The organism is Ancylobacter pratisalsi (assembly GCF_010669125.1).
Taxonomy (GTDB): Bacteria; Pseudomonadota; Alphaproteobacteria; order Rhizobiales; family Xanthobacteraceae; genus Ancylobacter; species Ancylobacter pratisalsi.
Window position 1 is genome coordinate 3557648 of sequence record NZ_CP048630.1, and the last position, 228305, is coordinate 3785952.

The 228305-nt window shown below is 65.5% G+C and carries 202 protein-coding genes, 1 tRNA gene, 6 pseudogenes and 1 riboswitch (2 of these 210 running past the window's edge); of the genes and pseudogenes, 96 read left to right on the forward strand and 113 right to left on the reverse strand.

Annotation, left to right across the window (positions count from 1 at the left end; genetic code table 11):
- The 6 genes in view from G3A50_RS16715 to G3A50_RS16740 are tightly spaced (at most 59 nt apart) and all read right to left on the reverse strand, a layout consistent with a single transcriptional unit that may run on beyond the window.
- Nucleotides 1-740: the 5' portion of a CE1 family esterase gene (locus tag G3A50_RS16715; RefSeq protein WP_163076312.1), read on the reverse strand. Its footprint begins 229 nt before the window's first position; the window shows 740 of its 969 coding nt (coding positions 1-740); its start codon is at nt 738-740; the stop codon falls past the left edge of the window.
- Nucleotides 740-2242 carry a hypothetical protein gene (locus G3A50_RS16720; RefSeq protein ID WP_163076313.1) on the reverse strand — a complete coding sequence of 501 codons (1503 nt, stop codon included), beginning with the start codon at nt 2240-2242 and terminating at the stop codon, nt 740-742. The genes G3A50_RS16715 and G3A50_RS16720 overlap by 1 nt, the downstream gene beginning before the upstream one ends.
- The gene (locus tag G3A50_RS16725) at nt 2242-3018 is read right to left on the reverse strand and encodes an SDR family oxidoreductase (protein ID WP_163076314.1); all 777 of its coding nucleotides are present in this window, start codon (nt 3016-3018) and stop codon (nt 2242-2244) included. Before G3A50_RS16725 ends, G3A50_RS16720 begins: the two co-directional genes overlap by 1 nt.
- Before the next feature lie 19 nt (nt 3019-3037).
- Nucleotides 3038-3805 (reverse strand): SDR family NAD(P)-dependent oxidoreductase, encoded by a 768-nt coding sequence (locus G3A50_RS16730; RefSeq protein WP_163076315.1) that lies wholly within the window; start codon nt 3803-3805, stop codon nt 3038-3040.
- A 1-nt stretch (nt 3806) separates the two neighbouring features.
- On the reverse strand, nt 3807-4766 hold the full coding sequence (locus tag G3A50_RS16735) for an alpha/beta fold hydrolase (protein WP_163076316.1): 960 nt from the start codon (nt 4764-4766) through the stop codon (nt 3807-3809).
- Nucleotides 4767-4825: 59 nt separating this feature from the next.
- A complete protein-coding gene (locus G3A50_RS16740) occupies nt 4826-6403 on the reverse strand; it encodes an alkaline phosphatase family protein (protein ID WP_163076317.1) in 1578 nt (525 codons plus the stop codon).
- 275 nt (nt 6404-6678) lie between these two features.
- Here G3A50_RS16740 and G3A50_RS16745 point away from each other — a divergent pair, with 275 nt between their 5' ends.
- Nucleotides 6679-7152 carry a hypothetical protein gene (locus tag G3A50_RS16745; RefSeq protein WP_163076318.1) on the forward strand — a complete coding sequence of 158 codons (474 nt, stop codon included), beginning with the start codon at nt 6679-6681 and terminating at the stop codon, nt 7150-7152.
- 67 nt (nt 7153-7219) lie between these two features.
- Here G3A50_RS16745 and G3A50_RS16750 read toward each other — a convergent pair whose 3' ends face one another.
- Both G3A50_RS16750 and G3A50_RS16755 read right to left on the reverse strand, forming a co-directional pair.
- Nucleotides 7220-7945 (reverse strand): sulfotransferase, encoded by a 726-nt coding sequence (locus G3A50_RS16750; RefSeq protein WP_163076319.1) that lies wholly within the window; start codon nt 7943-7945, stop codon nt 7220-7222.
- Nucleotides 7946-8050: 105 nt separating this feature from the next.
- Complete coding sequence (locus tag G3A50_RS16755; protein ID WP_163076320.1) at nt 8051-11515, reverse strand: HlyD family efflux transporter periplasmic adaptor subunit; 3465 nt, start codon at nt 11513-11515, stop codon at nt 8051-8053.
- 753 nt (nt 11516-12268) lie between these two features.
- Here G3A50_RS16755 and G3A50_RS16760 point away from each other — a divergent pair.
- The 5 genes from G3A50_RS16760 (at nt 12269) to G3A50_RS16780 (ending at nt 28286) form a co-directional block, all read left to right on the forward strand.
- Nucleotides 12269-13420 carry a tetratricopeptide repeat protein gene (locus tag G3A50_RS16760; RefSeq protein ID WP_246251803.1) on the forward strand — a complete coding sequence of 384 codons (1152 nt, stop codon included), beginning with the start codon at nt 12269-12271 and terminating at the stop codon, nt 13418-13420.
- Nucleotides 13421-13439: 19 nt separating this feature from the next.
- Nucleotides 13440-14273, forward strand: coding sequence for a sulfatase-like hydrolase/transferase (locus tag G3A50_RS16765; RefSeq protein ID WP_163076322.1), 834 nt, complete (start codon nt 13440-13442; stop codon nt 14271-14273).
- A gap of 84 nt (nt 14274-14357) precedes the next feature.
- Complete coding sequence (locus G3A50_RS16770; protein WP_163076323.1) at nt 14358-15035, forward strand: hypothetical protein; 678 nt, start codon at nt 14358-14360, stop codon at nt 15033-15035.
- A 121-nt stretch (nt 15036-15156) separates the two neighbouring features.
- Entirely contained in the window at nt 15157-23469 is an 8313-nt protein-coding gene (locus tag G3A50_RS16775) for a type I polyketide synthase (RefSeq protein ID WP_163076324.1), read from the forward strand.
- Between the two features lie 32 nt (nt 23470-23501).
- Nucleotides 23502-28286, forward strand: a complete 4785-nt coding sequence (locus G3A50_RS16780) for a type I polyketide synthase (RefSeq protein ID WP_163076325.1) — start codon at nt 23502-23504, stop codon at nt 28284-28286.
- Here the strand turns inward: G3A50_RS16780 and G3A50_RS16785 are convergent, their stop codons facing one another.
- The 6 genes from G3A50_RS16785 to G3A50_RS16810 all read right to left on the reverse strand — a co-directional run bounded on the left by G3A50_RS16785 (nt 28287) and on the right by G3A50_RS16810 (nt 34627).
- Nucleotides 28287-29657 carry a hypothetical protein gene (locus G3A50_RS16785; protein ID WP_163076326.1) on the reverse strand — a complete coding sequence of 457 codons (1371 nt, stop codon included), beginning with the start codon at nt 29655-29657 and terminating at the stop codon, nt 28287-28289.
- On the reverse strand, nt 29657-30559 hold the full coding sequence (locus G3A50_RS16790; protein WP_163076327.1) for a sulfotransferase family protein: 903 nt from the start codon (nt 30557-30559) through the stop codon (nt 29657-29659). Before G3A50_RS16790 ends, G3A50_RS16785 begins: the two co-directional genes overlap by 1 nt.
- Nucleotides 30560-30682: 123 nt before the next feature.
- Complete coding sequence (locus tag G3A50_RS16795) at nt 30683-32074, reverse strand: hypothetical protein (protein WP_163076328.1); 1392 nt, start codon at nt 32072-32074, stop codon at nt 30683-30685.
- Nucleotides 32074-33018, reverse strand: a complete 945-nt coding sequence (locus G3A50_RS16800; RefSeq protein ID WP_163076329.1) for a sulfotransferase family protein — start codon at nt 33016-33018, stop codon at nt 32074-32076. The genes G3A50_RS16795 and G3A50_RS16800 overlap by 1 nt, the downstream gene beginning before the upstream one ends.
- Before the next feature lie 57 nt (nt 33019-33075).
- Nucleotides 33076-33978 (reverse strand): sulfotransferase family protein, encoded by a 903-nt coding sequence (locus G3A50_RS16805; protein WP_163076330.1) that lies wholly within the window; start codon nt 33976-33978, stop codon nt 33076-33078.
- Between the two features lie 112 nt (nt 33979-34090).
- The gene (locus G3A50_RS16810; protein ID WP_163076331.1) at nt 34091-34627 is read right to left on the reverse strand and encodes a hypothetical protein; all 537 of its coding nucleotides are present in this window, start codon (nt 34625-34627) and stop codon (nt 34091-34093) included.
- On the opposite strand from G3A50_RS16810, the gene G3A50_RS16815 reads away from it, so the two are divergent.
- The 16 genes from G3A50_RS16815 (at nt 34619) to G3A50_RS16890 (ending at nt 51069) form a co-directional block, all read left to right on the forward strand.
- Nucleotides 34619-35536: a CE1 family esterase gene (locus G3A50_RS16815; RefSeq protein ID WP_163076332.1), complete on the forward strand. Its 918-nt coding sequence runs from the start codon at nt 34619-34621 to the stop codon at nt 35534-35536. The two genes, G3A50_RS16810 and G3A50_RS16815, sit on opposite strands and share 9 nt — an antisense overlap.
- 123 nt (nt 35537-35659) lie before the next feature.
- A complete protein-coding gene (gene cysQ / locus G3A50_RS16820; protein WP_163076333.1) occupies nt 35660-36505 on the forward strand; it encodes a 3'(2'),5'-bisphosphate nucleotidase CysQ in 846 nt (281 codons plus the stop codon).
- 56 nt (nt 36506-36561) lie between these two features.
- Nucleotides 36562-37455 carry a sulfate adenylyltransferase subunit CysD gene (gene cysD, locus G3A50_RS16825; protein ID WP_163077762.1) on the forward strand — a complete coding sequence of 298 codons (894 nt, stop codon included), beginning with the start codon at nt 36562-36564 and terminating at the stop codon, nt 37453-37455.
- Nucleotides 37455-39350: a sulfate adenylyltransferase subunit CysN gene (cysN, locus tag G3A50_RS16830; RefSeq protein WP_163076334.1), complete on the forward strand. Its 1896-nt coding sequence runs from the start codon at nt 37455-37457 to the stop codon at nt 39348-39350. The genes cysD and cysN overlap by 1 nt, the downstream gene beginning before the upstream one ends.
- Nucleotides 39351-39470: 120 nt before the next feature.
- Nucleotides 39471-40145, forward strand: a complete 675-nt coding sequence (locus G3A50_RS16835) for a flavin reductase family protein (RefSeq protein WP_163076335.1) — start codon at nt 39471-39473, stop codon at nt 40143-40145.
- Between the two features lie 106 nt (nt 40146-40251).
- Nucleotides 40252-40563 (forward strand): hypothetical protein, encoded by a 312-nt coding sequence (locus tag G3A50_RS16840; RefSeq protein WP_210255156.1) that lies wholly within the window; start codon nt 40252-40254, stop codon nt 40561-40563.
- An 81-nt stretch (nt 40564-40644) separates the two neighbouring features.
- Nucleotides 40645-41805 carry a transporter substrate-binding domain-containing protein gene (locus G3A50_RS16845; protein WP_425483478.1) on the forward strand — a complete coding sequence of 387 codons (1161 nt, stop codon included), beginning with the start codon at nt 40645-40647 and terminating at the stop codon, nt 41803-41805.
- 27 nt (nt 41806-41832) lie between these two features.
- Complete coding sequence (locus tag G3A50_RS16850; protein ID WP_163076337.1) at nt 41833-42441, forward strand: ANTAR domain-containing response regulator; 609 nt, start codon at nt 41833-41835, stop codon at nt 42439-42441.
- A 270-nt stretch (nt 42442-42711) separates the two neighbouring features.
- Nucleotides 42712-43542 (forward strand): nitrilase family protein, encoded by an 831-nt coding sequence (locus tag G3A50_RS16855; protein WP_246252497.1) that lies wholly within the window; start codon nt 42712-42714, stop codon nt 43540-43542.
- Between the two features lie 68 nt (nt 43543-43610).
- Nucleotides 43611-44765, forward strand: a complete 1155-nt coding sequence (locus G3A50_RS16860) for a substrate-binding protein (protein ID WP_163076339.1) — start codon at nt 43611-43613, stop codon at nt 44763-44765.
- A gap of 139 nt (nt 44766-44904) precedes the next feature.
- Nucleotides 44905-45741 carry a branched-chain amino acid ABC transporter permease gene (locus G3A50_RS16865; protein ID WP_163076340.1) on the forward strand — a complete coding sequence of 279 codons (837 nt, stop codon included), beginning with the start codon at nt 44905-44907 and terminating at the stop codon, nt 45739-45741.
- On the forward strand, nt 45734-47548 hold the full coding sequence (locus G3A50_RS16870) for a branched-chain amino acid ABC transporter ATP-binding protein/permease (RefSeq protein ID WP_163076341.1): 1815 nt from the start codon (nt 45734-45736) through the stop codon (nt 47546-47548). Before G3A50_RS16865 ends, G3A50_RS16870 begins: the two co-directional genes overlap by 8 nt.
- A complete protein-coding gene (locus G3A50_RS16875) occupies nt 47545-48255 on the forward strand; it encodes an ABC transporter ATP-binding protein (RefSeq protein WP_425483414.1) in 711 nt (236 codons plus the stop codon). Before G3A50_RS16870 ends, G3A50_RS16875 begins: the two co-directional genes overlap by 4 nt.
- A gap of 22 nt (nt 48256-48277) precedes the next feature.
- The gene (locus tag G3A50_RS16880) at nt 48278-49006 is read left to right on the forward strand and encodes a DUF1028 domain-containing protein (protein ID WP_210255157.1); all 729 of its coding nucleotides are present in this window, start codon (nt 48278-48280) and stop codon (nt 49004-49006) included.
- A 184-nt stretch (nt 49007-49190) separates the two neighbouring features.
- Nucleotides 49191-50168 carry a YeiH family protein gene (locus G3A50_RS16885; protein ID WP_484477008.1) on the forward strand — a complete coding sequence of 326 codons (978 nt, stop codon included), beginning with the start codon at nt 49191-49193 and terminating at the stop codon, nt 50166-50168.
- A 19-nt stretch (nt 50169-50187) separates the two neighbouring features.
- Complete coding sequence (locus G3A50_RS16890; protein ID WP_163076343.1) at nt 50188-51069, forward strand: LysR family transcriptional regulator; 882 nt, start codon at nt 50188-50190, stop codon at nt 51067-51069.
- Here the strand turns inward: G3A50_RS16890 and G3A50_RS16895 are convergent.
- Genes G3A50_RS16895 through G3A50_RS16910 form a run of 4 tightly spaced genes read right to left on the reverse strand, consistent with a single transcriptional unit; the run spans nt 51060 to nt 54430 of the window.
- Nucleotides 51060-51752, reverse strand: a complete 693-nt coding sequence (locus tag G3A50_RS16895) for an ABC transporter ATP-binding protein (RefSeq protein ID WP_163076344.1) — start codon at nt 51750-51752, stop codon at nt 51060-51062. The two genes, G3A50_RS16890 and G3A50_RS16895, sit on opposite strands and share 10 nt — an antisense overlap.
- Entirely contained in the window at nt 51749-52909 is a 1161-nt protein-coding gene (locus G3A50_RS16900) for an ABC transporter permease (protein ID WP_163076345.1), read from the reverse strand. Before G3A50_RS16900 ends, G3A50_RS16895 begins: the two co-directional genes overlap by 4 nt.
- A complete protein-coding gene (locus tag G3A50_RS16905) occupies nt 52906-54108 on the reverse strand; it encodes an efflux RND transporter periplasmic adaptor subunit (RefSeq protein WP_163076346.1) in 1203 nt (400 codons plus the stop codon). Before G3A50_RS16905 ends, G3A50_RS16900 begins: the two co-directional genes overlap by 4 nt.
- Nucleotides 54109-54139: 31 nt before the next feature.
- Nucleotides 54140-54430, reverse strand: a complete 291-nt coding sequence (locus tag G3A50_RS16910; RefSeq protein WP_163076347.1) for a cysteine rich repeat-containing protein — start codon at nt 54428-54430, stop codon at nt 54140-54142.
- 271 nt (nt 54431-54701) lie between these two features.
- On the opposite strand from G3A50_RS16910, the gene G3A50_RS16915 reads away from it, so the two are divergent.
- The 3 genes from G3A50_RS16915 (at nt 54702) to G3A50_RS16925 (ending at nt 57404) form a co-directional block, all read left to right on the forward strand.
- Nucleotides 54702-55418 carry a response regulator gene (locus tag G3A50_RS16915; protein ID WP_163076348.1) on the forward strand — a complete coding sequence of 239 codons (717 nt, stop codon included), beginning with the start codon at nt 54702-54704 and terminating at the stop codon, nt 55416-55418.
- Between the two features lie 7 nt (nt 55419-55425).
- Nucleotides 55426-56742, forward strand: a complete 1317-nt coding sequence (locus tag G3A50_RS16920) for an ATP-binding protein (protein WP_163076349.1) — start codon at nt 55426-55428, stop codon at nt 56740-56742.
- An 83-nt stretch (nt 56743-56825) separates the two neighbouring features.
- A complete protein-coding gene (locus tag G3A50_RS16925; protein WP_163076350.1) occupies nt 56826-57404 on the forward strand; it encodes a Spy/CpxP family protein refolding chaperone in 579 nt (192 codons plus the stop codon).
- Nucleotides 57405-57488: 84 nt separating this feature from the next.
- Here the strand turns inward: G3A50_RS16925 and G3A50_RS16930 are convergent, their stop codons facing one another.
- Both G3A50_RS16930 and G3A50_RS16935 read right to left on the reverse strand, forming a co-directional pair.
- On the reverse strand, nt 57489-58196 hold the full coding sequence (locus G3A50_RS16930; RefSeq protein WP_163076351.1) for an SH3 domain-containing protein: 708 nt from the start codon (nt 58194-58196) through the stop codon (nt 57489-57491).
- 131 nt (nt 58197-58327) lie between these two features.
- The gene (locus G3A50_RS16935) at nt 58328-60154 is read right to left on the reverse strand and encodes a chloride channel protein (RefSeq protein WP_210255158.1); all 1827 of its coding nucleotides are present in this window, start codon (nt 60152-60154) and stop codon (nt 58328-58330) included.
- 137 nt (nt 60155-60291) lie between these two features.
- Here G3A50_RS16935 and G3A50_RS16940 point away from each other — a divergent pair, with 137 nt between their 5' ends.
- From G3A50_RS16940 to G3A50_RS16995, 12 genes and pseudogenes are all read left to right on the forward strand, one after another.
- Nucleotides 60292-60495: a YgaP family membrane protein gene (locus tag G3A50_RS16940; protein WP_163076352.1), complete on the forward strand. Its 204-nt coding sequence runs from the start codon at nt 60292-60294 to the stop codon at nt 60493-60495.
- 48 nt (nt 60496-60543) lie between these two features.
- Nucleotides 60544-61404: pseudogene (locus G3A50_RS16945) on the forward strand (MBL fold metallo-hydrolase); the annotation flags it as partial.
- 4 nt (nt 61405-61408) lie between these two features.
- Complete coding sequence (locus G3A50_RS16950) at nt 61409-61756, forward strand: ArsR/SmtB family transcription factor (protein ID WP_163076354.1); 348 nt, start codon at nt 61409-61411, stop codon at nt 61754-61756.
- 27 nt (nt 61757-61783) lie between these two features.
- Nucleotides 61784-62212 carry a YeeE/YedE family protein gene (locus tag G3A50_RS16955; protein WP_163076355.1) on the forward strand — a complete coding sequence of 143 codons (429 nt, stop codon included), beginning with the start codon at nt 61784-61786 and terminating at the stop codon, nt 62210-62212.
- A gap of 4 nt (nt 62213-62216) precedes the next feature.
- Entirely contained in the window at nt 62217-62648 is a 432-nt protein-coding gene (locus G3A50_RS16960) for a DUF6691 family protein (protein ID WP_163076356.1), read from the forward strand.
- A gap of 162 nt (nt 62649-62810) precedes the next feature.
- Nucleotides 62811-63398 carry a GbsR/MarR family transcriptional regulator gene (locus G3A50_RS16965; protein ID WP_163076357.1) on the forward strand — a complete coding sequence of 196 codons (588 nt, stop codon included), beginning with the start codon at nt 62811-62813 and terminating at the stop codon, nt 63396-63398.
- Nucleotide 63399: 1 nt separating this feature from the next.
- Nucleotides 63400-65148: a thiol reductant ABC exporter subunit CydD gene (cydD, locus tag G3A50_RS16970; protein ID WP_163076358.1), complete on the forward strand. Its 1749-nt coding sequence runs from the start codon at nt 63400-63402 to the stop codon at nt 65146-65148.
- Entirely contained in the window at nt 65145-66857 is a 1713-nt protein-coding gene (gene cydC / locus G3A50_RS16975; RefSeq protein WP_246251805.1) for a thiol reductant ABC exporter subunit CydC, read from the forward strand. The genes cydD and cydC overlap by 4 nt, the downstream gene beginning before the upstream one ends.
- Nucleotides 66858-66929: 72 nt before the next feature.
- Nucleotides 66930-68507 (forward strand): cytochrome ubiquinol oxidase subunit I, encoded by a 1578-nt coding sequence (locus G3A50_RS16980; protein WP_163076359.1) that lies wholly within the window; start codon nt 66930-66932, stop codon nt 68505-68507.
- Between the two features lie 5 nt (nt 68508-68512).
- Nucleotides 68513-69670 carry a cytochrome d ubiquinol oxidase subunit II gene (gene cydB / locus G3A50_RS16985; RefSeq protein WP_163076360.1) on the forward strand — a complete coding sequence of 386 codons (1158 nt, stop codon included), beginning with the start codon at nt 68513-68515 and terminating at the stop codon, nt 69668-69670.
- Between the two features lie 15 nt (nt 69671-69685).
- Nucleotides 69686-69826, forward strand: coding sequence for a cytochrome bd-I oxidase subunit CydX (gene cydX, locus G3A50_RS16990; protein WP_163076361.1), 141 nt, complete (start codon nt 69686-69688; stop codon nt 69824-69826).
- Between the two features lie 115 nt (nt 69827-69941).
- A riboswitch (cobalamin riboswitch) is annotated at nt 69942-70181 on the forward strand.
- 36 nt (nt 70182-70217) lie between these two features.
- Nucleotides 70218-70895 (forward strand): energy-coupling factor ABC transporter permease, encoded by a 678-nt coding sequence (locus tag G3A50_RS16995; protein ID WP_163077772.1) that lies wholly within the window; start codon nt 70218-70220, stop codon nt 70893-70895.
- 99 nt (nt 70896-70994) lie between these two features.
- On the opposite strand, the gene G3A50_RS17000 is transcribed toward G3A50_RS16995, so the two are convergent.
- From G3A50_RS17000 to G3A50_RS17055, 12 genes are all read right to left on the reverse strand, one after another.
- Nucleotides 70995-71717, reverse strand: coding sequence for a TetR family transcriptional regulator (locus tag G3A50_RS17000; RefSeq protein WP_163076362.1), 723 nt, complete (start codon nt 71715-71717; stop codon nt 70995-70997).
- Nucleotides 71714-72943, reverse strand: coding sequence for an amidase (locus G3A50_RS17005; protein ID WP_163076363.1), 1230 nt, complete (start codon nt 72941-72943; stop codon nt 71714-71716). Before G3A50_RS17005 ends, G3A50_RS17000 begins: the two co-directional genes overlap by 4 nt.
- A gap of 12 nt (nt 72944-72955) precedes the next feature.
- On the reverse strand, nt 72956-74182 hold the full coding sequence (locus G3A50_RS17010; RefSeq protein WP_163076364.1) for an amidohydrolase family protein: 1227 nt from the start codon (nt 74180-74182) through the stop codon (nt 72956-72958).
- Nucleotides 74183-74206: 24 nt separating this feature from the next.
- Nucleotides 74207-75577 (reverse strand): amidohydrolase family protein, encoded by a 1371-nt coding sequence (locus G3A50_RS17015; RefSeq protein WP_163076365.1) that lies wholly within the window; start codon nt 75575-75577, stop codon nt 74207-74209.
- Nucleotides 75578-76051 (reverse strand): GAF domain-containing protein, encoded by a 474-nt coding sequence (locus tag G3A50_RS17020; RefSeq protein ID WP_163076366.1) that lies wholly within the window; start codon nt 76049-76051, stop codon nt 75578-75580.
- A complete protein-coding gene (locus tag G3A50_RS17025) occupies nt 76048-77550 on the reverse strand; it encodes an amidohydrolase family protein (RefSeq protein WP_163076367.1) in 1503 nt (500 codons plus the stop codon). Before G3A50_RS17025 ends, G3A50_RS17020 begins: the two co-directional genes overlap by 4 nt.
- On the reverse strand, nt 77547-78626 hold the full coding sequence (locus tag G3A50_RS17030) for an ABC transporter ATP-binding protein (RefSeq protein WP_163076368.1): 1080 nt from the start codon (nt 78624-78626) through the stop codon (nt 77547-77549). Before G3A50_RS17030 ends, G3A50_RS17025 begins: the two co-directional genes overlap by 4 nt.
- A 2-nt stretch (nt 78627-78628) precedes the next feature.
- Nucleotides 78629-79453 carry an ABC transporter permease gene (locus tag G3A50_RS17035; protein WP_163076369.1) on the reverse strand — a complete coding sequence of 275 codons (825 nt, stop codon included), beginning with the start codon at nt 79451-79453 and terminating at the stop codon, nt 78629-78631.
- A complete protein-coding gene (locus G3A50_RS17040; RefSeq protein WP_163076370.1) occupies nt 79450-80307 on the reverse strand; it encodes an ABC transporter permease in 858 nt (285 codons plus the stop codon). Before G3A50_RS17040 ends, G3A50_RS17035 begins: the two co-directional genes overlap by 4 nt.
- Nucleotides 80308-80335: 28 nt before the next feature.
- Nucleotides 80336-81430 carry an extracellular solute-binding protein gene (locus tag G3A50_RS17045; RefSeq protein WP_163076371.1) on the reverse strand — a complete coding sequence of 365 codons (1095 nt, stop codon included), beginning with the start codon at nt 81428-81430 and terminating at the stop codon, nt 80336-80338.
- A 222-nt stretch (nt 81431-81652) separates the two neighbouring features.
- Nucleotides 81653-82327: a GntR family transcriptional regulator gene (locus G3A50_RS17050; protein ID WP_163076372.1), complete on the reverse strand. Its 675-nt coding sequence runs from the start codon at nt 82325-82327 to the stop codon at nt 81653-81655.
- A 5-nt stretch (nt 82328-82332) separates the two neighbouring features.
- Nucleotides 82333-83106: a maleate cis-trans isomerase family protein gene (locus G3A50_RS17055; protein ID WP_163076373.1), complete on the reverse strand. Its 774-nt coding sequence runs from the start codon at nt 83104-83106 to the stop codon at nt 82333-82335.
- Nucleotides 83107-83400: 294 nt separating this feature from the next.
- Here G3A50_RS17055 and G3A50_RS17060 point away from each other — a divergent pair, with 294 nt between their 5' ends.
- From G3A50_RS17060 to hydA, 8 genes are read left to right on the forward strand one after another with little or no spacing between them, the layout of a single operon-like run.
- Nucleotides 83401-85005, forward strand: coding sequence for an ABC transporter substrate-binding protein (locus G3A50_RS17060; RefSeq protein WP_163076374.1), 1605 nt, complete (start codon nt 83401-83403; stop codon nt 85003-85005).
- Between the two features lie 25 nt (nt 85006-85030).
- Nucleotides 85031-86014 carry an ABC transporter permease gene (locus G3A50_RS17065; protein WP_163076375.1) on the forward strand — a complete coding sequence of 328 codons (984 nt, stop codon included), beginning with the start codon at nt 85031-85033 and terminating at the stop codon, nt 86012-86014.
- Nucleotides 86011-86943: an ABC transporter permease gene (locus G3A50_RS17070; RefSeq protein ID WP_170308645.1), complete on the forward strand. Its 933-nt coding sequence runs from the start codon at nt 86011-86013 to the stop codon at nt 86941-86943. Before G3A50_RS17065 ends, G3A50_RS17070 begins: the two co-directional genes overlap by 4 nt.
- Complete coding sequence (locus G3A50_RS17075; RefSeq protein ID WP_163076376.1) at nt 86940-87920, forward strand: ABC transporter ATP-binding protein; 981 nt, start codon at nt 86940-86942, stop codon at nt 87918-87920. Before G3A50_RS17070 ends, G3A50_RS17075 begins: the two co-directional genes overlap by 4 nt.
- On the forward strand, nt 87920-88975 hold the full coding sequence (locus G3A50_RS17080) for an ABC transporter ATP-binding protein (protein WP_210255159.1): 1056 nt from the start codon (nt 87920-87922) through the stop codon (nt 88973-88975). The genes G3A50_RS17075 and G3A50_RS17080 overlap by 1 nt, the downstream gene beginning before the upstream one ends.
- Nucleotides 88972-90471 carry an amidohydrolase family protein gene (locus G3A50_RS17085; RefSeq protein WP_163076377.1) on the forward strand — a complete coding sequence of 500 codons (1500 nt, stop codon included), beginning with the start codon at nt 88972-88974 and terminating at the stop codon, nt 90469-90471. Before G3A50_RS17080 ends, G3A50_RS17085 begins: the two co-directional genes overlap by 4 nt.
- Before the next feature lie 12 nt (nt 90472-90483).
- Nucleotides 90484-91074, forward strand: a complete 591-nt coding sequence (locus tag G3A50_RS17090; protein WP_163076378.1) for a GAF domain-containing protein — start codon at nt 90484-90486, stop codon at nt 91072-91074.
- 60 nt (nt 91075-91134) lie between these two features.
- Nucleotides 91135-92532, forward strand: coding sequence for a dihydropyrimidinase (hydA, locus tag G3A50_RS17095; RefSeq protein WP_163076379.1), 1398 nt, complete (start codon nt 91135-91137; stop codon nt 92530-92532).
- A gap of 30 nt (nt 92533-92562) precedes the next feature.
- On the opposite strand, the gene lhpI is transcribed toward hydA, so the two are convergent.
- The 3 genes from lhpI to msrB all read right to left on the reverse strand — a co-directional run bounded on the left by lhpI (nt 92563) and on the right by msrB (nt 95706).
- A complete protein-coding gene (lhpI, locus tag G3A50_RS17100; protein ID WP_163077778.1) occupies nt 92563-94284 on the reverse strand; it encodes a cis-3-hydroxy-L-proline dehydratase in 1722 nt (573 codons plus the stop codon).
- A gap of 110 nt (nt 94285-94394) precedes the next feature.
- Entirely contained in the window at nt 94395-95117 is a 723-nt protein-coding gene (gene msrA / locus G3A50_RS17105) for a peptide-methionine (S)-S-oxide reductase MsrA (RefSeq protein WP_246251807.1), read from the reverse strand.
- Between the two features lie 82 nt (nt 95118-95199).
- Entirely contained in the window at nt 95200-95706 is a 507-nt protein-coding gene (gene msrB, locus G3A50_RS17110; protein WP_163076380.1) for a peptide-methionine (R)-S-oxide reductase MsrB, read from the reverse strand.
- A 359-nt stretch (nt 95707-96065) separates the two neighbouring features.
- On the opposite strand from msrB, the gene G3A50_RS17115 reads away from it, so the two are divergent.
- Together G3A50_RS17115 and G3A50_RS17120 are read left to right on the forward strand one after the other, a co-directional pair.
- Complete coding sequence (locus G3A50_RS17115; protein ID WP_246251809.1) at nt 96066-96596, forward strand: sigma-70 family RNA polymerase sigma factor; 531 nt, start codon at nt 96066-96068, stop codon at nt 96594-96596.
- On the forward strand, nt 96593-97384 hold the full coding sequence (locus G3A50_RS17120) for an anti-sigma factor family protein (protein WP_163076381.1): 792 nt from the start codon (nt 96593-96595) through the stop codon (nt 97382-97384). Before G3A50_RS17115 ends, G3A50_RS17120 begins: the two co-directional genes overlap by 4 nt.
- Nucleotides 97385-97588: 204 nt before the next feature.
- Here G3A50_RS17120 and rpsU read toward each other — a convergent pair whose 3' ends face one another.
- From rpsU to G3A50_RS17175, 11 genes are all read right to left on the reverse strand, one after another.
- On the reverse strand, nt 97589-97876 hold the full coding sequence (gene rpsU / locus G3A50_RS17125; RefSeq protein ID WP_163076382.1) for a 30S ribosomal protein S21: 288 nt from the start codon (nt 97874-97876) through the stop codon (nt 97589-97591).
- Nucleotides 97877-98167: 291 nt separating this feature from the next.
- On the reverse strand, nt 98168-99772 hold the full coding sequence (locus tag G3A50_RS17130; RefSeq protein WP_163076383.1) for an FGGY-family carbohydrate kinase: 1605 nt from the start codon (nt 99770-99772) through the stop codon (nt 98168-98170).
- A 3-nt stretch (nt 99773-99775) separates the two neighbouring features.
- A complete protein-coding gene (locus G3A50_RS17135; protein WP_163076384.1) occupies nt 99776-100504 on the reverse strand; it encodes an SDR family oxidoreductase in 729 nt (242 codons plus the stop codon).
- A gap of 84 nt (nt 100505-100588) precedes the next feature.
- Nucleotides 100589-101626 (reverse strand): NAD(P)-dependent alcohol dehydrogenase, encoded by a 1038-nt coding sequence (locus G3A50_RS17140; protein ID WP_210255325.1) that lies wholly within the window; start codon nt 101624-101626, stop codon nt 100589-100591.
- A 39-nt stretch (nt 101627-101665) separates the two neighbouring features.
- Nucleotides 101666-102748: an ABC transporter ATP-binding protein gene (locus tag G3A50_RS17145; protein ID WP_163076386.1), complete on the reverse strand. Its 1083-nt coding sequence runs from the start codon at nt 102746-102748 to the stop codon at nt 101666-101668.
- Between the two features lie 85 nt (nt 102749-102833).
- Nucleotides 102834-103808 carry a sugar-binding transcriptional regulator gene (locus G3A50_RS17150; protein ID WP_163076387.1) on the reverse strand — a complete coding sequence of 325 codons (975 nt, stop codon included), beginning with the start codon at nt 103806-103808 and terminating at the stop codon, nt 102834-102836.
- A 14-nt stretch (nt 103809-103822) separates the two neighbouring features.
- The gene (locus G3A50_RS17155) at nt 103823-104737 is read right to left on the reverse strand and encodes a sugar phosphate isomerase/epimerase family protein (protein WP_163076388.1); all 915 of its coding nucleotides are present in this window, start codon (nt 104735-104737) and stop codon (nt 103823-103825) included.
- Nucleotides 104734-105552: a carbohydrate ABC transporter permease gene (locus tag G3A50_RS17160; protein WP_163076389.1), complete on the reverse strand. Its 819-nt coding sequence runs from the start codon at nt 105550-105552 to the stop codon at nt 104734-104736. The genes G3A50_RS17155 and G3A50_RS17160 overlap by 4 nt, the downstream gene beginning before the upstream one ends.
- Complete coding sequence (locus G3A50_RS17165; protein WP_163076390.1) at nt 105552-106454, reverse strand: carbohydrate ABC transporter permease; 903 nt, start codon at nt 106452-106454, stop codon at nt 105552-105554. The genes G3A50_RS17160 and G3A50_RS17165 overlap by 1 nt, the downstream gene beginning before the upstream one ends.
- A gap of 59 nt (nt 106455-106513) precedes the next feature.
- Entirely contained in the window at nt 106514-107068 is a 555-nt protein-coding gene (locus G3A50_RS17170) for an SIS domain-containing protein (RefSeq protein WP_163076391.1), read from the reverse strand.
- A gap of 135 nt (nt 107069-107203) precedes the next feature.
- A complete protein-coding gene (locus G3A50_RS17175; protein WP_163076392.1) occupies nt 107204-108553 on the reverse strand; it encodes an ABC transporter substrate-binding protein in 1350 nt (449 codons plus the stop codon).
- 310 nt (nt 108554-108863) lie between these two features.
- Between G3A50_RS17175 and G3A50_RS17180 the strand changes: the two genes are divergently transcribed.
- Entirely contained in the window at nt 108864-109667 is an 804-nt protein-coding gene (locus G3A50_RS17180) for an inositol monophosphatase family protein (RefSeq protein ID WP_163076393.1), read from the forward strand.
- A 25-nt stretch (nt 109668-109692) separates the two neighbouring features.
- Here G3A50_RS17180 and G3A50_RS17185 read toward each other — a convergent pair whose 3' ends face one another.
- Nucleotides 109693-110979, reverse strand: a complete 1287-nt coding sequence (locus tag G3A50_RS17185) for a DUF2254 domain-containing protein (RefSeq protein WP_163076394.1) — start codon at nt 110977-110979, stop codon at nt 109693-109695.
- A gap of 91 nt (nt 110980-111070) precedes the next feature.
- Here G3A50_RS17185 and gloA2 point away from each other — a divergent pair, with 91 nt between their 5' ends.
- From gloA2 to G3A50_RS17200, 3 genes are all read left to right on the forward strand, one after another.
- The gene (gene gloA2 / locus G3A50_RS17190) at nt 111071-111460 is read left to right on the forward strand and encodes an SMU1112c/YaeR family gloxylase I-like metalloprotein (RefSeq protein WP_163076395.1); all 390 of its coding nucleotides are present in this window, start codon (nt 111071-111073) and stop codon (nt 111458-111460) included.
- A 189-nt stretch (nt 111461-111649) separates the two neighbouring features.
- Nucleotides 111650-112834 (forward strand): Ppx/GppA phosphatase family protein, encoded by a 1185-nt coding sequence (locus G3A50_RS17195; protein WP_163076396.1) that lies wholly within the window; start codon nt 111650-111652, stop codon nt 112832-112834.
- The gene (locus G3A50_RS17200) at nt 112831-113559 is read left to right on the forward strand and encodes an RlmE family RNA methyltransferase (protein ID WP_163076397.1); all 729 of its coding nucleotides are present in this window, start codon (nt 112831-112833) and stop codon (nt 113557-113559) included. The genes G3A50_RS17195 and G3A50_RS17200 overlap by 4 nt, the downstream gene beginning before the upstream one ends.
- Here the strand turns inward: G3A50_RS17200 and G3A50_RS17205 are convergent, their stop codons facing one another.
- Entirely contained in the window at nt 113560-114993 is a 1434-nt protein-coding gene (locus G3A50_RS17205) for an MFS transporter (RefSeq protein ID WP_163076398.1), read from the reverse strand.
- Nucleotides 114994-115293: 300 nt separating this feature from the next.
- On the opposite strand from G3A50_RS17205, the gene guaB reads away from it, so the two are divergent.
- From guaB to G3A50_RS17230, 5 genes are all read left to right on the forward strand, one after another.
- Nucleotides 115294-116784, forward strand: coding sequence for an IMP dehydrogenase (gene guaB / locus G3A50_RS17210; protein WP_163076399.1), 1491 nt, complete (start codon nt 115294-115296; stop codon nt 116782-116784).
- Nucleotides 116785-116831: 47 nt separating this feature from the next.
- A complete protein-coding gene (locus tag G3A50_RS17215; RefSeq protein WP_163076400.1) occupies nt 116832-117263 on the forward strand; it encodes an MAPEG family protein in 432 nt (143 codons plus the stop codon).
- A gap of 10 nt (nt 117264-117273) precedes the next feature.
- Nucleotides 117274-118587 (forward strand): RsmB/NOP family class I SAM-dependent RNA methyltransferase, encoded by a 1314-nt coding sequence (locus G3A50_RS17220; RefSeq protein ID WP_163076401.1) that lies wholly within the window; start codon nt 117274-117276, stop codon nt 118585-118587.
- Nucleotides 118588-118639: 52 nt separating this feature from the next.
- The gene (gene guaA, locus G3A50_RS17225) at nt 118640-120211 is read left to right on the forward strand and encodes a glutamine-hydrolyzing GMP synthase (RefSeq protein WP_163077784.1); all 1572 of its coding nucleotides are present in this window, start codon (nt 118640-118642) and stop codon (nt 120209-120211) included.
- A gap of 294 nt (nt 120212-120505) precedes the next feature.
- Nucleotides 120506-121762 (forward strand): tyrosine-type recombinase/integrase, encoded by a 1257-nt coding sequence (locus tag G3A50_RS17230; RefSeq protein ID WP_137859462.1) that lies wholly within the window; start codon nt 120506-120508, stop codon nt 121760-121762.
- Here the strand turns inward: G3A50_RS17230 and G3A50_RS17235 are convergent.
- A complete protein-coding gene (locus G3A50_RS17235; protein ID WP_163076402.1) occupies nt 121728-122012 on the reverse strand; it encodes a helix-turn-helix transcriptional regulator in 285 nt (94 codons plus the stop codon). The genes G3A50_RS17230 and G3A50_RS17235 overlap by 35 nt on opposite strands.
- A gap of 601 nt (nt 122013-122613) precedes the next feature.
- Between G3A50_RS17235 and G3A50_RS17240 the strand changes: the two genes are divergently transcribed.
- A complete protein-coding gene (locus G3A50_RS17240; RefSeq protein WP_210255160.1) occupies nt 122614-123144 on the forward strand; it encodes a hypothetical protein in 531 nt (176 codons plus the stop codon).
- Nucleotides 123145-123188: 44 nt separating this feature from the next.
- On the opposite strand, the gene G3A50_RS17245 is transcribed toward G3A50_RS17240, so the two are convergent.
- Both G3A50_RS17245 and G3A50_RS17250 read right to left on the reverse strand, forming a co-directional pair.
- Nucleotides 123189-124439: an FAD-dependent monooxygenase gene (locus G3A50_RS17245; RefSeq protein WP_163076404.1), complete on the reverse strand. Its 1251-nt coding sequence runs from the start codon at nt 124437-124439 to the stop codon at nt 123189-123191.
- Between the two features lie 195 nt (nt 124440-124634).
- Nucleotides 124635-125225: a TetR/AcrR family transcriptional regulator gene (locus tag G3A50_RS17250; protein WP_163076405.1), complete on the reverse strand. Its 591-nt coding sequence runs from the start codon at nt 125223-125225 to the stop codon at nt 124635-124637.
- Nucleotides 125226-125372: 147 nt separating this feature from the next.
- Between G3A50_RS17250 and G3A50_RS17255 the strand changes: the two genes are divergently transcribed.
- Together G3A50_RS17255 and G3A50_RS17260 are read left to right on the forward strand one after the other, a co-directional pair.
- Nucleotides 125373-126350 (forward strand): D-2-hydroxyacid dehydrogenase family protein, encoded by a 978-nt coding sequence (locus G3A50_RS17255; protein WP_246251811.1) that lies wholly within the window; start codon nt 125373-125375, stop codon nt 126348-126350.
- Nucleotides 126351-126684: 334 nt separating this feature from the next.
- Nucleotides 126685-127617, forward strand: coding sequence for a LysR family transcriptional regulator (locus G3A50_RS17260; protein WP_163076407.1), 933 nt, complete (start codon nt 126685-126687; stop codon nt 127615-127617).
- Here the strand turns inward: G3A50_RS17260 and G3A50_RS17265 are convergent.
- The 12 genes from G3A50_RS17265 to G3A50_RS17320 all read right to left on the reverse strand — a co-directional run bounded on the left by G3A50_RS17265 (nt 127577) and on the right by G3A50_RS17320 (nt 138261).
- Nucleotides 127577-127810, reverse strand: a complete 234-nt coding sequence (locus G3A50_RS17265) for a DUF2274 domain-containing protein (protein WP_163076408.1) — start codon at nt 127808-127810, stop codon at nt 127577-127579. The two genes, G3A50_RS17260 and G3A50_RS17265, sit on opposite strands and share 41 nt — an antisense overlap.
- Nucleotides 127810-129033 carry a TraB/TrbI/VirB10 family type IV secretion system protein gene (locus tag G3A50_RS17270; RefSeq protein ID WP_163076409.1) on the reverse strand — a complete coding sequence of 408 codons (1224 nt, stop codon included), beginning with the start codon at nt 129031-129033 and terminating at the stop codon, nt 127810-127812. The genes G3A50_RS17265 and G3A50_RS17270 overlap by 1 nt, the downstream gene beginning before the upstream one ends.
- Entirely contained in the window at nt 129030-130079 is a 1050-nt protein-coding gene (gene trbG, locus G3A50_RS17275; protein WP_163076410.1) for a P-type conjugative transfer protein TrbG, read from the reverse strand. Before trbG ends, G3A50_RS17270 begins: the two co-directional genes overlap by 4 nt.
- On the reverse strand, nt 130076-130759 hold the full coding sequence (gene trbF, locus G3A50_RS17280; protein ID WP_163076411.1) for a conjugal transfer protein TrbF: 684 nt from the start codon (nt 130757-130759) through the stop codon (nt 130076-130078). The genes trbG and trbF overlap by 4 nt, the downstream gene beginning before the upstream one ends.
- Nucleotides 130759-132120, reverse strand: a complete 1362-nt coding sequence (gene trbL / locus G3A50_RS17285; protein WP_163076412.1) for a P-type conjugative transfer protein TrbL — start codon at nt 132118-132120, stop codon at nt 130759-130761. Before trbL ends, trbF begins: the two co-directional genes overlap by 1 nt.
- Before the next feature lie 4 nt (nt 132121-132124).
- Nucleotides 132125-132514 carry a putative entry exclusion protein TrbK-alt gene (trbK-alt, locus tag G3A50_RS17290; protein WP_163076413.1) on the reverse strand — a complete coding sequence of 130 codons (390 nt, stop codon included), beginning with the start codon at nt 132512-132514 and terminating at the stop codon, nt 132125-132127.
- A gap of 9 nt (nt 132515-132523) precedes the next feature.
- Nucleotides 132524-133294: a P-type conjugative transfer protein TrbJ gene (trbJ, locus tag G3A50_RS17295; RefSeq protein WP_163076414.1), complete on the reverse strand. Its 771-nt coding sequence runs from the start codon at nt 133292-133294 to the stop codon at nt 132524-132526.
- A complete protein-coding gene (gene trbE / locus G3A50_RS17300) occupies nt 133291-135747 on the reverse strand; it encodes a conjugal transfer protein TrbE (RefSeq protein ID WP_163076415.1) in 2457 nt (818 codons plus the stop codon). Before trbE ends, trbJ begins: the two co-directional genes overlap by 4 nt.
- Before the next feature lie 12 nt (nt 135748-135759).
- Nucleotides 135760-136041, reverse strand: coding sequence for a VirB3 family type IV secretion system protein (locus G3A50_RS17305; protein WP_163076416.1), 282 nt, complete (start codon nt 136039-136041; stop codon nt 135760-135762).
- Nucleotides 136041-136373: a TrbC/VirB2 family type IV secretion system protein gene (locus G3A50_RS17310; protein ID WP_099555744.1), complete on the reverse strand. Its 333-nt coding sequence runs from the start codon at nt 136371-136373 to the stop codon at nt 136041-136043. Before G3A50_RS17310 ends, G3A50_RS17305 begins: the two co-directional genes overlap by 1 nt.
- Nucleotides 136370-137353 carry a P-type conjugative transfer ATPase TrbB gene (gene trbB / locus G3A50_RS17315; RefSeq protein ID WP_163076417.1) on the reverse strand — a complete coding sequence of 328 codons (984 nt, stop codon included), beginning with the start codon at nt 137351-137353 and terminating at the stop codon, nt 136370-136372. The genes G3A50_RS17310 and trbB overlap by 4 nt, the downstream gene beginning before the upstream one ends.
- Nucleotides 137354-137721: 368 nt before the next feature.
- Nucleotides 137722-138261: a TetR family transcriptional regulator gene (locus G3A50_RS17320; RefSeq protein WP_210255161.1), complete on the reverse strand. Its 540-nt coding sequence runs from the start codon at nt 138259-138261 to the stop codon at nt 137722-137724.
- A gap of 112 nt (nt 138262-138373) precedes the next feature.
- Between G3A50_RS17320 and G3A50_RS17325 the strand changes: the two genes are divergently transcribed.
- Entirely contained in the window at nt 138374-139255 is an 882-nt protein-coding gene (locus tag G3A50_RS17325; protein WP_163076419.1) for an SDR family oxidoreductase, read from the forward strand.
- 427 nt (nt 139256-139682) lie between these two features.
- Here G3A50_RS17325 and G3A50_RS17330 read toward each other — a convergent pair whose 3' ends face one another.
- Nucleotides 139683-140264 (reverse strand): TetR/AcrR family transcriptional regulator, encoded by a 582-nt coding sequence (locus tag G3A50_RS17330; protein ID WP_163076420.1) that lies wholly within the window; start codon nt 140262-140264, stop codon nt 139683-139685.
- 60 nt (nt 140265-140324) lie between these two features.
- On the opposite strand from G3A50_RS17330, the gene G3A50_RS17335 reads away from it, so the two are divergent.
- Together G3A50_RS17335 and G3A50_RS17340 are read left to right on the forward strand one after the other, a co-directional pair.
- The gene (locus G3A50_RS17335; RefSeq protein WP_163076421.1) at nt 140325-141296 is read left to right on the forward strand and encodes an SDR family NAD(P)-dependent oxidoreductase; all 972 of its coding nucleotides are present in this window, start codon (nt 140325-140327) and stop codon (nt 141294-141296) included.
- Between the two features lie 105 nt (nt 141297-141401).
- A complete protein-coding gene (locus tag G3A50_RS17340) occupies nt 141402-141791 on the forward strand; it encodes an NmrA family NAD(P)-binding protein (RefSeq protein WP_246251813.1) in 390 nt (129 codons plus the stop codon).
- On the opposite strand, the gene G3A50_RS17345 is transcribed toward G3A50_RS17340, so the two are convergent.
- A complete protein-coding gene (locus G3A50_RS17345; protein WP_163076423.1) occupies nt 141786-142685 on the reverse strand; it encodes a LysR family transcriptional regulator in 900 nt (299 codons plus the stop codon). The two genes, G3A50_RS17340 and G3A50_RS17345, sit on opposite strands and share 6 nt — an antisense overlap.
- Before the next feature lie 115 nt (nt 142686-142800).
- On the opposite strand from G3A50_RS17345, the gene G3A50_RS17350 reads away from it, so the two are divergent.
- The 3 genes from G3A50_RS17350 to G3A50_RS17360 are packed head-to-tail and all read left to right on the forward strand — an operon-like array spanning nt 142801 to nt 145043.
- A complete protein-coding gene (locus G3A50_RS17350) occupies nt 142801-143679 on the forward strand; it encodes an NmrA/HSCARG family protein (RefSeq protein ID WP_163076424.1) in 879 nt (292 codons plus the stop codon).
- Nucleotides 143680-143715: 36 nt separating this feature from the next.
- A complete protein-coding gene (locus G3A50_RS17355) occupies nt 143716-144657 on the forward strand; it encodes an alpha/beta hydrolase (RefSeq protein ID WP_163076425.1) in 942 nt (313 codons plus the stop codon).
- 2 nt (nt 144658-144659) lie between these two features.
- The gene (locus G3A50_RS17360; RefSeq protein ID WP_163076426.1) at nt 144660-145043 is read left to right on the forward strand and encodes a hypothetical protein; all 384 of its coding nucleotides are present in this window, start codon (nt 144660-144662) and stop codon (nt 145041-145043) included.
- Between the two features lie 104 nt (nt 145044-145147).
- Here G3A50_RS17360 and G3A50_RS17365 read toward each other — a convergent pair whose 3' ends face one another.
- The 26 genes from G3A50_RS17365 to G3A50_RS17480 form a co-directional block, all read right to left on the reverse strand.
- Entirely contained in the window at nt 145148-145525 is a 378-nt protein-coding gene (locus tag G3A50_RS17365; protein WP_163076427.1) for a helix-turn-helix domain-containing protein, read from the reverse strand.
- 29 nt (nt 145526-145554) lie between these two features.
- Nucleotides 145555-145986, reverse strand: coding sequence for a CopG family transcriptional regulator (locus G3A50_RS17370; RefSeq protein ID WP_163076428.1), 432 nt, complete (start codon nt 145984-145986; stop codon nt 145555-145557).
- Between the two features lie 8 nt (nt 145987-145994).
- The gene (locus G3A50_RS17375; protein ID WP_163077785.1) at nt 145995-147983 is read right to left on the reverse strand and encodes a conjugal transfer protein TraG; all 1989 of its coding nucleotides are present in this window, start codon (nt 147981-147983) and stop codon (nt 145995-145997) included.
- Between the two features lie 25 nt (nt 147984-148008).
- A complete protein-coding gene (locus G3A50_RS17380) occupies nt 148009-149748 on the reverse strand; it encodes a relaxase/mobilization nuclease domain-containing protein (protein WP_163076429.1) in 1740 nt (579 codons plus the stop codon).
- Between the two features lie 244 nt (nt 149749-149992).
- Nucleotides 149993-150757 carry a lytic transglycosylase domain-containing protein gene (locus G3A50_RS17385; RefSeq protein ID WP_163076430.1) on the reverse strand — a complete coding sequence of 255 codons (765 nt, stop codon included), beginning with the start codon at nt 150755-150757 and terminating at the stop codon, nt 149993-149995.
- Between the two features lie 3 nt (nt 150758-150760).
- A complete protein-coding gene (locus G3A50_RS17390) occupies nt 150761-151108 on the reverse strand; it encodes a DUF736 domain-containing protein (RefSeq protein ID WP_163076431.1) in 348 nt (115 codons plus the stop codon).
- A gap of 45 nt (nt 151109-151153) precedes the next feature.
- On the reverse strand, nt 151154-151699 hold the full coding sequence (locus G3A50_RS17395; protein WP_163076432.1) for a S26 family signal peptidase: 546 nt from the start codon (nt 151697-151699) through the stop codon (nt 151154-151156).
- Nucleotides 151696-152214 (reverse strand): DUF2840 domain-containing protein, encoded by a 519-nt coding sequence (locus tag G3A50_RS17400; RefSeq protein WP_163076433.1) that lies wholly within the window; start codon nt 152212-152214, stop codon nt 151696-151698. The genes G3A50_RS17395 and G3A50_RS17400 overlap by 4 nt, the downstream gene beginning before the upstream one ends.
- On the reverse strand, nt 152211-152465 hold the full coding sequence (locus tag G3A50_RS17405; protein ID WP_163076434.1) for a hypothetical protein: 255 nt from the start codon (nt 152463-152465) through the stop codon (nt 152211-152213). Before G3A50_RS17405 ends, G3A50_RS17400 begins: the two co-directional genes overlap by 4 nt.
- The gene (gene parA / locus G3A50_RS17410; protein ID WP_163076435.1) at nt 152462-153100 is read right to left on the reverse strand and encodes a ParA family partition ATPase; all 639 of its coding nucleotides are present in this window, start codon (nt 153098-153100) and stop codon (nt 152462-152464) included. The genes G3A50_RS17405 and parA overlap by 4 nt, the downstream gene beginning before the upstream one ends.
- Nucleotides 153101-153308: 208 nt before the next feature.
- On the reverse strand, nt 153309-154196 hold the full coding sequence (locus G3A50_RS17415) for a replication initiator protein A (protein ID WP_163076436.1): 888 nt from the start codon (nt 154194-154196) through the stop codon (nt 153309-153311).
- Between the two features lie 11 nt (nt 154197-154207).
- A complete protein-coding gene (locus G3A50_RS17420; RefSeq protein WP_048648556.1) occupies nt 154208-154489 on the reverse strand; it encodes a helix-turn-helix transcriptional regulator in 282 nt (93 codons plus the stop codon).
- 126 nt (nt 154490-154615) lie between these two features.
- Nucleotides 154616-154990, reverse strand: a complete 375-nt coding sequence (locus tag G3A50_RS22690; protein ID WP_246251815.1) for a DUF2285 domain-containing protein — start codon at nt 154988-154990, stop codon at nt 154616-154618.
- A gap of 76 nt (nt 154991-155066) precedes the next feature.
- Nucleotides 155067-155381, reverse strand: a complete 315-nt coding sequence (locus G3A50_RS22695) for a transcriptional regulator domain-containing protein (protein WP_246251818.1) — start codon at nt 155379-155381, stop codon at nt 155067-155069.
- Between the two features lie 118 nt (nt 155382-155499).
- Nucleotides 155500-155763, reverse strand: coding sequence for a DNA -binding domain-containing protein (locus tag G3A50_RS17430; RefSeq protein ID WP_163076438.1), 264 nt, complete (start codon nt 155761-155763; stop codon nt 155500-155502).
- A gap of 120 nt (nt 155764-155883) precedes the next feature.
- Entirely contained in the window at nt 155884-156126 is a 243-nt protein-coding gene (locus G3A50_RS17435) for a helix-turn-helix domain-containing protein (RefSeq protein WP_024021493.1), read from the reverse strand.
- A gap of 187 nt (nt 156127-156313) precedes the next feature.
- Nucleotides 156314-156640: a DUF736 domain-containing protein gene (locus tag G3A50_RS17440; RefSeq protein WP_163076439.1), complete on the reverse strand. Its 327-nt coding sequence runs from the start codon at nt 156638-156640 to the stop codon at nt 156314-156316.
- A gap of 565 nt (nt 156641-157205) precedes the next feature.
- Nucleotides 157206-157649, reverse strand: a complete 444-nt coding sequence (locus G3A50_RS17445; protein WP_163076440.1) for a hypothetical protein — start codon at nt 157647-157649, stop codon at nt 157206-157208.
- Between the two features lie 140 nt (nt 157650-157789).
- Complete coding sequence (locus tag G3A50_RS22415) at nt 157790-157957, reverse strand: hypothetical protein (RefSeq protein ID WP_164714525.1); 168 nt, start codon at nt 157955-157957, stop codon at nt 157790-157792.
- A 280-nt stretch (nt 157958-158237) separates the two neighbouring features.
- Complete coding sequence (locus G3A50_RS17450; RefSeq protein ID WP_163076441.1) at nt 158238-159776, reverse strand: FAD-dependent monooxygenase; 1539 nt, start codon at nt 159774-159776, stop codon at nt 158238-158240.
- 270 nt (nt 159777-160046) lie between these two features.
- Nucleotides 160047-160970 (reverse strand): DUF2493 domain-containing protein, encoded by a 924-nt coding sequence (locus G3A50_RS17455; protein WP_163076442.1) that lies wholly within the window; start codon nt 160968-160970, stop codon nt 160047-160049.
- Nucleotides 160971-161284: 314 nt separating this feature from the next.
- Nucleotides 161285-162331 (reverse strand): DUF7146 domain-containing protein, encoded by a 1047-nt coding sequence (locus G3A50_RS17460; RefSeq protein ID WP_163076443.1) that lies wholly within the window; start codon nt 162329-162331, stop codon nt 161285-161287.
- Nucleotides 162331-166668 carry a strawberry notch family protein gene (locus G3A50_RS17465; protein ID WP_163076444.1) on the reverse strand — a complete coding sequence of 1446 codons (4338 nt, stop codon included), beginning with the start codon at nt 166666-166668 and terminating at the stop codon, nt 162331-162333. The genes G3A50_RS17460 and G3A50_RS17465 overlap by 1 nt, the downstream gene beginning before the upstream one ends.
- Nucleotides 166669-166817: 149 nt before the next feature.
- Nucleotides 166818-167219: a hypothetical protein gene (locus G3A50_RS17470; RefSeq protein ID WP_163076445.1), complete on the reverse strand. Its 402-nt coding sequence runs from the start codon at nt 167217-167219 to the stop codon at nt 166818-166820.
- Nucleotides 167220-167316: 97 nt separating this feature from the next.
- A complete protein-coding gene (locus G3A50_RS17475) occupies nt 167317-169458 on the reverse strand; it encodes a ParB/RepB/Spo0J family partition protein (protein ID WP_163076446.1) in 2142 nt (713 codons plus the stop codon).
- 175 nt (nt 169459-169633) lie between these two features.
- Nucleotides 169634-170827, reverse strand: a complete 1194-nt coding sequence (locus G3A50_RS17480) for a DUF932 domain-containing protein (RefSeq protein ID WP_163076447.1) — start codon at nt 170825-170827, stop codon at nt 169634-169636.
- A gap of 352 nt (nt 170828-171179) precedes the next feature.
- Here G3A50_RS17480 and G3A50_RS17485 point away from each other — a divergent pair.
- From G3A50_RS17485 to G3A50_RS17505, 5 genes and pseudogenes are all read left to right on the forward strand, one after another.
- Nucleotides 171180-171784 (forward strand): annotated as a pseudogene (locus tag G3A50_RS17485) (type IV toxin-antitoxin system AbiEi family antitoxin domain-containing protein).
- Nucleotides 171785-171950: 166 nt separating this feature from the next.
- Nucleotides 171951-172328 (forward strand): helix-turn-helix domain-containing protein, encoded by a 378-nt coding sequence (locus G3A50_RS17490; protein WP_048648545.1) that lies wholly within the window; start codon nt 171951-171953, stop codon nt 172326-172328.
- Nucleotides 172328-173560, forward strand: coding sequence for a type II toxin-antitoxin system HipA family toxin (locus G3A50_RS17495; RefSeq protein WP_163076448.1), 1233 nt, complete (start codon nt 172328-172330; stop codon nt 173558-173560). The genes G3A50_RS17490 and G3A50_RS17495 overlap by 1 nt, the downstream gene beginning before the upstream one ends.
- Nucleotides 173561-174012: 452 nt before the next feature.
- Entirely contained in the window at nt 174013-174648 is a 636-nt protein-coding gene (locus tag G3A50_RS17500; protein ID WP_163076449.1) for a hypothetical protein, read from the forward strand.
- Between the two features lie 383 nt (nt 174649-175031).
- On the forward strand, nt 175032-178667 hold the full coding sequence (locus G3A50_RS17505) for an SIR2 family protein (protein ID WP_163076450.1): 3636 nt from the start codon (nt 175032-175034) through the stop codon (nt 178665-178667).
- Nucleotides 178668-179035: 368 nt separating this feature from the next.
- Here G3A50_RS17505 and G3A50_RS17510 read toward each other — a convergent pair whose 3' ends face one another.
- The 9 genes and pseudogenes from G3A50_RS17510 to G3A50_RS17550 all read right to left on the reverse strand — a co-directional run bounded on the left by G3A50_RS17510 (nt 179036) and on the right by G3A50_RS17550 (nt 194911).
- Nucleotides 179036-183412, reverse strand: a complete 4377-nt coding sequence (locus G3A50_RS17510; protein ID WP_163076451.1) for an NACHT domain-containing protein — start codon at nt 183410-183412, stop codon at nt 179036-179038.
- Nucleotides 183399-187337 (reverse strand): hypothetical protein, encoded by a 3939-nt coding sequence (locus tag G3A50_RS17515; protein ID WP_163076452.1) that lies wholly within the window; start codon nt 187335-187337, stop codon nt 183399-183401. Before G3A50_RS17515 ends, G3A50_RS17510 begins: the two co-directional genes overlap by 14 nt.
- Nucleotides 187338-187451: 114 nt before the next feature.
- On the reverse strand, nt 187452-190004 hold the full coding sequence (locus tag G3A50_RS17520; protein WP_163076453.1) for a S8 family peptidase: 2553 nt from the start codon (nt 190002-190004) through the stop codon (nt 187452-187454).
- 51 nt (nt 190005-190055) lie between these two features.
- Entirely contained in the window at nt 190056-191066 is a 1011-nt protein-coding gene (locus G3A50_RS17525; protein WP_163076454.1) for an AAA family ATPase, read from the reverse strand.
- 333 nt (nt 191067-191399) lie between these two features.
- Nucleotides 191400-191588, reverse strand: a complete 189-nt coding sequence (locus tag G3A50_RS22700; RefSeq protein ID WP_246251822.1) for a hypothetical protein — start codon at nt 191586-191588, stop codon at nt 191400-191402.
- Nucleotides 191589-192096: 508 nt separating this feature from the next.
- Nucleotides 192097-192677 (reverse strand): annotated as a pseudogene (locus tag G3A50_RS17535) (IS3 family transposase); the annotation flags it as partial.
- 49 nt (nt 192678-192726) lie between these two features.
- The gene (locus G3A50_RS17540) at nt 192727-193143 is read right to left on the reverse strand and encodes a hypothetical protein (RefSeq protein WP_210255162.1); all 417 of its coding nucleotides are present in this window, start codon (nt 193141-193143) and stop codon (nt 192727-192729) included.
- A gap of 8 nt (nt 193144-193151) precedes the next feature.
- Nucleotides 193152-194036: pseudogene (locus G3A50_RS17545) on the reverse strand (nucleotidyl transferase AbiEii/AbiGii toxin family protein).
- 29 nt (nt 194037-194065) lie between these two features.
- On the reverse strand, nt 194066-194911 hold the full coding sequence (locus tag G3A50_RS17550; protein ID WP_163076455.1) for a type IV toxin-antitoxin system AbiEi family antitoxin domain-containing protein: 846 nt from the start codon (nt 194909-194911) through the stop codon (nt 194066-194068).
- 279 nt (nt 194912-195190) lie between these two features.
- Between G3A50_RS17550 and G3A50_RS17555 the strand changes: the two genes are divergently transcribed.
- A protein-coding gene (locus tag G3A50_RS17555; RefSeq protein WP_163076456.1) for an IS3 family transposase occupies nt 195191-196314 on the forward strand; the annotation gives its coding sequence in 2 pieces (ribosomal slippage) (nt 195191-195425 and nt 195425-196314; 1125 coding nt in all).
- A 94-nt stretch (nt 196315-196408) separates the two neighbouring features.
- Nucleotides 196409-197056 (forward strand): DMT family transporter, encoded by a 648-nt coding sequence (locus G3A50_RS17560; RefSeq protein ID WP_246251824.1) that lies wholly within the window; start codon nt 196409-196411, stop codon nt 197054-197056.
- A gap of 346 nt (nt 197057-197402) precedes the next feature.
- On the opposite strand, the gene G3A50_RS17565 is transcribed toward G3A50_RS17560, so the two are convergent.
- A complete protein-coding gene (locus tag G3A50_RS17565) occupies nt 197403-198014 on the reverse strand; it encodes a GNAT family N-acetyltransferase (protein WP_163076457.1) in 612 nt (203 codons plus the stop codon).
- Between the two features lie 285 nt (nt 198015-198299).
- On the opposite strand from G3A50_RS17565, the gene G3A50_RS17570 reads away from it, so the two are divergent.
- Nucleotides 198300-198797 carry a DUF3788 domain-containing protein gene (locus G3A50_RS17570; protein ID WP_163076458.1) on the forward strand — a complete coding sequence of 166 codons (498 nt, stop codon included), beginning with the start codon at nt 198300-198302 and terminating at the stop codon, nt 198795-198797.
- Nucleotides 198798-198918: 121 nt separating this feature from the next.
- Here the strand turns inward: G3A50_RS17570 and G3A50_RS17575 are convergent, their stop codons facing one another.
- Entirely contained in the window at nt 198919-199527 is a 609-nt protein-coding gene (locus tag G3A50_RS17575) for an NIPSNAP family protein (RefSeq protein ID WP_163076459.1), read from the reverse strand.
- A 3-nt stretch (nt 199528-199530) separates the two neighbouring features.
- A complete protein-coding gene (locus G3A50_RS17580) occupies nt 199531-199866 on the reverse strand; it encodes a YciI family protein (protein ID WP_163076460.1) in 336 nt (111 codons plus the stop codon).
- Nucleotides 199867-199974: 108 nt separating this feature from the next.
- Here G3A50_RS17580 and G3A50_RS17585 point away from each other — a divergent pair, with 108 nt between their 5' ends.
- Complete coding sequence (locus tag G3A50_RS17585; RefSeq protein WP_246251826.1) at nt 199975-200889, forward strand: LysR substrate-binding domain-containing protein; 915 nt, start codon at nt 199975-199977, stop codon at nt 200887-200889.
- Between the two features lie 419 nt (nt 200890-201308).
- Here the strand turns inward: G3A50_RS17585 and G3A50_RS17590 are convergent, their stop codons facing one another.
- Nucleotides 201309-202250: a quinone oxidoreductase family protein gene (locus tag G3A50_RS17590; RefSeq protein WP_163076461.1), complete on the reverse strand. Its 942-nt coding sequence runs from the start codon at nt 202248-202250 to the stop codon at nt 201309-201311.
- A gap of 69 nt (nt 202251-202319) precedes the next feature.
- On the opposite strand from G3A50_RS17590, the gene G3A50_RS17595 reads away from it, so the two are divergent.
- The 5 genes from G3A50_RS17595 to G3A50_RS22870 all read left to right on the forward strand — a co-directional run bounded on the left by G3A50_RS17595 (nt 202320) and on the right by G3A50_RS22870 (nt 204228).
- Nucleotides 202320-202781: a MarR family winged helix-turn-helix transcriptional regulator gene (locus G3A50_RS17595; RefSeq protein WP_425483479.1), complete on the forward strand. Its 462-nt coding sequence runs from the start codon at nt 202320-202322 to the stop codon at nt 202779-202781.
- 98 nt (nt 202782-202879) lie between these two features.
- Nucleotides 202880-202955: transfer RNA gene (locus G3A50_RS17600), tRNA-Arg, on the forward strand.
- A gap of 124 nt (nt 202956-203079) precedes the next feature.
- A complete protein-coding gene (locus tag G3A50_RS22860) occupies nt 203080-203370 on the forward strand; it encodes a transposase (RefSeq protein WP_281355819.1) in 291 nt (96 codons plus the stop codon).
- Nucleotides 203367-203645 carry an IS3 family transposase gene (locus G3A50_RS22865; RefSeq protein WP_281355820.1) on the forward strand — a complete coding sequence of 93 codons (279 nt, stop codon included), beginning with the start codon at nt 203367-203369 and terminating at the stop codon, nt 203643-203645. The genes G3A50_RS22860 and G3A50_RS22865 overlap by 4 nt, the downstream gene beginning before the upstream one ends.
- An 82-nt stretch (nt 203646-203727) precedes the next feature.
- Nucleotides 203728-204228, forward strand: coding sequence for an IS3 family transposase (locus G3A50_RS22870; RefSeq protein WP_281355822.1), 501 nt, complete (start codon nt 203728-203730; stop codon nt 204226-204228).
- 30 nt (nt 204229-204258) lie between these two features.
- On the opposite strand, the pseudogene G3A50_RS17610 reads toward G3A50_RS22870, so the two are convergent.
- Nucleotides 204259-204575, reverse strand: a pseudogene (locus G3A50_RS17610) (transposase); the annotation flags it as partial.
- 163 nt (nt 204576-204738) lie between these two features.
- Nucleotides 204739-205965 (reverse strand): FAD-dependent oxidoreductase, encoded by a 1227-nt coding sequence (locus tag G3A50_RS17615; protein ID WP_163076463.1) that lies wholly within the window; start codon nt 205963-205965, stop codon nt 204739-204741.
- Nucleotides 205966-206366: 401 nt separating this feature from the next.
- Here G3A50_RS17615 and G3A50_RS17620 point away from each other — a divergent pair, with 401 nt between their 5' ends.
- The 6 genes from G3A50_RS17620 to G3A50_RS17645 all read left to right on the forward strand — a co-directional run bounded on the left by G3A50_RS17620 (nt 206367) and on the right by G3A50_RS17645 (nt 212241).
- The gene (locus G3A50_RS17620; protein WP_210255164.1) at nt 206367-206771 is read left to right on the forward strand and encodes a c-type cytochrome; all 405 of its coding nucleotides are present in this window, start codon (nt 206367-206369) and stop codon (nt 206769-206771) included.
- A 38-nt stretch (nt 206772-206809) separates the two neighbouring features.
- The gene (locus G3A50_RS17625) at nt 206810-207772 is read left to right on the forward strand and encodes a quinoprotein relay system zinc metallohydrolase 2 (RefSeq protein ID WP_163076465.1); all 963 of its coding nucleotides are present in this window, start codon (nt 206810-206812) and stop codon (nt 207770-207772) included.
- 371 nt (nt 207773-208143) lie between these two features.
- Complete coding sequence (gene xoxF5, locus G3A50_RS17630; RefSeq protein ID WP_163076466.1) at nt 208144-209949, forward strand: lanthanide-dependent methanol dehydrogenase XoxF5; 1806 nt, start codon at nt 208144-208146, stop codon at nt 209947-209949.
- A gap of 222 nt (nt 209950-210171) precedes the next feature.
- Nucleotides 210172-210762, forward strand: coding sequence for a c-type cytochrome, methanol metabolism-related (locus G3A50_RS17635; RefSeq protein ID WP_163076467.1), 591 nt, complete (start codon nt 210172-210174; stop codon nt 210760-210762).
- Nucleotides 210763-210772: 10 nt separating this feature from the next.
- Nucleotides 210773-211624: a quinoprotein dehydrogenase-associated putative ABC transporter substrate-binding protein gene (locus tag G3A50_RS17640; protein ID WP_163076468.1), complete on the forward strand. Its 852-nt coding sequence runs from the start codon at nt 210773-210775 to the stop codon at nt 211622-211624.
- A 26-nt stretch (nt 211625-211650) separates the two neighbouring features.
- Nucleotides 211651-212241, forward strand: coding sequence for a PQQ-dependent catabolism-associated CXXCW motif protein (locus G3A50_RS17645; protein ID WP_163076469.1), 591 nt, complete (start codon nt 211651-211653; stop codon nt 212239-212241).
- 343 nt (nt 212242-212584) lie between these two features.
- On the opposite strand, the gene G3A50_RS17650 is transcribed toward G3A50_RS17645, so the two are convergent.
- The 6 genes from G3A50_RS17650 to G3A50_RS17675 form a co-directional block, all read right to left on the reverse strand.
- On the reverse strand, nt 212585-213226 hold the full coding sequence (locus G3A50_RS17650; RefSeq protein ID WP_170308646.1) for a hypothetical protein: 642 nt from the start codon (nt 213224-213226) through the stop codon (nt 212585-212587).
- Between the two features lie 72 nt (nt 213227-213298).
- Entirely contained in the window at nt 213299-214141 is an 843-nt protein-coding gene (locus G3A50_RS17655) for an ABC transporter permease (protein WP_163076470.1), read from the reverse strand.
- Nucleotides 214138-214929 (reverse strand): ABC transporter ATP-binding protein, encoded by a 792-nt coding sequence (locus G3A50_RS17660; RefSeq protein ID WP_163076471.1) that lies wholly within the window; start codon nt 214927-214929, stop codon nt 214138-214140. The genes G3A50_RS17655 and G3A50_RS17660 overlap by 4 nt, the downstream gene beginning before the upstream one ends.
- Nucleotides 214930-215007: 78 nt before the next feature.
- The gene (locus G3A50_RS17665; protein ID WP_163076472.1) at nt 215008-215442 is read right to left on the reverse strand and encodes a cupredoxin domain-containing protein; all 435 of its coding nucleotides are present in this window, start codon (nt 215440-215442) and stop codon (nt 215008-215010) included.
- A gap of 69 nt (nt 215443-215511) precedes the next feature.
- The gene (locus G3A50_RS17670; protein WP_163076473.1) at nt 215512-216498 is read right to left on the reverse strand and encodes a PQQ-dependent catabolism-associated beta-propeller protein; all 987 of its coding nucleotides are present in this window, start codon (nt 216496-216498) and stop codon (nt 215512-215514) included.
- A 27-nt stretch (nt 216499-216525) separates the two neighbouring features.
- Nucleotides 216526-217557 carry an ABC transporter substrate-binding protein gene (locus G3A50_RS17675; protein WP_246252503.1) on the reverse strand — a complete coding sequence of 344 codons (1032 nt, stop codon included), beginning with the start codon at nt 217555-217557 and terminating at the stop codon, nt 216526-216528.
- Between the two features lie 371 nt (nt 217558-217928).
- Here G3A50_RS17675 and G3A50_RS17680 point away from each other — a divergent pair, with 371 nt between their 5' ends.
- Genes G3A50_RS17680 through G3A50_RS17695 form a run of 4 tightly spaced genes read left to right on the forward strand, consistent with a single transcriptional unit; the run spans nt 217929 to nt 221026 of the window.
- Complete coding sequence (locus tag G3A50_RS17680) at nt 217929-218549, forward strand: DUF3280 domain-containing protein (protein ID WP_246251830.1); 621 nt, start codon at nt 217929-217931, stop codon at nt 218547-218549.
- Nucleotides 218546-219550: an ABC transporter substrate-binding protein gene (locus tag G3A50_RS17685; RefSeq protein ID WP_163076475.1), complete on the forward strand. Its 1005-nt coding sequence runs from the start codon at nt 218546-218548 to the stop codon at nt 219548-219550. Before G3A50_RS17680 ends, G3A50_RS17685 begins: the two co-directional genes overlap by 4 nt.
- 7 nt (nt 219551-219557) lie before the next feature.
- Nucleotides 219558-220307 (forward strand): ABC transporter permease, encoded by a 750-nt coding sequence (locus tag G3A50_RS17690; RefSeq protein WP_163076476.1) that lies wholly within the window; start codon nt 219558-219560, stop codon nt 220305-220307.
- On the forward strand, nt 220304-221026 hold the full coding sequence (locus tag G3A50_RS17695) for an ABC transporter ATP-binding protein (protein ID WP_246251832.1): 723 nt from the start codon (nt 220304-220306) through the stop codon (nt 221024-221026). Before G3A50_RS17690 ends, G3A50_RS17695 begins: the two co-directional genes overlap by 4 nt.
- A gap of 217 nt (nt 221027-221243) precedes the next feature.
- Here G3A50_RS17695 and fae read toward each other — a convergent pair whose 3' ends face one another.
- Nucleotides 221244-221750, reverse strand: a complete 507-nt coding sequence (gene fae / locus G3A50_RS17700; protein WP_163076478.1) for a formaldehyde-activating enzyme — start codon at nt 221748-221750, stop codon at nt 221244-221246.
- Between the two features lie 491 nt (nt 221751-222241).
- Here fae and G3A50_RS17705 point away from each other — a divergent pair, with 491 nt between their 5' ends.
- From G3A50_RS17705 to pqqE, 7 genes and pseudogenes are all read left to right on the forward strand, one after another.
- Nucleotides 222242-222451 (forward strand): hypothetical protein, encoded by a 210-nt coding sequence (locus tag G3A50_RS17705; RefSeq protein ID WP_163076479.1) that lies wholly within the window; start codon nt 222242-222244, stop codon nt 222449-222451.
- A gap of 167 nt (nt 222452-222618) precedes the next feature.
- A complete protein-coding gene (locus G3A50_RS17710; RefSeq protein ID WP_246251833.1) occupies nt 222619-224205 on the forward strand; it encodes a sensor histidine kinase in 1587 nt (528 codons plus the stop codon).
- Nucleotides 224202-224891 carry a response regulator transcription factor gene (locus tag G3A50_RS17715; protein ID WP_163076481.1) on the forward strand — a complete coding sequence of 230 codons (690 nt, stop codon included), beginning with the start codon at nt 224202-224204 and terminating at the stop codon, nt 224889-224891. Before G3A50_RS17710 ends, G3A50_RS17715 begins: the two co-directional genes overlap by 4 nt.
- Before the next feature lie 218 nt (nt 224892-225109).
- On the forward strand, nt 225110-225187 hold the full coding sequence (gene pqqA / locus G3A50_RS17720; RefSeq protein WP_163077795.1) for a pyrroloquinoline quinone precursor peptide PqqA: 78 nt from the start codon (nt 225110-225112) through the stop codon (nt 225185-225187).
- 59 nt (nt 225188-225246) lie between these two features.
- Nucleotides 225247-226164, forward strand: a complete 918-nt coding sequence (pqqB, locus tag G3A50_RS17725) for a pyrroloquinoline quinone biosynthesis protein PqqB (RefSeq protein ID WP_210255327.1) — start codon at nt 225247-225249, stop codon at nt 226162-226164.
- Nucleotides 226161-227206, forward strand: a pseudogene (pqqC, locus tag G3A50_RS17730) (pyrroloquinoline-quinone synthase PqqC). Before pqqB ends, pqqC begins: the two are co-directional and overlap by 4 nt.
- A gap of 17 nt (nt 227207-227223) precedes the next feature.
- A protein-coding gene (gene pqqE, locus G3A50_RS17740) for a pyrroloquinoline quinone biosynthesis protein PqqE (RefSeq protein ID WP_425483480.1) crosses the window boundary here: on the forward strand, nt 227224-228305 show its 5' portion. It continues 37 nt past the right edge of the window; only the first 1082 of its 1119 coding nucleotides appear in the window; its start codon is at nt 227224-227226; its stop codon lies off the right edge, out of view.

Here is a 228305-nt window from a genome sequence, read left to right on the forward strand (position 1 = left end):
CCGGCCACACGCACCGGCGCACCGGTCGCGACGGCGCGATTTCGGTGAACCCACAGCTCCAGCACGTCCTCGACCGGGATCACCTCGCCGCCATAGCCGCGGTTCTGCCCCCGCATGATCTGCCCGCCATGCCAGGGCATGATCTGGTCGTTGCGGTCGCAGATGAGCGCGAAGGGCAGGGGCGGGGCCTCGGCGACAGACCGGGCCATGCGCGCGGGCACCGAGGCGATGATGGCTGCCCCGCCGGCGAGAAGCGCCGGCCGCTCGGCGGCGAGGCGCTCGACGAACATGCCGCCATTGGAGACGCCGATGGCGAAGACACGGCTGGTGTCGATGCGCAGGTCCACGGCGAGTTTCTCGATGAGGACCTCGACGAAATCGAGATCCTGCGTGCTCTCGCCCAGCTCCGGGCGTCCGTCGACCCAGCCGGTCGGGGCGGAGGGGAAGGCGACCACATAGCCGCGCGCCGGCCCGCGGCTCGACAGGCCGCTGCCGCGCGCGAAGCGCTCGATCTGTCCCAGCCCGCCATGAAAGCACAGCAGCAATGGCGCGCCGGCCGTGGCGCCCGAGGCGTAGACCTCGGCCTCGCGCCGCGCGCCCTGGACGGCGACGGTGACGCGGCGCGGGCGCCGCCCCAGCCGGGGCATGAAAACCGGACGTCCGAGCCGCGCCCGCCGGCGCAGCCAGAAGAAGACGAGCAGTATCAGAATGAGGATGAGAACCAGGTTGCCGCCGCGCATCAGGTCGCGACCTTGTCGCCCAGCCAGACCTCAAGCCCGCCGTCGGGATTGTCCTGATACTCCCAGCCGTCGCCCCGCCGTACCGCCACGCGCGGGCCGAACACGTTGGCAATGCCGACGAACAGGCCGACGTCGGAGGACACCAGATTACGAATGCCGAAATTGTAGGGGTTTTCGAAGCCCTTGCGTGTCACCGGCAGCCAGTTGTCGCCGTCGCTGGTACGCCAGAGGTCCGCGCCGCCCTCATGATCGATGAGCTGTTCGCGGGTCATGAGCTGAAAAAGGCGCTGCACCCGTGCCGGGGCGGCGTCGTTCTCGGTCCAGCGCAGCGTGACGGTCCAGTCATATGTGCCCAGATACAGCCAATCCTTGTGGACGCCGAGCGTCCAGAAATAGCCGTTGAACAGATTGCCGAAGCCCGAGCGCATGACGCTGAGCGGTTCCCGCCGTCCATCGGGCGTGTCGCGCGGCTCGCCGACGATAAGGTCCCAGCTGTCGTCAGGGTTGATGCGTATCAGTTCGGAGCCGGCGGGGCCGACGCCGTTGACCCGGTCATAGCCCCCGCCCTGGATGCCGGATCCGACATAGACCGAGCCCTTGAAGCCGGTCATCGAGGCTACGGCCTGATTGAGCGGACCGCGATAGGCGCCCTTGTCGATTAGCTTGGTCCAGCGATAGGGCGGCTTGCCCTCGCAATCGCTGGCCCAGACCTGGAGGCCATCGAGGTTGAAGGTGCCCGCATAGAGCCGGTCGCCTTCCGCGCACAGGGTGAAAATGCCGAGATTTCCCACATCGCCGAAGCCGAATTCGCTGGCTTCCAGCCATTCGTTCGAGGCTGGATCGGCGGATTCGAACACCACCGGCAGTCCGGTTGTGTTCTGCTGTGCGCCGTCGGTGCCACGCTTGGCGGTTGGCGAGAAGAACATGCGGCCCTTGAAGGCCGTCAGGCAGCGGGTGGTGGAAATCGGCGCGTTCTCAAGAATGCCGTAGCGCGAAATCTGCTCGAAGGTGCGCCCGTCATAGGTCCGCATGATGAGCCCGCCTGGCGCGCGGCCGGGCGCCCAGGCCGAAACGTACAGCGCGGGGGCGGGATCGCCGGCGCCCTGGAAAATCTGCATCGAGCGGTAGCCGATCTCGCGCGGCACCTTGCCCCCGCCAATGCCGTCAACCATCGGCGCGCGGAACACCATCTCCCAGCTCAGTGTGCTGGGATCGTAGCACCAGATCTGCGCGCGGCGGTCGAGCTTGTAGAGCTCGTCCATGGTCTCCGGGCACTCCACCGGCCAGGTCGTGAAAGGCATGTCCGAGTAGGAGGACTGCATGCGCAGCATGCACAGATTGGAGCGCGTGGTGCCCAGATAGAGCTTGCCGTTGAACCACGCCATGGAGTGGGCGTAGTTGTTGTGCCCGTCTCCAAGGCCCGCCTTGCCGATGCAGGTGAAGTCGGCGCGCGAGAGGCCAGGCAGCGGCGCGGGATCGTGCGGGAAGCGCGGCGCCAGCATCAGCTCACCGCCTCGCCGCCGGCGACCGCAGGCGCAGCCGCCCGGCGCCGGGCCCGCTGGCGCGAGGGATACAGCGTCGGGTTGAGCAGGTAGGTGTCGCGCGGCAGGGTGATCAGATAGAGGATCACCTCGGCGACGCGCTCCGGAGTGAGAAGTTCGCGCGGGCGGATCGCGGCGGTGCCGCTCTGCTCCCACAAGGGTGTGTCGACGGCGTCCGGCAGCAGGGTCTGCACGCGGATGCCGATGCGCCCGACCTCCTCGGCAAGGGATTCGGAAAAGCCGACGACGCCGAATTTCGAGGCACAGTAGGCGGCGTCGAAGGGGCGACCCTGGCGGCCCGACGTCGACGACACGTTGACGATGTCGCCCTGGCCCTGCTTGGTCATCTGCCCCAGTACGGCGCGGTTGCTGAGGAAGGTGCCGGTGAGGTTCACCGAGAGAATGGTCTTCCACTCGTCGAAGCTGGTGTCGGACACCATGCGCGGCTGACCGCCGGTGCGCAGGATGCCGGCGGCAGAGATCAGCGTGTCGATGGCACCGAAGCGCTCGATCGTCTCGGCCGCCATGCGTGCCATGTCCTCTTCGCTTGCGACGTCGAGCACTAGCGCCAGCGCACGGTCGCCACCCTCGGCGGCAAGCGCGGCGAGACGTTCGGGGCTGCGGTCAACCAGGGTCACATTGGCGCCGCGGGCGAACAGCGCACGCACGCAGGCGCCGCCTATGCCGCCCGTCGCACCGGTGACGATCACAGTCTTGCCGCTCAGCGGGTCGGTCATGAGAGTCTCCAAAGCACTGTCAGCTTGCGCCCGGAGGAGCGCTGCGCTCCACCGGCACCGGCAGGATAATCGGCTCGGCGAACACCGCCGAGCGGTTCAGTTCGATCAGATCGAGCACGGATGTGGCGAAATGTTCCGCCGTGATCCGCCCGCCATAGGGGGCGTGCAGCATGGTGTCGGCGATCAGCGGCGTCTCGACCGGCCCCGGAAACAGGGTGTGCACGCGAACGCCTTGCTCGGCAACCTCTTCCGCGAGGGTGCGGAACAGCGCGGCAATGGCGAATTTCGAGCTGCAATAGGCCGGGGCCATCGGACGCCCGCCGAGGCCGTGCGGCGTGGTCGAGGAACTAACCGCGGCGATGTCGCCGTCGCCCTGCGCGATCATCAGCGGCAGCACCGCCTTGACGGCCAGAAACACGCCGTGAAGGTTGATGTCGATCACGCGCTGGAAGGTGGAAAGCGGCAGGTCGCGCGTGGCACGGGGCAGGCGGTCGCCGCCGGCGGGGCCCTCGCCCAGCGCGGCTGAGGCCAGCAGAAGGTCAACGCGGCGATAGTCGGCCAGCACCGTGTCGAGCGCGGCGAAGGAACTCGCCGTGCCGACATCGAGGGCGAGCGCGCTGTGGCGGCCGGGGCCAAGCGCACGCAGCGTGTTCAGCGTGGCGTCGAGGCGGGCGGCATCGCGCCCGACGATCACCACCGAGCTGCCTCGCCGGGCCAGTTCCTCGGCGATGCTGCGCCCGATGCCGCTGCTGCCGCCGGTGACGACGCTTACATGCTCCGCTTGCAAATCAGTGGCTCCGCCCCAGACGCTCGTTGCCGCGCAGCAGGGCCCGCAGCCGGCCTCGCCGGTTTTCCAGCGAGGGTGGGCTGATGCTCTCGCCGCGCAGTTCGTTGATGGTGAGGAAGCGGTCGACCGCGCGCGCGAAGCGGACCGGTTCGACCACCGGGAAGAAATGCCCGGCGCGCGGCACCTGGATCAGCCGTGCTCGTGGGAGGTGTTCTTGTAGGGCGTAGGCGGTCGGCAGGCAGTGCGAGAGCTCGCCGAACAGAAGCAGCGTCGGCGCCGTGACCCGGGAGAAGAAATCGCTCTCCAGCGGCGTCTCGTCCTCGAGTTCGGTGCCTGCCGTCGTGCTCGCCAGCATGGTCTGCCAGTTTTCGCGGCCGCGATTGCCCATGTCGCGCGAGCGCAGGGAAATGCGGCGTGTCGGGCGGGCGACGCCGGTGCCGGCGAGGTCGCCGCCATATTTGTTGAGCTCGGACAGCAGGCGGAAATCGATGATCGAGTCGTCGCTTGGCGGCTCCTTGAGCCCCAGCGACATCAGCTCTTCCTTCCACTTCTTCCAGTGCGGCCAGTCACGCAGCCGGATCAGCGGCTGAAACGCCCGGATCTGGGTGTCGGCAACCACGAGGCTGCGCACTTTTTCCGGGTGCAGGCCAGCGAAAGCCAGCGCCACCCGCGCGCCGAAGCTGTGGCCGACAATGTGCGCCTGCTCCAGACCCAGATGGCTCATCAGCGCCGTCAGGTCCGCCACCATGCTGGGCAGGCGGTAGCTGTTCGGCGGCATGGAGGAACGGCCGTGGCCGCGCAGGTCGTAGAGCAACAGGTGCCGGCTCGTCGCCAGATGCCGGCCCCCGCCCAGATACCAGAATGCGAGGTTCGCCCCGAGACCGTGAATGAGAATCACGTCCTCGCCCGCGCCCATGCGCTGGTAGTGGACCTCCAGGTCGTTGAGGGCGAGCATCGGCATGGAACGCGTCCGAATAGGGCGGCGCGCCCGGAGCCGGCGGCCCCGGGCGCTGGCGCGGATCAATCCATATAGCCGAGGATCTTGAGCTGCTTCATCAGTGCCTCGCGCTCTTCTTCGCTTGGCTCATCACGCTCGTCGTCGCTGGCGCCTGCCGCCTGCGTCGTGCCGCCGATGACGGCCTCGCGCTTGTCGGCGAGCGTTTCCTGCGGCACGCGGCCGTCGAGGTCGCTCGGCACCGGCAGCCCCATCAGGGTGAGGATGAGCGGGGCGATGTCGAGCAGGCTGAAGTCCTCGACCCTCGCGCCCTTGCGGAAGCTCGGGCCGTAGCCGATGAAGATGCCGGCCGGACGGTGGGTGCCATCGGCCTCCGCGCGCTGGGAAATGATCTCGCGGGCCTTGAGGATCGAGACGAAACCGCCGTCGCGCAGGCGCAGCGTGATGTCGGGGCAGGGCTCGACGAAGCTGGTGCCGCGCAGCTTGTTGAGATCGGCGCCCATGACGATCTTCTCGCCATTCACCGGGTCGCGGATCTCAAGCAGCTCGGCCTGCAGCTTCATCGCGAATTCGAGATAGTCCTCCTCCTTCACACCGCTGCCGGAGCCGAGGTCTTTCTTGATGTAGATCGCATTGCTGCTCGGCGTGGGGCAGAAGGCGGAGGTCGCCTGCCACTGGATCATGCCGAGATGGTCGCGGATCTTCTCGGCGGTGAGCTGGCCGAGCGAGTCGTCGGCCGCGGTGTTGGACCAGGTCAGGTAGCCGTTCCGCGACAGCCATTCATTCACATAGAAAATCTCGGTGGTCGGGCCGAAGCCGTGATCCGAGGTGAGGATCACATCGGTGTCGGGGCCGGCCGCCTCGACCATCTTCTGGATATTCTCGTCGAGCTTGCGATAGAAGCCGAGGCAGAGCTGGCGGATCTGCTGGTACCACTCGTCGCCGTCTTCCTTGACGAGCGCGGGGTCGACAAAGCGCCAGAACAGGTGCTGCACCTTGTCCGGCCCGTCCAGAACCACGGCGGTGAGGTCGGTCGGGTCGGTATTGAGGATGTAGGTCGTCATGTCGGCCCAGGCTGAATCGCGCCGGTCCTGCAGGTCGATCCACTCGACGTGTTCACCCTCGTGCAGACCCTGCACGCACTTCTTTTCCTCGCCGATATCCATGCCAAGGTCGCGATAGTCGAACTTGTCCATGGCGCGGACAGTGTCGAACAGGCTCTTGGGATGGATGCCGTGCCGCAGGTGACGCCAGGGCACGAAGCCGGAGATGACGTACCCGTCGATCGCGGGTGCCGGCGACATGCCGTAGAAGTTGAGGCTGGTGGCGCGCTTGCCGCCCCGATTGGCGATCGACCACAGCGTCTCGCAGTGATTGTCGCGAAAATCGTTGATCTTCAGGAACACACCGCCGTCCCGCATCGTTATCGGGCGCAGGAAGTCGTAGATGCCGTGTGCCTCCGGGCGGCGGCCGGATACCATCGAGGTCCAGGCAGGAGGTGTAAGGGGATTGCGCGTCGACATCAGGTTGGCACGTACGCCATTGTCGAGAATTGACCCGAGAAATGGCATTACTCCCTGCTGGATCAACGGATCCAGCAAAGTGAACGTGGCGCCATCGAGCCCAATCATCAGCACTTTCATCGAACCGCAATCTCCACTGCCGCCCCCGGCACGATATGTCCCAGCATGAACTATTTCCACGCCCATTCAGGAAGCGAGAAACGTCTTCTTTTCGCAACTGCGAGAGCTTATCATCGGCACAAATCGATGAAAAGGCAGCGCGCAGGCAAGGTGCGTTGGTACGCTAACATGATGCGCCGACCCGTTTCCCAACGATTGGGGCACGTACAAGGCGACGCGGTTTCGGGCAGGCAAGATCGGTGCCGCGCTCGTCTGTCAGACTACGAGGTGACTTTATGAACGGGAAGCGGGAGGTCCGGGCGACGGATTCAAAGATCTTCGCTCAGGCCCACGAAACCCGTCCGGCGCATGACCGTGCTGGCAACGGCACGCTTACGGACGATACGTCTGCGCAGGACAGCGTCGCAGACACCTTGCCCGCCCCGGCGGCGCGGCTGCGGTCGCGCGCGGCAACGCCGCGCCCCTCGCCGGTGGTGATCGAGGATGTGATCCCGGTCAATGACACCAACAACGGCAAGGTGCAGCAGATGCTGCACCTGCAGGACTTCCTGCACAGCCCGATGAATTTCGATCTCAGTGCGGCGACGCTGGACAGTTCCAGCCCGCCCGAGGAGATCGAGGCTCACCTTGAGGACCTGCGCCACCGTATCGGCATGCTCAACGCGCTGTCGAAGGTGCTGGTCGAGGAACTCGACATGCTTGAGGCGGCCCTGCTGCGCAGTCGCTCGCCGCAGGGCGCGACCGATTAGTCGCCCCCCCCCGCGCTACTGGCCTTGCCCGCCGTCGGTCACCGGGGCGCGGCCGCGAGGCGCGGCGTCAACCCGGCTGGTTGTCGCCTTGCCGGGCCAGGCTCTGCTCGGCAGGTGGTGCCATTCGCGGTTTGAATGTCGGATCGCCAAGGAATTCCGGGTCGTTCCCCAAATTCGCGCCGACCGGTCCAAGCCTGGAAAACGGCGAATGTTCCGGGTGCATCATGGCATCCAGAACGGCGTCGTCGCAGGCCAGGTCAAGCGCGGTGCACAGCTTGCGCAGCGTCATGCGCGGCGCCAGCTCGAACGCTTCCACCGACAGATCCGCCACCTGTTCCGCGGGAAAGGTCTCGAAGAAGGCGGAAAGGGCGGCCTGCTTCTTCTGCGCGGCGCCCGCTGCCCGGGAGGCTCCCGCGTTGTCCGTATCGATCAGCCGCACGACACTGGCGCCGGGGCAGGCGCGGGCGATGACCTTGAGCGCGTCGGGCTTGAGTGAATAGGCGCGGCTGGGATCGACCATCCGCCGTGGTGCCACCATCTGGCGCAGCTCGTCGAATATGCGCCAGCTTGGCAGGCTCATCCGCCGGATCATCCAGCGGCGGGCCATGGCGATCGTATCCATGTTCTGCTCGCCGGCGACCAGATGCGCGACCGCGCGCAGCAGCCCGTGCAACTGGCCATTGTGCGGCTGGTTCAGCTTGAACGACATCTCCTCGAGATTGTCGCCGACAAGCAGGTTCAATTCGGGCATGCCGAAGCAGGCCGGGTGCTGCCCCAGCATCGCGCCGATCATGGCGTGGTGCCGGCTGGTCGGAGCGTCGAGGATGAAGATGGGTTGGGCACTGTCCAGCACGTCACGTTTCCGTTGTTCACTCGCTGCCGTGGTGATCTTCCCGCATCAGGGGATCCACGACCAGACCTCGACCTGGAAGAAGCGCATGAGGAAGCGCAGGAAAGCCTGCCACGTCATCATCTGCTCGCCGTCAATCTTGGCGTAGCCGGTCATACCGGATTTCAGCGCGCCGTCATCATTGGGAATGGTCGCCTTGACGCGCACCACCATGCCGTAGCTGCGCTTCTCGGCGGCGGGGGCGATCGAGACCACCTTGCCGGTGATCGGCCGGTCGCTGTAGCCCCACGCCTTTATGCGCACCTCGTCGCCCGGCTGGATCAGCGAGATGTCGGCCTCCGGCAGGTCGATCTCGGCGTCGACGGTGCGGGTGTTCTCGGTTTCGAGCAGCGGCTGGCCGGAGCGCAGCCACTTTCCGATCAGCAGATGCAGATTGGGCGTGACCACGTGTCCGTCCGCCGGGGCGCGGATGTCGGTGCGCTCCAGCAGGTCCTCATTATAGGCCAGCTCGGCGGAGAGCCGGTCGACATCGGCCTTGCGGGCGTCGATCTCGCTCTGGGTGGCGGAGCTGCGCACCAGCGCCAGATCGGCGATGGCGACGTTCAGCTTGGCGACATCGCTGTCATAGCGGGACTTGGCACGCTCGAAGGCCGCAGGCGAGGCCGTTCCGGTCTTTTCCAGCTCGGACTGGCGCTTCATTTCCGCTTCGGAGAAGGCGACGCTGGCGCGCTGGGAATCCACTTCCTTCTCGGCGACCTCGATCTGTTCGGCCTTGGCGCCCTCGACCAACTGCTGGAGCCTCGCCTTCGCTTCGGCAAGGCGGGCACGGGTCACGGCAACATCGTGTTCCTGATCCCAGGACGAGAGCTTGCCCAGGATCTCGCCTTCCTTCACCCAGTCGCCCTCGCGCACCGTCACCCGGACGATCTCGCCATCGGTGCGGGCATTGGCCTGGTTTCGCCCGGTCGGCAGGATGTTGAAGGAGCCGGAAGCCTCGTATTCGTAGGGCAGGAAGGCTACGGCCAGCAGGAAGAGGCACACGATGGCCCAGAACACCCGGCCCCAGGCCGCGATGTTGGCGCGGGGCTTGGCGGTCGCGGCGCCCTTGTCGGGAGCGACGGAGGGCTTGCTAGCTTCCGTTGCGGGCGGAAGGACCCACGGCGTGCGGTGGCCGCGCGTGAACATGGACACGAACCACAGCGCGCAGGAGACGCACAGCAGCAGGAAAATGCCCATTCCGGCGCCGCCGACCTCCACCTCCAGCACAATCGCCATATAGGTCAGCAGGGTGCCGACGAAGAGAAACGCGCAGAGCACCGCGCCGATGCCGAACAGGATCAGGGCGGTTTCTTCCTCGGGCTTCACCATTGCCGGGCGTGGCCGGCCGGTGAGCCAGTTGCGCAGCGAGGCCAGCGCCTTCTTCTTCAGGTTCGGTTCGCCGAACCAGGTCGTCATCCAGTTCATGCCGTCGGCCGGCATGAGGGGGAAGGCGATGATGATGAACTCGATCAGCGCGGCCTGAGCCACCACCAGCGCATAGTTCGAAAGCGTGGAGCCGCTGCCGTGGAGCATGCTCCACAGCAGGGTGCCGCCGCCGAACATCCACAGGCGGGTAGCCAGCGGGGCGCCGTACGCCCAGAGCTGGCCGGAGCGGCTGAGGGTCGGGATCGCGGATTTGTCGACAAAGAAGCGGGGCAGAATGCCAAGTTCGACCACGATGCCGAACTGCTTCACCTTGCCTCCGCTGTGCTGGATCACCGTGCCTTGTGTCAGGCGGGCGGAAAAATTGACGATCAGCAGGCTCACCAGCGTGCTGGCGATGGTCGACCATGTCCAGGAGATCGCCCTGAGGTCGGCCGAGAACAGATTCCATTTCTGGAACATCACCGCGCCGGCGAAGACCAGCAGCGGCCAGAGCAGCCAGTGCAGATAACGCATAGGCCAGAACAGCACGGCGAGAAGGCCGAAGAGCAGACGGGGATTGAACAGCGAGACACGATCGGACGGCGCGCGCGGGGCTTCCTCGCCCGCTCGGCCACGGCCGGCAAGGGCCGCGAACAGCGCCTCGCGGCCGCCTCCGCCCATTCCGCCTCCGCCTAAACCGCCGCCCAAGCCTCCACCGCCCAGACCACCACCAAGCCCTCCGCCACCGAGACCCCCGCCGCCGAACCGGCCGGCGAAACCTCCTCCGCCCAAGCCGCCGCCAAGATCGCCGCCACCGAGGCCACCGCCCAAGCCGCCACCACCCAGACCGCCGCCACCGGCGCGGCCCTTGCCGCGGGCACGCGGCCCTGAGCCGGCAGCACGTCCGCCGGCGCCGAACAACTCTTCGTCCATGTCACCGAAAAACAGCTCGGCATCGAAATCCGACGCCGCGATCGCCTCGCCACTCCCGGCCCCGCTGTCCGTGGACGCGGTCTTGCCCGATGCGTCCTTAGCCGACGGGCCTTTGCTCGCCGGTTCCGTCGGCGCGCCGCTGACCGGCGCGGGCAGCGCGAGACGCTCGCTCGTGGGAAGCGTGGATGGTTTGATCCGCCGTGCGGGTGCGCCCGCTTCGCTGGCCGCGCGGCGTGCAGCGGTTCCCAGATGCTTGGGCGTGACGCGTTCGCGGGTGGACCTGCCACGGGCGGCGCGGCTGGTGTCGGGCGCCGGCGCCTGTTCGTCGGCCGCCGGCGACGTGCTTTTGTCGGGTGATCCGGCTTTCGGGCCCGCCTCGGCCACCGTATCGGACGGTGAGATCTCGGGCGAAGGCGCGGGAGCCGCGGGAGGGTTCGCTGTCGACGCAGTCTCGGCGCTTTCCCGCCGTGCCGTCGGCGGAACCCGGTGAGCCGTGATGTCCGGCGGCGCCTGCGGGCGACGGATGGTCTCGTCGAAGTCGTTGAGCCCCTCGAACATGGCGGCATGGTCGTCCGCGGATATCGACGCGGCAGGGTTTGTCAGCGGTGCGGGCGAGGCGGCCTTGTCTTCCGCTTCGGGCGCGGAGGTCGCACTCTTGCGCGAGCGAGGTGTGTGCCGCGCGCTCGCGCGCGCCAGTTGGGGCTCGTCCCGGGGGGCGGCGAGATTGGCGTTTCGTATGCCGGTGGCGGGCGCTGGCGAAGCGTCCCTCGCGTTCGGCGGCGTGTCGGCAGGCGTGCGCAGGTTCCGGCGCGCCGCCGAAAAGGCGGCCGGCGAGGCGGCGCGAACCTCCGACGCCGCCGCCGTGCGCGCGGCGGCGCGTGCGTCGGACCCCGTCAGAAGGTCCGCCGCGCGCAGCCGCTCCAGGATCTTCCGGCGCGCGAAGGGATCGATATCGCGGCCGAAACGCTCGCGGAAGCGCCGATAGGCATCGGCGCGGCGCGTGTCGTCGAAGAGGTCGAACAGGTAGACGTCCGCGCCTTCGAACAGGGTCTCTGTTCCGGTCGACGGGTCGGTGACGCGAATGACGCCGGCCGCGTCGTCACGCTTCACCACAAGGTCGGGGCGCAGGCGGCGTTCGGCGGCACGGGGCATGTTCGGGCGGGAGGCGTCAACCATGACGGTGCATATCGCTCCGGTTCATTCCAGCCGCCAGCCCCTCGGTGCAGGCACGCGCCATGCGTCGCGCGGCGCTGGGCCGGGGAAGGCCATCACTGGGGAAGCTGTCACATGCGATCATCGGCGCCCGCCACCAATCCTGATTCAAGAATGATCATCCACCGACTTGATGACATCAAGGCAGAGGCAGGCACTCATGCGTTCATTCGTCCGTCGCCATGGCATGGGCCGCGCTTGCGTGCCCCCGTTGTCGTCGCAGGACTGGTAAGATTCAGTCAACGCGGACGTGGCAGGTCGCGGCTTCTGGACTCTATGTTGCATGATTGCCCAACCTTCCGGGCGCCTGCGGCGCCGTTCGTTCACCGAACGGTCGACCGCGCCCGGTTCGGGTGCGGAGAAGAGAGGTTCGAATGGGCGCAGCCTATAATAGGTTCAAATATAAGATTCATGTGCTTCGTTTATATGCACCTCACGACGCAGAGTTTCAGAAGTTCGCGTCCTCGGGTGGCGCCTGATACTCAGCGTTGAAAAATGTACTACCGAAAAATTGTACTGTCGGCAGCGGTATATCCACAGCGGTATCTGGCCACGTAAAGCTGCAGCGGCAACGAGTTTCGATCGTCCGCACTTGTCAACGAAATACTGAAGAAGTAGGCTGTATGCTGCATTGCGGAATTTAAGTCACAAGCGGGCCAAGGTCAAATGGGCGACCTATATTTATAGGCATATGCGCGTGGCATGGGGTGAGTTGAAATGGTCGGGTTGCGGGGCGGTCGTCGGGGTGCGGGGGCTGAAGATCGATCCGAGATTCAGAATGCTGTTGCGGCCCTGAAAAATGGCGACGCGGCAGGCGCGCGCGCGTTGTTTGAAGAAATCGTGAAGCGTCGTCCCGGTGAAGCCGTCGCCTATGTCGGGCTGGGGCGGGTCTACTTCATGGAAAAGGACTTCGAGGCCGCGCTCGAACATTTCCAGGCCGCTCTCGACATCGATCCCAAGCAGCGGATCGCGCTTCTCTTCAGCGCCGAGTGCCGCGCCAAGCTGGGCGACACGGTCGGTGCCATGGAGGAGTACGAGGAAGCCAGCGCGGCTGATCCTTCCCGGGCCATCGGGCAGATCCGCCTGAGCAAGCTGCACAAGGAGCGCTCGGAATTCGATGAGGCCGAACAGCGCCTCAAGGAATCGCTCGCCCTCAATCCGCAGCAGGCGCCGGTGCGGCTCATGCTCGCCGACCTGTACGAGAAGCAGGGCAAGACCGAGGAAGCCCGTGAGGAGCTGGAGCGGTTGCTCGACCTCAAGCCGGACAGTTCGATCGCGCTCTACAAGCTGGGCCGCCATGCACTGCGCGAGAAGAAGTTCGATCTCGCCTGCCACCTCCTCGAAGAGGCGGTGGAGATTTCACCGGAGAGCCCGGTTGTCAGATACGCGCTCGGTGGTGCCCTCATGGCGCTCGGCAAATACGCCGACGCGATCGCCGCCTTTGATAAGGCGCTGGAGTACAATCCGAAGCTGATGATGGCCTCGCTCCAGATCGCCGACTGTCATGTGGCGCTGGGGCAGCATCAGGAGGCGCTGGCGGTGCTCGGCAAGCTCGCGCGCAAGCATCGGCGCGGGGGAATGGTGCACAAGCGCATTGCCGACATCTACACCACGCTCGGTCGCTACGGTTACGCCGTCGAGGAGTACCGCGCCGCCGTGTTCAATATCCCGGACCTGCTGGACAAGAACGCCGACATTGCGGCGCTGATGGAAAGCACGGATGAGGACGAGCAGCTCGCCCGGAAATTCCAGGTCTGCTTCGCCGATATCAAGGACGAAATGCAGAGCAATCCGGAAGCGCGACCGAACATGCAGGAAGGACGCGCCGCGCTTGGCCGCCGCTCGCGCTTCGGGCGCCGTGAACACTGATTAATCGGAAATCGATATTATGCCGCGTAATCTTGTTATCATGATCCTCGATAGCTGCCGTTACGACAGCTTCGTAAAGGCCCGTTCCACGAATTTTCGCCGTCTCGGCGAGATTGAGCAGCGCTGGTCGTATGCGTCTTGGACCGCGCCTTCACACTATTCCTATCTCATGGGCCTCGTTCCGCACCGTTCGCCGCAGCACGTGTATGCGTCCGAGGTATACAAGAAAGACTTTTCGAGTTGGGTCGATCGGCTGAATATTCCCGATCTCGGTTTCAACAAGTTCATTCCGCAGCTTTCTCTCGCCAAGGTTCTCAGTGACCATGGCTACATCTGCAAGGCGAAGGTGTCGATGCCGGTTCTCAACGGCTTCACCTTGTTGAACAAGTACTTTGCTGATTACAAATTGATGTCTAATCACAACGATTTTGCAGGCATGGTGAAGGAAATCGAATTCACCAGCGACAAGCCGCACTTCTATTTCCTGAATCTCGGCGAGACCCACTATCCTTATATGCTCGATGGCTCGAAGCTCCCGCATATTTCGGGCGTGCACGGCGCGATCAAGCAGCTGTCAAAGGGCGAGGATGGTGGCGGGCGCGTAGGCACGGAGAGCGAGAGCTTCTTCGACGCGAAGGCACTGAAGGAGCTGCATGAGCAGCAGATCCGTTGCGTCGACTATGTCGACGAACTGTTCGGTGCCTTGATCGAGAAGAGCCCGCCCGACACCTATTTCGTGGTCATGGCCGACCATGGTGAGGCATTCGGCGAGGGAGGCTATTTCGGCCACGGGCCGGTGATGCACGAGAAGGTCTTTGAAGTCCCCTTCGTCGAAGGGCTGCGCCCCGCCTGACGGCAGGACCGCAAGGGAGTATGATGCGGATGGAAAGCTGGGGGGCTTTCGCGTTCGACAGTCTGAAGCGCACGGGGGCGATTGATGAGTGCCGAAAACGACGACAAGTTGATGGCGAAACTTGCGGAGCTCAAGCGGCGGCGGGCGGAAGCCAATGCGGCGGAGGGCGGCTCCGAGGCGCGGACGCGTACCGCGCCTAAGGCCGCTGGCGCGGCGGAAGATGTTTACACCAGCGTCGGCGAGGCGGGTGGCGAGCAGCGCGGCGCGATGCTTAAGCGGCTGATGGCAAACAAGGAAGGTGGCGGCGGCGATAAGCGCGGCGCCTTCCTGCAGCGCCTGATCGCCAAGAAAGCGGGCGAGACGGGCGGCGGCGAGGGCGAGAATAGCGAGCGCCGCGGGGCCATCCTGAAGCGGCTGATGGCCAATAGAGAAGGTGGCGGCGGCGGCGAAAAGCGCGGGGCCATCCTCAAGCGCCTGATGGAAAAGGATGGCGAGGGCGGCGAGCCGCGCGGCGAGATGCTGAAGCGGGTCATGGCACGCAAGCAGGAAGGCGGCGCTGCCGGAGAGGGCGGCAAGGCTGGCGGTGCGGCGCTGCTGCGGCTTCTCGAGCGCCGTCTGGAGCAGCCCGACGCCGATCCGCAGGCCTCACGCGAGCAGATCGAAAAGCTGATCCAGAAACTTGAGGCGCGGCTGCACAAGCTCGACGCCGGGCCTGGCGAGGAAATTCACGACGGCGAAACGCCGACGGACAAAGCCGACTGAACGCCAGGACGGCGTTGTGGCGTCGGTCCTCGAGGCCGCCGTTTCGTCGGGCGTTCTTCATCGAGCCGAAGAAATGACGACATCGAAAGCCGAGTGGAACATGAGTGAGGGCGGAACGCGAATGCATAGTCTCGTTCAGGTCATCGCCCTTACGCCCGCTGGCCACCGCGATCCGTCAATCGCGCTGGCCGCCTCGCGGGCGGGGTTTCTGGGCGTCGTGAATGGTGAAATCGGGCCGCTGCCCGTCGCGGCGCTTGAGGCGCTCGCCAGCCATGCCCGCACGCCCTTCGGCCTCAAGCTCGCCATTGCCGACGAAGAGGCGCTTGCGCTCGTCTCGACTTTCGCCCCCCGCGGCCTTGAATGGCTGCTGCTCGACGCCTCCACTGTGCTCGCCGATCCCGACCTTCTGGCGCGGCTGTCGGGCATGGGGGTGCACACGCTGGTCGAACTGATCGACTGGGATGACCGGCTCGCCAGCCTGTCCGGCCATGCCGGGCTGATCGCGAAGGGTCACGAGGCCGGCGGCAAGGTGGGCGAGGAGACCAGCTTCATCCTGCTGCAGAAAGCCCTGGCGCGGCAGTCCATGCCGGTGCTGGTGCGCGGCGGGGTCGGCCTGCACGGGGCTGCGGCGGCGATGGCGGGCGGGGCGGCTGGCGTGGTTCTCGACGACCAGCTGCTGCTGCTGAAGGAATCACCCCTTGAGGCGCCGGCGCGCGCCGCGCTTTCCGGCCTCACCGGGCTGGAAACGGCGCTGGTCGGGCCGGACGAGGCGCGCTGGCGCGTGTTCGAGAAGCCCGGCTTCCGCCATGTGCGGCAGCTGCGCAAGACCATCGCCGGGCTGGAGGCGCCTGCCGTCGACGCGGCCATCCTCGCCAGCCTCGGCTGGGCCGATGCGATGAAGGATGTGATGCCGCTCGGCCAGGGCGTCGCCTTCGCCGAGAGTTTCGCCAAACGTTATGCCACGGTGGGCCGTCTCGCCCATGCGCTGGTGGACGAGGCGGCCGGGCGTGGCGCGCTGGCGGCCAGGTCGCGGGCCTTCGGTCCGGGCGAGGGCGTTTCCGTCTCGCACGGCACGACCTATCCCATCGTGCAGGGGCCGATGACGCGGGTCAGCGATGTGGCGGGCTTCGCCCAGGCCGTCGCGGAGGGTGGCGGCCTGCCGATGCTGGCGCTGGCGCTCATGCGTCCCGAGCAGGTCGATGCGCTGCTCGCCGAGACGGCCGAGCGCCTCAAGGGCAAGCCATGGGGTGTTGGCCTGCTGGGCTTTGCCCCGGCCGAGCTTATCGCCGGGCAGATGGACGTGGCGCGCAAATATGTGCCGCGCTTCGCGCTTATCGCCGGCGGCAGGCCCGACCAGGCGCAGAGCTTCGAGGCCGAGGGCATCGCGACCTATCTGCATGTGCCATCGCCACGGCTGCTGACCATGTTCGTGGAGCAGGGCGCCAAGCGCTTCGTGTTCGAGGGCCGTGAATGCGGCGGCCATGTCGGCCCGCTCTCCAGCTTCGTGCTGTGGGATGTGATGGTGCAGACGCTGCTCGACATCGTGCGCGATCCCGAGCAGGCGGCGCGCATCCATGTGCTCTTCGCCGGTGGTATCCACGATGCCCGCTCGGCGGCCATCGTCTCCGCCATCGCCGCGCCTCTGGTCGCGCTCGGCGTCAAGGTGGGTGTGCTGATGGGATCAGCCTACCTCTTCACCCGGGAGATCGTCGAAAGCGGCGCGGTGGTGAAGGGATTCCAGGACGAAGCCCTCGCCTGCGAGCGCACGGTGACTCTGGAAACCGGCCCGGGTCATGCCTCGCGCGCCGCCATGAGCCCGTTCGCCGAGCACTTCTTCACGCGCCGCAAGGAGATGGAGGCCGAAGGGCGCTCGCCGGACGATATCCGGGAGGAGCTGGAATCCTTCACCCTCGGTCGCCTCCGCGTCGCCTCCAAGGGGTCGGAGCGTTCCGGACCCGAGGGCAAGATCAGGAAGGTGCCGGCCGTCCGCCAGCGGGCGGAGGGCATGTTCATGATCGGCCAGGTGGCGACCCTGCGCGACAAGGTCGTGAGTGTCGCCGATGTGCACCTTGCCGTCTGCGAGGGCTCGCAGGCCCTGCTCGATACCGTTCCCGAGAGCCCCGCCGTGGCGCGACAGGCGCCGCGACCGGCGGATGTGGCGGTGGTCGGCCTGGGCGGCATCTTCCCGAAGGCGGCCAATGTTGCCGAGTACTGGGAGAACATTCTCGGCAAGGTCGACGCCATCAGCGAGATTCCGAGCCATCGCTGGGACTGGCGGGTTTATTTCGACGCCGACCGCACCGCGCCGGACAAGATCTATTCGCGTTGGGGTGGCTTCCTCGACGACCTGCTGTTCGACCCGTTGCGCTATGGCATTCCGCCGAACTCGATCTCCGCGATCGATCCTCTTCAGCTCATGACGCTGGAAGTGGTGCGCGCCTGCCTGGGTGATGCGGGGTTCGAGCACCTTAACGCCTCACGCGAGCGCTGTTCGCTGATCCTTGGCGCCTCCGGCGGTGCGGGTGATGTCGGCGCGCAATATGCGGTGCGCTCGGAAATGCCGCGCTTCCTCGGTGAGCTCGACGAGGACGCGGCGGCGCGCCTGCCGCGCTGGACCGAGGACAGCTTCGCCGGCATCCTGCTGAATGTCGCGGCCGGCCGCTCGGCCAACCGCTTTGATCTGGGCGGCGTCAACTACACGGTGGACGCGGCTTGCGCTTCCTCGCTCGCCGCCATCTATCAGGGCGTGCTGGAGCTGGAGTCGGGGCGCAGCGATGTCGTCATCGCCGGCGGCGTCGACACTGTGCAGGGCCCGTTCGGCTATCTGTGCTTCTCCAAGACGCAGGCGCTGTCGCCGCGCGGGCGTTGCTCCACCTTCGATTCCTCGGCCGACGGCATCGTCATATCCGAAGGCATCGCCATGGTGGCGCTGAAGCGCCTTGCCGATGCCGAGCGTGACGGCGACACGATTTACGCGGTGCTGAAGGGTGTCGGCGGTTCGAGCGACGGCCATGCCAAGTCGATGACCGCCCCGCACCCGGACGGGCAGATCCGGGCCATGCGCCGGGCCTATGAAATGGCCGGCTATTCGCCCGCCAGCGTCGGTCTGTTCGAAGCCCATGGCACAGGCACGGTGGCCGGCGACGCCGCGGAGCTTGAAACCGTCACCCGGCTGCTGGGCGAGGCGGGTGCGACGCCGCGGCAGAGCGTCATCGGCTCCGTGAAGACGCTGATCGGTCACACCAAGGCAACGGCCGGCGTGGCCGGGCTGATCAAGGCAACGCTCGCGGTCCATCACGGTGTGCTGCCCCCACATGGGCAGGTCAACACGCCCAACAAGACGCTGACGGACCCGGAAAGCCCGCTCTTTCTCATCAGCGAGCCGCGTCCGTGGGTCGCGCAGGAGGGGGTGCCGCGCCGCGCCTCGGTCAGCGCGTTCGGGTTTGGCGGCACCAATTTCCACATCACGCTGGAAGCCTATCAGGGCGCGACGCGGGGGCAGATACGCCCGGTGGCGCAGAAGCGCTGGCCGCACGAGCTTCTGGTCTGGCGCGGGGCGGATCGCGCCGGGCTGGCCGCCGCAGTGCGTGCCACGGCCGACAAACTTGCCGCCGCCCCGGCCGTGCCGGAGCTGCGCGACCTTGCCTTCACTCTTGCCGCGAGCGCGCCGGCGGGCGGCATCGCCGCCACGCTGGTGGTCGCGCGCGACGAGCCGCTGGTGGAGCGCCTCGCGGCGCTGGCCCGCCACCTCGAAGGCGCGGCCGAGCCGCTGCCGCCGGGCGCCGGCTTCTCGGCCGAGCCGCTGCTGGCGAAAGACGGCACGCTCGCCTTCGTGTTCCCCGGGCAGGGCGCGCAATATCCCGAGATGCTGCGCCAGCTGGCGGTCATCTTCCCCGAGATGCGGGCGACGATGGAGCGTGCCGACGCGCTGCTGAAGCCCGAAATGAGCCATGCCGGGCTTCCCGGTGGCTGCCTCAGCCGCGCCATCTACCCGACCGGCGCCTATGACGACGAGGCCAGGGCGGCGGCGCTGGCCACCCTTACCCGTACCGACATCGCCCAGCCCGCGCTTGGCGCGGTGGAGGGCGGTCTGCTTGAGGTGCTGGCCGCGTTCGGCCTCGCACCCGGTATGAGCGCGGGCCATTCCTATGGAGAGCTGGTCGCGCTGCATGCCGCGGGCGTGTACGGGCTCGACGACATGCTGCGCACTTCGGCAGCACGCGGACGCGCCATGGTGGCGCAGGCCAATGGCGGCGATCTGGGCACCATGATCGCGGCGATGCGCGTGGACCGCAGTGCGGTCGAGGCCGCCATCGCCGGGATTCCCGATCTCGTCGTGGCCAATCACAATGCGCCGCGCCAGACCATCCTGTCCGGCACGCGTGACGCGGTGGCGGCGGCCAAGGTGAAGCTCGACGCCGCCGGCATCAGCAATCAGCCGCTCGTGGTCGGTGCGGCGTTCCATTCACCCCTCGTCGCGGCGGCGCGCGAGGGCATGGCGAGCTTCCTCGAAGAGATCGATTTCGCCGCGCCGCGCGTGCCGGTGTTCGCCAATTCGACCGCGGCGGTCTATCCCGCGCCGAGTGCCGAGGCGAAGGCCGTGCTGGCGAACCAACTGGTGCGCGGCGTCGAGTTCGTCGCCGAGGTCGAGGCGATGTACGCGGCGGGTGCACGGGTGTTCCTCACCGTCGGTCCCAAGGCCGTGCATGCCAGCATGGTACGCCAGATCCTTGAGGGCCGTGCGCACCGCGCCATCGCCATTGATGACGAGGCCGGCGGGCTCCAGGGGCTGCTGCAGGCGCTGGGCACGCTGATCGCGGAAGGCGCTGAGGTCGACCTCTCCCGGCTCTGGGCCGGGCGCGACTGTCTACGCCTCGATCCACGCACCCTCGCGCCGGCGCCGCGTGTCCCGGTTCCGGCCAAGCATATGTGGTGGCTCAACGGTTCGGGCGCCCGCCGGGTCGGAACGCCGCCGGCCCAGCCTCTCACCATCGAGCAGATCGCCGCGCGCCCGAAGGCGCCGGCCGTGCTCATCGACCCGCCGGCGATGCCGGCCTCTCCGCCATCGGCCAAGCCCGCCGTCAACGGGCTCGACCGACGGCCAAACCTGGGAACCCGCACCATGGAAACGGGCGAACGACGACAGTTGCAGGAGGTCGAGGCGGGCGACGCCGAGACCTATGGCGAGCCCATCGCCGGCAATGGGGTGATGAGCGACTTCCAGGCGACCATGCAGCGCTTCCTGGCGACGCAGGAAAACGTGCTGCTGGCCTATCTCGGCGCTGGCGCGCCGGCGGGAGCCACCCGTGCGGTGGCCCGCCGTCCGGCGCCGGTGGCGACGCTGATGCCGGCCCGCGCGCCGGCTCCGTCCCGCCCGGCGCTGCGCCCGGTGGCAAGTGCACCCGTGCAGGCTGCACCCGTGCCGCCCGCTCCGGTGGCGAGCGCTCCGGTGGCGACTGCGCCCGCTCCGGCTCCCGCTCCGATCGCGGTGCCCGCCGCTGCGACGGCAGCGGTCAACGGCAACGGTCATTCGGCACCCGCGCCCGCTCCCGCCGCAGAGGCCGCTGCAATCGGCGGGCCGGCGCTGCTGGATCTGCTTCTCGGCCTCGTCGAGGAGCGCACCGGCTATCCGCGGGACATGCTCGGTCTCGATCAGAAGCTGGAAGCCGATCTCGGCATCGACTCGATCAAGCGGGTCGAGATTGTTGGCGCGCTGGTGAAAAGCCTCCCGGCCGGGGCGGTGGCCTCCACCGAGGGGCTCGGCGAGAAGCTCAATGCCTGCCGCACGCTTCAGGCGATGTCCGATTGCCTTGCGGGCGCGGTTGGCGGATCGGCCGGAGGAGCCGCCCGCCCTTTTGATACCGCCGGGTCGGACGCCGTCGCCGTGGCGACAAGCGCCCGTCCGCCCCGGTTCGTCGTCAAGGCGCATGTCGAGGAAATGCCGGCGGCGGGCGTGCTGCCGCCGGGTCTCTACCTCATCACCGATGACGGGCGCGGCGTGGCGCCACGGCTCGCCGAGCTGATAGCGGGCGCGGGTGGCGTGGCGCGGGTGCTTGAACCCTCGCAGGCGCTGGCCGCCGCCGAAGGGCCGGTCGCCGGCCTGGTTCATCTCGCCCCGCTGGCCAGCCCGGTATTCCCGCTCGGCGAGGCTCTCGCCGCGTGGAGGCCGCAGATCGCGGTCAACGAGGCGCTGGCGCACCGGCTGCTCGGGCGTCTTGGGGCGCATCTGCGCGAGGGCGGCCGTGTTGTCATCGCCTCCGCTCTGGGCGGAACCTTCAGCCGTGGCAGCGCCACGGGTGGCGTGTCGCTGCAGGGCGGCGGGCCCGGCCTTGCCAAGTCCGCGCAGGAAGAATGGCCGAACGCCGTGGTCAAGGCGGTGGATCTCGATCCGGCGCTGTCGATCGAGGCGCTTGCGAGTACGCTCCTCGCCGAACTTGCCTCGGGCGGGCGGCGCGAGGTCGGTTATCCGGCAGGCCGGCGCACCGTGTTCCGTACCGAGGCGGTCGAGATCGACACGCTGCCGCCGCGCGCGCCGCTGGACGAGGGGGCGGTGGTGCTGGCGACGGGCGGTGCGCGAGGCATTACCGCCGAGACCCTACGCCCGCTCGCGGGTCCCGGTATTACGTTCGTCCTTTGCGGACGCAGCCCGCTGCCCGGCCCTGAAGACAATGCACTGAAGGATGCCGCGAGCCCGGCCGCGCTGCGTGCGGTGCTCATCGCTCAAGCCCGTGCCACCGGCACCATTCCCAAGCCCGCCGAGATGGAGCGCGCGGTGCAGGCGATCCTGCGTGACCGCGAGATCCGCGCCAATCTGGCCGACTTCGCCGCCGCCGGCGCCAAGGTGATCTATCGCATCGCCGATGTCAGCGACCCGGCAAGAGCAAGCGAACTGGTGCGCGGCATCCTCGCGGAATTCGGCCGTCTCGACGGCGTGCTGCATGGTGCCGGCGTCATCGAGGACAAGCTGATCGTCGACAAGGACCCGGCGAGCTGGGCCCGGGTGGTGGAGACCAAGGCGCAGAGTGCACTGGCGCTGGCGGCGGCGGTCGATCCCGCGCGGCTGCGTTTCTTCATCATGTTCGGCTCGGTGGCCGGGCGTTACGGCAATTCCGGCCAGAGCGATTACGCCGCCGCCAACGAGCTGCTGAACCGCCTCGGCAGCCAGCTTCGCGCGCAATGGCCGGTTCATGTGAAGGTCGCGGTGCTCAACTGGGGGCCGTGGCTCGGCACCCGGCACGGGCCCGGCATGGTGTCGGAGGAAACCCGCCGGAAGTTCGAGGCCAAGGGCGTCGGTCTGGTTCCCCCGGAAGGCGGGGCGCTCGCCTGTTTCGACGAGATCATGCGCGGGCCGTTCGAAGATGTGGAGATCGTCATCGGTGAAGGCCCGTGGGAGCGCCACGAGACCGACATGGCCGCCATCGCGCCGCCGATCGGCTCGGCCGCTCCGGTAGCCGCAGCTCCCGCAGCGGTCAGCCGCGCGGCGCCCATCGTCGCGCCGGGCGTTGTTTCCGATGACACGCGCCCGGCTGGCGGCACCACCTTTCCGTTCCTGCCGCTGGTCGCCGGTGCGAAGATCGGTCCGGGAGCGCGTGGCGGACGGCTGCTCACCCGCACGCTGAGCCTGCCCCACGACCTCTATCTCGAACAGCATCGCATTGACGGCGTGCCGGTGCTTCCCGCCGCCGTGGCGCTGGAAATGGCGGCGGAGGCCTGCGCGGCGGTGTGGCCGGGCTGGCAGGTGTCGGAAGTCACCGAGCTGCGTCTGCTTGCCGGTCTGAAGTTCGACGACGACGCGCCGCGCGACATCGAGATGCAGGTGCTGGGCAGCGAGCACGGCGACGCCGGCGGCTTCGGCGCCTCGGTGGAGCTGCGCTCGCCGGGCGGGCGGGCGCATTATCGCGTGTCGCTCAAGATTACGGATGAACTGCCGCGCGCCGAGCCGCTGGGCTGGACCCTCGATCCGGCGCCCGCGCGGGTCGGCGCCCGCGAGGCCTATCGCGACATGCTGTTCCACGGGCCCTGCTTCCAGGCCGCGACGGCGCTGATCGGGCTCGACGGCAGCGGCATCGTCGCCGATGTCCGCCCGAGCCCGGCGGCCGACTTCGTCGCCGGTGTGCAGCCGGGCGCGACATGGCTGTTCGACCCCGCGCTCATGGATGTGGCGGCTCAGCTTGCCTGGGTGTGGTCCTGCGTGCAGCGCGACGCGGCAGCGCTGCCGAACCGTTTCGGCCGGGTGCGGCGCTTCGCCGGCGCCGGCGCGCCGGCGCGCATGCTGTTCGCGCTGCAGCCGGGCCTTGGCGAACATCAGGTCGCCGCCGATGTCGCCGTGCTCGATGCGGCCGGTGCTCCGGTCTACGTCATCGAGGAACTGGAAAGCACGGCCAACGCCGCGCTCAACCGGCTGCGCGGCTATGTCGGCGAGATCCGCCTCTGAAGCGTCATCAAGCCGCCGAACGGACATCTTCCATGCTCATGCAGACCGCGAAACCTGAAGACGGCACCGCCGGCGACATCGCCATTGTCGGCATGTCCTGCGTCTTCCCCGGTGCCGAGGGGCCGGATGCCTTCTTCGGCAACATCCTGCGCGGCGAGGAGCAGGTGCGTCCGCCGCAACCGGACTGGGACGCGGCGCGCTACCTCGCCGGCACCGGGCCGACCCGCATCACCACCGCGGCGGGCGGCTATCTGGGGGATCTGTTCCGTTTCGATCCGATGGAGTTCGGCATCATGCCGACATCGGTCGACGGCTCCGAGCCGGACCAGTTCATGGCACTCAAGGCCGCGCGCGCGGCGCTGGTGGATGCGGGCTATTACGGCGAAGCGCACGACCACACCAATAGCGGCATCATACTGGGCCACTCGACCTATCTGCATCGGGGCAATGCCAATGTGGTTCAGCACGGCATCGTGGTGGACCAGATGGTCGGGCTTATCGGCTCGCTGCTGCCGGACGCGGGCGAGGAGGCGCTGGAGACGCTGAAGCAGGCGCTCATCGCCAAGCTGCCGCCCTTCAACGCCGACATCGCGCCCGGCCTGGTGCCGAATGTGATGACAGGGCGCATCGCCAACAAGCTGGACCTGCGTGGGCCGAATTACATCATCGATGCCGCCTGCGCCTCCTCGCTGCTGGCGGTCAACATCGCGATGGAGGAACTGCGCAGCGGACGCAGCGACCTGATGCTGGCGGGCGGCGTCAACGCCGCGCTGCCGGCCGAGGTCTATATGGTCTTCACCCAGCTTGGCGCCCTGTCGAAGCGTGGGCGGGTGCGTCCGTTCTCCAAGGGGGGCGATGGCACGCTGCTGGGCGAGGGGCTCGGCATGGTGGTGCTGAAGCGCCTGGAGGACGCGCGCGCGGCCGGCGACAAGATCTACGCCGTGGTCAAGGCGGTCGGCCAGTCCAGCGACGGGCGCGGCAGCGGCCTGCTGGCGCCGCGCCTCGAAGGCGAGATCCTGGCGATGCGGCGCGCGCTGGACCTTTCCGGCGTTGACCCGGCCACGATCGGCCTCGTCGAGGCCCACGGCACCGGCATCCCGCTGGGCGACCGCACCGAGATCACCGCGCTGCGCGAGGTGTTCGGCTCCCGGCTGGAAGGTTTGCCGCGCACCGCGCTTGGCTCGGTCAAGTCCATGATCGGCCATTGCATTCCCGCCGCCGGCATGGCCGGCCTGATCAAGACGGCCATGGCCCTGCACCACAAGGTGCTGCCGCCGACGCTGTGCGACGAGGTCAACCCCGATCTCGGGATCGAGACCACGCGGCTCTATGTCAACACGTCGGCCCGTCCCTGGGTGCAGCCCATGGGTGTGAAGCGCCGCGCGGCGGTGAACGCCTTCGGGTTCGGCGGCATCAATTCCCACGCCATTCTGGAAGAGGCGCCGCCCAGCGCCGCGCCGCCGCGCCCGCGCGAGCTTTCGGCCGAACTGGTGGTGATCGCGGCGGAGACGCCTGCGGCGCTGCTTGGCGAGATTGACGCCCTCCTTGGCAAGATCGAGGGGCCGCTCGCCGGCATGTCGGTTGCGAGCATCGGCGCGGCGCTCGCCGAGCGTGCGGTTGGGGCCGGCCCGTGCAGGCTCGCCGTCATCGCCGCGACGATGGAGGAGCTGAAGGACCGGTTGGCAAAGGCGCGCGCGCGTGTCGAGGCAGGCACGTCGACCCTCAACGGGCGCGGCAACGCCTTCTTCTCGCCCGCGCCGGTCGAGGGCAAGCTGGCCTTCGTGTTTCCGGGCGAGGGCTGCCAGTACCAGGGCATGCTGGCCGATGTGCTGCCGGCTTTCCCCGAGGCGCGGGAATGGTTCGATTTTTGGGACGGGCTGTTCGGGGACGCGCGGGGCTTCCGTCCCAGCGACTGCATCTTTCCTCCGCCGACCACCCTCGATGCCGCCTGGAGTGCGCGGCTGGAAGAGGCGCTGTTCGGGCTGGAACTGGGTTCGGAATCGGTCTTCGTCGCCAGCCAGGCGATGCTCGCCGTCACCCGCACGGTGGGGCTCGAACCCGATGCCATGCTGGGCCACTCCAGCGGCGAGCATTCCGCGCTTCGCGCCGCCGGCGTGTTCGGCAGCGAGGACTGGGCCCAGCTTGAGCACAATATCCGCGAGTTGAACCGGCTCTATAAGGGCATGGAGGGGGCGGGTTATGCCGAGGGCGGGGCGCTGCTGACCGTCGGCGCCGTGCCGCGTGAGCGCATGCTGGCGCTGGCCGACGCGCAGGAGGTGCATCTCGCGCTCGACAATTGCCGCCAGCAGACGGTGCTGTACGGCGACCGCGCACGTCTGGAATCGATTGCGCGCGAACTCGGCCGCGAGGGCGGGCTCTGCGCCTTCCTGCCGTTCGACCGGCCCTACCACACCCCGCTCTTCGCCTCGGTGGCGGAGATGGTGGAGGGCACCTATCGCGACATGGGCTTCCATGCTCCGCGCGTCCCGGTCTATTCCTGCGCCACGGCGGCGCCGATGCCGGACGAGCCGGTGGCGATCGAGGCGCTGGCGGCGGAACAGTGGCGCTCGCGCGTGCGCTTCACCGAGACCATCGAACGCATGTATGCGGACGGGTTCCGCACCTTCGTCGAGGTCGGCCCGTCCGCGAACCTCACCGGCTTCATCGACAATATCCTGCAGGGGGCGGGCGGGGAGACGCTGGCCATCGCGCTGGACAGCCGCCGCCGCTCCGGCCTCGGGCAGATGCTCTCCGCCTTCGGCCGTATCTGGGCCAGCGGGCGCGGGCTGGATGTCGCCGCGCTCTATGCCCGCCGTGGCATCACGCCGGCCGATCTTGATGCCGACCGCGCGCCGGCGCAGCGCGAGCGGGTGTTCCCCAACACCCTGCCGATGATGCGCTTCGCGCCCGAGGAGGTCGCTGCCCTGCGCGCCGCCCTGCTGCCGGCACCCTCGTTGTCCCAGCCGGCCGCGCCTCAGCCTCCCGCGCTTCCGGCTGTCGAATCAGGCGCCGCCGCCCCGACCGAGGGTGTCTCTCATGGCGAGGGCGCGGAGGCCGTGCTGTCGGGGCATTTCACCGTGATGCAGCATTTCCTCGACACCCAGGCCGGCGTGCTTCAGGCCGCCCTGTCGGGTGCTGACTGGGCGGTCGACGCGCCCGCGCCGGATGCCTATCCCTTCCTTCAGGCGATCCTCGACAGCACGCCGGATCGGCTGGTGGCGAGCTGCGATGTCGACGCGCTGGCCGACACCTATGTGCGCGACCACGTGCTCTACGCCTCCATCGTCTCCGATCTCGATCCCGCGCTCACCGCGCTGCCGGTCGTGCCGCTGGCGGTCAGCCTGGAAATGCTCGCCGAGGTGGCCAGCGCGCTTGATGGGCAGGGTGAGGCGCCCGTGCGGCTGGAGAAGGTGCGCGCCCACAATTGGGTCGCGCTCGACGAAGGCTGGCGCCGGCTGGTGCTGAGCTCCTCGCCGCTGCCGGGGCATGAGGGCGAACGGCGCTTTGCCGCCAGCGTCGCGGCTGATGACGGCGCCCCGCTGGTCGACGCCGAAGTGGTGTTCGGCGCGCCCGTCGCCGTCGGCGAGGTCGCTCCGCTCGCCGCGCCCCGTCCGCCGGAATGGCGCGACGAGGACCTGTACACCACGGGCATGTTCCACGGTCCGCTCTATCACTCCATCGCCGGGCTCACGGCGTGGGACGAGCATGGGCTGGACGCGGCGCTTGCCGAGACGCCGCTTGAGGGTTTCTTCCGCGCGCGGGAGTGGCCGGGCCTGCTGCTCAATCCCGTGCTGCTGGACGCTATCGGCCATGTCACCGCGTTCTGGATCGCGCAGGGCTTCGGCACCGATTTCAGCTCCTTCCCCTCTCGGATCGAGCGTATCGATCTGCCGGGCGGCGGGCGCGAGGATACCGGGGGCGGACGCATCAGCGGGCGCATGGCGTTCGAGCCCGGCGAGGGCGGGGCGCGCTTCCTCTCCGGCGATTTCTCCGCCGTCGACAGCCGGGGCGAACTGCTGTTCCGTGCCACCGGCTGGCGCGACCGCTTCTTCGATGTGCCGCATCGCTTCTATCAGGCGCGCTGGCAGCCGCGTGACCATTTCTACGGCGACGACGTGACCGCTGCCTTCGCGCCCGGCGCACTGCCCGCCGGTGCGATCGCATGGTCGGTGCCGGCCTTCCCGGCCGGTTTCCTTGACGATGCCGGCGGCATCTGGCGGAGGGTCCTCGCGCACACCGTGCTCAGTGCCGAAGAGCGCGGCGAATGGGCCGCGCTGCCGCCCAATCCGCGCCGCCGCACCGATTGGCTGATGGGCCGGATCGCGCTGAAGGAGGCGGTTCGAACCTATTGGGCCGCGGCGGCCGGCACGCTGCTGCTGCCGGCCGACATCATCGTCCGCACGCTGGAGGGCGGCCGCCCGGTGATTTCCGGCGAAGGGCTGGAACTGTTCGGTCCGCCGCCGGAGGTTTCCGTCGCCCATGTCGATGGCGAGGCCTTCGCGGTGGCGGTGCCGGCGGGCAATGTGGTCGGGGCTGACCTTGAAAAGCATGGACGGGCCGATCCGGGCGACATTCTCGCCGGCGGCTTCTCGGAGGCCGAGCGCGCGTCCATTGCGCCCGAAATGGCGCTCGCGGCGTGGTGCGCCAAGGAGGCGGCGGCAAAGAGCCTGGGAACCGGCTTTGCCGATGCCCCGCTCGGCTTCACCGTGACCGCGCTGGCCCCGGAGCGGGCCATTGTCGATGGCCCGCAGGCGCCGGGCATCACGGTGGCGCTGGCCGGGCAGGGGGATACGGTCTGGGCCGTGGCCCTCCCCTGATCAGCGCCCGCGCAGAATCTCGAAGCCGGCGCGGGTGTCGAGGTCGCCGTCCCGGTCCTTCAGAAAAGCGGCCAGGCTGAGCAGCGGCTCCACATTGGCCGAGCCGGCGAACAGCCCCTCCGGCGTGGAGATGAGGCTGGTGAGGGCAACGGCGGCAGGATTTCCCGCGCCGTCCTCCAGCACGAGCTCCCAGCTGGTGCCGTCCGGACTGGCCCAGAGCTGATAGCCGCCGGTGATGGCGCCCTCATTTTCCCCGAGCGCCGCGAAGCCGCCCCAGTGCCGGGTGCCGAGATAAAGTGCGCCCTCATGCGCGCACAGGCTCTCGAACGCGGCATTGTAGGGGTCGTCGAAGCCGGCGCCCATCAAGGCCATCGGGGCCTTGATGCCAATGGGGGTGAAGCGCGGCTGACCGACGACGAGGTCCCATGAGCCGTCCGCATTCACGCGGATCAGCTCGGCCGCATCCTGTCCGAGATCGGGTGCTTCGGCATAGCCCGGTCCGCCGGTCTGCGTGCCGACATAAAGCGCGTCGCCAAAACCCGCGAGCGCGGCCACGGCCCGGTTGGCATTGAACGCGAAGGCACCGTCGACCAGCACCTGTTCCCACGCGAACGGGGCCTCGCCCTCGGCGCGGGTGCGCCAGAGCTGAAAGCCACGTTCGTCATTGCAGGTGCCGGCATAGAGATAGCCGCCGACGCTGGCGAGCGAGGTGATGGCGCGGTTGTCGGGGTCGCCAAAGCCGGGCAGCGAGGCTTCCCGCCACGCGCCGGCGACCGGATCGAGGCAGACATGGACGACCGGGTGGGCCGATGCCGCCGTGTCGAGCAGAGGCCCCTCAATGGCCCCGCGCGTTGCGGCAAAAAGCCGGCCGTCATGGCCGCACAGGCTCGCCACCGCGTAACATGCCGGGTTCCCGAAGCCCGGCTCGCTGACCGGCTCGAAACTCAGCCCGTCAGGCGAGCGCAGCACCCGTCCGCCCTGCGGTGAAGCGGTGCCGACATAGAGTGCCGGGGTTTCCTCATCGCCCATGCGCAGGCTCGCGAGCGCGACATAGCCGTCCTCGTCGGGCGTCGCGCGCGCCTCGTCTTCCACCTCGTGCACGGCGACAAGCAGCGCCGGATCAAGGTCGGCATCGACCACAGCCTCGCCCGCCTCGTCCGAAGCTGCGGATTCCAGGACTGTCAGCCATTGCCCGTCTTCCAGCCGCATCAGGCGGGCGGGAGGGGGCGCAAGACCGGTGGCGAGCGCGCCGGTGCCGAGGTAGAGCGCACCATCGAAGAAGGCCAGCGCCGCCGCCGTGGCGGCATCGGCCGATCCCAGGCCCCCGCGCGCGGCGCGGACGAAGCAGGTTGAATCAAGCAGGGAAGACATCACGCGTAACCGAGCCTTTTGGCCAGATGAACCGTTCGCGGGTCGAAATGCGCGCCCGGCTTCCAGGAAAGCTCGCCATCAAGCGTCGGCTCCCTGAGCTTGGCGAGGCGGGCCGTGTCGAGGCGGGGGTTCTCAAGGAAATTGGGGTCGTTGCCGCGCGGCGCATTGGCCGGGCCGGGGCAGGCATAGGGCGAGGTTTCCGGGTGCATCATCGCGTCGATGGCGGCGGCGTCGGAGCGAATGTCGAGCCAGTCGCAGATCTGCGGCAGGTAGACCGAGAGGTTCGACATCAGCCATTCGCCCTTCAGCCGCATGTAGTTGCCCAACGGCAGGCCGGCGGTCATCGTCAGCACCAGCTCATGGCTGAGCCGCCACATGCGCTCGGGGTCGCTGCGGTCATTGTCGTCGAGCACGCGGTTCAGCGTCTTCAGTCCCTCATGGCCCTCGCGCAGCGCGATCACCGATTCCGAGGTCCCGCGGGGATGGCGCGTGAGATGAAGCAGGTTGGCCTCGGGATAGTTCAGCAGCACCCGCGCCACGGCTTCCTGGCGGAACAGTGTGCTCGGGCTCTTGTCGATGAGGATGCGGTCGCCGACGCATTCCTGGATGTGGGCCAGCACCTTCGCGATCGGCCAGCCCAGACGGGCCTCGATCCAGGCCTGCGCGCGGATCACGCTGTCCTCGGTCTGCTCGCCGTCATGCAACTGGGCGAGCGTGCGCAGCAGCCCATGCTTGCCGAAGGAGCGCATGAACATGGTGCCGTACCAGATGTCGCCGAGCGTATCGCCGAGGAAGAGGTTCAGCTCCGGCAGGCCATAGCATTGTGGATGCTGGCCAAGCATCGCGCAGACGATGGAGGAGTAGGAGCGGGGAGGGCAGAGAATGAAAAGAGGCTGCGGCATCAACGGTCCCAAACCCGGTACGCGGGGAACGCACCACTCGTCGTCGCAGGGCTCATTGTCTCTGCGCACGCACACATTACACCAGCGTGGAACACCATCTGCGGTAATTTCACCGTACGTGCCTCACTGCCCGAGAAGTACCTCGAAACCACCGTTGAAGTCGACCTTCGCGCCGGAACGGCGAGCCTTCATCTGCAGCAGGCGCTTCTGGTTGTTGGTGCCGATGACGAGACCCAGCGGTGTCGAGGCGATGTTGCGCACGCCGATTTCCGCCGGGTTGCCATGCCCGTCGGCGATCACGACTTGCCAGTTCTCGCCATCCTCGCTGGCCCAGAGCTGGTAGCCGCCGACCACATCCGCGCCGCCAAGTTCCGCGGAGCGGAAGGCCTCCCACTGGTGGGTGCCGAGATAGATCACCCCGTCATGGACGCCGAGCGACCAGATCACCGAATTGTAGAAATCGTCGAGCCCGGGACCGAGCAGCGACAGGGGAACCTTCAGTCCGTCGGGCGTGAAGCGCATCCGTCCGGCGATGAGGTCCCAGCTCTTGTCGGGATGAATGCGGATCATCTCCGCGGAGGCCGGGCCGATATCGTGCACCGTGTCGTAGCCAAAGCCGGTGATGCCGCCGCCGACATAGAGCGCGCCCTTGAACTCGGTCATCGCGGTCACGGCGAGGTTGTGGTTGAAGGCGCCAGCACCGTCCACCACCACGGGTTCCCACGTGAAGGGGGCGGTGCCCTCGGCCGAGGTGCGCCACACCTGCATGCCGCGCTCGGGGTTCGCGGTGCCGCCATAGACCATGCCGTGAGCGGTGGCGAGCGCATAGATCGCCATGTTGGCCGGGTCGCCGAAACCCTCGGGCGAGGCGACCTCCCACCGGCCGCTGGCGGGGTCGTCGGTCACATAGACACGCACTTCGGGCGCCAGGTTGCGGTCGAGCCATTCGTCGGTCGTGGTTCCGGCCGGCGCGGTGAAAAGCCGGTCGCCAAGCACGGTGAGGCCACGGAACGAATAGATGTCGGGATTGCCGAAGCCCGGCTCTCCCACCGGCTCGAAGGTGACACCATCCTCCGAGCGCAGGATCTGCCCGCCAAAGCGCGACATGCACGACACGTAGAGGGCCGGTTCGGCGTCGGTGCGGCCTTTGAAAACGCACATCGAGCGGAAGCCGGCGTCGCGCGGGACGAGGTTGGAATCGGTTTCCGAGGGCTTTTTGAACCGACTGAAGTCGAGGCCGCCCTTCATGTTCTTGGCGAGCTGCCGGTCGGGCGCGCGCGCGCGCTTGGTCGCCGGCACCAGGGGAGATTCGTACACCGTCTCCCACTCGCCGTCCTCGGCGTGGAACCGCAGGATGCGCGGACTGTCGGAGGAGCCGGTCACGCTGCCGCAGCTCGTGCCGACATAGAGCTGTCCACGGAAGAAGGCCACCGAATGCGCGGTCGTGTTGGACGCGCGCCCAAGGCCTTCGCTGGCAATGACGCGGAAGCCGTTCTCTTGAATGATCTTGGACATCAGGAATAGCCGAGTTGACGGGCGAGCTTGACGGTACGCGGATCGAAGTTCTCGCCGGGGCGCCAGCTCAGTTCGCCAATCAGCGAAGCCTCCCTGATGCGCGCGAGGCGTTCGGTGTCGATGGAGGGGTTCTCCAGGAAATTGGGGTCGTTGCCGCGCGGCGCGTTGGGTGGCCCCTCGCAGGCATAGGGGGAATTCTCCGGGTGCATCATGGCTTCGATCGCTTCGGGATCGGAGCGGATGCCGAGCCACTCGCAGATCTGCGGCAGGTAGATTTCGAGGTTCGCCAGCATCGCCTCGCCCTTCAGCCGCATGGACTGGCCAAGGGGCAGCGGCTCGGTGAGCGTGACCGAAAGCTCGTGGCTGACACGCCAGATGCGCTCGGGGTCGAACAGCGCGTTGTTCGCCATCCGCGCGATCTGCTCATGCGCCGCGCGCAGGCTCAGCACGCTGGCGGCGGTGCTGCGCGGGTGGCGGACGAGGTGCAGATAGTTGGCATCGGGGAACTGCTTCAATGCCCGCTCAAGAAACTCGGCGCGGAACAGCGTGCTGGGGCTCTTGTCGATCAGGATCCGGGGGCCGACCAGTTCCTGAATATGGTCGAATACCTTGCGTATCGGCCAGTCCGTGCGGGCGAGGATCCATTCCTGGGCGCGGGCGACGGTCTCCTCGTTCTGCACCCCATCGTGGAGCTGGGCGAGGGTGCGCAACAGGCCGTGGCGGCCGAACGACTTCATGAAGGTGCCGAACCCCGTCCACACCTCGCCCAGCGTATCGCCAAGAAAAAGGTTCAGCTCCGGCAGTCCGTAGCACTGGGGGTGCTGGCCGAGAATGCCGCATACGATCGAGGAGTAGGAGCGCGGCGGGCACAGGATGAACAGCGGCTCGGGATATGCGACCTGTCGTTCGGTCCTTGCATCCGCCTTGATCGCCGTCTCAAGCATACGCGTCGTCCTCTCCCGGTCCCGGTGCCCCTCTCGAGCCCGGATCACCATGCAAGATTAGTAGCCAAGTTTCATGCCGCAGGATGAAACCGTCGCGCTGAGCGGGACGATCTTTCCGTCCGGCCGGGACCATTCCATCGGGCGCGGCGTCCAGTCAAAGGGGCGCAGTCCGGGATGGTCCATGAATGCGGGGTCGTTGCCATAGGGCGCATTGGCGGGGCCAGGGCGGGCAAAGGGCGAGGACTCCGGGTGCATCATGGCCCCGATGGCCTCGTTCGAGGTCGAGATGCCGAGCCAGCCCGCGATCCGCGCCAGAATGACGCGGGGGTTGGCAAGCAGGTCTTCCCCCCGGATCCGCATCCAGCGCTCGCCGGGCAGCGTGTCCAGCAGGTTCATGATGGCGAGATGGGGCTTGAGCCACATCTTCTCCGGCGCCTCGGGATCGAACGGCTCGGCGCGGCCGGCGAGGAGGGGAAACCTCGCCAGCGCCTGCGCGCGCATCTCGCTCTTCAGCTTGAGGATCGATTCGATCGTATCGCCCGGGTGGCGGGTGAGGTGGAGGAACCGCGCTTCCGGGAAATGCGAGGCGATGCGGGACAGCGCGTCCGGCGCGTAGACGTGGAGCGGGCTCTTGTCCACGAGCCCGCGTCCCTCCGCCCATTCCTGCAGGGTGCGAAACAGCTCGGCGGTGGTCATGTCCGGGTTGGCGACGAGCCACCGGCGCGCGGCCTCGCAGGTCGTCTCGCTCTGCTCGCCAAAGGCAAGTTCTGCGAGGCTGCGCAGGATTCCGTTCTGCAGGCGCCGCCGGGTGCGGTGCATCTCCATCAGTTCGCCAACCGTTTCGACGGCGAAGATGTTCACCTCGGCGAGCCCGAACAGCGCGGGATGGCTGCCGATCATGCCGCAGGAGATCGAGGTGAAGGAGCGCGGCGGGGCGAGTATGAACAGCGGCTCGATCATCGTCCCGGCGCCTGCCCGCTCGCATCGGCACCCAACGGCGCGGCCTGCCTCATGGGGCAAGCCAGGAGGCGCCGCCTCGGGGCGGGAACACGCTGCGGGCACATGGCGGCGCTCACCCGTTCCGCGTGTCCTGGAGAGCTTTCAGCAGCCGCTTCAGCGGCTCGTCACGTCCGCCCGTTTCGTCGCCGCTGATCGTGTCGCGCGGCGCCGGGCGGGGTGTCATCGGTTCCGGGCGGAAGGTGAAGCCGGAGGCCTCGACCTCCGCGCGCAGGCGCACCAGTTCATCCAGCCGCGCCCGCCGGATTTGGCGTTCCCGGGAAATCTGGTGTTCTCGGGAAATATTGCTGCGGTCGCCGGAAACATCATCGTTTCGCAACATTCTTCCCCGAATGACAATAAAACCGAAGTGAATGACGCCCAGCCAATAAAACGACTGTAAATGAGCGCGACAAGCCTTGTCCAGCCGGGCGTGGAGTCTTGGAATTGCCGTGCAGGGACGAATTGCCGTCCGCTTTCCGTGGTCCCGCGAGACGTTTGGCCGTGCTTGCGGGTTGTTATGGGTCGTCGATAGTCGGCGGCGCGGGTTCGCTGCGTGCGGATGCGTGTTGCGGCATCGGGTCGGCCGAGAAGGAGAAAGCCTATGCGTCACGCCTGCGCTTCCGTCCTGTTCGCACTTGTCGGCCTCGCGCTGTCCATCCTTGCCGCCGGTGCCGCCACGCCGCAGAAGGGCAGTCTTATGGTGGGCGGCGAAGAGCGCACCTACACGCTGTTCCGCCCGGCCGCCAAGGGTGGGCCCAAGCCGATCGTGATGATGCTGCATGGCGGGGGCGGGGACGGCGCGCGGATGGTCAAGCAGACCGGGCTGGCGCGCTATGTCGACAGCAATGATTTCATCGCGGTCTTTCCCGATGCCGGGGGCACGCAGTGGAATGACGGACGCGAGACCACGCGCTCGAACCGCGACGACGTTGCCTTCCTGCTGGCGCTGATCCGCAAGCTGGTGGCGGAGGCGGGGGCCGATCCCCGGCGCGTGTTCGTCGCCGGCGTGTCCAATGGCGGCATGTTGGCGCAGCGGCTGGCGTGCGAGGCGGCGGGCTCGGTCACGGCGGCGGGCGTTGTCATCGCCAATCTGCCGAGCGCGCTGGCCGCGTCCTGCCATCCGGCGCGACCTGTTCCCATGGTCTTCTTCATCTCGACGGACGATCCGATCATGCCGTTCGCCGGTGGCGACGTGAAAGCGGGGATGCTGCGCGGGGCGGGCGGCAAAGTGATCTCGGGGCTGAAAACCGTGAACTTCTGGGCGCGCGTGAATGGCTGCGGCGCCGACACCAGCACGCCGCTTCCCGACCGAACCGACGATGGCACCATGGTCGTGCTGCACAGCTTCGCCTGCCCGGCCGCCTCGACCCAGTTCTACGAGATCCGGGGCGGCGGCCACACCTGGCCGGGCGGGGCGGTTTCCGATCGTCCCTTCGTGCGACGTCTTGTGGGAAACACCAGTCAGGATATTCACGCGACGGAATTGATGATACAGTTCTTTCACAGATATGGATTGTGATGCTATCGTGCTGCCCGCGGTGGCTCGGTGCCCGGCGCCCCGTTGGTTATTCCTATGTTGCGCTGCGCAAAGTCAGGTTATGTTGACGTTTGAGCAGTTGGTATTGATGTGAATTTTTTTGAGATGGCTTCGAATTTGGGCGACGAGAGTCTACTCGCTGAAATCGTTCAGCTTGCGGTCCGGGCCGGGCATGTCGTCATGGACGTCTATGCGACGGACTTCTCGGCGGCGACCAAGGCGGATTCCTCGCCGGTGACCGAGGCGGACGAGCGCGCCGAGGCCATCATTCTGGCGGGTCTCCGGCGCCTTGTGCCGGACGTGCCGGTGATCGCGGAAGAAGAATGTGCCGCCGGCCGGATGCCCGCCACGGGCAGCACCTTCTTTCTTGTCGATCCGCTGGACGGGACCAAGGAATTCCTCGCCCGCAATGGCGAGTTCACCGTCAATATCGCGCTGATCGAAAAGAGCGCGCCGGTCATGGGCGTGGTCTACGCGCCCGCGCTTGGCGTGCTTTATGCCGGTGGCCCGGCCGGGGCGTTCAAGGCCCGCGTCGTCGGGGACGCGCTGGCGGATGTCGAGCGCATCGATGTGCGCAGTGCCTCGCCCTCGCTCAAGGCGGTGGGCAGCCGCTCGCATGGCTCGCAGGAAACCATGGCCTGGCTGGCGCGGTTCTCCGACGTCTCCTTCGTCTCGGCGGGCTCCTCGCTTAAGTTCTGCCTGCTCGCCGAAGGCGCGGCGGACATCTACCCGCGCTTCGGCCGGACCATGGAATGGGACACCGCCGCGGGCGACGCCGTGCTGCGCGCCGCCGGCGGGCTCGTCACCACCTGCGACGGCCATCCCCTGACCTACAACAAGCGCGAACAGGCGGATGACGCGCCGTTCGCCAATCCGCATTTCCTGGCTTTTGGCGACCGGCGTCTGGTGGAGACGGCCATCGCACCGGCGGCGAGCGCGGCGACGCTCTGAGAGCCTGCCCCCATTCGAGAGATCGATGAAAGAGGTGTTTCGTGTCGGCTGATCGTATGACCCACCTCCGGCGCCTGGAGGCCGAGTCCATCTTCATCATTCGAGAGGTGGCGGCCGAGTTCAAAAAGCCGGTGATGCTGTACTCGATTGGCAAGGATTCCGCCGTCATGCTGCATCTGGCGGTGAAGGCATTCTATCCTTCCAAGCCGCCTTTCCCGTTGATGCACATCGACACGACGTGGAAATTCCGGCAGATGATCGCCTTCCGCGACGAGATGGCGAAGAAGCTCGGTTTCGAGCTTCTGGTGCACACCAATCCGGACGGCAAGCGCGACGGGGTCAACCCGATCGAGCATGGCTCCTCGCTCTACACCAGCATCATGAAGACCGAGGCGCTGAAGCAGGCGCTGGACATGCATGGCTTCGATGCCGCGTTCGGCGGCGCCCGCCGCGACGAGGAGAAGAGCCGCGCCAAGGAGCGCATCTTCTCGTTCCGCACCGAGACCCACGCCTGGGACCCCAAGAACCAGCGCCCTGAGCTGTGGAACCTCTACAACACGCGGGTGAAGCCGGGTGAATCGATCCGCGTCTTCCCGCTGTCGAACTGGACCGAGCTGGATATCTGGCAGTACATCCTGGCCGAGAACATTCCCATCGTCCCGCTCTACTTCGCCGCCAAGCGCCCCGTGGTGTGGCGCGACGGGCAGATGATCATGGTGGATGACGACCGCCTGCCGCTTCAACCCGGCGAGCAGCCGGAGGAACGCCTGGTGCGCTTCCGCACGCTCGGCTGCTATCCGCTCACCGCCGCGATCGACAGCGACGCCGACACGCTGGAGGCGATCGTCCGCGAGATGCTGATCGCGCGCACCTCGGAGCGCGCAGGCCGGCTGATCGACCATGACGAGGCGGCGTCCATGGAGAAGAAGAAGCGCGAGGGGTATTTCTGATGAGCCTTCCGGCCGAGATCGACACCTTCGCGGACTATCTCTCCGCACATGAGAACAAGAGCCTGCTGCGCTTCCTCACCTGCGGCAGCGTGGATGACGGCAAGTCGACGCTGATCGGGCGCCTGCTGTTCGACACCAAGCTGCTGTTCGAGGACCAGCTCGCGACACTGTCGAATGATTCCCGCAAGCACGGCACGGTGGGCGAAGACCTCGACTTCGCGCTGCTGGTGGACGGCCTCGCCGCCGAGCGCGAGCAGGGCATCACCATCGACGTCGCCTACCGCTTCTTCGCCACGGACAAGCGCAAGTTCATCGTCGCCGACACGCCCGGCCACGAGCAGTACACGCGCAACATGGCGACCGGCGCCTCGAATTCCGATCTCGCGGTCATTCTGATCGACGCCCGGCAGGGTATTCTCACCCAGACCCGCCGGCATTCCTTCATCGTGTCGCTGCTTGGCATCCGCCATGTGGTGCTGGCGGTGAACAAGATCGATCTGGTGGATTTCTCGCAGGAGGTCTTCGACCAGATCGTGGCGGATTACGTTGAGTTCGCGAAGGATTTCGGCTTCGAGACCTTCCTGGCCGTCCCGCTCTCCGCGCGCTTCGGCGACAACATGCTGGAGCGCAGCGCGCGCACGCCCTGGTACAGCGGCCCGACCCTGGTCGAGCATCTGGAAACCGTGCCGGTGGCGGACGACGCGCTGGCGCGGCCGTTCCGCATGCCGGTGCAGTGGGTGAACCGCCCCAACCTCGACTTCCGCGGTTTTTCCGGCACCGTGGTCAGCGGCTCGGTGCGGCCGGGCGACCCGATCGTCGTGGCCGGTTCGGGGCGTACCTCGACCGTCAAGTCGATCGTCACCAAGGACGGCAATCTGGCCAAGGCGGATGCCGGCGAGGCGGTGACGATCACGCTCGCCGACGAGGTCGACATCTCGCGCGGCGACATCATCGCGGCGGCGGGCGCGCGCCCGGAGGTCGCCGACCAGTTCGCCGCGCATCTGATCTGGATGCATGACGATCATCTGCTGCCGGGGCGCTCCTATCTGATCAAGACCGGCACGCGCACGGTCAGCGCCAGCGTCACCGAGATCAAGCACAAGGTCGACGTCAACTCGTTCCAGAAGCTCGCGGCCAAGCAGCTCGGGCTGAACGAGGTCGGCGTGGTGAATTTCGCCACCCAGCAGCCGATCGCGTTCGACCCCTTCGCCGAGGTGCCGCAGACCGGCGCCTTCATCGTGATCGACCGGATGAGCAACCTCACCGTCGGTGCGGGCATGATCGACTTCGGCCTCCGGCGCGCGACCAACGTGCACTGGCAGGCGCTGGAGGTCGACAAGGCCTCGCGCGCGGCGATGAAGTTCCAGAAGCCGGTCGTGCTCTGGTTCACCGGCCTGTCGGGTGCGGGCAAGTCGACGGTGGCCAACATCGTCGAGAAGAAGCTCCACGCGCTGTCGCGCCACACCTACATGCTCGATGGCGACAATGTCCGCCACGGGCTGAACAAGGACCTCGGCTTCACCGAGGCCGACCGCGTCGAGAACATCCGCCGTGTCATCGAGGTGTCGAAGCTGTTCGTCGACGCCGGCATCATCGTGCTCACCTCGTTCATCTCGCCGTTCCGGGCCGAGCGGCGGCAGGCGCGCGACAGTTTCGAGGCCGGCGAGTTTGTCGAGATCTTCGTCGACGCGCCGCTTGATGTCGCCGAGCAGCGTGATCCCAAGGGGCTCTACAAGCGCGCCCGTGAAGGCCTGATCAAGAACTTCACCGGCATCGACAGCCCCTATGAGGCGCCGGAGAACGCGGAAATCCATCTTTCCGCCGGCGCCCGCACGCCCGAGGAGATGGCCGAGGAAATCGTCGCCTATCTGACGACGAACGGCTATCTGGCCTGACGCTGTCCGGGACCGGCGGCTCCGCCCGCGGGTCCCGTCGCCTGCCCATGCGAGCCGGCGGCCCCACATGAGGGCCGCCCGTTCGTGCCCGCCAGACCGCTTCGCGAGGAGAGCAGGACCATGACCGCCCCGCGCGATGAGGCCCGCGAGCATGTCGGGTTTGATTTCCACGCGCTCAGCGAGCGCGAGCGTTACAAGCTGATGATCGGCACCATCGTGCCCCGCCCGATCGCGCTGGTGACGACGGTGGATCCCGAAGGCCGGATCAACGCGGCGCCGTTCAGCTTCTTCAACTGCCTGTCGGCCGATCCGCCCATTCTGGCGCTGGGTGTCGAGAACCATGACGACATGTCGTTCAAGGACACCGCGCTCAATATCCGCCTTACCGAGGTGTTCACGGTGAACATCGTCTCGCACGCCATCGCCGAGGCGATGCACGCCTGCGCGGTGAATTTTCCCCGCGGCGTCGACGAACTGGCGATGGCCGGACTGACGGCCGCTCCCGGCGTCAAGGTCGCGTCCCCGTTCATTCACGAGGCGCCGGCCGCTTTCGAATGCCGCCGCCATGTGACGCTTGAGCTGGGCCGCTCGCGGCAGATCATTCTCGGCGAAATCGTCTATGCCCATTACCGCAGCGAGGTCGTCGATACCGAGCGGCTGCGGGTCGATCCTGCCCAGCTCGACGCCATCGCCCGGCTCGGCGGTTCCACCTGCGCGACCATTCGCGACCGCTTCGACATGGCCACGCCGACGCTCGCCGAGATGGCGGAAAGGCGTGCAGCTTCGTCGCAATAGGGGCGCTTGTGCGCGGTTCGAACCGGCTTATGCTCGGCCCGCGCCCCGTGATGTTCCGTGAGCGAACGGTTCGGGCGCGCCTCGGAGATCAAGAGGTTTACGGCACATGCCTCATCTGGTGCGCTTTCTAATTCGTCACGCCGCCATCGGCATCGCGGTCGCCGGCCTTTTCGTCGGCGCGCTGCTGGCGTTCGATGTCGCGCATCTGGGCACCCTGGTGCGGGAATCGCCATCCGGGCTCATCGCCGTCTCGGCGCTGACGGTGGCGCTCGGCATCACCTTCGGCAGCGTGCAGATGGGCTTTGCCGTCATGCTGCTGGGCGAGGAGGCGGGCGGTACGGAAGGCGGCACGCGCGCCCGTCGCGGCCGCACGTCACGGTCTGGCGCGTCACGGTTGCCCTGTCCGGCCGAACGCTGATATCGATCGTTTCACTCCTTGAACGACCCGCCCGCCGGACCTCTTAGGGGGCCGGGCGGGCCTCATCAGCATGCAGGCATCATCGTGAATCGCGACACAGGGGAGTCTTCTTCCGGCGCGGGCGCTCCCGCTCCCTGGCGCATCGGCGTGCTGTTCTCCCGCAAGGGGCACATGTCGATCCCCGAGGCCGAGCATTTCCGGGGAACCGCGCTGGCGGTGGAAGAGATCAACCTGGCCGGCGGCGTGCTCGGCCGGCCGATCGAGCCGGTCTGCTACGATCCCGAATCCAGCCCTGAACTCTATCGCCGCTATGCCGAGCGCCTGCTGACCGAGGACGGCATCAGCACCATCTTCGGCTGCTGTGCCTCTTCCACCCGCAAGGCGATCCTCGCCACGGTGGAGCGGCGCAACGCGCTGCTGTGGTATCCCTCGCTCTATGAGGGCTTCGAATACTCGCCGAACGTGATCTACACCGGCGCCGCGCCGAACCAGAACAGCCTCCAGCTCGCGCGCTATCTCTTCGCCAATTACGGGCGCAAGTTCTATCTCATCGGCTCGGACTACATCTATCCGCGTGAATCCAACCGCATCATGCGCGATGTCGTCGCCCGCGAGGGCGGGGAGGTGGTGGCGGAAACCTATGTGCCGGTCGTGCCCCATGAGGACGATCTGCATCGCGTGGTGCAGGATATCCGCCGCAAGGCGCCGTCCGTGGTGTTCTCGACCGTGGTCGGCGATGCGGCGGAAGAGCTCTACCGCATCTATTACGAGGCAGGCTTCGATCCGCGCACCCTGCCGATTGCGAGCCTGACCATGGCGGAGGGGGAAATCCAGGCCGTGGGGTCGGAGCTGTGCGCCGGGCACATTACCTCCGCGCCGTATTTCTCCAGCGTCGACACCCCGGAAAGCCGCCGGTTCGTGCAGTCCTACCGCGCCCATTTCGGAGCCGGCGCACCGGTGACGATGTATGCCGAGGCCGCCTATTTCCAGATTCACGTCTTTGCCCAGGCCCTGGCACGGGCACGCTCGCTCGACACCCAGCGCCTTGTCGACGCCGCGCTCGGCACCGAGTTCGACGCGCCCCAGGGGCGGATCCGCATCGATCCCGACAACAACCACACCTATCTGTGGCCGCGCATCGGGGTGGCGAACGGCAAGGGCAGTTTCGACATCGTCTGGGAGGCCCGCGACCCGATAAAGCCCGACCCCTATCTCGTCGACCATGTGTACGATCATGGCTGATCGCGGATCCCGAGGGAGACGGCCGGCGTGAGCGCGTCCCAGCTGATCCAGAACCTGCGCAACACCCGCGTCGCGGTCGTGCATCCGCGCGATCAGGACGGGGATGATCTGGTGCGCCAGCTCCAGCGCATCGGCTGTCAGGTGCAGGTGGTCTGGCCGCCGCCTTCGCAGCTTCCCCTGCCGCTGGACGCGGTGTTCTTCCTGCTCGATCGCGACACCAAAAGCTCGATGCCCTGGCGCATGGCGGATCTGGAGATCGCGCACATCGCCATTGTCGACTACGAAAACCCGACCGTGCTCAAGGCGCTGCTGGATTCCAGCGCCCATGGCGTGCTGGTACGCCCGATCCGGGCGTCGGGCGTGCTCTCCAGCCTGGTGCTGGCGCTGTCGATGCGCGGCTATGAGAACCGGCTGCTCGCCAAGATCGCCAAGCTGGAGGACACGCTGCGCACCCGGCGCGATGTCGAGAAGGCGACCCGCCTGCTCATGAGCCTGCGTAATCTCACCGAGGACGAGGCCTATCAGTTCATCCGCAAGCAGGCGACGGCCAAGCGGGTGCCCATCGGCGCCATTGCCGGATCGATCATCAATGCCCACGCCATGCTGAAAGAGCTCGGCAAAGAGGCAGATAACTGATCAATTTGCATAATCGACAGGCATAATTATTCATGCTTCGATTTTCGGCAATGGCGCTTGACATGCCTTGCCCGCTGAGCTTCCATAGTCGGCATAGCGCATGAGTGCGCGGCGGCAGCGTTGCCGTTTCATATCCAGGCTATGTAGCCCTCGATAGCGTCGAAAGACGCTGCCGGGGGCTTTTTGTTTTGTTGCCGTGCGCGAGCCCGGCAATCGAAGAGGTGCGCCCAAATGCCGGTTTCGAGCCTTGTCCGTGTGGCCTGCATCCAGATGGAGCCGCGCATCGGCGACGTCGGCGCCAATGTCGCCCATTCCCTCTCGCTGATCGAGAAGGCGGCGGACGGCGGCGCCACGCTGATCGTGCTGCCCGAGCTGGCGAACACCGGCTATGTGTTCGAAACCCGCGAGGAAGCCTTTGCCCTGGCGGAGGAGGTTCCCGGCGGACCGACCTGCGCAGCATGGATCGAGGTCGCCGCGCGCCGCGGGCTGCACATCGTCGCCGGCATCACCGAGCGCGAGGAGCGCTCGCTCTACAACAGCGCGGTGGTCATCGGCCCGCAGGGCTATATCGGCACCTATCGCAAGGTGCATCTGTGGGGCAACGAGCACCTGTTCTTCGAGCCCGGCAACAAGGGCTTCCCGGTGTTCCACACCGCCATCGGGCGGATCGGGGTGGCCATCTGTTATGATGGCTGGTTCCCGGAAACCTATCGGCTGCAGGCCCTTCAGGGCGCGGACATCATCTGCGTCAGCACCAACTGGGTGCCGATCCCCGGCCAGGTCGAGGGTCGCGAGGCCATGGCCAACATCCTCGCCATGGCGGCCGCCCATTCCAATTCGATGTACATCGCCTGCGCCGACCGGGTCGGCGTCGAGCGCGGCCAGCCCTTCGAGGGCCAGAGCCTGATCCTCAGCTACACCGGCTGGCCGGTGGCCGGCCCCGCGAGCCGCGTCGACGAGGAGATCGTCAGCGCCGAGATCGATCTCGGCGCCGCGCGCCGGGCGCGAAACTGGAACGAATTCAACCAGGTGCTGCGCGACCGGCGTACCGACGTCTACGCGGAGATGCTGGGCTCCGACATCCGTCGCGGCGCGTACTGAGCCTTTACACCTCTATCCAAAAACAACCCGTCCAACGAACAACCCGTCCAAACCTTCCGGAGAAAGCCATGTCCGCTACCAAGCTGCTTGCCGCCGGCCTTGTCGCCGCCGGCCTCTTCGCCGGCCCCGCGCTGGCGGAGGACACCATCACCATCGGCATTCCCGTCGGCCTGTCGGGGGCGAATTCCGTCGTGGCGCCCTCGGTCGTCCAGTCGGCCGAGCTCGCCGTCGAGGAGATCAACGCCAAGGGCGGCATCCTCGGCAAGAAGGTCGTGCTTGAAGTCGCCGATGACGCGTCCGGCGCTGCCGGCGCGCAGAAGGCCTTCGACTCGCTGATCTTCCAGAAGAAGGTCGATGCGCTGATCTCCATGGAGACCTCGGCGGCGCGCAATGCCGGCCTGCCGATCGTCAATCGCGGCAAGGTGCCCTACATCTACACCTCGTTCTATGAGGGCCGCTCCTGCAGCCCGTTCATGTATGTCAACGCCTGGGTGCCCGACCAGCAGGTCGCCCCGATCGTCGACTTCTTCAACAAGGAAGGCGCCAAGACCTACTTCCTGATCGGCTCCGACTACGCCTTCGGTCGCGGCATGCTCGCCTTCACCAAGGAGTATATCGAGAAGACCGGCGGCAAGGTGGTCGGCGATGAATACGCCCCGATGGATGCGACCGACTGGACCGCGATCCTGTCCAAGGTGAAGGCCGCCAATCCGGACGCGATCATCACCTCGACCGCCGGCGGCGCCCCCAATGTCACGCTGACCAAGCAGCTGCGCGCGGCGGGCATCAAGACGCTCTACGGCAACCTCGCCGTCGACGAAGGCACCGCCAAGAGCATGGGCTCCGATGCCGAGGGCATCTACATCGCGGGCTCCTACTTCACCAACATCGACAGCCCCGCCAACAAGGCGTTCCTCGCGGCCATGGAGAAGAAGTTCGGCGCCGACCTGAAGACCCCGAACGATCTCTCGGTGCCGGAATACGAGGCGGTGTACGCCTACAAGGCGGCGGTCGAGAAGGCCGGCACCACGGAGGCCGCCAAGGTGATCCCCGCGCTCGGCGAAGTCGCGGTGGAAGGCCCGCGCGGCACCATCGTCATGAATAAGCAGCGCCACGCCCCGCTGACCATGTATCTGGGTCAGGTTCAGGCCGATGGCAGCGTCACCATCCTGTCCACCTTCAAGGACGTGGATCCCGGCGACCAGTGCCCGAAGCTGAAGTGATTAGCCGCACCACATTGCCGGTGCGCGTCGCTTCCGCACGCTGATACGCGCGATGCCGCCTCCGGGGCCCGGTCCCCGGGGTCGGCACCCTCCCGCAGGTCGTCCCACGCAAGCCCGTGACCCCGACGAAGGACGCCACATGATCGCCCCGACGCTCGACATCGTGACAACCGCCGCGATCCTCTATGCGGTCGCCACCGGGCTGCTGCTCGTGTTCGGCGTCATGAAGATCATCAATTTCGCCCATGGCGGGCTGATGACCCTTGGCGGCTATGCCGCGCTCGTCACCACCCAGTACGGGCTCAATCCCTGGCTCGCCATTCCCATCGCCGCCCTGTTCGGCGGTGTCGCGGGCATGGTGATCGAGCGCTTCGTGGTGCGCCCGCTCTACAACCGCCCGCTCGACGCGATCCTGGCCACCTGGGGCCTGTCGATCATCATCGGGCAGGTTATCACCATCGTCTTCGGGCGCGGCGTGCAGTTCACGCAGGCGCCGCTGGAAGGCACGCTGGATTTTCTGGGCGAGAGCTATTCGGCCTATCGCCTCGCGCTGGTGGGCATCGCCGCCGCGCTCGGCATTGCGCTCACCGCGCTGCTTCAGGGCACCCGGCTGGGGCTGGAGACCCGCGCCGTCATCATGAACGAGGACCTCGCGCGCGGGCTCGGCATCAATAGCGGGCTGGTGCGTTTCCTCACCTTCACCCTCGGCTCGGCGCTCGCGGGCGTGGCCGGGGCGCTGATCACGCCGCTGTCCAGCGTCGACCCGTCCATGGGCGTTCCCTGGCTGGTGAACGCCTTCATGCTGGTGCTGGTGTCGGGCGCCTCGCTGCTGAGCCTGCTCGCCGCCTGTCTGGTGCTGGGCGGAGCGCAGGTAATGGTCGCCACCTATTTCAGTCCCGTGCTCGGCGGGCTCACCATCGCGGTACTGGCCGCGATCATCCTCCGCATCCGTCCGCAGGGTTTCGCCCGTGACTGAGACCCGTCGCCTCTCCCTTATCGGGCTTGCCGCGCTCCTCGCCCTCGTCGCCGTCGGGGCTGGACCCTATGTGCTCGACACCTATTCGGTGAACGTGCTCACCCGCTCGCTGCTCTATGCGGCGGTCGCCCTCACGGTGGATCTTTTGTGGGGCTATCTGGGCATCCTCACCTTCGGCCAGTCGGTGTTCTTCGCCATCGGCGCCTATGCCGCCGGGCTGGTGTTCACCCATCTGGATTTCTCGACCTCCACGGCGTTCCTGGCGCTCGGGCTGGCGGTGTTCGGGGCGCTGTTCGTCGCCGCCGTGGTCGGCTGGCTCGCCTTCTGGCACGGCGCGTCGGCGCTCTACGCCTCGGTGATCACCCTGGTGCTGCCGATCGTGGCGACGCAGGTCTTGTATTCGGGCGGCACGTTCACCGGCTCGTCGAGCGGGCTGTCCGGTTTCATGAGCTTCGACATCTCGATGGAGGGCTGGTTCTGGCTCGCCGGCGGGTTTCTCGTCGCGGTCACCACGCTGGCCTTCATCGTGGTCAACAGCGATGCGGGCCGGCTTCTGGTCGCGGTGCGCGAGAACGAGCAGCGCTGCAAATATCTCGGCCTCGACACCTCGCGGCTGAAGATCCTGGTCTATCTCGCCTGCGCGGTCATCGGCGCGCTCGCCGGCTACATCTATGCCGGCTACGCCATGGTGGTAGCGCCCGAGCTGGCCGGCTTCGTGTTCGGCACGGAACTGGTGATCTGGACCGCGCTGGGCGGACGCGGCACGCTGCTCGGCCCGGTGTTCGGCGCGCTGATCGTGGATTACGAGAGCGCGCAGCTCTCCGGCGACTATCCCTTCGTCTGGCAGCTCATCATCGGCACCGTCTTCGTGCTTGTCATCGTCGCCTTCCCGCGCGGCCTGCTGCCGGTGTTCGTCGACGTGCCGCGCCGGCTCATCGCCATGGTCCGCAAGCGTCCCGCCGCGCCGGGCGTGCCGGTGAGCCTGTCGACGCTCGACGCCAGCGAGACCCAGGGGGAGGGGCCCGGCGATGGCCCGGCGCTGGCGGTGGAGCATGTCACCAAGCGCTTCGGCAGCCTCACCGTGCTCGATGGCATCGACTTTTCCGCCCGCGCTGGCGAACTCGTCAGCCTCGTCGGCCCGAACGGTGCGGGCAAGACCACGCTGATGCGCTGCATCGCCGACGGCGCCGAGCGCACGGCGGGCACCATCATCGTCAATGGACAGGACATCGGCCGGCGGCCGCCCGAGCACTGCGTCGCGCTCGGGGTCGGGCGCAAGTTCCAGATGGCCAATGTGTTCGACACCCTCACCGTGGCGCAGTGCCTGCAGATCGCCCGCACCCGGCACGCGCGGCCCTCGCTGTGGCGGCGGGCCTCCGGGCTGGCGCTGCCCGAGGCGACCATGCACGTGCTGGCGACGACAGGGCTCGACCGCCAGCTCTCCACCCCGGCGCATCTGCTTTCCCACGGCATGAAGCAGGCGCTGGAGCTTTCCATGGTGCTGGCGCTGGAGCCGCGTGTGCTGCTGCTGGACGAGCCGACCGCCGGCCTCACCAAGACCGAGCGCATGCAGATCGGCGGCATCCTCACCGATCTCACCACCCGGCAGGGCCTGTGCATCCTGCTGGTCGAGCATGATCTGGACTTCGTGCGCGAGATTTCCTCGCGGGTGATCGTGCTGCATCAGGGCCGCATCGTGCTCGACGGTTCGGTGGAGGAAGTGGTGCAGTCCGAACTGGTGAAGCAGGTCTATGCCGGCTCCGGCCATGCCGGCATCGCCCATCAGGCGCAGGGAGAGCCGGCATGAACGCGCCGACCATGGGTGTTTCCGTCGAGCGTCTGTCCAGCGGGTATGCCGGCGCCGTCGTGGTGCGCGAGGTCAGCCTCGCCATCGCGCCGGGCCAGATCCTCGCCGTGCTCGGCAAAAACGGCATGGGCAAGAGCACGCTGCTCAAGGCGATGATGGGCTTCCTGCCCAAGATGCACGGCAGCGTGGTCATCGCCGGCCAGGAGGCGACGCGGCTTTCCCCGCACCGGGTGGCGCGACTCGGGGTCGGCTATGTGGCGCAGGAGAAGGCACTGTTCCAGGATCTCTCGGTGGAGGAGAACCTGCGCCTCGCCGTGCGCCGGCCCGATTTCGAAGCCGCGCTGGCGGAAGTGGAGGCGTCGTTCCCCTTCCTGCTGGATCGCCTGAAGCAGCGCGCGGGCACGCTGTCCGGCGGCGAACAGAAGATGCTGCTGATGGCCCGTTCGCTGGCGAGCGGGGCGAAGTTCCTGCTGGTCGATGAAATCACCGAGGGGCTGCAACCCTCCGTCATCGATCGCCTCGCCGGGGTCATCCGCGACGCGCGTGACCGTCACGGCACCACCATGCTTCTGGTCGAGCAGCATCTACCCTTCGCCCTCGCGGTGGCGGATCGCTGGGCGGTGCTCGATCGCGGCGAAATCGCCGACAGCGGCGGCACGGCGGAGCCGGATGCGGCGGCGCGTGTCACCGGGCATCTCAGCGTCTGAGCGAACGGGGATAAGGGCCGACATGACGTTTTCCATCGTCGCGCGCTGCGGCATCACCGGGCATCTGGGCGTCGCCGTGGCGACGGCGGTGCCCGCGGTCGGTTCCATGTGCCCGTTCACGCTGGCCGGCACCGGGGCGGTGTCGACCCAGTCCTGGGTGAACCCCTATCTCGCCCTCCGCGTGCTGGAGGCCATCGCGGCCGGCACGGCGGCCGCGCCCGCTCTGGCGGCGGTTTTGGCGGACGATCCGGAGCGGGACCTGCGCCAGATCGGCGTGGTCGATGCGGCGGGCGGGGCGGCCGCGTGGTCGGGTGGGGCCTGCACCGGGTGGTATGGTCATGAGACCGGCCCGGGCTTCGCCATCCAAGGCAACATGCTGACCGGCCCCGACGTCGTCGCCAGCATGCGGCAGTCCTTCGAGGCCTCCGCCGGCTTGCCGCTGGATGAGCGCCTGATGCGCGCCATGGAGGCGGGGGACCAGGCGGGCGGCGACAAGCGCGGGCGGCAATCGGCCTCGCTGCGCATTCAGGGCGCGGAGGCCTATCCCGCGCTCGATCTCCGGGTCGACGAGCACCCGCGCCCGGTGCAGGAACTGCGCCGTGTGCTGGAGATCGCGCGGCTTCAGCTGGTGCCGTTCGTAGAGGGCATGCCGCGGCGCGGCCTCACTCCCGGCCCCGCGCCTCTCGAAGTAACCGAGATGCTGGCGCTCTCGCCGCCGGACCGGCCGGGCGGCGGTGGCTCCCGGCGCTGAGTGTCGTGCGCCCTCCCGATCGAAATCGTTCGTCATAAACGAATGAAACGTACGATATTATGAGCTGGATCGAATAGTCGCCTTCGTGCGATCCGTGGCCATCGGCAACGGAGAGCGGGTCATGACGGCGCGGGCGGAAACGGTTCATGTGCATGCGGCGCCCTCGTCGCAGCGTTTCGGCATCGTGCCGGGACTGCTGCTGACCGGCGCCATCGCCGCCGCCGCCTTCGGTCTGCGGCAATTGCCGATGGTCGGGCTGCTGAGCCCGATGATCCTCGCCATCGTCATCGGCATCGCGTTCCACAATCTGGTCGGCACGCCCGCGCGGGCCAAGGCGGGCGTCACCTTTTCACTGCGCCGCATCCTGCGCTTCGCCATCATCCTTCTCGGGCTCCAGCTCACCGCCACGCAGGTGGCCGAGGTCGGGGCGACCGGCATCGCCGTCATCGCGCTGACGCTCGTGGCGACCTTCGTCTTCACCACATCGCTCGGTCGCCTGATGGGGATCGAGGCCAAGCTGGCGGAACTGATCGCCGCCGGCACCTCGATCTGCGGCGCCTCGGCGGTCATCGCCACCAACACCGTCACCCGCGCCTCCGACGAGGACGTGGCCTATGCGGTGGCCTGCGTCACCGTCTTCGGCTCGGTGGCGATGTTCCTCTATCCGCTGCTTCCCGGCGTGCTGGGGCTCGATGCCCACGCTTACGGGCTGTGGACCGGCGCCTCGGTGCACGAGATCGCACAGGTGGTGGCCGCCGCCTATCAGCAGGGCCAGTCGGCCGGCGAATTCGGCACCATCGCCAAGCTGTCGCGGGTGATGATGCTGGCGCCGGTGGTGATCTCGCTCGGGCTCATCGCCACCCGCCGCGCGTCGCGCAATGGCGGGCACGGCGCGGGCCGCGCGCGGCCGCCCATGCCCTGGTTCGTGCTCGGCTTCATCGCGCTGGTCGGGATCAACTCCGTGGTGGTGATCCCGCCGGAGCTCAAGGGTGCCATCGTGGTGGCGACCACCTTCATGCTGTCCATGGCGCTGGCGGCGATGGGGCTGGAGACCGACATCGCCAAGCTGCGCGCCAAGGGCATCAGGCCCTTCCTCCTCGGCCTCGCCGCCTTTGTGTTCATCGCCAGTTTCAGCCTAATGCTGGTGAAGATGACCACATGAGGCCGGGCGACGGGGCGCGATGACACTCGAACAGCTGCGCATCTTCGTCGCCGTCGCCGAGCGTGAGCATCTCACCCGCGCGGCCCAGGCGCTGAACCTGACGCCCTCGGCGACCAGCGCCGCCATCGCGGCGCTGGAAGCGCGTCACGCCACCCGCCTGTTCGACCGTGTCGGCCGGCGCATCGCGCTCACCGAAGCCGGCCGGCTGTTCCTCATCGAGGCACGGGCCGTGCTGGCGCAGGCGGGCGCGGCCGAGCAGGTGCTGCTCGACCTTGCGGGGCTGGAGCGTGGCCGGCTGGCGCTGGCGGGCAGCCAGACGGTGGGCAATTACTGGCTCCCCGGCGTCGTCGCGCGCTATCAGGCGCTCTATCCCGGCATCCGCGTGGCGGTGGACATCGGCAATACCGATTTCGTCGCCGGCCGCGTGCAGCAGGGTTTCGCCGATCTCGGCTTCGTCGAGGGCGAGCTGGACGAGCCCGCGCTGGCGATGGAGCCGGTGGCCCCCGACGAGATGGTTCTCGTCGCCCCGGTCACCCATCCCTGGACCTGGCGCGCGCCGCGCGACTTCGAGGAACTGAAGGCCGGGCCGTGGGTGCTGCGCGAGACCGGCTCGGGCACGCGGGCCATGCTGGAGGCGCTGCTTCTCGCGCGCGGCCTGTCCCCCGGCGATCTCAACGTGGTGCTGGAATATCCCACCAATGAGGCGATCCGGGTGGCGGTCGAGGCCGGCAGCGGGGTGAGCGTGATCTCGCGCCGCGTGGTCGACAGCGCAATCCGCACCGGGGCGATGGCGCTCATCGATTTCTCGCTGCCGGCGCGCCAGTTCCGCGCCCTGCGGCACAAGGAGCGCTATACCACCAAGGCGGCGCAGGCCTTTCTCGAACTGGCCCGTCAGGCCTGATCGATCATCCGCCCGTCCTCGAAGTGGACGATGCGGTCGAACATACCGGTCGAGCGCGGATCGTGGGTGACCACGGCGATGCCCGCGCCCTGGGTCGCGGCAATGCGGCGGAACAGCTCCATCACCTGGCGCCCGCGCACGCTGTCCAGCGCGGCGGTGGGCTCGTCGGCGAGGATCAGCGGCGGCCCGTTGGCCAGCGCCCGCGCCACCGCGACGCGCTGCTGCTCGCCTCCGGAGAGCCGCGAGGGCTGGTTGTCGGCGCGGTGGGCGAGGTCGAGCGCGCCCAGCAGCCGCCGGGCATGGGCCATGGCGTCGGCGGGCGCGACATCGGCGATCTCCAGGCTCAGCGCCACATTCTCGCTGGCGGAGAGGAAGGGAATGAGGTTGGCGCGCTGGAAAACGAAGCCGATCTGGCGCCGCCGTGTCGCGCGCAGGCCGTCAATGTTCACCTGCGGGTGGGACACGCGCTGCCCGGCGAGCCAGACCTCGCCGGAGGTCGGCGCCTCCAGCAGGCCGGCGAGCATGAGAAACGTGCTCTTGCCCGAGCCGCTCGGCCCGAAGATGCCGACCAGCTCTCCCGCCGCGATGTCGAGCGAGACCCCGTCCAGCGCCCGCACGATCCCGCTGGGGCCGGCATAGTGGCGCGTCAGTCCGCGCACCGAGAGCACCGGCGGCGCGCTCATGACAGCACCTCGCGCGCACTGACCCGCGAAGCGCGGGAAATGCCGACCCACGCCGCCACGACGCAGATCAGCGCCAGCGCCGCCCCCAGCAGGGCGAGATCCGAGGGGTCCATCACCACGCGGCGCGGGAAATGGGGAAACACCAGCCGGGACAGCACGATGGAGAGGGCGAAGCCGGCAGTGCCAATCAGCCCCGCCTGCTGACCGATCATGCCCGCCACCACGCTTTCGCGGGCGCCGATGAGTTTGAGCAAGGCGATCTCGTGCAGCTTCTCGATGGTCATGGTGTAGATGATCAGCGAGACGACGATGGCGGTGATGATGAGGATCAGCCCGGTGAAGGCGAGGATCTGAAGCCGCAGCTTCCACAGCCGCGCGTTCAGCATCAGGTCGCGCTGCTGCGCCGTGGTCAGCACGCGTACATCGCCCCACTGTTCCATCGTCGCGATCACCCGTGCCGGGTCGACCGCCGGGTCGAGCCGCACCAGCACGCTGGCGATCTTGCTTTCCTGCGCCACCGAGCTGCCGTCCTTGGCGCTGGCTTGCGCGCCGTGGGCCGCCCGCGCCAGCTGGACCTCCTCGGAGGTGCGCCTGCGGGCGATGGCGGCGGCGTCATTGATGGAGACGAAGACAAGGCCGTCGCCGGCCGAATCCACCATCAGCCGGGTCAGGCCGACAATGTCGTAATCGTCGAGGCCGAGCCGCACCCGGTCGCCGATCGCGAGCCCGGTGCTCTCGTCGGCGATGGCCTCGTAACGGCCGCCATCGAGCCAGCGGCCGGCCGAGAGCGGCAGCCAGCGGCCGTCGTCGCGCGGCACGTCGACCCCGGTGATGGTGGCCCGCCGGAAGCCGTCCGCGAAGGCGAACTGCTGGCTGAACTGGGTGAAACGGCGCACATCGGCGACGCCGGGCACACCCTCCACACGGCGGTCCATGTCGGGCGCCACCGCCGAGCCCTCCGCGAACGGGCCGGCGCGCTCGCCCTGCACCACCCACAGATCGGCATCGATCGCATCGATGATCAGCAGCGCGTCCTCGACCACGCCGCGATACAGCCCGGTCATGCCGATCATCGCCGTCATCAGGAAGGCGACGCCGAGCGCGGTGAGCGCGAAGCGGGTGGGGGAGTGGAGGGCATCCTTGAGCGCGAGGTTCACGGCGTCGCCTCCGAGAGGCGCACGCGCATGAGGGGATAGACGTCCTGCGGCGCCAGCACGGTGTCGCCGCTCACGAGACCCCTGCTGATCTCCACCCGCTCGCTCCCGGCGGCACCGAGCCCGACCTCGCGCCAGCGCGCGCGTCCATCCGTCGCCACCCACAGGCCGGGGTGGCCGTCGCGCCGGTCGATGAAGCTCTTGGGCACGGTGAGTGCGTCCGGGCGCTGCGCGATGACGATGCGCGCGGTGCCGCGCTGTCCCAACGCCCAGTTGGGGGGCAGGCTATCCAGCGTGATGTCGAGTTCGAACTCGCGCGTCTCCTCGTCCACCTGCCGGTCGAGCCGCAGCACATGGCCGGGGATCGGGGGCTGGTCGGGGCCGAAAGTCACGCGTGCCTCCTGTCCGGGGCGCAGCGCCGCGATCGCGCTCTCGTCGAGGCGCGCGGTGAGCACGAGGCTGGTCGGATCGACGATGCGCAGCAGCTCGGTGCCGGGCGTCAGCACCTCGCCGAGCTGGTGCGTCCGCGCGACCACGATGCCGGAGATCGGCGCCCGGATCAGGCTGTCGTCGAGCTGGGCGCGCGCCACCGCGATGCGGGCACGGGCGGCGTCGCGCTCGGCCTCGGCCTGCTCGATGGCGCGGCGGGCGTGGACAAGGTCCGCCTCCGCTTGCCGGCGGGTGGCAAGGGCGTCCTCCAGCCCGGCCTCACTGATCACGCCCTTGGCCAGAAGCGCCTGCTGGCGCTCATGGATGGCGCGGACCTTGTCCAGCGTCGCCACGGCGCGGTCGCGCTCGGCTTCAGTCGCGGCGATCGCGCGCTCGGCGGCATGGGCGTTGGCCTCGGCGGAAGCGACCTCGCCGGCGAGGTCCTCAAAGGCGAGCCGCGCCAGTATCTCGCCCTCGGTCACCGTGTCGTTGCGGTCGACGGCAAGCGCGCTGATCCGTCCCTGCAGCCGGCTGCCGACGCTCGCCTGCGACAGCGCCGTGAGCGTGCCGGGCCCGCGCAGCTCCACGCTGAGGCCCGTCGCGCGCACGATCTCGCCGGGCGTGGCGTAGGGGTAGAGATAACGCGCGCCGGCAATTGCGGCGCAGAGCGCCAGGAGCGCCAGCCCGGCCAGCCGCGCCCGCCCACGTGTTCTGGGACGCGGGGCTGCTGGGCGCAGCGGCAGGAACTGGTCGATGTGGGGCTGAACGTTCATGGTCGCTGTCGCCTTCGCCGCGGGATTCCCGTCACTGCGCCTGCGCCGACCTCACCGACAGCAGCGCGTTGACGCAGGGCGGCGACATGTTTTCCGCGTTGGTCTTGATGCACTGGAGAACGCGCCCGCCGCCGGGCTGCACGCCGGCGCAGTAGGTCTGGATATCGGCCGCGCAGGCGGCGCGCAGGTTCTGTATCTGCGCCGGTGTCAGGTTCTGCACCGCGGCGGGTGTCTGGGCGAGGGCGCCGTGCGCGAAGACGGCACCGGCGATGCCGGCCAGGATGATGACGATGGCGGCGCGCCGGTTTAACTTGCGAAGCATGGTGGTCATCCTCGGAACGGGTGAATGGGTCCATTGGGGTTCGGGCGTGGAGCCCGCCTGACTGGGCGATCGGCGGGCGGGCTCCACGCCCGGCGGTCCGCGCAAGCGATCCGCCCTGCCAGCCGGACCGGGGCGGGTCCTCCGTGGCAGGTGAACAGATTGCGCGCCACGCTTTGCGCCGATGTCTCGGAAAACCGGTTTTTCGTAACAGTTTGTATCGACGCCGATGCCGCGACTTGCCTCGCGCGCCCGGCGCTGTCATGCCGGTCTCATGACAGCGGAACGGTTACTTCTGGTCGAGGACGACCGTGACATACGCAGCCTGCTCACGGACTTCCTCGGCGGCGAGGGTTATGAGGTGGAGGCGGTCGAGAGCGGGGCGCTGATGGACCGCGCGCTGATGCGCGCCATGCCGGACCTTGTCATTCTCGACATCATGCTGCCGGGCGAGGACGGGCTGTCGATCTGCCGGCGGCTGCGTGCACGCTCGCGGGTGCCGATCCTGATGCTCACCGCCAAGCATGACGAGGTGGACCGCATCGTCGGGCTGGAGATCGGCGCCGACGATTATCTCGGCAAGCCGTTCAACCCGCGCGAGCTGCTGGCGCGCATCCGTGCGCTGCTGCGCCGTTCCAGCGGCGCGCTGGCGGCGGGTGCGCCCGAACGCCGGCGTCGTCGCTTTTCCCGGCTCACCGTCGATCTCGATGCCCGCCTGATCGAGGACGACGCAGGCCAGCGGGTCAACCTCACCACCGCCGAATTCGATCTGCTCACCTGCTTCCTGGAACGCCCCGGCCGGGTGCTCTCGCGCGACCAGTTGCTGGACTGGACCCGCGGGCGCTCGGCCGAGCCGTTCGACCGCACCATCGACGTCACCGTGTCGCGGCTGCGCGCCAAGCTGGCGCAGTGCCTGCCCGAGGAGGACCAGCTCATCACCACGGTGCGTAATGTCGGCTACCTGTTCTCCACCGACGTGCGGGACGTGTGAGGGTCGCATGCGCCTCGGCCTTCTCGCCCGCATCATCCTCATCGTGGCGCTCGCGCTGCTGGCGATCCAGCTTCTCGCGCTGCTGATCTATTTCGGCGCCACCGACAATCGCGCCGTCTTCGGCGCGGCGTCCGGCTCGCTGCCGCGCCAGGTCGCGGGCCTTGTGCGCCTGGTCGAGAAGGCGCCGCCGGATCTGAGGGCCAGCGTGCTCGACGCGTTCTCGCAGAACGGGCGCAGCCTCGCCATCGTCCCCGGCCCGCCGCCGGACGAGGCCGGCGTGGCGGCACTGAACCGAATCGAGATCGCGATAAAGGCCGTGCTCGCCTCCGATGGCGCGCCCGGGCGCCATGTGCTGGTGCTGTTCGATCCCCGTCAGGGTGAACATGCGGGCGAGACGCTGCGGGTCTATGTCCAGCTCGCCTCGGGCGACTATCTGCTGCTGGACGTGCAGGACAAGGTGACGGTTCGCGTGCTCGGCGTTCCGATCGGCTTTTTCGCCGGTCTGTTCGGCGTGCTGGTCGCGGTCGCCGCGCTGGTGGCGGTGGCGCGCGAGATGAAGCCGCTGACGCGCCTGGCCCGCGATGTCGACCGCGTCGGCGAGCATCTCGATCCGGTGCCGATCCCGGAAACCGGCGCGCCGGAATTGCGGGCGCTGATCCACGCGGTCAACGCGATGCAGGAGCGCATCGCCACCCTGGTGAAGAACCGGACCCTGACGCTGGGCGCGATCTCGCATGATCTGCGCACCTATCTCACCCGGCTGCGGCTGAGAATCGAGATGATGCCCGAAAGCCGCCACCGCGACGGCGCCATCGGCGATGTCGAGGCGATGCAGGCGCTGGTGGAGGACACGCTCGATTTCGCGCAGAGTTCCTTCGCGTCCGCCGAACCGGCGGCCTGCGATCCCGGTGCCGTGCTCGCGCGCTACTGTGCCGGCCACGTCGAGGCCGGGCGGATCACGCTGACGCTGCCCGCCGTGGCGCTGCGTGTGGCGATGGCCGAGACGGTGCTGGAGCGGCTGTGCGCCAACCTGATCGAGAACGCGCTGCGCTACGGGCACGCCGCCTTCGTGCGCGTGGAAGGCGCGCCCGGCGCCGTGGTGCTGGTGGTCGAGGACGAGGGCCCCGGCATTGCACCCGAGGAGCGCGCCAAGGTGTTCGAGCCGTTCTACCGGATCGAAGCCTCGCGCAGCCGCGACAGCGGCGGGGCCGGGCTGGGGCTGACCATCGTCAAGCGCATCGTCGCGCTTCACGGGGGAACGGCCGCGCTCGGCGACAGCGGGCATGGCGGGCTCGCGGTCACGGTCTGCCTGCCGGCGGCGTGATACAAATCGACATCAAGGTGTAGGTCCCCTGAGACATTGCCGGGCGAGGCTGCGGTCCTTCTCAACGGCAAGGGATCAAAGCCATGAGACGTTTTCTCGCAAGACCTTCGGTCAGAACCGTGGTGGGTGGAACGCTCGCCGCAGGCCTCATCGCCGCGCTCGCGCTGCCGGTGATGGGCATCGCCCGGGTGAGCGCCGACCCGCTGGCCGGCGCACCCGCCACCCTGACGGCCTTCATGGGCGGCGGACAAAGCGGGCGGGCGCTTCCCGCCTTCGACGGCACCATGGCGCGCCTTGCCGCTGGCGCGCTGCTCGCGGCGCAGGAGACCGCGCTCGGCATCACGCCGGAGCAGATGCCGGCGTGGCGGGCCTATACCGGCGCGCTGGTCGCGTTCATCCCCACCGGCACGCGCGTCGGGCGCTGGACCGACAAGCAGACCCGTGACGCCGCCGCCGCCTTCGATCTGGTCGACGACGTGACCGCCGCCGCCATCGAGCGCGCCGAGGCGGCGAAGACGCTGCGGGAAGCGGCGAATGCGCTGAAGGCGACACTGACGCCCGAGCAGCTGAGCATGGCGCAGCAGATGCAGGCCGGGCTGGTCGAACGCGTGCTGCGCTTCGTCGAATGGCGGCGCAGCGAGGGCCGGACACTGCCGCTCTGAGCCGCCAGCCTTCCTCCGCACGCAACAAAAAGGCCCGGGAGCACGCTTCCGGGCCTTTAGCGTCTGTCTTGAGTGCCGCCGTGGCTACCGGCGGTTCACGCTGCGCGAGCCGCTGAAGCTGCGGCCGCCGCCGGTCGTGCCCGAACGGCTGGCGGAGCAGCCGGATCCCGAGGTGCAGTTGCGGGTCCGCGTCGCGCTGCCGCCATACGCGCCGGTGGTGTTGCGCGTCGCGGTGCAGCTGCCGTCCGCGCAGGTGCGGGTCTGCGAGGTGGTCCCGCCATAGCGGCCGGTGGCGCTGCTTGCCCCGGTGCACACGCCGTTGGCACAGCCCGCGGCACGCGATGTGGAGGTCACGCGCGGCGCGACCGGATAGGGGCCATTGGGGCGGGGCGCGGGATAGGCGCCCCAGCGGCCATACCAGGGATAGGCGCTGTAGTAGCGGTCCCAGTAGGCGCGGTTATAGGCGACGACGCCTATGCCCACCGCCGTCGCGACCGTCGCGGTCAGCACCACCGGGGCGCCGCCATAGACCAGCTGGATATAGTCCGCCGCCACCCAGCCGCGATAGCCGGCGAAGGCGACATCGCACCAGGTGTAGCCGGTAACGCAGCCGAAGGTGGTGATCGGCGTGCCCGCCGGCACCAGCGTCACGGCGGGGTAGGCGGTGGAAGGTCCGGCCCGCAGGTTTACATTGGCGGTGGCGACCGCCGTGGTCGCGGCGGTGCCGGGCGAGGCGAAGGTCGCGCCGCCGGCAACCGCCAGCGTGGCGACGAGGAGAAGTTTCTTGAGCATGGCGTGGTCCCCGAGATGGCGCCGCACGCGCGGCGGGCCGGTTTTGTCATGTCACCGTGCTAGAGCGCCGGCGTCGCGGGCCTGTCTCAGCCATGTTTCAGTTTGTGACAGGTCTTGGGCCGAGGGCCGGTTCAGTCGATCCGTTCCCCGGTCAGTTCGCTGAGCCGGCGGCCCATCTCGTCGCTGTAGCGCTTCACCGCATGCGCCTCGCTGAGGATGCCGACGATGGTCCGGTCCGGCATGGTGACGGCGAGCGCGTCGGCCTCGCAGCGGGAGAAGGTCGCCAGCGCCTCGCGAATGGTCATGCCCGGTCGCAGCGTGTCACCGACATGGCGCAGCAGCGCGTGCACCGTGGCGGGAGCCTTTGCGTCACCGGCAGGCTCGTCCGCTTCCGCGGCATAGAGCGTGGCGGGCAGCACCATGCCGGCATAGTAGCCCTCGGAATCGGTGGCGACGAGGTAGGACGTGGAGCCGGGCGGGTAGGCCCGCCGGGCCTGTTCCAGCGTCGAGGCGTCGGCGACCTGGGGCACCTCGCGGCGCATCATGGTCGCGACGGTAAGCTCGCGCATCCAGCCGATGTCGTGCGCGCCGCGAATGGTCTCGCCGCGCAGGTGAAAGCGCCAGGTGGTGAAGGAGAAGCCGAACAGGCGCCGCGTGATCAGCGAGGCCGCCGCCGCCGCCGCCAGCACGGCGAGCGTCAGGGTCAGGTCCCCGGTCATCTCCAGCGCCAGCAGGGTCATCGTCATCGGTCCGCCGACCACCGCGACCGCCAGCGCGCTCATGCCGATCAGGGCGTAGAGCGAGTGCGACACCACCATGTTCGGTAGCACAAGCTCCAGCCCCGCCGCATAGGCGCGTCCCGCCAGCACGCCCATCAGCACCGAGGCGAAGAACAGGCCGCCGCGAAAGCCGGAGCCCAGCGATACCGCCGAGGCGATCACCTTGGCGCCGAGCAGCATCAGCAGGAAGGTCAGCGTGCTGTCGGCGCCGATATACAGATAGACCGCGCCATGGCCGGCCGAGAACACGGCGGGGTTCCACAGCGCCAGCGCGCCGACGATCAGCCCGCCCACCATCGGCCGCAGTGCGGCCGGCAGCGCCGAGCGCCGGAATCCGGTCTCCACCAGCGTCACCCCGCGCATGATGACGATGCCCACCAGCGCGCACAGGATGCCGAGCAGCAGGATCGCCGGCAGATCGCTCATCTGCGGCGCGCCCAGCGCGGGAAGCGGCGGGGCGAGGTTCGGCAGCAGGGTCTGGCGGGTCAGCGTCGCGGTGAAGCTCGCGGTCATCATCGGCACGAAGGCCGGTATCGCATAGGTGCCGAGAATCAGCTCAAAGCCATAAAACGCGCCCATCAGCGGGGCGTTGAACGCGGCGCCGATGGCGGCCCCTGCGCCGCAGCCGACCATGAGCCGCAGATCCGCGCGGCGCAGGTGAAACGCCTGCCCGAGGCGCGAGGCGATGCCGCTGGCCGCCTGCGTATAGCCCGCCTCCAGTCCCACCGAGGCGCCGACCCCGCTGGAGCCGATGGTTTGCGCGGCCACGATCACGCTGTCCTTCAGCGACATCTGTCCGCCATGCAGCGCGTTGGCCTCGATCGGGTCGATCGGCTGGCCGAAGCCGCGCTTGCGCAGCAGCGCCGAGATGAGCCCGAAGACCAGCCCGCCCAGCGCGGGCGCGCCGAGCACCAGCGCCGGTATCAGCCCGCTGGCGACGGAGAGGTGCTCATGCGCGCCGATGCCGAAGATCAGCACATGCATGGCCTGCATGGTGCCGTTCATCGCCACCACGACAAGGCCGGCGAGCACGCCGACCACGGCGGCGAACAGCACGACGCCCAGCTCGCTGCTGCGCGCCAGGCGCCTCAGGCGGTGGGTGAGGGATTCTTTCCCGGAGCTTGGATCGGCTGTCACGTCGCGCCCGCTGCGTTCCGTCCGTTCACGTCCGGCCAGCATGCATCACAAAAGCTGAACGATTTCCATGGGGTGGCCGTTACGCGTTTATACTTAAAGAAAAACGATTGCGTTTTTATGCAATTGATATAGCTATGAGGAGGACAGGAACGGACCTGCCGCAGTCAACGGTGGAAGCCATGACCCGCAATATCGGACGCGTCGACAGTGTGCTGCGCATCATCGTCGGCCTCGCGCTGCTCTCGCTGCTTTTCGTGCTGGAAGGCAATCTGCGCTGGCTCGGGGTGATTGGCCTGGTGCCGTTGCTCACGGGCATTCTCGGCACCTGCCCGCTCTATTCCATTCTCGGCGTCACCACCTGCCCGCTCCGCGCGCGCAAGTGACGACCGCCGCAACACAGAGGACGTGACATGACCGGGAAACCTGAAGTGACCGGCTTCTTTGATCCGCGTACCTGGTCGGTCCAGTACGTCGTTGCCGACCGGGAGACGGGCAAGTGCGCCATCGTCGATCCGGTCTACGACTTCGACGAGAAGTCCGGCCAGACCGCCTCGAAGAATGCCGACCGCCTGCTCGCCTTCGTGCGGGACAAGGGCTACGAGGTCGAGTGGATCCTCGATACCCATCCCCATGCCGACCATTTCTCCGCCGCGAACTACCTCAAGCAGAAGACCGGCGCCCGCACCGCCATCGGCGCCAAGGTGACCGACGTCCAGGCGCTGTGGAAGGGCTATTACAACTGGCCCGACTTCCCCGCCGACGGCTCGCAGTGGGACCACCTGTTCGCGGATGGCGACACCTTCAAGGTGGGCTCGATCGATGCGCGGGTGATGTTCTCGCCCGGCCACACGCTGGCCTCCATCACCTATGTCGTCGGCGACGCCGCCTTCGTGCACGACACGCTGTTCATGCCGGACAGCGGCACGGCGCGGGCGGACTTTCCCGGCGGCAGCGCGAAGGTGCTGTGGGCCTCGATCCAGGCCATTCTGGCGCTGCCGGATGACACCCGCATCTTCACCGGGCATGACTACCAGCCCGGCGGGCGTCAGCCCCAGTGGGAATCGACCGTCGCGGAGCAGAAGGCGCATAACATCCACCTGGTGCGGTCCAAGACCGAGAAGGACTTCGTCGCCCTGCGCGAGGCCCGCGACCGCACCCTGCCGATGCCGAAGCTGATCCTGCATTCACTGCAGATCAACACCAATGGAGGGCGGCTCCCGGAGCCGGAATCGAACGGGACCCGGTATCTCAAGATCCCGCTTGACCTGCTACGGGGAGCGGACTGGGGCTGAGACCATGGTTGATACGCTTTCCGACGAGGTGACGGAGATCAAGGCGCGGGTCGATGAGGCCACCGCCTTTCTCAAGACGCTGGCCCATCGCGACCGTCTTCTGGTCGCCTGCGCGCTCGTCGACGGCGAACATTCGGTGCGCGAGCTGGAGGATCTTCTCGGCATCCGCCAGCCTGGCCTGTCGCAGCAGATCGCGGGGCTGCGCGAGGCCGGGCTCATTGTCGGCCGCAAGGAAGGCAAGCAGGTGTTCTACCGCCTCGCGGACCCGCGCGTGGAGCGTTTCATCACCACCATGCACGCGCTGTTCTGTGCGCCCGGCGCGGGCGGCACGGGTCCGTACGCAGGCCATTGAGCGGGTTTTGACCCGCACAGGATGATCATGACCGAGTTCACCCCCATCGCATCCCTTGCCGGCGGCGCCCTGATCGGGCTCAGCGCCGTGCTGATGCTCCTGCTCGAAGGGCGTATCGCGGGAATCAGCGGCATTGCGAGCCGGCTGTTTCCCCCTTATGGCGATGGCGCTTTCGGCGGCCGGCTGGCTTTCATCGCCGGGCTCGTCGGGGCGCCATTCCTTGTCGCCGCCGTCACCGGCACCCCGGTGATGCAGACTGTGTCCTCCAATCTCGTGCTGATGGTCGTGGCCGGGCTGCTGGTCGGCTTCGGCTCGGTGTGGGGCTCGGGCTGCACCTCGGGGCATGGCGTGTGCGGCCTCGCCCGGCTGTCGCGCCGCTCTTTTGTCGCCACCGGCGTCTTCATGGCCGCGGGTTTTGTCACCGTGTTCCTGATGCGCCATGTGATCGGAGGCTGAGGTCATGAACCGCAAGGCGCTTTCCATCGTCCTCAATCTCGGCCTCGGCCTGCTGTTCGGCGTCGGTCTCGTCGTGTCCGGCATGAGCAACCCGGCCAAGGTCCTGAATTTCCTCGATCTGTTCGGCACGTTCGATCCCTCGCTGGCCTTCGTCATGGGGGGCGCGGTGGTCGTGGCCTTCTTCGGCTTCCGTCTCGCCACCGCGCGGCCCGCTCCCCTGTTCGCCGACCGCTTCCAGCTGCCGACCCGCACCGACATCGACGCCCGCCTCCTCATCGGGCCGGCGCTGTTCGGCATCGGCTGGGGACTGGGCGGCTTCTGTCCCGGCCCGGCCTTCACCGCGCTCGGCCTCGCCGCGCCGGGCACACTGGCCTTCATTCCCGCCATGCTTGCGGGCATGTGGGCGGCGCGGCGGCTTGCCGCAGGCCCGCACTGAGCCGCCCATTCGCCTTTGCGCCCTTACGGCAGGGCGTTTCGATCAATCTCGCGCGATACGGAAAGCACCGGATTTGCACCGGGGGAAAATTGGCTTACTAGTTTGACTGAGATTTCAGTAATTTCTGAAATCAACGTAACGTAAGCCCCCGAGGTCGCTGCCGTGAACCTGCCACCACTCATCCAGTCCTTCGTCTTGCATTTCGGCGAGATGGGTAGCCGGTGGGGCATAAATCGCACCGTGGGGCAGATCTACGCGCTTCTGTACGTCTCGCCCGAGCCGCTCTGCGCCGAGGAAATCGTCGATGCGCTCGGCGTGTCGCGCTCCAACGTGTCGATGGGGCTGCGCGAGTTGCAGGCGTGGAACCTCGTCGTCTTCAAGCACCTGCCCAATGACCGGCGCGACTTCTTCACCACGCCCGACGATATCTGGCAGATCCTGCGTACCCTGGCGGAGGAGCGCAAGAAGCGGGAGGTCGACCCCACGCTGTCGGTGCTGCGCGAGATCCTGATGCAGCAGCCGGGCAGCGAGAGGGAGCGCTACGCCCAGGAGCGCATGAGCGACATGCACGGGCTGATCGAGCAGCTCACCACCTGGTATGACGACGTCAAGCGGCTGGAGACCGAGCGTCTCGCCACTCTTCTGAGCCTTGGCTCGAAGATCACCCGGCTTCTGGAAACCAAGGACAAGATCGTCTCGCTCGGCCGCCGGCCGAAGGGGACGGGCGTGCCCAAGGTCGGAGCGGATTGACATGACGCTGGTCCCCGCCGTGCCGGCAGACCCTTCGGACGCCCGCTCTTCCGCCGCTCGCGCTGCCACCCTTGCGAAGGCATCGGCCGCGACGGCGCGCGGTGGCGCCACCGCACGCGGCCTGCGCCGCGCGATCGCGCTTCAGATCGGCGGCGCCCTGCTGTGGCTGCCGCAGGCGGGGCTGCTGGCGATGGCCGTCGCGGGGCTGACGCGGGGCGAGGGTGTTGGCGACGTCGCGCTCGCGGCGGCGGCCATCGCGGTGCTGGGCATTGCGCGGGCGATGATGGAAGCGGCGGGCGGGCGTCTGGCTTTCCGTTCTGCGCGGGCGGAGCTTTCGCGCCTCCGGGCGCAGGCGGCGCAGGCGCTGGCCTTGCGTTCACCCCTCGACACCCGGCGCCCCGCCTCCGGGCGGGTCGCAAGTGCGCTGGCCGAACAGGCCGAGGCGGTGGTTCCCTACCTGTCGCGCTTCGTGCCGGCGCGCAAGCGCGCGACCGTGGTGCCTCTCGTCATTCTCGCCTGCGTGCTGCCTTTCTCCTGGCTTGCGGCGCTCATGCTCGCCGTCGCCGCGCCGCTGATTCCGCTGTTCATGGCGTTGATCGGCTGGCAAGCCAAGGCGGCGAGCGAGGCCCAGCTTGTGGAACTCGGCGGCATGAACGCCTTCCTGCTGGACCGGCTGCGCGGCATGGCGACCATCCGTTCCTTCGGCGCGGTCGACGCCACCGCGACCCGGCTGCGCCGCGAGGCCGACAGCCTGCGCGCGCGCACCATGGTGGTGCTGCGCATCGCCTTCCTGTCCTCGGCGGTGCTGGAGCTGTTCTCCGCGCTGGGCGTCGCCATGGTGGCGGCCTATGTCGGCTTCCATCTTCTGGGCTGGTTCGGCTTCGGAACCTGGGGGCATGAGTTCGGGCTGGCCCAGGGGCTTTTCATCCTGCTCGTCGCCCCCGCCTTCTTCGAGCCGCTGCGCGAGCTTTCCGCCGCCTGGCACGACCGGGCGGCCGGGCAGGCGGCGCTGGAAGCGCTGGAGACGCTCGCCGAGGGCGGCACCTCCATCGTCGGCAGCGACGCACCGCCCCGCTTCCGCTCGTCGCGGGCGCCGGCAGTGGCGTTTGACGCGGTGGGGTTCCGCCATGCCGGGCAGGCGGCGCCGCTGTTCGAGGCGTTCGCGCTCGATATCGCGCCCGGCGAGCATGTGGCGCTGTTCGCGCCGAGCGGAGCCGGCAAGTCCAGCCTGCTGGCGCTGATCGCCGGGCTGGTGGCGCCCGAGGCCGGCCGCGTCAGCATTGACGGCGAGGTCATGGGGCCGGAGAGCGCGGCACGCCTGCGCGCCGGCATGGCCTATATCGGCCAGCAGCCGCACATTTTCGCCGGCACGTTGAAGGGCAATGTCGCGCTGGGCCGCCCTGAGGTGGATGGCGGGGAGATTGCCCGCGCCCTCACGGCCGTCCGCCTTGAGAAGGTGGCCGCCATGCGCGGTCCCGCACCGATCGGGGAGGGGGGACGCGGGCTGTCCGGCGGCGAGGGGTTGCGCCTCGCGCTGGCCCGCCTCGCCGCGACCCCTCAGGCCGGCCTGATCCTCGCCGACGAGCCGACCGCCCATCTCGACGCCGCGACCGCGCGCGAGGTCACCGACGCGCTCATGGAACTGGCGCGCGGACGCACGCTCGTCATCGCCACCCATGACCCCGCGCTCGCCGCCCGCATGGACCGGGTCATCCCCCTTGAGGGCGCCACCGGGGAGGCCGGGGCATGAGCACGAACACCACTCCCAACCCGGGCGCCCTGCGCGCCATGGCCGTCATCCTGCGGCTGTTCCTTTCCGAGCGGCGGATCGCCTTCTTCGCCGGTGCGGCGCTGGCGGCGCTGACGCTGCTGGCCGGGGCCAGCCTGCTGGCCCTTTCGGGCTGGTTCATCACCGCGACGGCGATCGCGGGCATGTCGGCGGCCGCGGCGGCGACCTTCGATGTCTTCGCCCCCTCCGCCGGCATCCGTCTCGCGGCGCTGGTGCGCACCGCCGCGCGCTATGGCGAGCGACTGGTGACCCATGATGCCGCGCTGGCGGTGCTGGCCGGGCTGCGCGAGCGGCTGTTCCGTGGCTGGGCGGCGCCCGAGGCAGCCGGTCGGCTGGCCGATCGACCGACCCGGCTGCTGTTCCGCCTGACGCTCGATATCGACGCGCTGGATTCGCTCTACCTGCGGGTGCTGGTCCCGGTGATCGCCGCTGTGGTGGCCACGCTCGGCGTCACCGTCCTCATCGGCCTCATCCGCGTTCACACCGCCCTCACTTTCGTCCTCATCGTCCTTGGCGTCGGCGCGCTCATTCCGTGGATCGCTCTGCGCGCCGCCCGCCGTCCCGCCCGCCGCCGCGCCCATGCGCTGGAAGTGTTGCGCTCGCGCGCGGTCGACCTCTTCGCGGGCCAGACCGAGCTCATCATGGCCGGCCGCCTCGCCGCCCGGCGCGAGGAACTTCGGGCCGCCGACCAGCGCCTGGCCGCCGCCGACGATGCGCTCAACCGGGTGGAAACCTTTGTGTCGGCAGGGTTTTCGGCCGCCAGTGCGGTTCTGCTGGCGCTCGCCCTGCTGGCGGTTGCGGCGCTGAATCATGCGGGCACCATCGATACGCCGGCCGCCGCACTGGTGCTGCTGCTGGCGCTGGCCGCCTTCGATCCCTTCGCCGCGCTGCGCCGGGGCGTGGTCGAGCTGGAGCGCGCGCTGATCGCCGCGCGCCGTCTCGCCTCCCGCCTCACCCCCACCCCGCCCATTGCCCCAATGCCAACCCCGGGCAAGGGGCAGGCGGTTGAGGTCCGAAATCTAGCAATCATAAGGGATGGCGCGGTACGTCCGTCGCTTGAGGGCATCGATCTCGCCATTGCGGAGGGCGAGCGTGTCGCCCTTGTCGGCATGAGCGGGGCGGGCAAGTCGACGCTGCTGGCGGCCATCGCCGGTGAAATCGGGCCGGCCTCGGGCGAGGTCGCGGCCCGGCGCAGCGTGCTGCTGACCCAGCGCACCGAGCTGTTCCACGACAGCCTGCGCGGAAACCTTCTCGTTGCCGATCCCGCCGCCGATGACGACCGGCTGATGGCCGCCCTCACGGCCGCCGGGCTCGGCGCCGTGGTCGCGGCTCTGCCCGAAGGGCTTGATACGCCGCTCGGCGAGGGCGGGCTCGGCCTTTCCGGAGGCCAGTCCCGGCGTCTGGCCCTGTCCCGCCTGTTCCTGACGGACGCGCCGCTCTGGCTGCTCGACGAGCCGACGGAAGGGCTCGACGGGGCGACCGCGCGCGACGTGCTGGCGCGGCTGGCCCATGAGGCGGGTTCGCGGACCCTGATCCTGGCCACTCATCTGCGGCGCGAGGCGCAGGCCGCCGACCGCCTGATCCTGATTGCCGAAGGCCGAGCGCGCGGTTCCTACCGTCGCGGCGACCCCGGCTTTGCCGCGGCGATTGAAGCGCTGCGACCCGACTGAGCCGACATTCGATCCTGCGCCGCCTGCCGGCAGCGCGACAAGACAGGAGACCGGAGGCAACCGGAACCCGCCATGACCCTAGATGTAGTCGACCTCTCGCGCCTGCAATTCGCAATGACGGCGCTCTATCACTTCCTGTTCGTGCCGCTGACGCTCGGACTTTCCGTGCTTCTGGCGATCATGGAGACGGTCTACGTCATGACCGGGCGCCGGATATGGCGCCAGATGACCAAGTTCTGGGGCACGTTGTTCGGCATCAACTTCGTGCTCGGCGTCGCCACCGGCCTCGTCATGGAGTTCCAGTTCGGCATGAACTGGAGCTATTACAGCCACTATGTCGGTGACATCTTCGGCGCGCCGCTGGCGATTGAAGGGCTGATGGCCTTCTTCCTGGAAGCAACCTTCGTCGGGCTGTTCTTCTTCGGCTGGGACAAGCTTTCCAGGGTCGGGCATCTGGTCGCCACCTGGGCGGTCGCGCTGGGCTCGAACTTCTCCGCGTTGTGGATCCTTGTCGCCAATGGCTGGATGCAGAACCCGGTGGGCTCGGCCTTCAACGCGCAGACCATGCGCATGGAAGTCACCGATTTCTTCGCCGTCATCACCAATCCGGTGGCGCAGGCCAAGTTCGTGCACACCGTCTCCGCCGGCTATGTCACGGCCTCGGTCTTCGTGCTCGGCGTGTCCGCCTGGTACGTGCTCAAGGGCCGGCACATCGAGATCGCCAAGCGCTCCATGACGGTCGCCGCCTCGTTCGGGCTCGCCGCGTCCCTGTCGGTGGTCGTGCTGGGCGACGAGAGCGGCTACCTCACCACCGAGCATCAGAAGATGAAGCTCGCGGCCATGGAATCGATGTGGGAGACGGAGCCGGCGCCGGCCGCCTTCACGGTCATCGGGTTTCCCAACCAGGCCGAGCGCGAAACCCATTTCGCCGTGCGTATCCCGTGGGTGTTGGGCCTGATCGCCACCCGCTCGCTCGACACCGTGGTGCCCGGCATCACGGAACTTGTCGGCCACGCCAAGACACGCATCGAGAGCGGCATTATCGCGTTCGACGCCCTGCAGAAGATCCGCGCGGCCGGCAGTGATGCCGCGATCGCGCCGGATGTCCGCCAGGCCTTCGAGGAGCACGGAACGGATCTGGGCTACGCGTTGCTGCTCAAGCGCTATGTCGATGATCCACGTACCGCCACGCCGGAGCAGATCGAAAAGGCGGCGTGGGACACCGTTCCGAACGTGCCGACGCTGTTCTGGGCGTTCCGCTTGATGGTGGGCCTCGGCTTCGCCTTCATCGCCTTGATGTCGGTGTTCTTCTTCCTGTCGGCGCGCCGCATGCTGGACCGCTATCGCCCGCTGCTGTGGATCGCGGTGCTTGCCATTCCGCTGCCCTGGGTCGCGGCGGAACTGGGCTGGGTGGTGGCGGAATTCGGCCGCCAGCCCTGGATCATCGAGGGCGTGCTGCCAACCGCGGCCGGCGTCTCGAGCCTTGGCGCGGCGACGGTGCTGACGACCATCGTCGGCTTCGCGCTGCTCTACACGGTGCTGATCCTCATCGAGATGATGCTGATGATCCGCGCCATCCGCAAGGGGCCGGAGCCGGACGAAGATCCCGACGCCGAACTCATTCCCGCCCACCTCGTTGCCGCGGAGTAGGACCCATGATCCTCCATACGCTCATCGATTACGACACGCTGCGTGTCATCTGGTGGTTGCTGCTGGGCGTCCTGCTCATCGGTTTCGCCGTGATGGACGGTTTCGATCTCGGCGCCGATATCCTTCTGCCTTTCGTGGCACGGACCGATCTGGAACGTCGCGTGGTCATCAACTCCATCGGGCCGACCTGGGAAGGAAATCAGGTGTGGCTCATCCTGGGCGGCGGCGCGATCTTCGCCGCCTGGCCGCCGCTCTACGCGGTGTCCTTCTCGGGCTTCTACCTGGCGATGTTCGCGATCCTGTTCGCGCTCATCCTGCGCCCGGTGGGATTCAAGTATCGCTCGAAGCGCGAGGGCCGGGTCTGGCGCGCGGCCTGGGACTGGGCGCTGTTCATCGGCGGACTGGTGCCGGCGCTGGTCATGGGCGTGGCGGTCGGTAATGTGCTGCAGGGCGTGCCGTTCCACCTCAACAACGAACTTCGGATCTTCTATGAGGGCACCACGCTGTTCGAGCTGCTCAACCCCTTCGGGCTGCTGTGCGGATTGCTGTCGGTCGCGATGGTGGTGATGCATGGTGCGGGCTGGCTGACGGTGAAGACCGAGGGCAACGTCGCCACACGCGCCCGTGCCGTCGGCAGCGTCGCCGCTCTGGTGACGGTTCTGCTGTTCGCGCTCGGCGGTGTCTGGCTCTGGCTGGGCATTGATGGCTACCGCATCACCAGCACCTTCGTCGCGGAAGGCCCGTCCAATCCGCTGGCCAAGACGGTGGCGATCGCGCCCGGCGCATGGTTCGCCAATTATGGCGCCCATCCCTGGATGATGGCGGGCCCGGCGCTGGGTATCATCGGCGCTCTCGCCTGCCTTCTGCTGCTGCGCACGCGGGCGGAGTTCACCGCCTTGCTGGCGAGCACGGTGTCGATCTTCGGCATCATCTCGACGGTGGGGCTGTCGATGTTCCCCTTCATCCTGCCCTCGACCATCGACCCGCGCTCAAGCCTGACGGTGTGGGACGCGTCGTCGAGCCACCTCACCTTGTTCATCATGCTGGTCTGCGTGGTGATCTTCATTCCGATCATCGTCGCCTACACCACCTGGGTCTATCGGGTGCTGTGGGGCAAGGTCGATACGGCTGAGATCCAGCGCGACAACAGCCACGCGTACTGAGGAAGGAAACCGACAATGTGGTACTTCTCCTGGCTTCTCGGCTTTCCGCTGGCTGCCGCTTTCGCGGTGCTGAACGCCATGTGGTACGAGCTGACGGACGACACCCTCCGGGCCAAGGCGCAGCCCCGGCCCGTGCCGATCCGCGACCGGCACTGAGCACGGGCGCGGAGCCGCCGCGCTCCCGTCTTCAAGATCCACGTCCGGGATCGTGAGCGTCCCGGATGTGGGCGGTTCCCCTCCGTTCGGCTTGACAGCCGGCCCGGCGTCGACGCGTTCTAGCCCGATGCATGGTGTCCGGGCGGGGTGACTCGTCCGGATGAAACGGGAACGGGGAAGGACCGCCATCCGATCAAGGATGGAGCGGCCCGAAGCCCTGACCGCCCCCGCGACTGTGAGCGGCGAGCGGCCTTCCACATTGCCACTGGACCTCATCCGCAAGGATGGGTCCGGGAAGGCGGAAGGCGCGCTGTGACCCGCGAGTCAGGAGACCGGCCATGCATGAGCGTCCACCCTTACGCCGTCGGGAGAGACGGCAATGGAGAACCACATGCATATCGAGCCCGGCCTCGTGGCCGAAGGAAAGATCTGGCTGAGCGCTGTCACGGCGGCTGGCGCCGGCGCCTATACGCTGAAGCTCGCGGGCGAGGCGGTGCGCGAGCGCGGCGTTGTCTCGCTGGTTGCGCGCAGCGTGGTGACGACCGCACTGGTCTTCGCCTTCTTCGAGCTGCTGCCGCATCATCCCGTCGGCGTGTCCGAGGTGCACCTCATCCTCGGCTCGACGCTGTTCCTGATCTTCGGCGTCGCTCCCGCCGCCATCGGCCTCGCCGCCGGCCTGCTGATCCAGGGGCTCTTCTTCGCGCCGTTCGATCTGCCGCAATACGGCATGAACGTCACCACGCTGCTGGTGCCGCTGTTCGCATTGACCTCGCTGGCGCGCCACGTCATTACGCCGGGCACGCCCTATGTCGAGCTGAAGTACCGCCAGGCGCTGGCGCTCTCCACCACCTATCAGGCCGGGATCGTGGTCTGGGTGGCGTTCTGGGCCTTCTATGGGCATGGCTTCACCGTGGAGAACGCGGCTTCCATCGGCTCGTTCGGCGCGGCCTACATGCTGGTGATTTTGATCGAGCCGCTGATCGACCTCGCCGTGCTGGCCGCCGCCAAGGCGTTCAACGGACTGAAGGGCAGCCCGCTGTTCGAGAGCCGGCTCTACGACCCGGCGTGAGCGGGCAGGGCTGATCGCTCATCTGCGTTGAACGAGGTCCGGGAAGCTGACCGCTTCCCGGATTTTTCCTGTCGGGCAGGCGGCGACAATCAGTTCGCCTCACTTGCCGGTGGCGATGTAGCTGGTGAGCACATCCACCACGACCGCCTTGCGCCTTTCCAGCCAGTCCGGCGCGGCGAAGTCGTGCTGAAACATGCTGCTCAGCGTGTAACGGTTGGAGACGTGGATGAAGCACAGGCCGAGAATCGAGACGTAGAAATTCTCGGCGTCGATGTTCCTGTGGAACACCTTCTCTCTTTGCCCGCGCTTGAGAATGGTCCGCAGCGATTCCAGCAGGGGGCGCGTCATGTACGGAATGGTTGAGGACCGCTGGGCCGTGCGGCCCATCATCAGGTTCTCGTTCATGATCAGCCGGACGAAATGCGGGTCGGTGCTGAGGAAGTCGAAAGTCAGCTCGATCAGCGCCTTCAGCGCCAGCATCGGGTCGGCCTCGTTGACGTCGAGGGTCTGCTCCCGATCACGGATGATCTTGTAGGACGATTCCAGCGCCGCCAGGTACAGGTCATCCTTATTGCCGAAGTAATGATAGATCATGCCGACATTGACGTCGGCGGAGGCGGAAATGCGTTCGATCCGGCTGCCGCTATAGCCATGCTCGGCGAATTCGCCCATCGCGACTTCGAGTATCCGCTGGCGGGTAGCGACCGCATTGCGCTTGCCGGGCGAGCGTCGCGGCGCCTTCGCCTTGGCCGGCGTGGAAGCGGAGCCGTCCGGCAGGCCAATGTCCTCGTCGGGCAGGGCGCCAGATCTTTTGGCGTTCATCGGTTCTCCGAAACGGTCGGCAGGTCGGAGAAGGCCCTCGCTGCAAAATCCAACAATTCCATATCCTTGCCGCGTCTGGCCAGGATCGACAATCCCACCGGCGCGCCATTCACCGTTCCAACCGGAATGGTGAGTTGCGGCAGGCCGCCGAGCCCGGCCGGGCAGAGCAGCTCCATCGCACGCCGCCGGTAGTCATTCTCCACCTCGGCCGATGCCAGAGTGCGCAGCGGCGGAACGCCCGGCGTGGTCGGCAGGCAGATCAGGTCGTCCTCGCCGATCATCATCGCAAGCTCAGCCGCGATGGCATCCGTGCGCCCGCGCGCGGCGTCGGCCTGCCCGAGCGTCACCTGTGCGGCGGCGGCGAGGCGCTGGCCCACACCCTCGCCGAAGGCAGGGCGAACCTCCTCGATCCATGTGCCCAGAGAGGTCCAGATCTCGCTCGCCTGAACCGTGCGGAAGGCATCGAGCCATGTGTCGAGGCCGTCGGGGCTCAGCACCAGGCTGTCGTGCCGCGCGAGCAGGGACCCCAGCCGTTCGATGCCGGCCTCAAGAATGGGGCGGGTTTCCGCGTCGCAGCGTGTGAACGCGTCCGAGGCAACCCGAAGCCGTGAGAAACGGGCAGGAGAGGCCGCCCCCAGCAGCACCTCGCCCACGTTCTTCAGCCGCGCGGCGTCGCGCGCGAACCAGCCTACCGTGTCGAAGCGTGGGGCAAAACGGGACACGCCGGCGAGCGGCAGGCGTCCATGCGTGGGGCGAATGCCGAACAGCCCGCAATAGGCCGCCGGCACCCGCACCGAACCGCCGCAATCGGTGCCAATGGCGAAATCGACCAGCCCGCCCGCCACCGCCACCGCCGAGCCGCTGGACGAACCACCCGGCAGCCGGTCCCGCGCGGCGGGATTGATCGGCATGCCGAAATGCACGTTCTCGCCCGAGATCGAGTAGCACAGCTCGTCGCTCAGCGTACGCCCAGCGAGGTCCGCGCCGGCGGCCAGAAGCCGCGTCACAACATCGGCCGTCGCTCGTGCGGGGGCGTGCGTCGCAAGCCAGGTCGGATGGCCGAAACCGGTGCGGCTTCCCTCGACGTCGAAGACGTCCTTGATCGCGAAAGTCAGGCCGTCGAGCGGGCCCGCGCCGGTGGCCGGGTGGCCGACATGATTGTCCCGGCAGAAGGCGCCATAAGGATCGGCCGGAGGGTGGTCGAAGGAGGTCGTGGACTGCGGCATGGGGGACTCGGTTCAGTTCGGGCGATGCAGTGTCGCGGCGGGCCGTGTCATGGTGCGTCGCCCGCGCTTGTAGGCGAACAGGACAGGGGCGAGTTCGGCGATCGCCGCCTCGCGGGACTGGCAGTCCAGAACGACGAAGTCGGCCGACTTGCCGGGCGCCAGCCCATAGTCGCGCGCATTGATCAGCTGCGCGGAGCGCTCGGTGATCATGTTGAAGCACTCGCGAATGTCGTCGGTTGCGCCGATATGGCAGATGTTGGCGTTCAGGTTCGCCATGCGGATCAGCGAGCAGTCGCCAAACGGCGTGAAGGGGTTGAGCACGTTGTTGGTGGACAGCGAGCAATTGACCCCGTGATGGATCATCTTGTGGGCGTGGGTGACGCCGCGCGGCTGGTTGCAGTCGCAGTCGCGGCCCATCAGGAACAGGTCGGTGGAGGGCAGCACGGTCAGCGCGACGCCGGCATCGCGCATCCTGCGGGCCGCTGCGTCGAACCGCGTCGGGCTCGCGGCGGCGAGCTTGGTGACATGGCCGATCGCGGTGCGTCCGCCCCAGCGATAGCGGTCCGCCAGCTCGCACACATAGTCGAGGTCGAGCGTGTCGCCGGTCGGGCCGAAATCGAGATGCATGTCGATATCGGCGTCAAACTCGCGCGCCATTTCGAAGACGCGGTCGATCTGGCCGTGCGGATTGGTGTCGGTGTAGGGCGCCGCGCCGACGACGCGGGCGCCGTTTCTGAGGGCCTGCACCATGAGGTCGTCGGTGCCGGGATTGTTGAGCAGCCCCTCCTGCGGGAACACGCAGATCTCGATGTCGATGGCCCAGCGATATTCCTCGATCAGCGGCAGGACGCCCTCGAGCCCGCGCAGGCCGATGCCGGGATCGACCTCAAGCTGCGTGCGCATGTGGGTGGTGCCTTGCATCAGGCACTTTTCCAGCGTGCGCTTGCCGCGCGCATAGACATCCTCCGGCGTGAAGGCTGCCTTGGCCTTGGCCACCTCGCCAATGGCCTCGGGGAGGTCGCCGCGTTGTGACTGGCAGCGGTCGAGGATACAGGACTTGTCGAGGTGGATGTGCGTTTCCACGAAGCCCGGAGAGACCAGGCGGCCGCCCACGTCCAGCTCCTCGCCCTCGGCGGCAAGGTTCGCCTCGATCGCCACGATCCGGCCAGCCTCGACGCCGATGTCGACCTCGCGTTCAAGGTCATGGGGAAGGCGGGCGTTCCGTACGATCAGGTCCATCGCTGCTTCTCCTCAGGGCGCGGCTCAGGCCGCCGCGCGTTGCCACAGGTTTTCGGCGGTCCGCTGGGCCTGCCGACAGATGTCTTCCTCGTCGATCCCGACCGCGCGGCCCTCGCACACCCGAAGCACGCCGTCGATCACGACGTGGCGCACATGGCTGCCCTGCCCGCAGTGAACGAGGTTGCCCAGCGGGTCGAGCAGGGGCACGAAACTTGGTCGGTCGATGTCGACAAGCACGATGTCGGCCTTCCTGCCGACGGTGAGCGCGCCGATCTCGTCTGCGAGCCCGAGCGCGCTGGCGCCGTTTCCGGTTGCCATGGCGAAGACGTCCTCCGGCTGCCAGTCGGGCGTCACCGTGCCGGTCTGCAGCCGTCCGATGCACAGCGCCCAACGCATCGCCTCGATCATGTCGCCGAGCAGGTTGTCAGTGGCGAGGGCGAGGTTGGCGCCGGCTTCGCGCAGGGCCCGCGTGGGCGCCATCATGCCGCCACCGGCATTGCCCTTCGGCACATGGGCGACCGTGATGCCGGCCGCGCCCGCCCGTGCGATGTCGCTGTCATTCATTACAATGCAGTGCGCCGCGATCAGCCGCGCATCGAGCAGGCCCACATCATCGAGCAGCTCGGTCGGCGTCATGCCGTCGCGGTGGGCGATGAACTCGGCCTCCAGCGGGCTCTGGGCGAGGTGGGTGGAGACCGTAAGCCCCGTCGCGTCGCGCGCGCGGCGGATCTCGCGCAGGAAATCGCGCGAGCAGGTGTCCGGCGCATGGGCGGCCAGGGTGACGCGCGCGCGCCCGTCAAAGGCGCCGTCGAAACGCTCGGCCAGCGCCAGCGCGGCGTCGAGCGAGCGCCGGCCGATGGCGGGATCGTAGCGCCAGTCACATTGCTGGACCCGCGTGAAATCAACGTCGTGCAGCCGATCGCTGGCGAACACCCTCAGCCCCAGCTCGGCCATGGCGGGCAGTGTGTGCTCGACATGGACATACATGTCGTTGATCAGCGTGGTCCCGAACTTCAGCGATTCCAGCGCGCCGAGCCGGGCAAGCGCGACGGCTTCGTCGGGGTTGATGAGGTGGCCCTGCGGTACGCCGCGCGTATAGGCCGGGGCGAAGCCCATATCCTCGGCAACGCCGCGCATCAGCGACAGCACACTGTGGGTATGGACGTTGACGAGGCCGGGAATGGCCAGCAGGCCGCGGCCATCGAGTGTGCGCGCCGCCGCCGGGGCGGGGCCGCTGGCCGGCCCGACGAGGGCAATCCTGTCTCCACGAACGCCGAGCCGTCCGTGGCGGATCTCGGCCATCGCCGCATCGCCGGTGAGGATCAGTACGTCCTCGACGATGAGGTCATAGGCTAGGACCTCTCCATCGGCAGGGGAGCCGGGCGCCGGGTCCATTCAGATCTCCTGCGGCATGCCGGGAACGGCAAGCACCGCACGGCGCGCCTCCTCGATCGCCTCGATGGCCGAGGTCGCGAAGACGCGGGGACCTTCGGAGAAATGGGCGGAGACCCAGCCGAAAAGATAGTCATCCCGGCCGATAAGCGGGGCCACCAGCTGGGAGCGCGTGCCGAAGATCTCCACCAGCGCGGCCGGCGGCGCAAGGTGCGGGTCGGCGAAGACGTCGCCTTGCACCAGCGTGCGCCGGCTCTTTTCTATCCAGCGGACCGTTCTGGCCCGCCGATGGTCGACCGAACTGTTCGACATCATCGAGCGCGCGCCGGGCGCGAGCACCTCTGCGCAGGGCACGTTGACACTCAGCCCGAGGGCGGGATGGTCGATGCGGACGGTACAGCGCTTCGCGCCGGTGCGTTCCATCAGCTCGGCGAGAAGCGGCTGCAGGGTGTGAGCGAGAGTGGCAACGTCAGTCATGTCGGTGAATCTTGCGTGAGTTCGATACGTCCCTGGGCGAGGCCGACGCAGAAATGCTGGACATAGGGCTCTATGGCGGCGAGCGCGGCGCGGCGGGGAGCGTTGGCGGCCATCAGCTCGCGGGCACGCTCGTTCAGTCTTGTCCTGAGGGCAGGGTAATCGATGGTGGTGAGGCGCCCGTCCTCAACCACCGTGCGCCCTCCCACCATGACCTTGGTGATGCTGCGCCCCTCTTCGGCGAAGACGAGCTGGTAGAGCGCGTCGTTCAGCGGCGTGAAGTTGACCGAGCCGAGGTCGAGAAACACGAGGTCGGCGGCAAGTCCGGGCCGGATGTCGCCGATCATGTCCTGCATGCCGAGCGCGCGCGCGCTGCCGCACGTCGCCATCTCGAACACGTCGCGCGGCGTGAGCCAGTCATCCGGGTCGAAGGAGGCGGTGCGCGACAGATAGCAGGCGAGGCGCATCACCTCGAACAGGTTCTGGTGATCGGAGCAACTGCAGGCATCGCTGCCGATGCCGACCCGCACGCCGGCCGCGACCATGGCGGGCACGTTGGCGATGCCGCTGCCGAGGCGGAAATTGCTCGACGGGTTATGCGCCACACACGCCCCGCGCCGGGCCAGAATGTCGAGGTCGTCGGCGTCCAGCCAGATGCCGTGGGCCGCCGTGAAATCGGGGCCGAGGATGCCGAGCTGGTCGAGATGGGCGGTAAGGCTGTGCCCGTAGCGGGCGCGCCCCGAGATCTCCTGGATCTTGGATTCCGCCAGATGCGCGTGCATCGGCGCACCATGGCGGTCGGCGAGGGCGCGGGCGCCGGTCCAGAAGTCGTCCGAGCAATGCAGCGGAATGGTTGGCGCCAGACCGGGCCTCACCCGATCACGCGGGTGCGGCCATTGCGCGAGCATCCGGTCGCAGGCGGCGAGATTGACGTCCGCCCCCGCCATTGTGATGGCGTCGACACTGGCCTGCGCGGCCTCCGGCAGCGCCGCGCGCAGACCCGGTATCGCCTGCCAGAAGGTGCGATCGGCCAGCATCGGCGCGATCACGGCGCGCATGCCGGCATCCAGATAGCCCGCAGCGGTGGCGAACATGCCCTCCGGCGATGGACACGGCAGTTCCAGCACCAGATCGTAGCAGGAGGTACAGCCCTTCAGCAGCATCTCGGCGGCGGACGCCTGCGCCAGCAGATACCGGTCGTCGACATTCTGCCCGCCACCCGTCCACGACCCGTTGTGAAGGTGGAGTTCCAGCGTCCAGGAACGCGAGATGCCCTTGGCAAGGGCGAGGTGGCTGTGGGTGTGGGCATTCACCAGCCCTGGCATGACCAGCCGGTCGGTGGCGTCGATGGTCTCGACGTCCTCAGGCAGGGGCTGTCCGGGGCCCACGATGGCGGCGATGCGGCCGTCCTCGATCAGTAGGTCGGCGGGGCGCACGTCGCCTTCGCCGGGAAAGGCGACCAATCCGCCTCGTATCACCTGCGGCCGTCCGGGTGCGTTCATGTGTAAGCCTTTCCGCTCGGCAGTACGATGCAGTCTCCGATGCCGAAACCGAGCGTGACCGCCGCGCCGGGCGCCGGCAATGGGCGCCCGACATTCTTTTCCAGCGACTGCACCAGCGTGCCGTCGGCCAGCCGCGACCAGATGCGCAGATCCGCGCCGATGGGATCGTGCCGCTCCACCACCGCGTCGATCCGGGTCCCGGAGGCGCGGTGATCCGCGGGCAGGAGCATCAGCCGTTCCGGGCGGATGCACAGCGTCACCAGGCCGTCCGCAAGGTTTCCGGTCGCGACGGGCACGGCGCCGAACGCGGTCGTCACGATGCCCGAGCCGCCGCCCAATCGCGACAGCGTGCCGCTAATCCAGTTCGCATGGCCGATGAAGTCGGCGGCGAACAGGGTCTTCGGGCTCTGGTACAGCCCGTGCGGCGTGTCGATCTGCTCGATCCGCCCCTTGTTCATCAGCACGATGCGGTCGGCGAGCCCCATCGCTTCTTCCTGATCGTGGGTGACGATGATGGAGGTGCAGTCGAACGTTGCCAGTATGGTGCGGATCTCGCGCCGCAGCTGCAGGCGCAGCTTGGCGTCGAGGTTCGACAGCGGTTCGTCCAGCAGCATGATGTCCGGCCGTGTCACCAGCGCGCGGGCGAGCGCGACGCGCTGCTGCTGGCCTCCGCTCAGCGCGCTCGGCCGCCGGCCACCGAGGCCGGGGAGCTGCACCTGTTCCAGCACCTCCTCGATGCGTTGCTCAATCTCGTGGCGCTTCACGCCCCGGTTCTTCATGCCGAAGGCAATGTTCTGCGCCACGCTCATATGCGGGAACAGAGCGTAGTCCTGGAACACCAGCCCGACATTGCGCTCATAGGGCTGGCGCAGCGCCATGTCGGCGTCGCCGATGAAGATGCGCCCCTCATCGGCCCATTCGAAGCCGGCGATCATGCGCAGCGTGGTGGTCTTGCCGCAGCCGCTCGGGCCGAGCAGCGCGACGATCTCGCCGCGTGCGACCTCGAAGGACACGTCATCCACCGCAGCGACGCCGCCGAAGCGCTTGGTGATGTTCTGGAGTTCGAGGACAGCCATGCTCAACGCCCGTAAACCCCGCGTCCGACAACCGCGTCGAGCCCCGCCAGCCGGTCGAGGAGCACGATGAGAAGCACCGTCGCAAGGATGAAAATGACCGATAGCGCCGCGATCGTCAGATCGAGATTGGCCCGCATCTGGGCGAGGATCGCCACCGGAAGGGTGTAGGTGAATGCATCGGTGAGGAACAGGCTGATGCCGACATCGTCGAAGGAGGTCACGAAGCCGAACACCGCGCCGGCGAGGATGCCGGTACGGGCCAGCGGCAGCGTCACCTGCGCGATTGCCTTCCAGGGCCGCGCCCCGAGGCTCAGCGCCGCCTCGTAATAGCTCGCCTTGATGCCGACGAGAGAGGCCGCCGTGGTGCGCATCACATAGGGAAAGGTGATGAGCACATGCCCCATGATGAGCCGCGTCATGCCGTCGACGATGCCCAGCCGCGCGGCGAAGATCAGCATGCCGAATCCCAGCACGACATTGGGCACCACCAGTGGCGAGAGCAGCGCCGCCTGAAGCGCGCCCCGCCCCCTGAAGGTCGCCCGGCTGAGCGCGATGGCGGCCAGCGTGCCGGCAAAGGTCGCGATCAGAGTGGCCGTGATGGCGACGATGAGGCTGGTAACCAGCCCGGCGTGGTAATAATCGTCGGCGAGAAAGCGCTCGTACCAGCGCAGCGAGAACTGTGTCGGCGGGAACGGTCCGATAAAGCCGCGGGCGTCGAAGGACAGCACCAGCGCCACCAGCACCGGGATCACCGAAAAGGCGATGAACAGGGTGATGAGCGACAGGTAGGCCGCTTCGAACAGCGCGTCGGCGAGCCGCTTGTTCATTTGCCGGCCTCCTGCCAGTTGCTGCGCACGAGGTGCAGCAGGCCGTAGAACAGGCTGACCGAGATCACCATCATCACGATCGAAAGCGCCGCCCCGCCGGGGAAGTTCGCCACATCCGAAAACCGGGAGTAGATCAGGTTGGACACGAACAGGATGAAACCCCGGCCCACCAGCATCGGCACCACGAGATTGCTGATGCAGAAGGCGTAGGCGATGATGCCGGCGGAGAGAATGCCGGGCACGCTCATGGCCACGGTGACCAGGAAGAACGTCTTCCAGCGCGGCGCGCCGAGGGACATCGCCGCCTCTTCCAGGCGCGGGTTGATGTTCTGCAGCGTGCCGATCAGTGTGAGCGCGACGAGCGGCAGTGTGGTGTTCATCAGGCCGAGCACGACCATAAGCTCCGCGCCGTCCGGGCTGTTGGAGCGGATGCCGAAAAGCCGGCTGAAACCGGACAGCGGGCCCAGCGGGCCGAAGGTCATGGAGATGGCGTAGACCCGCACGATGAGGCTGAGGAACAGTGTTCCCACCAGCCCGCCGATCAGCACCCGCCGCGTGGCCGGGCGCGCCCGGCGTACGATGAAATGCGCCATGGGAAAGCCCAGCGCCAGCGCCAGCCCGGAGCTGATAAGCCCGACCCGGAACGTGTCCAGGAAGTAGCGCACATATTCGGGCGCGGCGATCAGCGCATAGTTGTCGAGGGTGAGCGCACCGGCATCGTCTCCGCCGATGCGCCCGCCGACATAAGGCTTCAGGCTTTCCTGCGCGAGGGCAAAGAGGGGGCCAAGCAGCAGCGGCGCCATGATGATCAGCGCCGGCCACAGCATGGCCGCTGTCAGTCCCGGACGTCTCATCGCGCCGCCGCCTGTTCCCGCCGCCCGCTCAGCCGCGCCGCACCAGCGGCACGATCTCGCGTTCCCAGCGCGCATTCCACTCGTTCATCACCGAGCTGAGATAGGCGAAATCCGCGAAGTAGGCGTATTTCGCCAGCTCGTCGGGCTTGTAGTACCAGTCCACCAGCATCGGGTTGGTCTTGGCCGAGGGCTGGGTCGGGCCGGAGCCGAGGTTTATGTTGTAAAGCTCGTTCATCTTCGGCTCGGCGAAGAAGTTGGCGAACTCGAACGCGGCCTTCTCGGGCGAGCCCTTCAGCACGCAGAAGCCCTCATTGTAGAGAAAGCCCTTGTTGTCCGGCATGCGGTTCTTGAGCTTTACGGGGAAATTCTTGGCGGTGGCGAACCAGCCGCCATTGTTCCAGAAGCCGACCGAATACTGCCCCGTCGCCATGGCGTTGATGTACTCGGAATTGCTGGTGCAGATCTCGCCGATCTGGCCCTTGGAGGCCAGTTCCTTGATGAACTCCCAGCCCGGCTCGGCGTTCTTTTCGCTGCCGCCGCGCTGGATGGCGCAGCTCACGATGAACAGGCCGGTGAGGTTGATCGGGTAGGGGACGCAGAGCTTGCCCTTGAATTCGGGGCGCAGCAGGTCCTCGACGGAATCGAAGCCGCCCGGCAGCAGGTCCTCGCGGTAGCCCCAGAACGCACCGGCCGTCGAGAGCGGCACGGTCATCTTCTGACCCTTGTCGTTCTTCTGGATGAACTGGTCCGGGATGGTGGCGAGGTTGGTGACGATGCTCTCGTCGATCGGCACCAGCCAGTCTTCCTTGATCAGGGTACGGAAAACCGGGTCCCACACCGAGAGCACGTTGTACTGGGTGTTCGGCCATACCGCCTTGATCTTGGCGATCACCGCCGCCGAGCCGCCCGAGTGCAGCTCCCAGGCGATCTGGGTGTCGTTGGTCTTGTTGAAATCGGCCGTGATCTGTTTGGAAACCTCGATCCAGTTCGCGCCCCACTGCACCACCAGCAGGCGCTCGGCGGCGTTGGCGGGAAGGATCAGGCCGCCGGTGAGGGCGCTGGTGGCGGCCAGGCCGGTGCCGTTCAATGCGGCGCGGTTGAAGGCACGGCGAGTCATCGACATGGCGGATCTCCGGGCGATGGGAGCAACGGGAAAGAGCGCTGGAAACAATTAAGTACTTACTTAGTTTGTCGGCGCGGCGGGGGCGGGTAAAGCCGAATGATTGGCCATCGCGACAAGTTTCAAGGTGTTGATATAAAAGGGTTTAGTTGCCTTCTGACTATGCCGTGGGCGGTGGCTGGGCGATGGTTGCCCAAAAATTCCACCGAGGCCCGATCGCGCATTTCAGGTGGCAATGCCCTCGCCGCGCAGGGTGCGCAGCACGGCTTCTCCGGTCAGCCGGTTGTGTTCGGCGAGCCGCTCGGCGAGGTCGAGGCGGGCGCGGGCGCGGAACGCCGTCATGATCGCCTCGTGCTCGTCGAAGGACTGGGCGACGCGGACCGGGTTCTCGTTGACCACGAAGCGCAGCCGCAGCACCCGCTTCTGAAGATTGTCATAGGTTTGCAGAAGCACCGGGTTCTGCGTGGCGCTTGCGAGCGCGCGATGGAATTCCTGATTCAGTTCGGTATAGGCGGTGGGGGCGGGATGGGCGCCGAGCGCACCGTGGACCCGCTCGATCCGGGCGCGGTCCTCAGGCGTCGCGCGCACGGCCGCGAGCAGGCCGATCTGGTTCTCGATGGCGCCCTTCAGTTCGAATACATGAGCGACGTCGAGCGGGTCGATGGGGGCGACGATCGAGCCGCGATTGGGGCGGAGCTCCACGAAGCCTTCCGCCGCCAGCACCTTCAGCGCCTCTCGCAGGGGCGTGCGCGAAACGCCGAAGCGCAGGCAGAGCTGGGCTTCGGGTATGCGCGCTCCATCGCTCAGCTCGCCGTTCAGCAGCACCATGCGCAGCTTGTTGACGGTCTGCTCGTGCAGGCTGCCGCCTTCCCCTGTCTCGTCCGGCTGCGCGAAGGTCATGGCTGTCACTCCGCCGGTATGGCCATTTCGGAAGCGGGCGGGGTCGCAAACATGGAGCCGAAGCGGGCCAGCGGATCGGTAGGCAGGTCGAGCGCGCGCAGGCAGCCCCACAAGGTGGTGCTGACGGAATCATAGACCGGAACACCGATGCGGCGCTCTATCTCCGCGCCGATCACCGCGCCGCGCATATTGGTGCAGACGATCGCGATCGCGTCCGGGCGGGCGGCCGCAACCTCGGTGCACATCGCCGCGATCTGCTCCTCGGATATCTCGGCGAAGGAGAAATTGTCGGACAGTCCGCAGTGGCTGCCGGCGACGACCGACACGCCGATCGAGGCGTAATTGGCAACGATCCGCGCGCCCACATCCGCGGTATAGGGCGTGACCAGCGCGAGCCGTTTCACGCCCTGTTCCCTGATGAGCCGGTTGAGCCCCAGAATGGCGCTGGTGGCCGGAACGCCGGTCCGCGCATGGACGGCCTCACACAGGCGCTCGTCGGTCTCGAAGCCGAGCCAGCTTGCCGAGGTGCCGTTCCAGGCGATCACGTCGACGCGGGCGTCGGCGAGCAGTTCGGCGGCGGCCAGGATCGGCTCCTCGCGGAACTGGTCGGAGGCGACCTCGTCCAGCGCGATCCGTGTGACCCTGAAACGCCCGAAATGCGCGGTCACCTGCGGAAACAGCGGTTCGAGCAGGAGCGAGGTGTAAGGCTCCAGCACGGTGTTCGACGAGGGCGTCAGCATGCCGATCAGCCGTCGGGAGAAAGGAAGGACATTTTGCATTCAAAAATACCCGACATGGAGGCTGGCGACGTGTCGACGCTTAAGTCCCGGCCTGATGGTGGCGGTCCGCTACATTCAGGTCTTGCCTTGCCCGACGTCGTTCGTCAATCGGCAAGAAGTGTTTCGTTTGAACGCCAATGCTCACTTATCAAGCAGGATATGGCGCGCGGTGCGGCAAGGCGCGGGCAGGACGCACAATGCGCTGCCTACAATTTGATATTTAAGTGAACATTTAATTGGAGCAGACTCCGAGGCAAGAAATGAATTCAAAATGACCTTCCAGGAGCAACCCGTATGCGACTTCCGGTTCTGCTGACAACCGCGTTGACCGCCTTGTTCGTCGCCGCGTCTCCGGCCTTTGTCCCGGCGCCGGCCGCGGCCGCGGACAGCGGCAAGGAGTTCCGCTACGCCTACCGCGTGGATCCCGCCTCGCTGGACCCGCACGCGCTGGCGGAGACCTTCACCCTGTCCTGGCTGGGCCAGGTCTACGAGCCGCTCGTCGGGCGCGGCAAGAATCTGGAGCTGGTGCCCGCGCTGGCCACGAGCTGGGAGCAGGTGGAGCCGACCGTGTGGCGTTTCCATCTGCGCGAAGGCGTGAAGTTCGCCGACGGCACGCCCTTCACTGCCGATGACGTCATCTTCTCGCTGCAGCGGGTGAAGAAGGACGGTTCGGACATGGCCTATACGGTGGCGTCGGTGACCGACATCAAGAAGGTCGACGACCACACGGTCGACCTGATCATGGCCAAGCCCAACCCGATCCTTCCGGTCCAGATCACCTCGACCTACATGATGAGCAAGGACTGGGCGGAAAAGCACGAGGCGACATCGCCCTCCAGCGTGAAGGCCAAGGTCGAAAACTTCGCCACCACGAACGCCAACGGCACCGGCCCGTTCATGATCGAGAGCCGGCAGGCCGGCGTGAAGACCGTGCTCGTGCCCAACCCGAACTGGTGGGGCGAGAAGGAAAGCAACGTTTCGAAGGTGGTCTTCACCCCGATCCAGTCGGATGCCACCCGCGTCGCCGCGCTGCTCTCGGGCGAGGTGGACATGGTCTACCCGGTGCCGCAGCAGGACGTCGCGCGCATCGAAAGCGCCGAGGGCACCGAGGTGCTCAAGGGATCCGAACTGCGCACCATGATGCTGGCCATGGACCAGCACCGCGACGAACTGCTCAATTCGGACGTCAAGGGCAAGAACCCGCTGAAGGACAAGCGCGTTCGCCAGGCGATCTATCAGGCGATCGACATGAACGCGATCAAGGACCGCATCATGGGCGGCACCTCGCACATCGCCGGCACCATGATCGCGCCGGGCATCAACGGCTACGATCCCAAGCTCGACACCCGCGCCGCGCCCTATGATCCCGAAGCGTCCAAGAAGCTGCTGGCCGAGGCCGGTTACCCGGACGGCTTCTCCTTCACCATGGACTGCTCGAACGACCGCTACGTGAATGACGAGCGCATTTGCCAGGCCATCGTCGGCATGCTCGGCCGCGTCGGGCTGAAGGTCACGCTGAACGCCCAGACCCGCACCAAGTTCTTCGAGAAGGTGCTGGCGCGGGACACCTCCTTCGCCATGATCGGCTGGCAGCCGCTGAGCTATGATGCCCACTCGACCCTTCAGGACACGATGAACACGCCGGAAGGCAAGGTCGGCACCTACAATGTCGGCAACTACTCCAACCCGAAGGTCGATGCGCTCACGCAGAAGATCGAGGTCGAGGTCGACCCCGCCAAGCGCAACGCGATGATCTTCGAGGCGATGACCCTCGACAAGGAAGACTACGGCCACATCCCCGTGCACCAGGCCGGTATCGCCTGGGGCGTGCGCAAGGGCGCCCATGTGGTGCTGCGTTCCGACGACAGCCTTGAGCTGAAGTGGGTCACCGTCGACTGAGGACGGCGATGATGGAGGCCGCGACATGAGCTTTGTTCTCGGGCGTCTCGGGCAGACCGTGCTCGTCCTGCTGGTCGCGGCCTTCGTCAGCTTTTCCCTGTTCCGCTATGTCGGCGACCCCGTGAACAACATGGTGGGGCAGACCGCGAGCCTTGCCGACCGCGAGGCGATGCGGGCCGCGCTCGGGCTGGACGACCCGTTCGTCGTCCAGTTCCTCCGTTTCGTCGGCCAGGCGCTGCAGGGCGATTTCGGCATTTCCTACCGCTATGGCCAGCCGGTCTCGACGCTGATAGCCGAACGCTTTCCCGCCACGCTCGAACTGGCGCTGATCTCGATGCTGATCGCCACCGGCCTCGGCGTTCCCCTCGGGGTGTGGACCGCACTGCATCGCGGGCACTGGTTTTCCCAGGTGCTGCTGGCGATCTCACTGATCGGCGTGGCCCTGCCCACCTTTCTCATCGGCATCGCGCTCATCCTCACCTTCTCGGTCTGGCTCGGCTGGCTGCCGTCCTTCGGGCGGGGGCAGGTGGTCGATCTTGGCTGGTGGAGCACCGGGTTCCTGAGCTGGAGCGGCCTGCGCGCGCTGGTGCTGCCCAGCGTCACGCTCGGCGTGTTCCAGCTGGCGCTGATCATGCGACTGGCGCGGGCGGAGATGCTGGAGGTGATGCGGGCCGACTTCATCCGTTTCGCGCGGGCGAGGGGCCTGCGTCCACGGGCGATCGAGTACCGCCACGCACTGCGCAACACGCTGGTGCCCGTGGTGACGATGATCGGCCTTCAGTTCGGCAACGTCTTCGCCTTCTCCATCATCGTGGAAACGGTGTTCCAGTGGCCGGGGCTTGGGCTTCTGGTGATCCAGGCGATCCAGTTCGCCGACGTGCCGCTGCTTGCCGCCTATCTGGTGCTCATCGCCCTGTGCTTCGCGGTCATCAACCTTGCCGTCGATCTGCTCTATGTCGCCATCGATCCCCGTGTCCGGACCTCGGGTGCGATACGGAGGACGGCATGAGCGTCGCCGCGGTCCGCCACGCGGTGGGGGAGTGGTGGCAGAGTGATCTGGCTTACCGCTTCCGCCGGTCGCCGGTTGCCATCCTCGCCGCGCTGGTGGGGCTGGCGCTGCTGTTCGCCGCACTGGGCGCCGATGCACTCGCGCCCTACAACGCTTTCGATCCCGCCGCCGCCAACGCCGCCGATGCCCGTCTGCCGCCGGGCAGCGAGGGCCTGTTCGGCGATTACTACCTTCTGGGAACCGATCCGCAGGGGCGCGACATGCTGTCGGCCATGCTGTACGGCCTGCGCACCTCGCTGCTTGTCGGCCTCGCCAGCGTGGCCGCGGCGGGGGTGGCGGGCGTTCTGCTCGGGCTGGTGGCCGGCTATTTCGGCGGCATTCTGGACGCGTTCATCATGCGCGCGGCCGATGTGCAGCTCAGCTTTCCCGCCATCCTGATCGCGCTGCTGATCGATGGCGTAACCCGCACCGCCCTGCCGCGCGAGCTGCATCAGGAACTGGCGGTGCCGATCCTCATCGCCGCCATCGCCGCGTCGTTCTGGGTGCAGTATGCGCGCACCGTGCGCGGCCTCGTGCTGGTGGAGCGCGGGCGCGAATACGTGCTGGCGGCGAAGGTCACCGGCGTCAGCACGGCGCGCATCCTCGTCTCGCACATCTTGCCGAATGTGATGGGTCCGGTGCTGGTGATCGCCACCATCAATCTGGCGCTGGCAATCCTCACGGAGTCGACGCTGTCCTTCCTCGGCGTCGGCCTGCCGCCGACCCAGCCCTCGCTCGGCTCGCTGGTGCGCATCGGTAACGAGTTCGTGTTTTCCGGCGACTGGTGGATCAGCGCGCTGCCGGGTCTTCTGCTGGTGATGTTGTCGCTGTCGGTCAACATCTTCGGCGACTGGCTGCGCGACGCGCTCAACCCGAAGCTGGCCTCATGAGCGCGCTCCTCGCCGTTGAAGGTCTGAGGGTCGAGATCGCCGCCCGCAAGCGGGTGTTCACCGCGATCGACGACGTGTCGTTCGAGATCGCGGCGGGCGAAATCCTCGGCGTGGTCGGCGAGTCCGGCGCGGGCAAGTCGGTCACGGGAACAGCGGTGCTCGGCCTGCTGGAGAAACCGGCCTATCAGGCCGGCGGGCGCATTCTCTTCAAGGACCGGCGCATCGACACGCTGGATGAGGATGGGCTGCGCGCCCTGCGCGGCAGGGAGATCGCGGCGGTGTTCCAGGACCCGCTGACCAGCCTCGACCCGTTGATGACCATTGGCGGGCAATTGGTCGAGACCATGCAGACCCACCTGCCGCTGTCGCGCGACGAGGCGTTGACCCGCGCGGCGCAGCTTCTCGCCGAGGTGGGCATTCCCGCCCCGCGCGAACGGTTGCAGAGCTACCCGCACGAACTTTCCGGCGGCATGCGCCAGCGCGTGGTGCTCGCGCTCGCCTTCTGCTGCGAGCCCGCGCTGATCATCGCCGACGAGCCGACCACGGCGCTCGATGTCTCGATCCAGGCCCAGATCCTCGACCTGCTGCGCACCATGTGCCGTGAGCGCGGCACGGCGGTGATGCTGGTCACCCACGACATGGGCGTGATCGCCGAGGCGAGCGACCGCGTCGCGGTGATGTATGCCGGGCGCATCGTCGAGATTGGTCCGACGGCGAGCCTGATTGCCAATGCCGCGCACCCCTATACGCGCGGCCTCATGGCCTCGATTCCGGACATGCACCGGCGGGAGGCCGAACTCACGCAGATCCCCGGCTCGATGCCGCGCCCCGACGCCCCCGTTTCCGGCTGCGCCTTCCATCCGCGCTGTACGCTCGCCGAGCCGCGCTGCGCCGTGGAGCGGCCGGCCGATGTCGCTGTGGGGTCCTCGCGCGTCGCCTGCTGGCTGGCCGGTCCCGTCTCACGGAGCGCGGCCTGATGAACACGCGCGACATCCTGCTCTCGGTCGACCGCCTGACCGTCCGCTTCGACGCTTCGCCCCCGCTGCTGAAGCGCGTCCTTTCCGGCAGCGGCCGGCGGACGGTGCATGCCGTTGAGGAGGTGGATTTCGAGATCGCGCGCGGCTCGACCTTTGCGCTGGTGGGGGAATCGGGCTGCGGCAAGTCGACCATCGCGCGGACCATTGCCGGCATCCAGCCGCCCACGGGGGGCACGGTGTCGTTCATGGGCGTGGATGTGTCGGGATTCCGCACCCGCCACGCGGCGCTGCCCTATCGCCGCAACCTGCAGATGATCTTCCAGGATCCCTATGCCAGCCTCAACCCGCGCTGGCGGGTCGGGCGCATCGTGGCCGAGCCGATCCTGACCCACAAGCTGATGAAGCCCGGCGCCGGGCTGAAGGCACGCATCGCCGAACTGCTGGAGATCGTCGGCCTGTCGCCGGCGGATGCGGGCAAGTTCCCACACCAGTTTTCCGGCGGCCAGCGCCAGCGGATCTCGATCGCCCGCGCGCTGGCCTCGAACCCGGCCTTCATCGTCTGCGACGAGCCGACCTCGGCGCTGGACGTGTCGGTGCAGGCGCAGATCCTCAACCTGATGAAGCGCCTCCAGCGCGAACTCGGCCTGACCTACCTGCTGATCTCGCACAATCTGGCGGTGGTCGCCCACATGGCCGACCAGCTCGGCGTCATGTATCTCGGCCGTCTGGTCGAGCAGGGCGACGCCGGGCAGATCCTCGCGCGCCCGCTCCACCCCTATACCCGCCTGCTGCTCGACACCGTGCCCGATCCCCACGCGCCGAACCGTTCGCGCGCGCGGCTGTCCGGCGAGGTGCCGAGCCCGCTGGCGCCGCCCCCCGGCTGCGCTTTCCATCCGCGCTGTCCATTGGCCAATGAGCGCTGCGCCATTGAGCGCCCTCAGCCGGTCCGTGCCGGGGCGGCATGGGTGTCCTGCCACGCGGTCGAGGAGGGGCGCCTGCCGTCCCCGGCGCGCGATACCGATCAATGCCAGTCCAGCACCGGAGACGCCGCGTGAAGACGACCATCGTCAACTGCCATGCCCTCATCGGCGAGAATGCGGTGCCCGCGCCCGAGCGGGTCGACATCGCGATCGACGGCCGGGTCATCACCGAGATCCGTCCCCATGGTGCCCGCGAGCCCGAAGGCACGGTGATCGACGGGCGCGAGCTGCTGATCGCGGCGGGCCTCATCAATGGCCACCATCACAGCCATGAGGGCTTCTACAAGGGCCGCAAGGACAACCTGCCGCTCGAGCTGTGGATGAACTATGTCCGCCCGCTGAAGCCCATCGAGATGAGCCCGCGCGACATCTATCTGCGCACCATGATCGGGGCCATCGAGGCGGTGCGCAGCGGCACCACCACGCTGTGCGACGACACCAACCAGAGCCCGCGTATCCGGCCCGACCATGTCGAGCAGGTGTTCCAGGCCTATGAGGACATCGGCATCCGCGCCAATGTCGGCATCACCCTGTTCGACCGTCCGTTCTTCCGCGCCGTGCCCTTCGTCGACGAGGAGTTCCCCAAGGAACTGCTGGCCGAGCTCGACGGCACGCGGATGTATTCCGGCGCGGAACTGCTCGACTTCGTGCGCGGCCTCGCCCGCACCCGCCATCCCTCCACCAACCGCGTCGCCTACATGGCCGCCCCCTCCGCGCCGCAGCGCTGCACGGAAGAGTTCCTGCTCGACGTGCGCCGCATGGCGGACGATTTCGACCTGCCCTTGATGATCCATGTGCAGGAAACCCGCATGCAGGTGGTCACCGGCCAGCTGTTCTACGGCTCGACCATGATCGAGTATCTCGACCGCATCGGCTTCATGAAGCCCAAGACCGCGTTCATTCACGGCATCTGGCTGAACCCGCGCGAGATCGAGATCCTCGCCCGCACCGGCGTCACCATCCAGCACAACCCGCCGTCCAACCTCAAGGTCGGCTCCGGCCTCGCCCCGGTGCGCGCGCTGCTCAAGGCGGGCGTGAATGTGAGCATGGGCACGGATGGCTGCGGCTCGATCGAGGGCACCGACATGCAGAACGCGCTGTATCTGACCGCGCTGCTGCACAAGCTGCGCGGTGAGCATACCGACTGGGTCGGCGCCGAGGAGGCATTCTATGCCGCGACCATGGGCGGGGCGCGCGCGCTCGGCCGCGACAGGGAGCTGGGCGCGGTCGAGGCCGGGCGCATCGCCGATCTTGTCGGCTACCGGCTCGACAGCATTCCCTTCGCACCGCTGAACAACGCCCTGAACCAGCTGGTCTATTCAGCCTCCCGTGCCGAAGTCGATCTTGTCATGGTCGATGGCGAGGTGATCGAGCGCGGGGGCAAGCTGACCCGCATCGACGAGGCCGCGATCATCGACGAGATCCGCGAGGCCCACAGCCGTATCGAGCCGCAGCTCTCCGCCTCCGAGATCGATGTCGAGCGCATCTCGCCCCATTACGAGCGCATCTTCCGCCGCTGCCAGTGCATGGACATCGCGGCCGACACCTATCCCGCCCGCTTCAGCCATTGAGAAGAGACCCGGATGACACGTCCTGCTGATTTCCACGCCCGCGCGATCGACGTGCTGCACGACGCCAACGAGGCGGCGTGGCGCGAGACCGACCCGGAAGAGGGCGTGCGCCATTTCACCAACGCCACGCGCGGCCTGCTCGGCGACCCCGACGCGCCTGCCCAGCCCGGCGCGCTGAAGCCCGGCGAAACGCAGTTCATCGTTTCCGCCTGCTTCTTCATCGCCCCCAGCCGCGACCACATGATCGTGTTCGCCGACAATTTCGGCCTCGGCCGCGCCCGCATTTCGGTCACCGACAGCCGACCCGGCCACACGGTCCAGACCCGGCAGGCGGCGGTGGTGAAGAACACCGACGAGGACAAGATCTTCCGCCAGATCATCAAGACCGGCCGCGTGGGCTGCTCGATCTATGTGCCGGTGATGTGGAAGGGCGAGGTCATGGGCATGTTCAACACCGCCTCGCAGGCCCGCTACATGTATGATGAGGAGGACATGAAGGTGCAGAAGCTGTTCGCGGCCTGCGCTGTCGCGGCCTGGATGGGGCTTGGAGGGCCCGAGCGGGTGGCGGAGGAGGCCGCCGGCCTCGGCCCCTGGCAGCCCTGACGTCCGCCTGAGCCCTATTCCCGGCCGGAACGTCCGGCCTTCGTGAGACGAGACCCGCGCATGCCCGCCTTCGATACTGTGATCCGCAATGGCCGCATCGCGACCGCGTCCGACGTCTTCTCCTGCGATATCGGCATCCGGGAGGGGCGTATTGCCGCGCTCGGCACGGATCTCGGCGACGCGGGCGAGGTGATCGACGCGGCGGGCAAATGGGTGCTGCCGGGCGGCATCGACAGCCATGTTCACATTGCCCAGCCCTCGGGCGAGGGCATCGTGATGGCGGACGACTTCGCCTCCGCCACCCGGTCAGCCGCCTATGGGGGCAATACCACGGTGCTGCCGTTCTGCCTTCAGGAAAACGGGCAGAGCCTGCGCGCGGCGCTGAAGGACTATCACGCCAAGGCCGAGGGCGAGTGTTACATCGACATCGCCTTCCACCTCATCATTTCCGACCCGACCGAGCAGGTGCTCGGGCAGGAACTGCCGGCCCTGGTCGCCGATGGCTATCCTTCCTTCAAGGTCTTCATGACCTATGACGGGCTGGCGCTCTCCGACCGGCAGATGCTGGAAGTGATGGAGGTCGCCCGCCAGACCGGCGCGCTGGTGATGGTTCATGCCGAGAATTACGACATGATCCGCTTCCTCACCGACCGGCTGGAGCGCGAAGGCAGCACCGCGCCGCGCTTTCATGCCGCCTCGCGCCCGATCGTGGCCGAGAGCGAGGCAACTCACCGCGCGATCTCGCTCGCCGCGCTGTCGGAGGTGCCGCTGATGGTGGTCCACGTCTCCAATCGCGAGGCGATGGACGAGATCCGGCGCGCGCAGGCCAAGGGTTTGAGGGTGATGGGCGAGACCTGCCCGCAATATCTCGTGCTCACCGCCAAGGACCTCGACGGGCTGAACATGGAGGGCGCCAAATATGTCTGTTCGCCCCCGCCGCGCGACACCGAGAGCCAGATCGCCTGCTGGGAAGGCCTCCAGCAGGGCGTGTTTTCGGTGTTCTCCTCCGACCACTGCCCGTTCCGCTATGACGACCCGCAGGGCAAGCTCATTCCGAAGGGCCGCACCAGCTTCCGCTGGGTGCCGAACGGCATTCCCGGCGTCGCCGCGCGGCTGCCGATCCTGTTCTCCGAAGGCGTGATGAAGGGGCGGATCGACATCAACCGCTTCGTCGCCGTCACCGCCACCAACCACGCCAAGATCTATGGCCTGTATCCGCGCAAGGGCACCATCGCGGTGGGCGCGGACGCCGATATCGCGATCTGGGATCCCGACATCCGCCAGACCCTGACCCATGATCAGCTCAAGGACGGCTCCGACTACACGCCCTATGAAGGCATCGAGATCACCGGCTGGCCGGTGCTGACCATGGTGCGCGGGCAGGTTGTGGTGCGCGAGGGCGCGCTCACCGGCGCCAGGGGCTTCGGCCGCCATCTGGAGCGGCGGCTGGGCGCCTGACGCCCTCTCCTTCGCGGGCGGCGCGGGCCCTCAGCTCGGGGCGGGAACACGCTCCATCAGCCAGGCGGGCTCAGCCGCGCAGAACGTCCCCTCGCACGCCGCCTCGACGCAGTGCGCGAGGCTGCCCAGAAACACCCGGCGGCCGGAAATGCCGGGGCCGTAATGGGCATATTTGCCGGAACTCGTGAGAATGGCGCGGGCCTCAAGGGGGATGATTGGCTCGGTGATCATGCACCAGCAGATGTCGTTGAGGATCTGGACGCCGAAGCGCTCCAGCGCGTCGATGATCCCTTCCGCCTGCGCGCGGGCGTGCACGTCGCGCCCGCAGGTCACGATCAGCGCCACGTCGCGGTGACGCTGCCGGCCCTCGCAGAGCGCGGCCAGCTGCTTCAGCTCATTGAACGAGAAATGCGGATTGCCCAGCGAAACGAGGTCGATCCGGTTTTCGGGAGCTTCCCCGTTGAGCTGATGCCAGGTGGCGCGCAGATCGCTGAGCGGCACCGCGATCTCGGGCAGCATTGCCGCCCCGGCGAGCGCAGGGCCGCCCGCGCGCGCTTCGGGAGTGATCCCGGCGATGTGGAACATCGGCGCGCCCGATGTGGTGGCGAAGGCGGCGGCGAAGGATTTCAGGTCGTCCTCGCTCACCACCGCGTCCTCCAGCCCGAGGATCAGCGGAATGCGGTCCGCCGCCAGTTCGCCGACATGGTGGCCCAGCAGCGGGAAGAAGGCATCGTCGGGGTCCGCCACCGGCGCAACCCGTATCGCCAGCGAAGGCAGCCGCCCGGCGTCGAGATGACAGCCGGCCAGCGGCGCGCGGCCGGTGAGGGCAATGCAGATATCGAGATAGTCGGGATACTTCATGGTGCGGGCGCCGAGCACGCTGTTGGCGTAGGCGACGGCGTTGGATTCCGCCCACACGATCTGCTCGCCAAGGCGCGGCGGCGCGTCGAGCAGATAGGGGGCGCAGGTGAAGCTCGGCCGTGCGCCCATGTCGACATAGGCCTGCGCCAGCTTCCAGGCCGGTTCGCCGAAATCCGGCGCGATGCCCTGCGCGCGCCAGCGCTGGCCGTCGACGGAGATCGCGTTCAGGGTGGTCGGCACCCGCACCGTGCCGCCCAGATCGCGCAGGGTCTGGGCGAAGCGCAGGCTGGCATCGCCGGTGTAGATGCAGCCGTCGATATGGGCGCGGGTGACATCGATCAGCGTGCGCGCGCCGTAGAGGGCGGCCATCTCGACCACGACCTCCATGGCGAACTGCGCGCCCCGGCCGTTCGCGCCCGCCAGCATCGCCCGGTCCGCCGCGTTCAGCTCCAGCGCGTGGCCGGGCCGCGCGGCCGCGCGCGGGCTGCGGGTGGGGGAGGGAGTGGTGAGAACCGTGTCGCCGGCGATCTCGGCGTGGGGGAGGCCGGCGAGGCGCTCCATGTCCCCGGCGCCCAGCCGCAGCACCGGCACCGACCTTCCGAACATCTTGCCGGCGATGATGACGCCGAGCGTGATGATTTCCTCGTCGTCGCTGAACACAAAGCCGGCCGGGCCCTTGCCGTTCATCAGCAGCTGCAGCGCGACGCTGCTGCCGGTGCAGGAGCCGCGACTGCCCGGCACCACGAGGATGGCGCCTTCGAGCGAGCGGCCGTGCAGGGGGTGATAGCGGTCGATGACGCGGCCGGTCTCGGGATCCACCCCGCCCCAGAAGGACAGCGGCACGGACGACGCGATCACCTCGCCGGCAGCATCGCCGCCCACGATCGACATACCCTTCAGCGGCACGATGGAATTCTCCCGGTTGCGGCGCCGACTATAGCCGCTAATGCCGTCCGGGGAATTGCCGTGGCGAGGGCGTGAAGGGCGTTTTGCTCACGGGATCACTGCCCGGCAGCGGCGCTCCCGGCGACCAGCACGGGCTTGTCGCGATAGAGCGCGGGATAGAGCCGCTTCAGGTTCTCGATCTTCGGCAGGTCGTTGATGACGATGTAGGGATAGGTCGGATTCCGCGTCAGGAAGTCCTGATGATAGGCCTCGGCAGGGTAGAATGACTGGCCCGGCTCGATGCGGGTGACGATCCGGGCGTCGAACAGCTTCGCCTTGCCGAGCTGGTCGATATAGGCCTTCGCGATGCGCGCCTGCGCGTCCGTGGAGGGAAATACCGCCGAGCGGTACTGCGTGCCCCGGTCCGGCCCCTGCCGGTTGAGCTGGGTGGGGTCATGGGCAACGGAAAAATAGATCTGCAGGATCTGCCCGTAGCTCACCTTGCGCGGATCGAAGGTGACCTTGACCGATTCCGCGTGTCCGGTGCTGCCGTAGCTCACCTTGTTGTAGGTCGCGCTGTCCTTGTCGCCGCCGGCATAGCCGGAGACGGCGCTGGTCACGCCATCGACGTGCTGAAACACCCCCTGCACCCCCCAGAAGCACCCTCCGGCCAGCACGGCGACCTCGCTGCCGGCCGAACTCGTCTCGTCCAGTGCCGGCGGGGGAAGGGCGATGCCCTCCTGCGCGAGGGCGGGTGCGGCAAGGGCCAGCCCCGCGAGCACGAGCAGAGCGCCACCGGCGCGCCGGAGCGCGGGGAAGGGCATGGAAACGGATGTCATCGTGTCTCTCCGAGGTTCAGCCGAAGACGAGGCCATGGGAGGCAGGGCAAGCAAGGCATTTCGGAACGGCGGCGCGAGGCCGTCAGGCCGTCGCCGGCGCGAAGCTCAGGGCGACGCCGTTCATGCAGTAGCGCAGCCCGGTCGGCTTCGGCCCGTCGGGAAAGACATGGCCCAGATGCCCGCCGCACTGGGCGCAGTGCACCGCGGTGCGTGTCATGCCCCAGCCGCCGTCGCGCGTTTCTCCCACCGCTCCGAGCAGCGGGGCCCAGAAGCTCGGCCAGCCGGTGCCGCTGTCGAACTTGGTGGACGAGGCGAACAGCGCGTTGTCGCAGCCGGCGCAGGCGAAGGTGCCGCGCCGGTGCTCGTCGTTGAGAGGGCTGGAAAACGGGCGCTCGGTGCCATCCCGCCGCAGCACCGCGTATTGCTGCGGCGTCAGGCGCTCGCGCCATTGCGCATCGGACAGCGAGACGGGAAACGGCTCCGCCTTCGCGGCTCGGGCGGTGTCGGTGGAGGAAAGATCGAGCGCGGCAAGCCCGGCGGCACCGAGGCCGGCCGTGCCGTACAGCAGGGCAAGACGTCGTGTCAGCATGTGCGTGGCTCCTTCGGTCCTGGCCGCCCTGTGCGCCGGCGGCATCCATTCCTACGTTTCTTCGCTGCGTTGGGGTCAAATGTTACACTGTCCCCCTCACATCGCGTTGCCCGCGCCACGGATCTCCCGATCCCGGCGACACGGGCAGGGACACGGGCGGGGATAGGGGAAGGACGCTCCGGCCGGCCCGGCTATTCCACCCGACCCGCGTTTTTTCGTCCGCCATGGCGTGGCCCGGCGCCGAAAAGGCGCGTCGATCTGGGAAAAAGGCGCCGCCATGGGGAATAAAATCGGCGGGTCTGGTGTCTTGCCTGTTCGGGCGCGGTGCTTCCGGAAGCGTGCCCGCCTGGGGAATTGCCATGACCATTGAAATGGTCCGCGCCATCGAACCGCTGATACCCGCGCTGAGGCGCTATGCGCGCGCCCTGCTGGCAAACCGGGCGGATGCCGACGATCTGGTGCAGGACTGTCTGGAGCGCGCGGTCAGCCGCTGGCACCAGCGCCGGCCGGACAGCGAGCCGCGCCCGTGGCTGTTTGCGATCCTGCACAACCTCGCCATGACCCGGCTACGCCGCGCCTCCTCGCGCCCGCGATCCGCTTCCATCGACGAGACCGGCGAGCTGGAATTCGCCCGCCCGGCCACGCAGGAAGACGCGCTGCGCCACGCCGAGCTTCTGCGCGCGCTGGCACAGCTGCCGGAAGACCAGCGCGCCGTGCTGCTGCTGGTCGCCGTGGAGGAACTGTCCTACGCCGAAGCCGCGACCGCGCTGGACATTCCCATCGGCACGGTGATGTCCCGGCTGTCGCGCGCGCGTGCGCGCCTGCACACGCTGCTATCGGCCGAGCCGGCGCGCGCACCCGTAAGCCCGCCCCTGCGGAGAGTGAAATGACCCGGCGCCCGATCACCGAAGACGATCTCAACGCCCATGTCGACGACAGGCTGCCGGGCGAACGGCGCGCGGAGGTCGACGCCTATCTGGGCGCGCACCCGGAAGCGTCGGCGCGCCTCGCGGCCTATCGCACGGAGCGGGACCTGCTGCGCGGCGCCCTTGCCCCGATCGCCGACGAGCCGCTGCCGCCCGAGCTGGACCTTGTGCGCATGATCGAGCGTCGCCGTCCGGCGGGCGTGCCGCGCTGGGCAATGGCTGCCGCCGCCGTGTTTCTCGTCGCCCTGGGCGGTGCGGGCGGCTGGAGCCTAAGGCAGATGCAGGAGGGCCCGCGCATGGCGGGTGCCGCCGGGCTTGAGACGCTCGGCCGGGAGGCCGCCGCGAGCTACGCCGTCTACGCGCCCGATCATATGCGGCCGGTGGAAATCCGCGCCCAGGATCGCGACAAGCTGCTGGCGTGGATTTCCCAGCGGGTAGGGCGTCCGCTGGCGATCCCCGATCTTGCCGACGCCGGCTACCGGCTTATGGGCGGACGGGTGGTGGCGACCGAGCATGGCCCGGCGGCGCTGTTCATGTATGACGATGACAAGGGCACGCGGCTGGTGGTGCTGGCGCGGCCGATGGCCAGTTCCACGCCGGGCGCGCCGATGACCGCGCATGCGGGCGGCGGAATCAACGGGTTCAGCTGGAGCGATGATGGGCTGGGCTTCAGCCTCGTTGGCGCGGCCGCGCCGGAAACACTGCATCCGCTTGCCGATGAGGCGCGCCGGCAGTTGCGCGGGGCAGCCTGACGCGCGGGCGCGCTGCACGCCGGACGGGCGGAAGGGCCGGGCCGGCGGACGTCCGTATGAAGGATGTACCGCGAAGGGGCGCATGCGGCGGTGCCGCCAGGCGGCAGCCGGGCCATTTCTCAGGCACCTGCGCAAGCACCACCGGCGCGCCGGGTTTTACCGGGGCGCTCGGTGTGCTCGAACTCAGGCGGGCTGAAAGCCGTACTACTTGTCGCTCATCGAAGGCGCAGGAGCCGACTGGCCGGGGCGCGGGGCGCGGGCCGGCATGGGCTTCTTCTTCGGCGCGGCGATCAGGCCGTCGCGGATCGCCTGCTTGCGGGCGGCCTTGCGGGCCCGACGAACAGCTTCGGCATCCTCGCGGTTGCGGCGCTCAGAGGGCTTCTCATAGGCGCGGCGGGCCTTCATTTCCCGGAACACGCCTTCCCGCTGCATCTTCTTCTTCAGCACTCTCAAGGCTTGGTCGACGTTATTATCGCGAACGAGAACCTGCAATTCGTATCCAATCACATGCAGCCGGTTAGCAGGCTGCCAATTCAAGATGTCTGTCGGAATTGACGGACATGGCGGTCTATATAGTCCCTTGACCGGAAATTGGAAGTCGATAAGCCCGGATAGGACATCATTCGGCGCGACCGCTCGGCCGTGGGTACAGTTCTTGCGGCGCCCGGTTCAACTTCAGGTCTTATTGGCTGAAAGCGGTTCTTTTGCAGCTCTTTTATTGGATGCCATAGGTACAGCGATGGTGTTCGCGCCCCACGCGTGCCGCCGTCCTATCGCGCGCCGTCAGTCGCGCAGGCTGCGATAGGTGCCCTGAAGCGTCTCGAAGGCCGCGAAACGGCGCTGGTGCCACGCACGGGTCTGTGAGTCGGGCGCGTAGATGACCTCGATCTCGGACATTGAGGACATCGCCGTGGCGAGGCTGTCATAGCGGCCGGCGGCAAAGGCGCCCAGAACGGCCGAACCCAGCAGCACCGGCTCGGGGGCGCTGACAGCGGCGATGTTCACATCGGCCGCGTCGGCCAGCACCTGGCGCACCAGCGGGCTCTGTCCCGCGCCGCCGGAGACCAGCACGGTGTCGGTCCGCACGCCCTTGGCGGCCTGCGCGATCAGGATCTGCCGCAGCCCGTAGCCGATGCCGGCGAGGCCGGCCATGTAGAGCCCCACAAGGCTGTCGATGTCCTCGTCCATCCCCAGCCCGGCAATGATGCCGCGCGCCAGATGGTCGGCGAAGGGAGCGCGGTTGCCGAGGAATTCCGGCACCACGTGCAGCGTGCCGGCCAGTGTCTCGATCGCGGCCGCCCCGCCGGCGGCGGTGGCATGGTCGGCCAGCCAGACGCTGAGATTCCGGTTCTCTTGCCGCGCCAGTTCCATCGCCTCGGGTGCCGCCGGATGCAGGCGCACAAGGCGGTCGATGGCGGCGCCGGCGGCGGACTGGCCGCCCTCATTGAGCCAGAACTCCGGCATCATCGCCGAGAAATAGGGGCCCCAGACGCCGGGCACGAACACTGGCTCGGCGGTGGTCAGCAGCGTGCAGGCGGAGGTGCCGAACACATAGGCCATGCGGTTCAGCACGCCGTCGCTGCCCCCGCGCGCGCCCACGGTGCCGATGCCGCCGGCATGGGCGTCGATCAGCCCTGCCGCGACCGCGGTGCCGGGGGCAAGGCCAAGCGCGTCGGCCGCCGTCTTCGTCAGGCCCGCGCCGAGCGGCGTGCCGGGAGCGACGATCTCGGTGCCGATCCGCGTGAAGCCCTCATCGGCGAGCGTGCCCAGCCCGATGCGGCGGAAATAGTCCTCGTTCCACCGCTGTTCATGGGCGAGGTAGGTCCATTTGCAGGTGACGGTGCAGACCGAGCGGGTGAGGCTCCCCGTGGCCTTCCAGGTCAGGAAGTCGGCGAGGTCGAGGAACTGCCAGGCGCCGTTGAAGCTGTCCGGCAGCTCTTCGCTCAGCCACAACAGCTTGGGGGTTTCCATCTCGGGCGAAATGGTGCCGCCGACATAGTCGAGCACGGGGCTGCCCAGCGCGTTGATGCGATCCGCCTGCCCGGTGGCGCGGTGGTCCATCCAGACGATGACGTTGCGCGCCGGGTCGTTGTGCCGGCCGACCGGCAGCGGCTGTCCATCCGCGCCGAGCACCACGAGCGAGCAGGTGGCGTCGAAGCCGATGCCCTTGACGTCGCCGGCCGCCACACCCGCCTTCGCGACGGCTTCCCGCACGCAGGCGCAGATGCACGACCAGATGTCGTCGCTGGACTGCTCGACGATATCGCCCGGTTCCTTCCAGATGCGAATGTCCCGCTTGGCGACGGAGAGCTGTGTGCCGTCACCATCAAAGATACCGGCGCGCACGCTGCCCGTGCCGACGTCGATTCCCGCGAAACACTCGCTCATGGTCTAAAGGTCCGTTCCGTTCGGCAGGATCACCAGGTCCCGTATGGTGACGTTACGCGGCCGGGTCAGCATGAAGATGACGCTGTCGGCCACTTCCTTTGCTTCCATCAGCGCGCCGGATGCAAGCGCCTCGTCCAGCTTGGCCTGCGGCCAGTCCTTGATCAGGGCGGTCACCACCGGGCCCGGCAGCACCGCACCCACGCGCACGCCATCCTTCGCCACCTGCCGGCGCACGGTGTGGACGAAGGCCTGCACGGCGAATTTCGAGGCGGTGTAGATCGGTTCCCACACCACCGGCACCACGCCGGCGATCGAGGAGGTGAAGATCACGTCGCCGGTCTTGCGCGCCACCATGTGCGGCAGCACCGCCTGCACGGTGCGGAACGCGGCGTTGATGTTGAGGTTCAGCACGCGGTCCCACACATCGGGATCGCCCTCCACCACCTCGCCGCCGATATAGGCGCCGGCATTGGCGTGGAAGATGTCGAGCTGGCCGCAGCTTTCCAGTATGCGCGGCATCATGGTGGCGACGCTGGCGGGGTCGAGCAGGTCGACCACCAGCGGCACCGCCTTCTCGCCGAGTTCGGCGCAGATCGTCGCCAGCTGGTCCCCCGCGCGGTCGACCAGGACGACGCGCGCGCCTTCGTCCAGCATCGCGCGGGCGCATTCCAGGCCGATGCCCGATGCCGCGCCGGTGATGGCGGCGACCTTGCCCTGAAGCCTGCTACCCATGTCGGTCCTCAAGTGGTTCTTCATGTGAGGGGGCCCCGGCCCGCGAGGCAGCGAGCCGGGGCCGGGAACGGTTCGACGGCATGTTCAGCCGGGCATCACGATCTGCAGCTTCACGTCGTCGGGCAGGCCCTTCGCCGCGCGCTCGAACGCCTCGATGCTGCGCTCGAAGTCGAAGGTTTCCGAAATCAGCGGCTTGAGGTCGACCTTGCCGGAGGCGATGAGGTTCACCGCGCGGTCGAAATTGTTGGCATAGCGGAACACGGTCTCGATCCGGGCTTCCTTGATGATCGATGCCGCGACGTCGAACTTCGTCGGTTCGACGGGCATGCCGATCAGCACCAGCGCGCCGCCGGGGCGGACGATGTCGAAGATGCCCTCATAGGCGCGCGGGCTGCCGCTGGCCTCGAACACCACATCCGCGCCCCAGCCCTCGGTCTCCTCGGCGACCACGTCAGCGAGCGAGCGCTCGGTGATGTTCACCGGGTGGATGCCGGCATACTGGCCGGCGATGGCGAGCTTGGGCGCGCTGTGGTCGGAGATGTAGACCCGCGAGCATCCGCCGGCCAGCGCGGCCAGCGCGGTCATGATGCCGATCGGGCCGCAGCCGATCACGGCCGCCACGTCGCCGGGGGTGATGCGCGCGCGCGTCGCCGCCTGCAGGCCGACCGCGAACGGCTCGACCATCGCGCCCTCGGCGAAGGACACGTTGTCGGGCAGCTTGTAGGTGAACGCGGCGGGGTGGACGACCTCGGGCGTGAGCACGCCATGGATCGGGGGCGTGGCCCAGAAGCGCACGTCGGGATCGACATTGTAGATGCCGAGCTTGGTGGCGCGCGAGTTCATGTTCGGCACGCCCGGCTCCATGCAGACCCGGTCGCCGACCTTGATGTTCTTCACATTCGCGCCGACGGCCGTCACCACGCCGGCCGCCTCGTGGCCAAGCACCATGGGTGCGCGCACCACGAAGGACCCGATGGCGCCGTGGGTGTAATAATGAACGTCGCTGCCGCACACGCCGACCGTGTGGATGGCGATCTTGACGTCGTCCGGGCCGACATTGAGCGGAAGTTCGATGTCGCGAAGGGAGAGCTCGCCCTTCTTTTCGAGAACCAGTGCCTGCACCATGGGAGTGTCCTGTTGGCTGCCGTCGTCGGTCGGGCTCTAGAGAGCGAGGCCGGCGGCGTCGAAGAGATAGATGTGGCGCGGGTCGATGCCAAGATTGAGCGGATCGCCCGACGCGATGTCCGGCCGTCCATGGGAGAGCGCAATCACCGGATCCTCGTCGCCCTGGGCGTAGAGCTGCGTCGAACCGCCGAGATTCTCGGCGAAATCGAGGGTCAGCGAGAGCACCGGCTGGGCGGCGCCGACGGTCAGGTGCTCGGGGCGCATGCCCACCGTCACCGTGTCGCCGACCTTGACGCGCCCCGTGGAGGGCGTGTCGACCGCCAGCTTGCCGCCGGCAAACATGGTGTGTTCGAGCAGCAGCTGGCCGCCCGCGACCGAGGCCACCTTGGCGTTGATGAAGTTCATCTTCGGCGAGCCGATGAAGCCGGCCACGAACGTGTTGGCGGGCTTGTCGTACAGCTCGGTCGGCGAGCCGATCTGCTCCACCAGGCCTGCGCGCAGCACCACGATGCGGTCGGCGAGCGTCATCGCCTCCACCTGGTCATGGGTGACATAGACCATGGTGGCACCGAGGCTGCGATGCAGCCGGGCGATCTCGACGCGCATCTGCGAGCGCAGTTCGGCATCGAGATTCGACAGCGGCTCGTCGAACAGGAACAGCTTGGGGTGGCGCACGATGGAGCGCCCGATGGCCACGCGCTGGCGCTGGCCGCCGGAGAGCGCGCGCGGCTTGCGGTCGAGCAGCGCCTCAAGCTGGAGGATGCGCGCCGCCTCATTGACCTGCGCCTTGATCTCGGCCTCCGGCTTCTTGGCCATGCGCAGGCCGAACGCCATGTTCTCGAACACGTTCATATGCGGGTAGAGCGCGTAGGACTGGAACACCATCGAGACCTCGCGCTTGGCGGGCTCCTCATAGGTGACCTCGCGATCGTCGATGTACAGGTGCCCGGAGCTGACATCCTCCAGCCCCGCGATCATGCGCAGCAGCGTGGACTTGCCGCAGCCCGACGGGCCGACGAACACCACGAACTCGCCCTTGGTCGCGCTGAAGCTGACGCCCTTGATGACAGGCACGTCGGCATAGGTCTTCTTGATGTTGTCCAGTCGCAGGAATGTCATCGGCTTCAAACTCCAGAAAGGGCCGGCCCGCCGAGCAAACCGCCAGCAGGTTCGCCCATCGGTCCATCATGCGTGCCGCCGCCGGTCAGTTTTCCAGCAGCGCGGCGGCGCATCGCTCGTCAGTCACAAATCGCTTCACATATCCCGCCCGGAGGATCGCCCGGACGATTGGCACCTTGTAGAGACCGCCGGAGGCCAGGATCGAGTAGCGCACCGGGGTCAGTTCATGGGGCGCCAGCGAGAGCACGCGCTCATTGAGCGGGTGGTCCACCGGCCGGCCCTCGGCATCGAGAAACACGCCGAGCAGGTCCCCGACCGCGCCGGCGGCGCGCAGGCTGTCGAGGTTCTCGTCGACGGTCTGGGTCTGCACCAGCAGCGAGCGGGCCGTCATGTCGCCGCAGGACAGCAGCGCCACGTCCACCGCCCGCGCCCGGCGCATGGTCTCGCGTATGCCGTGATGGGAGAGCAGCATGGTGCGGCTCTCGGGTGTGGGGAAATAGAGCGGGGCGGCCAGATAGTAGCATTCGGCCGACATCGCCCGCGCATAGCCGGTGGCGACCTCGAAGGTGCTGGAACCGGAGCCGCGCGTCAGCCCGCCCATCACCGAGGTCACCCAGCTCTGGGTCATCGGCCGTGCCGTGACGCGCTTGAGGCCGGCAGCGAGCGTCTTGCCCCAGCCCACGCCGACGCCCATGCCGTTCTCCAGCAGCGTGTCGAGCAGGGCACCGGCCGCCTCGCCGATGACGCGCTGCTGCTCCGCTTCGTCCGGCAGGGCGGGCACCACCGTCACCGCGTCAAGGCCGAAGCGCTCCTTCAGCCGCTGCTCGGCTTCCACGCAATCGGCCATCGGCAGGCGGATGTCGATGAAGACGGAGCCGTCGGAGCGGACCTGGCCGAGTATCTTGTTGATCCGCAGCCGGGTCAGCCCGAGCTGGTCGGCAATGTCCTGCTGGGTCAGGCCGCCGATGAAGTAGAGCCAGGCCACGCGTGCGCGGATCTGCGCCGCCTCGATCTCCTGAGACCCCGTCAGCCTGCCCCGTTCGCGCCCGCCGCCATTCATGCCGTTCCCCCTCCTCAGACGAAGGCCTGTCTGAGAAGCGCCGAGCTGGCCTCGAGCGCTTTCAGAATCGACATGTCATCATGTTCGAAGGGGTAGAACACTTCGAGGAATACCGGGGCCGGGGCGATGCCGGTCGCCCGCAGCAGCTTCGCCGCCTCCAGGGGGTCGACCTTGCCGGGGACGGCGAAGTCCCAATGCCGGTCGAGCACGAAGTCGGTCTGCTGGATGTGAACGGCCGTGATGACGTCGGCCAGCTCGCGGAACCACGGCTCCATAGCGCCCTCGCCGGGCCCGTAGAGCGGCTCGAAGGTTCCGTGTCCCCAGTCGGGGCACAGCCGCCACGGCACCGCGCTGCCCGCCACATCGTTCATCATCTGCCGCGCCTGCGCGATGGTCCACGGCCATTCGCGGCGCAGCGGGGTGGGCTCGACATAAAGTTCGCTCAGGCCTTCCGCGCCCGCCCGCGCGCCCAGCCGGTGCATGCGCGCGATCAGCTCGGCATAGTCGGCGGGCTCGATCGCCTCCGCCTCGGTGCCGTCGAGCCGCGAGGCGATGGCCCCGAGCGGGCCGCCCACGCGCGGGATTCCCGCCATCGCGGCAAAGCGATAGGCGCGCCCGAGCCATTCCTCCGCATAGTCGCGCACCGCCGGGTCGGGATGCAGCAGCTGGTTGAAGGTGTAGTGCGCCAGCCCGATGAAGGCGCTGTGGATGGTGATCCCGCTCGCCTGCGCCTCGCGGCGGACGGCGCCGGCGTGGCGCTCCAGCACCGCGTCGGGCCACATCGGGTCGACGAGGTCGAAGGAGAACTGCACCAGATCGAGGCCCAGCCGCTCGCGTACCACGCGGGTCCACAGCTCCGGGCTCACCCAGCGCTTCACGCAGAAGCCCAGATTGATGCCGAAGGGGATTGGCGCGGCCGCCTCGCTCACTTGGTCGCTCCCATCGTCAGGCCGCGCACCATGTGGCGCGACACGATGAGCGCGAAGATCGTGACCGGCAGCACGATGACCGTGCCGGTGGCCATGATCTTGCCCCAGGGCAGCTCGTAGCCGGACATGAAGCTGGTCGCGACCACCGGGGCGGTCTGCACGTTGCGGCGCGTCAGCACCAGCGCGTAGAGCAACTCGTTCCACGAGAAGATGAACGAGAAGATCGCCGACACCGCGATGCCCGGCGCGCCGAGCGGAAGGTAGATCTTGCGGAAGATGATGAACTGGTTGGCCCCGTCCAGCCGCGCCGCCTGTTCCAGATCGGACGGGATCGACTTGAACTGGTCGGTGCAGATCCACACCACGATCGGCAGGTTGAAGGTGAGATAGATCAGGATCAGCACCAGATGGGTGTCGAGCAGCCCCACCTGGATCGCCAGCAGGTACACCGGCAGCGCCAGCACGATCGGGCTGATCATGCGGTTCGAGATGAACCAGAACCACAGGTCCGACTTGCCGCGGAAGTCATAGCGCGCCAGCGCGAACGCGGCCGGCGCGCCGAGCAGCACCGCGAGCACGGTCGAGCTGGTCGCCACGATCAGCGAATTGATGATCGCCCCGCTGACCTTGGTGTCGGCGAAGATGTCGGCGTAGTTCTGCAGCGTCGGCGTGAACACCCACACCGGCGGCGAGGCGAGGATGTCGGCCTGGGTTTTGAAGCTCGCCGCCACCATCCAGTAGAACGGGAACAGCGAGAACAGCACCACTGCGGTGAGGCCGACGGCGTGAAGGAGCTTGCCGGACGAGAGTCGCATCAGTGCACCTCGCGGTAGAACAGGCGGATGTAGAGCCGGCTGATGATGATGGTGATGATCAGGAGCAGGATCGCCTGCGCCGAGGCGGTGCCCAGGTCGAAGATGCGGAAGCCCACGCGCTGGATGTAGATCGAGATCAGGTCGGTCGCCGAGCCGGGCCCGCCGCGCGTCATCACGAAGACCATGTCGAACAGCTTCAGTACGTCGGCCGAGCGCAGGATCATCACCGCCGTCAGGCCGGGCAGGAGATAGGGCAGCTGGACATAGCGCAGCAGCGCGAGCTTGGAGGACGTCTCCAGCCGTGCCGCTTCCTCGATCTCGCCGGGCACCATGGAGAGGCCGGCGAGGAAGATCAGCGCGCAGAACGGCGTCCACTGCCAGATGTCCATGATGGCGATGGCCGCGAAGGCGCCGGTCGGCGAGCTGAGCCAGTCGATCTTCCCGACGCCGATGGCCTCGAACAGCTGGTTGGCGACGCCGAAGTCGCGGTTGAAGATCAGTCGCCCGATCAGGCCGACCACCGCATAGGTGGTGGCGAGCGGCACCACCAGGGTCACGCGGGCCAGCGACTTCAAGAGCCCCATGCCCGGCTTGTGCAGCAGCAGCGCGATGATCAGCCCGAGCATGATCTGGATCGGCAGCACGGTGACGTAGAACTGCGCGGTGAGGAACAGCGAGGACCAGAAGGTGCTGTCGGTCAGCACCGAGATGTAGTTCTCGAAGCCGATGAAGGGAAAGCCGTCGCGCGGACGGGTGATGTTGTAGCGCCGGAACGAGGTCACCAGCGCGAAAATGGTCGGGTAGATGCCGATCAGGAGCAGGGCGAGCACGGCCGGCGCCAGAAACCACGCCGGCGTCCAGCGGCCGTAACCTCGGTTGGGTCTCGTGGGAGCTTCACTCATGGCGCGGTCCTAGTGGCAGTGTCTGGAAGGGCAGGCGGGCAGGCAGCGGCCGGCCCGGGTCACTCCAGATTGGTATGGTTGGCCCGCATCCGGGCGGGCGGCACGTCCAGCCGGTCGCGAAGGCTGAGTATCAGGATCTCGAACAGCACGTAGAGCGCGCCCTCATAGAGCGAGCCCATCGGCAGAACCGAGGCGGCGGCCGTCCCCTGGTCGCTCGCCATGGTCTGGGCCGGCACGGTGAGCACGAGGTCGGCCTGCGCGGCGGCGGCTCCCTTGGGCTCGGCGGTCACCACCAGGGTGCGGGCGCCGCTGGCACGGGCCACGCCCAGCAGCGCGGAAACGGTGGAGAAGTCGCCGGGTCCGGCGGAGACGACCAGCAGGTCGCCAGGGCCGACCGGCGGGGTCGTCATGTCGCCCACCACCGCGGCCTTCAGGCCGAGATGGAACAGGCGCATGGCGAGGCCCTTGATCTGCAGTCCCTCGCGCCCGACGCCATAGAGCGCGATGCGCCCGGCGGCGGCGATCTCGGCGACGGCGGCGTCGAACTCATCGCCGCGCACCTTGTCGAGGCAGACACGGATTTCGTCCAGCGCCTTGCCGTGGAGAGGGGTCATGTTTTGCATCCCGGCAGTCATCAGGCAAAGCCGTGGTCAGGAAGAAAAACGGGCGGATGCCGGATCGCGGGTTCCGTCATCCGCCCGGAGAGACCGGCGGCACCGAGTAAGACCAGGGGCGCCGCCGGCTTCAACTCACTGGAGAAGCTTCTTCTTCCCGTCGTAATAGCCTTCCTTGCCGAGGATCTCTTCCATGCGGGTGCCGATTTCCTTGGCGCCACCTTCGACGGTGACTTCACCCAGCATCATCTTGGAACCCCATTCGGCGACGACCTCGGAGATCGCGGGCCAGGCCGGGAAGCGGGGACGATACTCCGGCACGCCGGCCTGCCACGAGGCGACCATCGGCTCGACGAACTTGTACTTCGCCTTGATTTCCGGGTCGTTGTAGACGGCCATGCGGCCCGAGACGCCACCGGCCTCGACATAGTCCTTGGCGATGTCCTCGGAGGTCGCCCACTGGATGAACAGCCAGGTGGCCTTCTGCTGCTCCGGGCTCGCCTGAGCGGCGACGGCCAGCGAGAAGCCGCCCAGGGCGGGCAGGCGGCCGGCGGGGCCGGCGGGCTCGGGCGCCACGGCGAGGCAGTCGCCGAGCTTGGAGGTCGCGGGGTCGGCAAGCGTGGAGTAGAAGGCCGACCACTCGGTGATCATCGCCACCTGGCCCTGGGCCAGCGCGTTGACCGCCTCGGCGTGATCGAAGCTGACATCACCCGGAGGCATGTACTTCATCAGGTCCTGGCGGAACTGGAGGCCGGCCTGGCTTTCCTTGCTCAGCAGGTTGGACTTGAACTCGGCGTTCAGCAGCGAGCCGCCGAAGGGCCACAGGAAGCGCATGAAGCTGTCGGCCGACTGGGTCTCGCCGCGGCGCGACTGCAGGGCATAGGCATACTGGTTCTTCGAAGCGTCGGTCAGCTGGGGACCGTACACGTTCATCAGCTCGTCCCAGGTCGCCGGCGGCTTGTCGAAGCCCGCTTCCTTGAGCTTGCAGGAATTGTAGAACAGCAGGCCGGAATAGTTGTCGAAGGGCAGGCCGTAGACTTGGCCGCCCCAGGAACCGAACGCTTCCAGCAGCAGCGGGAAGAAGCCGTCGAGCTTGAGGTTCGGGTCGGTGATCGCCTTGTCCTTCGCGAGGTCGTCGACCGGCACCAGCCAGCCGTTCTCCGCGAACTCGCCGATCCACACCAGGTCGACCAGCGCCATGGTGTAGTCACCCTGCGAGGTGAAGTTCAGCACTTCCTTTTCGCGGGCGTTCTCGTAGGGAACGATCTCGTAGTTCACCTTGATGCCGGTCCTCTTCTCAAACTCGGGAATGAGCTTGATGATCGCGCGGTAGCCCGGACGATCGAGAAAGATGCCGCTGATCTCGGTGCCCTTCAGCGGCTTGGCGGCGTCTTCGAGCCAGTCGGCCATCGCCGCGACCGGCATGGTTGCGGTCGCGGCCGCAACGGCGGCGACGCTGGCGCAGATTCTCAATGCACGCTTCATTTTTTCCTCCTGAGATGGCTCAGCGCCACGGTTTGGGCGAGGCCGACATCCGGGCGGTTGAACCGCCTCTCGCATTCTTGGCCGACGGCCACGGAAGGGACTTTTCTTCCCACTCCCTCCGCAGCGTCGACAACACGTTCCAAGACCACCTCAACACCGGGGCTTCCGGAGAAGCCTGTCCCGCGATGTCTCGGCGGCCTCGCCGCTTGGTGCTGAAATCGATACATTTGTAATCTCAAATATGCAATAGCATCACGAAACAGGTAACGTGGCCGATGAGCCGCAATTAAAAAACGGGAGGCGCGTGAGGATGGCATCGGAACAGAACGGTGAAGCCGACCCGCTCCATGACCGCGTGGCCGTTGCCGAAGGACTGGCGCGGGCGGCGGGCGCGAAGGCGCGCGACTTCTTCCTCAACCGCGGCGTGCTGCATCCTGAGCTGAAATCGGCGTCGCAGGACCTTGTCAGCGAGGCGGATCGTTCGATCGAGGCGTGGCTACGTCTTTCAATTCACGAGCATTTTCCCACCGACGGCATTGTCGGCGAAGAAGAGGCCGCCACCGAGGGAACATCGGGTTTCGTCTGGGTCATCGATCCCATCGACGGCACCATGCCGTTCCTGGTCGGCCAGCCGAACTGGACCGTCTCCATCGGCATTGCCCGCGATCGCCAGCCCGTCGCCGGTGTCATCTTCGCGCCGATGATGGACGAGCTGTATTTGGCTGTGGAAGGCGGCGGGGCGTGGCTGAACGGCGTTCGCCTCACCATGAACCAGGAGTGGACCGTCGCGTCGACGACCACGGGCTTCGGCGCCACGCAGAAGGCCGATCCCAAGGACGTCGGCGCCTTCGTCGAAGCGCTCTATCGCGAGGGCGGGGTGGTGTTTCGGGTCGGCTCCGGCGCGCTCATGCTGGCCTATGTGGCGGCCAACCGGCTCGCGGGCTATTACGATCCGACGCTGTTCTGCTGGGATTGCTGGGCCGGCATCGCGCTCGTGCGCGAGGCGGGCGGGGTGGTGACGTTTGACGGCGAACTGGACCGGCCCGGTCCGATGTGGGCCGGAAATGCCCGCGTTCACGACGATCTGGTCCGCCTCAGCCGTCGGCCGACCTGAGTAGCAAACGCGCGCCCGCTCCTCGTCACGGGGGCGAATTGACCATGGCGCGCAGCATCTCCTTGTCGGCGTCCATCGTCATCTCCGTCTCCGCCCTTTCAAGCGCGAGGCGGGACTGGTGGCGCGCCGCCTCCCGGAACGCGGTATCGCCGACCTGGCTCAGCGCGCGCAGCGCCTTCTGCAGCCGCATCTGCACCTCGATCTGGCGGGCGCCGTCGCGGGCGACCAGCCGGAACGCGTCATCGAAGAGATCGGCGGTGTCCAGCGCCGGCACATGGACGCGTGGATACCTGACCTCGATCTCCTCCGCCTTGGTCTCTCCCTCGGCCCAGAGGATGAGCAGCCGGGCACAGCGGCCGATCACGTCGATCGCGGTTCCCGGATCGTTGACCGCGGGTGACAGCGCCCGCATCGCGATCTCGCTGAGGACCGCGAGGCCGAATCGCGGGTCCTGGTCGAAGCTGCGTTCGTGTCCGATCGAAACCGCACGGCGTACCCTGTCGAGCGCGGCCTCGAATGCGTCCTCATCGTCCTCATCACCCTCACTGGCCTTCCGATCGACCACATGCGCCAGCGGTGTGTCGGGGTAGACGAAGGCGCCCGGAACGACCGCCAGGAAGATGTCGGAGTCCAGCATTTCGGCGCAGTCGGCGATCTCCGCCACGTCGATATGCTCGACATATCCGGTCGCCTCCGCGCGCACCGCCGGAGAGGTCTCCGGAAGGGCGATCTTCGAGCGCAGGGGCACACCGCCAAGGCAGGGATGGGTGAGGCGCGAGTTGATCGCGGAGAGAGTGACGGCCTCAACCCGCTCGGTGGTTTCGCCGACCCGGCCAAGTCTGGTGAGGTGGTCGATCCACCCCATCAGCGTTCCCACCACAAGCATGATGACGGCGATGGTGACGATGAACAGCACCACGCGTCCCTGCGGCCCATAGGCTCCCGCCTTCAGCACGATGATGCCTACGATGCTGAAAATAAAGGATCCGATGAAGGTGGAGAGAACGTTCTGCGTGGTGCGGTCCTGCATCAGCAGCTTGGTGGCGCGCGGCGTCACATTGCTGGTCGCCGCCCCGAATGCCGAGGTCATGACGCTGATCGAGAAGGTGGTCACGGCGAGCATGCTGGAGGCGATGATGGAGAGAATGCTGTCGACCGCGTCGGCACCCATGTCGAACGCCAGCGGCTCGGGAAAGAACCGTTCCGCCAGCGTCGCGAGGACCGCCGCGCCCACGCCCAACGCGCCGATCAGCGTGGCCCGCAGCCAAAGGCGCCGGGCCAACTGGCGGAAAATCCATTGCCATCTCGACATTGCGGCTCGCCCACCCCTCGCTCTGTACCGGGACTACGCCCCGCAGGCTGCGGGGTTCCAAACCAGAGCCCGGCCACGCTATTCTGCCGCCATGCGCGGCGTCCACCATATCGCGATCATCTGCTCCGACTATGATCGCTCCCGGCATTTTTACGTGGAGGTGCTTGGCCTTGGCGTCCTCCATGAGGCGTATCGAGCCGAGCGGCAATCGTGGAAGTGCGACCTCGACGCGGGAAACGCACGCATCGAACTGTTTTCCTTTCCCACCCCACCACCGCGCCCCAGTCGGCCGGAAGCCTGCGGATTGCGCCATCTCGCCTTCGCGACCGAGGACATCGAGGCCGACATCGGGCGTCTCACGAGCCTGGGGATCGCCGTCGACGAGCTTCGAACCGATCCCTTCACGGGACGGCGTTTCACCTTCTTCGCCGACCCTGACGGGCTGCCGCTGGAACTCTATGAGCACAGCGAGGGTGCGTGAGGCGGCCAGGGCCGGGCTACTATTGCCGCGAAGATCTCGCCGCGAGGCCGGCGCTCCACGCTTGGCAGGCATGAAGTCAATTGCGCCCTAGCCCCCGAATGTTACATTTCACGCGAGATGTTGGAATATTCGGCCGAGACGGCGCTTCGCGCGGTGATCGGCCAAGCGGCTTCGGCCGGGGAATTCATAATGGTCGACGAGACCGAGACGTGGGCGGGCCAGCGGGCAACAGGCAGGTTGCCGCGCGACGAGAGATCGTCGAGCGATGCTGCGTTGGCGCGGGACGACAAATCGCCGGATCGGACCCGTCAGCGCCACTGGCATGGCCGGCGGCGTGATGGAGCGCGGGCCGACAATGGCGGCGGCGGTAGCCCGCGCAATAATGACCCGTGCTACGCGGCGCTGGATCTCGGCACGAATAACTGCCGCCTGCTCGTGGCTCGCCCGACGGCCAGCGGCTTTCGCGTGATTGATGCGTTCTCGCGAATCGTACGGCTGGGCGAGGGACTGATCTGCTCCGGCAAGCTCGGCGACGCCGCGATGACGCGTGCCGTCGACGCGCTCGCCGTATGTGCTGCCAAGATCGGCGCGCGCAACATCGCGGACAGTCGTCTGATCGCCACGGAGGCCTGCCGTTCCGCAACGAACGGCGCCGACTTCATCAACCGCGTTGCCGAGCAGACCGGGCTGAAGCTCGAAATCGTCGACCGTGAGACGGAGGCACGGCTTGCAGCGGCCGGCTGTACGCCCTTGGTCGATCCCTATTCGGACGGTGCCGTGCTGTTCGACATCGGCGGCGGGTCGACCGAAGTGGTTTGGCTCGACCGTGTCGAGACAAGGGACGGTGGGCCGCCCGCCGCGATCATCCGTGCCTGGGTGTCGGTGCCGCTCGGGGTCGTTACCGTGGCCGAACGCCACGGCGGCGTGAAAGTCACGCGCGCCGATTTCGAGGCGATGGTCAACGAGTTCAGCCCGCATCTTGACGGTTTCGTCAAAGCCGTGGGGCCCCATGATTGCGGCAGGCTGCATCTTCTGGGTACGTCCGGCACCGTTACCACAATTGCGGGCGTTCATCTCGACCTGCCGCGTTACGACCGCTCGCAGGTGGACGGCACATGGCTCGGTGCCGAACAGGTCCGCGTTGTGGTAGACCGGCTCCTCGACATGCCCTTCTCCGAGCGCGCGGCCAATCCCTGTATCGGTATTGAGCGCGCTGACCTCGTGCTTGCGGGATGTGCGATCCTCGAAGCGGTGCGCCGGGCGTTCCCGTGCGACCGCCTGCGCGTCGCCGATCGCGGTCTGCGGGAGGGCATATTGGTAGAATTGATGCGTGCGGATGGCGTTTGGCGCCGCCACGCTGGAGTGACGACGTGATCGACAAGCCGGAAGCCAGCAAGGGTGGTGAATCCCGCCCACTGAAGGTGCGCCTGAAGAAAGCGCGTTCGCTGAGTTCTTCTTCGCAAAAGTGGCTCCAGCGTCAGCTGAATGATCCTTATGTCGCTCGTGCGAAGCGCGAGGGGTGGCGCTCGCGCGCCGCCTTCAAGCTCATCGAGATCGACGACAAGATGAAGTTCCTGAAGCCGGGCGCGCGGGTGGTTGACCTCGGCGCCGCGCCGGGGGGCTGGAGCCAGGTCGCGGCCAAGCGCATCAAGGCGGAAGACGGCGGTGGCCATGTGGTCGCGATCGACCTGCTTGAGATCGACCCGGTCACGGGGGTCGACTTCGTCCAGATGGACTTCCTCGCGGATGACGCGCCGGATCGTCTGAAGGAAATGCTGGGTGGCGAAGCGGATGTCGTGATGTCGGACATGGCGGCAAACACGACCGGCCACCGGGCCACGGACCATCTGCGTATCGTCGGTCTGGTCGAGCTCGCCATTGATTTCGCGGGGCAGGTTTTGGCGCCGGGCGGGGCTTTCGTCGCCAAGGTGTTCCAGGGGGGCACCGAGGGCTCGTTGCTGGCCGAACTGAAGCGCAATTTCGCGACGGTGAAACATGTGAAGCCACAGGCCAGCCGAGCGGATTCGGCTGAGCTCTATGTGGTTGCCATGGGGTTTCGGGGCCGGTCTTCCGTCAGCGGTGACGACCTGGACGCCTGATCAGGCGGCGCTGCCCATCTCTCCGGGCGGTTCCGCGGGCGCTGAAGGTTTCTCGCGGCGTCGGGCAAGTGCCGCGCCCGCATCCGCCGGCAGCCGCATGAAGAAGAACGCCGAGCACATCGCGATCAACCCGACAATGGCGAAAGCGACGCTGAAATCCTCGACTTGGATCGCGCCGTCGCCCCGCCAGCTGCGCATGCCATCGAGTACCAGGGCGCCCACCGCGACACCGGTCGAAATTGCCACCTGCTGCGCCACGCTGGCGAAGCTGGTCGCCCGGCTCATCGCCTCGTTCGAAATGTCGGCATAGGACAGCGCATTGGTGCTGGTGAATTGCAGCGAACGGAAGAACCCGCCCAGCAGCAGGACGCCGACCATCAGCGCATAGGGCATGCCGGGGCGGAACAGGGCAGAGGACGCGACGAAGGCTGCCGCGATGAAGCAGTTCACCACCAGTACCCGCCGGAAGCCGAACATGCGGATGATGGGCGCTGCGGTGAACTTCATCGTCATCGCGCCCAAGGCGGAGGCAAAGGTGATCATCCCCGAAGCGAAGGGCGTGAGCCCGAAGCCGAGCTGCAGCATCAGCGGCAGCAGGAAAGGTATCGCCCCGATACCGACACGGAACAGGGACGCACCGATGACGCCGGCGAAGAAGGTGGGGACCTTGAGCAGCGTCAAATCGAGAATGGGCCGCGGCGTGCCGCGCGCGTGGCGCACATAGAAGAACATCGCCACCGCGCCGACGGCGATCACCGACAGGGCGATCCACCACGCCACCGCGTGCTGGCCGAGCAGTGCGAAGCCGAAAATCAGGCCAGCAAGGCCGACTCCCGAGAGCGCCATGCCGTGAAAATCGAAGGCGCCGACGTCGTCTTCGCGAATATCGGGAATGAAGCGCGTCGCCAGCGTGATGCCCAGCAGGCCGATCGGAATATTCAGGAAGAAGATCAGTCGCCAGTCGAAATAGGTGGTGATGAACCCGCCGATCGGCGGTCCGACAACGGGGCCGAGCAACGCCGGCACGGTGAGCCAGGCAAGGGCTGAAACGATACCTTCCTTCGGCACGGTGCGCAGAATCACCAGTCGCCCGACCGGCACCATCATGGCCCCGCCCATGCCCTGGATGATTCTGAAGAGCACGAAATCGGGCAGTGAATGCGCGAGCCCACACAGTATGGAGCCCGCCGTGAACACGATGATGGCGGCGCGGAATACGGTGCGCGAGCCGAACCTGTCGGCGAACCAGCCGCTGGCGGGGATGAATACCGCAAGACTCAGGAGATAGGAGGTCAGCGCCAGTTTCAGGGCGATCGGGTCCTCGTGCATGTCGGCGGCAATGGCCGGCAGCGAGGTGGCGATCACAGTCGAATCAAGCTGTTCCATGAACAGCGCGCAGGCGACGATGAGTGGAACGAGACGTTCAGGGCGCACGGCGAGGACCTGTTTCGATCGGACGCGACCGATCACCGGGCTATTAACGCCGATGGCGCATTCGGACGATGTCAAAATGCACACAAATCCGTCATCAGGTGGGGACGATGATCGCGTTGGGCGACGCGGATCGGCATTGCGTGCAACACAGAGCAAGACTTCTAGGAAAGCGCATCGCACCATGGTAAGAGCCCTCGCCAACTCGTAGCGGAGCCGCTGTACCAAGGCTGGCTCCGTTCCGTTCATCCATCCATCGGGCATGACGGAGACCTCTCCGCACGCCCTTATCGGGAGTTGGCGATGTCGGTTCGTGACGGCCTCGCGCGGGAAGCGCTTACCTTCGACGACGTGCTGCTCAAGCCTGGCCTGTCCGATGTGATGCCGGGCGAGGTGGATATTTCCTCGCGCGTCACTCGGACGATCTCTCTCAATCTTCCGATCCTGTCCTCCGCGATGGACACCGTCACCGAGGGTCGTCTTGCGATCGCGATGGCACAGGCCGGCGGTCTCGGCATCATCCACCGAAATCTCGAGCCGGAAGTTCAGGCTGAGCATGTGCGGATGGTCAAGAAGTTCGAGAGCGGCATGGTGGTGAATCCCGTCACCATCCATCCCGACCAGAAGCTCGCCGATGCACTGGCGCTGATGAAGGCTCACGGCATTTCCGGCATTCCGGTGGTGGAACGTGGCGCGAATGGCCGTAACGGCAAGCTGGTGGGTATTCTGACCAACCGCGACGTGCGCTTCGCCACCAATCCCGCTCAGCCGGTCTCCGAACTGATGACCAAGGACCGGCTCGTCACTGTCCACGAGAGCGTGGAGCAGGGCGAAGCCAAGCGCCTTCTGCATCAGTTCCGCATCGAAAAGCTGCTCGTGGTCGACAATGAGCAGCGCTGCGTCGGCCTCATCACCGTCAAGGATATGGAAAAGGCGGTTGCCTACCCCAACGCCACCAAGGACGAGCAGGGCCGCCTGCGCGCCGGGGCGGCGACCACGGTGGGTGAAGATGGCTATCACCGTACCGAGCTGCTCATCGATGCGGGTGTCGACCTTGTGGTGGTCGACACGGCTCATGGCCATTCGCGCAAGGTGCTGGACCAGGTGAGCCGCATCAAGCAGCTCTCCAACAAGGTGCAGATTCTGGCGGGCAATGTCGCGACGGCGGAAGGCGCCCGTGCGCTGATCGATGCCGGTGCGGACGCGGTCAAGGTCGGTATCGGGCCTGGGTCAATCTGCACCACGCGCATCGTCGCCGGTGTCGGCGTGCCGCAGCTCACCGCCATTCTTGACGCGGTTGAAGAGGCACAGAAGAGCGACACGCCCGTGATCGCGGATGGCGGCATCAAGTATTCCGGCGACCTCGCCAAGGCTCTGGCCGCCGGTGCCTCCTGCGCGATGATCGGTTCGCTGCTCGCGGGCACGGATGAAAGCCCGGGCGAGGTCTACCTCTATCAGGGACGCTCCTATAAGTCGTATCGCGGTATGGGCTCGGTAGGGGCCATGGCGCGCGGCTCGGCTGATCGCTATTTCCAGGCCGAGGTGAAGGACACGCTGAAGCTCGTGCCGGAAGGCATTGAGGGGCAGGTGCCTTACAAGGGGCCGGTGAACGGCGTGTTGCATCAGCTGGCCGGCGGCCTTCGCGCGGCGATGGGCTATGTCGGTGGCGGCACGCTTGAGGAGTACCGAGAGAAGGCACAGTTCGTGCGCATCTCCGGCGCCTCCTTGCGCGAGAGCCACGTCCACGACGTGATCATCACGCGCGAGAGCCCGAACTATCCCGCGGGGGGCTGAGGCCCCTCGGCGCTGTTCCGGTCCGCCCCTCGAAGAGAGCCCGTACCATGTCGATTCCCGCTATATTGCTTCCGGTTTTCGTGCAGGTCGCGCTCGCCTTCGTTCTCCTGATCCATCTGGGCGCCGTGCGCGCCTCGGCAATTCGGGCCGGGGGGGTGGATGAGAAGCGCGTGGTTCTCGACGACACGGGGTGGCCGGTCAATGTGAGGCAGGTAAGCAATTGCCTGCGCAATCAGTTCGAATTCCCGGTGCTGTTTTATGCACTGGTGGCATTTGCGCTGATCACGCGGCAGGCGGACCTGCCCTTTGTGGTGCTGTCCTGGATCTTCGTGCTCAGCCGCCTCGTCCATGCGGCGGTGCACGTCACCAGCAATAATGTCCGGTTGCGTTTCCCCGCCTTTGCTCTCGGCGTGCTGGCGCTGCTCATCATGTGGATGCTGTTCGCCATCGGCATCCTGTTCTCGCCGGTCATGCCGTGAAGGAAAAACTGTGACACCCACCGCCCGCATCTCCGCAGCCATCGAGGTTGTCGCCAGCATTCTTGCCGACCGCCGGCCTGCCGCGGAAGTGCTGACCGAATGGGGGCGGGGCCATCGCTTCGCGGGTTCGGGTGACCGCGCGGCACTGTCCTCGCTGGTCTATGACACGCTGCGCCGGCGGGCCTCGTCGGCCTGGCTGATGGCCGAGGAAACGCCGCGCGCGCTCGTGCTCGGCATGCTCAAGCTTGGCCGTGGGCTCGATGCCCAAGCCATTGGCCAGCTGTGCGACGGCAGTCGCTTCGCGCCGGCCCCGCTGTCCGATGCCGAAGCTGCCCGCCTTGGCAATGCCACGCTGGAGGATGCTCCCGCCCATGTGCGCGGCGACTATCCCGAATGGCTCGACGCCTCCCTCGCCGCCGTGTTCGGCGAAGGACGGGCGCAGGAGGGAGCTGCGCTGGCCGACCGCGCGCCTCTCGACCTCCGGGTGAACACGCTCAAGGCGGACGTTGCCAAGGCGATGCAGCAGCTTGATCACCTCGCGCCGATACACGGCGTATGGTCTCCCCTCGCGCTGCGGATCGCCCCGAATGCCGATGGCAAGGCGCCGCCGCTGACGTCGGAGCCGGCCTATCTGAAGGGCATGGTGGAAATTCAGGACGAAGGCTCGCAACTCGCCGCGATCCTCTCCGCCCCGGCGCGCGGCGCCCAGGTGCTTGACCTGTGCGCGGGAGGCGGCGGCAAGACCCTGGCTCTTGCCGCGCTGATGGACAATGCCGGTCAGCTTTATGCCTATGACGACGATCTACGTCGCCTCGCGCCGATCCACGAGCGGATCCAGCGCGCGGGGGCGCACAACGTCCAGGTCCGTTCGCCGAAGGGGAAGGGCAGGGCGGGCGTCGACGTGCTTGAGGATCTCACCGGCCGCATGGATCTCGTCCTCATCGACGCGCCCTGCACCGGCACCGGAACATGGCGGCGGAACCCCGACGCCAAGTGGCGGATGCGCCCCGGTGCGCTTGCCGAGCGGATGAAGGACCAGGCCGAGATTCTCGAAGCGGCGGAACGCTTCGTAAAGCCCGGCGGGCGGCTTGCCTACATCACCTGTTCGCTTCTTGACGAGGAGAATGTCGGGCAGGTGCGTGCGTTCCTCGACCGCCATGCCGATTTTCATGTCATCCCGCCGGTCGATGTTGTGCTCGCACTCGGCGAACGCGGCATTGCCCTTCGCGAGGCGGCGCTGGAGCGGCCCGAGGGCCTGCTGTTGACGCCGCTGCGCACCGGTACCGACGGCTTCTTCGTCAGCATCATGGTGCGCGACGCCTGAGCCTTGTATGAACCCACACATCGCCCGATCTGCCCGCGAGATAGAGCCGAACATGATCCCCACCGATGCCGCCCCTAATCACGACACGATCCTCATCATCGATTTTGGTTCGCAGGTGACGCAGCTGATCGCACGGCGGGTCCGGGAAGCAGGGGTCTACTGTGAGATCCATCCCTTCCAGAGCGCGGCCGAAGCCTTCGAGAAGCTGAAGCCGAAGGGAGTTATCCTCTCCGGTGGCCCGGCTTCGGTGACGACGGAAGGAAGCCCGCGCGCCCCGCAGGCGGTGTTTGAATCCGGCGTTCCCATTCTCGCCATCTGCTATGGCCAGCAGACCGCGGCACTGCAGCTGGGTGGGGTGGTCGAGGGCGGACATGCCGCCGAATTCGGCCGCGCGGACATCGAGATCAAGCATCCCAGCCCCCTGTTTGAGGGGTTCTGGGAGGTGGGCCAGCGCTATCCGGTATGGATGAGCCATGGCGACCGCGTGACGGTTTTACCCGAAGGCTTTGTGGTCGCCGGCACGTCCGAGAATGCCCCGTTCGCCATTGCCCTCAATGAAGAGCGGCGCATCTACACGACCATGTTCCATCCCGAAGTGGTGCACACGCCTGACGGCGGCAAATTGCTCGCCAACTTCGTGCACAACATTGTCGGGCTCAAATCCGACTGGAGCATGAAGGCCTATCGCGAGGAGGCCATCCGCCGCATCCGCGAGCAGGTCGGCGACGAGAAGGTGATCTGTGGCCTGTCGGGGGGCGTTGATTCCTCGGTGGCGGCGGTGCTGATCCACGAGGCGATCGGCGACCAGCTCACCTGCGTGTTCGTCGACCACGGCCTGTTGCGCCTTGGCGAGGCGGAGAAGGTCGTCACCCTGTTCCGCGACGCCTATAATATCCCGCTGGTGCACGTCGAAGCCGAGGAGTTGTTCCTGACAGCGCTTGAGGGCGTCACCGACCCGGAAGTGAAGCGAAAGACCATCGGCAAGCTGTTCATCGATGTGTTCGAGGACGAGGCCCGGAAGATCGGCGGCGCGGCCTTCCTTGCCCAGGGCACGCTCTACCCGGATGTCATCGAGAGTGTCAGCTTCACGGGCGGCCCTTCGGTGACGATCAAAAGCCACCACAATGTCGGTGGCCTGCCCGAGCGGATGAACATGAAGCTCGTCGAGCCGTTGCGCGAGCTCTTCAAAGACGAGGTTCGTGCCCTCGGCCGCGAGCTCGGCCTGCCGGAGGTGTTTGTCGGCCGTCATCCCTTCCCGGGACCGGGCCTTGCCATTCGCTGCCCTGGCGAGATTACCCGCGAGAAGCTCGACATCCTGCGTCTTGCTGACGAGATCTACCTGGAAGAGATCCGCCGCCATGGGCTCTATGACAAGATCTGGCAGGCGTTTGCCGTGATACTGCCGGTAAAGACCGTCGGCGTCATGGGCGACTATCGCACCTACGACTATGTCGTCGGCCTGCGCGCCGTGACCTCGGTGGACGGCATGACGGCGGATTTCTATCCGTTCGACATGACCTTCCTCGGCCGCGTCGCGACCCGTATCGTCAACGAGGTGAAGGGCGTCAATCGCGTGGTCTACGACGTAACCTCGAAGCCTCCTGGCACGATCGAGTGGGAATGATTCAGACCTATCCGAACGCCGCCGAATTTACGCTGAAGTACGATCTAACAAACTGAAAACAAAAATAAATTTCTTCTGTGCCTATCGACATCTATCGGTGGGCATAGATCGCATTCGGCGGCCCCGCTGACGGGCCTTGCCCCCATTGATCAACCGGAAAAACGAAAGTACCGTCAGGAGCAATGAGGCTCATGACGGTACTTTTTTTGATATAAGACGCTGAATTATAATCGCTTTCTACGCCATAGGCCTCCAAAAACCGCGTGACGGTACTTTTCCGCAAGGAGGCCCGAAATGTTGACCGATGCAGCACTCAAGTGCTTGAAACCAAAAGCCAAAATGTACAAGGTATCTGATCGTGACGGCATGTATGTGCGCGTTGCACCGTCGGGCGCCATCTCGTTCAGGCTCGACTATCGGCTGAACGGCAGGCGGGAGACCGTCTATCTCGGTAGGTATGCCCGTGACGGGATATCGCTCGCCAGGGCTCGCGAGTTATGCATCGACGCGCGGCGCGCGATCGCCGAAGGGCGGTCCCCCGCCATCGAGAAGCAGCGGGAGAAGCGCCGGATCAAGGAAGCAAAGAGCTTCGGCCAGTTCGGCGAGAAATGGCTGACCAACGCGACCATGGCTGATAGCACCCGCGCGATGCGCCGCTCCATCTTTGAGCGCGAACTCATGCCCGTCTGGCGGAATCGTCTCCTGACAGAGATCACTCCCGATGATCTGCGCGCTCACTGCGGCAAGATCGTCGAACGGGGAGCGCCAGCGACCGCCATCCATGTGCGGGATATCCTGAAGCAAATCTACGGCTTCGCCATTCTGCACGGCGAGAAGGTCGCCAACCCGGCCGATGACGTCGGTCCGGCCTCGATCGCGACCTTCACGCCGAAGGACCGCGCACTTTCGCCCGCCGAGATTCGCATCATGTTCAAACAGCTCGAGCATGTCGCGACATTGCCGACGATCCGCCTCGGCATGAAACTTTTCCTCCTCACCATGGTCCGGAAGAGCGAGTTGCAGGATGCAGTGTGGGACGAGATCGATTTCGACAACGCCGTCTGGACCATCCCGAAGGAGCGCATGAAGCGGTCGAAGCCGCACAACGTCTACCTGTGCCGACAGACGTTGGATATCATGATCGCGCTCAAGACCTGCTCTGGGAACTCTCGATACCTGTTGCCGTCCCGGTACGACGCGGACGCGCCGATGTCGCGCGCGACCTTTAATCGGGTCACCTATGCCGTCGTCGAACAGGCCAAGAAGGAGGGGCTGCCGCTGGAGCCTTTCACGGTCCATGATCTGCGGCGGACGGGCTCGACGCTGCTAAATGAGCTGGGCTTTAACAGCGACTGGATCGAAAAGTGCCTGGCGCACGAGGACGGGCGCTCATCGCGCGGCGTTTACAACAAGGCCGAGTATGAGGTGCAGCGCCGGCATATGATGCAGCAGTGGGCGGATACCGTGGATGCCTGGATCGACGGTCGGAAGCACGCCCCAACGCTTCTGCCGACAGCTATGCCTGTGATGGAGCTTGATCCCGCCCTTTGATCGGTCGGGTCTTGCGCTTGGTGACGTCGGGGTGCTGTGCTCGACGGATCGGGGCAGTCCGCCGCGCCGTCAGCCAGGCCTCGACCTCGGCGAGGTCCCAAACAATACACCGTGGTGAGAGCGCGAACCGACGGGGAAATTCACCACGCTGCTCCATTTCATAAATCGTGCTGTCAGCCATCGGCACCATCTCGCGCAACTGGTGGCGCCGGATTGTTCGCCTGATTTGGGGAGCTTCGGTCTTCGGCATTCTCAATCTCCTTCGTTGCTGAGGCGATTGAGAACGATAGATGTCGGTACCGGAAGCCCCCTCGAACTGCCCTGCGGCATTTTCGGGCTATAGCGTACACATCGGCGGGTTCTTCCTGACTGCTAGGTGCAGCATAGGGACGAATAGGGTCTGATGGACAAGCTCGAAACGTGTGCAGCCCGCCACGTGGGGACGCATTCAGTAAACGCGACTCCCTTCAAAATCCGGTTCCGCAAGGAGTGTCGGTTCGATTCCGACCACCCGTACCATCCTTCAAAATCTGGCCGAAACTCAGCGAGCTGGCGCAGCAGAGCGGCTATGGGCGTCGTCCGACATCGACGGAGACCCAATGCCGCGTCATGAATTCTACTTGCCGGTAAAGCGTGAGCTCGCGATGCGAGCGGCGCATTTCTGTTCAAACCCACAATGCCTTCGGTTGACCGCGGGGCCTCGATCAGGCGGGGAGCGCGGCCTGGGAACCGGGCATGCGGCGCATATCTGCGCGGCGGCCGAGGGCGGTCCGCGGTACGATCGAGACCAGAGCGAAACTGCACGCCGGTCGGCGGCCAACGGACTTTGGCTTTGCCGCGAGTGCGGCGACATGGTCGACAAGGACATCGGAGGCTTCCGGGCGGAGCAGTTGCGGGCTTGGAAGCAAGACCACGAGACCATGATCGCCGAAGTACGCCAACATGGCTGGTCGAGCAGCATTGAGTTGCTGCGATCAGGCCAGATGGCGCCCGGCCTAGCGCGAGAGATCATCGCCCTAATTGAGGACCGCCGAACCTTCTGGGCCAGGTTCGACGCTGAATTCCCTGACCGGGTGCGGATGTCTATTGAGGGCTTCCGGCATGATCTCACACGCCTCCGTCGCGATTGCGCCGCCGGCAGTCCGCTCGACGTAGTGATCGTCGCGCTCGGGCAGACAGTTCGGCATTTCTTCGATACGGTCGAACGGTTCGACCTCACCACTTTGCGATGCGACAGTGGCGACCCCGATTGGCGTGCTTTCGAAGCGGCGCTCAGAGCGCTCCGAAAGTCGATCGGCTATCAGACCGCTGCGTTGGCGGATTCATACGCCATCCCCATGCAGGGTGAGTACGCAGGCTATTTGCCCCGGATCTCGGAATAAGCGCTAGCCTCGTCGGTCGACTGAGTATGGCCTCTGTCGAGGCCTCACGTCCGAGCGAACTGCGCACCCTGTCGCAGCGTGTAGTCGGGAAGCTGAAGTAAGCTATGCACCCGCCGCGATTGTTCGCCGTGCGACCCGGCACTTTCCGATGACTGCAGCGCGAGCAGCGCTTGGTTGCGCGCGTCGAGTTCTTCTGACGTACGCGGCAACAGGAAACCGCCGCCGCCGCCGGCCAATGCCTGGTTAGCTTCGACGAACGGCCGCGTAATTTGTTCGTACGCCGTAAAGGCTTCGGCTGGATCCGCATGGGTCGCCAGTTCTCCGGCAAGTACATAGGCGCCGACCAGCGCCAGGCTTGAGCCCTGTCCCGACAGGAAAGATGCTGCATAGGCGGCGTCGCCGACCAGCGCCACGCGGCCCGAGGACCAGCGCGGCATATGAATCTGGCTCACCGTGTCGAAGTAAAGATCGTCCGAACACTGCATTGCCTCGACTAGGCGGGGGACTTCCCAGCCGCCCGGGGCGAACACTTCGGCTGTCCGTTGGCGTTGCTTGTCGATGTCGGGGTCCGAAAGGAAAGGGGGCTCGATGCTGGCGAAGGTCAAAAAGGCGTGGAGCGTGTCGCTGTCGCCGACCGCGTATACTCCCGCCATGCGGCCCGGTTCGGCAAAGGTGACGCCTTCGTGCGACAGACCGAGGTCGTTGGGCACTGAGAAGAGATTGAAGCAAAAGCCGAGATAGTGGCTGAACCTCGCTTCCGGCCCGAACACCAGCGCGCGCGTGTTCGAATGCAGGCCATCTGCGCCAACGACTACGTCGAACCGGCCTTGAGCGCCGCTCTTGAAGCGGACGTCTACCCCAGCGCCGTCATCGTCCAGCGTGTCGATGGAGTCATTGAATCGATAGCGGATCGTCGTGTCGCGCGTCAGAACATACAGGGACGAGGTCAGTGCGCCGCGCGGCAACTCAATGTCATGACCGGACACGCCGCCGGTCAAGGCTTCTGGCCTGATGACGCCGATCGGTGCGCCGACCGCATCCACGAAGGTCAATTTCTGCGCGTTGATATGGGCCGCCTGGAGTTGTGGAATCAGACCCATACGCTGGACGACGTCGATCGCGGTGCCCCGCACGTCGATCGGATAACCACCGCTGCGGACAGCATCGGCGCGCTCAACCACGGTGACATCGAAGCCATATTGGTTGAGCCAGTAAGCAAGGGCCGGCCCAGCGATACTCGCGCCGGAGATCAGCACGGTCCTGCGGGACAACTTGGAAGCGATCGTAGCGAGCATCTTAGCCACCTTCCTTTTAAGATACACAATCGTATCTAACGTCTCGCGCGCGCTCCGGTCAATAGGATGCATTGTTGCATCTTGTGGCGGGGCGATGAGGTAACCCCGGGCGAAGTCGCGAAGCGGCTAAGGAAAAATGCTAACGATACAGCTCTGTCCGGCTTCAGGGGGAAGCCATTTTAAAGCCCTAACAAATCAGCCCTCTGCCTTGGCGGCAGCCAGTGGCAGGAATATTGTGTCTATAATCTCTACAATCAGCGCGCTCGAAACAGGCTTGTGCGTCATGATCAATTCGTGGCGGAAAAGGTCGAGAGGCAGGGATGATATCCGCGGTGTCATTTTGCCTTGATCGAGCTCTCCCCGGTCAACTCCGCGCTGCAGCACCTCTCGCAGTTTGCTACCGTCTGCCAATTTCCTCTGAAGATCGACCAGGCTTGAATTGGTCTCGACGAAGTAGTCGTTCATTGAAAAGAGGACCTTCGCCATAGTCCTCGTGCCACGCTCGGAGAGTTTTTGAAAGAGAACCATCAGCTCGGCCCGGACATTTCCGAGATCCGGCACGTCGATAGGATTGTTTTTGTTGTAGTGTCCAATGGCGGCGACGGCCAGATCAGGCCGGCTCGGCCATCGGCGCGCCAAAACAGGACGACTTGTGCCCGCCCGCTTGGCCACACCTTCCATCGTGAAGCTGGTATATCCATGGTCCAACAGTTCCGCCCAGGCTGCGCAGAGGATCGCTTCCTCGAGCGCGCGTCCGCGTCGCCTCCCACCTTCGTTAATATCCATGCGCCTTTCCATTAAGATGCACCTATGATTCTTATTGACGTCGACGCCGCCAACATATAGGAATCATAAATGCATCTTATTTAATCGGGAAGCAATATGTCCGCTCATCCCACATCTTCCATAAAACCGGAGGGCTGCAGGCCCAAGGTGGCGATACTCGACGACTACGCCCGCGTTGCCCTCGACCTCGCCGACTGGTCGTTTGTCCAGAACAGGGCGGACATAACGGTTTTTGACCGTCACTTCTCCGAGGACGAGGCCGTCGAGGCGCTGCAATCGTTCGACGTGGTTTGTACGCTGCGCGAGCGCATGGCTTTTCCGCGCACCCTGATCGAGCGGCTGCCGAACCTGAAGCTGATCACAATCGTTGGCATGAGCCTGCCGAACCTAGACTTGGCCGCCGCTAGCGAACGAGGCATCCTGGTGGTCCACCCGGACTTCGCCAATCCTGCATTCGCCGCCGCGGGCACCGGGGTCCCGGAGTTGGCATGGGGGTTGTTGATGGCGACCGTGCGCAATCTGGCCGAGGAACATCGACGCATGCGCGAGGGCGGGTGGCAGGCCGCCGCAGGCATTACGCTGCACGGCAAGACACTCGGCCTTCTCGGTCTCGGCAGGCTCGGCAAACGCATGGCCGAATACGCCAAAATGTTCGGGATGGACGTCATTGCCTGGAGCCAGAACCTAACCGAAGAGACTGCGGCAGCGGTCGATGTGCGCCGGGTCGAGAAGGAGGCTCTCTTCAGAGAATCCGACGTGATCTCGATCGGCCTGGTGCTGTCGGAACGCACGCAAGGTCTCGTTGCCGGACCCGAGTTGGCCCTGATGAAGCCAAGCGCCTATTTGATTAACATCTCCAGGGGCCCGATCGTTGATGAGGCGGCTCTGATCGCCGCGCTCAACACCGGACAGATCGCCGGAGCGGGCCTGGACGTTTATGACGTCGAACCGCCCCCGGCCGATTATCCGTTGCGGTCTGTACCGAATGTTACGCTGTCTCCGCACCTTGGATACGTCACCCGCGAACTCCTCGCCGTGATCTATCTCGAAACCGCAAACGGCGTGGCGGCGTGGCTGGATGGAAACCCTGTTCGGATCGTGAACCGCGACGCACTGCAGTTCTAAAACTTCAGTAGGAGAGACCGTCTTGGCGGATTTCCGGATTCCGGCCTCGCTCCATCGTCAGAAGTGGAGCGTCCGGTAAGGGGCGCTGTCGTCGCACGCATTGGGCCGCCACGCGCTTCAACAATCTTGCTGCGCTGCGGCACTCGCCTGTGGTGGCCATCCCGGCCCCAGGACTCGAGAAGGGGCCGTAGAGATGTATACAAAGTCCTTTGGTGGCCCCGAGCCCGCGATTAAAATATTGTCGGCCGCTTGGTTCTCACCTGCGCTCGCGACCCGCATGGTCGCGATCAGGCTACTGAACGCGGGACCGAAAGTTTCCGGATTGCGGTGATTTGTGCCCGATCTCGCGCTAGATCTCCGCTATTTGCGATATGCGATTATTGCCGCCGAGCATGGCAGCTTTCGGCGTGCCGCCGAAGCTCTCAACGTCTCCCAGTCAACCGTAAGTCGGCGGATACAGATTCTTGAGCGGAGACTCGGGGCGCCGCTGTTCGTACGGTTGCGGACGGGTATCCGACCGACACGGTCAGGAGAACGATTCTTGCGCGAAGCGGCAACTGGCGCAGACCATCTCAGGCAGGCGGCGCAAGCGATAGCAGCAGTTAAACACGGTGGCGCTGGCGACATTCGCGTCGGTCTAGTCGCCTCGTTGGCGCAAGGTTTTTTGGCCACTTTGTTGGCCGAGTATCACCGTCGATTTCCGTCGGTCACCGTTGAGATTGATGACGAAGCCTCCGAGACCAATGTGGCTGGTGTCCTTAATGGGCGCCTTGACGTCGCCTTCGTCACCGGGATCGCCAGCGTGCCAAGGTGCAGCAGTTGTCACCTATGGGACGAGCGAATCTATATTGCGGTCCCCTCATCTCACAAACTCGCGGCGGAGAAACAGATATCGTGGTCCCAAGTCCGAAACGAAGTCTTTCTAGTTAGCGCCGGAGGCCCCGGACCAGAGATCGAGAACTATCTCATCTCAAAGTTGTCGGGTTTAGGATTTCGGCCGCGTATTCATCTCCAAAGGGTTGGCCGCGACAACCTTGTTAACTTGGTTGCGTGTGGCTTCGGAGTGACCCTAACGACCGAGTCGACGCGAGGGACGGGTTACAGGGGAGTTGCTTTTATTCCCGTGGAAGGCGCTTCGGAGATCGTCTCATCGAGTGTGCTTTGGAGAGATGCAAATGACAACCCGGCCCTGAAAGGGTTGCTCGATCTAAGTAGAGAACTGCGATCTACGCGGAGTCCTCGGCCGACAGTCGTCGGGCGCGGATGAACGCCCGATCTGTGGCAATGAATCGCTCCAGCATCGGTGGGATGAGGCGCGTCGCATCTCCAACAGGTTGCCCGGTTTCATTTGCATGAATTTTGGCATACGCGATCAGATCGCGATGCAGCGCTGCCGGTAACTCTAGTGTGACTTTGACCGGCTTGTCATTCGCGATCGGACCAAGCTTCAACTTTGCCATCACAATCCTTTGTAGGGTTCGAGCACCAGGTCACGGGTGACGATCACACGCACGGGAAAGCCCGGTCGGATCGTCAAGGTCGGCGCGACGTTGAGCTGGCGCCGGACGATCTGCTGGCCTGCGTCGTTTATCGTGTCCTGCCCGCCGTTGCGGATCGCGCCGACAAGCCGATCGTCATCGTTTGTGGCCAGCTCTGCGCCGACGCTGAGCAAGGTTGAGAGCCCGGCTGCCTTTGCCAGATCCCACCAATGATAGTCGACGCCGTCCTGGAGGCCGGCGAACCCCTCAGCATCCGCGCCTGGCTGGCGCTCGAGAACGATCGAGCGTCCATTCGGAAAGATCAGGCGGTTCCAGACCAGCAGCACACGGCTCTGCCCGAACTGCAGGCTGTTGTCATACTGGCCAATGACGCGCGTGCCCTGTGGCACGAGGAGGACGCGGCCGGTCGGGCTGTCGTAGATGTTCTCGGTCACCTGCGCCGTGATTTGGCCTGGCAGGTCGGACCTGATGCCGGTGATCAGCGCGGCCGATATGACCGCGCCGGCCTGGAGGATGTTCGGCGACGCCGGCGCGGTGACACGATCGGCGGCGACCGTGCGGCGATCGGGGGCTGCGTTGAGGAAGGCGTTCTGGCGATCCTGCGCTGAGGGCGTCGCTGGCGGAGGTGCGAGGCCAAGGCTTGCCAGATCGGGCGCCGGCGGCGGTGCAACGGTGGGCGCTGCGACTGAGGCGCCAGCGCGTGTCTCGGTGCCCGAGAACAGCCGGCTGGTCCGGGCCGTTTCGATCTCCTGTAGCCTGCGCTGCTCTTCCGGACTGATGCCCGGATTGGGGGTGGCGATGCGAGGGGCTGGAACGGCCTGACCTCGCTCCTGCGCGCCGACGATTGGGCGGCCGAGATCGCCCGGCAGGGGCGGTCCGAGGCGAGGCACGCCGCTGTAGTCGCGCGGCAATCCGGCGAGCCCATCGGCGGTCGAGCGATTGTCCGTCGAATAGAGTTCCTCGTTCGGGCGGGCGCCATCGCGGGTCTGAAGCGCATAGACGAGAGCACCGCCGAGCCCGACGCTGGCGACGAGGCCGATTCCCGCGAGGACTTTACGCGATAGTCGGGTGACACGCGGCGGCTCGGCGCGCAGCCGCATCGGTGCGGCGCTGGCCGGCTCGCCGGTTAAGGGTTGCGTATCGTCGGCCGGCGTGTGCTCGTTCGGGGGCTCGTTCTCGCTCACGACGCCGGCCTCCCGTCGGTGCGGGTGATGCGGACGCGCTTCTGGCGATCGCCGGAGCCGTAGCGCAGCTCGGCGGCGGCGAAGAGCCGGTCGACGATCATATGGTTGCCGCGGACCCGGTAGTTCACCAGCTCGGAGGTGTTACCCTCGGGTCCGACGACGAACAGCGGCGGCATCTCGCCCTGGCCGATCCCGCGGGGAAACTCGATGAAGACCTGACGCCCGTCGTCGAAGGCGCGCAGCGGTCGCCACGGCGCACGGTCGCCGTCGATGGCATAGCGGAAATTGACGTTGGCGAGATCGACGCCGCTCGCCACCGGCTGGGCGGCCTGCGCCTCGGCGTTCTGTCGGCGCAGCGCCATGAGCTGGTCCTGCGGGTACTGCCACGAGACCGACGCCATATAGGTCCGCTCCGTCGAGCGAAGCTCCATATGATAGGTGCGCAGGTTGGTGTTGATGACGAGGTTCGTCATCAGTTCGGCGCGCGTGGGTTTCACGAGGATATGGATCCGGCGGGTTGCGCCCGATCCGCTCTCGGTGTCGCCGATAATCCAGCGAACGGTGTCGCCCGCGGCAACGGGACCGGAGCCGACGAGCTGCTCGCCCGGCTGCAGCGCGATGTCGGTGATCTGGCCGACGGCGGTATAGACTTGGTAGAGCGCTCCTTGCGTGAACGGATAGACCTGCATCGAGTTGATGAAGCCGTCGCGCACCGGCTGGATTCGAGCGGCGGCATTGGCTTGGTTCACTCTTGCCGTGGGATCGGCAGGCTCCGGCGTGCGCCGGGACGGCTCGACGCGTTGCAACTGGCCTGGCAGCGGCAGTGGCCGCGGCAGCTCGACCACGGTGACGGGCGCGGGTGGATCGACGGTCTGCACCGCTGGCGCTGCGTTATCGTAGGAGATTTCCGGCGGCGGATTGGTGGTAGCACAGCCGGCGAGCGCGGACGTCGCCAGCAGCATAAACGGCAATACGCATCTGCGCAGAGCCGGGGATACGATGATGCGCGGAGCCGGGTTTCCGGCTTTACGGAAAGACGGCTTCATTGCCCAAGCTCCCGTGACCAGTTGATGGCGTTGACATAGATGCCGAGCGGGTTCGCCCTCAGTCGGTCGGCATTGCCCGGAATTTGCACCACGATCGTCAGGATCGCGGTCCAGCGCGTGGTCTCGGCGAGCTGGCCGTTCTCATAGCGGCGCTCGACCCAGGCGACGCGGAAGCTGTCGGGGGACGCGCGAATGACGCTGGAGACGTCGACCGCGATCTGCTGGCGGCCGACCTTCGCAAACGGGTCGTTCGACCGAGCGTAATCGTTCAGGGCCATGGCGCCGCGATCGGTCGTGAAGTCATAGGCGCGCAGCCAATTCTGACGCACGATAATCGCGTCTGCCGGGATGGAGCGGACCTGCTCGATGAACCGCGCGAGGTGGAAGGCGATTTGCGGATCGGTCGGCCGGTAGTCCGCGACGGCAGGCGCGACGGCCTGCGCCTGGCCGAGCCGATCGACCTGCACCACCCACGGCACGATCGTTCCCCGCGCCGACTGCACGACGAGCGCGGTGGCGAATCCGGCCGACAGGATCAGCGAGCCGAACGCCATCAGCCGCCAGTTCTTCGCCTGAACACGCGAGGCGCCGATCCGCTCATCCCAGACCTGGGCAGCGCGTTGATAGGGTGTCTCCGGCTCAGAAACTTTGCCGTAGTGGGTGGTTGGTCGTTTGAACATCAGCGATCGCCTTCGGAAAGGTTGACGGAGGAGCCGCCGCCGTGGGCGTCGCCGGAGCGGACGGCATGGGCCGTGGCCTGGACGGCATGGGTCATGTGTTGGGAGCGGCGCATCCGCTGGGCCCAGGCCGGCGGACCGCCGACGGTTGGGGAACCGGTGGCGGCGGCGTCACCGGCCGCGTCGCCGCCGATCGAGCCAGCGGTGGAAGTGCCGCCCGTCGCCTCGAAGGCGGCCTTGCCGCCAGCATTGAAGCTGGAGCGCATGCTTTCGGCGGCGCGCGAGGCAGCGCGGCGCAGTGGTGAGACGGCGGCGCTACCGCCGGCACGGGCGACCCCGCCAAGGCCGGACGCGACACCCGACGCACCGGACTGGCCGGCTGCGCCGAGGCTGTAGGCGGTGGACGCGCCGCCAGCGATCGCAGCACCGCCGCGAGCGGCGGCGGCGGCGCCACCCGCCAGCGCAGCACCACCGGAGGCGGCGGCGCCGACGGCGCCAGCGCCGAGCGCGACCATGCCGCCCGCGGCGATGCCCGTGCCAACCGCTGCGCCGGCGCTGAGCTGCGGGCCGCCGGAAACGAGACCACTGGCGATGCCGGGACCGAAGATGCCGAGGCCGAGCAGCGACAGCGCGGCGAGTACGATCGCCATCGCTTCGTCGATTGTGGGGGTTGCCCCGCCGAAGCCGGATGTGAACTCCGAGAAGAGGGTCGAGCCGATGCCGATGATGACGGCAAGCACCAAAACCTTGATGCCGGAAGAGATGACGTTGCCGAGCACGCGTTCGGCCATGAAGGCCGATTTCCCGAATAGGCCGAACGGGATCAGCACGAAGCCCGCGAGCGTCGTCAGTTTGAATTCGATGAGCGTGACGAAGAGCTGGATGGCGAGGATGAAGAAGGCGAGCAGGACCAGCGCCCAGGCGAGGAACATGCAGGCGATCTGGATGAAGTTCTCGAAGAACGACCAGTAGCCCATCAGGCCAGAGATCGACTCCAAGAGCGGCCGGCCGGCGTCGAGACCGGTTTGCGCCACCTTGCCGGGGCGCAAGAGATCGGCCGTGGTGAAGCTGGTGCCGCTGGCTTTTAATCCCAGGCCGGCGAAGCTCTCGAAGACGATGCGTGCCAGGTTGTTCCAGTTGCCGATGATGTAGGCGAAGACGCCGACGAACAGCGTCTTCTTCACCAGGCGAGCCATGATGTCGTCGTCGGCGCCCCAGCTCCAGAAGAGTGCGGCCAGCGTCACGTCGATGACGATCAGGGTCGTGGCGATGAAGGCGACTTCGCCGCTGAGCAACCCAAAGCCGCTATCGATGTAACGGGTGAAGACCTCAAGGAAATGGTCGATGACGCCGGTGCCGCCCATGATGTTATCTCGCTTCGTCGAGCTGCGGCGGCGCGATCGGCGCGGCGGGCTCCACGGCCGGCTGATCGGTGCGGCCCGGTTGGGGAGTGGCGTCGTTTCGCGGCGCTGGCGGCATGTCCGGCAGTCGCTCGGCAGGTCGCGCGCCGGGCGCGAGGAAGCGGTTGCGGTTTTCGGCCCAGGCCCGCAGGCAGGCCGGATCGCGCGGCCCGGCTTCGCCGAGCGCCTGGCAGCGGATCAGCTCGTCGCGCAGCGGATCGGCCTGAGTGACCGTGGCGCGGCCAGACGGCCAGGCCTCTGGCCCTTCCTCTTTCCGGGTCATCTCGATCGCGGTCGCGGTTATCGCAACCGCGACGAACACAACGGCGCCAAACCGGGCGAGCATCTTGCCGTCCATGGCCGAGCCTCAGTTGTCGTTCGGGAACATGCGGGCGTTGCCCGGCTGGTAGCCGCTGCCCGGCGTCAGGAAGCGACGGCGCTGCTCGCGACCTTGCTCGGCCGCGGCCGCGCGCTCGGCCTCGGACAGGCTCTGCGCGCGACCGTTTGCGGCGACCACAGCCGTCAAGTCCGCGAGCTGCTGCGCTTGCAGGGCGAGAAGCTGATTGCCCGCCTGTGTCGCCTGCAGCGCGCCGGTGGCGCCCTGGCTCTGGCCGACCAGCGCCGACATCTGGGTCCGGTTCGTGTCGATGTTGCCGACGACGCCGGCCTGGACGCGCATCGCGTCCTGCAGGCCGCCGACGGTATTCTGCCAGCGCTCGCGCGCGCCGGCGACGAGCTGCTGGTCCGAGGCGGACATCGAGGCGTTGCTGTATGTCGTCTGAAACGCACGGTCGATCTGCTGGACGTTGAGGGCGATGCCCTGCGCCTGGGCCAGAAGTTGCTGCGTCCGCTGGACGGACTGCTGGAGTTGCTGAAGCGAGGAGTATGGCAGGCTGGCGAGGTTGCGGGCCTGATTGATCAGCATAGTAGCTTCGTTCTGAAGCTGGGTGATCTGCTGATTGACCTGCTGGAGTGTGCGCGCCGCCGTCAGGACGTTCTGGGCATAGTTGGTCGGATCGTAGACGATCCACTGCGCGGCTGCGGGCGGCGCGAAAATCGGCGACAGCGCGAGCGGCGTAGCGAGGAGCGCGGCGGTCAGATGCAGCGCACGCGAGCGGGAACGAACGGAACAAGTCATGGGCGTGCCTCCGGATCGGTTTGGGGGGTGACGTTGGTGAGGTCGGCGATGAGGTCGGCGGCCCAGGCAAGCCGGTTTTCGGCGAGCCACTCCGCGAGGAACCCGTCCGTGCCGCTGCGGGCGTGAACGTCCGCAATCAGCGCCTGATGCTGCTTCGATGATGCGGCGCAAAGCGCGAGCGCTACGTCCGACAGGCCCAGCTCGAACAGCCGGTTGCCGCGCCGGGATTGGCAGTAATAGTCGCGCTTTGGCATCGCCCGCGCGAGGATCTCGATCTGGCGATCGTTGAGCCCGAAGCGGCGATAGATAGCCGTGATCTGCGGCTCGATCGCGCGCTCGTTCGGGAGCAAGATGCGGGTCTGGCAGCTTTCGATGATGGCCGGCGCGATCGCCGAGCCGTCAATATCCGAGAGCGACTGGGTGGCGAAGATGACGCTGGCGTTCTTCTTACGCAGCGTCTTCAACCATTCGCGGAGTTGCCCGGCGAAACCCTCGTCGTCCAGCGCGAGCCAGCCTTCGTCGACGATCAGCAGTGTCGGTCGCCCGTCGAGGCGATCCTCGATACGGTGGAAGAGATAGGCGAGCACAGCGGCAGCCGCGCCAGTGCCGATCAGTCCTTCGGTCTCGAAGACCTGAACATTGGCTTCGCCCAGATGCTCGGCCTCGGCGTCGAGCAGACGGCCGTAGGGACCGCCGACGCAATAGGGTCGGAGCGCCTGCTTGAGATCGTTGGATTGCAGCAACACGGACAATCCCGTCAGCGTGCGCTCGGCGACGGGTGCCGACGCCAGTGACGAAAGCGCCGACCACAGGTGCTCCTTCACCTCGGGCGTGACGGGAATGCTCTCGCGCCTCAGAATCGCGACAAGCCAGTCGGAGGCCCAGACGCGCTCGGCGACGTCGTCGATCCGGGCTAGCGGCTGAAGTGAATCGCTGTCGTCGGCGCCTTCGGTGAGGCCGCCGCCGAGATCATGCCAGTCGCCACGCATGGCGAGCGCGGCGGCGCGGATCGATCCGCCGAAGTCGAAGGCGAAGACTTGGGACTGCGGATAGCGCCGGAACTGCAGCGCCATGAGCGCCAGCAGCACCGACTTGCCAGCGCCGGTCGGCCCGACGATCAGCGTATGGCCGACGTCGCCGACATGGATGGAAAGCCGGAACGGGGTCGAGCCTTCGGTCTTGCCGAACAGCAGTGGGGGTGCTGCAAAATGCTCGTCCCGTTCCGGTCCCGCCCACACCGCCGATAGCGGGATCATGTGGGCGAGATTCAATGTGTTGATCGGAGGTTGGCGGACATTGGCGTAGACATGGCCGGGCAGCGAGCCGAGCCAGGCGTCCACCGCGTTGATCGTCTCGGGCATCCCGGTGAAGTCGCGGCCCTGGATGACTTTCTCGACCATCCGCAGCTTCTCGGCGGCGATACGGGGATCATCGTCCCAGACAGTGATCGTCGCGGTCACATAAGCCTGGCCGGCATAATCGGCGCCCAGCTCCTGCAACGCCATATCGGCGTCGGCCGCCTTGTTGGCGGCATCGGTATCGACCAGCGCCGAGGCCTCGTTGGTCATCACCTCCTTGAGGATTGCGGCAATCGACTTGCGCTTGGCGAACCATTGCCGCCGGATCTTGGTCAGCAGCTTGGTGGCGTCGGTCTTGTCGAGGAGGACTGCCCTGGTCGACCAGCGGTACGGAAAGGCCAGCCGGTTCAGCTCGTCGAGGATGCCTGGCGTTGTCGCGGTCGGAAAGCCGACAATGGTGAGGATGCGCAGGTGGGTATCGCCGAGCCGGGGCTCCAGCCCGCCGGTGAGCGGCTGATCGGCGAGCAGCGCATCGAGATACATCGGCGTTTCGGGTACCCGGACGCGATGCCGCTTCGTCGAGACGGTCGAATGCAGATAAGTCAGCGTCTCGCCGTCATCGAGCCAGGCGCATTCCGGCATGAAGGCGTCGATGAGCTGGAGGATGCGATCGGTGCGGTCGGCGAAGCCGCGCAGGATCTCGCGCGCATCGACTCCAGCATGATCCCGGCCCTCATAGAGCCAGGTCTCGGCCCGCGCGGCATCCTCGGCCGGCGGCAGATAGAGGAAGGTCAGGAAGTAGCTGGACTCGAAATGCGCGCCGGCCTCTTCGAAATCTGCCTTGCGTTCCGCGTCGACCAGGCCGGATGCGCTGTCGGCGAACATGCTGGCCGGATAGGTCGCGGCGCCATGGCGCTGCGCTTCGACGAAGATGGCCCAGCCGGAGCCGAGGCGACGGAAGGCGTTGTTGAGCCGGCCGGCGACGGCGACCAGCTCGGCCGGCACGGCGCTGTCGAGGTCGGGGCCGCGGAAGCGCGCGGTGCGCTGCAGGCTGCCGTCTTTGTTCAGCACGATGCCTTCGCCGACCAGCGCCACCCAGGGCAGGAAGTCGGCGAGCCGCGTATTGCGGTTGCGATATTCGGCGAGGTTCATCATCGGCGTCGCTCCTCAAACGGACAGGTGGCCGGGGATGCGCAGATGCTTGCGCACGACGTCGACGAACTGCGGATCGCGTTTGGCAGCCCAAACCGCCGCGAAATGCCCGACAGCCCAGAGGCCGAGGCCGACCAGCCAGAGGCGCAGGCCCAGGCCGAACGCGGCTGCCAGCGTACCGTTGAGGATGGCGAGCGAGCGCGGAGCGCCGCCGAGCAGGATATGCTCGGTCAGCGCCCGATGGACCGGGACCGAGAAGCCCGGCAGCTCGCCGCCATGATCCGCGCCGTCGGCCATCAGACGAGCGCTCCGCCGCCGAACGAGAAGAACGACAGGAAGAAGCTCGACGCGGCGAAGGCGATCGACAGGCCGAAGACGATCTGGATCAAACGTCGCGCGCCGCCCGAGGTGTCGCCGAAGGCGAGCGTTAGGCCGGTGATGATGATGATCATCACCGCGATGATCTTGGCGACCGGCCCCTCGATCGATTCGAGGATCGATTGCAGCGGTGCCTCCCAGGGCATCGACGAGCCGGAGGCGTGGGCGGCCGGCGCGAGCGCCAGCGTGAGAAAACTGACGGACACCGCCGTGGCGATATGGCGGCGGATGCGCAAAGCATGCTGGATCATGACGGGTCTCCTGTGAGGGGCTGTCTTGCGGGGGTGACGCGGTAGTCGCCGTCGGGGCCGAGACCCTCGATGCGGGCGAGTTCGGCGAGCCGGCGCGAGGCGCCGCGGCCGGAGAGCACGGCGACGAGATCGATCGTTTCGGCGATCAGCGCGCGCGGGACGGTGACGACGGCTTCCTGGATGAGCTGCTCCATCCGACGCAGCGCGCCGATGGCGGTGCCAGCGTGGATAGTGCCGACGCCGCCGGGGTGGCCGGTGCCCCAGGCCTTCAACAGATCGAGCGCCTCGGCGCCGCGCACCTCTCCAATCGGGATGCGGTCGGGGCGCAGGCGAAGCGAAGAGCGAACCAGATCGGAGAGCGAGGCGACGCCGTCCTTGGTTCGCATCGCGACCAGATTTGGCGCGGCGCATTGCAGCTCGCGCATATCCTCGATCAGCACGACGCGGTCGGAGGTCTTCGAGACCTCGGCTAGCAGCGCATTGGTAAGCGTGGTCTTGCCGGTCGACGTCCCGCCAGCGACCAGGATGTTGCGACGATCGGCGACGGCCTGGCGCAGCGTCTCGGCCTGACTGGCCGCCACGATCCCGGCGGCGACGTAATCGTCGAGCGTGAAGACGGCGACGGCGGGCTTGCGGATCGCGAAGGCCGGCGCGGACACCACGGGAGGCAACAGCCCCTCGAACCGCTCTCCCGTCTCGGGCAGCTCGGCCGAGACACGCGGGGCGCCGGGATGAACCTCCGCGCCGACATGATGGGCGACCAGACGGATGATCCGCTCGCCGTCCGACGGCGACAGCAGCTCACCCGTATCGGAAAGTCCTTCGGAAAGCCGGTCGACCCAGAGTCGCCCATCGGGGTTGAGCATCACCTCGACGATCGCGGGGTCTTCCAGAAACCGGGCAATCGCCGGCCCGAGGGCCGTGCGCAGCATGCGCGCGCCGCGAAGGATCGCCTCCGATTTCTGGTGAGTGGCCGCCACGTCGTCCCCGTTCTCTTGCGGGACCGCGACATGCGGCCCTGGATCGGGGATGAGTAGAAGAGGCAGAAATCATAGCCTGACAACAACCATAATGTGGTCGTCGTAACGTGGCGTACAATGACAGGGAAACGGCGGAGTTGCTGTTATCGGAGAAACCTCACAGGGGGACTACTCGACCTGGCGCGGGGAATTCACATCGAGCCTTCGAAGTGACCGCTTGCGACCCCATGTCAGTCGTCTCAGGTTTATTATTTCGTGCCCGAAAGCAGTCATAGCTGCGGGCACCGTAGTATCAAATTAGCCCTATCTGGTGCGGTCATGCGCAGTGGCGATGAACGTAAGCCATATGTCGTCCCTGACCGGGGATTCTATGATCTTCCGACGGGCGTAACGAACAAATCGAGCTCTTCGAAAGCCTCGGCAAGGCACTGGTCCAGGGGTCGGGCGGCATTGGCAAACCACAGGTCGAGCGCGTGTCCCAAGACGGCCAAGCCCGCTTGGGCTGCAAAGGCCGCGCGCGCTGGTGCAATGCCCCGTTTCTGCAAAGCGCCTGCTACAACGCCGGCCAAGGCGGCATGCTTGGCCACTTCGCGCTCTATCAAAGCTGGATTGGCGGCGATGATATGCTGGCGCGGCTCGGAGAAGCGCCGGTTGTCCTCGAGCAATGGCGTCACATCGGCGAAGGCGCGGCGAAGCACTGCGATCTGCGGTAGGTCCGCCGGTGCCTGACGGATCGACTCGGTCAAGGCCGCGCTCAAGATCTCCTGCCCGACGAACAGCACCTCCCGTTTGTCGGGAAAGTGCCGGAAAAAAGTACGCTCGGTCACCCCCGCCCGTGCGGCGATCTGCGCCGCCGTGGTTTGGTCGAAGCCATTCTGCGTGAACAGCTCCAGGGCAGCGATTATCATGCGGTGACGGGCGTCTTCAGAATTGCGTGGCATCTTTCTCATATAGAGGTATTGTCAGTCACTGTCATCTTCTCTATATGTCAGTCACTGACATATACATTGGAAGACACTTATGCGCGTTTTCATTACCGGCGGTACTGGCGTCATCGGCTCGGCCGTCATCGCCGAACTGCTCACCCACAATCATGCTGTCCTCGCCTTGGCCCGCTCCGAGGCCTCCGCCGACGCCGCGCGCAAGGCTGGCGCCGAGCCAATCGCCGGTGCCCTAACCGACCTCGGCGTCCTGCGCGCCGGCGCCGCGCAGGCGGATGGCGTGATCCACCTGGCCTTCAGCAATGATTTCAGCAGCCCGGAAGCTCTGGCCCGCGGCGTTGCCGAGGAGACTGCGGCGCTGACCGCACTCGGCGAGGCCCTGATCGGCAGTCGTCGCCCTCTGGTCACCGTCTCCGGTACGCCCTGGATCGCGGGCCGCGCCTCGACCGAAGCCGATCCGCTGCCGCTTGATGGTCCGGTGGGTGGTCGCGGCCGCACGGTCAATGCCATTCTCGGCCTCGCCGAGCAGGGCGTACGCAGTTCGTCCATCCGCCTGCCCCGCACCGTGCACAACAACGGCAACGGCGGCTTTGCCGGCCTCCTGACCAACATCGCCCGCCAATCCGGCGTCTCCGGCTATCCCGGTAATGGCACCCAGCGCTGGCCGGCGGTGCACGCGCTCGACGCCGCAGTCCTGTTCCGCCTGGCGCTGGAACATGCCGAAGCCGGCACCGCATGGCATGCTGTAGCCGACGAGGGCGACGCGGTGCGCGACATTGCCAGTGTCATTGGCCGCCGCCTCGGGCTGCCGGTGCAGTCGGTGGCCCCGGAAACCTATGGCCCGCTCGGCCCCATCTTTGCCGCCGACCAGCCCGCCTCCAGCGCTCATACGCGCCAGGAGTTGGGATGGACCCCGACGCATCCAAGCCTCCTCGCCGATCTCGAAAACCTCCAGCCCTAGCGGCAATAAAGGTCGGTTTCGAGCCCCCCGCCGAGGGGGCACACGCACAACCGCCTTCGATAAAGATCGTTCTGAACGGCAGCTGTTGCCGACTGCCGTTCGGAAACCTGCCAATCCCTATCCACCCCGATTATGCCGTTGCCGGCCCGGCAGTCGTAACGTCAGCAATCACGCCATTTCGGACGTATGCCCCTGAGTGCAAAATCCTGAAAGCTGCCATTTAGCCCTTGCGAACGACATTGGGTTTTTCGCCCATTCCGGTCGTTCAGGGCGCCTTGGCGACTGCCCGACAGCTGCTTGTCCGTTTAGGCCGCCGCAGCATCATCTTCGGTGGCGGTGAATGGACGGCTTTCCATTGGCAAGGATTTTTTGAGCTTGGCCGTTGCTGGTTGGTGCGGCCATGCATTCGACCCACAGGTTCTCAGCTTCAGCGGAGCAGAAGATCGATGGCGACCTTCAGTCTCGCCAGATATTCGTCAGGGCTGCTGACCTGGTGCTTGAGACCGATCGATGTGCTGATCATGGTCTGCGCGAGCGCGTCAGCCAACTCTCGGTCGGCCTTGTTGGCCCCTTCGGCGATGGCGGATGTAATCAGCTCTGAGAAATGCTTCGGCCATCGCTCGACGATGTCACCGAGGAGCTCCGGGTTGTCGGCGATCACCGCAGAGATATCCTGCGTGATCGGACCGATATACCGGCCGGCCCATCGGCCGAAGCCATCCACAAGTCGGTCCTGTATGGGACGGTCCGAGTTCGCAAGTATTCGCTCCACCTCGGCAACGTCCCCTTCCAGCGCATGCGATACGGCGGCTCGAAACAGTTCCTCCTTGGAGGCGAAGAGAAAATAGAGACCGGGTCGCGAGATACGTGCCGCCCGGGCAACCTGCTCCAATGAGGCCTTTCGGTATCCGAACCGAGAAAAGATAACGAGCGCGGACTCCAGGACCGCAATGCGCCGGTCTCCGCCGGCCGCTGCCGGTCTGTGGCGTTGGATGCTATCGCTGCTCATTGCTCAAAGACCCCTTTTTCGACGTACTTTACAACATTTGTTTATCTTGTATAGTGAGGTATGACTTTTTCCCATCTGATCACAACGTCGTTTACAGCCGCCAGTACCGCCGATGACGTGCTCTCGGGGACCACACTGAGAGGCCTACGCGCGATTGTTACTGGCGGCTCCTCGGGGATTGGCACCGAAACCGCCCGCGCCTTGGCAACGGCCGGCGCGGAGGTGACCCTAGCGGTCCGCAACACGGAAGCGGGTAATGCCGCCGCCGAGGCGATTTCAAGGTCGACCGGCGCCATCCGGCCGCGCGTCATGCGTCTGGACCTCACGGACAGGACTTCCATCACCGAGTTTATCGAGAGTTGGGACGGTGCGCTTCACCTCTTGGTCAACAATGCGGGCGTCGTCACGAGCGGCCTCGAACGCTCCGCGGAAGGGTGGGAATTACAGTTTGCGACGAACCATCTCGGTCACTTCCGTCTGGCCGTCGGACTGCACGACGCCTTGGCGCGCGGCGCCGTCGAACGCGATGGCGCCAGGATTGTCTCGCTGAGTTCCACGGCTCACATGCGGTCAGGGGTCGATTTCGACGATTTGCACTTCGAGCGTCGCGCCTACGATCCCCAGATCGCCTACGCCCAATCCAAGACCGCCAACTCATTGTTCGCCGTGGAAGCTACTCGCCGCTGGGCAGCCGACGGGATCGTCACGAACACCGTCAACCCCGGCGGGGTCGCTACCGGACTCCAGCGCAACTTTTCGCAAAAGCAAAGGGAGTCATTGAACGCCGCCGAGGCCGCCGGCGTCTTCAAGTACAAGACGGTCGAACAGGGCGCGGCCACAAGCGTTTTGGCCGCCATAGCCCCGGAGCTTGCTCACACTGGTGGCCACTACCTTGATGATTGCCGCGAGGCCTACACCGTCTGGAATGATGCAGCACTTGCCGAGCATCCCCACGGTGTGAAGGAATGGGCACTCGACCCCGCACTCGCAGAGCGTCTGTGGCAGGTTTCGGGCGAACTTATCGGCCGTTAGCCGTTTCAACACGTCCAGCTTGGGATCAAGAAAATGTCAGCACTCTCGTTCCCCGAGGCTGCCGCGTTGCTATGTTTGGTCGGGGCGGCCTAGCGCGGCGTCGTGGTGGGCGATCTGACCGACCCGGCGAGCAGGGCCGCCGCGCTGCAAAGTGTCGGCCGTGTCTTCTACATCGCGCCCGTTGCGCTTCCCGACGAGGCTATCCTGGGAAAGGCGTTTGTCGATGCAGCGATCGCGAGCGGCGTACGGCGCTTCGTGTTCTCGTCGGTCATTCATCCGGTGCTGAGCGGCCTTTCCAACCATGCACTCAAGGCGCCCGTCGAGGATGCGGTGCTCAATTCGGAGCTTGAATACACTTTCCTCCATCCGACAGTGCTGTTTCAGAATTTTGCCGCGGCCTGGGACGGGCTCGAAGAGCGGGGTGGTCAGCGAGCCCTGCTCGATAGGACTCGTCCGGTGCTCTCGCGACAATGGCAACCGCGTTGCCGCTCATAACGGCGGCGCGACAAAGAGCTTTTCCGGAAACGTCTTCTCCACCACTTCGAGGAAGGCGCGGACCTTGGCGCCGATCAAGCGGCGTGAACTCTGCAAGGCCCAAATCTCGACCGGCGGACCGGCATGCGTTCCCCAGTAGGCAAGCCTGCCGGCCTCGATGTCGTCGGTGACCAGGAGCTTGGGCAGCAAGGCCGCGCCGGCGCCCAAGAGCACGGCATCGCGGACCATCAGCAGCGAAGAGAGTCGCAGAACCGGGTCCGGCCGCAGGACGATATCGGACTCCGTTCCTGATTTCATCCGCCAGACCGCCGTCGGCGATGCCGCGGAGAGCACAACGGCCTTTGCCGTCGATTCGTCTTCATCCACGCCTCTATCGGGACGCGGCATGCCGGGCGGTGCCACGATCAGGCGTTCATCGTTGAGGAACCGGCGGCCGACCAGGCGTTCATCGGGCGATGGGTCGATCCGGATGATCAGGTCGTAGCCATCTTCGACCGGATCGACCTTGCGGTCCTCGGCAACGATCTCGAGCTGGACCTCCGGATAGGCCAGCGCAAACCGCGCACCGATCCGGGGCATCGCGACGTGTGCGAAGACGACCGGCGCACTGACCCGCAGCCTGCCTCTCGGCGTCGACGCGCCAAGGACCACCGCCTCACCGGCTTCGGCGATTTCACTCAGCAGCCCGTGTGTCCGCTCATGCAGCGCCCGTCCTTCATCGGTCAATCGCAGGTTCTGAGACCCGCGCTCGATGAGCCGTACGCCGAGGCTCTGTTCAAGTTCGCCCACCCGTCGGGACAGAGTGGCCTTGGAGCGGCCCGAAACGCGGGCAGCACGGCCGAACCCGCCGTGCGCCGCGACGAGGTCGAAGTCGGACAGAGCCTGCAGGTCCATCAAAGTGTTCCGTATTTGAGACGCGTAATCTCGATACTGGCACCTTCTAAACGATAATGAAACGGCTATCTTCATCCTCAGAGATGCAACACGCATCGCCACAGGAGATTTCGACATGACCATTCTCGTAACCGGCAGCACAGGAACCATCGGGGCACAGGTCCTGGCTCAGCTTCAAAATCGCAACGCCGATGTTCGCGCCCTGACACGCTCTCCAGAGACGGCGCAGCTTCCCGCAGGTGTGACGGCGGTTCGCGGCGATCTCTCCGACCCGGATTCGGTGCGCGCCGCGTTGCAGGGCGTCGACACGTTGTTCCTGCTAGCTCCCAATGTTGCCGATGAACTGACACAGACCATGCTGGCGCTGACCGTTGCCCGCGAGGCCGGCATCAAGGGCGTGGTCTATCTGTCGGTGTTTGGCGGCGACGTCTATGCCGACGTGCCCCATTTTGCCGGCAAGTACACGGTCGAACGCATGATCGAGGCGCTCGACCTGCCAGCGACTGTCCTGCGTCCCGCCTACTTCATCCAGAACGATCTTCGGCAGAAGGACGGACTGCTGAAGGGCGGTGTTTACGGTTCGCCGATCGGCGACAAAGGCATCTCGATGGTCGATATCCGCGACATCGGCGAGGCCGCCGCGACCGAACTGGTTCGTCGCGAACAGGCACCAACGCCGCTGCCCCGCGAGACCTATGCCCTGGTTGGTCCGGACAGCCTGACCGGCCAAGGCATCGCCACAATCTGGAGCGAGGCCCTCGGCCGCCCGATCCGGCATGGCGGCAACGATCTCGTCATCATGGAGCAGCGCACCAAGACCATGCTGCCCGCCTGGCATGCGCTCGACCTGCGCCTGATGTTCGGCCGCTACCAGACCGAAGGCGCGGTTGCGAGCGCTGACGACATCGCCCGGCTGACCAAACTGCTCGGCCACGCCCCCCGCTCCTACGCCGCTTTTGCCAAGGACGCTGCCGCCCAGTGGGCGAAGAACTGAACCCGCACTGTACCACCTCAACATAGGAGACCTGCCATGATCACAATCCAACCCCTCTTGCCCGAAGATGCTCCCGCGGTCGCCGCGATGCGACAGGCCACGGCCGCCCATAAGGGCGACAAGCTCGGCCCGGAGGCCCGGCCGATGTTCGACGGCATGTTTGCTGCCACGCCCGCTGCGGCGGATGTCCGGGTCGAGGCTGGGACGGTCGGCGGCATTGCGGGCTTTTGGGTTCGGCCGGCAGGTGCACAACCGGGCGCTCGCGTGCTCTATATTCACGGCGGCGGCTACGTGCTCGGCTCGGCGCAGGCGTTCACCAGTTTCGTGGGCCAGATTGCCCGGCGCGCGGGAGCCGATGCCTTTGTCCCGGACTACCGGCTCGCGCCAGAACACCCATACCCGGCAGCGATCGACGATGCGGTCGCTGTATATCACGGTCTCGTCGCCGAAGGCGCCGAACGGATCGTCGTCGTTGGCGACTCTGCCGGAGGTGGCCTGACGCTGGCGCTGCTCTCCATCCTTGCCACCGACAAGACAAGCGGCGTAGTGCAACCGGTCGGTGCGGCGGTGATGTCGCCCTTGACCGACCTAGCAATGGCCGGCGAGAGCTACGAAACCAGGGCCGAGGCCGACCCGATCTTCACGCGCGACGTGCTCAAAGCATTTTCGGACATGTATCTGCGGGGCCAGGATGCCACGCTGCCCAAGGCATCGCCGCTCTATGCTCAACTCAACGGCCTGCCACCGATCCGCCTGGATGTCGGTGACAACGAAGTGCTGCTCTCCGACTCCACCCGCTACGCCGACCGGGCGCAGGCGGCAGGCGTCGAGGTCACGCTGTCGGTCTGGGAGGGCATGGCGCATGTGTTTCAGTCCTCCCTGGGGCAATTTGTGGCGGCCGAGCAGTCCGTCGACGCCATCGGCGAATTCCTGCGCCAGCGGCTCGCCGTCCCGTCTAACGCAATCAAAGGAGCTTGATCATGACACGCGTATTATTCATCGGGCAGAAGCCGGAAACCGTCGACTTTTCCGATCCCTCCCTGCCACCAGGGTTCGATGCTCAAAAAATCCAGGCAGGCATCGACCTCGCGGAAACGACTATGACAGAGCGCGGTTGGGACGCCGACATCTGCATGATCGCTCCCGATGACAGTGGCATCGCAGCATTGGCCGCGCAGCTGGCGGGCACGGACTATGATTGCGTCGTGATCGGTGGCGGCCTGCGCATCCCACTCAAGGGACTGGAGTTCTTTGAGAAGGTCGTGAATGCCATCCACCAGGGCGCACCGAAGGCGGCGATCGCCTTCAACACCCGTCCCCAGGATACTGCGGAAGCGGCGGCGCGATGGGTCAGCGCGGATTGACAGCAAGGCGGGCGCGACACCTGACTGCCGCATCGGCCATTCTCGGATATGAGCTTTGCCTCGATGTAAGTAAGTGTCCGCTTTTCGGAAAACGGCCGTTTCTTCTACCCCGAACTGGCCGCAACCGACCCCGTTCTCTGCAATTCGTCACAACGATTGAGCGTGTACCAATGCTGAAGTTTCTCGACTAGTCTTCTTCGAGCCCGATATGGCCTGGCGCGTTCAGGTCGATGGCAGCATCGCCGATCAGGACGGTCCAGTTCCAGCCCGCCGATCTTCATGGCCCACGCTGTACGCAACTCGTCGAAGATCGCTTCGCCCTCTGACATCACCTCGTAGCCCAGGTCGGTGATGGTAAGAAGCTTGCGTCGCGAGTCGGTCGCATCATCCAAACGGGCAACATAGCCATGCTTTCCCAGGAGGCCGATCACCTTGGCGGCAGCCTGCTTGGAGACCGACAGTCGCCGTCCCAAGTCTGTCATAAAGCGGTGCTGTGCATTCTGGGTGATCGCTAGTTGTCGCGCGCGGGATCGATATCCTCCGAAATTTCCTGCCTGAGCTTCGGCCCCTGAGCGAGTCGCCGACCGAGCGCCGAGACGAACGCCTCATAGCGCTCGCCGGCCTTGGCCCGCGCAGCCTGCGCGGCGGGCTCGGGCAGTGCCGGCGTCGTCGTTAGCCAGAACCGGATGAACACAGCCAGTGTTTCGACGGCGATTCCAAGGTCGCGCTCCATGCGCGCCAAACGGCGGTCGAGCTGATCGAGCCGCTTGGTCGTCGCCGCCTCCTGCCGTTCGGCGGCGTCAGGTGACAGGAAAGAGGCGATGCCGGCTTCGGCGATCAGCGAGAGGGATTGATCGCGCCGGGCAGCGTGCGCAGCCAGCGCCTTCATGACGTCCGGTTCGAGATACACGGATAGCCGCTGCTTTTTGGGAGGCTTTGCCATGGTGCCTCCTAAAGCTCGACGCCGTCGCCGGGATCGAGCGACGCTTGGCGCGCGACCTGGCGCATGGTCTGATTCATACGCGAGAGACGTGCGGCGTCCTCATCGGCATTGTCGCGGGGATCGATCTCGAATTCGTTTTCGATGGGCTCCTTCCGCTCGACGGGCTTTGAGCGGCTCAATTCCGGCTGGTGCCGGCGCTCGGAGTCGGTCGTATCTTCATCTTCCGATCCGCCGCCGCCGCCGTTAGCCGTCGCCACCGCTGGCGTCACCGGAAGGGGCAGCGTGCTCCAGTCATCCGGCCGAACCGTTGTCGATTTGACGAGGTTCGGCGGCGGCAAGATGCGCTCCTGAAACCGGCGATCCTCATAATATCGCGCCTTCTTCGCGCGGATCGGGGGAGTGCCGGCGACCATGACGATTTCATCAGATGGCGGAAGCTGCATGATCTCACCGGGCGTCATCAGTTGCCGGGCTGTCTCCGAGCGCGAGACCATCATGTGGCCAAGCCAGGGCGACAGGCGATGACCGGCATAGTTCTTCATCGCGCGCATCTCGGTCGCGGTGCCGAGCGCGTCCGAGACACGTTTGGCGGTCCGTTCGTCATTGGTGGCGAAGCTGACGCGGACATGGCAGTTGTCGAGGATCGAGTTGTTGGGCCCATAGGCCTTCTCGATCTGGTTCAGCGACTGGGCGATGAGGAAGGCTTTGAGCCCGTAACCCGCCATGAAGGCAAGCGCGCTCTCGAAGAAGTCGAGTCGGCCAAGGGCCGGAAATTCGTCGAGCATCAGGAGAAGACGATGGCGGTTGCCGTTCGCCTTCAGATCTTCCGTGAGCCGCCGGCCGATTTGATTGAGGATCAGGCGGATCAGCGGCTTGGTCCGGTTGATGTCCGACGGCGGCACCACGAGGTAGAGCGTCGTCGGATGCTTGCCGCCGACGATGTCGACGATGCGCCAATCGCAGCGGCGAGTGACCTCGGCGACGACGGGATCGCGATAGAGGCCGAGGAACGACATCGCGGTGGACAGCACGCCCGATCGTTCGTTGTCGGATTTGTTCAGCAACTCGCGCGCGGCGCTGGCGATCACCGGATGCGGGCCGGCCTCGCCGAGATGGGCGGTCTTCATCATGGCGGCGAGAGTCGAATCGATCGGCCGCTTTGGATCGGAGAGGAAGGCGGCGACGCCCGCCAGTGTCTTGTCGGCCTCGGCGTAGAGGACGTGCAGAATGGCGCCGACCAGCAACGCGTGGCTGGTCTTTTCCCAGTGATTCCGTTTCTCGAGCGAGCCCTCCGGGTCGACCAGGATGTCGGCGATGTTCTGGACGTCGCGGACCTCCCATTCGCCGCGGCGGACCTCGAGCAGCGGATTGTAGGCGGCCGACTTCGCATTGGTCGGATCGAATAGCAGCACGCGACCATGCCGTGCGCGATAGCCGGCGGTGAGCGTCCAGTTCTCCCCCTTGATGTCATGGACGATGGCAGAGCCCGGCCAGGTCAGCAGCGACGGCACGACCAGGCCGACGCCCTTGCCGGATCTCGTCGGTGCGAAGCACAGAACATGCTCGGGTCCGTCGTGGCGGAGATAGTCGCGCTCGAACTTCCCCAGGATGACGCCATCCGCGCCCAAGAGGCCGGCGGCGCTCACTTCGCGAGCATCGGCCCATCGGGCGGAACCGAACGTCTCGGCGTTCTTGGCCTCGCGCGCCCGCCAGACGGACATGCCGATCGCGACGGCGATGGAGATGAAGCCGCCCGACGCTGCGATATATGCCCCCTCGATGAAGATCGGCGGGGCATAGGCATCGTAGAAGTACCACCACCAGAAGAAGGCGGGCGGATAGTAGATTGGCCAGCCGGCCAACTCGAACCAGGGGAGTCCGAGCTGCGGCTGGAAGCCAAGCCGATAGGCCGTCCACTGCGTCGCCGCCCAGGTTGTCATGAGCACGATCAGGAAGACGGTGAGGATCTGGCCCCAGAGGATTTTGGTCGCTGACATGGCGGGCACTCCTTTCTTGGCTGGGCTACATGCCGAGGCCGCGGTTGCGGCCGAAGCTCCAGTCGACCCCACCGCCGCCGCGCGACACACCGGAGACGTGCCGACCGATCTGATGTTCGAGGGAGGGCGACCAGGGCACGAGTTGGAAGCCGAGGCCGTCGTCGATCATGGCGAAGCGGCCCGACGCGAGCGTGAAGCGCTGGCGATAGGTGCCCGCCACATATTCGCCCGTCGCGGCCTTCGTGAACTGGCGCCCGGTCTCGGCCGCCAGCTTTTCGCCCAAGGCCTCCACCTCGCGCTGCCGCAACGTGTCGATCAGGCCCGGGGAGAAGCTGACGCCGCGCGCTTGCCGCTCGGCGAGACCCTGACCAACGAGATGTTCGGCCCGTCTGTCCATCGCCTGGCGCACCTCCGCGCCGAACCCGCCGCCGCCGAGCGGGACGGTTTCGCGGGCGATCGCCTGCCGGTCGAGCCATGTCGCGCCGGTCGCGTTGACCTGGGCGGAGATGTCGAGATCGGAGCGGACAGCGAGCGCGACCCGCCTGCGTCCCTGCGCGTCGTCGAATTTACGCAGCTCGACGATCGAGCCCGGCGCGCTGTCGCCGGCCGCGTCGAGGTCGGGTAGCTTGATGTGATGGGTTCGTCCGTCGGTGCCATCGACCACGGCGTAGGCCGTCCCCTTCAGCTCATCGTCGAGACCACGATCGACCAGGCGGCCGATGACGGGATCGTTAAGGCTCTCGCCGGCGAGCACATAGCTGGCGGCGCCGCGTTCGATGCCGCGCTCGGTCAGGCCACGGTGGATGCGTTTGATGATGTCGCCGCGTTCGCCCAGCTCGCGCAGCGTCGCCTCGGCATTCTCGGACACGGCCCATTGGCCGGGGCCAACCTGATCGGCGAGGCCGAGCGTCTCCAGCTTCCGCAACCGACCGACCTTCATCGCATGGAATTCGTCCGGCTGGCGGTCAGGGTGCGGCGCGAGATCGACGACACCGGTGCGATAGCTGTCTCGCGCAAGTTGGCGATCGAGGTTGGTCCAGCGCTCCGCCTCGATCTGCCGTTCGAGATTGCGGCGGATCTCGTGATCGGTGCGCGGCCCCAGCTCCTGGGTGACGAGATCCTGCGCGCGGGCGCGCATGCCTTCCTTGATGTAGTCGCGCGAGATGACGAGGTCCTGGCCGTCATCGGTGCGACCGCGCAGGATGATATGAACGTGGGGGTTATCGGTGTTCCAGTGGTCGACGCCGACCCAGTCGAGCTTGGTCCCGAGGTCCTTCTCCATCTGCCCCATCAGGTCGCGGGTGAAGGTCTTGAGGTCTGACATCTCGGTCGCGTCCTCCGGCGAGACGATGAACCGGAAGTGATGCCGGTCGTCCTGGGTTCGCTCGGCGAAGGACTTGGGATCGGCGTCCTCGGTCTCCGGCCCGAAGAGCCGGGCCTTCTCTCCATCCCGGGTGACGCCCTCGCGCCGGAGATAGCTGAGGTGGGCGGAGAGCGGCGCGGCCCGAGCGGTGTGCCGGACGACGCGCGTCTTGATCACCGTGTTGCGCGATCGGCTGGTGAGCAGACGATTGGCCTGCACCGTCGCGCGCTGGCCGCGGCCGAACCGCGAGCGGTTGCCCGAGCTGATCTTGCCGGAGCGCGAGACGCTGCCGCCGGCGCGTTGGGCGGCCGCCAGCGCCTGCGCGATGAAAGGCCGCGCCTGTTGCGCGCGAGTCGAGCGGATGCGGCCTGGCCGGATGCGGAAATCGTCCTCGCCGCTCATGGTCGAGGCACCGCACATCGCGCGATCGCGCGGAAATCCTTGCAGAAATCGCGATAGCGCAGGCTGCGCAGATCAGGCGCACCTCGCGCCAACGCGCCATAAGTCTCTGAAAACACACGACCGCACCAAGCCGCACATCGCGCGCTTTTATCTCGCCATCGTTCGGTTGTGCTGCCTGCTCTTCGCGCCTCTGACGCCGAATCCACGCCAGAGCCCGAGAATGCCGCATGAAGTGCGAAGCCCCTCATCGCGGCCCCGCACTGTCGGTTCGCGCCACGAACAGCCCGTCCGATCGCAGTGCAGGCAGGACCGGATCGCGCGCGGACTCCTGCGCGGAGGGTGCAGCCGGATCGCCGTCCCGCTGCCGCTGGACTGCACGCGGCCTGCTATCGACCTGCGCGATGAAGAGGGGTGCTCGGGTCCAGGCGAGCGGATCGGCGGTTGCTACCGAGACGGGGGCAGCGAGATCGCCGCCGCCGACGATCGGTGCGAGAGCGGCGACATACGCGCGCGTTTCGGCCGGCAGTTGGCGGCCCGTCGCGCGATATTCCTCGTAGCGCCCAGGGCCGGCATTGTAGGCAGCCAGAAAGCCCGGCGAGCCGTAGCGGTCGTGCATCTCCCGCAGGTAGGCGGCTCCCGCCAGGATGTTGTCGCGCGGGTCGTAGGGATCGTTGCCGAGACCATGTCGGGTGCGCAAATCGCCCCACGTCGCTGGCATGATCTGCATCAGGCCTATCGCGCCCTTGGGCGAGATCGCGCGCACATCACTGCGGCTTTCGACGCGCATGACGGCTCGAACCCACGCCTCCGGAATGCCGAACCGGCGCGCTGCGTCGGTGATATGACCAGCATAAGGATCGCTAGGTGATGCGCGCTCCACCGATGCGTCTTGTGCGGAGGCCGGGACGGTCGACGACAGGCTGGTGAATAGGCCGGAAAGGAGAAGGAAGACTGTGTGCCGGACGGTGGGAAACCGTCCGACAACAGCGCGATGGCGGCGGGCCGGCATCGCTCAGTCCCGCTCGCCGCGCTTGGGCGGGCGGTTCCAGTGCAGGCCCCAGGCCGATTTGTTGTCGGCCGACTGAAAAAGGTTAACGCGGATCGGCTGCGGAAAGCATGGATCGTCGAGCTGCAGCGCGACGTACTCCCCGGCCTTCTCGCCGGTGCGCTTCCAACCCGCGCCGAGCTCGGCACGGGGTTCGTTGTTCATGCTGTCGAAGACATGCACGCGGAAATCCGGCGCATTCTCGGCGTCGGACGGCTCGGCGGGAATGATGATGATGTCCTGATGCAGCAGGAGTGTTTCCAAGTGGCCGATGAAGCCGCCAGCGTCGCGCGTAAACTGACCTATCAGGGACATGATTGCCTCCGTGAATCTGCGGTGTGGTTGGGATTGGGCACGCCGTCACCGCGTCGGCGTGCGCCAGATGAAGCGGCCATCGCCGTCCTCGTCGGTGTAGACAGGGATGGCCCGGCCGATCACGGCGGAGGCAGGCAGCGGTCCGAAGTAACGGCCGTCGAGACTGTCGCGGACCTGCCAGTTCATCAGGAAAAGCTCGCCCTTGGCGACGACGCGGCAGCCCTGCCAGACGGGCAGCGGATTGCCGCGGCGGTCGCGATCCAGCGCCTCGCCCATCGGCGCGGCATCGACGGTGATCGCGAGGCCCGTCCTGCAAACCCGCTGGCCAGGAAGCGCCACGACGCGCTTCATCAGCGGTACGCCACGCGGCAGATATCCGCCCTCAGCAAGAAAGCTCGCGAGCGGCTCGGGCGCGCGCACGGCGACTAGATCGGTCACGTCTGGGGACTGGTCCGGCTCAATGGCGTAAAGGCCGATCGGCGTGCTCGCCGACGCGTTCCAGATCAGCTTCGGTGCAAAGGATACGAGGGACAGGATACCGAGCAAGGACACCGCTCCCGTCGTGGTGATGGCGTAGCCAAGCCGGGTCATGCGCCGATCCTCCGCGCCAAGAGGAAGGCGCGGTGGCGCTGCATCGTGTAGGCGCGTGGCATTTCGCAGACGGCAAAGCGATTGTGGACGTGCCGCCAATGATCGGGCGCGACCTCAAGCGGATCGATGCCGATCGTCTCGATCGCGTCGATGTGCTGGAGCATGCGCTCCACCTTCGGCCAGCCATCGACGCGCAGCAGGATGTCGCCGCCGGGCGTCACGGTCGGGATAGTCTGGCAGGCTTCGCCGGGAGCGACGGCGCGCAGAATATCGAGCCGGGAGAGCACGGTGCCGTGCTCGTTCGCGGCCCAGCGCACCAGCGCGAAGGTCGCGCCGGGAGGAAAAAGGAGGATACGGCGGCGGCGGTCGAGCACTTGTTCGCGCACCTCGCGGCCGAAGCGGATCCAGTGCTCGACCTGCTTCTCAATCCAGACGAGCTCGACCTGGGTGAGATCCTCAGGCGGCGCGTGAGGGGCGCGGCCGGGGCGCGCGGATGCGGCGGCAAGGCCGGTCATTGAGCATCTCCTTGAGCTGGTGAAAATTCGCGCTCGAACAGCGCGCGGAGCATGTCGGCGACCGTCTGGCCGCGCTGGAAGGCCGCGATCTTGATCCGGCCGCGCATGTCGGCGGTGACATCGATGGTCAGCCTGGCCGAGAAGTCGTCGGCGTTTTGAGATTGCCGGGTCGGGCGATCGGGGGCCTTGATCCAGCTCTCCGGATCGCCTGGTCGGGACGCGAAGCCGCGCTTGGGGGATCGTTCGCTCATGCGCCGAGCCTCGCCACCTCGGCCGCGAACGCGGCGATCTCGCGCGCACCTGGACTATCCTCGTCCTGCTCAGCAGCGATCCGGCCGGTCTGCACGACATCGGCGAAAACGATGCGCTGACCGATGGTGGTGGCGAGCAAAGGTGGGTCGTGGTCGGCGAGCGTCTCGGCGGTTTCGCGGGCGAGCACCGTGCGCGCCGCGCAGCGGTTCAGTACGAAGCGGGCGGCAAGCTCGGGGCGGTAGATGCGCGCTTCGCCGAGCAGCGCGAGCATCTCGGCCGAGGCCCAACCGTCGAGCGGCGACGGCTGCACCGGGATCAGCACGAGATCGGCGGCGAGCAGCGCCGAGCGCATGAGGCTGGCGACACGTGGCGGCCCATCGATGACGACATGGTCGGCGTCACGCGCCAGCTCCGGCGCTTCGCGGTGGAGCGTGTCGCGAGCCAGGCCGACGATACCGAAGAGTCGCTCCAACCCCTCCCGGCTGCGCTGCTGCGACCAGTCCAGCGCCGAGCCCTGGGGATCGGCGTCGATTAATGTGACGCGCTTGCCGCCTCGAGCCCATTCGCCGGCGAGGTGAAGCGCCAGCGTCGTCTTACCGACGCCGCCCTTCTGGTTGAGGAGCGCGACGATCACGACAGTCTCCCGGGAAAAGGGGACTCGTCCACAGCGGTCGAAAAACGGGTTTGCGTTAGAAAGATTCCGAAGGAATCTAGGTTAGATAAGTTACGGGGTTCGCAAGCAGCTGATTCAGCGCGATGAATCGGCGATTCCGGTCCCCGATAGCACGAGAGTCCGGTCCCCGATGGCACGATGGTGCTGGTCCCTGATAGCACGAGATGATTCACAGCTTATCCCCAGGGCGAGTTGGCGAACGGCGACGGCGGCGCGGGATGCCAAGCGCGTCGGGATCGGTGGTTGCGAATGACAGGATCTCCGGACCACCGAGGCATTGCTCGATGGTGAGCCAGTAGCCCGGCAGCGGTTGACGGCGGACGATGTCGCGCAGGTCGTAGGCGAAGTGTTTGAGCGGCGAGAGGCTGCCGGACTTGGCGTGGAGGTGCGGGAAGTCGAAACTCCAACCGAATTCCTGCTTGCCGCCGTGCTTGCGCACGAGGCGGTAAAGCCAGCGCTCCAGGCCGCCAGTAAGATCGAAGTATTTGCGGTCGATTGTCAGCACGAGCGCGTCGTCGAGGACGGCGCCATAGAACCAGTCGGGGAGGATCAGTTCGAGGCCGAGCGGACGGCCGCGGTGATCGGCGCGCTCCTTCCATTCGTTGATCCAGGAGAAGCGGTGCATTCGCCGCTCGGTCGGCTGGCGGATCGAGGTCGCGACCGTGGTCGATTGCAGCCTATCCAGCGCGGCCTTGAGGCGGTCGTAGTCGCGCAGCGACACACCGCGTCCGATGAAGTTCAGGATCTCATAGGGGGTGGTCGCCATTAGGCGCGAGGGGCGCAGGCCGACGTCGCGCGCCTCGACGATCTGCGAGGCGGCCCAGATGAGGACGTCCGCGTCCCAGATCGTCGCCATGCCATGCTCGGGCACAGCCTCGACGCGGATTTTCACAGAGCCGGCCTTGAAGTCTATCGGCGCCAGACGCTTCGACTTGGCGAGCGAAAAGAACGGGTAGGCCATGAGGTCCTGCGCATCGCGGGGCGCGAGATCGCCGGGCAGCGCCCGGAACAGATCGAGTTGGGCGCGCTCATCGTATTGGGTGTGGCGGGACGACATGGCCGGTCGTCTCAGCGCGGGAAGCGTCCGCCGGCGGCGGTCGAGGCTGTTTGGCGCTTGGCCGGTAAAACAGTGCCGCCGCGCGGATCGGACGTGGAGGTGACGAGACCGCGATCGGCCCAGGCCTGAAGGTCGTCGACGGAATAGACCACGCGGCCGCCGAGCTTGCGGTAAATCGGACCAGTCCCGTAGGTCCGATGCTTCTCAAGGGTGCGTTCGGAAAGGCCAAGGAAGCGCGCCGCCTCCTGCGTTCTCAGGTAGCGTGGCGGTAAATTGGCGGCTCTTTCGGCCATGATCGCACCTCCGTGGTCTCGCGAGCGGCCGCTTCGAATAAGCGGCGGGTTGCAAGCACGGTGGCGCGAAGACGGCGCCCCGGACGATGTCGAAGTAAGATGCTAAAATCGACACGCGAGCGGGTATCAGCGATCCCGGCGTGGGCGGCGCAGCAATGTCCGATAGCCGCCGCGAACGAGCTTCATGCCGTCGCGGGCGAGACGGATGGTGATCTCCCGGATCGGGTCGCCGACCCAGGATGCTGCGTCAATCTTGTGCTGGGGGAAGAGATGCTCGGCGACGGTGCGGTAGATGGCGCCGCTCTCTCGCGCGTCGATCGCGCGCAGCATCTGGCGGGCGCGCTGACGTCTTTGCGGCGTCAGGCGTGGATCAGGCGGCATGCGCTTGCCCAACATCGCGTGCCAGAGGCGTTCGACCGCGGTCAGTCGGTCGGGCGTCAGCTCATCGAATACGATGAACGCGCCGACGGGGCGGGCATCATCGACGTTGAACAGGGCCACGTCGTGAGGCTCGCCGCGCAGTACGAGCCGGATCAGACCAGGATCATGCTCGATGGTGGCGTGGGCGTGCAGATCCTCAACGCTGAGGCGGAGATCTCCCGCCGGGTTCGGTCCGACGGTGAACGGGAGTGTCGCGGGATCGGTTTGCGGGGTCCAGAAGATCGGCTGGATGAGCGCCGAGTTGCGAGGATCGGCAACGAAATCGCAAGCCCCATTGTTCGGCGAACTCGCCCGCGACATCCTCGGTCAACCGCCCGACCGCTACCAGTTCCTGATAGGATTTTCTGTATTCGGGGTTACGACGCAGGAACTCCCAGGCGAGATCGCCGGGGGTTAACTTGTCGATATAGTCATAGGCGGTTTCAGACCGCCAACTTTCATCCTCGGACATTCTCCACTGCCTCCGCGTAAGGTTGTGCAACGCGAGTTTTGCAGCGGATACGATTCCAGTTTGAACGGAGCGCGGGAAGAACGAAGCGGCCGCAACGTGATGCGGTTTACGCATCACCTCAGTGCAGGCGGCCCTGGAGCAACTCGCAAAAACCGCTCTTCGTCATCCATTTCGCGCGATCGAGATGGCTGGTGTAGATGCGCTGAGCGCGCTCCGGTTCGGCTGTGGCATCGAGGCCGAAGAGGACTTCGACGACTTCACGCCAGTCGGCTTTTTCAGCGTCGGCATCCAGCAGCCGGACATACAGCTTCAGATGCGCCTCGTCGTAGGCGGTCAAAACCGTCCCGGCGGGCGGCTGGTCGAGAAAATCGTCCTTGGTCACAACATCCCCCGATCGCGAGATGTATCCAAACTGGAGGAGATTGTTAACCGTGTTTTGATCGGAACGATAACGCGTGGCCTTGACGCGGCACGAGGTGGCAACGCCGCGACCTGTCGAACGTCAGGTTTCCTTCTTCGCATCAACGAGCAGCACTCCCTTGCCCTGATCGGAGTTCAGGAAGACGATGCCGGCGCGTTCGAAAGCCCTTCTCACCTCATCGCGCGTGCTCTCAAAGACCTCGAGGCCACTGGTGGATTCGAGGCGCTTGAGCGCGGTCAATGAGACCCGGGCCTTGTCAGCGAGCGTCTCCTGTGTCCAACCCAGCAACGCGCGTGCGGCCCGAAACTGTCGGGCGGTGATCATGCATGATCACCTCCCACACGTACCTACGCGCACGCCAAAACTACGACTATAATAGTCGTTCTTTTGGAGATTTCATAGTCGGAAGTGGCCGGCCCGGCCCTTACATGCCCGATAAAGGCGATAACTGATTCGGTCGCTTTGACAGCCGAAGGCCCCGGCCTATCCGGCCGGGGCCTCGCGCGGAGCCTCAGTCACCCCGGCGCCCGTTGGGGCGGGACCAGATGAGAGAGAAGGTGTCGCCTTCCTCGTCGTCGAAGAGGTTGGCGTAGATCGGTGCGTTGAAGCTTGGATCGTCCAGCTTGAGACCAAGGTACTCGCGGCCTTCGTTGGAGCGCTTGGACCAGGCGGCGCCGATCTCCGCGCGGCCGACCAGAACCCGGTGGCTAGGGGCGTTCTCACCCGTGGCGCGCTGGTCCGCGACAATGCGCACGCCCTTGGCCTGGACGCTGAGGGTGACGATGTCGCCGGTGAACTCGTTCGAGCCGGTCTTCTTGAAGGTGCCGATGGTCGCCATTGTAAATCTCCGTTTTCCGTTCCCGAGCCCGCACCATTGCGGCCTCGATGGCGATCGGCAGGCCGGAGGCGATTGACGGCGCACCCCGAAGGGGCCTGGCAGCCAAGGAGGACTTTCTTGTTCCGCGAGGAATGGCGGCGCAGCCGGTAGGGGAAGAAAGTACGACGCCGCTGTTGCGTCATAGGCGATCGAGGCGCAGCCGACCTTCGGCCAGATCAGGCCATTGAAGAGGCCGTTTGGAGCGGTCGAGGCACGGTCAGATAACGGAGAGAATGGTGGCCGTCCCGCACTAGCAAACCGGCGTCGGAGCAATACTTACCGGCTTCGTTTCCTCCCCGCAGGGCATCGGTGCTGCATCCTGACCCGCAACCGCCGGCAAGGAGATCGCCACGCCGGATGTTCGGTGGTGCAGCCAAGAGGTGCCCTGCCACGGCAACCGCTCCAACGAGGGCCGCTTCTCCGGGCCCGCGCTGATCCGCGCTCCATGTATCAATCGCAACGGCCTGAGACGGCATGGGCGGTCGCCACCCATCGCTGGTCGCCCTCGCAATGGCAATGCCGACGATCAGGCTCGCGCGAGGTCCCCGCCGGACGGACCCGGGGCCGCCGCCAACCCTGCGACACGTATAAAGGCGGTTATGCCCACCGCGATCGCGCCAATGACGGACAAGGCAATCTGCCATCCTTCGGAAGGCATGAGGTGCTTCACAATGCCATGCGTGGCGTGGAATCCCGCAATCGCCGCCGGTGCGACGAAGACGATGGCCACGATCAGCTTCAGCCACATCGGTCGGACGAAGGTGATCAGCAGGTGGCCCGCCGCTAGCGTGAGGGCGGCGGCACCGGCACCGACGAGAACCGCGCCGGGAATGCCGGCGCCGGTGCCGTGGGCCCAGGCCCCTGCGGTCACGCCGACGAACGCCGGCAGCGCGAAGACGGCCAAGGTGAACAGCAGCCAGCAAAGCAGGCCGATGGCTGCGAGGGAAGCGAGTGCTGCAAGGATGATCATGGTGGTGGCCTCCGTGAGAAATAGTCTGACGGTCGCACCTCCACCACCACCACGGCGCGCTCAAACTATAGCTGAAAATCGACTGCGCCGGGAGCGGAAATCGCGGGCGACTTCCGCGCGGCAACGCCAGTTCGCCCCGGTTATGGGGCGAAGGGATCGATCTCGTGGACGATCGCGGCCATGTCGCCGTCGTACTCGCTGGCGGGTGTTACCGAGAGGGTGCCGTCACCGGCCTGGAAGATGATGATGGCGGCCATCAGGGTGGTGGCGAGGCTGAAGGCGAAGGCGTGCGCGTCGTTGAGGGACATCGATCCGGCTCCTGTTTGAGCGGAGGACCATCCCCCGCTGACAGGCGCCCGAAGTCTCGGACTGAACGCTGCAATCACCGCGCAGGCGCAGCCGAAGCGGCGGCATGCTCGCATAGCCGACCCTTTACGGGTTGATGGCGTCAGGCGATCAGTCTGACCAAGGATCAGCGCAGATAAGCGGGGGTGGTTATTGCTTCAGGAGCGGTCGCTTCGATGTCGGAAGCCACACGTGGGAAAGCTAGACGCCAAGTGTGGAGCGCTTGGACAGTTTCACGTCTCTTCAGGTTTCGCTGAGCCATCGCGATGCAGCTTGAGCGGCTTCGTCATTGTCACCGGCTCTTCGACCAGTCCACGCGACGATGCCATCGGGACGCACGAGAACAGCGTTCAAACCCAGTCTGTTCTTCACGGGTTTCGCCACATAGGAGAGCCGGTCCCCCCAGCGCGCTGCTACCGCCTGAAGGGATGCATGTGCGTCGAAGTCCAACAACAAGGCTTTTCCGTTCCTGAGTATCTCGCCGACCCTCACTCCGTCGGCCAGTTCGAAGTCTGGAACGCTGCGTCCCACGAGCGGGTCGCTATCCCCAAGATCATAGCGAAGCGAGACACCCCAGACGCGCTCGGCGAAATAGGTCGCGCCGTCGGGCGTGTCGATGAGATCGCGGATAACAGCTTCGAGCGCGCGCGTGCTCCGGCTCGGCCGCATGAGCGCGACCTGAGCCCGGGACCAGTCGAGAACCTGCGCGCCGAGCGGAAGGCGTTCGTTCGTATAGCTGTCGAGTAGATGAGCTGGTGCTTCACCACGGATCGTGGACGCCAGTTTCCATCCAAGATTTATCACATCGCCAAGCCCCAGATTAAGTCCTTGGCCGCCCAGAGGTGAATGGATGTGCGCGGCGTCACCTGCGAGTAGAAACCGTCCTCTGCGGTAAGCCGTCGCCTGGAAGGCGCGGTCCGTCCAAGTGGTGGCAAGCCTGAGGTCCGTCAGCGTGACATCCGTACCTGAAACCCGGCGCAACACCGCCTGTACATGTTCGAGCGTGATCGGGAGGGTCCGGTGGTAAGCCCCCCCGTCAAAGTCGACCATCGCGACCGTTGCGGGCGGCGCGTAGGTATACATGCCCGTTGGCGTGTAGGTACGGCCGGATTGGAGCTTATCCGGATCGTCCACCTCGATTTCGACGGAATAGCCTGTGAATTCGGGATCGGTTCCGACGAAATCGAAACCGCCAGCCTTTCGCACGGTGCTGCGGCCGCCGTCGCAGCCGACGAGCCAGCGTCCGCAGAAGATCTCGTTACCGGCTCGAACGATCACGTCGTGATCCGACTGTTCGATATCATGGACGCCGAGCCCGCGCCGAATCTCCACACCCATTGCGCTGGCCCGAGCCGCCAGGACAGTTTCGAGAGACTCCATCGTCACCATCATGCTGGCGCCAGCTGGGCTTGGCAGACGGTACGGCCATTGGGTCTCGTCGATCTTGTCGTGGAAAAACTGAATGCCGGCGAAATGACCAGCCGGACGCCGGACCTGCTGCGCCCAGTGGGCGGCTGCCTTGGTGGCGCCCGTGACATCGTTTGCCCGCTGCGCCTCGATGACAGCGTCCAGCAGGCCTCGACGATAAAGGGCTTCGATGGTAGGCGCGGAAAGACCACGCATGCCAAACGGGAGGCGCTTCAGAGGCGAACGCTGATCCTCGGCTTGTTCCAGTACCAAAACCGAGAGATCGAAGAGTCGTAGTTCGCAGGCGAGAAACAGGCCGACCGGACCGGCGCCGGCAATCACAACATCATAAAGTTTCGGATGGTGGCTGTGCATGAACTGCTCCTATGTCGATGTTCGACCGGAGCGTTCCTCGCCATTGAGAACCACACGGACGAACGAAGGGGCGCTTATTCAGCGTCCGATGTTCGTCGTGGGGATCTCGTGCACGAAGCCAGAGACCAGAGCTTTCGTTACCGAAAGGACTTGGGCTTACCAAACCAAGTCTGCCTTTTCCGACAATGGATAGTAACGCCGCGGCGGTTGATCGGCAACCGCTACGGCGGGAAAGTTCCTGCGGATATATGGCTTCGTTCCGTGCGGCGCTCACGCGCCGCCGAACTTCCAGACAGGGATGCCGAGCTTCTTGGCCTTGTCGGCGAGGTTGTCGTTGATGCCGGTGCCGGGGAAGTGCATCACGCCTTTCGGCAGAACTTCCAGCATCTCGTCATTGCGCTTGAAGGGCGCTGCGCGGCCGTGCTTTGTCCAGTCCGGTGCGAAGCCGATTTGCGGCACGTTGCGGTTCGTGGCCCAGAGCGAGGCGATCTTTTCGGCGCCTTTCGGAGATTTGCCGTGCATCAGCACCATGTCGGGGTGCTTTTCGTGCACCTGATCGAGCTTGCCCCAGATCAGCCGGTGGTCGTTGAAGTCCAGCCCACCGGTAACGAGGATTTTCGGACCTGCGGGAATAAGGATCGTCTGCTCGGCGCGCCGTTTCGCTGCCAGGAAGTCGCGGCTGTCAATCATCGCCGAGGTGAGATTGCGGTGGTTGACCTTTGACCCACTTCGCGGGAGCCAGGCTTTGCCGACGTGGCGCTCATAGTGTTCGGCTGCCTGGTCGCGCATCAGCTCGAAGGCGTTGCGGCGTTCGATCAGGGTCTGGCCCTCGGCCGTCAGGCGCTCCAGCTCGACGGCCTTCACTTCGCTGCCGTCCTGTTCGCGCTGGCCGCGGCGCTGCGCCTGTTCATTGTCGTCCAGTTCGCGCTCGATCCGGTCGGTGGCCCGGTGGAAGACGTTGACCGTTGACCAGAGGAGATCGTCGAGGTCGGGCCCGAGGCGGGTGTCCTCCAGGGTGGCGATCAGGGCGTCGAAGATATCGGCGATGGCGCCGGCGACATGGTCGCCCTCCGGAAGCGGTCGCGGATCGGGTTCATCCGTGAAGGGACGGTAGCCGTAAAGCTGGAGTTCGCTCAGGACATGGTCGGTGGGGGAAGAGGCGTGGTGCGGTTCGTAGTCGTCGTGCTCGCTCATGGGATGCTCCGTCGGTTCGACCGCGACCCTCGCGGCCTTCATGGCGACGAAAGCCGGCGGGCGGGCCGGACCTGCACCCGCAGCGAAGCGGAGGGCCGGAGCACAGCGGAGGAGGACGAAGGCGGGCTATTTTGCCTCGCGATGGAAAGCGGCCCTCGGCCGCGCCGGAAAATAGTCCGCCGCAGACATTGCGGGTCCGGGCCGTTTGCTGGCCGATCGCCCTCTCGAAGGCCGGGGCGCGGTTCTCTCCGACCTGGGGATCATCCGAGCGATGCCGACGATGGCGCTCCCGCCGCCTGCATTCTCCTGTCGGCCTATGCCGCCAGCGCCATGAAGCGCGCGACGTCCTGTGGCGCGATCTGCACCCGGGCCGCTGCCCGGAGGCTGTCCAGACCAGTCAAGCGGAGATCCTCGTTGAAGTCGCTTGAGGCTGGAGACACTACGACCGCCTCGATCCCGGCCGCGTTCGCGCGTTCGATCAGGGTCGCCATCGCCCCGTCGCCGGCCGGATCATTGTCGCGGGCGATGTAGAGCCGGCGCAGCGTGTCGGGGAACAGGATGGCCGAGAGATGTGCCGCTGAGAGCGCCGCCGTCATCGGCATGGTGGGTAACGCCATCCTGAGCGACAGTATCGTCTCGATGCCTTCGCCGGCCGCCATCACCTCGTCCGCCACACCGAAGCGAACGGCATGCCCGAGGAGGTCGCCCATCGCTCGTCTCGGCGTGTCAATCGGGGCCTTGTCCGAGCCGTCCGGGGCGAGCCAGGTGCGATGCGCGCCGGTTTGACGCCCGTCGAGATCGGTCACCGATGCGATCATCGCCGGCCAGGTCTCGGTCGGAGAGTGCTCGTCAGGGCGGTAGTAGCAGCGGGGGTGGAAGCGCAGGCTTCCGGTTCCGTGCAAATCCGTAATGCCGCGTGTGCGCAGATACGTCTTTACGAGTGTGTCTGTAATCGGCTGCGCCATGGCAAAGAGCCGTCGTGCCGCTTCCGGTGATCCTGATGGCGCCGGTGATTTGCGCTCGCCAGCATGCGGACGATCCGGTTCGGGATGCGGCATCGACAGGAAGGTGCGCGCCTCCTCAGTGATGTCCTGGAAGTCGACCAGACCGCAGCTCTCGCGGATGACGTCGAGGAGATCGCCATGCTCGCCGGTGGCGGCGTCGGTCCATTTGCCGGCCGCGCCTTTGCCGGTCTCGCCACCCTTCAGCCGCACGAACATCGAGCGGCCGGCCGTGTTGCGCACATCGCCGACCAGCCAATAGCGGCCCTCCCGATGACCGGCAGAGAGGTAGTGGCGGCACACCGCCTCTGCCTGCCGGCCGAGACGGATTGCCAGTTCGGAGGCGTCCTGTCGTGCCATCACGCCACCTCCCGCTCGCCGATGCGCTCGACGGGATAGCGCTCCAGCACCTTGGCCAGAATGGCATTGCCGGTCCCATCTGTCGGCACGAACATCCGCAGCTTCCACGAGATGATCTCGCGGAAGAGGCCATAGGCACGCAGACGGTCGCGCATGGCGTCGGTGAAGCCGGACAACTCGATGCGGTTGGCGCCCATGACCCGGACGCGGCGAAGCTGGAGCCCCTCGGCCAAGTCGAGGATGGTCTTGCCGTCCATCAGCGCCACGAAGGCGTCGTCCGGCGTCAGGGTCGATGTGCCGTTGGCGAGTGCGCCGGCGACCCAGGCGGGGGAGACGCGACGGCCAACGATACGCTCGCCGTCATCGGTCTGGAGCCGGTAGACCCGCGTCGACTCGTTCGGCAGCCGCCTCCAGATCGGCAACAACAGCCCGCTGACGACATGGATGGTGCTCTCGGCAAACTCCTGCACCTCGGTCAGCTCGGCGTTCCATGCCGCAGTGAAGGCGATCCGCTCCGCCTGCACCCAGTGGGTCTCGGCCATCATCTTGATGGGAATATTGTGCGCCTCCATTGGCCGGATCAGCCGCACGCGTCGTTCGATCTCCCCATCGTCCAGCATGATGCTGGTGGTCGGTATCTGCACGGCGGCGCGGCCCGAACGCTCGTTGATCAGCAGTCTCGCGCCCGGGTCATCGAGATGGTCGAGCGCCTCGGCCAGCGTCACGGGACGGTTGCGCTGGCGCTGGGTGATGGTCAGCAGCCGGGCTTCGGCGCCGGTTCCGGGATGGACATGGATCGTTCGGCGATCGGTGACGACGAAGCTCTCGGCCTGCAGCGTCTCCAGCCCGACATCGTAGCTGCCGGAAGCAATGGCACCTTCGATCTTGGCGTTCAGCAGCCGCTCGAACGCCGTGAACAGGACGCCCTGAAGGTCGATGGTCTGCGCCAGCAACCTGTTCAGGAAGGTGGTGATCGGCGGCAACTCATCCTTGATGCCGGTGGAGTCCATCAGCGAGAGGCCGGTGGCATCCTCGAACATCTGGAGCGAGCACCCCTCGACCTTGCCGCGCACCAGCAGCAGGTAGAGTTGCCGCAGGGCGTCTCGGGCGTAATGGCTTTCCAGATTGTCTTCGGGCCGAAACAAGCCCTGACCGCCGGTCTGGCGCTGGCCGCGCGTGATCGCGCCCAGGGTGTCGAGGCGGCGGGCGATGGTCGAGAGGAAGCGCTTCTCGGCTTTCACGTCCGTCGAGATCGGCCGGAACAGCGGTGGCTGCGCCTGGTTGGTCCGGTTGGTGCGGCCCAGACCCTGGATGGCGGCGTCGGCCTTCCAACCCGGCTCCAGCAGATAGTGGACGCGCAGTCGCTGGTTCCGCGCCGACAGGTCGGCATGGTAGCTGCGCCCGGTGCCGCCCGCGTCCGAGAAGATCAGGATACGCTTCTGATCGTCCATGAAGGCCTGCGTCTCGGCCAGATTGGCCGTTCCGGCGCGGTTCTCGACGGCGAGGCGATCGATACCGCCGGGGCCGGTCTTGCGGACGATGCGGCGCGAGCGTCCCGTCACCTCCGCCACGACATCGGTGCCGAAGCGCTGGACGATCTGATCGAGCGCGCCGGGAACCGGGGGCAGCGAGGCGAGCCTCTCGATCAGACGGTCGCGGCGAGCGACGGCGTCGCGGCTCTCTACCGGCTGGCCGTCGCGAAACACGGGCCGCGACGACAGATTGCCCTCGCTGTCGGTGAAGGGCTCGTAGAGCTGCACCGGGAAGGAATGGGCGAGATAATCCAGAACGTACTCGCGAGGGGTGATGTCCACCCGGACATCGTTCCATTCCTCGGTGGGAATTTCCGCGAGACGGCGTTCCATCAAGGCCTCGCCGGTCGAGACGATCTGGATCACGGCGGCATGGCCGTCGGCCAGGTCTTGCTCGATCGAGCGGATCAGCGTCGGCGTTTTCATCGAGGTCAGCAGATGGCCGAAGAAGCGCTGCTTGGCGGATTCGAAGGCCGACCGGGCGGCGGACTTGGCCTGTCGGTTCAGCGTGCCCCCACTGCCATCAGGGCCGCCGGTGATGTTGGCGGCCTGCATTGCGGCGTCGAGATTGTTATGGATGACGGCGAATGCCCCGGCATAGGCGTCATAGATGCGCGTCTGCTCGGGCGTAAGCTGGTGCTCGACCAGTTCGTATTCGACGCCGTCGTAGGAGAGCGACCGGGCTGTGTAGAGGCCAAGGGAGCGGAGGTCGCGGGCCAGAACCTCCATCGCCGCGACGCCGCCGTCCTCGATCGCCTCGACGAATTCGGCGCGGGTCGAGAAGGGGAAGTCCTTGCCGCCCCAGAGGCCGAGCCGTTGGGCGTAGGCGAGATTGTGGACGGTGGTCGCGCCGGTCGCCGAGACATAGACGATGCGCGCATTCGGCAGGGCATGCTGGAGCCGCAGGCCCGCGCGGCCCTGCTGCGAGGCGGCGACGTCGCCGCGTTCTCCCTTGCCGCCTGCGGCGTTCTGCATGGCGTGGCTCTCGTCGAAAATGATCACTCCATCGAAATCGGAGCCCAACCATTCGACGATCTGCTTGACGCGGGAAAGCTTCTCGCCGCGGTCGTCGGACCGTAGCGTGGCATAGGTGGTGAATAGGACGGCTTCCGAGAGCGTGATGTTCTTGCCCTGCGGGAAACGCGACAGCGGCGTAACCAGCAGGCGCTCCATGCCGAGCGCCGACCAGTCGCGTTGTGCATCCTCCAGCAGTTTGTCGGATTTGGAAATCCACACCGCCTTGCGGCGGCCCTGCATCCAGTTGTCGAGGATGATGCCGGCCGACTGGCGACCCTTGCCGGCGCCAGTGCCGTCGCCAAGCATGAAGCCCCGGCGGAAGCGCACGGCGTTCGGCGCATCGTCGCTCGCGGCCGAGATGACGTCGAAAGTCTCGTCGAGCGTCCACGAACCGGCGAGGAAGTCGGCATGCGCCTCGCCGGCGTAGATGACGGTTTCCAGCTGGGCGTCAGAGAGCAGGCCATCCGGGACGATGTTTGCAGGCAGCCAGGGCCGGTAGCTCGGCCTGGGTGGCGCGACCGACGCCATCGCGACGGATTGCACAAGCTTGGTCGGATGGGCCTGCGCCCCGGGAATACGGATCGCCTGCAATCCATATTCTTCATAGATCGCGTCGGTGATCCGGCCGTCTTCGGCGGGTGTCCATTCCATGGTTTCATAGGCGAGTTCGACGCCTTCCGGCTCGATGGACGCGGGCGTGGCGGGCGCGGCAGTGGTACGGGCGCGGTATCCGCGAATGGTGCGGGGCGACGCGGCGGACGCCGAGGTTTTCACTGGCGGCAGGGTTGAAGTCGGACGCGGCGGAACCTGTGTCTCGATCCAGCCGAGCAGCGTGGAGACGTCGGGTGCGATACCTGGCGAAGGGGGAAATGCCGAACGATCGTCGGCCGACAGCTTGTCGATGACCGTCAGCCGCGTGTCGATGGTCGTGCCGTGCTTGGCATAGACCGAGCCGTCCACGGCTGCGGTGAAGACGACGCGGCCACGCTCCTGAAGCCGGACGAAGGCCGCGGCCCAAGCCGGGTGGTCGGGGCTGAAGTTGGCGCCGGTGATCGCCACCAGCCGCCCGCCATCGGCAAGCCGGGCCAGTGCTGAAGCGACATGGCGATAGGCGGCGTCGACCATGCGACCGGAGACGTTCGCCATGACGGAGAATGGCGGGTTCATCAGCACGACTGTGGGGGTGGCGTCCGGCGCGAGGTGATCGTCGATCTGGGCCGCGTCGAAGCGCGTGACGGCAACGTCCGGAAACAGCGCAGCGAGAAGATCGGCGCGGGTTTCGGCCAGCTCGTTAAGGAGGAGCGTTCCGCCTGATATCTCGGACAGGATGGCGAGCAGGCCGGTGCCAGCCGACGGCTCCAGCACGATGTCGCCAGCAGCAATGGAGGCCGCCGCCACGGCGGCAAGTCCGAGCGGCGCCGGCGTCGAGAACTGCTGGAGCGCCTGCGATTCTTCCGAGCGCCGCGTATGCGTCGGCAGGAGCCCGGCGATCTTCCCAAGAGCGGAAAGACGTGCAGCCGGAGATGCGGCCTTACGGAAAAGTGCCTTTCCGTATTTGCGCAGGAAGAGGACTGTCGCGACCTCGCAGGCCTCATAGGCCGCCTTCCAGTCCCAGGCGCCGCTGGTGTCGGATGCGCGGAAGGCCGCTTCCATCGCTGCACGGAGGAGCGCGGCGTCGATGCGCTGGCCGCGTTCGAGATAATCGAGAAGCTGCTGCGCCACGGCGAGGGTCTGGGACGCACGGGTCACGGGCGCGGCCAGAAGGGCCACGGGAGACAGAATGTTCATGGGGGGACCTCGGGAGAGCGGAAGGGACAAGCCCGGCGGCGCTCTCTCTCGACCGCCCGGACTCGATCCGTCCCGGCCGTCCTCTTCCTCTCGTCCGCTGACATAAAAAAGCGCCCCACCGTGAGGCCGGGCGCGCGCATGGTCGGGAATCATCGCACAGCTCCCTCCGCTAGCCACCGGCCGGTGCTGATCCACTCGATCGTGCGGCCGGTGGAGAGATCGAGCAGATGGGCGCCGCCGGAGAAGCCGTCGATGACAGGGTCCGAGGCGACGCCGGCCCACTGAAAGCCCCAGGTGCTGGTGAGGGCGAATGTCTCGGCGCAACGGGTGACGAAGGTGACCAGCAATTGCGGATCGGCGGTGCCGGGGTCGCGAAGCCAGAGGCGTGTCGCGCCATGCTCGGGCGTGAGCGAGAGCAGGAACGGCTCGGCGGGCGGGTCCTCGCGACCGTTCTCGGCCATCAGCGCGGTGTAGATGTCGAACGCCCGCGCGACATTGGCGAGCGAACCGACGTCGAGTAGGCAGGAGAAGCGGGTGAAAAAATCGGGCATGTCGGGCTCCTGAAACGAAAAGAGCCCGGAGCAGGGCCGGGCTCGGAGTGGTTGGAATTGGAAGGTGCGGAGCGGCCGAAGCCGCCCCGCGAGCCGCTCATTCGGCGGCGATGAGGTGACGCTCGTCGTCTTCGCCATCGGCCGGCGATTCCGTTTCTTCGTCGGCGCTGAGGAAGTCGGGCAGCTCGGCGCCCTCGGTTTTGCCATCGCCGTCCGCGTCCGGTGCCGGATCGCCGTCGACACCGGCAAGTCGAAGCGGCTCGGGCAGCCAGCCGCTGTCGGCCAAGAGACGCTCGGCCTCCTTGGCCATGTCGCCCTTTTTCAGATGACCGATAAGCTCGGCCGCCCGCTCGCCGGCGCCTTCGCGGACAGCTTCGAGGATGCGCGGCTTGGTGACACGGTTGAGGTAGTTGCCGAAGGTTGGACGCCAGCCGGCTTCGACCAAGTCGAGCCCGGTCGCCCGCGTCAGCCGGTCGGCCTGCGAAAGCCTTTTGTCGAGGGCGTGCTGAGACACGCCGCCCGCGCTGTGCGGGTTTGGCCGCTCATAGAGCGCGTTCACGCCATAGCTGACGCAATGCGCCAGCAGAGCCATGCGGCTGGCGTCGTCGAGACCAGCGAGCCAGTCCCAAAGGGCGTCGTCGTCCTTCGGGATGTCACCGGCCCAGGCGTCGTGACGCTCCTGGACGGCCCGCGCGGAAGAGCTGTCTTTCAGCGCCTCGTCCTGAACCGGGAAGAAGATATGCTTCACCCCCGCTTCCATGGCGCCCGTGTACATGCGGGTCATGAAGTTGTCCGAGACGAGCTTGTGGAGAAGCGCCGTCATGGCAATGTGCGGATTCTCCGCCACCGCGTTGCGCAACGCGAGGGTGCGGTAGGCGGTCAGCTCGATCACGAGGCGTTCGGGCAAGGGCTTGATCCCGTCGTCCTCATCGTCGTCCGGTTCGACAGGCTGGCCGCCGATGGTGATGACGGCGCGCTGCACCGACGGGCTCGCGGTGCCATCGGATTCGATCTCCTTCTCCGATCCTTCCTCACCATCGGTCCGGACTTGAGGCACATCCTCGGGCCGGACGAAGCCGCGATCGACCGAAAGCGATCCGTTGGCGTCGATGCTGACGAAGACACCGGCGATGGCGATGTCGGCCGGCTCGAAGTGCTCCGGGCGATCGTCGAACGCTACCAGAGCCGTCTCGATCTCGCCCATACGCTCGTCGACCTCATCGGGCAGCTCGTCGGCGTCCTGATATTCCGCTTCGAGCCTGGCCTGCTCGGCGGTGAGCGCATCAATGGTCGCCTGTTCCTCGGCCGACAGATCGATCGGCGCGCCGGAGACCTCGTGCAGGCCGCGTACCGCGTCGTAGGGGAAGCTGACCGCGACCTCGATCCACTTCCAGCCTTCGGCGGCGATAGCCTCGGCCTCTGCCTTCAACTTCTCGGCGACGAGGCGATCGAGAAGCCCGACGTCCTGCAGCCAACCGCCATCATCGGCCTGGAACAGGTCGCGCATGATGATGCCGCCGGCCGCCTCATAGGTGTCGATGCCGAGGAAGGCGGCACGCTTGTCGGACGCGCGCACCGCGGTCTCGGTCAGCATGCGCCGGATCTGATAGGGTTCCTTTGACCAGGAGTCCTTGATCGCGTCCCAGACCTGGGTCTGACGCTCGTGATCTTGTGAGACGGTGAAGGCCATGAGCTGCTCCAGCGCCATGCCGTCGTCGGCATAGACGTCGTGGAGGACCGGTGAGACGGTTGCGAGGCGTAGCCGCTGTTTGACCACGTTGACGGGCACGAAGAACGCCGCGGCGATCTCTTCCTCGGTCATGCCCTTGGTCAGCATGTCGTGGAAGGCGCGAAACTGATCGAGCGGATGGAGCGGCGCGCGCTCGATGTTCTCGGCGAGCGACACTTCCTCGGGAAGGATGACGCCGTCGCGATCGCGGACCACGCAGGGCACGGGTGCGACCTTGGCGAGACGCTTCTGCTTCACCAGCAATTCGAGTGCGCGGAAGCGGCGGCCGCCGGCGGGCACCTCGAACATGCCGGTCTCGTTGCCTTCGGCGTCAACGACGGGGAAGACGCTGAGGCTCTGGATCAGGCCGCGCCGGGCGATCGAGGCTGCGAGGTCCTCGATCGAGACGCCGGCCTTCACCCGCCGGACGTTGGACTGGCTGAGCACCAGCCTGTTGAAGGGGATGTCGCGCGAGGACGACAGGACGATCTTCTGAACAGCAGTAGCCATCGGGGATTACTCCGCGACGGGCGGCCGAGAGACTCTCTCTCAACCTCCAACCCGTCACGGAGCGAAGCGCCGCCCTCTTCCTCTAAAGGGGGCAGCGCCACGGACCGGCAAACCAGAAAGGCACGGAAGCGCAAAGCCGGAGACACGGACAACCGCATCCCCGGCTTCGCGGAAATCAGGCAGCTCGATCGAGCAGCTTCTTGGCCTTGCCCTCCATGTCGAGGCGGGCGTCCTGATGCGGCTTGTCGCGCGCGACGGCAGTGATGCCCTGCACGAAATCGAAGATGGACTCAGGCGGGCTACCTTCCTCCGCCAGCACCGTGTCGATGATCTTGCCGGTCTCGGCCTTGGAGAAGCCGCGACGACGCAGGAAGTCAGTGCGGTCTTCGTCCGTCCTGGCGACAATCCGCTCGCGGGCCGCCCTGATGCCGTTGACGAACGGCAGGGGCGAGGAGTTCGCGAAGTTCAGCAGCGCCGGGGCTGCCTCGTGGGCGAAGCGATTGGCGGCATATTTGGAGTGGCGGATGGTGATTTCCTCGAAATCCTCCACGCCCCACAAATTGCGATTCTGGCAGACCGCGCGCAGATAGAAGCTCGCCATGCCGAGCGTCTTGGCGCCGACCTCGGAATTCCAGCAATAGAAGCCCCGGAAATAGAGATCCGGCGAGCCATCGGGAAGGCGGCCGGCCTCAATCGGGTTCAGGTCGTCGACCAGGAACAGGAAGACATCGCGATCGGAGGCATAGAGCGTCGTCGTGTCCTTGGTGATGTCGACGCGCGGATTGTAGATGCCGGTCGACCAGTCGAGCACGCCCGGCACTTTCCAGCGGGTGTCGCCCGTGCCGTTGCCGGCAATACACTGCACCGCCTCGACCAGTTCGTGATCGTAGATGCGGCCATAGTCCGGGCCAGTGACGGCACGCAGTTCGACACGGCCAGTATCGGTTTCGAGCGTCTTGATCTGCTCGGCCCGATTGGAGGTCAGGCCGTATTGCAGGTTGATGGCGGCAAGTGCGGCTGGGAGCTGCCGAAGATAGGCGGCGGGCGCTCCAACCAGGCTGGCGAGCTGTCCAAAGGACCAGTGTGTTGGCGCGGTGGCCGTGTCGGTGCCCGGCAGGATCAGCGCTAGCCGTTCCGGGTCGTTGCGGTTCGCCTCGACGTGGATGAGCGCGCTCTCCACCACCCGCGTCCGGCTGCGTTCGGTGCGGTCGCGGACCGTGTGGGCCAACTCGGAGAGGGACAGGTAGCGCTCGTCGGCCGGACGCGAGAACCACTCAGACGAGACGCGGCCGATCCGTTCGCCGCGGCTGACATCGACCTTGTAACCGCCGCTGGTGTCACGGCGCGCATCGAGAACTTGCATGTTCATGGGACCAAACTCCATGACGGGCGTCGGAGACCTCTTCTCCAACCTTCAACCCGTCACGGGAAACAAGTCCACTCTCTCACTCTCAGCGGGGCGTTGCGGGGCAGCCGCCCCGCAGAAGGGGTCGGTCGAGACCAAGGCTCGGACGCAGGGGAAGGCTTTCCCCTCCCGGTGCGGATGTACAAGGTGACCCGGTGAGCAGTCGTCGCTGTTGGCTCAGGAGTCCGTTTGAGGCGAACGCGTTTCGTAGAGCGGCAACCTCTTCTACCTGGCACCTTTCCTCGCCATGCGAAAATGATACAAATCCTCGGACAGTAGGTCCTATGTTCCGAGCTTCCGTATCGTGCCGTCATCCATGTCCCAACGCCAGATTGCCCATACCGTGCTGACCGCGCGCGGAATTTCGCGCCTGGCAGAGCTGCGCGAGGCCGGCGTAACAGCCGCCACCATGAGCCGCATGGAACGGGACGGCGAGGTGCTTCGACTCGCGCGCGGACTTTATCAACTTTCCGACGCGCCCCTCGATGTTCACCATAGTCTCGCAGAGACGGCCAAACGGGTTCCCAAGGGCGTCGTTTGCCTCGTTTCGGCCCTGGCTTTTCATGGTCTGACGGATCAGCTGCCGAGGCAGGTTTGGCTCGCCGTGGGCCAGAAGGACTGGCCCCGAGACCCGAAGGCACGCCCATTCGGCTGGTACGTTTCACAGATCGTCTTCTGACGGAGGGGGTTGAGACCCACCCTGTCGAGAGGGTGCCCGTGAAGGTTTTCGGCGTCGCAAAGACGATCGCCGATTGCTTCCGATATCGAAACAAGATTGGCCTGTCGGTGGCGATCGAAGGCCTGCAGGAAGCGCTGCGTCAGCGCATGACGACGCCAAGCGAAATTGCCAGCCAGGCCGAGCGAGGAACGGTCGCCACGGTCATTCGGCCCTATCTCGAGGCACTGACCGCCAATGAATAAGGAGATCGAGAATATCGGCTCCTCAGTTCGCGCCCCGCCTTTCACAGATTGCCAAAATGAGGTGATGGTGGACCGGGCGGGCGCGGACTAGAATTCTTGACCTTGGAGCTAATTAGTCATATATGATGGTTTTATAGATGTTTTGCATCATATATGGATGATTGAGATGGGTTCTCCCAAGGCGAAGCCAGCACTGGAACGGCTGGGCCAGGATATCCGCAACGCGCGGCTGCGGCGTGGTATTGCCGTGGCGGATCTCGCCGTGCGTGCGGGAACCTCGCCAAGTTCCATCGCCCGCCTTGAACGGGGTGATCCGGGCGTTGCCATCGGAACGCTTGCCGACGTTCTCGTTGTGCTGGGCCTTCTGGAGCGGCTCGCTGACCTAGTCGATATCCGCAAGGACGATCTGGGGCTGGCGCTGGCAGCGGAGCACGGACCGCGCAGGGGCCGCTCCTTCGCGGCAAGGCTGAAAAAGCAGAAGGCTCAGACGGAGGAGACGCAGGATCGGCAGGACGTTGTGGACCCTGACGGGGCTTCCTTCTGATGGCCGATTTCGTCGCCCATGTCGCGCTTGGCGAAGGCCGGACATCGGTGGGCCAGTTGCGTTTCACCCATACCGGGCCACGGCAATTCTCGACTTTCGCTTATGGCGCCGAATGGATCGAAAACCCGCGCGCCTTCGCCATACAGCCCGATTTACCTCTTGAGGCCGGCCCATTTCACACCTCGGGGCAGCCCGGCAACATGCGCGACGCTTTGGCGGGCGTTTTCGCCGATGCGGCTCCGGACAGCTGGGGACGCCGGCTGCTCGAACGTGCCTATGGCAATGGTCTCAACGAATTCGAGTATCTGACGCTTTCCGACGATGCCTGCCGGCAAGGCGCGTTGCGCTTTCTCGATGACAAGGGCGAGGTTATTCGCGGCAAGGCGGCGGACGCCGTCCCGCGTCTGGTCGATCTCGAAACCATCACGGCGATCGCGCGGGCCTATGAGCAAGGCAAGGAAATCTCGCCCGAGGAGATGAAGGCGCTGGCCGGCGCGGGCGGCTCCGGCGGCGCTCGACCCAAAGCCAATGTCAGGGACGGCGATGTGTTGTGGCTGGCGAAGTTCACCTCGGTCCACGATCAACAGCCGATCGAGCGCGTCGAGATCGCGACGCTGCGTCTGGCCGCGGCCTGCGGTATCCGCACGCCCGAAACACGGTTGGAACTGGCCGACACGCCGTTCCCGGTCGCGCTGATCCAGCGGTTCGACCGGCGTGGGGCCGCACGGATTCCCTACATCTCCGCGCGCACTGCGCTCGGCAAGACAGGAGCAGAGCTTGGTTCCTATACCGAGATCGTCGATTTCATGCGGGCTTATTCACCTGATCCTTTTGACGATTTCCGCGAACTCTACCGGCGCCTGATCTTCACGATCCTCGTGTCCAATAAAGACGATCACCTGAAGAATCACGGCTTCCTCTATGTGGGGGCGGGTCAGTGGCGCTTGTCGCCGGTGTTCGACGTGAACCCGGCGCCGGATCGCAACCCCCATCTTGAGACGGCGATCCTCGAGGGCGGGGCCCATGATCGGTCGATCATCCTCGCACTGGAAGCCTGTGAATTCTTCGAGATTCCCGAGGCCGAGGCACGGGAGATGATCCGGACAACGGCGAAGCGCATTTCGGACGGATGGCGGGAAGCCTTCAGGCAGGTTGGCGTTTCTGGCGCGCTGGCGCGTGACTATGAGGCCGCTTTCGTGGGCGATGAGATGCAAACAGCGAGCAGTCTTTAGGTCATATTTGATCCGTAAATAGGTATTATATGTCAAATATGACCTATTTCATAAGGCCGTCGGAATGTCTAAGAGCCGCCTTTTTGCCTGGGCGATTGCACTTCCGAACAGCAGCATTGCATTAAAGCCCTTGCTGCATGCTCCCCGTCAAAGGCCGTGGGAAGCAGGCGGCCCAGACGAGTGGGAGTGTTCCACGAAGGGCCGGCCACATCTTCGCGGAGACACAACGTTACCTCAAATGTCTGAAGTAGCTACCGTGAAGGCAATCGCATTCGTGCACTGTCATAAGAAGTGGCCAACGTATGCGTGCAACTGTTGATGCGGCGGAGCATTTTAGTGTTAAAAGGTTCGAGTAAATCGATCCCTACTGTCAACTAGTCTTCATGCAACCGGACGCGGCGTAGATAAGCCATTCCATCGTGCATATCGGCGAAAATCCGAAAGAACGCTAAATGGGTTTTGACGATGCGATGCGGACTGCCGCCCACTCTGCCGAGCAAGCTGTCTCGAGAGCGATGGCAAAATACCGCGACGGCCTCGTGACCGACGAGGACGACTTGACAGGTGTTCTGGTAGGCAGTCTCGATGCCGAATTCTCCGCGAAAGGCGGAAGTGACATTGGCGGGCTCCAGTGGTCGAGCTCAATCTTGCGTCATCGCAAGGGGGTGGCTGCGGAGGAGAAGCGTATTGGCGCCGACATGATCATCCACGTCCGAGTCAACACGCCCATCCAGACATACTCGAAGGCGGTCCTCGTGCAGGCTAAGCGGCAAGAGCCAGGTGACCAGATGAGCGCTAAGGAACGAAATGAGCTGCTGGGACAATGCAAGAAGATGCTGGCGGTCACGCCCGCCGCGTTTGTCTTCGACTATGCCAAGGGCGAGATGCGATGCGCATCTGCGACGAAAATCGGCGGTTCCACCAACAACGATCTTCACGCCGCTTGCAATTGGACAGCCTACCGATTTTTCCTCGAACTCTTCCGCTGCCCAATCGGCGACCCGCGGATCACGTCTGCCAAGGCTGCGGATCTTCCGGTTCCGATCGTACTGAAGCTAGCCGGAACGGGGGACCTCACACAGGAATAGACCGGCTCCGGCGCCTTAGATCCTCCCTAACCTCTTGAAATGTTGGCGAGTGCGCGTCGATAGCATTTGCTAAATTGGGGCGAGCCACCGAGAGCTTGGTGTGCGTCGGCAGAGGCGACGCATCCGCAACTGAAGGCCACACCTCAAGAGCCCGCCAATCTCATGATCGACATGGCTTCTTCGAAGACCTCGATGCCCAACGGCGTATCAAAGGAAGATAGGAGATACTGACCAATTCCGAAGTAGGCTGGCCTGTTTAACCGGCTTGGTATCAATCTGGAGCAATTGACGCACTCAGAAACCTCGAAATCACCTTCCTGTGCTGATAAAAGACCGTGACATTCGTTCGCTTCTGAGCCTGCTCTATATGAAAGTCCTATCCCTTGTCTTTGCGCTTCTCGGATCATGGCCCTGAATTCCCTTCTGCGCTTATCGACGCGTTGATGGCAGGGAATGTCGTGTTCCTGTGCGGCACAGGCATTAGCGCGCCGCAGCTCCCCGATTTCAAGTCGCTGGTCGACCGAACCTATGCGCGGCTCGGCGTCGAGATGGATGCGTCGGAGCAGCGATCCTATGACGGTCAGCGCTTTGAGGAAGTGCTCGGCGCCCTTGGTCGTCGGCTCGCAGATCCCGAGGCGATGATGCGCGCTGCCTCCGAACTGCTTGCGGTGCCCGCCGATCCTCAGCTCGACCAACACCGCACGGTGCTGCGACTTTCGCGCGACCTCAGCAATCGCGTCCTCACCGTCACCACCAATTTCGACACGCTGCTTGAGCGAGCGCTAGACCTACCTGCGCCGCTGGTCCGACCGCAAAGCTTTGCGGGCCAGTCGCTCCCTGCGCCTGGCGGTGCCGGCTTTTCGGGCATCATCCATATCCACGGCAGGTTGGTCGACCCGACGCTTGGGCTCGATCCGACGCCGCTGGTCCTCACCAGCGCCGACTATGGCGACGCCTATATGCGCTCGGGCTGGGCCTCACGATTCCTGTTCGATCTCGCCCGCTGCAAGACCATCGTCCTCATCGGCTACAGCGCCAACGATGCGCCGGTCCGTTACTTCCTAAATGTGCTGGAGGCCGACCGCGTCCGTTTTCCTGACTTGCACCCCGTCTATGCCTTAGACGCCTATGAGGATGATCCTGTCGAGGCAGAGGCGGGGTGGGGCACGCTGGCGGTCACGCCGCTCACTTATTGCAAGCTTAACCCCTTGACCGGTGCCCGCGATCATTCGCCGCTCTGGAATGACCTCCACCGGCTTGCCAATATCATCGAGCGCCCCAAGCGATCGCGCGAGGAGCTCGCGCGGCAGATTCACATCGGCTACAGCAGCGCGCTCACCGATCAGCAGTTGCGCGAGCTTTCGTGGCTCTTCACCGACCGCAGCGATCTCTGGCCCATCACGCTTGACACCATCACCGATCCAGGCTGGTTCCGCGTCTTTCAAGACAACAAACTCTGGTCGATTCAAGACGCCACTTGGGTGATCCCCGCCTGGATCGGGCGCAATTTCGAGGACCGCCAGCGCTTCACGATCGCCGTCGAATGGCACGCGACCCTGGGATATGACTTCCTCTCTCGCCTCGATCAACAGCTGCGGCAAGCCCCACCGGTATCGTCCTTCTGGCTCAAGGCATGGCGCATACTGCTTTCGGCCGGGCCGGCCGAGCGTGCCGGCGACTTCGACGAGAATGCCTATGCCCTCAAACAGAAGCTCGAATCGGGCCTGATCCTCGATGGCGAGCTCGCGCAGGCGGTGAATCTTCTTGCGCCGATGCTCGTGGTCCGTCGACCTTGGCGGCTCCATGAAGATGACGGGGATGAGGTGGCGGAATCTGTCGACGCGGAAGCTGCCGAGCCGCGGCTGTCGAATCTTGCCGCGCTCGATCTCCATGTCATTGACGAGTATGGCGCGAACGAGATCATCGAAGCTCTGAATGCACTAGACGACTATGCGGTGCGTATCCTCGAACTTGGCAGCGAAGCTCTGCGCTCCTCGCTTCAGCAGTCGGTCGATCTCGGGATGATCGCCGAGGATTACGACACTAGCGACTACAGTGTCCCCTCGGTCGAGGATCATAGCCAGAACGAGCATCACAACGGCGTGATCTTCCTCGTTCGTGCGATCGTGGACGCTTTTCCCAAAGCGGCCGCCGTCGATCGTGATCGCGCCCGCGCGCAGGCGGCGCAATGGCGGACCTGGCCCGGCCGGATGGGTACTCGGCTGCTGCTCCATGCGGCGCGCGACGTAACCGCTTTCTCGGCGGACGAAGCGCTGCAGCTACTGCTTGAGCTGGAGGACACCGATTTCTGGATCATCCGCCGCGAGTTTGCCCTAGCGCTGCTCGACAGGGCCACAGCCACCACGCCCACGCTCCTGGATGCTATCGAGGCCCGGATCCGGACCAGCGGTGACGCCTACTATGCCCGCTATCCTCTGAAAGAAGGCCAGATCGACTGGCGCGCACATGCTCGCGACAGCGAGGTCTGGCTCCGTCTGAAGATGCTCGATGGAGCAGGCTCGCTCTCTGAAGCTGGCCGGGCCGAACTCGACGCAATCGTTGCCCGAAGGCCTCATCTCGAACGCGCAGTCGAGGACCGCGACTTTTTCGGTTCCTACAGCTATGGTGTACGGACCGTGGTGGGCGACAGCGGGCCGATCGTCGAGGCCGATCCTGACAATCGCCTGAAGGTCGCCGCGGAACTCAGCCAGAGCCCCGACATCGATCGGCAGATGGGCTGGAGAAGCTATTGCCGCTCCGACCCCAAAGGCGCGCTTGAGACACTCGTGGCCGCCGAGCTGACCGCGCCCAATGTCGCCTTGTGGGATGATCTGCTGGCGGCGCTAGCGGTCCGCAATGACGAGAAGGATGCGCCGCTGCGCAACCAGCTCGTGGTCGATGCCCTGGCGCACCTTGAGGCGCTCGACATGCAAGCCCTCCAGCCAATTGCTGCGAGCGTGGTTGATCTACTGATGTTCGGCCCGCGCCGGCTCATCGCAAACCTTGAGGACTGGTGCGACCGGCTCTGGCCTGCGGTGCAGCTTCCCGACCACGAGATCGACTTCGAGAAAAAACTCTACGAGACCGCCATTAATCGCGCCGCCGGCAGGCTCGCGCAGGTCCTCCTGGCAGAGCTCGATCACACGCGTAAGACCGAGGGACAATATGAGGTACGCCAGCGTGCGCGGCTCGCTTTGGTCGCGAGCGACGAGGGTCAGGCGGGGATCGTCGGGCGCGCGGTGCTCATCCACGACTTTGCCTTCATGCTCCTTGCCGATGCGGAGCTGGTCGAGGCGCATCTTCTGTCGCGATTGGTGGCGGACACGGAGGAGGCGCGTGGGCTGCGCGCGGTGCTTGTGTCGCACAGCAGCATCACCCCAGAAGTCACCAAGGTGGCGCCCGAAGCCGTGTTGCGCGGTGTCGTCGAGTCCCGCGCGGATTCTGGTTCAGCTGCGCAGACAGCATCCGGCATTTTGCGACCAGCGCTCGCCTCGGTACGCGGCGACGATGCCGACCGATGGGGCATTGGCGAGGCCGATGTCCGCCGCGCATTGCGCGAAGCGCCGCTCAAGATCCGCACCGGCACGCTCAATGTCTTGGTCCGCTGGATGCACAATGACAAGGGCGGTGCTGAGGAGGCCTGGGAGAAGATGGTTGCACCCTTCTTCGACCGGGTCTGGCCCAAGGAACGCCGCTTCGTCGACGATGCGCTCAACCGCGACCTAATGGCAATCGCGGTAGGTTCGGGAAGGTTTTTCCCGGACGCGGTGGCGAAGCTGCGGCCCTTTTTCAGTCCTTATGCGCGCGAACGCGCCAGCGTTCATCCAATAAAGCAAAGCAAGGTGCCCGAGGCGTACCCGCACCACGTGCTCGATCTTCTCTGGCTGATTTTCGGCCCGACCGGCAGCAGCAGTTACGACATGGCAAACATTCTGGATCGCCTAGTCGCCGCAGACCCCTCAATAGAGATCGACCGACGATATCAGTCGCTCGAACAGCGAACTATTCGTCTCCACTAGGGCGTGTGATCAATCCCCCTCTCTACAGAGAAACACCTCGGGGAAGACTATCGATTGATAATTAAAGAAATAAAAGCTCACAGGGGAGCGAAGGCCACGAATGATCGGAGGGCGGTCGCCATGCCACCTGCGGTAGGTATCATTGACGGTGAACCGAAAGGTCGCCCGAACAACCGCCATTTTCGGCAGCTATCGAGGACGTTTGGTGCTGTCTAGGGTTCCTCGCCGTAGACTTCTATGACCCTCCTTCGCTAATGCCTGTTTCCGGCTACCACTGGTCGTGGGTGTCAGCGACCGAGACCCAAGCCTCCATTTCCGTCAAGATCGCGATGGTCTACATTTCCGAGATGCGACTGTGCGTCTATTAATTAGTTCCCGTCCTCTGCATCGAGATCGGGCGTCAAGATCGGCCAAGGGCGCTCCGACGCAAGATCGGGATGACGTGGTTCCGATTCTGGCGCACCGTACTCGTCCCGGAGCTTGTCGATGAGGTTGAGACAGCGGGTGGCGGGGTCATCCTTGCCGCCGCTGCCGGTCATCGCCAGCAACTTCCGGCGTAGCTCGACCGCCGGGACGGGCACAACATTATAAGCGCCTTCCCAGTTCTCGGCCGGCACGTGTTCCGTGACGGCGCTTTGGATCGACTGCCACGTCAGAAACGAACGTCCGGTTTTCATCTCAAAATCGATCAGCATCAGTATGCCGTCCATGTCAGGATCTTCGGCGACTGCGCTAGCTAGCAAGGCAAGCTGCTTCGTTGTCGGCCCATCCATCAGGAGGCCGTGGACATAGGCGCGGATCTCGGAGAACTCCGAAATCAAGCCACCCAATTCGCGCTGCCAACGCCACCCATCGTATGATTTGCAGTCGAGCGCGCCGCTGACAGTCAAATCAACGAGATGGCGCGCGGCGGAAATGGTACCGAGGCTCAACGCGGTCGCGCGCCACTGGTGATTTTTATAAAGGCGCGGGTCTTGTTCGGCGAGCCTGAAGATCACGCCTTCAGCGCCATCCGAGGGCGAATTGCTGAGCCCGCGGACCATCTCTTCGAGCATGCGCGGATCGCGCTGCGCCTCCGGTATCCCGCGCACTATGGCGGGCAGATCGGTGACGGACGTAGCGAACGGCAAAAGACGCAACCAATCACGTAGCTGATGTGCGTCGCTCTGTGTCAGAATCCAAGTCTCCTTCTTGGCTGCTTCAAAGGTCTCAGCAATGCCGTCGGCCACAAGCTTGATGTCGATATCCTCGCCAGAGAGGATCAGCGACAACAGCAAGGCTGCGCGCGCCTGCCTGGGCGCAAGAGAAATAAGCTTCTGGATCGTCGGATCACGCTGGCCATGCGGGAGCCGTGTTCCGACAATGCCGAGCGCAACCCCCAACTTCACTTTCGCATCCGTCGAACCATCGACAATCAACGTGTCGATTGCGCCGAAGATCGCCTCCGCCTCGGCCGAAGTCGCGGTGGGATCGGCCGCGCGAGTCGCGTGGCGGGCTTGCACGCCCGAAAAATCTACACCGCTGTGGAACTTTTTGTCGTTTTCGGGTTCGTTCGCTTTGATCCACTGGACGAGCAGCACTCTTGCCGCCAGTTCACCAAAATGCTCATCTGCTAGGTAATCGGCCATCAACGCGGCAGTCTCAGGCGCATTGATGGCCAAGAATGCTCGTTGGAATTCGTGCGTTTGCGGCCACTGCGCTTCTTGTACAGATTTGTGATCTTTCCAGCCGCTGGCGGTCGCCTTCTCGCGGAAGGCCCGATAGCGACGTAAATTGTAGTCGAGCAATCTCTTCAAAAGCGGAATATGTTCAACAGATGGAGCATGGCTCAACATCGTTGCAATAGAAGTGACCTGCTGACGCTCCACGTGTTCAGCGGCAAGCATGTGCTCGCCCCAACCCCGCGCAAGGTCTCCGATTGCGGCCAAGCCTTCTTCACTAAAAGGTCGCGCCCTCTCTTCGTCGCTGTAGGTTTCACGAGAAAAAAGTTCGGCCAGTTGGACGATTTCCTCATTGCCGGCGTTTGCCGCCCTCGCTTGAACTGCGGCTACCAAACTTGCGCCTGGCGTATGGGCGATACGGTTTCGCAGACCGTGATAGCGATCACCCGCCGCCTGGTTGTACTTCCCGCTGGCGTCGCGCACGACTTTCCCAGCGGCAAGATACGCGTCGATCAGCCGGCCAACAGCGTTTGGTCCCAGGACTGAAGCGGCGGCTTCGGCGCGATCGTCGTGGCGGCTTGTTTCTTCGAGAGCGATCCCGAGCAACGCGTCGTCTTCAAGGGCAAACCCGGCGGCCGCGAGAATATTGACCGCGCCGTAGAAGAGTTCGCGGTGCTCGCGCACGCGTCGCAGTAGCCCGTTAGCGAGAGCCTCCGGATATCGCTTTCGCGCTTCATACAACAAGTGTATTTCGCCATCGCGTTTCCGGTCGATCTCCATTTCGGCAATAATCTCAGTGACCTCGGTATCGCGGTCATCTCCGACTGGCGCTTGAACGAGCGCGCGCAGGCGCTGAAAGTGCGAAATGCCAGCAACCTTGCGCCGCTCACGCGCGCGCCGGAGTTCCCGCTGGACGGCATCGACCGCAATATCGTCGAGGTGGCCCTTTTCGGCGAGGATGTCGTAGATCGCGTCGCCGGCATCAGCGAGCAAGTCGGCGACGTGGCGATCCGCTCGTCGAAATGAGAGCGCATCGACCACCGTCGCCTTCACGTCCGGATCGCCGTCAGTTTTCGCGATTGCAGTCGCAAGGTCGAGGCCGTCGATTCCGGCATGCGATGCGATTTCATGCAGTACATTTTTGCGGATTTCCGGTGGCAAGGCTGCGATGCGCGCCGGCGCGTCGCTCCCAAGCACGGATGGGCGAAATCGCTTCGCCGCTCGGAGAGCAGGCAAGTGCACTTGGCTGTTTGGGTGCGAAATTAGCGGCCAAATCAGGTCGCCGAATTCTGGCCTGCCGGACGCGATCATGAAACGCACCGCGCGATCCACCTTGCCTGGCGCGTGCCACTGCTCAGCAATATCCCGCATTTCGGTGGCGATCGGTGCCCATACCTCGTCGGAGGCGCGGAAGATCATCTCGCCCGCGAGGACAGGATCGACTTCGAAAGCCGCACGGACGGCGGCGCTGCATGCGGCCTTATGTATGTGGTCGCCGCGCGCGCTTCGTTCGACAGCGAACAGGACTGCTTCTTCCCACGGGCGCTGATCGAGCACTTCAACCTTCAGCTTCTCGCGTGCTGCCGGATCGCTGACGGCCTGTAGCATCAGTCGTTCGACGTAGTGCGAGGCGTACCATTCCTGAAATTGTTGGTGCTGGAACGAGTAGCCCGGCGTGTCGCCGGAGCGCGTCAGAACGTGATTGCTGACAAGCATGTCGAGCAACGTGTCGGGCTGTGTGGAGATGGTCATCTGCCCATCGGCCATCAGGCCCCGCGCGGTCTCGGCAACTGCTTTCCGCGCGTTGCTGTCCGTGATCGCCGTGTTGGCCGTTGTCGTGGCGAACACGGCGAGGCCATCCAAATAGTCCTGCTGGAAGCCGAGGGCCACGGCATCAAGCGCCGCCGCACGGCGGGCTTCCTGCTCGTGTGCGGCAATGAAGCGCCGTAGCACTTCTTCCTTTGTTGTCGGAAAAGGCGCGCCCTCTGGCAGCGAGAGAAGTGCCGTGAGGTAGAGTGGGATGGTGACGAGTTCGCGGACACCCGCTGTCCGCCACGCCTGATCGACGAGCTGTACGCCAGCCTCGCCCCGCATGGCGCGCGCGATCTCCATTTGCTGCTCGTCGTCAAGCGGCAGTAAGTCGACTCGCGTCCCGCCGAACGGAATGTCGAGCGCCTGCTTGCGCGTGGAAATGACAAGACTGAGCTCCGGCAATTCAGCCTTGAGAGCAGTGATTTGCACGCGCGCGCGTTCGCGTGCGGCGGCATCCAGTTCATTCCAGCCGTCAAGAAGCAGCACGACGCCAGGCTTCGTAGCGACGGTGCGGAAATCTTGCTCTGAAATCCCGTTGAAAGCGGGGCGTTTGAGGATGGATGCGAGCAGCGCTCCACTTTCGATGGCCCAATCTCCCAGCGGTACGATGAGTGGCGTGACGTTGCCGATTTCCAACAGGCCGTCGGCGACCTGAAAGAGGGTTGTCGTCTTTCCCATTCCGGGTGCCGCGACAAGGATAAGGTCATCCAGCGTGGTCGCGGCCTTGGCAAGCGCGCGCGTGCTCAGCGCCTCGTCCACGTGCTTCACCTTTAACGTCAGCGTGAGCGCCACGTTTGTGCCCGGCCATTTGGGCGTTCGGCGGAACACGGCCAGATCGGCTGAGGCCGCTGCCTGCAGGCGGCGCCCCCGGTCGTCCGGCGTGGGCGCTTGCATGTCGGGCCCGTACGGCACGTTGTGCATCACGCTGCGCCACGAATCCTCGTTCGTCTGTCTCTTCCACGCGCGCAATTCGTCGACAGTGAATTTCGAATCCTTGGCATCGACAGCACGCCCATGCACGTCGCAGAGCCAGATGCCGTTGTCAGCGGCCGCGCGCTCTTCAGACGTCATCTGCACGTCGTAGCGGGGACCGCCAGGCGCGGCAGCGCAGATGTGCGAGGCTTGGCCGATATTGATTTCACCCGCGCCATCGGATGTGGCGGCGTGGGTCAAACGACGGCATGCCGGATTGGAGCAGTGGCCGCGCGCTTGCCGCTCAATGGCCCGTTTGGTTGCGGGCGAAAACTCGTCTCTGTTCTTAGTCTTCGCCATCGTCGGCTTGCTCGGGTGAGGTCGTTTGGAGTTGCTCGAACGGTTGCCCTTCGGCTGAAATACTGTCGATCTCTGCAGATAACAAAAGCAGAGACACATACCCCGTGGCTTCGGCGATTTTGCTTGAAGTTCCACCAATCGCAGCCTGCGCTTCTGCGGCGAAATCAACGTCCCCAGTTCGCAGATGCTCGATCAATTCGGACACATCCGATTGCAGGGCCTGGTCAAAAGCATTGAGCCGTCGGGTCAGTTCCTCGTACTTTCTTTCGAAGGCAGCCTCCAAACTCCGACGGGCAGCAATCTCTTCTTCGGGACGAGTCTCATTGCCGAGCCGTTTCTGATCCATTGCTCCAAGTTCGCTGGCAAGGCTCAGCACCTCCCCAAACATGCTTCCCATAGCAGATAGGGCTTGTGGCAATCCGAGTTGTTCGGCCCAGAAGGCAGCTCCTTCCACGTCGGGAAGGAGGGTCTGGTAACCAGACTTTGCGAGCGCCGGGAACGCGACATCCTCAATGTAAGGCATAATCGTCAGGTGGATCGACGGGTCCACCAATGACCGCACGAGTTCGGCTTGTTCAGCGAGTGCAACCACCGCATCTGCTATGTCGGACGCGAGCAACAGTGCGAGAACCTCTGCAGGTGGCCACGGTAGAATACCCTTGGCGTTAACGCGGAGATGGAACTGTGCGGCGATCCCGGCCTCCTCTGCCAAGCGTTCAATTTCTGCCTTTCGCTGAGCTAGTCGTGTTTCCCCGGCAGCTTTGGCAGAGAGGGATACGAGCCGAACGGAGTTGCCTACTCGCGCGCCTTTGCCTCGTGTCGCCCAAGTTACCGCTGGCGCTTGCTTCCTTTCATGGGCTTCTCCGGCCAGAAGTCGCAACGTCTCCAAGAGCGTCTTGAGACGGTTAAGCATTAGCGGAGGCCCGCCTCCTATAAGCTGCCAAGGTTCTTCGAGAGTGGTGGTGTCGACATCGGTGATGAGATCGCTCAGCCAGGCAATGTATGCGCCAGCTTGGTCAGGCAATTTCACGAACCTCGCGATGACATTGACGCTCGCGCTGTGCAGGAGGTTCTGAAACTTGGTGACGTTGGTATTTGTTTCGTTGCTTCCGGCACCCGACGCTTTCAATGACGAAATAGCAGGAGGAGTCAGCGCCTCTGTCTCAGTGTTGATGGAGTTTAACGTTTCGAAGAGTCCGTTAGGTGCATTCTTTCCGCGAAAATGGGTGTCGAAGATCTTTTCCAACGTCGGCACAAGGGCATCGAGAATCACCACGCCTCTGGCAAGATAATCGCTATAGCTCGGAGCGGCGACGCGGCGGGAGATCAGATCCCGCCAACGCCGGTTCCATTGAGGAACCGACGGTGGAGGAAGATTTTCTCGGGCAATCCGCTTTGTCCCCAGCGGCAACTGGACAAGGCCAGCCAATTCGCCGCTTGCAGTAATGGCGTTGGACGCCGCAATGTCAGCCGACGGACACAGTGCCAATATTCGTTCGCACAAACTCACAACTGCGTCGTGCGGATTTTTCTGGACAGAGCCGGCAACGTACCAAAGATCGCAACGGACGATCACTCCGTCATCGGCATCTTGGATTGTTACAGGCCCGGCCCAAGCTGTCTCTGCCTGAACCCGTGCGAACAGCGCCTCTTGCCCGATCTCGGCGACCCAACCACCAGCGACCTCTCGATCCAGGGCGGACAAGGTGCCCATTAGAGACGCCAAGAGATCGAGATTGGCATTCAAGAGGCCGTCTGGAGCCTGCATGAGGCTGGTCCGCACCGCGACTGGCAATGGCATTCCGACCAACGCTGCGAGAATCTCATCTAAGCTCGCCAAATCAGCTGTCTCGATCAGGACAGACAGGACAGAGGGTGACATACGCTCCATCAACAGGCGACGAGGGTCATCGTCCGGCGAACCTTTGATCTGCGAAAGTCGACCCGCCGCGGCCTGGACCTCCGGGATGATGCTGAGACTACTCAAATCAATACCGGCGACCCCGAACATTGCGGCGTTCGTGATTTGCGTTCGCGGCAACGCACGCGCTTCGGGAGTGTCCAGCCATTCGCCCACGCCCAAGGAAACACGGCCCGAACCTAAGCCCCGGAGCGCTGAGGCCAACGCCCGCGCATCCTGCTCGCTCTCCAAGCGGACAATTAAGCCATTGAGCACAGCCGGGACAGGTAGGCGCCGCGCAGATAGCGTGTCCGCGACCAAGGGCTCGAGATTGGTAGCGGGCACGCTTGCGACCGTCCGTTCGAAACTCGTTTCGAGGGTCGGCAATGTTGTTTGGTGCGTGAGCTGCAGCAATTCTTCGGATCGAAGCTGGTGTAGGCCCGTGACTGCGCCAGGAGCAGGTGAACGAACCAGATGTTCCTGGATGAGGCGTTGTAATGCGCGTGACAGATCGGCCTCACTGACCGAGAGCGCGCGTGCCAATCGCGATGCATCGACTTCAGCATTCGCTGCGCCTGCCCAAGCGCCGGATCGCAAAATATCAAGTTCGAGGGAACGCATCGGATCTGAAACCCTGGCCGCAACCTGGTCGGCGAGGAGTTCGTGCATCCTCTGTCCGCGCGTCAGGATATGGACATATTCGAGAAGAAGACCATCGCTCATCTTCCACGGCTCGTACCAGCCTGCCCAGTTCGTCTTTTCAGCTTCGCGCAGTTCTCGCCAGAGTCGTTCTGCGAGTTCATCATCAGGATCGGCACGTATTTCGGCTGCACGCGCACGCTCGGCAATCAGCGTGACATCTTCTTCCCGGACCGAGCCGAGCAGGACGACGCCGGGCACAGACATCGCTTCTTTGAGCAAGCCGCCCCAGCTTTCCGGCCCATTCCGGCCGACGTCATCCATGACAAAGCCCAGGGGACTGTCTTCTGATGCGCGAAACGTCCGGACCAACTGGCGCAGAGATGGAATATCCGCCGCGCTCAGACGACGGATACGAAACCACCGCACCGTATGGCGCAATGTGTTGGCGGCCTCCCACATTAAAGCGGATTTTCCGGCCCCTGACGGCCCGACGATCAACGCGGCCCGGCGTTGTTCAATACCTTGCACCAACGCCGATCTGCTTCGGGGGCGTTCAGCCACCAAACCTGCCGCGATGTGACCGGGTTCCACATCAACCCCAAGATAGAAGTTCGGATCGTTGAGAGGTGTGAGGAAATCGACCGGCTCACAGACGCCATCCATTAGGGCGCGTTCGATCGCGTCAACGTCGATAGCGGCCAAGACATCTCGGATTGCCGTTTCAGTGTCAGAGATCGAAACGCCACGATAATTCTCCGGCGCCAACCGGCCATTGGCCTCTGCCAAAGAGCCCACGCGAACAAGCAGTTCGGCAAAGCACATCTGGGCCGCAATCGGGGCGCAGCTCAACCGATCTACGATCAGGCTGATCGCCCATTCCTGCGGTGAGGTCACAACAGTGAGCGATGTTCTCGGGAGAAGATCAGCGGCTCCACCGAACTTTGAAAGTCTGGTGCTGATCGGACTTTCGATTGAGCGGACTGCGGGGTGGTCGTCGAGGGGACTGAGGCCCGTCACCTCCCGCTCAAGAACGAGTTCCAGTCGCTGCGGCCGCGGTGCGGAGCCAAGCGACCGGTTCCACAGGTCTTCAATGTGTCCGACCGTCTCGCCTTCTGTAAAGTCCCCAAGGTGTTCCCGTCGGCTCTTGACCTGGACAAAGCTCGTTGCTTCACCACGCAGCTCGATGTCGTCACCACCTTCCGGGATCACGATGGCGGGCGCTCGCTGGCCAGCCCATATTTCCACCGACAACCAAGCGGATATGGCGTCTTGGTAGCGAAAGCCGCGGCCTGCGTTGGAGCCGGCCCTAGACGCACCCTTGGCCGGTTTAGACGCCAGCTTTGGGTCGCGACTCCGCTTGTTGTGTTCAGGCTTCTTATCCAAGTATTCGATCCCTAGCGCAAACTCGGCGTGCCGCCACTAGGGAACCGCCGATTCCACGCTATAGCCCGACACTTCGCCTTCAACTCGTATCTGAATCTGACCGAAACCATCCGGTCAACTGAGCAACACTTCGATTTCCTTCGCGTCAACCAATGTCGTGATTTCCGAATAGAGATCTACCTGCTGGCCGGGCGCGGAAATCGAGATGATCAGCGCGTAACGCGCCTTGTCGGCTACGCGCTTCTGCCCAACATGCGACTTCCACCAACCGCCGACGGGGTAAACAGCAATAGCATCGTGCCCGGCGAGGTCGATCGCTCGTCCGCGCCAAAGATCGCAATGGAGGGAGCCCGCCTGGACCGCCTTCGGACCGAGCAGCCAGCAGCTCGTTTCGCCATCGGCCTCCGTGCCGTCCTTCGCCTGGCTCGCGGAAATTCGGCTGCGGAATCTGGCGCTCGTTTCGGTGCGCTTCTTCATATCGAAGCGCAGACCGAAAGAACGATAGGTGTCCGGGCGGGTGGCGGCTTTTCCGGTTAGGTTGGGCTCGATGAAATAGGACAATGTCACCTTCATCGTGACGATCTCGTTCTCGAGCTGCTCCAGAGCCGTCTTGGGCCAAGGGAGATCATAGAAATGCATCTCATTGAATACGCCGGTTCGGCCGTCCGCGCCTATCGCAAAAGGCTGAAGCTCTGCCTGCGCAACAAGCGTAGTATCGTTGCGCGCTGAGAGGACCGCGCGGCCGATTTCCGGCACGCCATATCCAAACTCGCGAAGCATCGCCTGCTTCTTCGCTTTGGTGGCAGCCTTGCCCGTTTTCCAGTGCGCGCCTGTGCCGATGAACTTCTTTCGGATCGGCTCGGGCCAGCGCGCTGAGTCGACGATGAGCGCGCGATGCGTTTCCGGCCAGAGGTCGGGCCGAGCCGCCTGCAGCCGACCGACGAAATTACCCGCCATGCCCGCGGCGGCGCTGGTCGCCCAGAACGGGACCAAAGGCTCGCCCGCCACATCTGACCCCGCAGATAGAAGGGACACGGACGGGTCCCAGCCGCAGAAGCCCGCGGCGTCAGACATCATGTTGCCCGCCTCGAACAGCACCTCCGGCTTGATCGGGGTCAGGTCGTCGGGAAGCGACTGAGAGCCACGGCTGAACGGGCTGCGATGATTGGCGGCGACCGCCGCCTGCAACACGGGAGGCGGCGCCGGCGGCTGCTCCTTGCGCGTGAAGCCGCCGATGGTGAGTGCGTTCCAGCTCTGCGACGGATCTTCCAACGGTTGAGAGGGCAGAACGTCCACAGCCATCCCGCCGGAGACGTTTCCGGTGGCGACGACCATCAGGCGCTTCGGTCGTTCGGATGCCGCAACTTTGTCATCAGCCTCGCCAGGCATCGCCCCGGCGATGATCTGATCCAGCGCACCGCTCCAAGTCGATGGTCGGCTGGGCGGGAAGTCTGTCGCGGAGGTCGCGATGCAGAAACTGCGCAGTGCGTCCGGCCGCTCGATCTCGACCGCACTGACCGCGCCTTGCGTGACGACCCCATAGCTGGGCGGCTTGGTCGGCGGGAATCCGTGCGGTGGCAACAGTTTCATGGATTCCGCACCGTGTGTCAGCGTGACCGGACGCGCGTCGTTCATCAAGGATTCGAGATCGCCATATAGGACGAGGCCTGCCAGCGGCGTGCCGTGACCGCCGTTCGGCTGATGGTCGTCGGCGCCCCAAGCCGCATCATAGGCCCACGCGCCACGCAGGCCGGGAGCGATCAGGGGATGGGCGGCGGCGACGCCCGTGTCGAGCATGCAAACCACTGGGGCATCGTTCGCGGGCGCCGAGACCCTCTGCGACAATTCGGCAACCCAATCGTGCTGACCCAGCCCCGTCTCTCCACGATCGAGAAACGGTTCGATCGTTCCTGTCGCGCGCCTGATTTCAGTGATGGCGCCCGGTACGCGCGTCGCGAAGAGTGCAACCGTTGCAGCAGTGCCGTGCAGAAACAGGACGGTCGTGTCGGGGAAGATCAGGCGGTCGTCATGAACATCAATATTCACATTGCGCGCCGCGTTGACGAGGCGATCTGCCAAGGCCACAGGCTGGCGAACCCACAGCTCCCACCAAACGATGTCCGGCGTGGCCAGGTCCACCGCGCCCGTGAACAATGACCCGGTGTCGATCGCCCGGACCTCCTCGACGACCTCGAAGCGCTCGACATCAGGCCGTCGTTGATTGCCCGGATCGCGGCCATATTCACTGATACGGCCTTGCAGAAAGGCGCGCGCATCATCCGGCACAAACAGCAATGCGCTCTCCGTGCGGTCGTCGTTCCGTTCGGAACGGAGCACCACAACGTCCTGCGTAGGAAACTCAAGCGCTGTTGGAACCTTGACCGCCTTGGTCCGGGAGTCCTCGGCTGGCGGCAGCGTCGTGATCTCGACGATCGTGCCGGATTTCAGGCCCTGAACGGCAAGACGCGGATCATCGGCCGGCAGTGGAATATCGCCGAGCGCAGCGGCGAGTTGATCAAGCAGATGTGCGGCGTGCGCAGCATAGTCGCCGCGAAGCGGTTTGCGTTCCTGATTGCGTGATGGGAAGGTATATGCTGCCGTCTCACGGAAAACGTCGATCGGTATGTGCTGACGGTCTCTCGTGTCGAAATTATCTGGCTCCGCCATAAGTACTTGCTCGTTTGTTCGAGTTCCAGTCTATCCGTTGGCGGAGCCTGCCTAACGGCTGGATTGACGGCGGAACTTACCCTTTAATGTTTGTCGGTTCTGCAAAGCGCCTTGTAGCGCTTCAGGCGAGGCCTTCGACGCCCCTTCAAGGATAGCGTCCTTCACGACGGCATCTGCGGCACGAACCAATTCGCCCTGGCTGAGCCCCTCCAGTGCCGTTTCGAGTGCAGGCCACGCCTTTGCGGCGAATTTGAATTTGCCAAGGCGGCGCTCAACGATCGCGCGGGCGGCCGCGACGTCCGGCAGCGTGTATTCGATCACCTCATCGAAGCGCCGCGCCAGCGCTTCATCCAGGATCTCGACGTGGTTCGTCGCCGCCAGCACGAGGCTGTCGGTCGAGTTTGGCTCTTCCATAAAGGCCAGGACCGAGTTCAACACCCGGCGGATCTCGCCGACATCGTTCGGGTCGCCTCGGCGAGCGCCGATCGCGTCGAACTCGTCGAGTAGATAGACACCGCGTGTTTGCGCGATTTGATCAAACAGCAGTCGCATCTTGCCGGCTGTCTCGCCGAAAAAGCGGCTGAACAAGGCTTCGAGACGCACAGTGAAGAGCGGCAGGCGCAATTCCCCGGCAAGCGCCGAGGCGGTCATGGTCTTACCTGTGCCGGGCAGACCGACGAGCAGCATATGTGTCGCCGGCGTCTGGCTGTGTTCGCGCAAGGTTGCGCGTTCCTGTTGCTGGCGAACGATCCGCCCAAGCCGTGCGGCGATGTCGTCCGACAGCACCATGCTTGACAGCGTGACCTTGGGATAGGCGCTCTCGACGAGACCTTGCAATTCGCCCCGTGGCCGAGCCAGCGGAATCGGCGTCTGCCCGCCAGCGGGCTTTCCGACATGGCGCTGGTCTCTAGCCTTCTGGACGAGGCGCTTCAGCTTTTCGGCATCATCGGCCCGACCTTGACGGGCTTCCTGTGCGGCGATCTGCAAGGCGATCGACAGAAGCTGATCTTCATCTCCGTCGATATGCGAGTTGAGGAGCGCGAGAATTTGCTTGGTAGACATGCTCGCCTCCTTTCTTCGATTCGGCCTCGCTATACTTTTATATGCTTTAGATGCCACGGGCGATCATCGGCTCGAGATGACGGTATCTCAGAAGTCTCCCAAAAGCCACCGTTTCCTGTGGTTCTCCGGCGCTCAGGATCGTCAGGGACACTGCTGGGTTTGTCCGATACACGCCTATCAGACGTATGGCGATCGGCACCAGCCACACTGATTGCTCGATATAGCCACCGATACCTACCCGATTGCCGCCAATGCGATGCAGTTTGAGAGCTTCCGACCACCAACGAAAAGGCGATGGCCGAAAAGCGTCCGGAGCGAGATAATCGCCTGCTGCTAGCTCAACTGCCCACGGGGGTGGCGATAGACCCGGCGTGCCGGCTGTTCGAGCCGGCCCAAGCCGACATATTTGGTGCGTAGCGAGGTACAGTAGTCGCGCGCAGAGAACCACGCGGAATCAACGAGCACGCCTTCCGGGAGGAGGCGCTCAAGCTGCTTTAGCTTTCCCACGCTTTGCTCGCTCATGGTGGCGCCAGTTTGAAAATTTATCGGTTAGCGTCACATCGGTTAGCAAATGTGGCATTTGGCAAACCCGCGGTCTTCGCCTTGATACAAATCCTCGGAGTCTGATGGCTGAAGACTGCGGTTTAGTATCAGCAGCCAGAGAGGCCTAGTCCGTCTCGGCCCCCTTAGTCGGCAAGGCCAACCCGCCGTCGCAGCGATATAGGATCGAGGTGGGTGTATTGATTTCGCCGATTTTGACGGTACTTTACGGGAGCAAAAGATTCGAGGTCTGAGGTCTACGCCTCACCGCGAAACGGTCGATAGATACCGATAGTTCACAGAATTTTTTCTGCGCTAAAATTGCCTAAAAATCCCGCAAAATTAAAAGGATAGATTTTTGACGGCCTGCGCCTCGGCGCTGGCGGCCAAAGAGAATATTTTCTACAATAAAATCAATCGCTTATTGTCGAAAAAATATTAGAGTGGGAATAATTCGCGCCTATCCAAACGCCTGGCCTGCCCCGATTGAGTGGTCCAGTTTGACCCTAATGCATAGTCGGCCTTTCTTCGGTTGCTTGTGCGGCACCTTGAGCCCCTCCCGCCGCCAGATCCGCTCCACCCGCTTGACGTTCACCGCCCACCCGGCGGCGTGCAGCAAGGCCGTGATCCGGCGATAGCCATAGCGTCCGTACCGGGTGGCGAGTTCGACGATGTCCGCGGTCAGGGCCGCCTCGTCGGCACGGCCCTCCGGCACCTTGCGTTGGGTCGATCGATGTTGCCCCAGAACCCGGCACGCCAGCCGTTCCGACACGCCGAGCTTGCTCACGACGTGTTCGACGCAGCGACGGCGCCGGGCGGGGCTCAGAAGTTTCCCGCCGCAGCTTCCTTCAGGATCAGCTTCTCGAGCGTCAGATCCGAGACCGCCTTCCGCAGCCGCTTGACCTGGTCGCTCTTCAGCCCGCCGAACTCCTTGCGCCAGCGGTAATACGTGAACGACGTCACCCCGATCGCCCGGATCGCTTCGGCAACGGGGCGCCCCTGCGACACCAGAACGTCGACCTGCCGAAGCTTCGCGACGATCTCTTCCGGCTTGTGCTTCTTCTGCGCCATTGCGCCATCCTCCAAAGGCCCGAAAGCCTACTTCACGGAGAACCACTTTTCAGGGGGCAGGCCACGGCGGCGCATTGCTGTGGGGCGGTGGCGGACCGATCCACAGCATCGCCTCCTCCCGAAGCGCTGACGGCGACGGCCCCATGGCGATCCGTGCGGTGGGTGCGAGCCAATCCGGATGACGATCCAGCCAGCGAACCACCACGTCGATGAGCGACGTTTGGAAATTGAAGGCCGGCTTATAGCCGGGGAGCCAATCCTCCCCGAGGCCCTTTAGCGCTGCGCTGATATTCTGGTGCTTGTATTCTATCGAACCCCGGGGTCGCCCAGTTACCGCCTGCAGCAGACGATTATGCTCGGCCTTGCTGTAGGGGCGGCCGGCGATGTCGTCGGGGAGCATTGCGAAGTAGTCCGCAACGATCGCGTCGTTCTGCTCTTCGGTCCAGACACCAACCATCTCCTCCATCGCTTCGCCTATCTCGCCAAGACCTCTTCAAGCTGTTTCACCAGTGTCCCCCGCTTCTCCGCACTCAGGCTATCGAGATTCTGTTGCCGCCATCGCACGGCCGGCAGATCAGCGGCCGCTTCCAAGCCGATTGTCGACCAATCGGGCTCGCCTCGTTCGAACGCCAACAAGAATTGGCGGTGAGGATCAGGCATTGAGCCGACGATTTCGCTGATCAGCGCTTCACGCGCCGCCAGAAGGTCGTCGAGTGCGACCGGCTACCGCGTCATGCCAACAAAGCCACGCTCGAACTCAGCCTTGATGTCTTTGCGGCGAGCCGCCAGCACCTCGGCCATGGGGCGGTCGTGGCTGATGAGGTAGATCAGAAAGGTCCGCCGGAGCGCGTCGTCAATTCCTTCGTTTGCCAGGAGGTCGCGCGCATCGAAGAGGTCACGTGGATGCTGCCGGTCGAACGCAGCGACGATCTTCCCGGCGTAGAGATCCGGAAACGAGACGATACGCATTTCTGCGAAACCAAACTCGTCTTCGACGCCGGAGGAGACCGGACGAAAGTCGGGTTCGAACACGTAGCCTCGCAAGACCGGCGTGACCTCGATTTTGATCTGCGCACTATCGCTGCGAACCACTAGCTTGGTGATGACATTTTCGCGCGAGCGCGATGGCGTGACGCGGGCACCACGAACCGCTTCAGTGATGCGCTCCGCGATGCGCAGCATCGTCGCATCGATTGCGGCTAGCGAAGCCGCGCGATCCTGAACCGGCAGATAGGTGAGGTCGATATCGACCGAAAGCCGTGGCAGGTCGCGGATGAAGAGATTGATGGCTGTGCCGCCCTTCATCGCAAAACACTCTTCCGCTGCGACGGAAGGCAGCGTGCGGATCAGGAGCGCCACCTAGTTACGGTAGGCATCAGCAAAAGCCATCAGGGTGCCTCGTCCAGTTCTTTCGGCACGGTGATCTGATAGGCGGGATCGTAGCGCCCCTCCTTGACCAGCATACGCTTGCCCGAGCCAAGATCGATTGCAGCGCGCTCGATGTGCTTGAGCCATGCGTGGCGATGCCGATCGGCAAAGAAGAAGAAGAGGCGCTTCACCTTTACGCTTCGGCAGCGGACAAGCAGCTTCTGCAGCCGCCGCGGAGCAAGATCGCTCAATCCTTCCATCAGCACATCGACCTGATGGTAGCTTTCGTGATCGGGCAACTCGTCGAGCAGCTCAAGGATCGCACGTTCAGGTGCCGAAACCGTCAGTGGCCAATCCCATTGTCCCCAGGCAAGCGAGCGCAATCCGGCATCTTGGAGAGATCGGTCGTCGCGTATGCTGGCGTGTTTCCGATCGAGGGAAGGGAAGGTAGCGTCCTCAAGGTCCCTCCCGAAGAGTGGCACGCTATTGCGGTAGACGAATTGCTCCTTGAGCGGCAGCGCGGTGAGCCAGTTTGGAGGCTTAGTTGGGCCGTGAAGATGGACCTTAAAACCGCCTTGCGAGAGGTAATGGGCATAGCCCTGCAGTTCGAGAGCTGTTCGGCCACCAACGGCAAGGCTATGGTCGAGGATCGTCTGGAGCGAGATAACGACCTGGTGCCAGCTCAACTGTCCGCGGGGGCGTCTATAGACCCGGCGTGCTGGCTGTTCGAGCCAGCCTGAGGCGACATATTTGGTGCGCAGGGAGGTGTAATAGTCGCGCGCGGAGAGCCACGCGGAATCGGCGAGCAAGCCCTCTGGGAGGAGGCGCTCAAGCCGTTTTAGCTTTCCTTCGCTTTGCTCACTCATGGTGAGCTTTTTAGCTTATATTTAAACCGTATGCTAGTTTGAGAATATCCCATTTAGCGTCGCGTGGGTTAGCAAAGGAGGTATATGGCAAACCCACGGTCTTTGCCTTGATACAAATCGTCGAATTCTGATGGCTAAAGACCGCGGTTTCATATCAGCCAGTCGGAGAGATCGAACTCCTCTCGGCTCACGGCTTCGCTCAAGGTCATGCTGCCTGGCCTGCCCCCTGAAAAGTGGTTCTCCGTGAAGTAGGCTTTCGGGCCTTTGGAGGATGGCGCAATGGCGCAGAAGAAGCACAAGCCGGAAGAGATCGTCGCGAAGCTTCGGCAGGTCGACGTTCTGGTGTCGCAGGGGCGCCCCGTTGCCGAAGCGATCCGGGCGATCGGGGTGACGTCGTTCACGTATTACCGCTGGCGCAAGGAGTTCGGCGGGCTGAAGAGCGACCAGGTCAAGCGGCTGCGGAAGGCGGTCTCGGATCTGACGCTCGAGAAGCTGATCCTGAAGGAAGCTGCGGCGGGAAACTTCTGAGCCCCGCCCGGCGCCGTCGCTGCGTCGAACACGTCGTGAGCAAGCTCGGCGTGTCGGAACGGCTGGCGTGCCGGGTTCTGGGGCAACATCGATCGACCCAACGCAAGGTGCCGGAGGGCCGTGCCGACGAGGCGGCCCTGACCGCGGACATCGTCGAACTCGCCACCCGGTACGGACGCTATGGCTATCGCCGGATCACGGCCTTGCTGCACGCCGCCGGGTGGGCGGTGAACGTCAAGCGGGTGGAGCGGATCTGGCGGCGGGAGGGGCTCAAGGTGCCGCACAAGCAACCGAAGAAAGGCCGACTATGCATTAGGGTCAAACTGGACCACTCAATCGGGGCAGGCCAGGCGGAATATCCCAACCACGTCTGGTCCTACGACTTCGTCGAGGATCGCACTCACAATGGCCGAAAGTTCCGCATGTTGAACGTCATCGACGAATATACCCGGGAATGCTTGGCCATCCGCATCGATCGGAAGCTCAACTCGATCGTCGTCATCGACGTCCTGACGGACCTGTTCGTGCTGCGGGGCGTGCCGGGGCATGTTCGTTCAGACAATGGCCCGGAGTTCATCGCCACCGCCGTCCGGGACTGGATTGCCGCTGTCGGGGCCAGGACGGCCTTCATCGAGCCGGGCTCGCCGTGGGAGAATGGCTATTGCGAGAGCTTCAATTCCAAGCTCCGCGACGAACTCCTCGATGGCGAGATCTTCTACAGCCTTGCCGAGGCCAGGATCGTCATCGAGAGTTGGCGGCAGTATTACAACACTGAGCGGCCTCATTCCTCGCTCGGCTACAAACCGCCGGCGCCGGCCGTCATCGTGCCGCCACCGGCAACATCAAACCCGGCACTAAGGCCGACTATGCATTAGGGTCAAACTGGACCACTCAATCGGGGCAGCCCTGATCGCGGTGGCAGGGCTGCCATTTCTTCCACGCCCGTTGTCGGCAAGCTGGCCGTTCATAGTGGCATCGACGGTCTTTCAGATTGCCTATTTCGTGCTCGTGGCGCGAACCTACCGTGTGGCCGACATGAGCCTCGCCTATCCGCTGATGCGCGGATCGGCACCGCTGTTGGTTGCCTTGGCTAGCGTCACCCTGATGGGCGAGCCGTTATCGCAATCCGCTTGGTTCGGTGTCGGCACCATTTGCGTAGGTATCCTCAGCATGGCGAGTGCTGCGCGACAGGCGAGCGAAGCCGGGGTTGCCCTCTCACTGGGCAACGCCATCGTCATTGCCGGGTATACGCTGATCGACGGGATCGGCGTACGGCGCTCAGAAGCGCCATCCTCGTATACCTTGTGGATATTTCTGCTAACCGGACTCTTGTTGGGCGGATGGACGCTCGCAACGCGACACCGGGCCTTCCTCCACTACGGCCGACAGAATTGGCAACTTGGATCAGTGGGCGGAGCCGGCACAATCGGTTCCTATGGCTTGGCGCTCTGGGCGATGACCGTGGCGCCGGTGGCCGTAGTAGCGGCGTTGCGCGGAACTTCGATCCTGTTCGGTGTCGCCGTTGCCGCCCTGTTCCTCCGCGAGAGAGTCGGCACGGCCAAAGTGGTAGGCGTCTTCATCATCGCGATTGGAGCGGCGGCCCTGCGGCTGTCATAAAGGTTCGCCGCGCGTACGGCGGCTCTAGTCCAGAGCGGTCATCGGGGGCCATTCGGGAAGGGCCGACTCTGGGTCGAAAACGGCACATCACCATAGGCAACCGAATGGTCGCTTCGACATATTGGCTTTCCGGCAGTCGACCGACCACTTTCCTCAAGGCCTCACCATTTAGAAAATAGCCCATCACCGGAATACGCAACGTGTGGTTTCAGGGGGCTATTGAGTAGGCATGGTGCTCATCTTCATCGGGCATGGCCCGCCAAATCCCGTCGATTGCCCTATATAGTGCGATATAGCCGCCGACTGCCGTCGCCTAATCTATACCCACCCCGCCAAACACCGCCGTTTATGTGCCACTGCTCGACGTCTCGGTGCCTGCGAGGCCGGTCATGCCAAGCAGTTGACCAATTGCTGAAGCACCAGACATCCACTCGCGGCGCAGGATGGCGTATTGCATGGTGTTTTCGTAGATCGGATTGCCTGCATCGTCATTGGTGAACGATACGAACTCGATGAACACGCCTTCCCGGCGCATACCCAGCTTTTCGCAGAGGCGCTGCGAGGGCTTGTTGTGATCTTCGACATAGGCATAAATTCGGCGAAAGCCCTTTGCCCGGAAAAGATGGTCGAGCAGGGCCCTTGCGGCTTCGAACGCATATCCCTGACCACCGAATTGCGGATTGAGGTTCCAGCCGACCGAGGTCGTCTCGTCTTCATCTTCTCCGCCGGCGCCGCCGAACAGATCGCCGATGACCTGGCCGGTCTGTTTCAGGTATATCGCCACGCAGCCCTCGTCGAGGGCGCGCCTCCTGACCTCGATCTCCGCCTCAGCCAGGTCCGCGAGCTTGAGCGAGAGGAAGCAGCGGGCCGTGGGTGCGCGCAGATAGGCGAAGAGGTCCGCTGCGTCGCCCTCCTGGAAGGGCCTGAGGATCAAGTGCTTGGTTTCAATGATCTGCATGTCCAATACTCTGCAAAAGGCTGTCAATGATGCGATCGGGAAAGTTAGCGATAGGGTAGGTGTAGTTCCCTGTTTCTTCGTCTTCGGCCCGCCACTTGCCGCCGATTGTCCTCTATGGCGCGATATTGCCGCCGATCACCGCATCGCCACTAAACAACGCTGAGAACCGCCGGCCTGCAGCCCGATGCATATGAAGGCCGGCGACAGCAGGATACGCCCCCTTTGCGGGCACTTTCCTGTCCTTGCCGTATTTGTGATGCTCTTGCGGACACGAGGGATTGCTGCATGGAATATTCACCCCAGGCCGGAAGCCGGATCACCGACAAATCAGCGCCGCCAGACGATACGACTATCCGCGACTGGATCGGGCCGGACGCATTCGAGCAATGGGGCACGTTGCGGGATTGGATCGAGGGAGCATATCCCGGCGTTTTTACTCCCGATTGGATTTATGGCGGCAAGAAGCACGGCTGGTCCCTGCGCTACAAGAGATCCAAGGCGTTTTGTACGTTTCTGCCCGAATACCGGGCCTTCTCTGCCGTAGTCGTGTTGGGAGGGGCAGAGCGGGAGAAGGTCGAGGCGCGGCGCGATAGCCTGAGTCCCCGCCTCATGGCTCTTTATGACGAGGCGGCGACGTATCGAGATGGCAAGTGGCTGAAGATCGGCATCTCGTCGGCAGAAGAGCTGAAGGACGTTACCGAGCTTCTGACGTTCAAACGCCCTCGCAAGGCCGGCGCCCGATCGGGACCAAGGTCCGCTTCGCTCGCATCCTGCGTGCTCTGATCCGCGGGCGAATGACCGCTCGGGGCAAAGCGGATATTCCAACCCGTGCTGATTACCACGGCTTCTCCCTAAGCTATCGGTTTGCGTGCATTCGGCGCCCCGTCTGATGGCAGTGGTTAGCTCACTTGCTCTCGGGCAATGCAATGACCGAAATCGCCTCGAGGATGTTTTCCGGGCCACCCTTCGGCGGCCAGATTCCCGCGGAGTAGGCGGCGGTCCGCAACGCTGCACGCTGTGCGAGGCTATCGAACCCCCAGACGTGGGTGATCCGGGGCGGCCCGTCGAGCGCATACATGTTGATCATCAGGTGCGCCGTGTAGTCCCGGGCCGGCGCGATCGCGGCTTCCCAGCCGGCGAGCGTCGGCGGAAGACCGCCAGGCTTTAGCTTGTAGGTACGGAATTCGTAGACCGCGTCATGGGCGGCGGCTCGCGCCGGCGGCAGGAAGGGAAAGGGGCTGTAGCTGTCCATCTCCAGCGCCGTTATCATGCCGCCGGCGTTGAACGGATTGGCACTCGATAGCGCGCGATGCCGCTCCCGTTGCAGGGCGCCGGCATCATCGAAGCGACGCATGATCAGCATGCGTCCGAGTGGGCCAACCTCCGTGCGCCAGCAACCCAACAGGGTGCCGGCGGCATCGGGCATCGAGACCCAGCCCCGCGCAGCCTTCGCAACCTCCGAGGCAGAAAGAAGTGGGAACGCCAGTGTCGTGAGTTCGTAGAGTTCGCGCATCGGTCAGACCTCCATCGGCAAAGGCGCTGGTAGCCCGGGCAGACGCCCGGAGGACTCCGCCGCGAAAGCACCGAAGAGCGGGTCCCATTCGGTGATCGTCACGTTCTCGATGAGACCCGAGGCGGCGAACGGATCCGCTGCCACGAGCGCTTCGACTTTGGCGCGATCAGGAACGGTGAAAATCAGGAAGCCGGATCGGTGCGGCGTACCAATCAGGGGGCCGGATGCCCGTAAGCGGCCCGCCGCGACGAGGTCCTTGAGATAGGCTACATGGGAAGCGAGGTGACGGTTCCATCCATCTCCGTCCGGATGCGCCATGATTGTGATGAAGCGAGGCATTCTTGTCTCCTGGTCTGCATGACGGTCTGCGACTGAGAAACAGATAGGTTGACGCACCAGAGTTATTAGGAGACGAGACCTCTCATGATTTGAAACCAGCAGTTTGGAATGATGGATCGTCTCACCAGCATGGCCGCCTTAGTGAAAGCAGCGGATCTCGGCTCCTTCACCGCGGCGGGGACGGCACTCGGTATCTCATCCCAGATGGTCGGCAAGCATGTGAGCTTCCTCGAGGAACGGCTTGGTGCGCAGCTCCTCCATCGTTCGACCCGGCGCCAGAGCCTGACCGCAATCGGACAGACCTTCTATGAACGCTGCCGCCTGGTGCTTGACGAGGTCGAGGCGGCCGAAGCCACCGCCCGCGAGTCCAGCACCACCCCGCGCGGACGGTTGCGCGTCAGCGCGCCGGTGACTTTCGGCAGCATTGCCCTCGCGCCCCTCATATCGGACTTCCTGCGGATCTACCCGCAGGTCGAGATCGCCCTCGACCTGACCGACCGCTACGTCGATGTCGTGGGAGAAGGGTATGACGCCGTCATCCGCCTCGGGCCGCTCAAGGATTCCGAACTTACCTCCCGCGCGCTCGTTCCCTACCAATTAATCGCATGCGCCTCACCTGGCTATCTTGCCACCCGAGGCACGCCGCGAACGCCTGCGGACTTGGTTGCGCATGACTGCCTCGGCTTCGTCTTCGCCTCCGGGCAGCCGTTCTCCGAGTGGCGCTTCGACAAGGAGGGACACGTTCACAAGGTCCGGGTGCGCAGCAGGTTTCAGGTGAATGACGCGCGTGTGCTGCAGGCAGCCGCGCTGGACGGACAAGGCATCATTCTGCAGGCTAACCTGATCCTGACGGATGACCTTACGGCAGGTCGGTTGGTGCAGGTCCTGCCGGATTATGAAACGCCCACGCGCGCCCTGCACATTCTGTTCGCTGCGACACGCCCGCCGACGCAGACGCTGCGCAGTTTCATCGATCACGTTGCGGGCCGCTTCGGAAAACGTCCAAGCTCCGGGAAACACTAATCAGCCCAAGGGACGTCTCCTCCTTCCGCGCGCCCTATACCTCGTCCGTGGGAGCCAAGTGTGGGATCTGCGGATAGGCCACCGCAGCGTATCCGTGACGGACGCAGAAGGGGACGACCATTATCGTCTCCCGTGTACTTCCGGGCAGCGTCAGAGGCCTATAGCGTAGATGTAGTGCTCATCATCGTCGGACATGGCCCGCCACCTTCGCCAAACTGACATTCCGGCGAGCGATTTTCCGCGGAACGCCGCCGACTTCGCTCTATATGCCGATGTTCTTGGCAGCGTTTACGGTGCTTGGGCCGCCGCGACAGAGCGTGATCGTCGAATGCCCGCATCGAGTGACCGCTTGCCTCTGGTTTCGGGCGATATCATCAATCCCCAACTGAGGTCCGGCATATGGGTGCGAACCCACCCATTCAGTTCGGCAGATACACGATTCGCGGCCCCTCATCCTTCCAGGTAGAGGCCACATCGGACAGGAGAGCAGTGCGGTACTCCAGCGCGAGCTTCGCCGAAGCTGTCGCGTTCAAGACGCCGCCAATAGACGCGACGACGCGTGGCAGGCTGATGCTCCCAAGGCCGCTGCCCTTCATTTCTATAGCTGAAGAACGCAACACAGCGGCTGGCAGAGTGATTTCAGCGCCGCTGATCGAGCCGATCTGCACGAAACGTATAGGAGTACCGTCAGGGGCAGCCTTGGCGCCTGCGACGAGGATCGATCGCGCGCTCGGTCCCCAGAGATAATCGAGCACCACATGCACGCCGGCTGCGAAATGCTCGAGGAGCGCAGCCTCAATTGCCTCTTCGTCGCCGCTCAGCGGTACGACGGCGTCCGCTCCAAGGGTTCGCAACGCCGCCTCGTTACGGCCGGTTGCAATCACCTTTGCCGCGCCGAGATGTCGCGCAATCCTAATCGCCAGAAGACCGGCAGCGCCTGTCGCGCCGTTGATGAGCACAGTCTCGCCCGCGCGTAGCCCGGCCCGCTCCGTCAATGCCGCCCATGACGACATGCCCGGATTTGCGATGACGGCGGCCGTGGCATCATCGACACCGTCAGGCAGTGCCACCCATTGCCCGTCGGGAACGACAGTCCGCTCGGCCATGGCACCGAAGGGCGCGCGCGGCAGCAGGAAATAGACCCGCCTGCCATCATCCCGTCGTCCCACCCCATCGACTCCGACGACGAAGGGAAAGGTTCCTGCCGTGCTGTAATGCGTACCTGCGGCGCGGCTGCGCACCAGCGGACTCAACGCTGCGGCGGTGACGTTCACGATTGACTCGCCCTGACCGGGAACAGGTTCGGCGAAGTCACTGTAGACGGGTGCATGGCCGGCTTGCTCAACGATGGCGGCTTTCATGAAAGGGTGCCTTTCGGATGGTCGATATGCGTGCATAATGCACGTTTATATGCTTTTCACGTGGAGTCAATATCCGTGCAAAATACACCGAGTAAGGCGTTGCTGGCTGAGCTTCATGATGCCGTTCTGGATATCGTTGCCGTGATCAACCGTCCCGACCGTGACGAGCGGCTGATAGAAGAAGCGGGGATCAGGCTGGACCGGGCGCTGTTTCCGCTGCTTGTCCTGACGGAAAGGGTGGGGCGGATCGGTGTCGTGGAACTTGCCGCGCGCGTCGGACGCGACCACAGCACCGTTAGCCGTCAGATCGCCAAGCTGGTGGCGCTCGGCCTGCTTGAGCGGCGTCCCAGCGCGACCGATGGCCGTCAGCGTGAATTGCATGCGACGTCGGCAGGCCAGGCAATGGCTCGGAAGATTGACGACGCGCGAGAAAGACTGGCCCGCGAAGCGCTCACCGGCTGGTCGGAGCAAGAGGTCAGCGCCCTCGGACAATCGCTTCGCCGCTATGCCAATGCACTCGCGGCACTGTGACATGCCGTCGGCGTTTCAACTGGACCGCAGAGAGGCCGACATGACCGCCGTCGAATCCATTCACCTGCAGAGGTCGGTCGGACTTGGCAATGTGAGATGCGTCGTATCTCAGTTGGATAGAGCGCCACCTTCCGAAGGTGGCGGCCACACGTTCGGAGGGTGGCGGGCGCGCCAACCTTGTTGCCAAGGTCCTTGGGTAGGAAGCCAAGAACCGCTGAGGAAGCGGTCCTCGCAACTGGCCTGCTGCCGGTTTCGTGGACGCCCTGTTAGGGTGTTTTCATGAAGCTGGAGGCAGCAGATGCAACGACGGAAGTTTGGCCGGGAGTTCAAGGTCGAGGCGGTTCGCCTGATCAGGGACCGAGGGGTCAGCGTGGCACAGTCGGCTCGGGACCTTGATGTCCATGAGAATGTGGTGCGCAAATGGGTGCGGAAGTTTGGCGCCGATCCGGCGCAGGCCTTCCCCGGGCGGGGTCAGGTGAAGCCGGAGCAGCTTGAGATTGACCGGCTACGGCGCGAGGTGACCAAACTCAAGGCGGAGCGCGACATCCTAAAAAAGGCCGCAGCCTACTTCGCGAGGGAGGCGACATGAGGTTCGCCTTCATCGCGAAGCACCGGGGTATCTGGCCGGTGGCATGGCTGTGCGAAGCGCTGGACGTCTCCCGCTCCGGGTTCCACGCCTGGCTTGCGCGCCATCCCAGCCAGCGCACTCGGGATGATGAGAAGATCGGCACTCTGGTGCGTGCGAGCTTCGTTGGCTCGGATCGCACCTACGGCGCTCGTCGCGTATGGCGAGATGTACCGGCGGATGGGGTCGATTGTGGCCTCCATTGCATCGAGCGGCTCATGCGGGCTCAGGCGCTGTGAGCGAGGCCACGCCGGCGCACCTTGCCCAAAGATGAGGGCCAGCGCTCGACAATCGCTCCCAACACGCTTGATCGTGAGTTCCATGCAAGGGCGCCCGAACCAGCGGTGGATCGCCGACTTCACCTACGTATGGACGGCTGAGGGCTGGCTCTACGTGGCAGCGGTCATTGACCTCTTCTCGCGACGCGTCGTCGGCTGGTCGATGAAGGCCGAGATGACCGCAGCGCTTGTCACCGACGCGCTCGTCATGACGATCTGGCGCCGCGGCAAGCCGGATGCCTTGCTCCACCACTCGGATCAGGGCAGCCAATACGCGAGCCAGCACCTCCAGGAACTGCTGGCCGAAAACGGCGTCACATGTTCCATGAGCCGATCCGGCAACGTGTGGGACAATGCAGCAATGGAGAGCTTCTTCTCTTCGCTCAAGACCGAACGGATTAGGGGCAAGGTCTACCGAACCCGTGACGCCGCCCGGGCCGATGTGTTTGATTACATCGAGCGCTTCTACAACACGGTTCGCAGGTACTCGACCATCGGCTACGTCAGCCCGGCCGAGTTCGAAATGAAGGTCGAATTAGCCTAACCGGGTGTCCATAGAACCGGCAGCAGGCCACAGAGCCGCGCAGGCCCGGCGGATCGACACCTGCCACTCGCCACACATCATACCGACGAATTCGCGCTTGCGACCAGGCCTCGGACTTTTTGGCGGACGATATCCTGCAGCATCTCACGGTCGAGCGAGAGGTCCGCGACGAGCTTCCTCAGCCGACGCATCTCGAGCGGGGCGAGCTCCTCATACTTCTTCTTCCACTTGAAGTAGCTCGCCTGGCTGATCCCGGCTCGCCGGCGGATATCCGCCACCGGCACGCCATCCGCTCCCTGCTTCAGGATGAGCACCTTCTGCACCTCTGAAAACTTCGATGCCTTCATCGTCTTCCGCTCCTCTCAGCCAAGGGATTTTGGCGCGGAAAACTCCAGCTTCAAACGGTCCAGTTTTCGGGGATCAGATCACTTGCGTGCGGCCATCCGAGCCATCGCTCGAGTCCTTGGGGCATCATGAGGCTCGACGGGCGCTGACACGGCGCGGTCGCTGCTACCGCGTTTTCACGTGCTCCTGACGAAAGCCAAGGCCGATCAGCCTTCCTGACAGATGGGCGAGGACCGGCCAGCGTGCGATCCAGCGCAAGAAGGCCGGCGGGCCTGTGCGCGCGGGCGCCTCGCTTGCCGCGCCGTTCACGTCCTCCCGTTTGCGGCGGTCGCGGCGCATCATCAGCTGCAACTTCTGCGTTGCCTTCGTCGGGAAGGAGCGTCGCGCCTCGACGGCGGCGAGGGCGCGGTCGCTCACATTGCCGTCCCGCAGCGGTCGAGCAAGGAGGTTGGCACAGGCCACGGCGTCCTGAATCGCCAGGTTCACGCCAAAGCCGCCAATCGGCGACATGGCGTGTGCGGCATCGCCGATGCAGATCAGCCCCGGTCGCCACCAGCGCTTGAGCCGGTCGATCCGAACGCTGAGCAGATGCAGGTCCCCCCATTCGCGAACTTCATCCATTCGTGCGGCGGGGAGGGGGGAAACGCTGGCGACCGCCTTGCGGAAGGCATCAAGGCCGGCCGCCTTCACCTCTGCGAAGCCGCCCTTGCGCACGACATAGCCACATTGCCAATAGTCGCCGCGATCGACCATGACGAACCCCTGGCGCGGCCCGCCATGCCCCATCGTGTAGGGGGGATCATCGGGCTGGTGGGACAGCTTCATCCAGAGGACATCGCTGGGGCTACCGAAGCTCTCCACCTCCAGTCCGGCTTCTCTCCGAACCACGGAGTGGCGTCCATCTGCTCCGACGACCAGTGCTGCGCGCACCTCGACGTCGCCATTGGGTGTCGTCGCTTTGAGCCCGACAATCCGCCCGGCGTCTTCCAGGAGGTTGGTGACCTCGGCCTGAATCAGCAGCCGGAAGTTCGGATAGCGGCTCGCTTCGCGCGCCACATAGTCGAGAAACTCCCACTGCGGCATGAACGCGATGAACCGGCACCGGGTCGGTAGGCGCGAGAAATCGGCGATGGTTATGTCGCGTCCGCCGATCTCGGCATGAAGCTTCGGTGCTTGCGTGTGTGGAAGGGTGAGCAGACCGTCGAGAAGATCCAGCTCGCGCATGATTTCCAGTGTGGAGGGGTGGATCGTGTCACCCCGGAAATCGCGCAGGAAGTCGCCATGCTTTTCAAGGACAGTAACGTCCACCCCGGCGCGTGCAAGCAGGAGACCGAGCATGAGGCCGCCCGGTCCGGCGCCGACGACAACGCAACCTGTTTGAAGGGAATCCATATGCCGATTTTAGCTCATCCCCTGCGATTCATCGAGCCTGCCTCGCCGCGGCTCAAATCCCGGAGCGCTACCGCTCGAGCGAGAAAGCCCTGCATGTGGTGCCTTCGGCACATGCAGGGGGCGCACGCATCGTGCCTTCCGACAGGTGGGATATTTCGACGCAACCGATCCGTTGGGGCGGAATGTCATGAAGATGTTGGCACGCAAGGTGTCGGGCGTGAGAGGATGGTGTCGCGGGCATCGATCGACGGTGCCCGCGACGACATGCTGCTCGCTATGAACGAATGTCGGGGCTGGACCTTTTTGCGTCTGGCATCATTCTAAGTGAGTGCGGCGAGGTAGGCCGCTCATCAAGCCCCGTCATAAGGGCGCCACGAATGAATTCTGCCTGGAAGGACGCCATGAACCGCTTCATCACTGCTGCCGCCCTGCTTGCGCTGGGTACGACCGCTGCTCTCGCTCAGAGCCCCGAGGGTGATCCCGCCAAGGGCGCCAATGTGTTCAAGAAATGCATGGCCTGCCACGCCGTTGGCGAAGGTGCCAAGAACAAGGTCGGCCCCGAGCTCAACGGCATCGTGGGGCGCAAGATGGGCGCGGTGGAAGGCTTCAACTATTCCGACACGTTGAAGGAGCACAACGCCAAGGGCGATGTGTGGACCGCCGAAGTCCTCGACGCCTATCTCACGAATCCGCGGAGCTACATGCCCGGCGTCAAGATGGTGTTTGCGGGTCTGCCCAAGGAATCCGACCGGGTCAATCTTATTGCCTACCTGTCGGGCTTCAACGAGGATGGCACCAAGAAGTAGCTGTCGCGGGTGCCGCGCGGCTGCGCGCGGAGGCTCTTATGCCGGACGTGCCCGGGCCGGATCGCCGTCGCTTCCTGACCATCGCGGCCGCTTTGGCGGCGGGCGGCGGGCCTGTGCTCGCCGCGCCGGTGGCCCATGCCTCTGGCTCAGCCTTGGCACTGGAGGAAGTGGCGGAGGGAATCCATGTCTTCCGCGCTCCCTATGAACTTCTGGCGCCGTCGAACGGCGGAGCCATCGCCAACATGACACTTATCGTCGGCACCGATGCCGCGGCGGTGGTCGACACCGGCAACAGCAAGCTCGCCGGCGAGCGTATGTTCGAGGCGGTTCGGGCGGTGACGGATCGCCCGTTACGTTATGTGATCAACACCCATATGCACCCCGACCACACGCTGGGAAATGCCGCGTTCGAGGGAGAGGGCGTACGGTTCGTCGGGCACCACAAGATGCCCCGCGCCCTGTCGATGCGCGCCGATACCTATCTTGCTCAGGTGGAGCGGGTACTGGGAGAAGCGGCGAGGGGCACGCGGATCGTGCTGCCGGACATTTTGGTCGAGGATCAGCTTACGCTCGATCTTGGCGGGCGAATCCTTGAGCTCGTGGCGCGCCCGACCGCGCACACCGACAATGACCTGACCATTCGCGACCGCCGCACTGGTACATGGCTGCTCGGCGATCTGCTCTTTGTCGGTCATGTGCCGACCCTGGATGGAAGCCTGCTGGGCTGGCTCAGGCTGCTTGACGTGCTTACCCAGGAACCTGCGGCGGGTGTTGTTCCCGGGCATGGACCCGCCCGCGTCGCCTGGCCGCTGGCGGCGGAACCCGAGCGCCGCTACCTGGACGCCCTTCGCGATGACGTCAGGCGACTCATCGCCGCCGGGCAGCCAATGGGCGACGCGCCGGCCGCTGCCGCTGCTTCCGAAAGCGGCTCGTGGTCGCTGTTCGGCGAGTTCAACGCCCGTAACGCGATTGCGGCCTACCACGAACTGGAATGGGAATGATTTGCTGCACTGCACCGTGAGAATGATGCGGTGCACGTGGGGATATTTGAGTATAGCTATCTGGTATACTGTATATCTTTCGCAGTTGCAGCAAAATCATAATAAGACATGTTTCTCATAAGAGTTCTTATTGCGCGTTGCTGGAATTCGGATTAGCTTTCTCCTTGTCTTCGGCTTCAACGGCTTTCGAAGGTAATTCCTTCGATCCGGTTCGTAGGCCAGCTTGGGGCGGAGGCCCCCGTGAAGATCCGGCTGCTTCTCCCCCAGCCGGTCGTGACACGCTGCCGAGGACAAAAGCTCAGAACGGCAATAAGCCGCGACGGGTCGACCTATAGGTCGGTCCCGGAGGATCGTTCAGGAGGAGATTAGGCATGCGCAAGGTTCTGGCAGCAGCATTCGTGACTGCTGCGGCAGCCTATGCTTGGCCCGCCGTGGCCAATGACGGGCTGATGACTATCATGAAAGACCCCGGACAGTGGGGTATTCAGACCGGTGACTACGCCAATACGCGTTATTCCAAGCTTGACCAGATCAACGCTGGAAACGTCGGCAAGCTCCAGGTGGCGTGGACGTTCTCAACCGGTGTGCTGCGCGGCCATGAAGGCGGTCCGCTCATCATCGGCGACATGATGTACGTACATACGCCGTTCCCAAACATCGTCTACGCGCTCGACCTCAACAATGATGGTCGCATCGTGTGGAAATACGAGCCGAAGCAGGACCCGAACGTCATTCCGGTGATGTGCTGCGATACCGTCAATCGCGGTCTCGCCTATTCTGACGGCATGATCTTCCTGCATCAGGCGGACACCACTCTTGTCGCGCTCGACGCCATGACCGGCGAGAAGAAGTGGTCCGTCGTCAATGGCGATCCGAAGAAGGGCGAGACCAACACCGCGACCGTTCTGCCGGTGAAGGACAAGGTCATCGTCGGTATCTCCGGTGGTGAGTTCGGCGTGCGCTGCCACGTCACCGCTTACGACACCAAGACCGGCAAGCAGATGTGGCGCGGTTATTCGATGGGGCCTGACAGCGAACTGCTGGTCGACCCTGAGAAGACCACGGCTCTCGGCAAGCCGATCGGCAAGGATTCGTCGCTGAAGACCTGGGAAGGCGATCAGTGGAAGATCGGTGGCGGTTGTACCTGGGGTTGGTATTCCTACGATCCTGAGACCAATCTGGTCTATTACGGCTCGGGCAACCCCTCGACCTGGAACCCGGCCCAGCGTCCCGGCGACAACAAGTGGTCGATGACCATCTGGGCGCGTGACGCCGACACCGGCATGGCCAAGTGGGTCTACCAGATGACCCCCCATGACGAGTGGGACTTTGACGGCGTGAACGAGATGATCCTCACGGATCAGCAGTTCGACGGCAAGCCGCGCAAGCTCCTCACCCATTTCGACCGTAACGGCTTCGGCTACACCTTGGATCGCGTGACCGGCGAGCTTCTTGTCGCCGAGAAGTTCGATCCGGCGGTGAACTGGGCCACCAAGGTCGACATGGACAAGAACAGCCCGACCTATGGTCGTCCGCTGGTCGTCGCCAAGTACTCGACGCAGGATGGTGGCGAGGACGTGAACACCAAGGGCATCTGCCCGGCGGCTCTGGGTACCAAGGACCAGCAGCCGGCGTCGTATTCGCCCAAGACCAACCTGTTCTACGTGCCCACCAACCACGTCTGCATGGACTACGAGCCGTTCCGCGTCAGCTATACGGCGGGCCAGCCCTATGTCGGTGCGACGCTGTCGATGTTCCCCGCGCCGAACAGCCATGGCGGCATGGGCAACTTCATCGCCTGGGACAACACCAAGGGCAAGATCGTCTGGTCGCTGCCTGAGCCGTTCTCGGTGTGGTCTGGTGCACTCGCCACTGCGGGCGACGTGGTCTTCTACGGCACCCTCGAGGGCTACCTGAAGGCGGTTGACGCCAAGACGGGCAAGGAACTCTACAAGTTCAAGACCCCGTCGGGCATCATCGGCAACGTCACCACCTATACGCATGACGGCAAGCAGTACATCGCCATCCTGTCGGGCGTCGGTGGATGGGCGGGTATCGGCCTCGCGGCTGGCCTGACCGACCCGAACGCCGGTCTCGGTGCGGTGGGCGGCTATGCGGCTCTGTCGAGCTACACCAACCTGGGTGGTCAGCTCACGGTGTTCGCGCTGCCGAACTGAGGACGTGCCTGGAGGGTGCTCCCTGAACGGGAGCGTCTTTCCGATGCAGTAGGGGGCCTGGCCGCCGGCTTGTCCGGTGCGCCGGGCCCCGCTGTCTCGGGGCACTTAAGTTTATGAAATTCTTACAACAATTCCGAGCTTTGGCGCGTTCTGTTGCCATGTGACCGGCTGGTGCCGGCCTAGCCGAACCCCGGCATTCCGGTGGCCTGAGGAGACTGATCGATGAAGAACCTTGTTCGCGGATGGCGTGCCTCCGGCATTCTGCCGGCATCTGCTGGTGTGTCGGCCCTGGTCCTCGCGGCCACTCTCGCGATGCCGATTGCATCCCACGCCGAGGACGCGACCGCGACCGCGCCGGCTGCGGAACCCGTGGTGAAGGAAAAGGATGATCTGGGCAAGTACACGCTGCCGGATGGCTCGCCGACTTACAATATCGGCAAGGACGGGACGGTCGACTGGTACACCTACAGCGGATATCGCCGCTACCATGCCGAGTGCCATGTCTGTCACGGCCCCGATGGCATGGGCTCGTCCTACGCGCCGGCGCTGGCGGAGTCGCTGAAGAGGCTGAGCTACGAGCAGTTCATGGAGATCGTCGTCAACGGCAAGAAGAACGTCGGCGTCGGAACGGCGGATCAGGTCATGCCCGCCTTCGGCCAGAACAACAATGTCATGTGCTATCTCGATGACATCTACATCTACCTGAAGGCACGTGCCGACGGTGCTCTTGGTCGTGTCCGGCCGAGCAGCCGTGAGGACAAGCTCAAGGCGTATACCGACAATGAAAACCAGTGCTTCGGACGACCGAGCTGAGGGCGCGGCGATGTTCGCGCACGCCCCATCGCGGTGGGGCTTCCCGGTGGTGGCGGGTCTGATCGTCGCCTCACTTGGGTTCGCCGTGCCGGTACAGGCTCAGGTGTCGGATCTCGTGGACCGCTCGACGCTGCGCGTCTGCGCGGATCCAGCGAACATGCCCTTCACCAATGAGGAGGGGGCAGGCTTCGAGAACAAGATCGCCGAGCTGCTGGCCAGCAAGCTTGGTCTGACGCTCGACTACACCTGGTTTCCTCAGGCCACCGGCTTCTACCGGATGACGCTGGCGTCGAAGCGCTGCGATGTGGTGATGGGCTATGTGGCGGGTGGCGATCCGGTGCTCAACACCAACCCCTATTATCGCTCAGCCTGGGTCTTGGTGACGAAGAAGGATGGCGACCTCGCGGGAGTCGACACGCTGGAGGATCCGCGGCTCAAGGGCCGGCATATCGGTGTCATTGCCGGTACGCCGCCTGCGGATCTGCTGGCCCGAAACGGGTTGATGGCCGGCGCACGGCCTTATTCCTTCATGGTCGATCGGCGTTTCGACAGTCCTGCGGAGACGATGATCTCCGACATCGATGACGGCACGATCGACGCCGGCATCCTGTGGGGACCGATCGGGGGCTATTTCGCCAAAGCGTCCGACGTGCCGTTGGTCGTGGTTCCGTTGGTGAAAGAGAAGGGCGACCCCTCGCTGATCTATCGAATTACCTTCGGAATCAGGCCCGGTGAGCTGAACTGGAAGCACCAGCTCAACGGTTTCATCACCGAGGAGCAGGAGGCCATCAACCGCATTCTCGCGGAATACGGCGTTCCGCTGCTCGATTCCCAGAACCGACCGATCGAGCCAGCACCTTAAGTGAGGGTGGTGGCGGGAGAGGCAGCATGAGTCCGCACCACGAACCGCCACTGACGCGCCTCGCCTGGATCGGAATGGCGGGCCTCGCACTGGTCCTGGTCGCCATGTCGCCCGTCGCCGGCCAAGTGGCGGCGAATGTCGCGGTGCCCGAGCCCGACGGCTACCGGATGGAGAATTACCGCGCTCCCACGCCGGCAAGCCTGCGGGGCGCGCAGGTTGTCGATACGGCGCAGGCCCATCGCCTGTGGAATGACAAGGCGGCCGTCTTCGTCGATGTGATGCCTCGCGACGTGAAGCCGCCCAATCTGCCGGCTGGCACGATCTGGCGTGACAAGAAGCGCGAGGACGTGCCGGGCAGCGTCTGGCTTCCAAATGTCGGCTACGGCGTTCTGAACGCCGAGATGGATAGTTATTTCCGGCGCGGCCTCGCGGGCATCACCGAGGGCCGAAAAGATGCGCCTCTGGTGTTCTACTGCAAGACCGATTGCTGGATGAGCTGGAACGCCGCCAAGCGGGCGATGGAATACGGCTACGCCAACATCACCTGGTATCCTGGCGGCAGCGACGGTTGGGCGGAAGCCGGGTTACCGCTGGAAGTGGCCAAACCCGTCGAGTGAGAATGCCCGTCCATTTCGTGCCCTGATCGTCTGCGGGAGATGCGGTGAGCGGGCCAAGCGCCTCACTGAACACCTGACCAAGCGGATCTCTCTCACACTTGTGGATTTGGGAGCGGCTGGCTTTTCGGCCATCCCGGTGCCGGAACCGGTTCCATGTCGGTCGGCTCCCTGCGTACAGGCTCCCGATCGCGCTACGTCCCGCCCGCGTGGCGTCCGCGATTCTCGCCAGGGCGAGTTGTCGAGACGTCGGTGTTTGTCATGGCGAGCGGGGAGTCCTCGCTTGCCACGGGCCTCTATCGCCAACCGGCACGGCGGATGCCGGCGAACCCCCGCCGCCGCTGCCTTATTCCATCACATTCTGGATCGACCGTGACAGCGCGAAGATGCGCTGTTCCAGTATCACCGGACTCTCACAGACGGCTGTCACGGCCTGATTGCGTGCATCGTAGATGCGCGTGTCCCAAAGAACCTTCTTCTCGAGTTCGGCGGTCTTCGCCTTGTCGTCGTCGGAGGTCGCGGCCTTTTTGGCCTTGGCGAGCGAGAGGCTCTCTTCCTTGATGCGCTTGGCGAGGTCGATCTGATGCTGGGAGTAGCGCTCGATGCCGGAAAGGATGCGGCTGCGCAGCGTGTTGATCTCATCGAACACACCGGCGAAGAGCAACGTCAGGCGCGTCTTCTTGTTGGCGCCGGCGTCGGCGGCGAAGGCGTCGATCAGGGTATCGGCCTCGTCCATTGGCGTGCGGCGCGCGGCGATGATCGGCACCAGTTCCGAGATCTGTGGGTCCGACCGCCAGTTGAGATTTTCAATCGGCGGCCCTGCCCACATTTGCGCGGCGGCAAGGGTGGGCACCTTGGGCTGGATGCAGGGCCAGAGCGGATCGGAACTGCTGGCGGCGAGGGTGGGGGAGGCGGTGGCTAGAAGCGCGAGTGCCCCGATCAGGCGAAGCGGGACATGGCGTGGATGGCGGGGTGTGCGGGCTGGCATCTGGGCGTCCTCGAAAGCGATCTGGTTTTGGTTGTTTTTCTGGCTGTTGATGACCGGTCGTGTGCGTCGGGCCTATTTGGCGTTGTCAGGCCCGCCGCGCCGGGTCATCACCCCAGCGGAGGGATCGTAGGCGAAAATTGCCGCGCCAAGGAAGACCAGAGCGCAGCCGGAAACGACCGCCGCCGCAAGTGGCTCGAACTGGCCGTAAAGTGAGAAGCGTATCAGCTCAACCGCATAGCTGAAGGGATTGAGCGTGCAGATCCACCACAGCACCAGGCTGCTCTCCTGCACCCGCCACAGCGGATAGAGCGCGGAGGAGGCGAAGAACATCGGGAAGATGACGAAGTTCATCACGCTCGCGAAGTTCTCCATCTGTCGGAACATCGACGACATCAGCAACCCCATCGCGCCGAGCATCAGGCCTGAAAGCATGAGCGCGGGAAGTACGGTCAGGTAGCCGATGGGAGGAATCTCGACCTCCCAGAACCAGGCGACGAACAGGAAGGCGTAGACCTGCAGCAGCGATACGCAGATGCCGGCTATGAGTTTTGAGGCCAGCAGGAACCAGCGCGGATAGGGGCTGACGAGAAGTATCCGCATCGCGCCGACCTCACGGTCGTAGACCATGGACAGCGAGGACTGCAGGCCGTTGAAAAGCTGGATCATCGCCACCAGACCGGGCGTCACATAGACCTCGTAGAGCACGTAGGTCTCATAGGGCGGGATGATCGAGACCCCCAGCACCGAGCGGAAGCCGGCGGCGAAGATGAACAGCCACACCAGCGGGCGCACCAGCGCCGAGAGGAACCGGCTGCGCTGGTTGAGGAAGCGCAGACCCTCCCGCCAGCAGATGCCGGCGAGGCAGATGAGATAGCCCGAAGGAGGGAGGCGGAAGCGATCACCGGGATTGCTCATATCGCCCCGCCCGCCTGTTCGCCGACCAGAGCCAGAAACGCGGCGGAGAGCGAGGAAGCCTCCACCATGGCCGAGACCTCATCGAACGTTCCCTCGGCCCGCACCTTGCCGCGATGAAGCACGACAACCCGGTCGCCGGGCATAATCTCCTCGATGATGTGGGTTGCCCACAGCACGCCTATGCCGTCATCGGAAACCAGCGAGCGGACCTGCTCAAGGAGCGCGGCGCGCGAGGCAATGTCGAGGCCAACGGTGGGTTCGTCGAGCAGCAGCAGCCGGGGGCGATGGATCAAGGCACGGGCAATCTCGACCCGGCGCATCTGCCCACCGGAAAGCGTTCGCACCTTGTCGCGGGCGCGATCGGCGAGGCCGGCTCGCGCCAGCACCTCCATCGCTCGCTGGCGCCCCTTGGCGAAGCCGATGCCGTGCAGGGTGGCGTGATAGAGCAGATTTTGCAGCACGCTCAGTTCGAGATCGAGCGTGCGCGCCTGAAAAACCACGCCCAGCTGGCTGAGGGCCGCGGCGGCTTGCAACCGGACGTCGCGGCCCAGCACCTCGATCGAGCCACTGCGGTTGTCGTAGAGCCGGGTGACAAGCGAGAACAGCGTCGTCTTGCCTGCACCATTGGGGCCGAGCAGTGCCGTGAAGCTGCCTGCCGGCACGCGCAGCGTCACGTCGTCGAGCGCCTTTCGGTCGCCGAAACGATGGGTGACGCCGGAGACGGCGAGCGCCGGCACCCTCGCGGGGGGCGAGGCGTCGAGGGGTGGAGTGGTCGGCACAGCCGTCATCGGATTCCGATCGGGAAGGAGAGCCCCGGCACGCGGCCGGGGACCAGCCGCATTCTCAAAGAGCTGAAACGATCTGTCTCATCTGACGACGAATTCGCCGCTCATGCCACGCTCTTCCATGCCCTTGCAGTACCAGGCGAAGGTTCCGGGCTTGATCGGCACGAAGAACATCTCAGCCTCGCCCTCCTCCTCGAATTCGAGTTCGGTGAGGTGGATCGCCTTGATCTCCATGCCGCCAGCCTCGACCTTGCGCAGGAAGATGCTCTGGAAAAGTCCGGGCGACTGCCAGGCGCATTCCTTGTTGCCGGTCGACTTGATCATGAGCGAGTAGGACGTGCCGGTCTCCAACTCATAGGTCTTCTGTGAAACGCCGTAGCCGGCATCGCCCAGCCCGACGGTAAGTTCCTCGAGTTCAGTAGGTTTCAGCGTCATGTCGCCTTCGGCGCGAGCCGCCGTTGCGGCCAGGGTCAGGGATAGGGCGGTCGCCGTCACTAAAGCGAGGGTTCTTGTCATGTCGAATCCTTCGGAGACTGTCTGTTTCGGCAGTTCTGTCTTCTGTTGCGGGCGCGCAGCACGCGGCGGCTAGGGCACAATCACGACGCCCCAGGGCGCGCGGCCGACAGTGACCGATTTGGTGACCTTCTCCGACGCCACATCGATCACCGAGATGTCGTTGGAGTTGCCATTGGTGGAGATGAGCAGCTTCTCGTCCGGGGTGAAGCCGAGCTGCCAGACACGCTGGCCGACGAGCAGGTACTTCTCCACTTCAAACGTCTTCGAGTTTACCACCGCCACGCGATTGGCGGGCCCGAGCGCGACAAAGGCCTTGGAGCCATCCTTGGTGAGACGCACCCCGACCGGCTGGATGGCCTCATCGGCCACGCCCGGAATCTTGAACGAGATCTTCTTGATGATCTTCCATGTCGTCGGATCGACCACCGCCACAGTGCCGCCGACCTCGGAGGAGATCCAAAGCTGCTTGCCGTCCTTCGAGAATTCGGCGATGCGCGGGCGTGAATCGACCAGGATATTCTCGATGATCTCGTTGGTGCTGGTGTCGATCACATGCGCCATGTTGGTGGTTTCGGAGGTGTTGACGAGGTACTTCCCGTCCGGGCTGACGCCCATGCCCTCCGGCTCCACGCCTACCGGAATCTCGGCGATCAGGTCGTTGTTCTCGACATTGACCACCGTGACCATGTTGTCGTCTTCGTTGGCGATATAGAGCGGATTGCCGGACGGGTGCAGCACGAACAGCTCGGGGTCGGGACCTGAGCGCAGTGATTTCACCAGCTCGAGGGTCTGTGAATCGTAGACTTCGACACGGTTGTCGTCGGACGCGCACAGATAGATCAGCTTGCCATCCGGACTGGCGGTGATGCCGCGGGGCCGGCGGCCGGTCTTGATGGTCTTGATGACCTTGAGGCTGTCCATGTCGACCACGCTCATCGTGTGGTCGCGCTCATTGGAAATGAAGGCGCGGGAATCAGCCTGCGCCGGCATTGCGTCGACCATCAAAAGCCCTGCCAGCACGGCAAGTCCGGCTGGGAGCGTGATCGGGCGTTTCATCGGTTCCTCCTGGCAAACATTTGATTTTTAATTGAATTTGCACTTCGTCTCGGGTCTGTCGAAGCCGAGCGTGTCGAGTGGCGTGACCTGGTGGAGAAACCCCGCCTGCGGCGAGAGCGTCACCGTGTTGGTGGCATGGGTCAGTAAGATCGGCTGGCGCAGCTGATGGTCCCAGTCGCGGAAACTGGCGGCGACGCCCTTGAAGACCGGCAGGTCGTAATCCGGCGAAAGCAACAGCGCTTCCACCTTTTCCGGATCGCTGTCGCGGGTCTTCAGCCCCGCTGAGCCGATCGCGAACACGCCCTGCCACATCTGGAAGTCCATTGGCTGCATCATCCGCTTGGACTGCTTGAAGAAGCGGCTCTGCAACTGCGCGGCGCCCCAGTTCTCCATAGTGGGGTGCCAAGAGAGCGGCATCAGCCCCTGTGTGCCGGCGATCGGGCGCGCGAGCCAGGTGTTGTAGGGCAGGATGTCGCCGAATTCGCCGAGTTCGTCCGCCACGATCAGCAGATCATAGTCGCCAACCTGGGTGCCGCGGGGCACCTCGGACTGGGCCGTGGCGCGCGCATCCGGCCCGTAGTCCCACACCTTCTCGGCAACGATCTTGGCGCCGAACTTCTTCGCCGAGCGCCGCACCGCTTCGGCATAGAGCTTGTCCCCATCGGTACGACCAATCATCAGGAACCAGTTGCGCCAGCGCTTGGTGACGAGAAACTGGGCCAGCGCGTCCGTCAACATCGAGCGGCTGGGGGCGACGTGGAACACGTTGGCCCGGCAGTCCTCCTGGCGCAGGCGATCATCGGTCGCGCCGACATTGATCAGGGCGACCTTTCGGCCCTTCATCGCGTCAGCTATCCGCAGCAACTGATCCGCGGGCACATCGAGCAGGAGATAGGCATTGCCCGCGTCGACCAGCTTCTGTGCCGCCGCCAACGGGTCGCCATCCGTGGGCACGATCTCGGAGGTGAGCTGATAGTCGAGTTTGAGAAACCGGCCGCTGGTGAGACTGTCGCGAATGCCAAGTTCGGCCCCGGCAATGCCGAGATCATCCGGCGGCATCTGCAACGGCGCGATCCATGGCGGTGGCTCTGGCAATTGCCTCACCACGCCGATCTTGAACGTCTGCGCAGGCGGAATCGCAGCCGCCGGTTTTGCGGCCAACGGCGGCGAGGCAGGCTGCTGGGCCATGACGGGGGCAGCGGCACACACACCCAAGAGGCACCCCGCAACCGCGGCGTTCGCCATCCAATTCATTGGCATTTCGTCCCTGATGCGTTCTTTTTGGGAGGCGGATTTGACGTTCCGTCATCTTCCAAGAAAGTCTATCAAAGACATCTGAGTATTCAACACAATAGAAAGTATAAGAATTTAATAAGACTGTAAGATTGCCGCATTTATATTGGAATTATTCCTGAATATGTGACGGAGTTTTGATCGTCATCAGTTGCGGCAACCGTGTTGAGCGATATGATCTGGCCCAGGCGATGAAACAAATCGCGCAAGGGAGTCCGTCCGGGATGAACAGTCTCACGCGCGTCGCCGGCGCCATAGCGGCAGGCATCTGCGTCTTCGCCCTTGGCGTGTCCGCTGCCGCAGCGGCCACACGCGTGGCGGTGTTTGACTTCGAACTGTTCGATACCAGCGGCGAAGCCGGCCTCAATGGTCCGAAACCGGAAGAGGCGCATCGTCTTGCGCTCATCTCCGATGCGATGCGCCGGAAGCTCTCCGAGATGGGCTATCAGGTCCTCGACCTGGCGCCCGAGAAAGCCCAGATCGAGGAGCAGACGCCATTTCGTAACTGCAATAGCTGTGAGCTGCGCATCGCGCGTCGGCTTGGTGCCGATATCGAGGTGATCGGGTTGGTGCAGAAGGTGTCCAACCTCATACTCAACATCAATTTCCAGCTCCGCGACGTGGCGGATGGCAAGGTGCTGCGCGCGGGAAGTGTCGATATTCGCAACAACACCGACGAATCCTGGATGCGCGGGGTCTCCTACCTCATGCGCAATCGACTGTTCGATCCACCTCTGACCGGCAAGGCGACGCCATGACGGGCCACCCGATGTTTCCTCGTCGTCATTTTCTCGCGGCGGCGGCGGGCCTCGCGCTGCTGCCCATATCCGCTCGTGCGCAAAGTGGCGCGTCCGTGGGCACGCTGCGGATCGGCGCGCTGAAGTTTGGCACGCTGAACTGGTTGATTGCCACCATCGAGGCGGAAAAGCTCGGCGCCAGGGAAGGTCTTGTACTGGACAGTGTCGACTTCGCCAGCGGCCAGGCGACGACGGTGGGGCTGCAGGCGGGAGACATCGATCTCATCGTCACCGACTGGCTATGGGCGATGCGTCGGCGCGCCGATGGCGAGCGCCTGCGCTTTGCACCGTTTTCGAATGCCCTCGGCGCGCTGATGGTGGCGGCGGACGGGCCGGTGAAAACGCTCGCAGACCTGCGCGGGCGCCGGCTCGGCGTTGCCGGTGGTGCATTGGACAAGAGCTGGCTGCTGCTGCGCGCTTATGGCGAAAAGCAGATCGGCGCGGATCTCGCCCAGGTTGCCGAGCCGGTCTACGGCGCGCCGCCGCTGGTGAACCAGCAGCTTGAGCTCGGCCGCATCGACGCGGTGTTGACCTTCTGGCCCTATGCGGCGCGGCTGGATGCCAAGGGCTATACGCGTCTGCTTGATGTGAAGGACGTGATCGTGGGGCTGGGCATCGACCCCGCGCCGCCGCTTGTGGGCTATGTTTGGCGCGAGGCGATCCTGGCCGAGAAGGGCGCGGCCATTGCCGCCTTCCTGCGCGCGGCGGCCGCTGCCAATCGCGTGCTGGCCACCTCCGACGCAGCGTGGGAGCGCATTCGCCCGCTGATGCAGGCGGCCAATGATGCCGAGTTTCGAAAGCTCTGCGACTATTACCGTATGGGCATTCCGGGCAGCTTCGGGGAAGCTCAGCGCGCGTCCTGCGCCGCTCTCTACAAGGTGTTGGCCGATATTGGCGGACCCGAGCTGGTCGGGCCGAACCCGGCGTTCGATCGCGGTCTCTTCGCACCGTCGGGGGAGTGAGCCGGCGGTGTCCACGGCTTTTCGCCTGCTGCTGACCGCGTTCTCGCTGCTCATGCTTGTGCTGGTCTGGCAGGTGGCTGCCTGGTGGCTGGCGTCTCCCCTGTTGCCCGGGCCTCCCGCTGTGATGAAGGCGATGGAGCAGGCGGCGGCGCAGGGGGCGCTTCAGACCAATATCGCCATCACTCTGGCGCGGGTCGCCGTGAGTTTCGCCCTCGCCATGGTGGTGGGCTCGGCTGTCGGAATCATGCTCGGCCGGTCGCGGCAGCTCAACGAACTGTTCGGCCCATGGCTGATCGTGCTGCTGAACCTGCCGGCGCTGGTGATCATCATCCTTTGTTATGTCTGGTTCGGGCTCACTGAGGTCGCGGCGATAACCGCCGTTGCCATCAACAAGATTCCCAACGTTGCGGTCACGATGCGCGAGGGCGCGGCCGCGCTGTCACGCGATCTCGACGAGATGGCGCGAGTCTACCGCATTCCCGCGTTCAAGGCGCTGCGCGACGTCACCTTGCCCCAGCTTGTGCCCTTCTTCACCGCCAGCGCGCGCTCCGGCCTCGCGCTGACCTGGAAGATCGTGCTTGTGGTGGAGCTGCTCGGGCGTTCCAACGGGGTCGGGTTCGCCTTGCAGACCGCCTTCCAGCTGTTCGATGTCGCCACCGTGCTGGCGTATGCGCTGGCCTTCACGGTGGTCGTGCAGTTCATCGAGATCGCGTTGCTCCAGCCATGGGAACGTTGGGCGAACAGGTGGCGGCGATGACGTCGATTTCCCTGACCATCGCAGATAAACGCTATCCCTCGGTCGGTGGCGCACCGGCGCGCGAGATTTTCCACGACTTCCGGCTCGATGTGGCCGCGCATGAATTCGTCGTGCTGCTCGGCGCGTCGGGGCTGGGAAAGACCACGCTTCTCAATATCGTGGCCGGTCTCGACACCGCGTTCCGGGGGGACGTGAACTTTGGTTCGCCGTCACCGCGCATCGCCTATGCCTTCCAGAGCCCGCGTCTCCTGCCGTGGCGGACGGTTCTCGAGAACGTGGTTCTGCCGCTGCCGTCCGGGCCCGCGGCGCGCGAAGGGGGGCTGGCGATGCTGCACGAGGTCGGCCTTGCCGATCTGGCGGATGCGTATCCGGAGAGACTGTCGCTCGGGCAGCAGCGCCGGGTCGCGCTGGCGCGCGCCTTCGTCATCGGGCCGGACGTGTTGCTGATGGACGAACCCTTCGTCTCGCTGGATGAGGCAAGCGCCACGCGGCTGCGTCTGCTCCTGCGCTCCCTGTTGCTGAAACGTGCCGCGACGGTGCTGTTCGTGACACATGACGGCAACGAGGCGGCGGCGCTTGCCAGCCGGATCGTCCTGCTGGAGGGCGCGCCCGCCCGGGTGGCTCTCGATGTGGTGGACGACCTCACGCCGCAGGACCGGGCAAGCACGGCCAGGGTGGAGGCCTTCAGGCGCCGGGTCGGGCTCTCCGTGGCAGACTGAATTCCACCACCGCGGCATGAAAAAGCCCGGAGCGCCTTAGCCCCGGGCTTTGAGGAAGTCGGTCGATCGGAGAGGGCGGAGCCCGTCTTCTCCATCCAGAAAGCAGCGGCGGAAGCCGCCGTCACTTATCGAGGAAAATCGCCGCCAACCGCTGGAGCAGGCCCTTCGGATGCTGGGCCGCGGGCGGTGCTATTGTCTGTCCAGGGTTGCTTCCGATCTAAGCGGCGAACGGATGCTTGGCGGAGCCGGCCTTGGCCAGCACGTCCTTGATCTTCGGCTCGCCATCCACGGCGCGCTTGAGCGCCTCCTTGGTGGCCTCATAGTTGAACTGCTGGATCTTGGCGTCGTCCGAAGCTTCCCAGTGGATGAACACGCCGACCGAAATGAACAGGTCGTCGGCTTCTTCTTCCGGGATCACGCCTTCGGCGACGCTGTCGACGACAGCCTTGGCGACGGCATACTGGGCCGGGCCGAACATCTGAACCGCCTGACGGGCGTCCTTGATGGTCACTTTGTTGAACAGGATCGTGTTCGGTTTGGCGAGCAGGTTCGGGGTCACCACGGCGAGAAGCGAGGTGAAGCCGTCCTTGTTGTTGGTGAGCGCATTGAGGAAGGCACTTTCCGCAGCAGAGCCGCGCGGACCAATGATGAGGTCGATATGCGCAACTTCGTTGCCGTCGCCAACCAGCGACTCACCGATGAGTACCTTGTTGATCTTGGCCATCTAAATCCTCCCAGACGGGGTTTCATGATCAAGGGGCAGGAAATGCCCCTCTCAAATGTCCCGGCTATCTTTGTTGCAGCGTTTGGAACACCAAACCGGTTGGCCCGATAGCGCGACCAGACACGTGACAGGCGAGAGACTGTCTCGCTTCGCCTTTGACTGCAAGGGATTCTTCCGCCCGTTCCGGCTCCGCGGCCGCTTTCCGCCCTCTGGGGCCACGGGCCGTTTGCCGCACCTGCCGGCTGAGGAAATTGGGGGCATGTCCAAAGAATGTTCAAATCCGCACGGCAATGGTCAAACGTCGGGCGATGAAGTGATCCGCCCACGTTCGGGTTGACGTATACATGTCAGCCAACCTTATTGGCCTCGTTCTTGCTCTCGTGTTCGTTGCACCGGAGGGGCCGGATAAAAACCGGAAGGCGCCACTCGGCACTTACTTCGGAAGGAAGGGGAACGCAGGGGGTTCTGGCTAGCGCCAAAGGAACCAGCTTATGGAACTCATCTTGTCGATCTGCCTCGTTGCCAGTCCCGGAGTTTGCCGCGAGGAAGCCCTTTCCGTTTCGATGGAGCAGGCTCCCGTCCCGACCCAGTGCGTAATGACGGCGATGCCGGCCATCGCCGAGTGGAGCCAGACCCATCCCAAGTGGAAGGTGCTGAAGTGGCGCTGCGGCCGGCCGGGCGTGGGCGGACAGGACATCTGACCGCTCCTCGCGCTCGATAGCGTCTTCGCAACCGCTTTTGTGTTGCGCCGCAGCGTGCGCGGCAGGCCCGTCCGTGTGAGTATCCCGACGTCACCTCGGTTGGAACCGGGCGGCGCATACGGGACTGAGGCATGGGGCGCCTGTCTTTTTCGTCACTTCGAGCGCGCATGGCGCTGCTTCTTGCCGTTGCGGTTCTGGTGACGGCCGCGTCCACGGCTATGCTGGTGACGACGCTTGGCGCGGCGAATGTGCAGGTCGACCGTCTGGTCAATGCCCAGAACAGGCTTGAGCTGCTGTCTGGCATTTCCGGGCGCATAGGCGACTATGCCGTCGTAGCGTTGCGTTCCGCGCACGATCCGCAGCTGCGCCAGCAGGGGGCGATGACGGCTGTCCGGCGTGCGGTACAATCTTCCTTCCAGAGATTTGAAAACGCGCTTGGCGCGGATGTCGGCCGGATGGGTGACGAGGAGCAGCGCACGCTGATGGCGGCGCGCAGCCGGACCGTGGCCCGGCTTCGGGCCCAGTTCGAGGTTCTGGATCGCCAGATTGAAACGGCCTTTCTGCGACCCGATCCCGCCGACGGCGTCCGGGTGGCGCTCGATGTCTTCGCCGCCGGCTTCGGGGCGCCGCTTGGCCAGGCGATGGAAGACGAGCGTGTGGCCGCGCACGAGGCGCAGTCTGCCGTCGCGCAGCTGCGCGACCGGACACTGCGCTGGGGCCTCAGCGGGGTGCTCATCGCGTTTCTGGTCGCGGTGTTCGTCTATCAGAGGCTTGGGCGGTCGCTGGTCCATCGTGTGGCCGACGTGGCGACGGCCGCTTCCGCTCTGTCGCAGGGGCGCACCGATACGCGTCTCACCGTCACCGGGCATGACGAGCTCAGCCTGGCCATGGCGCGGTTCAACCGCATGGCGGCGCAGCTTGCGCGTCGCGAGGCCCGGCTGGTCGCGGCGCAGAGAACGCTCCAGGAAATCGTGGATGCGCGTACGGCCGAGCTTCGGGCCGCCAATACCCGGCTTGAAAGCGTCGACCTCGCGCGCCGCCGGTTCTTCACGGATGTCAGCCATGAGCTGCGCACGCCGTTGACCGTTATTCTGGGGGAGGCCGAAATAACCCTGCGGGGTGCGCACCCGCCGGAGGATGAACTGCGTGCGGCGCTGATCACCATCCAGAACCGAGCCCGCAGGCTCCATCGCCGCGTGGAGGACCTGCTGCGGATCGCCCGTTCCGAGAGCGGACAGATCGAGCTTGAGCGTTCGCTGTTTCCGGTGCGCGATCTGATGGAGGAGGTGCGCGAGAGCATGTCCCCGCTGGCGCGTGGTGCGGGGCTCTCGCTCGTGCTTGCCGAGGCGCAGGAAGGGCTTCTTCTCAACGCCGACCGCGACTGGCTGCGCCAGACGCTGGACGGGCTGGTTGCGAATGCGATACGCCATTCATCAGCTGGTTCGAGCATCCGGATCGACGCCGCCGGGGAGCAGGGCGCGATCGTCCTGCGCGTCTGCGACAGCGGCTCGGGTATCCCTGCCGAAGAGCTGCCTCATGTGTTCGAGCGCTTCTGGCGCGGAGCAGCGGGTGGGCGCGAGGGCACGGGGTTCGGCATCGGCCTCGCCCTTGCCAAGTGGATCGTCGACCGCCATGGCGGTCAGATCGAAATAGAAAGCAAGACCGGCCGGGAAGAGGGCGGGCAGAGCGGGACATGCGTGACCGTTCGTCTTCCTTCACCTGAGACCGACATCTGTCTGGAGGCCGCCCAATGACCATTCTGATCGTCGAGGACGATCCCGACATCGGTTCGCTGCTGCGCAGAGGTTTCGCCTCGGAGAGCTATCAGGTCGAACTCGTCGGCGATGGCGAAGAAGCCCTGAAGGCGGCCAATGGCAAGGCGCTGCAGGCGATCATCCTCGATGTGATGTTGCCCGGCCGCTCGGGTATAGAGGTGTGCCGCGCGCTGCGTGCGGGCGGTCAGACCGCGCCGATCATCATGCTCTCCGCCCGGTCCAGCGTGAATGAGCGCACCGAAGGGCTGCTGGCGGGCGCGGACGACTACATCGTCAAGCCCTTCGCGTTCGAGGAACTGCTCGCGCGGGTGCGGGTGCAGGCGCTGCGCCGCACCAATGACGAGGCCGAGCCGCGCGTGCTGACCGTCGGCGGACTCACGCTCGATCTGGAGACCCGTCAGGCCCAGTTCGGCTCCACGCGCGTGCGTCTGACCGAGCGGGAAATCGAGCTGCTGGCACTGCTGATGCGCCATGCCGGCGAGCCCCTGGCGCGCGCGGACATTTTCACCGCCTTGTGGGCCGGCCACGGCGGCGCGTCTCTCAATGTTGTCGACGTCTATGTCGGCTATCTGCGCCACAAGCTCGCGGAAGCGCTCCCGGAAGGCACGCACATGATCGTGACCGTGCGCGGTCGGGGCTTCATGTTTGAGCCGGAGCCCGGTTGACGCTGGTTCTTTCCGCATTACGTCAGCTTCGGCGCTTAAGAGTAATGCTGGTATAATGTGTGCCAAGTCGCCTTTCTAGATGAATGTCTGAAGCAATACTTGACGTGATGTGGAATAGTCCCCACACTCTTTCATGCGGTAAAACAACCGCAAGTCCATTAAGCTTCTTATGAATTTCTTAGAAGCATAATGGAAAGCAACAGAATGAGGAGGATGAAATGGCCTGGAACACTCCGCGTATCGTCGAAATTTGCGTCGGCATGGAAGTCAACGCCTATTATCCGGCTGACTTCTGAGCCCGAGAGGTGCCGGCTGACGCGGTTCTGACCTGTCCAAGCTCATGACCGTGTCTCGCCTGCGCCTCACTGTGCTCGGCTCGGCAGCCGGAGGGGGATTCCCCCAATGGAACTGCCGATGTCCGGTTTGCACCCTCGCCTGGGATGGTGATCCCCGTGTCCGCCGTCGGACCCAGTCGTCCATTGCGGTCACCGCGGATGGCGAGAGGTGGGCATTGGTGAACTGCGCGCCCGAAGTCCTCGCGCAAATTCAGACTGTGCCGGCACTGCATCCGCGAGGAGGCCGCCGGCATACGCCGGTGGCCTCTGTGCTGCTCACAAATGCCGATATTGACCACGTCGCCGGGCTTCTCAGCCTGCGCGAGGGGCAGCCTTTCAGGCTTTTGGCGACGCCCGCCGTGCATGCTGTGCTCAGCGCCAACAGCGCCTTCGACGTATTGGCCGAAGGAACGGTGGAGCGCCACGCCGTGGAACTCGGAACGTCCTTCGAATTGGTGGCAGGCGTTACCGCGACCATCTTTCCTGTGCCGGGAAAGATCGCGCTCTATCTTGAGGCGCGCGAGCAGGCCGAGAAGGGGCGCCTGGCCACCGATATCGAGGGTGAGCAGACCATCGGCGTCGAGTTCAAGGCCGGCGGCAAGCGGGTTCTTTATATTCCCGGCTGCGCCATGCTCACCGAGGCACTGGCCGCGCGTCTTTCCGGGGCCGATGCTGTTCTCTTCGACGGCACTCTGTGGCGCGACGACGAGATGATCCGCGCGGGCCTAAGCGAGAAGACCGGGCGGCGCATGGGCCACATGAGCATGTCGGGTTCCGACGGTTCGATGGCCGCGCTGGCGGATATCGACATCGGCCGGCGCATCTATGTGCACATCAACAACACAAACCCGGTGCTGATCGACGGCTCGCACGAGCGCGTCGCGGCGAACCGGGCCGGCTGGGAAATAGCCGAGGACGGGATGGAGATCGCCCTATGACCACGCTGATGACGCCTGACGAGTTGGAGGCGCGCCTGCGCGATGTCGGCCGGCGGCGCTATCACAACCTGCACCCGTTTCACCGGCTGCTTCACGATGGCAAGCTCGACTTCGGCCAGGTGCAGGCCTGGGCCCTCAATCGCTACTACTATCAGGCGATGATCCCCGTGAAGGATTCTTCCATCCTCGCCCGGATGGAAGAGGCCGAGCTGCGCCGGGTCTGGCGCCAGCGCATTATCGACCATGATGGCGACCATGACGGGGAGGGCGGCATTGCGCGCTGGCTGACGCTCACCGACGGGCTGGGCCTTGACCGCGAATACGTCACCTCGTTGCGCGGCCTGCTGCCGGCCACGCGCTTCGCGGTGGACGCCTATGTGCACTTCGTGCGCGAGAAGTCGCTGCTGGAGGCCATCGCCTCCTCGCTCACGGAGATGTTTTCGCCGGGCATCATCGGCGAGCGTGTCGCGGGCATGCTGAAGAACTATGATTTCGTTTCCGAGCAGACGCTGGCCTATTTCGAGAAGCGCCTCACGCAAGCGCCCCGCGATGCCGATTTCGCGCTCGACTACGTGAAGAAAAACGCGCGCACCCCGGAGCAGCAGGAAGCTGCGATCCGTGCGCTCGAATTCAAGTGCAACGTGCTGTGGGTGCAGCTCGATGCGCTCTACTTCGCCTATGTCGACCCCAAAATGGCCTATCCCGGTGCATTCGCGCCGAAGGAAACGCGATGACCCAAAGCCTAGCCGCGACCGACGTTCCCAAGCTTGTGCGCGGCGTGCGCCTTCGTCACGACGAAGCGCGCGGGCAGTGGGTGCTGCTGGCACCCGAAAAGGTGCTGAACCCCGACCCGGTCGCCGTCGAGATCCTGAAAAAGGTGGATGGCATGCGCACGATCGACAGCATCGTCGATGAGCTGGTGACCGCCTTCTCGGTGGATCGCGAGCGGGTCGCTGCCGATGTCGACGCCTTCCTTGCCGGGCTTAAGGAGAAGGGCATCATCGAAACCATGCCCTCGCCGATCGGGGATGCGGCATCATGAACGTCGCCGCCGCCCCGCTGACGGAAAAACTGGCACGCCCGGCGCCGCCGGCGCCCTACGGCCTGCTGGCGGAACTCACCCATCGCTGCCCCCTGCAATGCCCCTATTGCTCCAACCCTGTTGCGCTCGACCGGCGCGATGTCGAACTGGACACCCAGAGCTGGCTCAGGGTGTTCAGCGAGGCAGCCAAGCTCGGCGTGCTGCAGGTGCATCTTTCCGGCGGTGAGCCGACCGCGCGGCGCGACCTTGAAGTGATGATCCGCCACTGCGTCGAGGTCGGCATTTACACCAATCTCATCACCGCCGGCGTCGGTGTCACGCCTGAGCGTCTGGCCTCGATCTCGGACGCGGGCATCGATCACGTCCAGCTCTCGTTCCAGGGGGCGGATGCACCGACGACCGACCGGGTCTCGAATTTTCGCGGTGCCCATGAGCGCAAGCTCGCCGTGGCGCGCGAGGTACGGCGGCTGGGCCTTCCGCTCACCGTCAACTCGGTGGTCCACCGCGCCAATATCGAGCAGATCCCGGCCTTCATCGAGCTGGCGCTGCAGCTGGGCGCCAAGCGCATCGAAATCGCCCACGCGCAATATTATGGCTGGGCACTGCGCAATCGCGGCGCGCTGATGCCCACACGCGAGCAGGTGTTCCGCGCGCTCGACGTGGTCGAGGAAGCACGCATCCGCCTGAAGGGGCAGCTCGCCATCGACGCGGTGGTGCCGGACTATTACGCCAAATATCCCAAGCCCTGCATGAATGGCTGGGGTCGCCAGTCGCTCAATGTCACGCCCTCGGGCAAGGTCCTGCCGTGCCACGCGGCCGAGACCATTCCCAGCCTCGATTTCTGGAATGTGCGCGAGCACTCGCTGCAGGAGATCTGGGTCGACTCGCCCGCGTTCAACGCCTTTCGCGGCACGGACTGGATGCCGGAACTGTGCCGCACCTGCGAGCGCAAGGAAGTCGACTGGGGCGGCTGCCGGTGCCAGGCGATGGCGATTGCCGGCGATGCGGCGGCCACCGATCCCGCCTGCCACAAATCCCCGCTCCACGCCGATCTTCTGGCGCTTGCCGAGCGCGACTCTCACTCGCGCGTCAACGGCTA

Excerpts from the sequence above, each read along its gene's own strand:
- xoxF5 (WP_163076466.1), top strand. The coding sequence starts at position 208,144 with ATGCGCAAGGTTCTGGCAGCAGCATTCGTGACTGCTGCGGCAGCCTAT.
- G3A50_RS16915 (WP_163076348.1), top strand. The coding sequence starts at position 54,702 with ATGACAGCGGAACGGTTACTTCTGGTCGAGGACGACCGTGACATACGC.
- G3A50_RS17120 (WP_163076381.1), top strand. The coding sequence starts at position 96,593 with ATGACCCGGCGCCCGATCACCGAAGACGATCTCAACGCCCATGTCGAC.
- trbK-alt (WP_163076413.1), bottom strand. The coding sequence starts at position 132,514 with ATGGACGGCAAGATGCTCGCCCGGTTTGGCGCCGTTGTGTTCGTCGCG.
- G3A50_RS17130 (WP_163076383.1), bottom strand. The coding sequence starts at position 99,772 with ATGAGCGAGTGTTTCGCGGGAATCGACGTCGGCACGGGCAGCGTGCGC.
- G3A50_RS17400 (WP_163076433.1), bottom strand. The coding sequence starts at position 152,214 with ATGACCGGCCTTGCCGCCGCATCCGCGCGCCCCGGCCGCGCCCCTCAC.
- G3A50_RS17215 (WP_163076400.1), top strand. The coding sequence starts at position 116,832 with ATGTCGATTCCCGCTATATTGCTTCCGGTTTTCGTGCAGGTCGCGCTC.
- G3A50_RS17520 (WP_163076453.1), bottom strand. The coding sequence starts at position 190,004 with ATGGCGGAGCCAGATAATTTCGACACGAGAGACCGTCAGCACATACCG.
- cysQ (WP_163076333.1), top strand. The coding sequence starts at position 35,660 with ATGGCTTCGAATTTGGGCGACGAGAGTCTACTCGCTGAAATCGTTCAG.
- G3A50_RS17045 (WP_163076371.1), bottom strand. The coding sequence starts at position 81,430 with ATGTCGATGACTCGCCGTGCCTTCAACCGCGCCGCATTGAACGGCACC.
- G3A50_RS17115 (WP_246251809.1), top strand. The coding sequence starts at position 96,066 with ATGACCATTGAAATGGTCCGCGCCATCGAACCGCTGATACCCGCGCTG.
- G3A50_RS17635 (WP_163076467.1), top strand. The coding sequence starts at position 210,172 with ATGAAGAACCTTGTTCGCGGATGGCGTGCCTCCGGCATTCTGCCGGCA.
- trbG (WP_163076410.1), bottom strand. The coding sequence starts at position 130,079 with ATGAAGCCGTCTTTCCGTAAAGCCGGAAACCCGGCTCCGCGCATCATC.
- trbE (WP_163076415.1), bottom strand. The coding sequence starts at position 135,747 with ATGATGAACCTCGCCGAATATCGCAACCGCAATACGCGGCTCGCCGAC.
- G3A50_RS16790 (WP_163076327.1), bottom strand. The coding sequence starts at position 30,559 with ATGCCGCAGCCTCTTTTCATTCTCTGCCCTCCCCGCTCCTACTCCTCC.
- G3A50_RS17350 (WP_163076424.1), top strand. The coding sequence starts at position 142,801 with ATGACCATTCTCGTAACCGGCAGCACAGGAACCATCGGGGCACAGGTC.
- trbJ (WP_163076414.1), bottom strand. The coding sequence starts at position 133,294 with ATGACTTGTTCCGTTCGTTCCCGCTCGCGTGCGCTGCATCTGACCGCC.
- G3A50_RS17375 (WP_163077785.1), bottom strand. The coding sequence starts at position 147,983 with ATGTCAGCGACCAAAATCCTCTGGGGCCAGATCCTCACCGTCTTCCTG.
- G3A50_RS17625 (WP_163076465.1), top strand. The coding sequence starts at position 206,810 with ATGCCGGACGTGCCCGGGCCGGATCGCCGTCGCTTCCTGACCATCGCG.
- guaA (WP_163077784.1), top strand. The coding sequence starts at position 118,640 with ATGATCCCCACCGATGCCGCCCCTAATCACGACACGATCCTCATCATC.
- G3A50_RS17015 (WP_163076365.1), bottom strand. The coding sequence starts at position 75,577 with ATGGACCCGGCGCCCGGCTCCCCTGCCGATGGAGAGGTCCTAGCCTAT.
- G3A50_RS17335 (WP_163076421.1), top strand. The coding sequence starts at position 140,325 with ATGACTTTTTCCCATCTGATCACAACGTCGTTTACAGCCGCCAGTACC.
- G3A50_RS16950 (WP_163076354.1), top strand. The coding sequence starts at position 61,409 with ATGGTTGATACGCTTTCCGACGAGGTGACGGAGATCAAGGCGCGGGTC.
- G3A50_RS17590 (WP_163076461.1), bottom strand. The coding sequence starts at position 202,250 with ATGAAAGCCGCCATCGTTGAGCAAGCCGGCCATGCACCCGTCTACAGT.
- G3A50_RS16855 (WP_246252497.1), top strand. The coding sequence starts at position 42,712 with ATGGAGCCGCGCATCGGCGACGTCGGCGCCAATGTCGCCCATTCCCTC.
- trbF (WP_163076411.1), bottom strand. The coding sequence starts at position 130,759 with ATGTTCAAACGACCAACCACCCACTACGGCAAAGTTTCTGAGCCGGAG.
- G3A50_RS17645 (WP_163076469.1), top strand. The coding sequence starts at position 211,651 with ATGAGTCCGCACCACGAACCGCCACTGACGCGCCTCGCCTGGATCGGA.
- G3A50_RS16780 (WP_163076325.1), top strand. The coding sequence starts at position 23,502 with ATGCTCATGCAGACCGCGAAACCTGAAGACGGCACCGCCGGCGACATC.
- G3A50_RS17035 (WP_163076369.1), bottom strand. The coding sequence starts at position 79,453 with ATGAACAAGCGGCTCGCCGACGCGCTGTTCGAAGCGGCCTACCTGTCG.
- G3A50_RS17065 (WP_163076375.1), top strand. The coding sequence starts at position 85,031 with ATGAGCTTTGTTCTCGGGCGTCTCGGGCAGACCGTGCTCGTCCTGCTG.
- G3A50_RS17370 (WP_163076428.1), bottom strand. The coding sequence starts at position 145,986 with ATGGCAAAGCCTCCCAAAAAGCAGCGGCTATCCGTGTATCTCGAACCG.
- G3A50_RS17475 (WP_163076446.1), bottom strand. The coding sequence starts at position 169,458 with ATGGCTACTGCTGTTCAGAAGATCGTCCTGTCGTCCTCGCGCGACATC.
- G3A50_RS17345 (WP_163076423.1), bottom strand. The coding sequence starts at position 142,685 with ATGGACCTGCAGGCTCTGTCCGACTTCGACCTCGTCGCGGCGCACGGC.
- G3A50_RS17580 (WP_163076460.1), bottom strand. The coding sequence starts at position 199,866 with ATGCCTCGCTTCATCACAATCATGGCGCATCCGGACGGAGATGGATGG.
- G3A50_RS17055 (WP_163076373.1), bottom strand. The coding sequence starts at position 83,106 with ATGCAAAATGTCCTTCCTTTCTCCCGACGGCTGATCGGCATGCTGACG.
- G3A50_RS16865 (WP_163076340.1), top strand. The coding sequence starts at position 44,905 with ATGATCGCCCCGACGCTCGACATCGTGACAACCGCCGCGATCCTCTAT.
- G3A50_RS17710 (WP_246251833.1), top strand. The coding sequence starts at position 222,619 with ATGGCGCTGCTTCTTGCCGTTGCGGTTCTGGTGACGGCCGCGTCCACG.
- G3A50_RS16725 (WP_163076314.1), bottom strand. The coding sequence starts at position 3,018 with ATGACCGACCCGCTGAGCGGCAAGACTGTGATCGTCACCGGTGCGACG.
- G3A50_RS17575 (WP_163076459.1), bottom strand. The coding sequence starts at position 199,527 with ATGCGCGAACTCTACGAACTCACGACACTGGCGTTCCCACTTCTTTCT.
- G3A50_RS17470 (WP_163076445.1), bottom strand. The coding sequence starts at position 167,219 with ATGCCCGATTTTTTCACCCGCTTCTCCTGCCTACTCGACGTCGGTTCG.
- cysN (WP_163076334.1), top strand. The coding sequence starts at position 37,455 with ATGAGCCTTCCGGCCGAGATCGACACCTTCGCGGACTATCTCTCCGCA.
- G3A50_RS17640 (WP_163076468.1), top strand. The coding sequence starts at position 210,773 with ATGTTCGCGCACGCCCCATCGCGGTGGGGCTTCCCGGTGGTGGCGGGT.
- G3A50_RS17365 (WP_163076427.1), bottom strand. The coding sequence starts at position 145,525 with ATGACAGACTTGGGACGGCGACTGTCGGTCTCCAAGCAGGCTGCCGCC.
- G3A50_RS17565 (WP_163076457.1), bottom strand. The coding sequence starts at position 198,014 with ATGCAGATCATTGAAACCAAGCACTTGATCCTCAGGCCCTTCCAGGAG.
- G3A50_RS17650 (WP_170308646.1), bottom strand. The coding sequence starts at position 213,226 with ATGCCAGCCCGCACACCCCGCCATCCACGCCATGTCCCGCTTCGCCTG.
- G3A50_RS22695 (WP_246251818.1), bottom strand. The coding sequence starts at position 155,381 with ATGTCCGAGGATGAAAGTTGGCGGTCTGAAACCGCCTATGACTATATC.
- G3A50_RS17170 (WP_163076391.1), bottom strand. The coding sequence starts at position 107,068 with ATGACCCCTCTCCACGGCAAGGCGCTGGACGAAATCCGTGTCTGCCTC.
- G3A50_RS17460 (WP_163076443.1), bottom strand. The coding sequence starts at position 162,331 with ATGGCACGACAGGACGCCTCCGAACTGGCAATCCGTCTCGGCCGGCAG.
- G3A50_RS17135 (WP_163076384.1), bottom strand. The coding sequence starts at position 100,504 with ATGGGTAGCAGGCTTCAGGGCAAGGTCGCCGCCATCACCGGCGCGGCA.
- pqqA (WP_163077795.1), top strand. The coding sequence starts at position 225,110 with ATGGCCTGGAACACTCCGCGTATCGTCGAAATTTGCGTCGGCATGGAA.
- G3A50_RS16925 (WP_163076350.1), top strand. The coding sequence starts at position 56,826 with ATGAGACGTTTTCTCGCAAGACCTTCGGTCAGAACCGTGGTGGGTGGA.
- G3A50_RS17230 (WP_137859462.1), top strand. The coding sequence starts at position 120,506 with ATGTTGACCGATGCAGCACTCAAGTGCTTGAAACCAAAAGCCAAAATG.
- G3A50_RS17670 (WP_163076473.1), bottom strand. The coding sequence starts at position 216,498 with ATGAAACGCCCGATCACGCTCCCAGCCGGACTTGCCGTGCTGGCAGGG.
- G3A50_RS17005 (WP_163076363.1), bottom strand. The coding sequence starts at position 72,943 with ATGCCGCAGTCCACGACCTCCTTCGACCACCCTCCGGCCGATCCTTAT.
- G3A50_RS16835 (WP_163076335.1), top strand. The coding sequence starts at position 39,471 with ATGACCGCCCCGCGCGATGAGGCCCGCGAGCATGTCGGGTTTGATTTC.
- G3A50_RS17175 (WP_163076392.1), bottom strand. The coding sequence starts at position 108,553 with ATGAAGCGTGCATTGAGAATCTGCGCCAGCGTCGCCGCCGTTGCGGCC.
- G3A50_RS17615 (WP_163076463.1), bottom strand. The coding sequence starts at position 205,965 with ATGGATTCCCTTCAAACAGGTTGCGTTGTCGTCGGCGCCGGACCGGGC.
- G3A50_RS17420 (WP_048648556.1), bottom strand. The coding sequence starts at position 154,489 with ATGGCCGAAAGAGCCGCCAATTTACCGCCACGCTACCTGAGAACGCAG.
- G3A50_RS17405 (WP_163076434.1), bottom strand. The coding sequence starts at position 152,465 with ATGAGCGAACGATCCCCCAAGCGCGGCTTCGCGTCCCGACCAGGCGAT.
- G3A50_RS16750 (WP_163076319.1), bottom strand. The coding sequence starts at position 7,945 with ATGATCGGCGCGATGCTGGGGCAGCACCCGGCCTGCTTCGGCATGCCC.
- G3A50_RS16795 (WP_163076328.1), bottom strand. The coding sequence starts at position 32,074 with ATGTCCAAGATCATTCAAGAGAACGGCTTCCGCGTCATTGCCAGCGAA.
- G3A50_RS17160 (WP_163076389.1), bottom strand. The coding sequence starts at position 105,552 with ATGCGACTCTCGTCCGGCAAGCTCCTTCACGCCGTCGGCCTCACCGCA.
- G3A50_RS16960 (WP_163076356.1), top strand. The coding sequence starts at position 62,217 with ATGAACCGCAAGGCGCTTTCCATCGTCCTCAATCTCGGCCTCGGCCTG.
- G3A50_RS17040 (WP_163076370.1), bottom strand. The coding sequence starts at position 80,307 with ATGAGACGTCCGGGACTGACAGCGGCCATGCTGTGGCCGGCGCTGATC.
- G3A50_RS17060 (WP_163076374.1), top strand. The coding sequence starts at position 83,401 with ATGCGACTTCCGGTTCTGCTGACAACCGCGTTGACCGCCTTGTTCGTC.
- G3A50_RS17495 (WP_163076448.1), top strand. The coding sequence starts at position 172,328 with ATGGCCGATTTCGTCGCCCATGTCGCGCTTGGCGAAGGCCGGACATCG.
- gloA2 (WP_163076395.1), top strand. The coding sequence starts at position 111,071 with ATGCGCGGCGTCCACCATATCGCGATCATCTGCTCCGACTATGATCGC.
- G3A50_RS17010 (WP_163076364.1), bottom strand. The coding sequence starts at position 74,182 with ATGGACCTGATCGTACGGAACGCCCGCCTTCCCCATGACCTTGAACGC.
- G3A50_RS16755 (WP_163076320.1), bottom strand. The coding sequence starts at position 11,515 with ATGGTTGACGCCTCCCGCCCGAACATGCCCCGTGCCGCCGAACGCCGC.
- G3A50_RS17500 (WP_163076449.1), top strand. The coding sequence starts at position 174,013 with ATGGGTTTTGACGATGCGATGCGGACTGCCGCCCACTCTGCCGAGCAA.
- G3A50_RS16935 (WP_210255158.1), bottom strand. The coding sequence starts at position 60,154 with ATGCTGGCCGGACGTGAACGGACGGAACGCAGCGGGCGCGACGTGACA.
- msrA (WP_246251807.1), bottom strand. The coding sequence starts at position 95,117 with ATGACATCCGTTTCCATGCCCTTCCCCGCGCTCCGGCGCGCCGGTGGC.
- G3A50_RS16745 (WP_163076318.1), top strand. The coding sequence starts at position 6,679 with ATGAACGGGAAGCGGGAGGTCCGGGCGACGGATTCAAAGATCTTCGCT.
- G3A50_RS17030 (WP_163076368.1), bottom strand. The coding sequence starts at position 78,626 with ATGGCTGTCCTCGAACTCCAGAACATCACCAAGCGCTTCGGCGGCGTC.
- G3A50_RS16805 (WP_163076330.1), bottom strand. The coding sequence starts at position 33,978 with ATGATCGAGCCGCTGTTCATACTCGCCCCGCCGCGCTCCTTCACCTCG.
- G3A50_RS16840 (WP_210255156.1), top strand. The coding sequence starts at position 40,252 with ATGCCTCATCTGGTGCGCTTTCTAATTCGTCACGCCGCCATCGGCATC.
- G3A50_RS17675 (WP_246252503.1), bottom strand. The coding sequence starts at position 217,557 with ATGCCGCCGGATGATCTCGGCATTGCCGGGGCCGAACTTGGCATTCGC.
- G3A50_RS17150 (WP_163076387.1), bottom strand. The coding sequence starts at position 103,808 with ATGAATGGCGGCGGGCGCGAACGGGGCAGGCTGACGGGGTCTCAGGAG.
- G3A50_RS17655 (WP_163076470.1), bottom strand. The coding sequence starts at position 214,141 with ATGAGCAATCCCGGTGATCGCTTCCGCCTCCCTCCTTCGGGCTATCTC.
- G3A50_RS16995 (WP_163077772.1), top strand. The coding sequence starts at position 70,218 with ATGCATATCGAGCCCGGCCTCGTGGCCGAAGGAAAGATCTGGCTGAGC.
- G3A50_RS17235 (WP_163076402.1), bottom strand. The coding sequence starts at position 122,012 with ATGCCGAAGACCGAAGCTCCCCAAATCAGGCGAACAATCCGGCGCCAC.
- G3A50_RS17585 (WP_246251826.1), top strand. The coding sequence starts at position 199,975 with ATGATGGATCGTCTCACCAGCATGGCCGCCTTAGTGAAAGCAGCGGAT.
- G3A50_RS17195 (WP_163076396.1), top strand. The coding sequence starts at position 111,650 with ATGGTCGACGAGACCGAGACGTGGGCGGGCCAGCGGGCAACAGGCAGG.
- cydC (WP_246251805.1), top strand. The coding sequence starts at position 65,145 with ATGAGCACGAACACCACTCCCAACCCGGGCGCCCTGCGCGCCATGGCC.
- guaB (WP_163076399.1), top strand. The coding sequence starts at position 115,294 with ATGTCGGTTCGTGACGGCCTCGCGCGGGAAGCGCTTACCTTCGACGAC.
- msrB (WP_163076380.1), bottom strand. The coding sequence starts at position 95,706 with ATGCTGACACGACGTCTTGCCCTGCTGTACGGCACGGCCGGCCTCGGT.
- fae (WP_163076478.1), bottom strand. The coding sequence starts at position 221,750 with ATGGCCAAGATCAACAAGGTACTCATCGGTGAGTCGCTGGTTGGCGAC.
- G3A50_RS17245 (WP_163076404.1), bottom strand. The coding sequence starts at position 124,439 with ATGCTCGCTACGATCGCTTCCAAGTTGTCCCGCAGGACCGTGCTGATC.
- G3A50_RS16955 (WP_163076355.1), top strand. The coding sequence starts at position 61,784 with ATGACCGAGTTCACCCCCATCGCATCCCTTGCCGGCGGCGCCCTGATC.
- G3A50_RS17310 (WP_099555744.1), bottom strand. The coding sequence starts at position 136,373 with ATGATCCAGCATGCTTTGCGCATCCGCCGCCATATCGCCACGGCGGTG.
- G3A50_RS16880 (WP_210255157.1), top strand. The coding sequence starts at position 48,278 with ATGACGTTTTCCATCGTCGCGCGCTGCGGCATCACCGGGCATCTGGGC.
- G3A50_RS22865 (WP_281355820.1), top strand. The coding sequence starts at position 203,367 with ATGAGGTTCGCCTTCATCGCGAAGCACCGGGGTATCTGGCCGGTGGCA.
- G3A50_RS17325 (WP_163076419.1), top strand. The coding sequence starts at position 138,374 with ATGCGCGTTTTCATTACCGGCGGTACTGGCGTCATCGGCTCGGCCGTC.
- G3A50_RS17540 (WP_210255162.1), bottom strand. The coding sequence starts at position 193,143 with ATGGAGGAGATGGTTGGTGTCTGGACCGAAGAGCAGAACGACGCGATC.
- G3A50_RS17395 (WP_163076432.1), bottom strand. The coding sequence starts at position 151,699 with ATGACCCGGCTTGGCTACGCCATCACCACGACGGGAGCGGTGTCCTTG.
- G3A50_RS16940 (WP_163076352.1), top strand. The coding sequence starts at position 60,292 with ATGACCCGCAATATCGGACGCGTCGACAGTGTGCTGCGCATCATCGTC.
- G3A50_RS17705 (WP_163076479.1), top strand. The coding sequence starts at position 222,242 with ATGGAACTCATCTTGTCGATCTGCCTCGTTGCCAGTCCCGGAGTTTGC.
- G3A50_RS16875 (WP_425483414.1), top strand. The coding sequence starts at position 47,545 with ATGAACGCGCCGACCATGGGTGTTTCCGTCGAGCGTCTGTCCAGCGGG.
- G3A50_RS17145 (WP_163076386.1), bottom strand. The coding sequence starts at position 102,748 with ATGACATTCCTGCGACTGGACAACATCAAGAAGACCTATGCCGACGTG.
- G3A50_RS22860 (WP_281355819.1), top strand. The coding sequence starts at position 203,080 with ATGCAACGACGGAAGTTTGGCCGGGAGTTCAAGGTCGAGGCGGTTCGC.
- G3A50_RS16980 (WP_163076359.1), top strand. The coding sequence starts at position 66,930 with ATGACCCTAGATGTAGTCGACCTCTCGCGCCTGCAATTCGCAATGACG.
- G3A50_RS17090 (WP_163076378.1), top strand. The coding sequence starts at position 90,484 with ATGACACGTCCTGCTGATTTCCACGCCCGCGCGATCGACGTGCTGCAC.
- G3A50_RS16735 (WP_163076316.1), bottom strand. The coding sequence starts at position 4,766 with ATGCCGATGCTCGCCCTCAACGACCTGGAGGTCCACTACCAGCGCATG.
- G3A50_RS17685 (WP_163076475.1), top strand. The coding sequence starts at position 218,546 with ATGACGGGCCACCCGATGTTTCCTCGTCGTCATTTTCTCGCGGCGGCG.
- G3A50_RS17445 (WP_163076440.1), bottom strand. The coding sequence starts at position 157,649 with ATGATCATCCTTGCAGCACTCGCTTCCCTCGCAGCCATCGGCCTGCTT.
- G3A50_RS16895 (WP_163076344.1), bottom strand. The coding sequence starts at position 51,752 with ATGAGCGCGCCGCCGGTGCTCTCGGTGCGCGGACTGACGCGCCACTAT.
- G3A50_RS17330 (WP_163076420.1), bottom strand. The coding sequence starts at position 140,264 with ATGAGCAGCGATAGCATCCAACGCCACAGACCGGCAGCGGCCGGCGGA.
- G3A50_RS17320 (WP_210255161.1), bottom strand. The coding sequence starts at position 138,261 with ATGATAATCGCTGCCCTGGAGCTGTTCACGCAGAATGGCTTCGACCAA.
- G3A50_RS17070 (WP_170308645.1), top strand. The coding sequence starts at position 86,011 with ATGAGCGTCGCCGCGGTCCGCCACGCGGTGGGGGAGTGGTGGCAGAGT.
- G3A50_RS17305 (WP_163076416.1), bottom strand. The coding sequence starts at position 136,041 with ATGGCCGACGGCGCGGATCATGGCGGCGAGCTGCCGGGCTTCTCGGTC.
- G3A50_RS17050 (WP_163076372.1), bottom strand. The coding sequence starts at position 82,327 with ATGACCTTCGCGCAGCCGGACGAGACAGGGGAAGGCGGCAGCCTGCAC.
- G3A50_RS16800 (WP_163076329.1), bottom strand. The coding sequence starts at position 33,018 with ATGCTTGAGACGGCGATCAAGGCGGATGCAAGGACCGAACGACAGGTC.
- hydA (WP_163076379.1), top strand. The coding sequence starts at position 91,135 with ATGCCCGCCTTCGATACTGTGATCCGCAATGGCCGCATCGCGACCGCG.
- G3A50_RS16815 (WP_163076332.1), top strand. The coding sequence starts at position 34,619 with ATGCGTCACGCCTGCGCTTCCGTCCTGTTCGCACTTGTCGGCCTCGCG.
- G3A50_RS16775 (WP_163076324.1), top strand. The coding sequence starts at position 15,157 with ATGCATAGTCTCGTTCAGGTCATCGCCCTTACGCCCGCTGGCCACCGC.
- G3A50_RS17355 (WP_163076425.1), top strand. The coding sequence starts at position 143,716 with ATGATCACAATCCAACCCCTCTTGCCCGAAGATGCTCCCGCGGTCGCC.
- G3A50_RS17240 (WP_210255160.1), top strand. The coding sequence starts at position 122,614 with ATGGTCGACAAGGACATCGGAGGCTTCCGGGCGGAGCAGTTGCGGGCT.
- G3A50_RS16930 (WP_163076351.1), bottom strand. The coding sequence starts at position 58,196 with ATGCTCAAGAAACTTCTCCTCGTCGCCACGCTGGCGGTTGCCGGCGGC.
- G3A50_RS17525 (WP_163076454.1), bottom strand. The coding sequence starts at position 191,066 with ATGTCTACCAAGCAAATTCTCGCGCTCCTCAACTCGCATATCGACGGA.
- G3A50_RS16760 (WP_246251803.1), top strand. The coding sequence starts at position 12,269 with ATGGTCGGGTTGCGGGGCGGTCGTCGGGGTGCGGGGGCTGAAGATCGA.
- G3A50_RS17480 (WP_163076447.1), bottom strand. The coding sequence starts at position 170,827 with ATGAACATGCAAGTTCTCGATGCGCGCCGTGACACCAGCGGCGGTTAC.
- G3A50_RS17665 (WP_163076472.1), bottom strand. The coding sequence starts at position 215,442 with ATGACAAGAACCCTCGCTTTAGTGACGGCGACCGCCCTATCCCTGACC.
- G3A50_RS17550 (WP_163076455.1), bottom strand. The coding sequence starts at position 194,911 with ATGAGTGAGCAAAGCGAAGGAAAGCTAAAACGGCTTGAGCGCCTCCTC.
- G3A50_RS17080 (WP_210255159.1), top strand. The coding sequence starts at position 87,920 with ATGAACACGCGCGACATCCTGCTCTCGGTCGACCGCCTGACCGTCCGC.
- G3A50_RS17465 (WP_163076444.1), bottom strand. The coding sequence starts at position 166,668 with ATGAACATTCTGTCTCCCGTGGCCCTTCTGGCCGCGCCCGTGACCCGT.
- G3A50_RS17385 (WP_163076430.1), bottom strand. The coding sequence starts at position 150,757 with ATGCCGGCCCGCCGCCATCGCGCTGTTGTCGGACGGTTTCCCACCGTC.
- G3A50_RS17360 (WP_163076426.1), top strand. The coding sequence starts at position 144,660 with ATGACACGCGTATTATTCATCGGGCAGAAGCCGGAAACCGTCGACTTT.
- G3A50_RS17695 (WP_246251832.1), top strand. The coding sequence starts at position 220,304 with ATGACGTCGATTTCCCTGACCATCGCAGATAAACGCTATCCCTCGGTC.
- G3A50_RS17715 (WP_163076481.1), top strand. The coding sequence starts at position 224,202 with ATGACCATTCTGATCGTCGAGGACGATCCCGACATCGGTTCGCTGCTG.
- G3A50_RS17265 (WP_163076408.1), bottom strand. The coding sequence starts at position 127,810 with ATGGCAAAGTTGAAGCTTGGTCCGATCGCGAATGACAAGCCGGTCAAA.
- G3A50_RS16890 (WP_163076343.1), top strand. The coding sequence starts at position 50,188 with ATGACACTCGAACAGCTGCGCATCTTCGTCGCCGTCGCCGAGCGTGAG.
- lhpI (WP_163077778.1), bottom strand. The coding sequence starts at position 94,284 with ATGTCGATCGTGGGCGGCGATGCTGCCGGCGAGGTGATCGCGTCGTCC.
- G3A50_RS17020 (WP_163076366.1), bottom strand. The coding sequence starts at position 76,051 with ATGACTGACGTTGCCACTCTCGCTCACACCCTGCAGCCGCTTCTCGCC.
- G3A50_RS17025 (WP_163076367.1), bottom strand. The coding sequence starts at position 77,550 with ATGAACGCACCCGGACGGCCGCAGGTGATACGAGGCGGATTGGTCGCC.
- G3A50_RS17490 (WP_048648545.1), top strand. The coding sequence starts at position 171,951 with ATGGGTTCTCCCAAGGCGAAGCCAGCACTGGAACGGCTGGGCCAGGAT.
- G3A50_RS17165 (WP_163076390.1), bottom strand. The coding sequence starts at position 106,454 with ATGAGTGAAGCTCCCACGAGACCCAACCGAGGTTACGGCCGCTGGACG.
- G3A50_RS17435 (WP_024021493.1), bottom strand. The coding sequence starts at position 156,126 with ATGATCACCGCCCGACAGTTTCGGGCCGCACGCGCGTTGCTGGGTTGG.
- G3A50_RS16740 (WP_163076317.1), bottom strand. The coding sequence starts at position 6,403 with ATGAAAGTGCTGATGATTGGGCTCGATGGCGCCACGTTCACTTTGCTG.
- G3A50_RS17510 (WP_163076451.1), bottom strand. The coding sequence starts at position 183,412 with ATGGCGAAGACTAAGAACAGAGACGAGTTTTCGCCCGCAACCAAACGG.
- G3A50_RS17440 (WP_163076439.1), bottom strand. The coding sequence starts at position 156,640 with ATGGCGACCATCGGCACCTTCAAGAAGACCGGCTCGAACGAGTTCACC.
- G3A50_RS22700 (WP_246251822.1), bottom strand. The coding sequence starts at position 191,588 with ATGAGCGAGCAAAGCGTGGGAAAGCTAAAGCAGCTTGAGCGCCTCCTC.
- G3A50_RS17185 (WP_163076394.1), bottom strand. The coding sequence starts at position 110,979 with ATGTCGAGATGGCAATGGATTTTCCGCCAGTTGGCCCGGCGCCTTTGG.
- G3A50_RS16910 (WP_163076347.1), bottom strand. The coding sequence starts at position 54,430 with ATGCTTCGCAAGTTAAACCGGCGCGCCGCCATCGTCATCATCCTGGCC.
- G3A50_RS17570 (WP_163076458.1), top strand. The coding sequence starts at position 198,300 with ATGGAATATTCACCCCAGGCCGGAAGCCGGATCACCGACAAATCAGCG.
- G3A50_RS22870 (WP_281355822.1), top strand. The coding sequence starts at position 203,728 with ATGCAAGGGCGCCCGAACCAGCGGTGGATCGCCGACTTCACCTACGTA.
- G3A50_RS17075 (WP_163076376.1), top strand. The coding sequence starts at position 86,940 with ATGAGCGCGCTCCTCGCCGTTGAAGGTCTGAGGGTCGAGATCGCCGCC.
- G3A50_RS16720 (WP_163076313.1), bottom strand. The coding sequence starts at position 2,242 with ATGCTGGCGCCGCGCTTCCCGCACGATCCCGCGCCGCTGCCTGGCCTC.
- G3A50_RS16905 (WP_163076346.1), bottom strand. The coding sequence starts at position 54,108 with ATGAACGTTCAGCCCCACATCGACCAGTTCCTGCCGCTGCGCCCAGCA.
- G3A50_RS17620 (WP_210255164.1), top strand. The coding sequence starts at position 206,367 with ATGAACCGCTTCATCACTGCTGCCGCCCTGCTTGCGCTGGGTACGACC.
- G3A50_RS17660 (WP_163076471.1), bottom strand. The coding sequence starts at position 214,929 with ATGACGGCTGTGCCGACCACTCCACCCCTCGACGCCTCGCCCCCCGCG.
- cydD (WP_163076358.1), top strand. The coding sequence starts at position 63,400 with ATGACGCTGGTCCCCGCCGTGCCGGCAGACCCTTCGGACGCCCGCTCT.
- G3A50_RS16920 (WP_163076349.1), top strand. The coding sequence starts at position 55,426 with ATGCGCCTCGGCCTTCTCGCCCGCATCATCCTCATCGTGGCGCTCGCG.
- G3A50_RS17390 (WP_163076431.1), bottom strand. The coding sequence starts at position 151,108 with ATGTCCCTGATAGGTCAGTTTACGCGCGACGCTGGCGGCTTCATCGGC.
- G3A50_RS17000 (WP_163076362.1), bottom strand. The coding sequence starts at position 71,717 with ATGAACGCCAAAAGATCTGGCGCCCTGCCCGACGAGGACATTGGCCTG.
- G3A50_RS17250 (WP_163076405.1), bottom strand. The coding sequence starts at position 125,225 with ATGGATATTAACGAAGGTGGGAGGCGACGCGGACGCGCGCTCGAGGAA.
- trbL (WP_163076412.1), bottom strand. The coding sequence starts at position 132,120 with ATGGGCGGCACCGGCGTCATCGACCATTTCCTTGAGGTCTTCACCCGT.
- cysD (WP_163077762.1), top strand. The coding sequence starts at position 36,562 with ATGACCCACCTCCGGCGCCTGGAGGCCGAGTCCATCTTCATCATTCGA.
- G3A50_RS17450 (WP_163076441.1), bottom strand. The coding sequence starts at position 159,776 with ATGCACAGCCACCATCCGAAACTTTATGATGTTGTGATTGCCGGCGCC.
- G3A50_RS16860 (WP_163076339.1), top strand. The coding sequence starts at position 43,611 with ATGTCCGCTACCAAGCTGCTTGCCGCCGGCCTTGTCGCCGCCGGCCTC.
- G3A50_RS22415 (WP_164714525.1), bottom strand. The coding sequence starts at position 157,957 with ATGTCCCTCAACGACGCGCACGCCTTCGCCTTCAGCCTCGCCACCACC.
- G3A50_RS16765 (WP_163076322.1), top strand. The coding sequence starts at position 13,440 with ATGCCGCGTAATCTTGTTATCATGATCCTCGATAGCTGCCGTTACGAC.
- G3A50_RS17180 (WP_163076393.1), top strand. The coding sequence starts at position 108,864 with ATGGCATCGGAACAGAACGGTGAAGCCGACCCGCTCCATGACCGCGTG.
- G3A50_RS17455 (WP_163076442.1), bottom strand. The coding sequence starts at position 160,970 with ATGAGCGAGCACGACGACTACGAACCGCACCACGCCTCTTCCCCCACC.
- G3A50_RS17415 (WP_163076436.1), bottom strand. The coding sequence starts at position 154,196 with ATGTCGTCCCGCCACACCCAATACGATGAGCGCGCCCAACTCGATCTG.
- cydB (WP_163076360.1), top strand. The coding sequence starts at position 68,513 with ATGATCCTCCATACGCTCATCGATTACGACACGCTGCGTGTCATCTGG.
- G3A50_RS16770 (WP_163076323.1), top strand. The coding sequence starts at position 14,358 with ATGAGTGCCGAAAACGACGACAAGTTGATGGCGAAACTTGCGGAGCTC.
- G3A50_RS16785 (WP_163076326.1), bottom strand. The coding sequence starts at position 29,657 with ATGTCTTCCCTGCTTGATTCAACCTGCTTCGTCCGCGCCGCGCGCGGG.
- G3A50_RS17380 (WP_163076429.1), bottom strand. The coding sequence starts at position 149,748 with ATGAGCGGCGAGGACGATTTCCGCATCCGGCCAGGCCGCATCCGCTCG.
- cydX (WP_163076361.1), top strand. The coding sequence starts at position 69,686 with ATGTGGTACTTCTCCTGGCTTCTCGGCTTTCCGCTGGCTGCCGCTTTC.